Here is a 230,686-nt window from a genome sequence, read left to right as displayed (position 1 = left end):
ACAGTAAGGAAGATGTGCCGGAGTCTATGAAGGGTTCGGCTTATATCAGAACAAAGCGTGATGAGATAGTTTCCCTTCTTTCCTATGCCATTGGCTGTATGTTCGGTCGCTACTCTTTGGACAGCGAAGGTCTTGCCTATGCAGGTGGTGAGTGGGATGAAACTAAGTATATTACGTTCATGCCTGATACTGACAATATAATTCCGCTTACTGATGAGGAGTATCTGGAAGATGATATAATTACACGACTTTGCACTTGGCTAAAAGTAGTTTATGGTGAAGATACTCTGGAAGAAAACCTTGATTTTATTGCGAAGGCACTTGGCAATAAAGGAAATACAAGCCGTGAGATTATCAGAAATTACTTTTTAAATGATTTTTTTAAGGATCATTGCCAGACATATTCAGTCACAGGTTCAGGTAAGAGACCTATCTACTGGCTTTTTGATAGCGGAAAGCAGAACGGATTTAAAGCACTTATCTATCTTCATAGATATAATGCAGATACTGTCGGAAATCTTCGTATTGACTATTTGCACAGAATGCAAAGAATCTATGAGAGTGAGATAGGTCGTATGCTTGATACTATAGATCACAGCAGCAATGCCCGTGAAATGGCGGCGGCGACCAAGCGTAAGGAGAAACTTCAAAAACAGTTAAAAGAATGTCGTGAGTATGATGAAAAGATTGCCCATCTGGCACTTAGCCGTATAGAACTTGATCTGGATGATGGTGTAAAGGTAAACTATAGAAAACTTCAGACCGCAGTAGATGGTAAATTCTATGAAGTCCTCGCAGACTCAAAAAATATAATGAGTAAAAAATAAGTAAGATTATATAATTGATATTAAAATGTAATGCGGTATGCTTGATATAAGAATTGATGGTAGTATGATTTAAAAATTGAAAAATTTGCAGCTAATATAATGACATTGTATTGATTAAATACGAATATATTATTATAATCTAGCTATGAGGAGGTATTATATGATGACAACGAATTTGAACATTAGAATAGATAAGGACATCAAAGAACAGGCAGAAGGGATTTTTAATGAACTTGGTATGAATATGACTACGGCTGTTAATATCTTCCTGCTAACAGCTATTCGTGAACATGGTATACCTTTTGAGTTGAAACTGGATGTGCCTAATGAAACAACAGTGGCTGCAATCGAAGAAGGGAAAAAAATGATGTCTGATCCTTTGGCACCTAGATATTCGGAAATGGATAATCTTAAGGCGGCACTTGAAGTATGAAATATGATGTGCAGTTTACCAATCAATTTAAAAAAGATTTGAAACTTGCAAAAAAGCAAGGAAAGAATTTGGATAAGCTGTTTGAGGTAATTGATATTCTGGCGAATGGAGATGCTTTGGATGCAAAATATAGAGACCATGATTTAACAGGTAACTATAAGGGAACTCGTGAATGTCATATTGAGCCAAACCGGTTGCTTATTTATGAAATATATGAAGATGTACTTGTTTTAATGCTTTATCGCATGGGTACACATTCAGAATTGTTTAAGAAGTAAACTATACAAGAACGAACCATATAAGTCTTATGATGTACCGGTAGATTTGAATATTATGAATAGAAAATAAGAGGGAAGTCGTAGAAGCAAACAGTGGAAGGTAATAGAGTAAATGGCGGAATTAAACCTAAAACAGATAATAGATCGTCTGAATGAGGAATTTATGGGTGATACCAGAAAGCTGGTATTTTGGTATGATGATAAGGCAGAGTTTGTCGAGGATATACAAGGCATAGAACTCATAAATGCAAAAGTGTATTTTTTAAAAACGGATAATCAGTTTTATACAAAATACTTTTTGGAGAGAAAAGATTTAGAGAACAATTATTTAATATATGCCCCATTTAAAAAACCTGATGTAAAGGACAATCATCTTGAGGATACATTACTGTATTCAAAAAGGTTTTTTGCAGATAGGGCTTCTTTGCTTACAATGGATTTGGGCATTGATGAGAAATATAAGGCTGTTATAGAGAAGTATATAAAGTTCTTTGCAAATAAGGAGCGAAGTAGAAGATTTTATGATTTGGAAATAGAAAACTTCAATGAGGAAAATATTATTATCGGAATTTTAAGCAGTATCTGCCATACAAAAACATCTTCTTTTGAAGAGGCGGTTCGAGTGATTTTGACGGATGGAGGATTAAATGATAATAAATTCATCTTAGAGATTAAAAAGTATGACTTAATAAATGATTTTTGGAAACTGGCTGAGAAGTATTTTGGATATACAGATATAAATCTTACTCTTGAAAACTTTTTGAATACACTTTTTGTAACATATACTGCAAAGCATATTTCATCAGAAATACCAAAGGAATGGAAGACATTGCTCTCGTATAAATCAGGAAATATTATTGCATTTATTGACAGTATGATGAACAGTGTTTTATACAGTGATAAGTATGATGAGCTTTCAGATTTTGTGGATGCCGCTCTTGGAGTAAAAAAAATATTTGCAGAATACCCACCGGAGACATTATTAAATTGTGATACATTCTTATGTATTGACCTGATTTTGATTGATTGGATAGTAGATCGCCTGAATGTAGAAGATATAGGTGCAAAGCTTTGTGATTTATCCATACCTGAAATTGCCGATAAAAGAGAGAAAATGCATTTTGGATCTAAAACAGGATGTATTTATCGTATGTTAAAAAGTGCATACCATATAGTAGCAGTTGGAAAATACATCTGTCCTGATAATTTTTCATCCATTTTGGAGCAATATTTAAGTACAGATTATAGAATTGATCAGGAGTACAGAAATTTTTATTTTGAATTTGACAAGCTTGATGATACATATACTTTTGAAGGACTTCGTGAGCTTGTAGAAAATATTTATACAAATGAATATTTGAATACTCTTTTGCCTAAGTGGAATGAAGCATTAAGGGAAGAGGAAGCATTTACAAAGTTTCCGCTACAGATTGATTTTTATGACAGTAATGTCAGAAATGCGAAGGAGCGTACAGTAGTTATCATATCGGATGCTATGCGTTATGAAGTCGGGCAGGAATTATATAAGAATTTGGCAGATGATCCAAAATGCAGGGCAAAGCTTGATACACAGCTTTCGGTGTTGCCCTCATATACAAGACTTGGAATGGCGGCATTATTGCCACATAAAAGTATTACAATGACTGACGGGTTTCAGGTTTTGGTGGATGATATACTTTGTGATAATCTCACCGGAAGGCAGAATGTATTGCAACAGCATTCTCCAAACAGTATATGCATTCAATTTGATGATATTAAGAATCTAAAAAAGACTGAGCTTAGAGATATTTTTACCGGAAAGCAGGTGGTATATGTATATCATAACCAGATAGATGCCAGAGGAGATAAGGCAAATACAGAGGATGAGGTATTTGTAGCCTGTAAGGAGGCGGTGGAAGAGATAGTGGATTTAATTCGCCGTATCTCTACAAACGCAAATACATATCATTTTATAATTACAGCCGACCATGGATTTATTTATAAAAGAGATAAAGTCACAGAAAGTGATAAAATCAGTGGTGTAAATGATAAGAATGTATTCGTGAGTCGTAGATTTATTGTATCGGAGAATGCTCTAAGGGAAGATGGAATAATGGCTATCTCTATGGGAAAGATTTTAAGAAATCAGGATACAAAGGTAGTCTCATTTCCTGTAAGCAGTAATGTATTTAAGGTCTCGGGAGGTGGACAAAACTTTGTTCATGGAGGTTCCTCACCACAGGAAATGCTCATTCCCGTACTGGATGTTAAGATGGAGCGTGGACATATAGATACAAGGAATGCCGGTATAGCACTTATCAGTATGGTTCAAAAAATTACAAGAAAGACTACAATGCTTGATTTTATACAGTCAGAACCGGTAAGCGATACAATAAAGGCAACAAAATATAAGATTTTCTTTATATCAGAGGACAATGAAAAGATTTCAAATGAAGTCAGTATATTTGCCGACAGCAGAGAAACAGATGCTAATAAGAGGATCTTTCGCATGAAGTTCGGGTTTAAAGATAAAAAATACGACAAAGATAAGAGATATTATCTTGTGGTAGTAGATGAAAATACAGGAGAAGAAATATTAAGACATAGCGTGATTATGGATTTGGTGTTCGGGGATGAATTTTGAGAAAGGATGAGGTAGAGAATACCTTACATGAACTGTCACGGTTATATTACCAATGTATGAAAATGTTTGTTTTTAGTATTGCTTTAAAATTGCAGAATATGTGGATGTTATTTTGGACAAGAACAGTAAATTTAATATAAAGAATTAAACTATATACTATAGAAAACATCATAGGAGACGGATATGAGCTTAATTACAGATTTAACAAGAATGTATCTTACACACTCAACCAAACCGTTTGTTTTTACAAATGATTTCGACAAAGTATTGCCATATGATGAGGAGGCTGAGTTCGGCTTATATGTTCATATACCATTCTGTAAAAGTATATGTAATTTTTGTCCCTATTGTAAGGTTATATATGATGAGAAAACAGCAAATGTCTATATAGATGCTTTGATTAAAGAAATTCATTTGGTGGGGAAACAGTGGAACGGCAGAAGAAAGGCTACAAGCCTTTATTTCGGAGGCGGTACTCCCGCACTTCTAGCAGACAGAATAACAGATATTATAGCAGCCTTAAGTGAGCATTTTATTATAACGGACGGCATAGGAATAGAACTTCATCCTGATAATGTAAATGTCTCAGTTTTAAAGACTTTAAAGAGAGTAGGAGTTGATAAGATAAGTATAGGTGTACAATCATTTCAGGATAAGTACCAAAAGGTTTTGCAAAGAAGGAAGTTTGATATTAAAGATATGTCAAATGCACTAAATGAAGTTGAATTTGAGACGGTTTCTATGGATTTTATATTTGCATTGCCCACACAGACCTTTGAAGATTTAAAAAATGATATTGATATGGCATTTGCTAATGGAGCCAATCATATAGCAATCTACCCTTTAATTGATTTTACATTTACCGAAAACAAAGTTCCTATTATGCCAAAAAAAGAAAAGAGAAAACTTTTGGATGATATTACCAACTATTGTATAAGCAAGGGGTATGTAAGGAAGTCTATCTGGACTTTTGCAAGTGATAAGTCGGCATCATATTCTTCAATGACCAGAGATAATTTTTTCGGATTTGGCTGTTCCGCCACAAGTCTTTTTAAGGATCAGTTTAAAATAAACACATTTTCTGTATTGGAATATTGTAAAAGAATTGATGCAAATATACTACCCACTGCACTTACAAACAGATTTGTTAAAAGGCAAAGGATGGTTTATTATCTTTTTTGGAAGTTATACAGCACAAGACTTAAAGTGGAGGAATTTGGAGAGTTTTTTGATACACCTCTTAATAAGGTGTACGGTCTGGAATTTTGGCTTTTACAAATGCTTGGATTTTTGACAAGAGATGAAGAAGGATATAAGATGACACTTAAAGGTGCTTTCTATTATCATTATTATGAAAATTTTTATACATTAAGCTATATAGATAAAATGTGGGGAATTATGCGAAAGGAAGCTTTTCCTAAGGATATTAAATTGTAATAAGCTTATTAAAGTCAACAGTATAATTTAGAAAACTATTTTTAGAAAACTATTAATTATTTTAGAAAGGAAGGTTGGTATGAGGATAAAAGGAATCGTGGGAATATTTTTGGCAGCAATGACTATGTTTACTGCCTGTGGAAAAAGTGGTACACAGTTAAGAACTAAAAACATTAATGAATCTGATAAAACCATAAAATCTGTTGAAGCTGTTATTCCAAGCCCTATTTCTGAGGGAACAGATGTTAATAAGTTTGCAAATGGAGATGCTCACAGTGAATGGTGGAAGGATTATACAGAAAAGGTTCACAAATCACAAACTGTTCAGGCAGGAATGGAACAGTATTATGAACTGATACAGAAGGAACTTTTATCAGATGCCACAGATCATAATGCGGTATGTTCGCCATTGAATATTTATATAGCACTTTCCATGCTGGCTGAAGTGACAGATGGAAATACACGTAAGCAAATCCTTGATGTGCTTAATGTAAAGGATATGGATGTCTTAAATAAGCGAACAGAGGCAATATGGGATGCCAATTATGTGGATACACCCGCACTAAAGAGTATATTGGCAAACTCTATCTGGTTAAGAAATGATATAGGGTATAATGAAGATACTTTAAAAAAGCTGTCAGTGGAGTATCATGCTTCATCTTACAGCGGTGAGATGGGTTCCGAGTCTATGAATCAGAAACTTCAAAAATGGACTGATGAGCATACAGGAGAATTGCTTACAGAGTATACAAAAGAATTGAAACTTAAACCGGAATCAGTGTTGGCACTTATTTCAACCGTTTATTACAAGGCATCATGGGATAAAGATTTCCCAAAGGAACAAACAAATAAAGGAATATTTCATGGGGTTTTGGGGGATCAGTCGGTTCCTATGATGCACAATGATATTATAACAAATTTGTATCAAACAGAGCATTTTCAGGCTGTAGGATTGAGTCTTGTTGACAGTGGAACAATGTATTTTTTCCTGCCGAAAGAAGGTTATAAAGCACAGGATATTGCAACAGATCCACAAATGATAAAAATCTGTATGGAACCTGAAAGTGTGGAAAGTAATTCAGCACTGGTGCATCTGACAGTTCCAAAATTCAATGATTCGGCTAAAACAGATCTGTTGGAGTGTCTAAAGAATATCGGAATTACAGATGTGCTTTCAGACAAACAGGCAGATTTCACTCCACTTACAAAGGAAATTGAAAATATTTATTTGAGCAGTGCAGAACATGCCGCCATGGTAAAGATAGATGAGGAAGGTGTTATAGGTGCGGCGTATACTGTACTTATGATGGAGGCTGCAGGAATAATACAGGATCAGGTGGATTTTATTATTGACAGACCTTTTGTTTATGCAGTGGCGGCTCCCGACGGTTCAATTCTTTTTACCGGAGTTATTCAGAATATAGAGTAGTATATTTGAAGTTTTGAAAAACAATGGAGAAATCTCAAATGAAGTCAGCCACTTTGCCAACGGTAGAGAAACAGATGCTGATAAGAGGATCTTTCACATGAAATTCGGGTTTAAAGACAGAAGATATGATAAAGACAAGAGATATTATCTTGTGGTCTTTGGTGAAAGTACAGGAAAAGAAAGCTTCAAGCATAATGTGATTATAGATTTAGCTTTTGCGGATGAATTTTGATGTTGAACTGTAATGTTAAATGAAAATACTATTACCACTAATATTAGGGAGGGCAAAATGCTTTTATGGACTATTCAGCATGTGGCTGCTTATAAAGTTTTACTTGAGACGGGTAGGCTTTTGGCAAATGAAAAATATTTGTTTTGTGAAGAGGATTTTCGTTTTGCTTATGATTGGCTTTCTGAACAGATGAAAAATCGTATAGGTATACAGCCGGATGGTGTGAAATATCCTATATGGGCGTGGTATCAATGGGAAGGTGTGCGAAAACGTTTGGATATGAGATCTCATAGATATTGGGGTAAAAAAGGTGAACCTATAGTCCTTTTATCTATAGACATTCCTGATAATAGGGTTTTACTGTCAGATTTTGATATGTGGCATAATATATTAAATGACGGTTATTTAGCATTATATGAAAAAGATGATATTGATGATCCATGCGAAGATGAAAAAAGAAAAAGCTGGGAGAATGTTTTTAATATAGATATAGAAACAGATTATTGGCACACACCAAAATCAACGCAAGCCACATTTTGGGAATTGAAAAAAGATTGGGTTTTAAAGGCTGAACATTTTATTTCAGCATGATAAATTTAGATTACTGTTGGGAAGTAATAATCTATGGCTGGCAACAACGAAATTATTAAAAATGTGTAAACCTATAGGAGTATGGCATTTTATGGATAAATTTTATGAAAATTTTTTCTTCATAGTAGATGGACAAGAACACTATACTTTTGAAATTCAAGAAGAATATGAGAATAGAAATGGTGATATTTCTAAATTTAGAGGAACTATAAGATGTCCTGAGTGTAGAAGGGCTGAATTCCAAATTCCTTTACTTGGACATTTGGACTTTACATATGGGAAAACACCAGAAATAAAATTGGAAAGAAGAGAGGCGGTGTTCTATAGATGAAATAAAGAAATTAAAGTGTTTCAAGCTAGATTATATTTGTAATTCAAAAACAGCTGGTATTTCACACTGTTTATACTGGGTAAATGTATGGAGTACTTTAGAAAATTTTAATTCGAGGAGTAAAGGTGTGTGGAAATTAAAGATTTAATTAATCAAGATATTGAAAACAAAAAACTGTTGTTGTTCTATTTTTTAGAAAAAATGAGAGAAGGACTTTATGAAATAAGATTGAACGATACAGAGAAATTTAGAGATGAAACTAAAAAATTCACAGGAGACTATGGACTAAAAAATCGTATATTAACAGCGAAAGAAAATATCATATATCTTATAAATGAAAAAAAGATATATGGTGACTCTAAAAATGAATTAGAAAGCAAAATAGAAGATTTGTCTTCTAAAATAATTGAATTAGTAGAAGAAATCAAAATTGAGTTTGAAGAATTCAGGAAGAATTCTGAGTGTGACAAGCCTACTATAGAATGTTTTATCAAGAAAATTAAAAATAAATATATAGAATTGATTAGTAGATATGAAGATTTTTTAATTGAAGAGGCTAAAATAAAAGAAGAAGTAATAAAAATATGGATAAAAGAACTTACAGATTGTGAAAAATATGCTGTAAATGATAAATTTAAATTTCTGGTATACACTGCACGTTTGAATGCGGATAAAGTAGTAAAGAATGTATTGTATGATAATGGAGTAATTCATACAAGTTATATAACAGATACACATACAAATGTTTATTGTGACAGAGAATATGGATTAGTTTTTTATATAAATAAAGAAACACTTTTATATATGTGTAAAGGAGATGCTCAAACAGCAGATTTTGAAAGAGTAATTGATAACGGGTTTTCAATGAATGATTTTCATTGCTTTAGTACAAAGGGAATGCTGAGTGTTCACAATAGTAGTGTCGATCTTTGTAGTACATATATACCAGAGCAGTTATTAGGTGAAAAATATAATGAAGTAGTTCTGATAAATAATAAATATAATATGCCTAAGGCTGTATTTGTATTTGATGATGCGAAAGAACACTGGAGAATTGAAGCAAACAAATTAAAGGAAATACTTGGATTAAGATTGATAGAAATTAAAAGGTACAAAGGTAAAAACACGTAGCATTTTGATAATTATAATTACCATATATTTATTTATAGTAGAGACATATGTTTATAGGAAATGAAAAATATAATGTAAGGATATAAACCACCGTTTCATATGACGGATAGAATTACTAATCTTGTAGCTGCGATTAGTGAACAGGTAGGAAGAATTACAGTGCTTTCACATGGAAACTTAAATCCACATTTAAGAAAAGAAAACAGAATAAGAACCATACATTCTTCACTTGCTATAGAGCAAAATTCTCTTTCTTTAGAGCAGGTGACAGCTATACTTGACGGAAAAAGGATTCTGGGAAATCCCAATGAAATACGTGAGGTGAAAAATGCCTATGATACATATGAACTTATGCTTTCTTTAGATTCTAATTCAGTAAAAGATTTACTTAAAGCACATAAAGTTATGATGGAGGGATTGATTCCTGAAAATGGAACATTTAGAAGCGGTGGTGTGGGTATATTTGATGGTGATATGGCTGTACATATGGCTCCGCCTGCTAAATTTGTACCTATGCAAATACAGGAATTATTTGATTGGTATAAAGAATCAGAGATGCATCCATTGATTAAGAGTGCAATTTTTCATTATGAATTTGAATTTATTCATCCTTTTGCAGATGGAAATGGGCGTATAGGAAGGATGTGGCATAGCTTACTACTTGGCAAATGGAATGAAATTTTTTATTGGCTTCCTGTAGAGGAGTTGATAAGAAGCAGGCAACAGGACTATTATGATGCACTTGGGAAATCGGATAAAGAAGCTGACAGTTATTATTTTGTAGAATTGATACTTGAAATAATCCTCGCCACCCTTGAAGAGACTGTTGTGGTTGGAGAAAATTAAAATCAGAAAAAGACTTATGTTCGAATAAGAAAAGTGTGGAGTATGTAGATAAAATAAGAGCTGTGGCATTTCTTTGTAAGGGCAACATTTTCAAGAAAGGCTGAAGATATATGATAGAAAAAAGGAATAAAACCGGTATACTAAATTTCAAGATGTTATGGCTGTTTACAAAATATCAGATACTTTCTAAGGCATTGATAAGAGCTTTATAGTGTTGCCTGTTTTTTCAGCTATAAGCAATTATCTGATTTATTCTACGGGCAGAACAAATATTTCAAGCGGTGATTTCGTTCCGTTTTTGCTGAGTTTTCAAGGGGCGGCACTTCTTTTAATAGGGCTGTTTGTAATCGTAGTAATTATGGGAGTGGATATCAATGCATTCATTATTATCAGTGCTTTGACGGAAGAAAACAGGACAAATATAAGATTGATAGAGATTGTTTTTATAGGAATAAAGTCTATAAAATATTTTTTTAGTCCTTCCGGATTACTTTTGGGAGGATTTATTGCTATTGTATTTCCGTTAATGGGTTTAGGTATCAGTATTACTCCGTTTAGAAATTTTGAAATCCCTAATTTTATAACATCTGTTATATTTAATACGCCTTTATACCTTGGATTATACAGTCTTTTTCTGATTGTATTGACAATTATAAGCCTAATGCATATCTTCTCATTACATTATATAATCATTGAGGGGAGAAGTATCGGAAAGGCACTTTTTGCATCAAGAAAATTGATGAAGAGACATTGGAAATCCTTTATAAAAGATTATATATGGACTGCTATAAAATTGGCATTACTTTATTTTGCTGTATTTACATTATCTTTTGTATTGCTGTTTTTATGTGGAGAATATATTGAATCTGTGGCATACAAGGAATTTTTTGAGATTTTCATAATACTTATAATGCTTGAGATGATTACATATTTTGTCTTTCTTACAATACCTGTTTTGGTCAGTGTAGTGACAAAGCTTTTTTATAAATATAACAGAATAGACGGAATAGAAGTAAAATCATGTTTTGATAAAGATGTAATATTTGCATACACAAAAAAGCGCAGAATAAAAAAGAGGCGAAGTGTCTTTTCTTTTGTAATATTTGCAATACTTATAAATACAGCATTATCTTTTTTACTGTCTAAAAACTTTAATGAAGTATTTATAAGACCGATAGATATCCAAATTATTGCTCACCGTGGGGGTGGTGATTTGGGAGCTGAAAATACTGTTCAGGGTGTGAGAGAAGCTATCAAAAAAAATGTAGATTGGGTGGAAATAGATGTTCAAAGGACTAAGGACAATAAGTATATTATTAATCATGATGTTACTTTTAAAAGAGTAGCGGGAGTTTCTAAAAAGTCCAAAGACCTTACACTTGAGGAGATTAAAAAATTCAAAGTGAAAAATTTATTTGAGATATCAAAACCCGTTCAAGAGGTGGCAACTTTGGATGAGATATTAAATGAAGCCAAGGGTAAGATAGGGGTATTTGTTGAATTAAAGGGTGAAACCGCTGATACAAAGATGGTGGATGATGTGGTAAAAATAATTAAAGAGCATAGTATGATTGATGAAACAGTACTCTTATCACTTGATTACAGAATTATTCAATATATCAGTGATGAGTATCCTGAGATGAAAAGCGGGTATTTATATTATTTTACAAGCGGCAAGCCAAAGAATTTAAAGGGGGATTACCTTATAATGGAGGAGCGTGAGGCTACAGATAAAAAGATATATGAAATTCATGCTGCCGGTAAAAAAGCTATTGTATGGACTGTAAATACACCTGAGTCGATTAATAAATTTATTTATTCAGATGTGGACGGAGTAATTACAGACCATGTAGAGGATGTTAAAAAGGCTATTAAAGAATCAAAAGAGAGAAACAGGTGTGAAATAATAGTAGATTTTTTCAATCCATTATATTAATTTTTCAGATAGACAATAAATTCGGTTTGGAACTATAATTGTATGATATTAGAATAAATAATAATTTACACAAAATATACTGACATTCAAAGGAGAATGGTAATGAGTTATAGCGGAATAAAAGAAGATAAAAGACTGATAAAAGCGGTGCCTAGCAAAAGGCAGCTTGTTTATGAGAGTATGGAGTTTTTTTGCTTTATACATTTTACTGTTAATACTTTTACAGGGAGCGAATGGGGGGACGGAAAAGAGTCGGAGTCCATTTTTAATCCTACACAGCTTGATGCAAGACAATGGGCAAAGACTGCGGCGGATGCCGGAATGAAGGGATTGATTCTTACCTGTAAACATCATGACGGTTTTTGTCTGTGGCCTTCCAAATATACGGAGCATAGCGTAAAGAATTCACCATATAAGGATGGAAAGGGTGATATTGTCAGAGAAACGGCAAAAGCCTGCAAAGAATTCGGACTTAAATTCGGAGTTTACCTTTCTCCTTGGGACAGAAATAACAATAGCTACGGAAAAGGAGTAGAGTATGATGATTACTATGTGAATCAGCTGACTGAACTTCTGACAGAATATGGAGAGATATATACAATCTGGCTTGACGGTGCATGTGGCGAGGGAGCCAACGGTAAGGTTCAAAAATATGATTGGGAAAGATACTATAAAGTAATGCGTGAGTTACAGCCGGATGCCGTTATCTCTATTTCAGGTCCCGATGTCAGATGGTGCGGAAATGAAGCCGGAGAGGTTAGAGAAAGTGAGTGGAGCGTTGTTGCAAAGGATATGACGGATCCGACAATCACAGCAGAATTAAGCCAACAGGAGGATAATGAAGAATTTAGAAACAGACCTTTGGATGAGACTCAGTCGGATCTTGGAAGTAGAGAACGCCTTGTAAATGAAAAAGAGCTTGTATGGTATCCGGCGGAAACGGATGTATCTGTCAGACCTGGCTGGTTTTATCATGAAGAGGAGGATGATAAGGTTCGTTCATTTGAAAATCTTAAAGATATTTATTTAAAGTCGGTAGGTGGTAATACAACTTTATTATTAAATATACCGCCTATGAAAAACGGAAAGATACATGAAAAAGATATTGATACTTTAAAAAAACTGGGTGAATTTATCAGGGATTCATTTAAAGATAATCTTATCAAAGAAGCCGTGCTTACTACAAAGCCGGCTCTTGATTGCAGAGGAAGCGGACCTGATGTGCTTTGCAGTGATGATTATGAAACTTATTTTATGAATGAAGAGGGAGAAAATAAATTATCGATTAATATAAATTTTCGTGAAAGTAAAAAACTCAATTATTTAGTATTAAAAGAGGCAATTCCTTTCAGTCAGAGAGTTGAAAAATTTAAAATATATTATGAAGAGAACGGAAATATAAAAGAATACTGTAAGGGAACAACTATCGGCTATAAGAGAATTATAGATCTTAAAGGTCTTTGTACAGATAAACTTATTATAGCAATAGAAGATTCCAGAGTTGCACCTGTGATATCTTTTGTGGGAGTATACTAATCCTAGATTATTCATGGCAACATCATGAACGTGGCTGAAAGCCATATAATTACTATATTTTAACAAAATATTGCTTTCACCTAGTAAGTGAATAAAAAAAGAGCGTCCATTTGTGGTAAAATTAAGGTGCTAAAACTCAATATAATCACACAAAGGAGCCCTTTATGAGTATTGTAAACACCTTATCACTTGAAAGCAATAGAAAAATTAAAATTAATTTCGATGGAGGAGATTTATCCTCCGATGCAGGCTTACTTCTTATAAAAGAATTCGTAAGTAAACTTGGCATTGACAAACTTTTCTGTAAATCATTTAAGACCAATGATTCTGCATTATTCCGTTATCACACTGATAAAGAAAACCTTCTTCAGATGATATATATGATCATTGCAGGCTATTTTGAAGATGATTCTTCAGATGAACTTACAAATGATCCTGTGTTTAAAGCAGTGCTAAATAAAGACACTTTAGCATCACAACCAACCATTTCAAGATTTCATAATCGAATGGATGAGGATTCGCTGAAACGGTTCCTTTCAATAAATCAAATTCTTCGAAAGAAAGTTTATAGCATTCAGATGCCGGAAGCTATCATTTTGGATTTGGACTCAACACTTCTTAATGCCTATGGCAAACAGGAAGGCAGAGCATTTAACTTCCACTATCAAAATAACGGTTACCATCCACTTGTTTGCTATGATGGAATCACAGGAGATTTGATTAAAATTCAGCTTCGTGACGGGACTCAGTATTCAAGCACAGGAGTTGTGGACTTTCTGCAGCCTATACTTGATGAATATCTTGAAGGTTTTCCGGAAATTAAACTTCTCCTTCGTGGAGATAGTGGCTTTGCAACACCCGGTTTATATAAACAGTGTGAAGAAAACGGTACCGGCTATGTAATTCGTTTGAAAGAAAATGCTATACTTCGTGATAAGGCATCATATCTTGTAGATGAACTTGATGAAATCACAAAAAACAACAAAGTAGATTATGCTGTGGTTTATGGTGACTTCATGTATCAGGCAGGTCCTTGGCCTTATGAAAGACGTGTTGTCTGTAAAGTTGAAAAGCCTGAAAACCAAATGACTTACATGTATACATTCATTGTTACAAACATGGAGTCATCCCCTGAATATCTTATCAAGTTCTATTGCAAAAGAGGCTTGATGGAAAACTTCATAAAGGAAAGTAAAACAGGTTTTGACTTTGCCTCTGTCAGCAGTCATACAAGGATTGTAAATGCCAACAGGCTTCAAATACATGCACTTGCTTATAATATATTTAATTGGTTTAGACGATTGGCATTATCTGCAAATATGCGAAAACAACGCATTGATACTGTCCGTCTAAAACTGCTAAAGATTGCTGCAAAAGTAATTCGTTCAGCAAGATATATGACATTCAAGCTGTGTAGCAGTTGCCCATATAAGGATGAGTTCTATGAGACTATATCCAATATCAGCAAGCTATGTATACAGCTTGAATAACAACTAATAATGAACCTTGAGAGCTTAATAACTACTCAAAAACACTACCTAGGGGAAGTCTGCCCATTTTTAGATGTATTAAGTCAGTTATAGCGTCATTGGTCAAGTTTAAAGATTTATAGCACGGTAATTAACTAAAATATTGTACCGTGAATAATTCAGGCTAATTTTTGTGTACTGTTATTTTATAAAATACGGAAATAAGAAGGGATATGAGTAATGAAAATTTCATGTAAGAATGCAGAATCAAGAGAAAAACAATTAAAAATAGGTACGGAAATACTTATAAAAGAATGGAATAAAGATACCGAAAAGCTTGAGATTATTGTGGAATTTCAGGAAGGGGATGAACTCTTTGTCAAACGCAGTGGCAATAAAATACATATTGTTTGTAAAGAACCGGCTCATTATTACAGAGCTCTGACGCAAATTTTATGTAACGGGGAAGTATATGAAAATAAAGAAAAAGTGTTTTTTGAAAAAAACGGAGTTATGCTGGATTGCTCAAGAAATGCAGTATTTAGGGTGGATAAAGTAAAGTCCATAATTCGTATGCTCGCAAAACTTGGATTAAATGTACTTATGCTTTATACGGAAGATACTTATGAGGTTGTAGAAGAGCCTTATTTTGGAATTTATCGTGGAAGATATACAAAAGATGAGATACAGGAAATAGATTCCTATGCCTATATTTTTGGGATTGAACTTGTTCCATGTATCCAGACATTGGCACATTTACATAATGCCCTGAAATGGCAGGGAATGGAAAATATTAAAGATACGGCAGATATTCTTCATGTTGGGAAAGAAGAGACCTATGTTTTTATTGAGAAATTGCTTTGCTGTGTAAAAGAGGCTTTTTCTACAAGACGTGTACATCTTGGAATGGATGAGGCTGTATCTTTGGGACTTGGAAACTATCTTAAAAATAAAGGGTATGAGAAGAGTTCCGTTTTAATAAAAAAACATTGTCAAAGGGTTATGGATATATGTAAAAAACTGGATTTAAGCCCGATGATATGGAGCGATATGTATATAACCGCCAATACGGGAAAAGGATATTATGATATTGAGGATAATTTAGACTGTTCAGGCTGGGAGAAGCCGGAAAAAGAATTGAGACTTGTATACTGGGACTATTACCATAAAGATACCAAGATATATGAAAAGATGATTGGTGTTCATAAGCAAATTTCGGATAATGTGATTTTTGCGGGCGGTTCATGGGCATGGAACGGTATGGCTCCAAATCATTCAAAGACTCTTGAGTGTACAATATCGGCTCTTCAAAGCTGTAAAGAAAACAAATTAAAAGAAGTATTTTGTACAGTATGGCTTGATAACGGTGCAGAGACACCTATAGATGCAGCACTGCCCGGAATTGCCCTCTTTGCATACTTAGGTTTTAACCAAAGCTATAATAGCGAAGAATTTGCATTAGAATTTAAAAATTGTACAGAAGGATATTTAGAGGATTTTTTTGTGTTGGATAAATTTGACTCATTATTTTTAGACGGGGAATCCAATCAGGCTGAGGACAATCCGTCAAAATATTTGCTGTATCAGGATCCTTTAACAGGAATATTTGATTATCATATAAAGGAGTCGGGTATTGATGCGAAGAAATATTATAGTGATTTAAAAATAAAAATCGGGGAATGTGCAGCGCGCTGTGATAAATATTCTAAGCTCTTTTTGTATTATGAAAAGCTTGCGGAGGTATTGTCCGGGAAAGCGGACTTGGGTGTGAGATTAAAAGATTTATATGAAGTACAGGATTTATCCGCAATTAGAAAAATCTGCGAGAATGAAATCCCAAATACAATAGAGAGCTTGAAAAAAATGAAAATTCTTAGAGAAGAATTATGGATGTATGATGCAAAACCATGGGGATATGAGTTGATGGATATAAAACTGGGTGGAGTTATCACGCGTTTAGAAAGTACTAAAAGAAGAGTTTTTTCTTATGTAAATTGTGAATTGTCTTCCTTAGAGGAATTGGAAAATGAGAGATTGCCGTATTTTGGAGAAAAGTCGGCTAAACGGGAAAATCGTTGGAACCGGATTATAAGCGGTTGTGATTTGGTGGATACAATATAAACTTCACTTTTTAACTTCTTCTCCAAAGATAGCGGTTTAAGGTATAATCAATAAAGTATAAAAATCAACTTTATGCTCCATTTGTTTTAAAAATATGAAAACAAGGTTAGAGGCAACAAGGGGGTAAAGATGTATAAAGTTTTATTTGCTGAAGATGAACTGTTGGTAAGGCTTGGGTTGCAAAGCTCTATTCCATGGAGTAAATATGAAATGGAAGTTGTAGCATTGGCGGAAAACGGCTTGGAAGCATACAAATTATTTGAAGAAATTCATCCGGATATACTTATAACTGACCTTAGAATGGAAGGAATGGACGGTCTGGAACTTGTTAAAAGGGTGAGAGAAGTAGATAAAGAATGTGCAATAGTAGTTATTTCCTGTCTAAATGATTTTGAGACACTTAGGAAATTGATTCCTTATAATATAAATGCCTATGTACTAAAGGCAAGTATCAGTATAGATGAAGTGTGCGGTGTACTGGCTCAGACCAAAAGCTATTTAAAGAGCATTGGAAGGACTGCCAAAAACAATAAAGAGGATTCTGAAAAGCTTGAAGAAAAGATATCAAAATATCTTATGGGAGATGTAAGCGGAAATATAGAAGAAAATTTAGACTATCTTGAACATCTATTACTGTTTAGCCTTGAAGATGGAAATAAAGATAAAATCAATGATTTGGCGATGGAGTTTATATATGAATTGGTTAATCGTCAGATACCCGGAGAAATACTGGTGCCGCTAAAAGATAAGGAATTCTGTGTTTTTTATAAAAGTACTGAAAAAAATATGCAGGAGCGGATAAAGAGAATTAACAGTTCCATTGGAGATTTTTTGGGAGTCAGTTTTAAAATCACTCATAGCAGCCGTAGGAGAGAAGAAAGCTTAAAAGACTGGTTTGACAGAGCCTATGTGCAGCAATATGAAATAAATATAGATGAAAGCAGCGGTAAAGCATTAATTCAAAAATCAATTGAATATATGCAGGCACATTATAGGGAGGCATTGAGTTTAACGGATATTTCCCGTACCATAGGGCTTTCCGTAAGTTATTTTTCTTATCTTTTTAAACAGGAAACAGGAAAAAATTATATTGAATACTTAAATGAAATCAGACTTTTAGCAACAATGAGAGATCTGAAAAATACCGATGAAAAGATAGTTGTAGTTGCACAAAAGCATGGATTTCAGAATTTGGAGTATTTTTCCAGATATTTCAAAAAGAAGACAGGAGAGTCACCGGCACGATGGAGAAAATTAAACCGATAAAGCATTTGAACTGGAGACAGAAGGTTTTAATATCTATTCTTGGAAGTTTTATAATCATTATGAGCTTTCTTTTTTATATCACCTACCATTATTTTGTAAAAAAGGTGGAAGCAGGCAATGAAAAGGTGGTTTTACTGAATTTTGAGCAGGCGGAAAAGGATTTAGAAAATATTTTAAAAAATGCGGAACTGTCTTTGAATAAATATGCAGCCTCCGATCAGGTATGGAAATTCGGATATGAATATCCAAAGACGGATATAGAAGATAGTAAATTAAAGATGAGGATTTCTGAGAGTTTTCATTCGGAAATGCTTGTAAACAGAGAAATTGCGGCTCTCGGTATCTTAAAAGGTGATGGAAACGGCATTATGTCCGCAGCTGTAGGAAAAAATCGTACGGGTGAGACTGATATAACAGGAAAAACTTTGGATATTTTGATGGAGGCAAAGAATAAATATCCCTATACCGTATGGATACCCGGCTGGGAACTTGAACTTAATGATTTAAGTCCTTTTAAAGTAATGGCTCAGACTCCGTCCTTGGTCGGAATAAAAGCTGTAGGCATAAATGTAGATTTAAAAGAGGAGAGCTTTCTTTTTGTTGCAATAGATGAAAAAAACATCCAAAGCACATATAGACCGGTGGCATTTAATGACAGCAGGGCGGTTTTGGTAGATAAAAAAGGTCAAATAATTTCAGATACCGATAAAAGCATGTTGGGTAAGATATATTATAAGGGAAGTGATACCCAGAATATCGAATATTCACTTGGATTTTACGGGTGGAGATTATGTGATATGATTCCAAAAGAAGAATATTTAAAGGATGCAAATGAAATCAGGAACTTTGGAGTAATCGTAATCATATCGGCAATTATTGCAACCGCTGTTGTTGCATTTGTTTGGAGCAGAAAATATACCAAACCCATCGAATTACTTATGGAAAATATGCATCATGTAAAAAGACAGGAATTTGATATCGAGAAGCCCGGGAAGCTTGGTTGGGAAGAATTGGATCAGTTAAATGAAGAATTATATTCTACGGCACAAAGTATTAAAGAATATATAAATCGCTTAAAACAGGTTGAGGATGAAAAAAGAAGGGAGGAACTGATGGCACTTCAATACCAGATGAATCCTCACTTTTTATTAAATTCTTTAAATTCAATCAGATGGATGGCAATGATGACCAATAATACGATAGTTGCGGATACATTGGTAAGACTTGGAAAGATTATTACACCTGTACTCAGAAACCCCAGTTTAACTTGGAAGGTTAAAAATGAAGTGGAGTTTTTGGAAAACTATGCAGCTATGATGCAATTAAGATATGGCCATGATATGGAATATAAAATGAACTGTGAAAAAGCATTGTATGAGATAGAGTTTCCGAGGTTTATCTTGCAACCTTTGATTGAAAACTGCTTTGTTCACGGAAGCAGCCAAGAAGAAATGCGCACTATAGAAGTAGTGATAGAATGCAATGACTGTATGGATGTAAAGGTGATAAACAGCGGTATATTTTTGAATGAAGAAGAACTTAATCAGATACGAAATAAAATGAAATCAAAGTTAAAAACTTCGGATCATGTAGGGCTTGCAAATGTTTCAAAACGATTGGAATTATTGTATGGAGATAAGGGCTATATGTCTGTTGAAACGGATTACAAACTGGGACTGATTGTACATATACGATTCAGGCAGCATGTAGAAATGCCAAATAAAGAATGTATTTAAATAGATAAAATTAGTAAAAATAACATTGAAGTCAATAATTTGACATATTTTATGGTGCAAAACACAAAAACATAAAATATGTCAAATTTTATATTTTAAAATAAAAAAACGATAAAATAGTCAATCGACAAATAATATAAAACATTTTATGAAACAGTCTAAAATGATAATATAATCATATCTTAGATAGAGAAAATATTTTACTCATTAAGAAATATTTTAAACGGCCGGTACAAAATAATAATCAAAATCAAAACGTAAGAGTGTGAATGAAAAAAGCTATTAATCCCCCATCTGAGATGGGGGAACCGGCAAAGCCGAAGCGTTACTTAGAGTATTAAAAACTCCTATGCTATAATGATATTGGTTTCGCAGGCCATATCAAAGCATAGGAGGTATCCAAGTGGATAATCAAAGTATAACACATACACGTTGGAATTGCACTTACCATATTGTTTTTATACCAAAATACAGAAGAAAAATCATGTATGGAGAAACAAAAAAAGATTTGGTGGAAATAATAAAAAAGTTGTGTGAGATGAAACAGGTAAAGTTGATAGATGGAAGAGTATGTATAGATCATATTCATATGTATATAGCAATTCCACCAAAAATAAGTGTATCGGAATTCATGTCATATTTAAAAGGTAAAAGTGCATTAATGCTATTTGATAGACATCCTGAGTATAGAAATAAATGGGGCGATCGTCATTTTTGGGCAAGAGGATATTATGTATCAACAGTAGGAAATGTAAATGAAGAAACAATCTTGAAATATATTAAGGAACAAGAAGAAAATGATAAGGTAGCGGACGGAAGAAAGTAGAAGAGCCTTCTTTAGGAGGCTACCGATAAAAATGGTACTGCGAAATCCCGCCCTTGGCGGAACCGGAGAAATACCCCGGAGGGGTTAAAATTAAACCCCCATTTGAAATGGGGGTTGTTAACTTGATTTAGATTTAATAAGGAGGGAACAGTAAATGAAAACAAAAAAATTAACTGCGCTTTTCGGTGCGGTTGCATTGACAGCCTTATGTTTGGCAGGATGCGGTGGAGGTAAAAGTGATTCCGCATCAGGCAGCAAAACCGCAGAAAGCGGTCCAAAAGAAGTTAATACATCCGAGCATGTAGATATTACTATAGGAGGATTATCCCTATCAGATTCTTCTACAGGAGCCTGGCCTACAGAAGTGATAAAAGCGGTTGAAGAGAAGTTTAACTGTACAATTACAACAAAGGCTTATGATCAGGAAAGCTTAAACCTTGATTTATCAGGTGGAAATACATGTGATATCGTACAGATTTCAGATGGAAATATAGAGGGTGTGCTAAAGGGAAAGCATGCGGTAAATCTTGTGGATTATAAAAATATTGCACCGAATATTTTCTCTGACGGAATGGATTACAGAAATAAAATTATGCAGAAGTTTAAAGGTGATAATGGGGAGTCACAGTACTTTGTCACACCGAGAGTGGTTTCAGATAATTATGCAAAGAGCTACGGTTCTGTAATTCAGTACGGATATGTTGTGCGCTGGGATCTCTATAAGCAAATCGGAGCTCCTACAATCACTAATGATGATGAATATATCGAAGCATTGAAAAAAATGAAAGAGCTTTATCCAAAGACTGAGGATGGAGCGGAGACATATGCAATGAGCGCATATAATGATGCCGATCTTCATACATATTTCTTTAAGGGATGTCTTGGAGAAGGATATTTAAATCTTGAGGACGGACTTTATGTTCAGAATGCACAGACAAATGATCTTGTAGTTGATGTGTATGACAAGGATGAAAATGTTAAAACACCTTTCTGGTCAGGTGTAGAGTTCTATAATAAGCTTTACAGAGCAGGATTACTTGATCCTGATAACTTTATTACAAAGGGAGAGGATCTTACAGAAAAATATACAAAGGGGCAGTATATCGGAGGAACAGTAAACTGGTACTTTGGAACATATAACAGCAATAATAAGGGAACCGATAAAGAGTATGTTGTTTTACCTTCAAAATTAGGATGGGTAAATGAGCAAAACAGAGCCGGATGGACAGGAAAATACTTATTTGTATCTTCTCATTCACCAAATGTTGAGCGTGCCGTGATGGTTCTTGATTATTTACAGAGTGGTGAATTTGCAAGAAGCTCAGATTCAGGTGTTGAAGGACGTTGGGAGAAAGGTTCAGACGGAAAGCCGCATTTAACAGCAGATACTATCAGTATGAAGGTTGACGGAAATCGAGCCGAAGAGTGGAAGATGAGCGGAATCAGTGATTCAAGAGTGGATAATCTTATCGGATGGGATTACAATAATGTTTTAGCTGACGGAGGAAGAGTAAGTCTTTGGAATGATGAAGATGTAATGAAAGACAGTCTTACTACTGCTGAGCAGGAACTTTGTACACAATTTGGCATTTCATTACCAAGTGATCTTTTAAAGAACGGAGTTGAAAAGGGTGAGAACATGGATCTTAGCAAATCAGATTCTACAATCCGTATGTGCCTTGAGACAATTCCAAAGAATATTGTGCGTATAGACAGTAATTGTATTGAAATTACAAAGAATGCATTGCCGGGACTTATACAGGCGGATTCCGATGAGGCATTTGCTTCCGCCAAAGAAGCATTATTACAGCAGCTTTCCGAGGCAAGTGTAAAAGAATCTATTGATTGGTGGAAGAAGGCATGGGAGGATTCTAAGAGCGCAATCGAGAGTTTAGAGAGCAAATAAACAGAGAGGAGCATGTTTATGAACAGAAAAAGGGGATTTGTGAAAAGCGGATCAAAAGATTATAAACTGCTTTGGATGGCAATACCATTTATCACAATAGTCTTTTTGTTTAGCTATGTTCCGATTTTTGGATGGATTTATTCATTCTTTGATTATGTGCCGGGAGTCAGTATCTTTGAATGTGATTTTGTTGGACTTGAGTATTTTAAATTGATTTTAAAAGATGACAATGTTTTAAGAGCTTTAAAGAATACTTTTGTTTTTGCAATTATCAATATATGTTTGACACCGCTACCTATGCTTTTGGCAATTCTTTTAAATGAGTTAAGGAACGGTCCTGTAAAGAAATTTGTACAGACATTTACAACACTTCCAAACTTTATAAGTTGGGTAATAATCTTCTCTCTGGCAACAGCACTTTTTGCATCGGACGGAATTATAACTATGCTTGCAGTAAAGCTTGGACTTGGAGATGCCTCCAATTCATTACTAGGATCAAATGAGGCAGTATATTGGTTTCAGTCATTCCTTGTACAGTGGAAGACTTTGGGATGGAACTCTATAATTTATATGGCGGCTATTGCAGGAATCGACCAGGAGCAATACGAGGCGGCAAAAGTTGACGGTGCAGGACATTTTAAATGTGCAATTCATGTCACATTACCTGCTATGATGGAGACATTTGTAGTATTGTTTATATTAAATATCGGTAATTTCCTAAATACCGGTTATGAGCAATACCTTCTTTTCAAAAACTCATTAACAGCAACTAATATTGAAGTGCTGGATCTCTACACATATAGAATCGGTCTTCAAAATATGGATTACTCCTATGGTGTTGCAATCAGTGTTGTGAAATCAATTGTAAGTATCACATTGGTCTTAGCGGCAAATATGGTTGCAAAGAAAATAAGAGGCAGGGCAGTTATCTAAGGGGGCGTTATGGATAAGAATAAAATGAAAGTTTCTACATCAAGAAAAGTTTTTTTAGTAGTTGATTACTGCCTGATGATACTGCTTGCACTTATATGTATTTATCCGTTCTGGTATGTACTTTGTTATTCTTTAAGTGATACAACGGCGGCGTCAGTGACTACACCGGTATTATTGCCAAGCGGATTTACACTTAGCAATTACAAGGAAATTCTGACTTTAAAAGGATTCTTTCCGGCACTTTTAATGTCTTTTCTAAGAACTGTAGTCGGAACGATAACCTCAGTGTTTTGTTGTTCTTTCCTGGCATATCTTTTTACAAAGGATAAGATGCCCGGAAGAAAGATATTATATCGCTTTGTAGTATTTACGATGTATATCAGTGGCGGTATGATTGCCACGTACATTGTAATGAAATCATACGGATTATTAAATTCTTTCTGGGTTTATATTTTACCTTCAATGATTTCCGCCTACAATATGATTTTGATAAAAACATATATAGAGCAGCTACCACCCGAGCTTGAAGAATCTGCAAGTCTGGACGGAGCAGGATATATTACATGCTTTTTTAAGATTATTTTTCCGCTTTGCAAACCTATTATAGCAACTGTTGTAGTGTTTGTTGCGGTGGGACAGTGGAACTCATGGTTTGATAATCATATCTACACAAGAGCAAATGAATCACTGACAACATTACAGTATTTATTATATAATTATCTGAATGAGGCACAGAGACTTGCGGAGCAGTTAAAAACATCCTCAAGCGGTGCCGATATGACAAAGGCAATGGCAAGTATCTCCCCAAAGGGAATCAGAATGACAATAACAGTATTGGCATCACTACCGATTTTTGCACTATATCCATTTATGCAAAAATACTTCTCAAAAGGAATAATGGTAGGAGCGGTTAAAGGATAAAGAAAGGCGGGTTGAGTTTTCAACCCGTTTTTTGATGTTTTAAAGAGGGATATATTTATGATATAATTTTATTTGTTATAACTGCTGTTCGTGTTTCTTCCGTGGAGCGGTAGATTTTATCGGGAATTAATGAATAGAAAGATTTGAAAAGCTGATAATAATAGGTTGGAGGGTAATATGAGTGAAAATATGAATTATGAGCAAAAAAGTGATGAAGATATAAAAGATATTTTAACTGAGGATAAGAACATTGATGTACAAGTAAGAGAATATAATACTTATGATGTGCCTTTAGGTATACTATATGGAATAGCAATATATAGTTTTACATTTTTAATTATAGGAGTTGGTATATTAAAAGATATCGCGATATTATTTTTTATTCCGTTATTTATAATGTTTGTAGTTGTTTTGACATTACAAATTCGAAATATTATGTCGGCTAAAAGGGAAGGAAATATAGATTATTGCCTGAATACATATTTCTTATATAAGTATATAGCAATGCCAATTGAATTAATCTGTGCAGGTATGGTGGGTGTTACTATTTCTACATTGTTTGGATTGATAATTCAGTCATTTGAAGAACGGCTTTTAGTTATTGCGGTATTTTTATTTGTTGCTTTTATTTTAGCTATAGTGCCTTATATAGCTGTAACAGCTGCCATAATAGAATTGCCGTGTTTAATATCAGTGGATTGTATCATAGGTATTACCGGAAAAGAATATGGTATGTCTTTTATAGAACGTACAATACATTTTTTCTTGCAGATGATACCGATAGTGGGTATTGCAGACGGACTATATATAAGTATAAAGTATTGGAACAGGGGGAAGTTGCTTGCAAGGGTAACTGCAATATGTGTTGTCATATTTATTGTAGTTGGAATAGTAATAGATTTGATTTTAAGATTTAAATAAAGAAGAATTTAATATATGAGAAGGAGTTTAAATCAAATATATGAAAGTTAAAAAAATAGGAATTGTCAGCTTATCAAGCGGTGTTTTGGGTGAAGATTTTGTTAAACATGAGGTTAAGATAGGGGTTGAAAGACTAAAGCAATATGGTATAGAGGTCGACTTTTTGCCACATGCACTTAAGGGAATGGACTTTATAAGGGAACATCCCGAGTGCAGAGCAATGGATTTATTATCTGCATTTAAGGATGATTCTATTGATATGATATTATGTGCGATAGGTGGGGATGATACATATAGATTATTGCCGTATCTGTTTGAAAATAATGAACTTGCAAATGCAGTTAAGCAGAAAATATTTTTAGGTTTTTCCGATACCACCTTCAATCACTTTATGCTGAATAAGGTTGGTATAAAAACTTTCTACGGGCAGTCATTTTTATCTGATATTTGTGAACTTGCAAATGAGATGCTTCCATATACAAGAAAGTATTTTGAAGAGCTGATTTTTACAGGTAGAATAAAAGAGATAAGACCAAGTGATATACATTATAAGGAAAGAGAAGATTTCAGTGAAAATGGTATAGGCGTAGATATGGAAAGCTATCCAAACAAAGGCTTTGAACTGTTAAAGGGAGAAGCTGTATTTGGAGGTAAGATTTTGGGTGGTTGTATTGATTCTATCTATGATATTTTTGATAATACCAGATATGAGGATACGGTTTCATTATGCAAGAAATATGACATCTTTCCAAAACTTGAAGAATGGAAGGGCAAAATTCTTCTTCTTGAAACAAGTGAGGAAAAACCGGAACCTGAATTATTTAGAAAAATGATAGGGCATTTAAAGCAATATGGTATCTTTGATGTAGTAACAGGTGTACTGGTGGGAAAACCGCAAGATGAAATATACTATGGTGAGTATAAAGATATTTTATTGGAAGAGCTTTCATATAAGGATCTGTCATTGGTATATAATATCAATATAGGTCACGCTACACCAAGATGTATTATGCCGTTTGGAGTGGATGCAGAGGTGGATGTTAAAAATCAGGTGATTAGATTTATAGAATAGTTGTAATGTATTAATGAAATTTATAAAGGCATAATATAAAAAGTACTATATTATGCAAAAAGGAATATATTTATGTGAAATACACCATTATCCAATGAATACTTTTTGTTAATATCTAAAAAGAGTATTCATTGGATAATATATTTTTTATGTACCGAATGTTAAAATCAAACCATATAAACAAGAACAGTTTGTCCGGACATGTGGTTTTATTTAAGGAGGTTTACATGAAAAAATTATTGTTTGCTATGTCGTTTGCAGTTACATTATCTGCTATGGGTATAAGTGCGTATGCAGCAGGAGCAGGCGACACTTGGAGAGAAAACAATTTAGGGTGGTGGTATGAAAAATATGATGGCAGTTATTATACCAATGCCTGGTTTCAAGACAGTGATTCAAAATGGTATTATTTTAACGGGGACGGATATATGGTTGCCGATCAATGGGTTGGAGATTATTATCTGAGTTATAGGGGTTCAATGCTTACAAATACTATTACACCTGACGGATATGCGGTTGATTATAATGGTAAGTGGATACATGCCGGATCTAATGGAAGAGTAGGAGATACAGATCTTGATAACGGAACTTATACATTTGATTTGACTGTAGACGGTAAAGAGATGGGTGTAGATTATTGCGGTATTTACGGAAATCAGTATTTAATTGCCGGACATATATACAGAGAGTCTGATAATGAACATGTCGAATATAGGTCATTAAGCTATAAACTTACAGGTAATACAAGATACAGAACGAAGTACGGTATGAGCGGTTCTGTAGATGTATCGCAGGAACAATTTGTAGAGTTTGCTAATGACTATAGTGCTCAATGTTTATTAACGATTACAGTAGTAAATGGAAATGTCGCTGATATAATGCTATATAAATTAAGATAATGGTTTTTGTTAGGCTTTTGTTGCAGTGGTTTACAAATTTCTATGTAAGCCTACATTTGCTACTCTTGGTCACAACATGGGTGATAAAGGTCACGTTACATTTGGTATCCCTGAACTTAGTGTCTTTGACAAAGAACTTTTAAAGTAAAAAGGACTTTTACATATTTACAAAGTTAAGCTTGTATATGTTAAAAGTCCTTTATATTTATCCAAAGCTTATAGTGGAGTTTTTAGGTCTTAAAGAAATAGCCGCTCCTATCGCTCCGGCATATCTGCCAAGCGGATGGGTATGGATTTGTCTGCCTGTTTTTTCTGACATCAGTTCAATAAAATATGGTGTATAACTAAGTCCTCCGGTAAGCATTATTTCACCATGAAGTCCATGCTTTTTGGCAAGGTTTATGACCTTATTTGCCACAGAGTCTATAACTCCTGCGGCAATATTTTCTCTTTTTTCTCCGGACCCGATATAGCTTATAACTTCGGATTCGGCAAATACCGTACACATGGAACTTATAGACAGAGGCTCACCATTTGATGCAAGATAATATAATTCCTCAAAGTCTGTGCCCAGCCTGTTTGCCATGACTTCTATAAACTTACCTGTACCGGCTGCACATTTATCATTCATTAAAAAGTCCTTTACCATACCGGATTCCAGGCTGATAATCTTTGTATCCTGACCTCCTATATCTATAATAGTGCCGTCCTGTGAAAATAATGCATAAGCGCCCTTGGCATGGCAGGTTATTTCGGTGATTACTTTATCGGCATATTCCACGCATATTCTACCATATCCGGTGGCGGCGCAGGATATATTATCTGAAAAACCTTTTTCTTTAAGTTTTTGATATATTGTATTTGCAGTTTCCTTACTGTTCCAGCCTGTGGGTAGACAAAAAGAATCTATAAGTCTTTCATCATCCGTAACGACAACTTTGGAAGCGCTAGAGCCTATATCTATGCCTATATAATATTGTTTATCCATTGATTATATAAATACCTCTCATTTATACGGCTATAGTTTCAAGAAAGGCTTCAAGTCTGGTATTAATCTGACCTGCATCAGCCTTTGAATAATCGGTTTCCACCTTTAGATAGGGTATACCCTTAGCAACCACGGCTTTTTTTACATTATAAGATTCTATGGAGAATGTATGGCATGCCTGAAGTATAATTTCAAGGACACCGTCCACCTCGTATTCATCAACCATATCTGTTATAAACTTAAGCCTGTTTTCATTAGGACTCATAACCGAGCAGTTGATATTAAGATATTTCTTTGCAAGTGCTTTGGCTACAGGTAAGGATGTATCGACTTTTTCGATTTTTTCCCTATTACTGTTACAGGTATCAAAGGCAACTACATCAGCGCCGAGTTCTTCCAATATTTTGATGGTTTTATCCCTTACGCCTCCATTTGGACAGCCTGTTATTAAGATTCTCGGTTTTCTTGATACCTTTCCCTTATAATTTTGTTCCCAGTCGGCTTTTACCTCATCTATCCTTTGTCTTATCTGTCTGCAACGTTCATCCATATCCGGGATAAAACTGAGAGCATCAAGCTTTGTACCAAGTTCATAACCTGAGATAGGAGACGGATTAAGTTTACTAAGTTCAAGGTATTCAAGTATTAAATCTCTTTCGGCATTTTTTTCTAAAATAGCTTTTTTAACATCTTCCTCAGTGATGGTTATACCATAGAAATCCTCAAGTTTTCTCCAAAATTTATACATTTCCTGCTCCCACATATTAAGAGCTATTTCATCTCTTGAGGATGGGAGCTGCATAACATAAGTCTCTTTTATATCGTTTAGAAGTTCAAACATCTTCTTTTTACCGTCACAGGTGGTTTCACCCACTATAAAGTCCGAGAAATAAAAGTAAGGACAGGTATCGGTAAGTCCGAAGCCGTAACTTGCCTTTATTAAAGGGCATAGATTGGAAGGTAAATATTCTTCTGCCGCACTTATAGGTTCTTCACTGGTAGCACAAAGAGATACCGCTACAGCACCTGCCGCCATAATAAGTTCTGTAGGAACAAATGAGCAATAAATTCCTACAATCTTGCCTCCACGGTCTTTATGTTCCTTCATCTTCATAAAACCCGCTTTTCTTGCTTCTGGGAAAGTCTCAAAATTCTCCGGAAGTCGTAACATAATGAAATCCTCCTTATTATATGAAAAATATTGATTTAATTATAAATCCTGAATTATTCACCACAGTAGATTTGGCTTAAAAAGCCTACAAGATAATTGTTTTATAAAGCTATCTCGTTCGTAAGTTGGAAAATCACCTGAAAAAAGGGTGCACTATCCCTATGTATCAAAAATAGTCATTTGATATTGGATTATCAAGGCTCATAAGTTACTACTATTCCAACTGTAGTGGCAGTTTCATAATGTTTGAAATCGTTTCATAGAATTCTTTCTTATAAGGGCAACTGCTACACAATTTGAGTACTATATATCTTGCCTTATTTACTACTTTTGCAGCTACTTTTAGCAACTTTAAGCGAATGGTATTGATTTGTTGCTTTCTCATATTTGTAGAGAGCACCAATCGCCTAAACCAATTAAACAGGTTGTATGCAAGAGCATGTACCTGTAAACGATTTGCGTTGACTACCTTGGTTCGACTGCTTACTGAAGAAAAACCAAACCCTGATTTACCTTCTTTTATGAAGTTCTCCATCTTGCCACGCCCACAATAAAATTGAATTACTTTGTGTGGTTCTGATTTCATTGTAGTGACAATAAAAGTATATAGGTGAATAAACTGATTATAGGGTTTTTCTACTTTAAAAACAACTCTCCTTGGATGCGACCAACTTCCTGCCTGATAATAGAACTCACCGTATTCCACCATATAATCCGTTTGATTTTCACGGGCTGCTCTAAATAATGCTGTATCAGCATCTGCAGCGTATTTTATCAATGTTCGGTTTTGCTTCAAGCGGATTGCATACTTACAGTCGTTATCTTCGCAAGCCTTGTATAAATCAGGAGAAGCAAAACCGCTATCACCACGAAGATAAAGAGGGAGCGATGGATATTTTGCACGGTATTCCTGTAACAGTGGAATCATGAATTTGTCAGCATCATTACTACAATACTGTGTGCCGTTACGAAGTTCAGCCTTTAAAAGATCACCTGTAATTCCGTCATAGCAAAGTAGTGGATGATAACCGTGAGCCTGATAATGAAAGTTAAAACCTTCGCCTTCCTGCTTGCCGTAGGTGTTAAGCAGTGTAGAATCAAGGTCAAACATCATGTGCTCCGGAGCCTTAATAGAATAGACAATATCACGCATTTTTGCATTTATAGAATCAAGCTGTGTAAGAGTGTCGTTGTCCATTCTATTCCAAAAACGAGATAGTGTAGGTTGAGAAGCCAAGGCTTCTTTTTCCAAAATAGATGTTAATACCGGATCATTAATCAGTTCATCTGCACAATCATCCTCAAAATAGGCTGCTATAATTTGGTAGAGCATCTGCATAAGGTTATCAGAATCTGTATGAATACGGCTGTTTGTATGGTCATTGGTTTTGAAGAGCTTTTTCACAAGCTTTATAAGACCTACCTTTGCAGCGAATTCTTTGATGAGGAGCAGCCCTCCATCAGAAGAGAGATTTCCACCGTTAAAATTTATTTTAATTTTCTTGTTGCTTTCAAGTGAAATAGTGTTTAAAATTGACATAAGAGGACTTCCTTTCCTTGGCATTGTTTTGATTTGACACCTTAATTTTACCAAGAAAGAGGTCCTTTTTCTATTCACTTTTTAGGTGAAAGTAAGAAAGTTTTGTAAATGCAGTAATTATGTGGCTTTCAGCCGCAGACATAGCTATGCTATGAATAATTTAGGTAAATAGAGCATAAAAAACAAATACTGAAATATCGTTATTATCAATAAATATTATATTTAGATAAATTATATAAAAATATAGTTAAATACTCAATAATTATGCTAATTTGATTTTTCAATAATTAATGACTTCTTTTCGAAATAATAGATAAATAAAAGTTGCCTTTACTTAAAGATGATATATTTAAGTAAAGACAACTCTATCTGATGTATTTAGTTTTATTTATGGTGTATAATACCTTCTACCCAATTGTATAAGTTTTTCTTTTGTTCGGGTGTATCGGCATTGATAACAAATTCCTGACCTCTTGATGCGGTTTTTAATACCGATGATTCCCCTTTTATAACCGGATGTGCATTACCCTGCCAGGAGATGGAAATACCTTTTTCCGCAAAGAATGGCGGTAATTGCCACATACTTTTACTTGCCTGTCCACGCTGTGTTAATACAAGAGAATCTCTGTAGTGAAAGGTTCCGCATTTTTTTGAGAGATACAGTCTATTATTGGTATAGAATGGAGGAATACTGTGAGGATGCCATTTGTATTTGTCTCCGATTACTTGATCACTTTTTATAATATCTCCGATTTCCATATATCCGTAAATAATATGGAGTATTGGCGCACCTTTTATATAGGATAGACGGTTTTTATCCTGCAACTCGGTTTCTCTGAACATACCGTAGAAAAGAAACATATCACCTATATCCACTCCGGATTTGTCCAAATGTGTAGCCGGTACACCCCATTGCCCAAATGCAGGCACCCATTCATCAGGTCGGTTGTCAATACCGGTATAAATATCAGGATCGAGATGGCAGGTTGGCATATTTTCAAAATCAAAATCCGGATTTAATTGAGTTATTATTTCTTTTATATTCTGTCCTCTGTATTCCAAATCCTCATACCTTTTATTGCTTTTTCTGTCAGGTATGGGAAGTGACAGTAGTGTTCCGTCGGGAAGTATAGGACTTGGCATTACTCCAGATTCGCTATCCATTCCTTTTTTGCTCAATATTACTTTCATCATGTCAGCCCTCCTTTTGTCATAATTTTAACATAAGCTATAGATAAAAACAATAAACACTGTATTAAGTATTTAATATTTGACAAAACAGTATTGTTAAAACTACTATATATCTGATTAAACGGATATTTTATTAACCTTTAAAATCTGTGCAAGAAATATAGGGTATAAATCACTGAAAAATTATAATATATGGGTGAAAGGGGAAAGAAATGAATATAATAAAGTCGTTTAATGATACGATTGATTATCTTGAAACTGTTTTGGATGATAAAGTCAGTGAAAAGGAGATTATGTATTTGTCGGGATATTCCTATGCTATGTTTAGTAGAATGTTTTCTGTATTGACGGAAATCACACTTTCAGAGTATTTAAGAAGCAGAAGACTTACAGAGGCTGCAATAAATTTAAGGGATACGGATGAAAAGATAATTGATATTGCATTTAAATATGGATATGAATCCTCTGATTCATTCGGGACTGCATTTAAGAGTTTTCATGGATTTACTCCTACAGAAGTAAGGAACGGGAAACCGTTCAAGGTATTTTCTCGTGTGCAACTGGCACTGAGTATAAAAGGAGGAAGAAATATGAATGTTAAGATTCAAAAAAGAGAAAAATTTATGGTTGCAGGAATCAATGAAAATAATATTGATTCATCAAGATGTCCTGATGTATGGAACAGACTGTTTTCAAAGTACAGCCATGATGATCTTGCAAAACTTGGAAACGGGCAGAGTGTAGGGATATGCCATGATGTAAAACATCCCGGGTTGATAAATTATATGGCGGCTTATATTGTAAATGATGCAAAAAAAGCCGAAAGTATGGGACTGGAAGTTTTGGAAATAAATGAAAATGAATACGCAGTTGTTGAACTTAAAGGAAGTGTTCCGGAATGTATTCATGAAGGTTGGAAATATGTGATGGAGATTTTCTTTCCGGAGCATGGTTACAGACATTCGGAAAGTCCGGATTTTGAGTATTATTTTGAAGGAGATATGTATAGCCCTGATTATAGAATGGAGCTTTGGATTCCGATAGTAAAGATATCATAAAAGAAAAAACTCTCAAGCCGGTTTTCCGGAATGAGAGTTTTTGTTTTAGGCAATGTAGAATCCGATATCGGGTGTATTTTTATCGAATATATCTACCTGCCGCTATATAAAGGAATTAGCCTTATATTATTTTTTAGGATAGAATCCGCTTGGGTTTTCATCAAGCTTAATAAGTATATTCTTCATCTGTGTATAGTGATCAAGGATAACCTTATGTGTTTCTCTACCGATTCCGGAAGTCTTGTAACCGCCGAATGGAGCACCTGCAGGAATTGCATTATATGTATTAACCCAAACTCTACCTGTTTCAATGCTTCTTGATACACGGAATGCACGGTTTAAATCCTTTGTCCATACACCGCCACCAAGTCCGTATACACTTTCATTGGCATATTTGATTACTTCTTCTTCAGTCTTAAACTTAATGATAACAGCAACAGGTCCGAAAATCTCTTCCTGAGCCGCATAAGAATCATTAGTTACATTTGTTATAAGTGTAGGCTTGTAGAAGGAACCCTTAGCAAGCTCACCCTCTGTATAACGCGAACCACCACAAGCGATAGTAGCACCTTCGGCAACAGCTCTGTCTACACAAGCCTGTATCTTTGCCACCTGAATTTCATTTATCTGTGAACCCATCTGAGTGTTGATATCAAGCGGATCGCCCACCTGAATCTTATTGAATTGATCTACAGCTTTTGATACAAACTCATCATATATTTCTTCCTGTACAAAAACTCTGGATCCTGCACAGCAAACCTGTCCCTGGTTAAACAAAATACCAAGCTGTACGCCGTCAATAGCAAGATCTATATCACAGTCATTAAAGAAGATGTTAGCTGATTTTCCGCCAAGCTCAAGAGTAGCAGGGATAAGCCTTTCAGCCGCAGCCTTCGCTACCGAATATCCAATCTCGGTAGAACCTGTAAATGCAAGCTTTCTAAATCCTTCATGGTCAAGTATATATTGTCCTGACTTGCTTCCTGCACCTGAGATCACATTAAATACTCCCTTTGGAACAATATCCTTTATAAGCTTTGCAAGTTCAAGTACTGAAAGCGGAGTGGAAGAACTGCTCTTTAAAACTGTACAGCATCCTGATGCAAGTACAGGTGCGAGCTTCCATGCAGCCATAAGGAATGGGAAGTTCCATGGAACTATCTGTCCAACAACACCGATAGGCTCTCTAAATACAAGAGATAATGTTTTTGAATCAAGGAAGTTGGATGTATCCTCCTCTGTACGTATAGCAGAAGCAAAATATCTGAAATGATCTGCTGCAAAAGGTATATCTACATTAAGTGTCTCACGAATAGGCTTACCATTATCAAGACTCTCAATATAAGCCAAATCTTCTTTATTTTCATCTATAACATCAGCAATCTTTAAAAGGATTTCAGCTCTTTTAATCTTATCAAGGTTTTTCCATGAATCAAAAGCTGCCCAAGCAGCGTTCACAGCATCATCTACATCTTCTTTTGTGGCTTCAGCCACACTTGCGATTCTTTCTTTGGTAGCCGGAGAATATGTATCAAAAAACTTCCCGTCTTTTGAATCTCTAAATTCTCCATTAATAAAAAGTCCATACTTTTCGTCCGGTTTCTTAGCCATGTTGACCCCTTTCAAATTGTTCAATCTATAGCAAATTGCTATAGATTGATTCTAGCATAAAAGAAAAATAAAAGCTATATTTTTTCAAAAAGTAGATAATTTAACAAAGATATGACGAAATGATATTATGCAAATTGACAACTGTTACAGCAAAAATAGTTTTTGTATACATATATTCAGCATGTTTTTATTTGGATACATAGCCTAATAGCTAAAACTTAAATAAGATAAACTATGAAAAATAATTGATATATTGTGTATATAAACTCATACCATGTGAAATACGACTAAATTTTCAGTTAATAACCCCAAGCAATTAATAGATATATGAGTGATGAACCGAACATATCTGCCAATGCATGCATCAGGAAAAACGGCAATAAGTTTTTTATAACCTTTTTATACATAAAATAGTAGAAAAGACCATATACAACACCGATTACCAATGCCCATACAAGTCCCTGATAAGTATGGAATGATACTCTGACAAGGGTTGAGAAGGCAAGCGCATACCATTTATGTTCATCTTTTACAGAGGTCATAAGCCCGAGGAAGAAAAATTCCTCATAAAAGCCGTTTAAAAATGCATATCCGATTGCAAGCGGAGACAGTGCAAGGAATTTATTTACTATTTCCAAAGGATCAATATATTGAAGAAGAGAAGGATCAAAATAGTTATATTCTCCACTTATTGTTGTTATAAAGTCCCCGAAAAGTCCCATTATAGAAAAAAGTACAGGAACCCAGATGATTACAGATGGATGAAGTCTTATTTTTAACTGCTTAAAGTCAAAATTTCTGATTATTAAATATAGTATTGTAATAAGCAATAGAATTGCCTGTATTGTAAAGTTGCCGGAGTAGGCGGCACCGTCAGAGGTTATATCCATAGATTCGGCTGATTCCTGTATAGCCTGTGGATCGGACTGCAAAAGTCCTATAAATAACTGAGTGGATGTTATTATAAATGTACCGAACATAATGCCGGTAATGATAAGGATATCAAACCATCTTAAGTATCTAAGCTTTTCTTTTCGCCTGATTTTTTCTAAAAAATTCATATTTTCACTTCCTTTAAAATTATTTTTACTGAAGTAATATATTACTTAACAGTTTTGTACCGTCAATACTATACTCTATATTTGTGAAAAAATAATGTATAAAGTGAATGATATTTTATATAATTTATTATACAATAAAGAGTAATAAAGGAAGGTGATAGGATATATGCAGTTGAAACAAATCAGAAATATTTTTCTCATGTTTATGACATGTGCTTTACTTGGTTGGATATATGAAGTGCTTGTTGGAATTTTTGAAACTCATATGGGCTATGTAAATAGAGGCTTTTTATTCGGACCTTATTTACCTATATATGGGTTTGGTGGAATTATATTGATTGCATTGTTACTGCCGATAAGGAATAAAAAGATATCTGTCGGGAGTTTTTCGGTTTCGTTTATTTTAGTATTCTTATCTACAATGCTGATTACTACAATACTTGAACTTATCGGAAGCTATTTTATGGAGCTTATAATGGGTGACTGGCTTTGGGATTACAGCACTTACTTTTGTAATTTTGAAGGGCGTATAGCTTTATGGAGCAGTGTAAAATTCGGAATCGGAGGTCTTATAATAATATACATTATAGAGCCGGCAGTATATTTTTGTATTCAAAAACTGAATGAAAGAGCTGTAAATATATTTACAATAATACTTGCAATAATCTTTACTATAGATTTGTTGCTTCGTCCGTTCCTTGGAAGCAATTTTTTAGGGAAGTGATAAGGCTTAAAAGTTGATATTTTAAGTTTAAATAAAATTTATAAATAGGCAGGAGGTAAGCTTATGGATAAAGTTCCTTTTTTAAGTATCATTTTTATGATGATATCATGTTTGACGGGATTTTTAATTCCGGTTATTTTATTTTTGTATTTCAGAAAGAAAAAGCAAGCTGATATTATACCTTTTTTTGTAGGTTGCCTTGTATTTATGGTTTTTGTTTTATTTATTGAAGCAACAATTCATAAATTGTTTTTTATTACTCCTTTGGGGCGAAATGTAAGGGAAAATATAATAACTTATGCAATATATGGAGGAGCTATGGCGGCTCTTTTTGAGGAATTTGGAAGACTCATTGCTTTTAAATTATTGCTTGGAAAAAACAGAGATAATAATATAAATGCCTGTATGTATGGTGCGGGACATGGAGGCTTTGAGGCATTGGCTATTTTGGGATTTGCTATGATAAATAATCTTGTACTCTCTTTTATGATAAATAGCGGAAGTTTGGATGCCGTTACAAGCAATTTATCAGGATATACCTTGGAACAGCTTAAGTTCAGTGCAAATGTTTTGATAACATCGGCACCATATATTTTTTTGATTGGAATAGTGGAGAGAATAATTGCTGTAGCCATACAGATATCATTATCTGTTCTGGTATGGTTTTCTTTTAAGAAGAAGTATTTATTTTTAACAGCTTTATTTATTCATTTTTTTGTAGACGCTTTGGTAATTATTCTTGCCGGAATACAAATACCTGTGTATTTTATTGAACTTATTTTAGCTCTGCTTACAGTTATGATAGCTTTATTTGCAAGAAAGATATATGTAGAAGAAAGTTAAGATGTTTTTAGAGTACTATTGTGATATAATTTTAGGGTAATAAATAATAGAGAACGGAAAGGAGAACAATTATGAAGAGTATAATGAATAATAAAACAGGCGGAACTATAAACTACAGAGGCATGGTTGTTCACTGTCTATTATTCTAAATTTTACTATTAGAGAATGAACGATAAAGCCTTTGTACAGAAGAAAACAGAGGTTTTTATTTTGATACAATTAAATGGAAAATATGCACAGGCTTATATTATGTGCGATGAAAATATGGATAATGCCGGAGTGGATAAGACAGCATTATCTCAGGTAATGATGATTTGTAACAATGAGGTATCCAAGAACTCAAAAATCAGAGTTATGCCGGATATTCATCCGGGTAAAATAGGACCTATAGGTCTCACTATGACTGTGGGTGAGAGGATATTGCCTGGACTTGTGGGACTTGATATCGGATGCGGAATGCTGGCGGTAAAATTAGGTAAAATAAGAAATGATTTTAAAAAGCTGGATACCGTTATCAGAGATAATATTCCTGTAGGATTCGGGATTAGAAAAGATATACATATAAATGCTGATAAGATGGATGTGGAAAGTCTAAGATGCCTTTCACATATCAGAAAGGAAAAGGCATTAATGAGTCTTGGAACTCTTGGAGGAGGTAATCATTTTATTGAGCTTGATATATCAAAAGATGGGGATACTTATCTTATGATACATACAGGGAGCAGACATCTTGGCAAAGAGGTGGCGGAATACTATATGAATGCAGGTCAGGAATATTTAAAAAACTGCGGCATAAATAGTATACCCTATGAAATGACATATCTTAGCGGAAGTTTAAAGGAAAATTATTTACATGATTTAAAAATTGTAGAGGAATATGCGATTTTAAACAGAAAAATAATTGACGGTGAAATAATCAGAAAAATGAAGTGGAAGGCATTGGATGAGATTTCCTGTACTCATAATTATGTGGACTTTTCAGGGGAAGTGCCAATACTTAGAAAAGGAGCTGTTTTTGCCGGATTAAATGAAGACGTTATTATTCCTATAAATATGAAAGAAGGAGTACTTCTTTGTAAAGGTCTTGGGAATGCTGATTGGAATAATTCCGCACCGCATGGAAGCGGAAGAGTTTTATCAAGAGGGATGGTAAATTCTTCACATACTGTTTCTGAGTTTAAAAAAAAGATGAAGGGGGTATACACTACTTGCATAAGTAAGGAAACCCTGGATGAAGCGCCTTTTGCCTACAGAGGAATTGAGTATATAAAAGAAGCAATAAAAGAGACTGTAGATATTAAGGACATACTTTCTCCCATATATAATTATAAGGGAGGAGACAGAAAGTGATTTTACAATTAAGTGCAGGAATGGGACCGGTAGAATGTCAAAGAGCGGTTTTTGGAATATGTAGGGAATTGATGAAAGAAATTCCTTCACCGGAGATTTTAAATCATGTAGCCGGAGCGGAAGATGAAACTTTTTTGTCTGTGATGCTTTATTCAAAACAGGATGTTTCATATCTGGAGGGCAGTATGCTTTGGATTTGTAAAAGTAAATACAGACCTTGGCATAAAAGAAAAAACTGGTTTATAGATGTGAGTATTATTCCTGAAACTACAGAGATAGAGGAGAACTTTTCAGAGAACGAGTTAAGGATTGAGAAATTTCATGCAAACGGTCCGGGTGGTCAAAATGTAAACAAGGTGGAGACCGGAGTTCGTGTGATTCATATTCCAAGCGGTATAAGGGTAAGCTCCACAAGAGAAAGAAGTCAGCTCTTGAATAAAAAGGATGCAATCAGAAAGCTTGCTATTGTTCTAAAAAGCAGAAATGATTTTGAAAAGGTGAAAAGCCGCAATAATGCATGGAGTAAACATAGTGAAATTGTGAGAGGAAATCCTGTAAGAATCTATGAGGGCGAAAATTTCAGATTAAAAAATAATTGATAGGGAGTGGTGTGATATGGATATAGAGGAAGACTATAGGAAAGAAAGTTATGTAAAAAATGATGAATCTTTATATATCGGCAAAAGCGAGAACATAAACCGGATTCAATGGTTAATCAGCATACTTTATATTATAGTATTATATGGATGGGCATATTTTGATATAAGGGCAAATGAAATAATGAAAGAATCAAGTACTTTTATTTTAATCAATATAGTATATTTCATTATATTTTTGCTGCTGCTTATTTTACAAATCAAAGCGGTAAACAGTGCTGTAAAAATGGATGATATAGATTATTGTATAAATATATGTGTTTTTCTTAAATACAGTTTACTCCCGTTTACTTTGTCGGTCGGGCTGGCTTTAATAGTTATTGTATTAGGTGGAATGGTTGGTACTATAGCATTTATGGTGGTTCCTGCAACTATATTTATGACACCGCTTTGGATAGCGGCAGTTTGCATTGCATTCGTACTGGTAGTATTTATTTATTGTATAGTTTTTTCACCATCTTTTTTAGCATTTAAATATATAATTTCTGTAGCAAAAAAAGAATATGGAATGAAAGAAAATAAGATTTTATTGCATTATTTATCACAGCTGGTACCTGTAATAGATATAATAGATATCCTTTATCTTTCAAATAAATACCGGAAAAGAGGAAGGCTATTGTCTATAATCACTGCTGTTTGTGTGTTTATATTTGTTTTGATTGCTATAGTGGCATATATAATAAGAGTATAGGAGATGGCATATGGATAGAGAAGAAAATCACACCGCAGAAAAAAATGAAATTGAAAAAGATAATATTGTAAAAAGTGAAAATTTGGAAGTGGCTGCCAAATCTTTTAATATGAAGGGATTTTCATGGGGCATGGGTATAGCCTATATACTTTCAGTATATATATTGATATGTACCATTGTAGTAGGAGGCGAGATGATGGATAGCATACCTTTATATCTGATATTAAATGCTGTGCTTTTTATTATATTTGTAGTACTTTTTGTATATCAGCTTGTAAATATAGGCAAGGCGGTAAAAGATGAAAACATAAAATACTGTGTTGATGGAAGCCTTTTTTATAAATACACCTTAATTCCTTCCACACTGTTTTTTATATTAAGTTCAATATTTATATTTTTAGGCGGATTAGGTATTTCACTTTTAACTTTTATATTTCCGATGGCAATTGCCCTGGCTCCGTTTTTTCTGGCGGCGGCTCTTATCCTGCCACCGATTTTATTAGGTATATCTTTTACGGTATCATTGCCGGGGTTTGTTTTATTTATCAGTATGATTATGATTACAAAAAGACAAAAGGAGATGAGACTTGGAAAATGTGTATTACATGTTTTACTGCAATTGATACCGGTAATAGGCATTATCGATCTGGTATATGTTACAAATAAATACTGGAAGAGAGGAAAAGTACTTGCTATACTTACAGCAGCTTTTGCCTGTATATTAGTTATTTTAGGCTTTGTAAATAAAGTAATTATGTAATTAGCCATACCTAAGGAGCGATTATGAAGTTTTGGATTTTTATATTTTTTTAAACTTGATTTCCCCTATTACAATGATTGCTATGGGACGGTATTTGTTAAAAAGAAAGAAAAAAGGAAATGAGGAGCTGTTCGGATTTAAGGCGGATATATATACAAAAGATATGGAGGAATTATGGATTTTTTTGATGTAATAAAAAGACGGGGAAGTTATCGTGGAGAATTTGAAAATTCTTCTATCCCGCCGGAAGACTTGAAAATAATTTTAGATGCGGGAATATGTGCACCGTCAGGTTATAATTTACAAACAACAACTTTTTATGCCGTAACAGATGGAGATACTCGCAAGAAGCTTGCTGAAATTTTTCCTACTGAAGCTACGCAATCCGCACCGGTTATTATTGTTGTTACGTCTAAATGTATTCATGCCGGAGATTATAATCTTGAGTTTGAAATTGAAAATTATGCGGCTTCAACAGAAAATATTATGCTTGCAATTACTGCAATGGGATATGCCGGAGTTTGGATGGATGGAATGATGAAGTTTGAGGGAAATATAGATAAGGTTAGAAAATTATTGAATATCAGTTGTGAAGAAACACCCAGGACAATTATTCCGTTCGGAAAGCCAAAGGGTACTGTAATACAGAAAGAAAAAAAGGCATTTTCTGAAAGAGTTCATATTATTTAGCAGTAGCCGGGCAGGTGTGTTATATGAGTGAAAATTTATTAAGCTTTATAATTTGGGCAATATCCGGATGTTTAATAATCGCTATCGGAATCAGTTGTTTCTTTTCTAAAAAGCAGGCAGGATTTTGGGCAAATGTTAATCCGCCAAAGGTAAAGGATGTAAAGGGATATAATCATGCTACAGGGAAGCTGTTTGTTTTATTCGGAGTGCTTTTGATTGTTTTTGGAGTACCGATATTATTTGATAAAAGTTCGGTATTTATGCTTTTATCAATAATAGGAGTCCTGATTTTAACAATAGCTACTATGGCGGTTTATGTTTTGTATATTGAAGAGAAATACAGGGAAAAATAAAAGAGTTTATAAATGAAACAAAAAAGATCAAAAATAATTGCTGCAGGAATACTACTTGCAGCAATTGTATTAGTTATATTCAGCATAATAAGCAGATTTTCTTATAAGGAGACTTCGATAAAGCGTCCAAGGAATGCTTATAAAAAGAAGATAGAGCAGTTTAAGAGTGCTACCGACAAGGACGGGGACGGCATTGATGATCAGAGCGATATACTAAACAGTGCATTGGAATATATACAGACAAAGCCGAAGTATGAGAGTAGATACTATATAGGAGGTTCTCCGGATGACGGATATGGAGTCTGTACCGATGTGGTGGCTATGGGGCTAAAAGGTGCCGGATACGATTTACAAAAACTTGTGGCGGAGGATATAAAGGAGCATAAGGATGATTATGATATTAAAGTCGCCGATAGTAATATAGATTATCGTAGAGTCAGAAATTTACAGGTGTATTTTAAAAATAATACAAAAAGTCTCAGCACAGATATTTCAAAGATAGAAGAGTGGCAGGGAGGAGATATTGTAATTTTTAAAAAGCATATCGGGATAGTATCTGACAGAAGAGATAAAAACGGTGTGCCGTATATTATTCATCATGGAAGTAAGATACAAAGAGCATATGAGCAAAATTATTTAAAAGGTAAGGCTGATGAAATAGTCGGGCATTACAGATGGGAAATCAAAAATAAAAAATAAAGTATATTTTGACATAAACTCATATATAATTATAATATTGCATAATAAAAGACATTGATTTAGATGTCTTTTATTTATATATTTAAAAGGTGAAAAGATGGATAATATAAAAAATACTGACAGTCTGATAACAGGCTTGACACAAATAGAGGTAGATAAAAAAATAGCCTTGGGATTGGTTAATAAATCTTATTCGGGTACGGATAGAACGGTAACGGAGATAGTTTTATCAAATGTATGCACATATTTTAATCTGATTTTTTTAATTATTTCAATACTTTTGATATTGGTAGGTTCATTTAGAAATCTTACATTTTTGCCCGTCATTATAGGAAATACTGTTATAGGAATAGTGCAGGAGTTGCGTGCAAAAAATACACTTGAAAAAATGAAACTGCTTAATGCTCCTCACGCAACGGTTATAAGAGAATCAAAGCTTCAAAATATTTTGTCGGAGGAATTGGTACAGGGTGATATAATATTTCTCACAGCAGGAAAACAAATTTGTGCTGATGCCGTAATTGTAAAGGGAAGTATACAGGTAAATGAATCTTTGCTTACAGGTGAGGCGGACGAAATAGAAAAAAATATAGGGAGTAATCTTTTATCAGGGAGCTTTGTGGTATCGGGGGAATGTTATGCGAGGCTTGAAAAAGTCGGAGATGAGGCATATATTTCAAAACTAGGCATGGAAGCAAAGGCAATGAATAAAAAAGAACAATCGGAAATGATACGCCATATAAATCTGATTGTAAAGATGATTGGTATTGTTATTATCCCGATTGCCGTTATTTTATTTTTACAAAGCTATTATATTAATGAGCATACTCTTAAAAAGAGTGTAACATCCACAGTTGCAGCGGTTATCGGTATGATTCCTGAGGGGCTTTACCTTCTGACCACTTTGGCACTTGCAATAAGCACGGTAAAGCTTGCAGGTAAAAATATACTCCTACATGATATGAAGAGTATCGAAACTTTGGCAAGGGTGGATGTTTTATGTGTGGATAAAACCGGAACGATTACAGAGCCTGATATGGAAGTGGATGATGTATTTGTATGTAGGGAAAATAGCTTAGGATTGAGGGATGAGGAGTTTAAAAGACTTTTATGCAGATATGCTCTTTTTTCAAAGGATAATAATTCCACTATGAATGCTTTGAAAAAATATGCAAAGCTTAACAGTATAGAGAAAGATTTTGATACTCCAATTAATATCCTGCCTTTTTCATCGGAACTTAAATACGGAAGCATTACATTTAATGATGGTGTATATTTACTGGGAGCACCTGAGTTTATTATAAAGGATAATTTTTCAGATTATGAAAACGAGATTATAAGAAGAACAAAAAGCGGTAAAAGAGTACTGCTTTTTGCAAAATATCTCAGTGATAATATTAAAGACGGATTGATAGAGGATGCTATTGCCCTTGGCTTTGTTTCGTTTAAAAATCCTATACGAAAGAATGCCGTAGAAACATTTAATTATTTTAAAAATCAAGGAGTAAATATAAAGATTATTTCGGGAGATAATTCTAAGACTGTTTCAGAGATTGGAGTCAGAGCCGGAATAGAAAATGCGGAAAAATATATTGACGCCTCTTTGCTTGAGAGTGATGAGAAAATAAGAGAAGCCGCCTTAAGTTACACAGTATTCGGGCGCGTTACACCTAAACAAAAACAAAAAATCATACAGGCTTTACAGGAAGATGGGCATACTGTAGCTATGACGGGGGATGGGGTAAATGATATTCTTGCTATGAAGGATGCGGATTGCAGTATCGCAATGGCATCGGGAAGTGAGGCGGCAACACAGGCTGCACAGGTTGTACTTTTAGACTCCGATTTTTCGCATATGCCTGAACTTGTATATGAAGGCAGAAGAGTTGTAAATAATATAGAGCGTTCAGCAAGCTTGTTTTTGGTAAAAAATATTTTTTCGCTATTATTATCGTTATTATCGGCTGTTTTTATGTTTACATATCCGCTTGAGCCGGCACAGATTTCAATTGTAGGCATGTTTACAATCGGTATTCCGGGATTTTTATTGGCACTTGAACCCGGAAAAGAGCGTATTAGGGGACATTTTCTTAAGCATGTACTTCTTAAGGCATTACCGGGAGGTTTGACGGATGTTATTATAGTCTTTGCAATAGTGGTATGCGGATCTGTATTTTCAATATCTAAGGAGAGCATAAGTACGATTGCGACCATGGTTATGTCTGTGGTAGGATTTATGATCCTTTGTAAAATAAGTATCCCTCTTGATCTTAGAAAATGCAGTATAATATTTTTAAATATTGCCGGATTGATATTTACAGGGATTTTCCTTGGTAAATTTTTTGCATTGACGGATTTATCAGGTATGAGTGTTTTATTTATGGTGATTTTCGGATTTGTGGCGGAGTCATTATTCAGAAATCTGACAGTGTTGGTAGAAAAAACAAAAATTTATATAATAAAATAAAGACTAAGCTTGAAATAAAGAAAAAATAATATATTATTATAATTAGTTATGTAATAAAATATTACTATAAAATATGTGACGAGTGGAAACATGATCTTGATATGATTAAGATATCGGAAGATATGTTTATTTTGGAGTTGTTTATGAGAGAGTATAGTCCGCTTTTTTGTATGAGCGATAAAATGATAAGCTTATTGATTGAAATAAGTAAAGAAGTTGGAAGAGTCGGTTTGCTTTTTGAGGGTAGAATAAATAATGATCTCAGAAAAGAGAGTATAATAAAAAAGGTATATGCTTCATTGGCCATGGAAAACAGTAATATTTCGTATGAACATGTACGAGAAATCATAGTCGATAAAAGTATAGGTCAGGATAATAAAGATGCAAAGCTTGTAAAGAATATGTTTGAGGCCTACGACATGTCACTTAAACTTAATCCTTACTCTGCAAATGATTTATTGTTTGCTTATAAGATGATATTTAGCGGTTTTGGAATAGAAAATTCCGGCTATAGACAAGACCGTTTGGCGGATTTGCATGGTGGATTATTTGAGAGCAATATATTTCCGTCAAGATTTCTTGCGGGAGCAATCAGAGATGTTTTTGAATGGTGTAAAGTATCTGAGCTTCATCCTCTTATAAAAAGTATTATAGCTTATTTTGAGTTTGAATTTTTAGAGCCCTTTGCGGATGGAAACGGACTTATAGCCAGATTGTGGTTTGATTTATTGCTTTGTAAATGGAAGGATGTATTTTTTTGTCTGCCTTTGGAAGAGGAACTTTATAATAAAATACAGGGATATAAGGAAACGCTTTTAAATATTGAAAGAGAAGGTGGCTGCAACAGATTTGTCGAGTTTATACTTGATACAATACTTTGTATGCTAAAAGATGCAAAACTGCCTGAAGTAAAAAATGAAAAAAAGCAGGTTAAAAATTATGATGTAAAGCCACAAAGAAATGTGGAAATTCCTTCCAATATAAACTCCTTTGCAAAAAAGCTGGTAGATGTATTGGGTAATGAGGTGTTATCAACCAATGAGATAATGCTAAGACTTGGTATGACACATAAACCCACCTTTAGAAAAAACTATCTTAATCCGGCTATAGAGATGGGGCTTGTGGAGATGACGGTTCCCGGTAAGCCAAGAAGCAGATATCAAAGGTATAAGAAGATATCATAGTTGTATAGCGATTATGTTGCACTTATCTAAAACAATATATAAAAGAGCTATGATTTAGAATATAAGTTTATAGTGGTTATAAACGGTATTATCGGCTATTACAGATATCATAATATTAAACTTGGATTAATAATTCGTATTAGTAATGATGAAGAGTATTTATTTTTGAAACTATATGGCTTATATATAAATATAAGGCTTATACAAAGCATATTTATTTCAAATAATATATTGACGAATCTATACTTTATGGTATAATGAGATAGATTTTGAATTTCACAACCGGAGGGAGGTTAGATCTTAGATGTCAAACGTGATTGTGAAAGAAAACGAGAGTCTTGACAGTGCACTTAGAAGATTTAAAAGAAATTGTGCTAAGGCAGGCATTCAACAAGAAATTCGTAAGAGAGAGCATTACGAGAAGCCAAGCGTAAGACGCAAGAAAAAGTCTGAAGCAGCTAGAAAGCGTAAGTTTAATTAATTGCGTGTTTTCACAACCTCGGTCATTTGACCGGGGTTTTCTTTTTAAAGAAAACTTTTTAGGAGAATAATTTGAGTATAATTGAAAATATTATAGATATACCTATGGAACATGAAAGGAATGTCTGTGGTGAATTTGATGTATATTTAAAGAAAATAGAGAGAACGCTGAAGGTAAGTATGATTGCCAGAGACGGCAGCATAAAGGTAATCGGACCTAAGGCTTATGTAGATAAGGCTAAATCTGTTTTTAATAATCTGATTGAATTGTCAAAAAGAGGAAATCAAATCACAGAGCAAAATGTAGACTATGCACTTTCATTGTCATTTACATTGGAGGATAATATAATCCTTGAGATTGATAAGGATGTAATAGCAAGAACCATACTGGGAAAGCCCATAAAGCCCAAAACTCTGGGACAAAAGCAATATGTGGACCTGATAAGAGAAAAGATGATAGTTTTCGGTGTAGGTCCGGCAGGAACAGGAAAGACCTATCTGGCAATGGCAATGGCTATACAAGCCTTTAAAGAGGGTACTGTAAATAGAATCATCCTTACAAGACCGGCTATAGAGGCGGGAGAAAAACTGGGATTTTTACCCGGGGATTTACAAAGTAAGATAGATCCGTATTTAAGACCGCTATATGATGCGCTTTATCAGATAATGGGAGCCGACAGTTTTTTGCATAATCAGGAAAAGGGGCTTATAGAGGTTGCTCCTCTTGCATATATGAGAGGAAGAACGCTTGATAATGCCTTTATAATACTGGATGAAGCGCAGAATACCACTCCGGCTCAGATGAAGATGTTTTTGACAAGAATAGGTTTCGGTTCAAAAGTAATAGTAACAGGAGATCAGAGTCAGAAAGATTTGCCTCAGGGGCAGACATCAGGTCTTGACAGCGCACTTAAAATATTAAAAAATATAAATGATATAGGAATATGTATGTTGACCAATAAGGATGTGGTAAGGCATCCTCTTGTTCAAAAAATAGTAGAAGCATACGATATATATGAAAAGAAAAATATATCAAAGGATGACAGGAAAAGGTTTAGAAAATAGGTGTTTTAGAAAAGTATAATGTGGCTTTGGCTGATTATATAATGGCGAGGGAGTATGACTATAGAGATAAGCTATGAGTCTAAAATAAAACTGGATATACCATATGAAGATATAATAAACAAAATGGTAGTGGCATCGCTTGATTTTGAGGATTGTCCGTATGAAGCGGAGGTTTCTGTTACTATTGTGGATGATGATGAAATAAGAAGAATAAATAATGAATACAGAGGAATTGATAAGTCTACAGATGTGCTGTCTTTTCCTTTTAATGAATTTGATATTCCGGGTAATTTTGATAATATCGAAGAAAATGTGGATGCATTTAATCCCGAAAGCGGCGAGCTGCTTTTGGGTGATATAATACTTTCAACAGAGCATATAATTGAACAGGCAAGGGAATACGGACATAGTCAAACCAGAGAACTTGCTTTTTTGGTTGTTCATTCAATGCTACATCTTATGGGATATGACCATATGATTGATGATGAAAGAAAAGATATGGAAGACAGACAGAGAAAAATTTTAGAGTTTGAGGGGATTAGCAGATAATGCCGGTGAAAACAACAAAAACAGAATCTAATAATTTTTTGGTGCAGGGAGCCATATTGGCGATTGCAGGGATTTTGGTCAGATTTATAGGGCTTGCATACAGAGTGCCGCTTCTTAGAGTGATAGGGGCAGACGGAATGGGGTATTACTCTATAGCATACAATGTATATACAATAATCCTTTTATTGTCCTCATACTCATTGCCATTGGCAGTCAGTAAGATGGTTTCTGTAAGAATTTTAAAGAATGAATATAAAAATGCCAATAAAATACTTAAGGCTGCGCTGATATATGCAACTATAATGGGTGGTCTGGGTTCTATAGTGGCTTTTTTCGGAGCGGATTTTTTTGCAAGCAGTCTATATCAAATGCCGCTTGCAAAATATGCACTTCAAAGTCTGGCACCGACGATATGGATTATGGCATATCTTGGAGTGCTTCGAGGATATTTTCAGGGACATTCCAATATGATTCCCACCGCTCTTTCACAGATATTTGAGCAGATAGTAAATGCTGTTGTATCGGTAGGTGCGGCTTACTATCTTTGTGAGATGGCAGTAAGACAGGCTAAATCTGAGGAGATAAAAGCGGCTTACGGTGGGGCAGGAAGTACTATAGGTACAGGCGCAGGTACAGTTATAGCGTTGGCAGTTGTGCTGATATTCTTTTTTCTTTCAGCAAAGGATAGAAGAAAAAAGATAAAAGATGATAAATCAGCCAGAAAAGAGAGCTTTAATACCATTACCAGAATACTTATACTTACTGTAATACCTGTAATAGCCTCCACCGCAATTTATAATATAAATTCGGTTTTGGACGGTATGGTATTTGGGCAGAGTATGAAGGCGTTGGGTTTGGAGAAGGAAGCTTCAAAGCTTTACGGTATATATACGGGAGGATATCTTGTACTTGTAAATGTGCCTGTAGCAATATCAAATGCAATGTCATCATCACTTATTCCTGCAATTTCAAGGAGTTTCAGCAGGGGTGAAAGAGCTGATGTAAACTCAAAGATTTCAATGGTAATCAGATTTGCATCCATTGTAAGTTTCCCATGTGCTATCGGGCTTGCGGTGATTTCTGTACCTGTAATGGGAATAATGTTTAAAGAGACTCAAGATGCTATGATGGCATCATATTTAATGATTATAGGCTCGGGTGTGGTAGTTTTATATTCCGTTTCAACGGTTACAAATGCTATCCTACAGGGAACAAGTCTTATAAATAAGCCTGTTAAGAATGCATTTATCTCTTTGATAATACATTTTATAATATTATATATATTATTATTTACACTTAAGCTCAATATAATAGGTTTGGTTTTCGGGAATATGGTTTTTGCTCTGTCTATGTGTATTTTAAATGCAAGAAGTATAAGGAAAAATTTATATTATAAACAGGAAATGATAAAGACCTTTCTTATGCCTTTTATATGTGCGGGTATAATGGGAATAATTGTATATATGGTATATTGTTATACATCTGTTAAAATAAACAGCAGACTTATGCAGACTGCAATACCTATTTTAGTGGGTGCACCTGTATATGCAATACTTTTAATCGGTACAAAAACTATAACAAAGAATGAAATATTACAAATGCCGAAGGGCAAAAAGATAGTAAGTATTTTACAGAAAGTCAGGCTTTTGAAATGAAAGTTGGTATTATTGGCGGTGGAGCAGCAGGTATTATGTCTGCTCTATTTGCGTGTAAAGGAAAAAATGAGGTCACTGTAATAGAGCATAATGATAAGCTTTTAAAAAAGATACTCTCCACAGGAAACGGAAAATGTAATTTTACAAATATAAAAATGGACTCCTCACATTTTCACAATAATGACAGGGCTATAAAGTTTATAGAAAGATTTAATCAATATGATATTATAAAATTTTTCAACAGTATTGGGGTGGTGGAGTATATAAAGGATGGCTATGTTTACCCGAATTCGGAACAGGCGGCATCTATAAGAAATGCCCTGTTGATGGAGCTTGGCAGATATGATGTAAAAATACTTTTAAATACCTATGTAAAGGATATAAATAAAGACAGTGATGTTTTTCAATTAAATATCTGCAATACGGAAAATAAAAATACCAAGAAGCTTTTCTTTGATAAAATTATTATAGCCACAGGACTTATGGCGGCGCCAAAACTGGGGAGTGACGGTTCGTTTTTACCATTGCTTAAAAGGCTGAATATAAAATATAATACCTGCCTGCCGGCACTTTGCGGTATTTTCCTTGATAATAAAAACTTCTTTAAAACAGCAAGCGGAGTCAGAGCAAAGGGCAAAATATCCGTAATTGTTGACGGAAAGATAGAAGCAGGCGATTTTGGAGAACTGCAATTTAGTGATACCGGAATATCAGGTATACCCACTTTTCAAATCAGCAGATATGTAAGCCTTTATTTAAACAAAAATAAAAAAGTCAAAATCAGACTTGATATGTTTTCACATATCGGAGATATAGAAAAAATATTAAACAACAGAACAAAAATACCTTCATTCAGAACTATGGAAGATATGGGGAACGGGCTTATAAATATCAAACTTTGGCTTGGAATACTGAGAATGGCGGATATCAAAGCTGACTTGGATATAAAAAAATGTGAGAAAAAAAGTTTTTTAAGGCTTGTTGAAATATGTAAGAATATGGATTTCACTGCTTTAAAAAGCGGAGATTTTGATAAATGTCAGGTTTGTACAGGAGGTATTTCACTTGACCTTATGGATGATAATTTGATGTATAAGGGTATAAAAAATCTATACTTTGCAGGTGAGATACTGGATGTGGACGGAATATGCGGAGGCTATAATTTGCAATGGGCATGGACATCAGGGTATATAGCAGGGCAGGTATTATAGGATAAGGATATTAAGAATGTTACATATAAATTCTTTACAGATAAATGTTCATCATGATGAAAATGATTTAAAGAAAAAAATTGCCGTAACAATCGGCTGTAATATAGATGAAATAATAGATTATAAAATTATAAAAAAATCGGTGGATGCCAGGAAAAAGCCGGATATCTACTATTCATATTCATTGGATGTAAATGTATCAAATGAAAAAAAGTACTTAAAGAAGAATAAAAATCTTACTACGGCAAAACAGGTGGAATACGCTTATGAGAGTATAGGGGCTTTTGATATAGAGGAGGTTAAAAGACCTGTGGTTGTAGGCTTTGGTCCGGCAGGTATATTTGCCGCATTTTTGCTTGCAAAAAAAGGATTACGACCTATAGTAACAGAGCGTGGAGAATGTGTTGAAGACAGGGAAGTTACCGTAAATAAATTTTGGAAGGACGGCGAACTTAATCTTGAATCAAATGTATCCTTCGGAGAGGGAGGGGCAGGTACATTTTCTGACGGAAAGTTAAATACACTTGTAAAGGATACATTCGGCAGAAATAAATATGTTTTAAAAACTTTGGTGGAATACGGAGCACCGCAGGAAATAATATATGATAATAAACCTCATATAGGAACCGATCTTTTAACAGGCATAGTTAAAAATATAAGAGAAGAAATAAAATCTCTTGGCGGTGAAATTCGGTTTAATACAAAGCTTATAGATATAGAAAATATCTCGGAAAACAAAAAGCGGATTAAGTTTATAAATACAAAGACAAAAAAGCAGGAAAGTATAGTATGTGAGAATATCATACTGGCGCTTGGACATAGTGCAAGAGATACTTTTAAGCTTTTAAAGGAACTTGGAGTTTATATGGAGCCGAAGTCATTTGCACTTGGTATAAGAGTATCACATTCGCAGCATTTGATAGATGTTTCCCAATATGGTGAAAGGGAAGCGGATTTTCTCTCACCTGCACCGTATAAGCTCACATTTAAATCAAGCCTCGGCAGGGGGGTGTATTCATTTTGTATGTGCCCGGGAGGGTTTATAGTAAATGCCTCCACCGAGAGTGAGAGAATTGCAATCAACGGTATGAGCTATCATAAGAGGGATTCCGGAGAGGCAAATTCTGCAATTATTGTCAGTGTATCGCAAGAAGATTTTGAGAAATTCGGTAAGGCTTTTGATCCTTTAATGGGTATTGATTTTCAAAGAGCATTGGAAGAAAGAGCGTTTGAAATGGGGAAGGGCAGAGTGCCTGTGCAAAGACTGGTAGATTTTTTAGAGGGAAGAGACAGTGAAAATTTTGATATAAATAATCTTAAAATAAAGGGAAATACCACTGTTGCAAGAGTTGACAGACTTTTTCCGAAAGAAATTTATGAGAGCATAAAAGAAGCATTTTCTGATTTTAACAGAAAAATAAAGGGCTTTATAAATGAAGATGCCTATGTGGCAGCAATTGAGTCAAGGACTTCATCACCGATAAGAATAAGCAGAAATGAATCTCTGGAGGCCAACTTCCCTGGTATATATCCCTGTGGTGAGGGTGCGGGATATGCCGGAGGTATAATGAGTGCCGCCATGGACGGACTGAAGGTTGCAGAAAAAATCATTGACAGGTTTAAGGAGTAAATATGAATATAAGACAGAAAGTAAAGGATGCAAAAAGGATTGTTATAAAGATAGGATCCTCAAGCATTACACATAGTGAAACCGGTGAGCTATATATCTCAAAAATCGAAAAACTTATCAGGCAGATTGCGGATTTAAAAGGCGCCGGAAAAGATGTTATCCTTGTTTCATCAGGTGCTATTGCAGCAGGCAGACATGCACTTGGAATAAACGGAAAACCGACCACACTTTCAGAAAAACAGGCGCTTGCAGCTGTAGGTCAGGCAAGACTTATAATGGAGTATAAGAAACTTTTTTCGGAATACAATCTTAGAATAGCACAGATTTTGATGACAAAATCAACGATAACAAATGATACTTATCGTGATAATGCCAAAGCCACTTTTTCACAGCTTTTGGAATATAAGGCGGTACCTATAGTAAATGAGAATGATACAATATCCACCTATGAGATTCAATTCGGTGATAATGACAGATTGTCGGCGCTTGTAAGTGCCCTTGTGGAGGCGGATCTTCTTATACTTTTATCGGATATCGACGGATTATATACTGATGATCCGAACACAAATAAGGATGCAAAATTTATAGATTTTGTAGAGGATGTAGATAAATATATGGGTATGGGAAAATCCACATCAAAGTCTGCACTCGGCACAGGCGGAATGTATACTAAGTTGTTGGCTGCACAGATTGCAACAAACTCTGGTAGTGATATGGTAATTGCAAGTGCCGAAGATATGAGTATAATAGAAAATATTGTAAACGGAGAGGAAATAGGAACATATTTCCCCGCAAAAATAAATAAGGATTTTGATTGGTTAAATTGTTTGGAATAGTAGGTGAAACATGGATAATACAAAGATTGACAGAATAAATACATTGGCTCATAAGCAAAAAAGTGTAGGTCTGACAGAGGAGGAAAAACAGGAGCAGGCGGCACTCAGAAAAGAGTATATTGAAACAATAAGAGAAAGCTTAAGGGCTAACCTTAATAATATTTCTATAAAAGAGGCTGACGGAAGTATAACGGATCTTGGCAAAAAATTCGGAAATAAAAATGAATAAGCCGGAGCTTAGAAAAGAATTACTTGAAAAAAGAAATTCGCTTTCAAGGACGGAGGTTTTGGCGGCAAGTGAAAGCATAATAAAAGAGATTGAAAATTTAATAAAAAAAACCGGTAAAATCACAATTTTAGGCTTTATGCCGCTTGGTAATGAGATAGACTTAAGACCTTTATTTCTTAAAATACTTACAGAATATTATAAAGATAAGTATGATGCGGATATTACCTTGGGCTTACCGAGAGTCTGTGGAAAGGAAATGAGATTTTTTAAGATAAACTCACTTGACAGTTTGGTAAAATCAAAGTTTGGCATTATGGAGCCGGATTTAAACTCTGAGGAGATCATTGCCGAGAACGCTCATGTTTTAGTACCCCTTATAGGACTTAATAAATATCAACAAAGACTTGGCTTTGGCGGAGGATTTTATGATAAATACTTTGGACTACACAGGAATAATATATTATACGGTTTGGCATATGATTTTCAGATTGATATAGATTTTGTTGCCGAAGAGCATGATATTTTAATGGATTATATTATTGTGGCAGGTAATGGCGCTTAGATGATATAATTTAGAGAAGTTTTGCCGGTGATTAAAACGATTTAGAAAGAGGATTATGGAGAATTTAATACCTAATGAAGAACCTTTAAGACAGGAATATTTTATGTCTGAGGTCAATGATATAATACATTCAAGGGCTATGGACAAGGGAGCATATCCGACATATAAAGTGGTAACCTTCGGATGCCAAATGAATGCGAGGGATTCCGAAAAGCTTTCGGGAATACTTAGCGGCATAGGATATACAGAGGCTGAGAATGAGGAAGATGCGGATCTTGTTCTCTTTAACACTTGTACTGTAAGAGAGAATGCAAACGACAGGCTTTACGGAAGGGTGGGACAGCTTAAAAAAAGTAAAGAAAAAAATCATGATATGATTATCGGTATCTGCGGATGTATGATGCAGGAAGCCGAGGAAGTTGAAAAAATAAAAAAATCATACAGACATGTAGACCTGGTTTTTGGAACTCATAATATATATAAGCTGGCGGAGATACTTTTTGACCATCTTACAACAAAAAAGCAGATAATCAATGTAATGGAAAGTGCGGATATGATTGTGGAAAAACTGCCAAATAAAAGGCAGTATGCTTTTAAATCCGGTGTAAATATTACTTTCGGCTGTAATAATTTTTGCAGCTATTGCATAGTTCCGTATGTAAGAGGAAGAGAGCGCTCAAGAAAGCCTGAGGAAATAATAGATGAGATTAAAACCTTGGTGGCTGACGGTGTAAAGGAGATTATGCTTCTTGGGCAAAATGTAAACTCATACGGCAGAGGGCTTGAAGAAGAGATAAGCTTTGCCGGACTTTTAGAGAGAATAGCAGAGATTGAGGGACTTGAGAGATTAAGATTTATGACACCTCATCCAAAGGATCTTTCAGATGAAGTTATAGAGGTAATGAAAAATAATAAAAAGATTTGTAAACATCTTCACCTGCCTTTACAATCGGGAAGCTCAGCTATATTAAAAAAGATGAACAGAGTTTATACAAAGGAAGATTATCTGAATCTTGTAAAGAGAATAAAGACGGCTATTCCTGATATTTCACTTACAACTGATATTATAGTGGGATTCCCGGGAGAAACGGAAGGAGATTTCCTTGATACCTTGGAGGTTGTAAAGGAGGTTCGTTATGATTCCGCATTTACATTTATATATTCAAAGCGTTCGGGAACTCCGGCTGCAAAGATGGAAGAACAGGTGGATCCGAAGGCTATAAAGGACAGATTTGACAGACTTTTAAAGACTGTACAGGATATTGCGGCTGAGAATACAAAGAAAAATGAAGGAAAATGTATGCCCGCATTGGTAGAGGGAAAGAATGAACATCTGGAAGGTTATCTTACCGGAAAGCTTGAAAACAATCTGACAGTGCATTTTAAAGGTCAGGAGAGGCTTATAGGTGAAATAGTGGATGTGATTTTGGACGAAGCTAAGGGCTTTTATTATATGGGACATATAAAGACAAGTGAGGTATAAATGGCACTATCTCCAATGATGTCAAAGTATCTGGAAACTAAAAATGAGTATCCGGATTGTATACTTTTTTATCGTTTAGGTGATTTTTATGAGATGTTTTTTGATGATGCAATAGAGGTTGCAAGGGAGCTCGAACTTACACTTACAGGTAAGGACTGCGGGCTAAAGGAGAGAGCACCCATGTGCGGTGTACCCTATCATGCTGCGGAAACATATATAAACAGACTTGTACAAAATGGACATAAGGTAGCTATTGCAGAGCAGATGGAAGATCCTAAGCTTGCAAAGGGGCTTGTAAAAAGAGAGGTTGTAAGGATTGTTACACCGGGAACCATCACAAGTACCGGTGTACTTGCTGATGACAGAAATAATTATATTATTTCTATCTTTTATATAGATGAGAGATTCGGACTTGCTATCTGTGATATATCAACAGGTGATTTTTTTGTAACGGAACTGGTTTCTATAAGAGAGCTTTTTGATGAGATACAAAAGTATCAGCCTACTGAAATTATATGTAATCATGCCTTTGAAATCAGCGGTATTTCCCTTGATGAGCTTAGAAAAAAATATAATATTACAATAACCTCTCTTGATAATTCATATTTTAATGAAAAAGCCGGTATAGATATATTAAAAAGGCATTTTTCGGTTTCAAGTATTGAGGCTTTGGGGCTTTCAGAATTTTTGGATGCCACCATATCATCAGGTGCGATGCTGAGATATCTGCATGAGATGCAAAAGAGCTCATGTGCACAGATAGTTGGAATAACCGCCTATAAAAACGGGGATTATATGATTGTCGATACAGCTTCCAGAAGAAATCTTGAACTGGTTGAAACCATGAGAGAAAAAAAGAAAAGCGGATCACTTCTTGGAGTGCTTGATAAGACAAATACAGCAATGGGTGCAAGAATGCTTAGAAGCTTTTTGGAGCAGCCGCTTGTAAACAGAGAGAAAATTATAGGCAGGCAGGATGCGGTAGCCGAACTTTTTGACAGATATATTGACAGAGAGGAATTAAGAGAGTATCTAAATCCGGTTTACGACCTTGAAAGACTTATGTCAAGAGTGGTGACAAAGAGCGCAAATACAAGAGATCTTTTATCATTATCCGCATCAATGAAGATGATAAGCCCTATAAAGGATGTTTTAAAGACATTTGAGGCAAAAGAGATAAAAAGAACTGATGAAAATCTGGACAGGCTTGAGGATATCATTGACATCATTGACAGGGCTATAAATGAGGACAGCCCTCTTTCTCTAAAAGAAGGAAATATAATAAATACAGGCTATAACGCTGAAATAGACAAATTAAGGCAGGCAAAGACGGAGGGGAAAAACTGGCTGGCTTCTTTAGAATCCGAGGAGAAGGAAAAGACCGGTATCAAAAATCTGAAAATAAAGTTTAATAAGGTATTCGGCTATTATTTTGAGGTTACCAATTCATTTAAAAATATGGTGCCTGATTATTTTGTCAGGAAGCAGACGCTTACAAATGCGGAAAGATATACTACCGATAAACTAAAAGATTTGGAGAATATCATCCTTGGAGCCGAGGATAAGCTAAACAGTTTGGAGTATGAGATTTTTGTAGAGGTAAGAGAAGAAATTGCAAATAATGTAAACAGAATACAATCAAGTGCAAAATCCATTGCCTATATAGATGCCGTTTGCTCACTGGCTACAGTAGCTTATAATAATAATTATGCAAGGCCTGAGATAAATACTACAGGGATAATTGATATAAAGGATGGTAGACATCCGGTGGTAGAAACCATGCTAAAAGATGATTCCTTTATTGTAAATGATACCTATCTTGATCAGAATAAAAAAAGGATGTCAATTATTACCGGTCCGAATATGGCAGGTAAATCCACATATATGAGACAGACTGCACTTATTTGTATGATGGCTCAGATAGGAAGCTTTGTGCCGGCAAAAAAAGCAAGTCTATGTGTATGTGACAGAATATTTACCAGAGTCGGGGCATCGGATGATCTTGCAAGCGGTCAGTCCACTTTTATGGTGGAGATGACAGAGGTCGCAAATATTTTAAGAAATGCCACAAGAAATTCTTTGGTTATTTTGGATGAAATCGGAAGAGGTACATCCACTTTTGACGGGCTTGCAATTGCATGGGCTGTGGTGGAGCATATCTCAAATGTAAAGCTTATAGGTGCCAAGACTCTTTTTGCCACACATTATCATGAATTATCGGAGCTTGAGGGTACACTTCCCGGAGTAAACAATTACTGTATTTCAGTTAAGGAAAACGGTGACAATATTGTATTCTTAAGAAAGATAATTACAGGCGGTGCCGATAAGAGCTATGGCATACAGGTGGCAAAGCTTGCAGGTGTGCCTGAGAGTGTAACCAATAGAGCAAAGGAACTTATAGAAGAATTATCGGGTGCCGATATTGCTACAAAGGCAAGAGAAATAGCAGAGGCAACTCCCACAGCATCAAAGAGGAAACCTGTAAAGAAGATGAGCGAGGTGGAGGCAGGGCAGCTTTCATTGTTTGATGCAGTGAACAATGATACAATCATTAAAGAAATATCGGATATAGATATTACAACCATGACTCCGATGGATGCACTAAACACATTGTATGCTTTGCAGAATAAAATTAAGAACAGGGTGTAAAATAACCTATTATAATAAAGGAGGAAGGGCTTATGATAAATATACTGGATAAGGGTACTATTGATAAGATTGCCGCAGGTGAGGTGGTAGAGCGTCCGGCATCAATAGTAAAGGAACTTTTGGAAAATTCAATAGATGCAGGAAGTTCTTCCATCACAGTAGAAATAAAAAATGGCGGAATTGACCTGATAAGAATAACGGACAATGGCTGCGGCATAGATGCAAAAGAAGTAAAAAAAGCCTTTCTAAGGCATGCCACATCCAAAATAATAAGCGATAAAGACCTGATATCCATAAAAAGCCTCGGATTTAGAGGTGAAGCCCTCTCAAGTATTGCAGCCGTTTCAAGATGCGAAATGATTACAAAAACAAGGGATGAGCTTACCGGAGTCCGCTACTATATGGAAGGCGGAGTCGAAGTGGAATATGAGGAGATAGGAGCACCTGACGGTACCAGTATAATTATCAGAGATATTTTTTATAATACTCCGGCAAGGAGAAAATTTTTAAAAACCGCATCCACTGAAGGAGCGCATATCAGTGAACTGGTGGAAAAGATGGCTATGTCAAATACCGGCATTGCCTTTAAATTTATATCAAATAATCAGATAAAACTGCAGACAAACGGAAACGGAAATTTAAAAGATATTATATATCAGTTATACGGTAAAGAAATCTCCAAGGCATTATGTGTAATAGATTATGAAAAAGACGGAATAAAAATAGGTGGTGTAATTGCAAGACCTGAGGTCACAAGAAGTACAAGAAACCTTGAAAATATCTTTGTAAACGGAAGGTATATAAAGGATAATATTATTTCAAAAGCTATAGAAGACGGATTTGGAGACAGGCTGATGCAGCATCAGTATCCATTTTGTGCTTTAAGCTTTGATATAGAGGGCGTGGATGTAAATGTGCATCCAAGAAAAATGGAAGTAAGATTCTCCGATAGAAATATTGTATACAATGCTGCAAAGGAGGCGGTAGAAGATATTTTCAAAACACAAAGTGCTGTCAGGGAAGTACCTGTAGGAAAAAACACTTCAAATGAGAAAAAAACTTTTATAAATACTCCCGAGCCCTTTGAAAATAGAAGAAGAGATATATCTTTCTCAAAGCCTGATAAGGATGATGAAATACAGTGGACCGTCCCAAAGGAAACTTCATATAATCCACAAAATGATTCGGTACTATTTAATGAAGACAATTCAAAGAATATATATTTTAATAATAGTATAAGACAGGGAGAATATGCAGATTCCAAGTCTACGGAGAAAACATATACGGATATAAATGAAAACATATCATATACAGGTATAAAGACAGAAAACAATACGGAAAATATAAAAACTACCAAAGAAGCTGATATACCTACAGACGTAGAGACTCCTGCAAATAAAGAAAAGGCTTCACAAATATCATTCTTTGATAAAGAATCAAAAAAATATATAAAGGTGGTCGGTCAGGTTTTTGATACCTACTGGATTGTACAGCTTGAAAATGATATGTATATTATTGACCAGCATGCGGCACATGAAAAGGTGATGTACGAGAGATTATTAAGAGAGAGCAAAAACAATAAAATAACTGCTCAGATGATAAATCCCCCGATTATAGTGACTTTGACCGATGTGGAGCAGGATGTTTTAAATAAACATTTAGATGAATTTAAAAATGCGGGTTTTGATATAGAGGAGTTCGGCGGAAAAGAATACAAAATAAATTCAATCCCGAATATTTTTCCATCCATACCTAAGGCTGAGCTTTTTAATGAAATGCTTTCCGACAGTACAAATTATGATATTATATCGCCATCAGAAATTATACTTGCAAAGACTGCATCTATGGCATGCAAGGCTGCTATAAAGGGAAATATGAGAATTTCATTGATGGAGGCAAATGAACTTTTCGATGAACTGCTTTCGCTAAAAAATCCCTATAATTGTCCTCACGGCAGACCTACCATAATAAAAATGAGTAAGTATGAGATTGAAAAGAAGTTTAAAAGGATAGTATGACAAAGGAAAAATTGATAATTCTTGCAGGACCTACGGCTTCAGGAAAGACCTCCGTATCCATAGATTTGGCAAAAAGGATGAATGGAGAGATAATAAGTGCGGATTCCATGCAGGTATATAAATATATGGATGTCGGGACTGCAAAAATCTCCGGAGGGGAGATGTGCGGTATTAAACATCATTTAATAGATGTACTGGATCCGAAAGAAGACTTTAATATTGTAAAGTTTCAAAATATGGTAAAGACCGCCATAAAAGAAATTACAAAAAGAGGTCATTTACCTATAATAGTCGGAGGTACGGGCTTTTATATTCAATCTATTATCTATGATATTGACTTTGATAATGAGGAAGATAATACTTCTATAAGAGAAGAGCTTGAAAGAGAGTATGAGAGTCTGGGTGCGGATTATATGTATGAAATATTAAAAAAAATAGACAGTATTTCGGCACAGAATATACATAAAAACAATAAAAAAAGAATAATCAGGGCAATAGAGTATTTTATGATAAATAATGCCCCTATTTCATCACATAATGAAACACAAAGAAATAAAATATCGCCATATGATTTCAGATTTTTTGTATTAAACCCTCCAAGAGATATTTTATATGAAAGAATAAATCAAAGGGTGGATATTATGGTGGAAAAAGGTCTTTTAAAAGAAGTAAAAAGCTTAAAACAAATGGGACTTTTAAAGCATAATATTTCTATGCAGGGAATAGGCTATAAGGAGATAATTGAATATCTTGAAGGAGATGTGAGCCTTGAAACCGCAATAGAAAATATAAAGCAAAACACAAGGCATATGGCAAAAAGACAGGTGACATGGTTTAAAAGGGAGAAGGATGTAATATATATTGATCCTTACAGCTTTGAAAACAATGAAAAAATAGTCGATTATATGATAGAAAAAATCAACACGGAAAGAATAAGCAATGAATGATTTAAACAATATATATGAGGAATTCGGTATTTCAAAAAGGGTAGCAGAGCTTTCAAATAAAGTTTTAAAATCTTTAGAGGAGAGGTTTTTTGAGATTGATAAAAATGCCGAATACAATCAGATGAAGGTGCTTAATGCAATGCAAAAGCATAAGGTAAGCGATATACATTTTGCGGCGACTACAGGTTATGGATACAATGATCTTGGAAGGGATGTGCTTGAAGATGTATATGCCACAGCCTTTAGAGGTGAGTCGGCACTTGTAAGACCACAGCTTGTAAGCGGTACTCATGCACTCCATGTTGCACTTTCGGGAAATTTAAGACCGGGTGATGAACTTTTATCCCCTGTAGGCAAGCCCTATGATACTTTGGAAGAGGTAATAGGAATAAGGGATTCAAGGGGATCCTTAAAGGAATATGGGGTTACATATTCGCAGGTGGATTTGCTTAATGAGAGCTCGTTTGACTATGAAGGAATAAAAAATGCCATAAATAAGAGAACAAAGCTGGTTACAATACAAAGGTCAAAGGGATATGCCACCAGAAAGACCTTATCTGTGGAGCAAATAGGTGATTTGATAAAATTTATAAAATCAATAAATCCACATATTATATGTATGGTAGATAATTGCTATGGTGAATTTGTGGAAAGAATAGAGCCGCTTGAAGTCGGTGCGGATATGATAGTAGGCTCTCTTATAAAAAATCCGGGAGGAGGATTGGCTCCAATCGGAGGTTATATAGTGGGAAGTAAGGAATGTGTGGATAATGCTTCATTCAGACTTTCGGCTCCGGGGCTTGGTAAGGAAATAGGCGCAAGTCTTGGAATGAATACAAGTATGTTTCAGGGATTTTTCCTCGCACCTACAGTGGTTGCGGGAGCTTTAAAGGGAGCGATATTTGCAGCAAATCTGTATGAGAGTCTCGGCTTTTTATGTCATCCGAATGCAACCGAGCCAAGATTTGATATAATTCAGGAGATTACCTTAAGAGATCCGAAGGCATTATGTGCTTTTTGTGAGGGTATACAGGCTGCCGCACCGGTGGATTCCTATGTAAAGCCCGAACCTTGGGCAATGCCCGGATATGACAGTGATGTTATTATGGCGGCAGGGGCTTTTGTAGGAGGTTCTTCTATAGAACTCAGTGCCGACGGACCTATGAAGGAGCCTTATTCGGTATTTTTCCAGGGAGGGCTTACCTGGTATCATGCAAAGCTTGGGATAATGCTTTCATTACAAAAGATATTTGATGCCGGAATTTTAAAATAGTATTAAGCCAGGAATAATTTGTTTAGTATTATAAAATAAAAACTATAGTTCACAAAATATTAATTAATTACTTTTATATTTTGTGATAAAATAAAAATGCCTTTCATGCTTGGAGAGCGGAAAGGGCTTTATGGGAAAAATAAAAGAATTGCCGCCGGAACAAAGGCCATATGACAGAGCATTGGAGTATGGAGTGGAGTCACTTACAGATGTTGAACTTTTGGCAGTTTTACTCAGAAGCGGAACAAAGGATATCAATGTTGTAAATCTTGCTTATAAAATTCTTGAGGGTAATGGTGAGGGTTTTGGTATACATAGTATTTTTCACCATAATATTGATAATCTGCTTGGGATCAAGGGCATAGGCAAGGTAAAGGCTGTGCAGATACTGGCACTTGGAGAGTTTTGCAAAAGGGCATGGGAGCGAAAGAATACTAAAAACCGTATATCTTTCTCATCTCCCGAGACAGTTGCAAATTATTACAAGGAGAGCATCAGGCATCTGGAAGTGGAGGAGCTTAGGATCATTTTTTTGGATACAAAGCAGAAACCTATTTCAGATATGGTGATTTCAGTCGGCACGGTGAATGCATCTTTAGTTTCTGTCAGAGAGATTTTGATAGAAAGTTTAAAACATCTTGCGGTAAATGTTATCTTGCTGCATAATCATCCAAGTGGAGATCCGTCACCCAGTAAGGCGGATATAGATATAACAAAAGATATAAATAAAGCCTTGGATAGTATTGGAATAGAGCTTGTAGACCATATAGTTATAGGCGACAATTGCTATTACAGCTTTAAGGAACAGGGGATTATTTGATGGAATCTAGAAACCGACTTGTACTGATAATTTTAAGTATAATTAGTATCGTTCTTATAGGAATTACTTCGTTTAATGATTCTATTATTTTGCCTTTGAGGCAGGCGGTAGGAATAGTACTATTGCCTGTCCAATCAGGCGTAAATACTGCCGGCAGGGCAATATATGATAGTATAGAAGAACAAAGAAAAATACATAGTGCAATTAATGAAAATATAGAGCTTAATAAAAAAATAGATGAACTAACTATGGAAAACACCAGGTTGATGGCGGATAATGGGGAGCTTGCAAGATTGAGAGAATTGTATAAGCTTGATGAGAGTTATTCGGATTATGAGAAGGTGGGAGCCAGAGTGGTTGCAAAGGACAGTACAAAGTGGTTCTCTACATTTACCATAGACAAGGGCAGTGAGGACGGCATAGCTGTAGATATGAATGTTATAGGCTATGGCGGCTTGATAGGTATAGTAACCGATGTGGGCAAAAACTATGCGAATGTAAGATCTGTTATAGATGATATATCCAGAGTCAGTGCCATGTCTTTGCGAACAGGTTCACTTTGCAGAGTGGACGGAAATCTGGAACTTTACAATGAAGGAAGGTTGCTTTTAAAGGATATAAAGTCTGATGCGGATGTTATTGAAGGTGATATGATAGTCACTTCAAATGTTTCTACAAAGTATTTACCGAATATATTGATAGGTTATGCAAGGGATTTAAAGGATGATTCTTCAAGACTTACAAAGAGCGGATATATAATACCTATAGTGAACTTTGATACAATATCTGAGGTACTTGTAATAACCGGAGTAAAGGAAGTGAGTGATTAAATGAGAAGAATAATAGTAAATATAGCCTTTATTATATTTGCATTTTCACTTCAAATATGTATTTTTCCGTTTATACCTTTTTTATATGCCGCACCGAATCTTCTTATAATACTTACATTTACCTATGGCTTCAGTCTGGGAGTGGAAGAGGGGATGCTGTATGGCGTTATATGCGGTATTTTGATGGATTTATATTTTTCAGGTCCGTTCGGGTTTTTTACACTTTTATTCTTATGGATCGGATTTGTGAACGGAAAGCTCACTGCATATTTTTATGAGGAGTATATATTCCTGCCTTTTATAGTATGCACGATAAGTGAAATTATGTATAATGTGTTTATTTATATATTCAGATTTTTTATCAGAGAAAAATATGATGTTTTGTATTATTTAAAAAATATTGTAATACCTGAAGTAATAATTACGCTTATATTTACATTATTACTGTACAGGTTTTTGCTTTGGTATAATAAAAAACTTAGAGTTTTGGACAGTAGAGGAAAAAATCAGTGATAAGGGATTTTAAAGAATTTTTAGAGGACTTTTTTGAAAAGATAAAATCCTCCAGACTTTTTATACTGGGTGTAATATATTTGTTTATGGTATTTATCCTCGGATCAAAGCTGTTTACAATGCAAATTGTCAATGGTAAGGAAGCTCAGGATAAATATGTACAAAAGATAAAGAAAACAGTAGTAACTACAGGTGCCAGAGGAAATATATATGATAGAAACGGAAATCTTTTAGCATATAATAAACTCTCATATACAGTAACTGTCATTGATGGTGGATACTATAAAAAAGTAAATGATAAAAATAATATGTACTACCGATTGGTACAGATTTTAAGAAAGCATGATGAAAAAATAGACGGCGATTTTTTGGTGGCTGTAGATGAAAACGGAGAGTTTTATTATACCACCAAATCGGATTCAGCCAGATTAAGATTTATTGCCGATATGTACGGTCTAAAAACAACAGATGAGTTGGATGATAAGGCGGGAAAGTATCCTTCGGATATTACGGCGGCTGAAATGGTTGAAAAGAAATTAAAAACATACGGTCTTGATGAAATGACGGATAGTGACGGAAATGTCTATGATTTGTCAGGTCAGGATAAAATAGATCTAATAAATGTAAGATATGAGATAGGTAAAAAGCTTTATAGGAGATTTGAACCTACTATAATAGCTACCAATGTATCAGAAGAAACAAAGATTGATATCATGGAGAATACAGCTTTGCTTATAGGTGTGGATGTAGAAAATGATACATTAAGAGTCTATAATGATGCTGTATATTTTTCTGATATTATCGGATATACCGGTAAAGTTCCGGATGATAAGCTGGAGGAACTTTTAAAGGAAAGACATGATTATACATTAAATGATATCGTAGGAAGAATCGGTATTGAGGAGAGCATGGAGACCACCTTGCAGGGCTCAAAGGGTTCAAAGACTATGATAGTTGATAATGTCGGAAGAATTATGGAGACTATAAGTGAAGTGGAGTCGGGTGCCGGAAATGATGTATATCTGACCATTGATAAGAATTTGCAAATAGCAACATATCATTTGGTGGAGCAGCAATTGGCAGGTGTTCTTGCAAGCAAAATTGTAAATGAGGACAATCCGAATACTGAAAATACAGACTCTACACATAGGCTTATACCTGTAAAGGATGCATATTACCAGCTTATAGGAAATAATGTGCTGGATACAACGCATTTCGGTAAAGAGGATGCATCAGCCACAGAACAAAACTTAAACGGGAAGTTAAATGCACATAAGGAAAATATACTGGTTGCGATAAATAATGAGCTTACAGCAGCGGCTCCGACAGTGATGGGGGCTTTGCCCGAGGATACAAAGGCATATTTAAATTATATTCATTCAGCACTTTCCAAGAAAAATATATTAAAAAAAGATAATATAGATGAAAAATCCGAAGTCTATAAGGCATGGAGAGATGAAACAACATCACTCAGGGATTACCTTTTTATAGGAATCTCAAGCGGATATATCGATACAACCGTGTTTTTTAATGAAAGCAATTATTCAAGTGCGGAAGATATTTATAATACTCTTGTGGAATATATCGGAAATATGCTTAGAGAGGATTCCGAATTTGATAAACTTATTTATAAATATTTGATAAGAAATAATATTGTTACCGGAAGAGAACTCTGCCTGGCACTTTTTGATCAGGGAGTTTTGGCTACGGATGAGGTCGCATATGCGCAGCTTACAGCCGGAGGAGAGGGTTATGCTTTTTCTTTCTTTATTGATAAGATTTCAAGAATAGAAATAACTCCGGCACAGCTGGCGCTTGATCCGTGTTCTGCCGGTGCGGTGGTTACCGATGTAAATACCGGTGAGGTAAGAGCATTGGTATCATATCCGGGATATGACAATAACAGATTGGCAAATTCAATGGATGTGGCTTATTTTAATAAATTATTGGCGGATGAGAGTTTGCCTTTATACAATAATGCAACTCAGACAAAAAAGGCACCGGGTTCTACCTTTAAACCTATTACTGCAATAGCGGGATTGGAAGAAAAGGTTATAAATTCTACAGATTCCGTACTATGTACGGGTATTTACAATACCATAAATCCTGCGATAAAATGCTGGATCTATCCAAGCAGCCATGGAAACGAAAATGTTGTAAAGGCAATACAGGATTCATGTAATGTTTACTTTGCCGAGACCGGACACAGACTTTCTATGGATGCAAATGGCGAATATTCTGCTGAACTCGGTATTGAAAGGCTAAAAAAATACGCTTCAATGTTCGGGCTTGATCATAAGTCGGGAGTGGAGATAACAGAAAATGATCCGCAGATTTCGGATATAAACCCTGAACAGTCATCAATCGGACAGGGTAATCATTCATTTGCAAATATTCAACTTGCAAGATATGTGGCAACTATTGCAAATCAGGGAACAGTTTTTGAACTGAGTCTTTTAGATAAAGTATGTGACCAGTACGGGAATGTATTGGAGGATTATACCCCGGAGTCAAGAACTCATGTGAATGTAAGCCCGGAAACTTGGGCAAATGTAAAAGAAGGTATGTTCAGGGTTATAAAAAACGGATCCGCCAGAAGACTGTTTACTGATGTGAATGTAAATATCGCAGGAAAGACAGGTACCGCACAGGAGTCAAAGAGCAGAGGAAACCATGCGTTCTTCATATCATTCGCTCCTTTTGAAAGTCCTGAAATAGCGGTTACCGTTAATATTCCGTATGGATATTCATCAACAAATGCGGCAGTTATTGCCAAGAATATCTATAAATATTATTATAATCAAATTAGTTTGGATTATATACTAAATAATAGTGCACATGATGTAAGTGATGTCAGAATTGGGGATTAATTTTAATAGAAAAGATGTTAATTTTCAAAAAAACACTGGATTTTTTTGCTAAATTCGTGTAGAATTTGGAGAGTAGAGAATGTTAGACGGTTTTAAACTTAAATATTTTCCATTTAGACTATTATTGTATATTGTGGTCTTAAATACTATAGGTGTACTGGTTATTTCCAGTGCCACAGGAGGAGATAAGGGAATGGTTGCCAAACAGATATTCGGCATTGTTCTCGGTCTTGTACTTGTAGTGTTTATTTCCTTTATACATTACAGGAAAATAATGGAACTAATGTGGATTGTATATGGAATATGTATTATCTTATTGCTTGCGGTGCTTGTTTTCGGGTATGCACCCGAGGGAGCCGGAGCGGTAAGATGGATTAAAGTACCGGTTATTGGACAGCTACAGCCTTCTGAAATAGTCAAAATTGGTATGATTTTATTTGTAGCGGCCTTTTTGGGCAAACATCAGGAGGATATTGACAGAATTTCTTTTTTACTTGTATTTGCCGCAGTTGCTGCTGTGCCCTGTTTTTTAATATTAAAAGAGCCTGATTTATCAACCACTATTGTTGTAATTATTATGTTACTCAGTATGTTGTTTATCTCAGGTATCAGTTATAAATGGGTGCTTGGCAGTATTGCATTTGTAATACCATCAGCAGCAATATTTATATTTTTATTGCTGAGTAACACCGTGCCCTTTTTGAGGGGCTATCAGGCAAACAGAATACTTGGATGGATATATCCGAATAAGTATGCAGACATAAATGTACAGCAGGACAACTCTATTATGGCTATTTCATCAGGACAGATGATGGGGAAGGGACTTAATAACAATACTTTTGCTTCTGTTAAAAACGGCAATTTTATATCTCAGGATCAAACAGATTTTATATTTGCCGTAATAGGAGAAGAACTTGGTTTTGTCGGCAGTATGGTAGTAATTGTGCTTTTTGCATTTATAGTTATTGAATGTTTTCGCCTTGCTTCTAAAGCAAAGGATTTAGAGGGTAAATTGGTTTGTGTAGGCTTTGCGGCTTTGGTAGGCTTTCAAAGCTTTACAAATATTTCGGTTGCAACGGGACTTTTTCCCAATACAGGTTTACCTCTTCCTTTTATAAGTTACGGAGTCAGCTCTCTTTTGAGCTTGTATCTTGGAGTGGGATTGGTTGCGAGTGTGGCTGTAAGACAGGGCAAAAACTAAAATTTGGAGGGAAAGATGAATATAGGTTTGATCGCACATGATGCTAAGAAAAAGCTCATGCAGAATTTTTGTATTGCATATAGGGGTATTTTATCCAAACATAATTTATCAGCGACAGGTACTACAGGAAGATTGGTAGAAGAAGTTACCAACTTAAATATACATAGATATTTGGCGGGGCATTTAGGCGGTGAACAGCAATTGGGTGCCCAGATAGAGAACAATGATATAGATTTGGTTATTTTTTTAAGAGATCCGCTTACAAAAAAGAGCCATGAGCCTGATGCGGACAAGGTTATGAGACTTTGTGATACACATAATATCCCGTTGGCAACCAATCTTGCTACAGCCGAGCTTTTGATTATGGCACTTGACAGAGGCGATTTTGAGTTCAGAGAGGCTTATAGATAGATCTCATGGCGGATTATATCAAAAGAGGCAGAAAAGTCAAAAACAAAATATATATATTTATTCCGCTTTGCATAGTGCTTGCTTTGATTATAGGTGCGGTTTATTATTATCAATTTATGATTACCCGTTATGATTTTTCAGCCAGGTTGTCAACCCTTGATATAAATATGGAAATTTCACCCATTGCAAAGAAGCTTGCCCTACCTACGGATGAAAATATTGATGTGGATGATATATCTTCTGAAAGCATAATACTTGTAAGCACTGAGGGTAGTCTTTTGGCATCCAAAGCCGCTACAAAAAGGATGTATCCTGCCAGTACAACTAAGGTTATGACGGCTTTGGTGGCATTAAAATACGGTAATTTATCAGATGAAATAACGGTTCCTGAGGAAAGCGTTATAAGCGAGGCGGGTGCAAGTCTTGCCGGCTTAAATCCCGGAGATAAGCTTACACTTGATGAGCTTTTATACGGGCTGATGCTGCCTTCCGGAAATGATGCAGCCAATGCAATAGCGGTACATATAGGCGGAAGCGTGGATAATTTTGTAAGAATGATGAATGATGAAGCAAAAAGAATCGGTGCTGTGGATACCAATTTTATGAATGCACATGGTTTATCTGATGAAAATCATTATACTACCGCATATGATTTGTATCTTATATTTAATGAGGCGCTAAAGGATAGCAGGTTTTTAAATTATGCGGGAACTGCATCTTATAATGTATCATATATTGCGGCAGACGGTAGTGAGGTTACCAAAAGCTGGAGAAACGGGAATAGATATTTAACCGGTCAGGTTGCTACACCGGGAGGACTGGTGGTTGAGGCGGGTAAGACCGGAACCACTTTGGCGGCAGGAAGCTGTCTTGTGATATGCAGTGAAAATAAAGAAGGAAGCAGGTATATTTCAGTGGTTTTGAAGTCTAAAAACAGGGCTGACTTGTATGACAATATGTCTAAACTTCTTTTTAAAATCAATAAATAGCATTGCACTATTCCTATTATTATTTTATAATATTTATATATTTATTTTATATTTGATAACAGTAAATTTAAGGAGGGCATTACCATGGTTTCTATTATTGCAGGAGAGAAGGGTAAGGGAAAAACAAAAATTTTACTTGAAAAAGCTAATGAGGCTATTTCAAAAGCGAATGGCTCAGTTATTTATCTTGATAAGAGTTCAAAGCATATGTATGAGCTCAACAATAAGATAAGACTTGTTAATGTCAGCGAATTTCCTATTATGTCGGCAGACGGTTTTGTAGGATTTTTGGCAGGACTTATTTCATCAGATCATGATATTGAGGCTATATTTTTGGACAGTTTTTTGAAGTTGGCAGTTCTTGAGGGTTCTGATATCACTTCTACAATAGATCGTATAGAGACATTGGGTGAGAAGTACGGAATTACATTTGTTTTAAGCGTTTCAATGGATGCTTCCGCTTTGCCTGAAAATGCAAAGAAGAATGTTACTGTAGAATTATAAAAAAGAAAACATCAAATTATTTATAAATATTTAAAAATTTGAGTTAATAGATAATAGCAGGTTCGATTTGAACCTGCTATTTTTAAAATCAATTGAAAAAAATATTTATGTACAGTATAATGTAGAGACTTGTATTTATGCAAGAAAGGCTCTATTTGCATTTTTAAGGAGAATAAAATTGGCAAAATCTAAAAAAATTATTCCCTATAAAAAAAGAAGAAATTTAAATGTGGGTATTATAATATTCTCACTTCTTTTACTGTATACATCGGTATATTTTATCAAACTTATTACAAGAAAGAAGGTAATATATAATGAAGTTGTGGAAGGAAGTATGGCGGAGAATAAGACTCATACAGGAATTATATTAAGAGATGAAAGCGTGGAAGTGGCACCTGCCGGCGGATATATAAATATATATATGAGGGACGGGAAAAGGGCGGCCGTGGGAAGCAGAGTATATTCTCTTGATGCAACAGGGGATTTAAAAAAATTGATGGAGGCATCAGCCGGTAAAGAGGATACGGTATCGGATTCGAGTGTTATTGAAATGAAGAAGAAATTATCGAATTTTACTTCAAACTATTCGGATTCCGATTTTGAATATGTATATGATACGAAGTACCTGCTTGACAATGCTGCCAGTGAACATTCCAATATTATAAATATAGAAAACATAGATAATATTTCAAATGAAAACGGATTAAGCTTAAATGTGGTGACTTCACCGGCATCGGGTGAGGTATCATATGCAATGGATGATATTGCGGAAAAAAAAGAAGAGGATTTGACTAAAAGCGATTTTGATTCTTCCAAGCATGCTGTAAGCTATGTAAAAAATGAACAGCTTGTAGAGGAAGGGACAAGAATATACAGAGTTGTACACAGTGAATCCTGGAGCATATATTTTGAGTTTGAAAAGGGCGAAGAAGAATTATATGCCGAGAAAAAAACATTAACTGTGAAATTTAAGTCAACCGGTTTAATACTTACCGGAGATTATTCAGTTGTAGAAACAAAAGACGGTTATAGTCTGGGGAAATTGACATTTGATAAATATATGGTACAATTCATATCAAACAGATATGCAGATTTTGACATTCAGTCATCATCAGTTAACGGTTTAAAAATACCTTCAAGATCGGTGCTTGAAAAAGATTTTTATACTATACCTATTGATTTCATAGCAAAGGGTGGAGACGGTGTAAGTGACGGCTTTTATAAGGAGGTGGATAAGGACGGTAATGTTTCCACTGTATTTGTACCGGCTGAAATAATAAAGGTAACCGATGTAAACTGTTATATAAGTACAGAAAATAAAGATATAGCATCAGGTGATAAATTGATAAAACCGGATTCAAATGAAATATTTGAGGTTTCAAATAAAGAAAAATTATTGGGAGTTTATAATATAAATAAAGGCTATACTATATTTAAAACAATTGATATAATTGGCTCAAACAAAGAGTTTTATATTGTAGATAAGGGAACAAAATATGGTCTGAAGGTATATGATCATATTTTATTAAATCCCGATAACTATAAAGAGGGGGATTTTATTTACCAATAGGAGAGAATATGGTTAAGGATAACTTAAAAAATATCAGAGATGAAATGAATAACGCCTGTGAAAGAAGTAATAGAAACTTAGACGATATTACTCTTATTGCCGTAAGTAAGACAAAGCCGAATGAACTTATTATGGAAGCATATGAAAGCGGTGTAAGAGATTTCGGTGAGAACAAGGTACAGGAGTTACTGAGAAAAAAAGAAGAACTGCCGGATGATGTAAGATGGCATATGATTGGACATTTGCAGACCAATAAAGTGAGGCAGCTCCTTGGAAATACGGTCTTGATACATTCTATTGACAGTATAAGGCTGGCAGATACAATAGATACCGAGGCAAGAAAAAAGGGGATTCATGTAGACGGATTGCTGGAAATAAATATTGCAAAAGAGGCTTCGAAATATGGATTTATAGAGGAAGAACTTGAAGAAATTTTGCCTATATTTGCAAGATATAAGAATTTACATATAAAGGGATTGATGACAATTGCCCCAAATGTAGAAAATTCAGAAGAAAACAGAAAAAATTTTAAGAAATTAAAAAAATTGTCTGTTGACATAATTGATAAAAACTATGATAATGTAGAGGTAGAATTTTTATCAATGGGAATGTCCGGCGATTATATTGTGGCTCTTGAAGAAGGAGCAAACTTGTTAAGAGTTGGTACAGGAATATTTGGGAAAAGATAAAAATAATTAGAACTGGAGAGCGTGTGAAGATGGATATTTTTGACAAGATCAAAAGTTATTTGCGAGTTAGTGAAAGCGATGATGAATCATTTGACGATGATATGATCGAAATTGAAGATTATAATGAAGATGAAGATGATTCTGAAATCAAAAACGCAAGCGAGCAAGTGGAAGAAGAAGAGCCTATGAGGCCTAGAGTAGCAAGTAGGAATACCAGAGTTAATAAGGTTATACCTATAAGAAAAGACCTGGAAGTTACTATGTTTAGACCTTCATCAGTTGAGGAGTCAAGACTTGTGGTGGACAGCCTTAAAGAAGGAAAGACTGTTGTACTTAATCTTGAAGAGGTAAGAACTGCTATCGCTCAGAGAATAGTGGATTTTATCTGCGGTGCGGCATATGATATGGAAGGAAACCTTCAGAGTATATCAGAGAGCATATTCATTGTAACACCTCCAAATGTAGGATTGTCAGGTGAGTTTGTAGATTTACTTGGAACAAGCGGTATTGATCGTAATAGTGCTGATGCTTCAGGTTATGGTATGAGGTTATAATTTTGGAAAAAGAAGAACTAATTCTAAGAAATAAAATTTTAGATTTAGCAAGAAAGGCATATTTTAAGAACGTTGTAACATATTCGGCGTTCTTAAATTTATATGAGCAGACAATATTCGAGCAGATTCAAAATGAATTGCCAAATATAAGAAATATTATGTTTGGTGGTTATTCTGAAGCGGAAAGAAAGATTGTCTGTTTTTATTTTGATGAAATACCGGATTTTGATATGTTGGAATATATAAAGATCTTCCCATGCAATAAAAAATTTGCGGATAATCTTACACATAGAGATTTTCTTGGGGCGCTTATGAATCTGGGTATTGAAAGACATATGATCGGGGATATATGCATTGATGATAATACCGCCCATATCATTACCTTTAAAACAATGTCTGAAACTATTATCAATGATTTGAGTATGGTTAAGCATACAAAGGTCGTTCTTGAAAAGGAAAATATAGACAGTCTGAAAAATATAAACAGACTTGAAAATAAAAGGATAAATATTTCTTCCGAAAGATTGGACTCTATTATCGGTTCGATATATAATATCTCAAGAAGCAAGGTAAATTTATATATTGATGCCGGTAAGGTATTTATAAATTCAAAACAATGTTTTTCACATTCCGCCAAGATAAAGGATGGAGATATTATTACAGTAAGAGGGCTGGGAAGAGCAAGGTTTTTGGGAATAAGTGCTTTATCAAAAAAAGGCAGACTGTTTGCCGAAACAGAGATTTTTAAATAAGGATTATCAGATGTATTTGAACAGATTGGAAGTAAGCTTTTTAAATAAGCCATGTTATGATATTGTTATTTCAGACGGATTTTGCGAGTTAAAAAAAGAACTGGAGAAATTTAATATAGAAAGCAGGAAGATTTGTATTATTACAGATACAAATGTAGCCTCGTTATATTTAGAAGAAATAAAAGAAAAACTCGTTGATTTAAATGTGTTTGTACACAGCTTCGAGGCAGGGGAGCAGAATAAGCATTTGGATACGGTATCCCAAATATATGAAACTCTGATTCTAAACAAATTTGACAGGAAAGATATTTTACTTGCACTTGGAGGTGGGGTAGTGGGAGATATATGTGGCTTTGTGGCGGCAACATATCTTAGAGGTATAGATTTTATTCAGATTCCTACCACACTTCTTTCACAGGTGGATTCAAGTATAGGCGGCAAAACCGGAGTTGATTTTAAGCAGTACAAAAACATGGTCGGAGCTTTTTATATGCCGAAGCTTGTCTATGTAAATATAAATACTTTAAAAACATTACCTAAATCGGAGTTTTCATCAGGGATGGGTGAAGTAATAAAGCATGGTCTGATAGCTGATAAAGATTATTATTACAAGCTTTATCAAAACAGTAAAAAAATATTGGAGGGGGATTCTAAAACTTTAGCGGACATGGTTTTTTGCAGCCAAAAAATAAAAAAGCAGGTAGTGGAAAACGATCCGTATGAAAAAGGTCAAAGAGCTGTATTAAATTTTGGACATACATTGGGGCATGCTATAGAAAGGGAGAAAAACTTTGAACTTTCTCATGGTGATTGCGTGGGGCTTGGCATGCTTGCGGCTTTTGATATATGTATAAAAAAGTATAAACTAAAGCAAGAGGATAAAGAATTTCTTATTAAGCTTATGAATATCTATTCTTTGGATACGGAAACGGATATAAATATTCAAGATGTAATAGAAGCTACATTAAGTGATAAAAAGATGGAATCAGGTAAAATAAAATTTATTTTGCTGGAAAATATAGGAGAAGGTTATATTGATACGGAAGTATCAAAAAAAGATATGTCGGAGGCATTAAATAGCATATGCAAAAAAATATAGTATATAAATTTGCTTCATTTTTGATTATGGTATCGGTTTTGGTAGGAGTAGATCAGTGGAGCAAGTATGAGGCTTTAAAGAAATTAAAGGGTGCACCTGCTCATCCTCTTATCGATAATATTTTGTATTTCTGGTATTCTGAGAACAGGGGTGCGGCATTTGGCATATTACAGGATATGCATATATTGTTTTATATAATTACAGTAATTGTTTTGATAGGAATATTATATTTGCTGTTTAAAATGCCTTATGAAAGACATTATTACCCTTTGGGATTTTGTGGAGGCTTGATATTTGCAGGTGCTCTGGGCAATTTTATTGACAGAGTTATAAGAAATTATGTGGTGGATTTTATTTATTTTAAACCCATCAATTTTCCTATATTTAATTTTGCGGATATTTGTGTAACTGTGGGAACTTTTTTACTGTTTATTTCTTTGATGTTTGTGTACAAAGAAAATGAATTGGATTTTTATAAAAAATAGTTTTAGTTTGGAGACAGATGGATAACTTTGAAATAATAGCAGAAGAATCGGATATAAACAAAAGGATAGATGTGTTTTTATCTAAGAATCTGGAAAGTTTTTCAAGATCATATATTCAGGATTTGATTAAAAAAGGGAAGACAACCATAGGCGGTAAAACAATAAAGGCAAATTACAGGTTGAGAGAAGGTGATATAGTAGCCTTGGCGATACCAAAGCCCGAGCCGCTTGAAATACTTCCGGAAAACATACCTCTTGATATAGTTTATGAGGATAATGATGTAATACTGGTGAATAAGCCGAAAGGTATGGTGGTGCATCCTGCTGCAGGGCATTATAGCGGTACTTTGGTAAATGCTCTTTTATATCATTGTAAAGACAATCTTTCAGGTATCAATGGAGTGCTAAGACCGGGAATAGTGCATAGAATAGATATGGATACCACGGGTATTATAATAGTTTGTAAAAATGATAATGCACATCAACATATTGCAAAGCAGCTGGCTGAGCACAGCATAACAAGAAAATATGTTGCTATAGTAAGCGGAAATATAAAGGAAGACGAGGGTGTGGTGGATGCAGCCATAGCCAGATCCAAAAATGACAGAAAAAAAATGACTGTGGACAAGGATGGAAAGAGGGCTGTAACACATTTTAAGGTTTTAGAAAGATTAAATAATTATACATATATTGAATGTGTGCTGGAAACCGGAAGAACCCATCAAATTAGGGTACATATGTCCTATCTTCATCATCCCCTGCTTGGAGATGAAGTATATTCAAACAAAAAAGAAAATACAAAGCTGAAAGGGCAATGCCTTCATGCAAAGGTACTTGGATTTATTCACCCAAGTACAAATGAGTATATGGAGTTTGAGGCACCGTTGCCTGAATATTTTAAGGAAATTTTAATGAAATTTAGAAAGAATTAAGCTATATACTGCTTATATTAACATAAACACTAACTAAAAAGTTAGGATTGAATGACAAATATATATACATCCTGCTTTTTATGTTATATAATAATCTGTATAGATTAGCTGTAGTCGCATTTTATTTATGAAATGTAAAATGTAGACAGGAATTGGTTATTTAGGAGGTAGATATGGACAAAAGATTGGTTATTACCATTGGTAGACAGTGTGGAAGCGGCGGAAGAAGAATCGGTCAGATGCTTGCCGAGCAACTGGGTATAAAATGCTATGACAAGGAGATACTCAATCGAGCTGCAAAAGAGAGCGGACTGGCTGCCGAGTTGTTTGAGACTCATGATGAGAAGCCGACAAGTTCATTTTTATACTCACTTGTAATGGACACATACTCACTGGGATATACATCATCATCCTATATGGATATGCCTATAAATCATAAGATTTTTCTGGCACAGTTTGATACCATCAAAAAGCTTGCATCGGAAGAATCCTGTATTATTGTAGGTAGATGTGCCGATTATGCACTGGCAGAGGATCCGAATGCATTTTCAGTATTTATTACCGGAGATGATGAGGATAAGATAAAAAGAATTATGGAGACAAATAATATCGAGGCTAATAAAGCGAAGGATATTATGATAAAAACGGATAAAAAAAGATCCAGTTATTACAACTACTATTCAAGTAAGAGATGGGCTGACTCAAGAAGTTATGATTTGACTATAAACAGTACAACTCTGGGACTTGAAGGCAGTGTGGAGTTGATAAAAACATTTGCAAAGATAAAAGGTTTACTATGAGAATAAAAATTATTTGTACAGCCATGATTATTTCCGGCATGCTTGTGGCATGTGGAGGTAATGCGGCAGAGACAAAAAGTGCGGAGAATACTTCCGGAGCTGTTACAATGGAAAAATATGCAGACAGTACACAAAAGGGAGTGCAGTCCAAGGTTAAAAAATACAGAGTTATATCAGAAAGCGGCAAGGCAGTCGAAACTACAAAGGAAAGTACGGTGGCTGAGACTACCGCTGCGACTACTCAGGCGGAAACTACAATAGCAGAAAACACAAAGGCAGAAACGACTCAAGCACCTGATGTTTGCTTGTCTGCTCTGGTGCTTGAGCAGACAAGCAAACAAACAGAGCAGACAGAGGCAAAAAAAGAAACTGTCTCAGAGAATAAAGAAGGCGGGGAAATCGGGTTAAATCCTGAGTGGCAGTATGCTTCATTTTCAAAGATAAACTCAGGAAAAAGCGTATTATATAAGGCAGGGGAGAATGCCAAGGGTATTACAATAGCAGTCAATGCCGGTCATGGCACAAAGGGAGGTTCATCACAGAAAACACTTTGTCATCCTGACGGAAGTGCCAAGGTGACAAGCGGTACTACAAAGGCGGGGGCGACTACAGCGATTGCGGTTTCAGAGGGCATGACCTTTGCCGACGGCACTACTGAGAGCACTGTAACATTTGAAATGGCTAAAGTATTAAAGGATGAACTCTTATCAAGAGGGTATAATGTATTGATGATTCGTAATGATACCGATGTCCAGCTGGATAATATTGCAAGAACAGTTATAGCGAACAATAATTCAAATGCACATATTGCTCTTCATTGGGATTCGACCACAGCCGATAAGGGAGCGTTTTATATGGGAGTTCCTGAGGCGGACTCATATAGAAATATGCAGCCTGTGGCGTCTAACTGGGAAAAACATGAGGCACTGGGAAAGGCGCTTATTAACGGGCTGTCTGCAAACGGAACAAAAATATTCAGCAATGGAAGAATGGCTATGGATTTGACTCAGACCTCTTATTCAACTATTCCGTCGATAGATATAGAGTTGGGAGATAAAACATCTAATCATGGAAAAGATGAATTAAAAAGACTTTCAAAAGGTATTGCCGACGGTTTGGACATTTATTTCGGTAAATAAATATGATAATCAAAATATAAGGGAGTATTATGAAAAATAAATTAAGATATCTGATTTGTCTGTTGGCGTTTTTACTGCTTACCGCCTGTGGTGGTGTGGTAGATACCAAGATGAGCTTTGATGACTCATTTGCAGGAAGCAGAGTGATTAAATACAGTGTAACAAATGCGGACTTTGTATCCTATGTACAGAAGGATTTTGGGACTGTAGAGAGCACATTAAGAGGACTTTGTCCACAGGATATGGAAATCACCTCTGTTGAGCAAAATGACAGTCATGTGGTTGCTGTATTCACCATAAATTTCACCTCAAAAGAGGATTATGAAAAAAAGGTGGCAAATATACTCTCAGCTTCAGGAAGTGATATAATACCGACTGTAACATTTGTCAGAGCGGATACGGTATTTGCAAAGGGAGTTGCTTATCAGGAGAACTTCGGCAGTGATGATTTGTTAAAATGGATGGGTGACGGTATCATAAGTAATGATTTTGTCACATCCTCATATGAGTCATATATCTTTTCATCAAATTATGTCAGCTTAAGCATCAATGGTGATGATTATGAAAAAGATGCTTCTATGAGCATTTTAGATGTAAGTAATGCAAAATATCTGCCTATAAACAATGTGGATTTCACCACATATATAAATAAAGACGGCAGTATTGACAGAACCATTGAACTTAATATTCCGGATTCCACCTTTAATGAGGGGAAAGATGAAATAGAGAAATTTGTTAAAGAAAGAGTAGGTAGCATAGGCACAGGAACTTGGGTTACAAAAGATTCTTCACATATTTTCACTATTGAAGGCAAGGGCTTAAGCAGTGATGAATGTAAGCAAATGACTGAAAAATTTACAGGTAAGAGTGAACATAGTGAATTTTCATTCTCGGGTAATCAGGCGGATGCAGTAAATGAGTCAAAAAGCGGTGAAGAAACTGAAAGCAGCACTGAAAGTGATGAGGCAACTCAGACTATACAAATTGATAAAGGTCATCTGTTTGCCAAGAATTATTTACTTACAGAAAATATAGACCTTGAAGATTATATCAGCAATAGTGATAATTCGGTTCGTTTCAATTACTATATGAACTCTGAAAATGATTATGAAGGCAGTGTAATTGATGCATCTTTTAATACAGACAGCTTTTCATCCGATGCAAGGGTGGGAAGTTCAAATGTATTATTATTTAACGGATACAGTTCGACCTTTGATATAGATGTAAAAATAAGTATACTGCCTGATGTAAGTAAGTATAGGCATATAGTAGATATTACTCCTGACGGAAAGATAAAGAGAAACATTAATGTTGTTTTCAAGGATTCTTTTAATGAGGGTGATGTTAAAGATATTGAAGAAAAGCTTAAAACAGTTTTTAAAGATACTAAAATAAAGCTTGATAAAATAGCATTAAAGAATAATGATCTTGAGGTTAAGATATCTTCAATCGGAACTATGGATGAGGATATGAAGATGTGGGAAGAAGTCACAGGTAATGTGAGGTATAGCGGATATCTGGATATTGATAAAAAAGGATATCTGTCTTTAAAACAGACTATATACTTTACGGACGATTTTGATCCTGTAATGTTTACCTCAGGAAATGTGGAAAAATATGAGTACAGGGTAAAGAATGCGGGCAAACCTGTAGATAAGAACGGTTATTTTGGAGGTTCTTTCGACAGTGCCGAGGCTAAATTTAAAGGGAATGATTTTGTTGTTAAGGGAGAAAATCTCATAATGGCAAACCATATGACAATTGATTTTATCAGTGTAAGAACAAACTATATAATATTTATAGTTTTAGCCGCTATTTTTGCGGTAGTTATTTTGGCTGTAGTTGTAGCGGTATTGCTTCTTATAAAAAAGAACAAGAAAAAATCGGCACAGATACAGGATATCAATGCAGAGGGTAGTGAAAAGAGTGCTGCTGTGGCTGATGATATAATAAGTGACACGGTATTTTGCCCACATTGCGGCACCAAGAATAATTATGGTGATAAATTCTGTTCATCATGTGGAAAAGAAATTTCATAGTGATAAGGAGAACATATGTTAAAAAATGTAAAAAGAACAAAAAATAATGATTTGATTTTGAATGACAAAGGATTAAGCGTATTAAATATATTATGTATACTTTCTATTTGGATAGCTTTATTCTTTTTTATTCCTGTAGTAAAGGTTGATTTTGGTGCGGGATATTTAGGTGAAAGCTTAAAAAGAAGTTTCTCACTTTTCAGCTTTGCATTTATAAGCGGCGATGATTTTGTATTCGGAGGATTAAAGGCTTTAAGAGGAGCTATTCTACTTGGACTTTTTTATCCTATCGCTAATATTGTATTATGGGTGTTAAATAAAAACTTTACAGGGAAGAAAAGCTATATTATTGTACATACTATTTATTTAATAAATGTGTCCTTTGGATTTATACATTTTACTTCAATGAACGGTATATCATCTTTAAAGGCGGACTTCTTTAAAGGAACATTTTTTGTTTGGATTTTGCTTTTGATTTTGCTTGCTAATTTAGTATTATCGGTATATGGAATATTGATAACCGGAAGATTAGAGATAGATGAAAATGCAAAAGCCTTTGATATGAATGCCAATTATGCCAAGGATATGTTAAATAAGGCGGGAAATGTAGCTACAAATGTGGCAAGTAATGTATCTGCCGCTGCAAGTAAGGCTACAGAAAATAAAGCCGCAGACAGTAAGAGCTCTTCATCAAATAAAATAGTATGCGACAGCTGTGGAAATGAATGTCCGGAAACAGCAGGATTTTGTACTAAATGCGGAAATAATCTGGAAAATGCAAAGAAGGCTAAAGAGGAGACATACAGCCATGTAGATGAGGCTGCAAAGCTTGCAAGAGAAATGGCCTCAAATGATACAAATACAGAAGAAGTTGCGGCTTCTGAAACTATAGAAAAAGTAGAGGAAACTGTAATGGAAAATGATAAAGATGATACAGGTTCAAAAGGGGTATCACTTTCTAAATAAAATATTAAATGTTTAATTTAATATTTTTAGGTGGGCTTGCCCGCCTTTTTTTATAGAAATGTCATTTATTATTCTATTTTTCGTAGTGTATATTGTTTTCATCTATGATAGAATATATGGGAATACTTCTTGAAAGGAGAATTACTCCAAAATGAGAGATGAAGATTTTTACAAAGAATTTAGCGATATCGATAGTGAAGATCTTGAAAAATATTTGAGAGATTTAGCGAAACTTAAAAAAATAAGGGAAGAAGAAAAACTAAAAGAAGAAAATGAAAAACTACTTAAAACTATAAAAGAAAATAATAAAAAGCTTGAAGAGATTGGACAGAATATAAGAAAAGTAGAAAAAAAAGCCGATAAAATAAATATTATAGGTGGCAATAAACATTCAAAAACAAAAAATGAAAGAAATATAAAGAGCAATGTAAGTGATGATACAATTGCAGAAGGCATAAAGATTCCACTGCCAAAGAGTCATCAAAAAACAATACTGCAAAAAAATGATACATATAGAGTTCAAAATCCACAGAGGGAAGAGACTGTAAAAAAGGTTGTTAAAAAGAATATAACAAAACCTGTCACAAAAAAAGTGGTAAAGACTCAAAAAAGTGTAAAGAAGGTAAATCCTAAAACAGTAAAAAAGGTTGAAAAGGAAGTAAAGGTAAAGAAGCCTAAAAAGAAAAGAGGCTTCTTAACCAGATTGATACTCCTTATATTGCTTTTTACCATAGTCGGAGGTGGAACTTATTTTGCATTCCACTATGTAAAAAATCAAACAGGATACTATACAGTGGCTGTTTTCGGAGTGGATTCAAGGGATGGAAATGTAGAAATCGGTGCACTCAGCGATGTAAATATGATTATAAATGTCAACAGAGAAACCGGAGACACACAGCTGATATCTATTTACAGAGATATGTATTCTATGATAGATGAAAGCGGCAAATTCCATAAATTTAATCAGGCATATGTTGAAGGTGGACCTGAGCAGGCCTTGGAAACATTAAACAGGAATCTGGATCTGGATATAAAGGATTATATTACAGTTAACTGGAAGGCTGTAATTGATGCGATAAATATTTTGGGTGGAGTTGATCTTGAGATAACCGATGCCGAGTTTAAATATATGAATTCATTTATTGCAAAGACGGTAGAGGCTACAGGAGTCGGTTCTTATGAACTGGAGCGTGCCGGAATGAACCATCTTGACGGTGTACAGGCTGTAGCCTATGCAAGACTAAGACTTATGGATACTGATTTTAACAGAACGGAGAGACAAAGAAAGGTAGTGAGCCTGGCTTTTGACAAGGCAAAACAAGCAAATTTCTCAACTCTTTACAGCATTCTTGTTGCGGTACTGCCTCAGACATCCACAAATGTCGGTATAGATGATTTGATACCTTTTGCAAAAGATATATCCAAATATCATTTGAGTGAAACAACAGGCTTCCCGTTTGATAAAGATACCAAAAAAATGCATAAAAGAGATTATGTAATTCCAATTACATTAAAATCAAATGTAATAGCACTTCATCAGATGCTTTATGGCAATATTTCGGGTTATACTTATACGCCAAGTGAGACGGTAAGCAAGATAAGCAATAAAATAATTAAGGATACCGGACTTGGTGCGGATAAGGAAAATACAGATATAAATATTGATAAGGACCTTGACGGGGCAATAGGTATCACTCCTCATAGAGATGATGGAGAAAACATAGAAGAAAGCCATAGTACCGAGGAGAGCCAAGGTGCAAACGAAGGAAGCAGCGAGGAACATAATGGCGAGAGTGATGAAAGTCATTCAGAGGAAGAACATATTCCGGAAGAAAGCGTTACGGAAGAAACAAATAATTAAAATATATAGTTAAATATAACCGATGGTTGATAAAAAGGAGAATATAATGACAGAAACAAATATTTTAGTGGTAGATGATGAGAAGGAAATTGCAGACCTTGTTGAAATATATCTTGTGAGTGACGGTTTTAAGGTTTTTAAAGCCAATAGTGCAGAAGACGGGTTAAAACTGATAGAAAATGAGGATATCCATCTTGCAATACTTGATATTATGATGCCGGGAATGGACGGGCTTGAAATGTGTAAGAAAATAAGGGAAACACATAATTTTCCAATCATCCTTCTAAGTGCAAAGAGTGCAGACCTTGACAAGATACTTGGACTTGGAACAGGTGCGGATGATTATGTAACAAAACCTTTTAATACTTTAGAGCTTACAGCAAGAGTAAAATCACAGCTTCGCAGATATACTCAGTTAAACCCGAACAGCTCAGTAATAGATAAGGATGATCCTAATGAAATAAGACTAAAAGGTATGTCTATAAATAAGGACAATCATAAGGTAATCATCGAGGGAAATGAAGTAAAGCTGACTCCGATAGAGTTTGATATTTTATATTTACTTGCAAGTAATGCCGGAAGAGTGTTCTCTACCGATGAAATATTTGAAAAGGTATGGAATGAAAAGGTCTATGAGGCAAATAATACAGTAATGGTACATATTAGAAGGCTTCGTGGAAAAATGAATGAGGATGAGAGGGAGAATAAGATTATAACTACTGTATGGGGCGTTGGATATAAAATTGAGAGATGATCTGGAGAAAAAATTTCAGACTAAAGTAATAATAAATATTCTCTTTAGTCTGGTTATATCTATTTTGATAGAAACATTATTGGTAAGTAATATATCATTTTTTTCGGGACTGCGTATAACAAATCACGAAAATGACACCTTATTGGTAAGGGGTAACGGAAGTGATTTGGTACTTGTACTGATACTTGTTGTATTCGGTATAGGTGTATTTGCTCTGTCTTTTTGGTTATTGCAGAGGAAGTCGTTTATTTATATAGATGATATTCTTCATGCTATTAAAAAGATATCATCAGGTGATTTAAATACAAATATTGATGTAAAAGGTGATAATGAATTTTCAGAGATAGCTGCAAGTATCAATAAAATGTCCGAGGAAATAAGGATTTTAATGGAGAGTGAAAGGCATAATGAAAAGTCTAAAAACGAGATGATTACAAATATTGCACATGATCTTAGGACTCCTTTGACGTCAATACTCGGATATCTGGATTTGATAAATAAAAGAGATTTATCTGAAGATACAAAAAAAGAATATCTGAAAATAGTATATGAAAAGTCTAAAAAGCTTCAGGATTTGATAGAGAGTCTGTTTAGCTTTACAAAGACAAATTCAACAAAGCTTGTGCTGAAAATAGATAAAATTGATATAGTAAAATTATTATGTCAGTTAATGGAGGAGTTCTACCCTAATTTTGAAAATAAGGGTATTACTTGTAGTGTAAATACCAATATTGATAGCTGTATCATAGATGGAGACGGCACATTATTGGCAAGATTATTTGATAATCTGATAAATAATGCCATCAAATACGGTGCAGACGGTAAAAGAATAGATGTAAAAATAACTGTGGAAAAAAAGATAGTTAAAATTGCGGTAATTAACTATGGTAAGGTCATACCACAAAATGAATTACCTCTGATTTTCGGTAAATTTTACAGAGTGGATCAGGCAAGAAATTCAAATACCGGAGGAACAGGGCTTGGATTGGCTATAGCAAAAAATATTACCGAATTACATCATGGGGTTATTGAGGTAAGCAGTGATTTAAGCGGTACGGTATTTAGCGTAATATTACCAAAGGAGTTGGATATTGAAAGAGAGAATTTTAAAGGAATTGAATAAAATACTTATGTTTTCATTGGTATTATTCCTATGCTTATTTGGCAGTTCCAATATCAATACTTTTTCGGCTACTGAAGAGAATAGTGACATAACTATGGATATAAGCTATGGTTATGGCAATCTTGCAAAGGGAGGTAGATACCTCCCTATTCATATATTTTATAATAATTATACAGATGAGAGTTTCGACGGTAAAGTATCCATAGAGTTTAATGAAGCCGATAACAGAAAATATGCCTATGAGTATGATGTAAAGCTTGATAAAAAAAAGAGTACTCTGTCTGATTACTATATTAAAATCAGCAATGAGGTATATACGATTGCTGTAGTATTAAAAGATAAAAATGGAAATGTAATAGAAGAAAAAATCGTATCATTAAATACGGAGGAAAACCAATCAAAGATAATGGTGGGACTTCTAAGTGACAGTCAGGAACAGCTGGATTATTTTAATGATGTGGCAATAAACTTCGGATTGCTGAATCTAAGTACGGTAAATTTATCGGCAGGTGCATTCCCGAAGTCTTATTCCGGGCTTGAGCAATTGGATATGATTATAATAAGCAATTTCAGAATAAGAGATTTATCTAATGAGCAATCAAGAGCATTGATGGACTGGGTAAAACAGGGCGGTGTACTTTTAATCGGAACAGGTGCAAGGGCTGATGATACTATAGGAAGATATGCCCCGGAACTTTTGGAGGATATATATGAGACTCCAAGTGTCAGAACTGTAAACTTTTCATTCAATAATGAAATCAAGTCCATTGATTTATACAGTACCAATATAAATTTACATGGTGGAAATGTTTTAATTTCAGATGAAGATTTTCCATTGATAACATCTGTAAATAAACAAAAAGGAATAATTGTTGTAGCAGGCTTTGATTTCTGTGCTTTAAAAGAGTTTGCAATAGAAAATACTCAATTTGCAAGATATCTTGTATCAAATATCCTCGGAAATGAAAGAATAGACGACTTCTCAAAGCAGGGTAAAGTAGTGGATGATACATTTGAAAATGTTGAGCCCATACTAAACTCCTCCGAGATAAAAAAACTTCCTCCTATGACAGTATATACATTGATTTTTATTGCATATATCCTGCTTATCGGACCTGTTTTATTTATATATTTAAGGGACTACGGACTGGCAATATATTACAGGAAAATTGTACTTTTAATATCCTTGCTCTTACTTGCTATAATCACCATATATAATGGGAGAACAAGATTTACCACGACATTTTATAATTATGTTACAGTGTATGAAGCGGGAGATTTGGATGTTTCCGAATCAACATATGTAAACTTAAGAAATCCGTATAATAAACCCTATGATGTTATCATTGATTCCAATTATTCCATTGTACCGATAATAAGAAATAGGGAATATATTTTTGAAAAAAAATTACTAAACAAAAATATATCAATAAATATTGAAAACAAGGATTATACAAAAAATATTTCGCTCAATGAGGTAGGTGCGTTTTCTTCAAACATATGGAAATTGGATAAAACAATTGAAAACTTGAATAATGAGGGATTTACCGGAGAAATAAACTTTTTTGACGGAGAACTTGATGTAGAGATCACCAATAATTATAAATACAAGGTAAAAAATGCCACCTTGATTTTATATGGTAAGATTGCAATGCTTGGAGATTTTGATGCAGGTGAGACAAGAAAAATTGATAATTGTGAGCTTTTAAATATACCATTGACAGATTTTGATATAACATCAAGATTGATAACCGGAATGGAGAAAGAAAATACAATAGATCAAAACGGAAGTGTAAACGGTATGGATACCGAAAAGTATATGCAGCAGATGAATGTATCCAATTTTATCTCATTTTATTTGAAGGAGAATTCAAACGGATATAATGCGGATGCAAGAATTATAGCCTTTTCAGATACTGCCCTTGCGAATCCTATTTTTTACGGTAATCCTATGGAGGGCAGCGGTTTGACACTTCTGACCTCAGTTATCCCCGTAAATGCGGTAGAAGATGGAAGAGTGTACAGGCAGTCATTATTAAAAATGCCGATAGTACTAAGCGGAGATTATTCTTATATAAATAATTCTCTTAAGAGTAATGAGGCGACCGTTCTGGAATACTTTCTCGGTGAGAATATAAATATCGAGGAAGTAAAGTTTGAACAGATATCCGATGTATTTCTGAATCCGAGATATAATGATAAGGTGAAGGTATTTAAAGGCAATATTGCATTATATAATTATAAAACCGGAAACTTTGATTATATTTCCAAGGATAATTTTTCCATATTGGATTTATTGATATATCTGTCGGATACCAATACTATCAGAGTAAGATATTCAAATATAGAGAGTGGAGACCTGGAAACAGCCTTGCCGATGGTAACTGTTTTAGGTGTGGAAAAATAAATGTTGGAAATAAAGAATGTGAGTAAATCCTATGGAAGGCATACGGCATTGTCAAATCTGAATCTAAATATACCTGACGGTGCATTATTCGGGCTGGTAGGTCCAAATGGTGCAGGAAAAACAACCGCAATGAAGATTATTTCGGGTATTATATTTCCGGATAATGGAGATATTATTTTTAATAATATAAATTTATGCCGAGAAAAGAAAGCCACAAAGGAAATTGTAGGATATGTTCCGGATGTACTTGGAATATATGATGATATGACGGTTTTTGAGTATATGCTGTTTTTTGCCGCAACATACGGACTTACCGGATATGTTGCAAGAAAGAAGGCGGATATCCTCCTTGAGCAGGTGGGTATGACCGATAAGAAAAATTTTTATTTAAATGAGCTTTCAAGAGGCATGCAGCAAAAGCTATGTGTAGCCAGGGCACTTATACATAATCCGGAGCTTATTATTATGGATGAGCCTGCAAGCGGACTTGATCCAAGGGCAAGATATGAATTAAAAGAGCTTTTACAGGAACTGAATGCCGCGGGAAAGACTGTAATACTCAGTTCTCATATCTTATCCGAGGTTTCTGAAATATGTACGGATATAGGGATTATCGAGGGCGGTAAAATGATAATATCCGGAGCCGTTGAGGATATATTGGCTAAGGTGGAAGGTGCAAATCCTATAAAAATAAAAGTTTTAAATAATGAAAGTTTGGCACTTGAAATATTAAAAAAGAATAAAAAAGTTAGGATTTTATCTGTAGATAATAGCTATTTTATGGTATACTTTGATGGTAAGAAGTTAGACGAAGCTAAGTTGCTGGAGGAACTTGTAAAGAACAATATACTTGTTAGTGAGTTTATAAGAGAACCGGGCAGTTTGGAGTCATACTTTATTAAAGTTACCAATCATTCAAATGAAAGCGTGATTTTTAGCAATGAATATTAATCCGATTTATGAAAGGGAACATAGGGTAAGCACAAGAAGTTTAAAGCTTTCAATGGCTATTTTGATATTTAATTTTATTGTGGCTGCCGTTACCTTGATAGAGATGAATGAAGTTGTGGATTATGCCAGAAAAACTTCAATTATTGATTACACATCATTCTTGCAGATATTTAAAATTATAATATTTTTACCTGCAATTTTACTTATATTTGTAGCACCCAGTTTTATATCGGGTTCAATAAGTGATGAAAGGCAGAGGGGAACACTTGAAATACTTTTGACAACCAAAATGACTGCAAGAAGTATTGTTTTTGGAAAGTTTTTAAGTCTTTTTGCTTCGATAATGCTTATTTTGGTATCACAGCTGCCTATTATGGCTATTTTATTCTTATATGGCGGTATATCGGTTTTGGATATTATAAAACTGGTGATAAATTTTGTGGTATTTGTAATACTGATTATTTCAATGGGGATATTTTGTTCAAGTATTGTTGTAAAAACAAGTGTGGCTACGGCATTGGTTTATTCAACGGTACTTGGGCTTTTCGTAGGGACTTTGGTATTATATTTTTTAGCCGCAAATTCATTTATGATGAATGAAAACAATAGTTTGGGAATTCTTTTTATAAGATTCAGCAAATTTGTTTTGTTATTTAATCCTTTGGTCAGTATGGATTTTTTACTGTCAAAGATTATGGGTGAAGACAGTTCGGACATATTGGTAAGCCTTTTTTGGTACGATAACTGGTTTTACATAAATATGGTTTTGGACTTGTTATTATCCATTTTACTTTTGGCATTATCTATAGTAAAAATAAAACCACATTGTAAAACATGGAGGAAGTATGGCAACAGTAATTTATAAATGCAAAAATTGTGGTGGTCCGGTAAAGTATTCAGCAACACTTGGAAAGTTTAATTGCGAATATTGTAATACCGTATATTCTGAGGATGAGGTAAAGGCACTGACTCTATTATCAGAGAGAGAAGATGTGGTGGTGGATGCTGTAAACGGCGACTATGTGGAGTATCACTGCCCAAGCTGCGGAGCAAATATAGTAACGGATGAAACAACAGTGGCTACAAACTGTTATTATTGCAATAATCCGATAGTAATGTCAGGCAAACTTGAAAGTTCACAGATGCCTACCAAGGTCATACCTTTCAGAGTTGATAAGAAAAAGGCTTTGGAATCCTTTGAAAGCTGGATAAAGACCAAAAAATTCGTACCGAAGAGCTTCTTTAATGATAAACAGGAGATAGAAGAAATAAACGGAGTATACTTCCCTTATTGGCTGTATAATACTAATGTTTCGGTAGACATTGACAGAGAGGGCAGCAGGACATATACAAGGACTGAGGGAGATTACAGGGTTACATACAGAAAGGATTTCAGAATAGTAAGAAAGGGAGATATAGATGTAAAAAATCTCCCCAAGCTGGCACTTGCAAAGTCAAATAAAGTGCTTGTAGAATCTGTATATCCATTTGATTTTAATAATGCAATAAACTTTGATTCTTCATATTTGAGCGGTTTTGTAGCTGAAAAAAAGGATATTGAAAAGGAAGCGCTGATGAATTCCATCGAGGATGATGTATACAAATACTCAACAAAGGTGGTAAGAGATTCAATGACCGGAGAGAGTGTAAATGTTGTGAATAACGATTTTACCATAGGTCAGGGAAGCTTTGAGTATGCGATGTTGCCTGTTTGGGCTATCTCTTATAATGATAGGGACAGCAATAAACACTTTTTCTTCAGTGTAAACGGACAAACAGGAAAGGTGGTAGGTAAATTACCTATAGATAATGCCAAACTTTATCTTTCAGGACTTATAGCGATATTACCTTTATTTTTAATAATTAATGCTATACTGTATTTTACGGGTAATTTGCAAACAGGTACTTTTTTAATTGCATTGGTGGGCAGTATTATCGCATATTTACTATATGTACATAAAGTGCATTCAGATTATAATATGACATCATCCGGTGTTGTAAACAGGGGTGTAAATCAGATAGACTTTAATAATAATTATGCCGAGAAGATAGAGTATTGTAAGGATATAGACCTCGGTACAAGGGTGATTAGCAGGTCAAGGATTGAAAGAAAATAGATTAAAGATAAACTTTATTATTTTTAATATATATGTTATAGTTTAGACAATCTAGAAATAGGAGTTTAGAATGGAATTCATAAAGTATAAAAGCACCAGAGGCAAGGAAGCGGGAGTAAATGCATCAGAAGCGATTTTAAAAGGTCTTGCGGATGACGGCGGTCTGTTTATGCCTGAAAAATTTCCGAAATTTGATTTTTCTTTGGAAGAATTAAAGGGGAGAAGATATCAGGATATTGCCTATGAGGTTATGAAACTTCTTTTAAGTGATTACACCAAAGAAGAATTGACGGATTGTATAGAAAAGGCATATGATGAGAAGTTTGATACAGAAGAGATTGCACCTCTTGTAAAAGCAAACGGTGTGTATTTTCTGGAACTTTTCCATGGTGATACCATAGCTTTTAAGGATATGGCATTGTCGATATTACCGCATCTTCTTACCACAGCGGCAAAGAAAAACGGTATAAAAAATAAAATAGTGATTCTTACAGCCACAAGCGGTGATACAGGTAAGGCTGCAATGTCGGGATTTTGCGATGTTGAGGGTACAGGTATTATTGTATTCTATCCTAAAGACGGTGTAAGTAATGTACAGAGATTGCAAATGGTTACCCAAAAGGGTGATAATACAGATGTTGTTGCAATACATGGAAACTTTGATGATGCACAAACAGGTGTAAAAAAGATATTTTCAGATAAGGAATTTGCAAAAAAACTTTCTGAAAACGGAATACAGCTTTCAAGTGCAAATTCTATAAATATAGGACGTTTGGTACCACAGATAGCTTACTATGTCTATGCCTATGTGAAGCTTTTGGAAAGCGGTGATATAGCAGCTGGAGAAAAGATAAATGTCTGTGTACCTACAGGAAACTTCGGAAATATATTGGCAGCATATATAGGAAAACAGATGGGATTACCTGTGGATAAGCTTATATGTGCATCAAATGAGAACAAAGTTTTATTTGATTTCTTTGAAAATGGGGTTTATGATAGAAACCGAAAGTTTGTTTTGACCTCTTCACCGTCTATGGATATACTTATTTCAAGCAATCTGGAAAGATTGATTTATTTAAGTTGTGGAAGTGACGGAGAGTATGTGGCAAAACTTATGAAGGATTTGGCATCAGGCGGTAAATATGAAATCACAAAGGATATGAAAGATTTTATGAAGGATTTTACCGGAGGATATGCTGATGAAAATAAAAATTTTGCAGGTATAAAATCTCTGTATGACGGTACAGGTTATATTATAGATACACATACAGGAGTGGCATATTCTGTATATGAGGATTATAAAAACACCTCAAAGGATATGACAAAGACCGTTATAGCATCCACAGCCAGTCCATATAAGTTTGCAGACAGTGTGTTGGAGGCAATCTATGGACAAAGGCAGGATATGGGAGATTTTGAAGTCATAGATAAATTGCATGAGATCGGAGCACCTGATATCCCAAGGGCAATAGTCGAGATAAAGGATGCAAAGATCAGACATACAAGAGAATGTGACAGTGCAGATATGCAAAAAGAAGTAGAAGATATTCTATTTAACAACAGGAGGTAATTATGTTAGTAGCAGCTAAAGAAATGCTGGATAAGGCAAGAGCCGGACATTATGCGGTAGGACATTTTAATATCAACAATTTAGAGTGGACCAAGTCGGTATTGGCAGTGGCACAGGAAATGAATTCTCCGGTAATCCTTGGAGTTTCAGAAGGTGCAGGAAAATATATGGTAGGTTATAAGACAGTTGCCGATATGGTAAAGAATATGATTGAGGAAATGGGTATTACAGTACCTGTAGCTCTTCACCTTGACCATGGTTCATATGAGGGTTGCAAGAAATGTATAGAAGCAGGTTTTTCTTCAATAATGTTTGACGGTTCACATTTTCCTATAGAGGAGAATATTGAAAAGACTAAGGAACTTGTAGAATTGGCACATGCAAACGGGATGTCACTTGAGGCTGAGGTAGGCTCAATAGGTGGTGAGGAAGACGGTGTTATAGGCGCAGGAGAATTTGCAGATCCTGATGAGTGCAAGATGATTGCGGATCTCGGTGTAGATTTCCTTGCAGCAGGTATCGGAAATATTCATGGTAAGTATCCTGCTAACTGGCCGGGACTTAACTTTGATGTTTTGGCTAAGGTACAGGAAAAAACAGGTAGCGTTCCGTTGGTACTTCACGGAGGTACAGGTATTCCGAAGGAAATGATTCAAAAGGCTATTTCTCTTGGTGTATCAAAAATCAATGTAAATACTGAATGCCAGCTGTCTTTTGCAGAGGCAACAAGAAAGTATATTGAGGCAGGAAAGGATCTTGAAGGTAAGGGCTTTGATCCGAGAAAACTCCTTGCACCGGGAGCAGAGGCTATAAAGGCGACTGTAAGAGAGAAGATAGAGCTCTTCGGTTCAGCAAATAAGGCTTGATTGAAATAAATGTGGTCACTACAAATGTAGTGACCATTTTTATATAAATCCATAATTTATAGCTTTTAAAGCAATAACTGTATAGAATTTAATATGCATTTTCATTATTTTTTGAAAATTTATAATTTACCCCCGATAATATAAATATCAGCACCGCATTAAATATAAGCATCAAAACAGCTGTATTTATATTAAATCTATTTGAAACTACGCCTATAATATATGGGGTGAGTATGCCGCCAATTGAAGTAAGTGCGGTAAATACTGTCATAGCAAAGGCTGAGCCTTGCAAGGATTCCTTGGATATGGCATAGCAAAGAGGAAATAAAAATCTGTTCTCTGTTTTTCTCCATAAAACTCTCCCGATAAAAACAATATAATGCTCTATTTTATCATATTTTTGAGCAAAATGATAACAGGATATTTGACATTTCAAAAAAATGTGGTAAAGTAAAGAATATCAACCTACATGGAGAAATAATGGATTTATTTGATTATATGAAAGAAGTTAATGAAAAAGAAGATGCCCCGTTAGCTTCAAGATTAAGACCCGATTCTTTAGATTCGATAGTAGGGCAGGAACATATTTTGGGAAAAGATAAATTCTTATACAGAGCAATAAAGGCTGATAAATTGAGTTCGATTATATTCTTTGGTCCTCCCGGATGTGGAAAGACAACCATAGCAAAGGTCATTGCAAATACCACAAAATCAAATTTTAAGCAAATCAATGCCACTATGGCAGGAAAAAAGGAGATGGAAGAAGCAGTATCGGAAGCCAAGATATCATTTTCGATGTATAAGAAAAAAACTATCTTGTTTATTGATGAAATTCACAGGTTCAATAAGTCTCAACAGGATTATTTATTGCCATTTGTAGAGGATGGTACGATAATACTTATAGGTGCAACTACCGAAAATCCCTTCTTTGAGGTAAACAAGGCTTTGATTTCCAGATCGAGGGTTTTAGAACTCAAATCGCTTTCTGATAAAGATATAGAATATATTTTAGAAAAGGCGATCAGTGATAGGGAAAGAGGTATGGGGAGATATGAAACCGATATTTCTAAAGAAGCAATAGAATTTCTTGCAAAAAGTGTTTCAGGAGATGCAAGAAATGCATTAAATGCATTGGAACTTGCAATACTTACCACGGATATTTCAGAGGACGGGAAGATTCATATAGATATAAATATTATCAGTGAATGTGTTCAAAGAAAGATTTTAAAATATGATAAGGACGGAAATAGCCATTATGATACTATTTCAGCCTTTATAAAGAGTATGAGAGGCTCAGATCCCGATGCGGTAATGTATTATCTGGCAAAGATGCTCTATGCAGGTGAAGATATAAAGTTTATTGCCAGAAGAATACTTATATGTGCAGCCGAGGATGTGGGACTTGCAGATCCGAATGCTCTAAATATCGCCACCAATGCCTTTTTGGCAGTGGAAAGGGTGGGCATGCCCGAGGCAAGAATAATTCTTTCAGAGGCGGCAAATTATATAGCCTGTGCACCAAAGTCAAATGCATCATATTTGGCAATAAATGAGGCATTGAAATTTGTGGAGGAAAACAGTGATTTTGAAGTTCCAAAACATATCAGAAATGCAAATTATGCCGGAGAAAAGGATATCGGAATAGGAGTGGGTTATAAATATGCTCATGACTATGAAAACCATTATATTGATCAGCAATACCTGCCGTATGAGATAAGGGACAAAGTTTTTTTAAATCTTACGGATATGGGATATGAGAAGTCAATAAAGGATTATTTAAATAAAATAAAAAAGAAAGATAGATAATATGAGGGAGAAATTACAAACTTTATCATTAGTACAGTTAAAAGAAATTGCAAAGGAACAGGGATTTAAAGGGGTTAGTAACTTAAATAAAGCCAATATAATAGACTTGTTAGTGGAATTTTCTGAAAACCAAAATAAAACAGCATCAAAAAATGAAGTGGTTTCACCTGAAATGGTGACAAGAGATAATTCCTATCAAAGAGAGAACTATTCAAATCCCGGCAATTATTCCAATCAAAACAGAAGCAACTATAATAATGCACAGAGAAATACTGTGAATCAAAACAGAACAATGGGATATAATAATACATATCAAAGCGGGCAAAGATATAATAATCAATTAAACAATCAAGGAAATATGCCTAATTATTATCAGAACCAGAATCAGTATAATAATCAAAATCAATATTCAAATCAGTATCAGAATCAGTACAGCGGTTCAAATCAGTATCAAAACCAGTATCAGCCTCAAAATCAGCAGGGATACAGAAATGATTATTATGATAATCAATATGGTGCCAGATATCAAAGAGATTATGTAACAGATATCAGAGATTTGGATTCAGGTGAGATTGCTGAAGGAATACTTGAGGTCATGCCTGACGGATTCGGTTTTATAAGATGTGAAAATTTCCTTCCCGGGGATAATGATGTCTATGTATCTCCTACACAGATAAAGAAATTCAGAATGAAAACCGGTGATGTTGTATCGGGTGTAAAAAAGATAAAAGCGGCTACAGAAAAATTTGCGGCTCTGCTATATATAAATACAGTAAATTCATTCCCACCGGATGTATTGGAGACAAGACCGAATTTTGAGGACTTGACACCGATCTTCCCTGATAGTAGGATACATCTTGCAAGTGACGATTCCGCATCAAAGGCTATGAGAATAGTGGATTTGCTCTCACCTATAGGCAGAGGACAAAGAGGAATGATAGTTTCACAGCCTAAGGCGGGAAAGACCACTCTGTTAAAGGAGATAGCAAAGTCTATTACAGAAAATCAAAAGGATATGCATCTGATTATATTGTTGATAGATGAGAGACCTGAAGAGGTAACCGATATTAAAGAGGCTATTGTGGGAGATAATGTGGAGGTTATATATTCTACATTTGATGAACTGCCGGAAAGACATAAGAGAGTGTCCGAGATGGTAATAGAGAGAGCTAAAAGACTTGTAGAGCATGGAAAAGACGTAATGATACTGCTTGATTCCATTACAAGGCTTGCAAGAGCTTATAATCTTACAGTAGCACCAAGCGGAAGAACTTTATCCGGTGGACTTGATCCTGCGGCGCTTCATATGCCTAAGCGATTTTTCGGAGCAGCCAGAAATATCAGAGAGGGTGGAAGTCTTACAATACTTGCAACCGCTTTGGTAGATACCGGAAGCAGAATGGATGATGTTGTCTTTGAGGAGTTTAAGGGTACCGGGAATATGGAGCTGGTGCTTAACAGAAAGCTTTCTGAAAAGAGAATTTTCCCGGCAATCGATGTTTTAAAGAGTTCTACAAGAAGAGATGATTTGCTTTTAAGCAAAGAAGAGGCTGAGGTAGTCGGAATAATGAGAAAAGGTTCTGATAATCCGAAGCCTGAAGAGTTGGCTGAAAAGATTATCGAAGAGTTTGACTCTACAAAGAACAATGAAGATCTTATTGTAGATATTCTTACAAGAGGGTTTAATTAAAAATATAAGTTTAAATGTAACAGTTTGGCATTTGCCGGACTGTTACATTTTTGTAAAAGTGAGGTTTTATGCAGGACTATAATGCAGGCAGTATTACAGTGCTTGAGGGGCTTGAGGCGGTTAGAGTAAGACCGGGCATGTATATCGGAGGTGTCGGTGTAAAGGGACTAAATCACCTTATATATGAGATAATGGACAATTCCATAGATGAACATCTGGCAGGATATTGTAAAAATATATGGGTTACTTTAAATGCTGACGGTTCATGTACAGTTAAGGATGATGGCAGGGGAATACCCGTGGAAATGCATCAAAAGGGTATTTCAGCGGAAAGAGTGGTTTTATCCACTTTGCATGCAGGAGGAAAATTTGATAATGCTTCTTATAAAACCAGTGGTGGCTTACATGGTGTAGGTTCGTCAGTGGTTAATGCTTTGTCCGATTTCCTTGATATAAAAATATCACGTGACGGATATATTCATCATGACAGATATGAAAAGGGCATACCGGTGATTGAACTCAAAAAAGGACTTTTGCCTACTATAGGCAAAACAAAGGAGAGCGGTACGGAAATCACCTTTTTACCGGATAATACAATTTTTGAAGTCACAAAGTTTAAGGCGGAATGGCTTAAATCAAGGATGCATGAGAGTGCATATCTAAATCCGGGACTTATGCTGCATTTTATAAATTTAAGAGATAATGAGCATGAGGAGAGGACTTTTTATGAGCCTGACGGAATAGTAGCCTATGTAAAGGAGCTGAATAAGGGAAAAGAAGTTATGCATGCTCCTATATCATATAAGGGTATCTGTGACGGTATAGATGTGGAGATAGCTATACAATTTGTGGATGCCTTTGAAGAAAATATATTGGGATTTTGTAATAATATATTTACTCAGGAGGGTGGTACACATATTGCGGGCTTTAAAACCAAGTTTACAGGGTTGATAAATACTTATGCCAGAGATTTAGGTGTATTAAAGGATAAGGACAGCAATTTTACAGGTGCGGATACCAGAAACGGAATGACTGCAATAATCAGTATAAAGCATCCGAATCCTATGTTTGAAGGTCAGACAAAGACAAAACTTGCATCGGCAGATGCAACAAGAGCCGTACTTACCGTAACAGGGGATGAACTTACAAGATTTTTTGACAGAAATGTGGATGTTATAAAATCCATCATTTCCTGTGCGGAAAAGTCGGCAAAGATAAGAAAAGCCGAGGAAAGAGCTAAGACAAATATGCTCACAAAGTCAAAGTTTTCATTTGAGTCAAACGGTAAGCTTGCAAATTGTGAGTCTAAGGATCCAAGTAAATGTGAGATTTTTATTGTGGAGGGAGATTCAGCCGGCGGATCTGCCAAAACTGCAAGAAACAGAAATTTTCAGGCTATATTACCGATAAGAGGCAAGATCTTAAATGTAGAGAAGGCTTCTATTGATAAGGTGCTTGCAAATGCAGAGATAAAAACCATGATAAATACCTTCGGTTGCGGATTTTCCGAAGGATATGGAAATGATTTTGATATATCAAAGCTTCGCTATGATAAGATAATTCTTATGACCGATGCGGATGTGGACGGAAGCCATATAGATACATTGCTTTTGACCTTCCTATACAGATTTATGCCTGAACTTATATATGACGGACATGTATATATTGCAATGCCTCCGCTTTTTAAAGTAGTACCTAAAAGAGGTGAGGGGATTTATCTGTATGATGAAAAGGCATTGGAAGATTATAAAAAGAAGCATAAGGATAATTTCACCCTACAAAGATATAAGGGACTTGGTGAGATGGATGCAGAGCAGCTTTGGGAGACAACTCTGGATCCTGAAAGAAGGGTATTGAAAAAAGTCGAAATAGAGGATGCAAGACTTGCAAGTGAAGTGACCGAGCTTTTGATGGGTTCCGATGTGGCACCTAGAAGAAACTTTATACATGAGCATGCAAGAGAAGCTGTGATTGATGCATAGGAGGGAATATGGCTGAAAAGATATTGCGAACAGAATATTCGGAAGAGATGCAAAAATCCTATCTGGATTATTCCATGAGTGTTATTACCGCAAGGGCTATACCTGATGCCAGAGACGGTCTAAAGCCTGTACAAAGAAGAGTTCTCTACGATATGAGTGAGCTTAGAATATTCAGTGACAGACCGCATCGTAAATCCGCAAGAATAGTCGGTGATACCATGGGTAAGTATCATCCGCATGGTGACAGCTCAATATATGAAACTTTGGTCGTTTTGAGTCAGGACTTTAAAAAGGGTATGGCTCTTATAGACGGACATGGAAACTTCGGCTCTATTGAGGGTGACGGGGCTGCCGCTATGAGATATACGGAGGCAAAGCTTTCAAAATTCACTGAAGAAGTATATTTAAAGGATCTGGATAAGACGGTTGATTTTATATCAAACTATGATGAGACTGAAAAAGAACCGGCAGTTTTACCTGTAAGAGTTCCGAATCTTTTGATAAACGGTGCCGAGGGTATTGCCGTAGGTATGTCAACTTCCATACCGACACATAATCTGTTGGAGGTATGTAATACCTGTATTGCATATATAAAAAACAGAAATATAGATACCAAGGGGCTTTTGGAGATATTACATGGTCCGGATTTTCCAACCGGAGGTATTATTGCCAATAAAAAAGATTTGTTTGATATCTATGATACCGGTAATGGAAAGTTAAAGATTAGAGGAAAGATAGAAGTAGAGCTTGGAAGAAAAAAAAGTGATAAAGACAAGCTTATAATTTCAGAGATTCCATATACTATGATTGGTGCAGGTATCAATAAATTTTTGGTGGATGTGGCTAATCTGGTAGAGAGCAAAAAACTTTCAGATGTAGTGGATATAAGTAATCAATCGGATAAGAACGGTACAAGGATTGTTCTTGAACTTAAAAAAGATGCGGATATTGAGAAAATAAAGAATATCCTTTATAAAAAAACCAAACTTGAAGATACTTTCGGCGTCAATATGCTGGCTATTGTGGATGGCAGACCGGAGATACTATCTTTGAGGGATATTTTAAAAAATTATCTTGATTTTCAATATGAGATCACTACAAAAAAGTACAATATTCTTTTAAATAAGGAACTTGAGAAAAAAGAAATACAGGAAGGTCTTATAAGGGCTGTAGATGTTATTGATCTTATTATCGCAATACTTCGTGGCTCAAAAAATCTCACTCAGGCAAAAAAATGTCTTATATCAGGAGATACTACCGGTATTAATTTTACGGTAAAAGCATTTGAAAAGGATGCCAAAAAGCTTTCCTTTACAGAAAAGCAGGCACAGGCAATCCTTGATATGAGACTTTATAAGCTTATAGGTCTTGAGATAGAGGCACTTTTAAAGGACAATGCCGCCACCTTAAAAAATATAGAGGATTATGAGAATATTCTAAAAGATCATAAAAATATGGATAAGCTTTTTATAAAGGATCTGGAAAAAATCAAAAGGGATTTTGCATTGCCAAGAAAGACTTTGATTGAAGACGCAAAAGAAGCTGTATATATTGAGGAACCTCTTGCCAGTGAAGAAGTTATCTTTGTAATGGATAAATTCGGATATTGTAAAGTTTATGACAGAGGTACTTTTGATAAGAATGCACAAGCTGTGGAAAGTGAAAATATCTACGTATTTCCGGTGATGAATACCGATAAAGTATGTATTTTCTCAAATACAGGTATTTTATATAAAATAAAGGTAATGGATTTGCCTATATCAAAGCTTAGAGATAAGGGAACTCCTATTGATAATCTGACAAAGTTTGACAGCAGTACGGAAGAAATATTGCTGGCTGTAAGTGAAGACAGTATGCGAGGGAATTACATACTTATGCTTACAAAGAACGGATTTATAAAAAAAATATCATGTGAGGAGTTTAAAACAAATAATAAACAGGTTGCATCCACAAAACTTACAAATGATGATGTGCTTATAGCGGTTAAAATGATATCTTCAGGTATAAATACGGATATTTTTATAATATCGGATGCCGGATATATTTTAAGATTTAATATATCGGAGGTAAACGAATTTAAAAAGAGTACCAGAGGAGAAAAGGCGATGACTCTTGGATATAATGAATATATTAAAGAGCTTTATTTATTAAATGATACCGGATTTGTAAATATATCGGGGAAAGAGATTGCGCTTAATAAGGTAAAGCCAAGCCATAGAGGCTATAAGGGACAGAAAATAAAATAAACAATTCAGAGCGGCTGTCTTTGAGTGGAGTACAAATGTGCGTCTATTGCGAAAAAACACTTGCAATATTATAAATAATATACTATGATTGCAACCAGTTAAAAAATAGTAATTCAAAAGATATTGAGGATTAACTGTTATAAAAAGAAATAGATATGGAGAGACATTATGGATAAAAAATTAAAGGTGGGTGTTTTGGGTGCAACAGGCATGGTAGGACAGAGATTTTTGTCATTACTTGAAAATCACCCATGGTATGAGGTTGTAGCGGTTGCAGCCAGCCCAAACAGTGCAGGTAAAAGATATGAGGATGCTGTGGGAAGCCGTTGGAAAATGACAACACCTATGCCGCAGGCTTATAAAGACCTTGTAGTAATGAATGTAAATGATGTAGAGGAAGTTGCATCAAAGGTAGACTTTGTATTCTCAGCTGTAGATATGACAAAGGAAGAGATAAAGGCTATTGAGGAGGCTTATGCCAAGACAGAGACTCCTGTGGTTTCAAATAACTCCGCACATCGCTGGACTAAGGATGTTCCGATGGTGGTACCTGAGATAAATCCCGAGCATTTTGAGATTATAGAAGCTCAAAAGAAAAGACTTGGAACAAAGAGAGGTTTTATAGCTGTAAAGCCTAATTGTTCTATACAAAGTTATGCTCCCGCACTTAATGCATGGAAGGAGTATGAGCCTATAGAAGTAGTGGTTACAACATATCAGGCTATTTCAGGAGCGGGAAAGACCTTTAAGGACTGGCCTGAGATGGAGGGAAACATCATTCCGTTTATCGGAGGTGAGGAAGAAAAGAGTGAGAAAGAGCCTCTTAGAGTTCTCGGTCATATTGAGGGAGATGAGATTGTTCCTGCAAGCTTACCAAAGATTACCTGCCAATGTGTAAGAGTACCTGTACTGAACGGACATACCGCAGCGGTATTTGTAAGATTTAAGAACAAGCCGTCCAAGGAAGAACTTGTAAAGAAACTTGTAGAATACAGGGGAGAGCCACAGGAGTTTAATCTTCCTTCAGCACCGAAACAGTTTATACAATATCTCACAGAGGATAACAGACCGCAGGTAGCACTGGATGTTGACTATGAAAACGGTATGGGAGTTTCCATAGGAAGACTTAGAGAAGATTCAATGTATGATTATAAGTTTATCGGACTTTCACATAATACTTTAAGAGGTGCGGCAGGCGGTGCATTACTATGTGCAGAGTATCTGACAGCAAAAAATTATATAACAAAGAAATAATACTATTGGGGCATTTGCGTGGCGGATGCCTCTTTTTATATCTCTCGAAATTTTAATTATAAACTTATATAATAAAACACTATTATCAAACAGCTGGTGATATTTATACTAAGTATTGCAAGAGAATAGAAAAATTTGTATAATATATGAAAATAGCTGTCACTTCAAGCTGTGATGGCTTTTTCTTTGTAAAGAGAGGAAGAACATGGGGATTAAGACAACTGAATTTGGAAAAACTAAGGATGGTCAAAAAGTAAATCTATATACTCTGACAAATAAAAATGGAGTAAGTGCATCTTTTATAGATCTTGGAGGTACATGGGTAAATATGATAGTACCTGATAAAGACGGCAAATTTGAAGATGTATGTCTTGGATATGATACTGTAGCGGGATATGAGAACAATATACCTCACTTCGGCGCTATAATAGGCAGATATGCAAACCGTATACCTGACGGTAAGTTTTGTATAGACGGCAAGGAGTACAGACTTGCTTTAAATAATGGGAATTATTCTCTTCATTCAGGACCTGATTACTGGCATGACAGGATATGGGAAGTAGGCACTTTTGAAGATGAAGACAGAGATATGATTACATTTATGCTAAGAAGTCCGGATAAGGATCAGGGCTTTGGTGGTGAGGCGAGAGTAAGTGTAAGCTATGTTTTATCTGATGATAATGCTCTTACAATAGGCTACAGCTTCGTATGTGACAAAAAGACTGCCGTAAACCTTACCAATCATGCATATTTTAATCTTGCAGGTCAGGATAAAGGCGATATATATGATCAGGAAGTTATGATATATGCCGACAGTTTTTTACCATGTAATGAGAACTCCATACCGACAGGTGAGATAAGAAAAGTTGAAAATACGGCTATGGACTTTAGACAGTATAAGAAGATAGGTAAGGAAATTGACTCCGATTATGAATCTGTAGTGCAGGGCGGCGGATATGACCATAACTGGGTAATCAATGATTATGACGGGAACCTTCGACTTATTGCAAAAGCAAAAGATGAAAAAAGCAAGAGAGTAATGGAAATATATACAGATTTACCGGGAGTGCAATTCTATACAGGAAACTATCTGAATGAAGAAATAATAGGTAAGAAGGGATTTCCTTATAAAAAGAGGAGCGGATATTGCTTTGAGACTCAGTTTTTCCCAAATGCAATAAATATGCCTGAATTTATACAGCCTGTTGTGGATGAACTTGAAGAGTTTATCAGTGAAACAGTATATAAGTTCAGTGTAGAAAGAGATTGATGAAAAAACTTTTTATAGCGGAAAAGCCGAGTGTGGCAACCGAGTTTGCAAAAGCCCTAAAAGTACCTACAGGCAGAAAAAACGGATATTTGGAAGGTGAAGATATTATAGTTACATGGTGTGTAGGACATCTGGTGACTATGAGTTATCCCGAAAAATATGATGAGAGATTAAAAAGGTGGTCGCTTGATACCCTGCCCTTTTTGCCGAAGGAATTCAAATATGAAATAATAGACGGTGTAAAAGCCCAGTTTTCCATAGTATCAGGTCTTTTAAACAGAGAAGATGTGGATACAATATATATTTGTACTGACTCCGGAAGAGAGGGTGAATATATATACAGACTTGTGGATATGATGGCAAAGGTAGAGGGAAAGATAAGAAAAAGGGTATGGATAGATTCTCAAACCGAGGAAGAGATTTTAAGAGGTATAAGAGAGGCAAAGGATTGGTCGCATTATGACAATCTTTCCTCGGCAGCTTTCCTTCGTGCAAAAGAAGACTATCTTATGGGTATAAATTTTTCCAGGATACTTACATTAAAATACAGCAGGAATGTAGCAAATTTTTTAAAGCTTGACAGAGCCGTACTCAGTGTGGGAAGAGTAATGACCTGCGTTGTAGGTATGGTGGTAAACAGAGAAAGAGAAATAAGAAACTTTGTAAAAACTCCTTTTTTTAAGGTTCTTGGCAAATTTGAAAACGCCGGTATGTTTATATCCGGTGAATGGAAGGTGAATGAAAAGTCAAAATATTTTAATTCACCTATGCTTTATAAAGACAACGGCTTCAGAGAAAAGATATATGCAAAAGGACTTATAGAGCATATAGAAACAAGGGCAAATGAAACAGGAAGAGAAGTAATTGTCTTATCAAATGAGAAAAAGAAGGAAACCAAAAATCCTCCACTGCTTTTTAACCTGGCTGAAATACAGAATGAATGTTCAAAGAGATTTAAAATAAGCCCTGACGAGACATTAAAGATAATACAGGAACTGTATGAAAAAAAACTTGTCACCTATCCAAGAACGGATGCGAGAGTATTATCATCGGCTGTAGCAAAGGAAATTGATAAGAATATAAAGGGACTTTGTAATTTTCCTCTACTTGCAGGTTTTGCACAGGATATACTTAAAAAAGGTGTATATAAAAATATTGATAAAACAAAGTATGTTAATGATAGCCAAATTACCGACCATTATGCTATAATACCTACCGGGTTTGGAAATACGAATTCATTGAGTAAATTATCATTATCTGTATATGAGTTGATATGCAGAAGGTTTTTAAGTATATTTTATCCTCCCGCCATATATCAGAAATTTACTATACGAATGGGTGTAGGAGATGAAATATTTGTCAGCAATACAAAGGTTTGTGTTGAGAGAGGTTTTTTGGATATATTAAGTCCTGTAAAAAATGATGATGATGAGGAAAATACTGAAAATCAAAATCCCGAGTATATAAAAATGATTTCATCACTTAGAAAGGGCTCTAAGCTTGTTTTGGACTCAATGAGTATAAAAGAAGGTGAAACCGTGCCGCCAAAGAGATATTCTTCAGGTTCCATTATACTTGCTATGGAAAATGCAGGGCAACTGATAGAGGATGAGGAACTGAGGAGTCAAATAAAGGGGAGCGGTATCGGTACTTCCGCTACAAGAGCAGATATTTTAAAGAAGTTGTTTGCTATAAAGTATCTTGCCTTGAATAAAAAAACACAGATAATCACACCTACACTTTTTGGTGAAATCGTGTATGAAGTAGTTAATTGCTCTATTTCGCAACTCTTAAATCCCGAGTTAACCGCAAGCTGGGAAAAAGGACTTACGATGGTATCCAATGGAGATATAAGCTCTGAAGAATATATGACAAAGCTTGAAAGATTTGTAGGCATTCGATGTCTTAATGTGAAGCAACTTAATAATCAATACAGTTTAAATGCCATATTTGAAAAAATTTCCAAAGAGTATAAGGCATGAAAGGATAGAAAATGAAGAAAATCGATGTAAAAACTAAAAAACTTTTTGATCTTGAGGAGACTATCGCAAAGGAGTTGTTTGAAAGATATACATATCCATGGGAGGTGTTTAAAGATCTTGGGAATTTCATAGAGGAGGTAGGAAAAACATTGCCTGATATCGAGTATTTAAAAATCGGAAGAAATATCTGGGTACATCGTTCTGTAAAGATAATGCCGACAATTGCACTTGCAGGTCCGCTTATTATCGGTAAAGATGCAAGTATTCGTTCATGTGCATTCTTTAGAGGAAATGTAATTATAGGAGAGGGTGCTGTAGCGGGAAATTCATGTGAATTTAAGAATGCGATATTATTTAATAAGGCACAGGTGCCTCATTTCAGCTATGTAGGGGATTCTATTATAGGATTTAAGGCACATCTTGGTGCATCGGCAATCACATCCAATCTAAAGAGTGATAAGTCTGATGTGGTACTTCATCTTGATGATGCCGAACTGGAAACAGGCCTTAGAAAACTTGGAGCTATAGTAGCGGATGAGGTGGAAGTAGGATGCGGCTCTATTTTAAATCCGGGAACCGTTATAGGAAAGAATACAACCATATATCCGCTTTCAAATGTCAGAGGCTGTGTAAATAAATCATCCATCTATAAGAGTAAGGATGATATAGTGGTAAAGGCAAAGAAAAAGCCTACAATTGCAAAAATGTAATTTAATGCGTATGGATATCCATACGCATTTTTCATACTTTGATTACCGGCATAAAATACCAAAGACTAGTTGCTGTTTAAAATATCATTAAAGATTGATGCAGGTATTTTTAAATCACCATAGCCCCTTCCTATATATAATCCGGGCTTATTGTTTCCGTGGAAATCACTTCCGCCGGTGGGAAGCAAATCAAGTTTTTGTGCTAATGAATTCAGCTTATTTATATCACTTGATGAATGAGTGGAATGATATACTTCTATACCTTTTAAACCTAAATCTTTTAAATGTAATAAAAGGTTTTCCAATTCTTTTTCGGAAAATTTATACTGGAAAGGATGTGCGAGAGAAATAAAAAAGTTATGTCGGGTTAGAAATTCCATACATCTGTATGTAGTGATATTTTTTACCGGAATATATTTACCGCCATATTCCAGATATTTCTCAAAAGCCTCCTTTTTGTTTTTGACAACGCCCATATTTATAAGAGCATTTGAAAAATGAGCTCTCGTAATTTGTGCCTTCGGATTTCCGTTATTTAAGTCGTTCTCAGATATGAATATTCCGTCTTTTTTAAATCTCTTTATTATCTCTGTATTTCTATCAGCTCTTTCTTTTGCAAAAAAATCTAAATCAGAAAAAATTTCTTTAGGAATATCGGGTTTATCCTGAGAGAAAGAGGTAGACAGGAGATATCCTAAAATATGTATTTCTTTTTCTTCATATACACAGCTCATCTCCACGCCGGGTATTACAAAAAGACCGAGCCGAAGCCCTTTTTTAAAACATTCATTCACACCTGCCATAGTATCATGATCAGTAAGTGCGATAAGACTTAGAGATGCCTGTTTTGCCAGTACAGCCACATCTGTGGGCGAGTAAGTGCCGTCAGAAGATGTAGAATGTGTATGTAAATCAATATATCCTGATATCTTGTTCATAAATCACCTTTTAAAAATTAATAAATGTTTTAGATTTAACAAATCTTATTGATAAATCTTAATAAGTCTAGCATAATAAACTAATCAAAGCAAATTTGATATATTGTTTAAAATTTAAATTACTGCTATAATTTACCTTCAAAGTATTTTATATTGAAAATGATAAGCGATATTTTACCAATACATTTTGTAAGGAATAGAAATGCTAAATAATAAAGATAAAGAAAAGAACTATAGAAAACGCGGCTCTGAGAGGGTAAGGGAAGCCAGACAAAGGGCACAGAGGCAGAGAGAGGCATCAAATATAAATTTTAAGCCGGTGGCTTTGGTGATATTGATAATTGGTTTATCCGCTCTTTTTATGATAGTCGGTGTTGAAAAGATAACAAAGTTTGTGAGCGCTTTGGATATGCCAAGTAAAGAAGAGACTACACAGCCTGTGACCGAAAAACTTAAAAAGCAGATAAGAATCGATGATGTGGATATAACAGGAATGACAATAGCAGAGGCAAAGACTGCCATAGAAAAGATATATCCATGGAGTTTAAGTCTTTATATAAGCAATGATGAAGCAGATATACTGGAAGTTGAAAATATATTGGATATAAAGTTGGAGGCTCTTTTAAAAAAGATTTATCAGGATGTGGACAATGCAGCATCACATTACAGTATAAACTTTGATGACAGCGATATAGATACTATTGTTCAAAAGGCTAAGGATAAATGGGATATTCCTCCGAAAAACGGCTCTATTTCAGGCTTTAATAAGGAGACCAAAAGCTTTATATACGAAGATGAAAAAGACGGATATTTAATAGATGAGAACAGACTTAAGGAAGATTTAAGCTCTTTCCTTGGCAGAAAAAATTATGAGGCAAAGATTTCCGTTGTAAAGAATGAGGTAAAAGCAAGCATTACTGCGGCTGAGGCTAAGGAAAAATATAAGGTTATAGGTACTTTTACCACAAAGACCACTGATAATAAGGACAGAAACACGAATATTTCTCTGGCAGCGGAAACTCTCGACGGACTTATAATAAAGCCGGGTGAGGAGTTTTCTTTTAATAATACAACAGGGAACAGAACAATTGAAAGAGGATATAAGCCTGCCGGTGCATATGTAAACGGTGTTTTGGTAGAGGAGCCTGGAGGAGGCGTTTGTCAGGTATCATCCACATTATATAATGCGGTTATTTTTGCGGGGCTTAAGACCACAGAAAGACATGCACATTCTTTTGAACCTAATTATGTGACACCGGGAGAAGATGCTATGGTAAGCTATGACGGCTATGCAGGACCTGATATGAAGTTTATAAATACTTCAGATACGGCTATAGCTATTCGTGCAGTACTTACAGGAAAAACTCTTACCTGCTCCATTATAGGTATCCCGATACTTGAGGAGGGAGTGACGGTAGAGATGTCATCAAAAAAGATATCGGATTTAAACCCTCCGATTCCTGAGTATGTAGAGGATAAAAGTATAAAAAAAGGCAGTGAGGTAGTTGTAAATGAAGCCAAAAAAGGTTCAAGATGGGCTACCACCTATATAATAAAAAAAGACGGTGTGGTGGTGAAGGAAGAACAATTCCATAATTCCACATATAATGGAAAACCCGCAAAGATTAAGATAAATCCCGGGAACGGTGAAACAAGTGCGGCAAATGTTGAGGAAAGTACGGCTCAAACTGCTGAGACCAATCAGGAAACAAATACCATGCCGCCATCTGAGGAAACTACTCATGAAAAGGTAAGTGAAAGCTCTGTAAAAAAGAAGGAATCTGTACATAAGAGCGAGGCGGCTACCGAGAGGAAAGAATCTGTGCATAAGAGCGAAGCGACTACCGAGAGTACAGTGGAAAAGCTAAATACGGAAGAGAAGACCTCTAAGGCTCAGGAAAGTACAAAAGCAAAAGAAAGCACTCAAAGTACAAAAAACAAAGAAACAACGGCAGAGCAAACAGTTGAAAAGCTTAATACAACTGAGGCTACAAAGCCTGAAGAAACTGTACCCAAGCTTGAGAATTAGTAAAAACATAAAACCGTGTAGATAAATTACAATCTACACGGTTTTTTATTAGAAAATAATTAACATTTTTATATGTGCATATAGCTGTATTGACTTAGAACAAATTATAATGCTAAACTTGTAGTAAATTACATAGATGCTGAAACTATTTTTTAAAATTATAATAATGGTGGGGTAAAATTCATGAATAAGGAAAAAGAAAATGTAAAATATTTAAAACTTTTGAAGCAAAACTATTCTACAAGTCAGTCTGTAATTAGAGAAATTATCAATTTATCTGCAATAACAAATTTACCAAAGGGCACTGAATTTTTTTTAAGTGATATACATGGCGAATATGATGCCTTTTTGCATATAATGAATAATTGCTCCGGAGTTATAAAGGAAAAAGTTGATTTGATTTTTGAAAATACCCTGTCAGAGTTTGACAGACAGGAATTATGTACCCTTATATACTATCCGAGAGAAAAAATGACAATTCTTTCTGAGCATGGAAGGATTGATGATGATTGGTATTCAATGACATTAAATTATCTTATAATGCTTGCAAAACTTTTATCATCAAAGTACACAAGGTCAAAAGTAAGAAAAGCCCTGCCGGAGGATTATGCTTATATTATAGATGAGCTTTTGCATGCACAAAAAAATGAGGATACCAATAAAGTAAGCTATCATAAGCATATTCTTCAAACAATTATTGATCTGGATGATGCGGATGAATTTATAATTGCGCTATCTGCACTTATAAAAAGGCTTGCGGTGGATCATCTTCATATAGTGGGAGATATTTTTGACAGAGGAGGAAAAGCTGATAAAATAATTGACTTATTACTGGATTATCATTCACTGGATATTGAATGGGGAAATCATGATATTTTGTGGATGGGTGCGGTATGCGGAAATGATGCATGTATTTGTAATGTTATACGCAATAATTTAAAATACGGCAATGTAGAGATTTTGGAAAATGCATACGGTATCAGCTTAAGGCCGCTTATTCTTTTCGGTATGTCAAAATATGGAATTAATGACGGCATAAAGGCTGCACTTGCGGCAATAAAAGTTATTTTATTTAAACTGGAAGGGCAGCTTATAAAAAGGCATCCGGAATATGGTATGGATGACAGATTGCTTTTAGAACATATTGATAAAGAAAAGGGTATAGTAAAAATTGACGGAAAAGAGGCGGTATTAAAAACTACACTTTTCCCTACACTGGATATAAATAATCCTTATGAGCTTACCGAGGAAGAAAATGAAATAGTATTAAAACTTCACAGAAGTTTTGTTTCAGGTCAAAGACTTAATAATCATATAAAGTTTTTATATGATAAGGGCAGTATGTATAATGTCTATAATAGAAATCTTATTTATCACGGCTGTGTACCGGTGGATGAAAACGGTATATTTGATATGTTGCTTATCAATGGAAGATACTATCATGGAAAGGCATTACTTGATATATGTGAGGTAAAAGCAAGAGCCGCCTATGTTGACAATCCGAATATGGATGATGTTGATTTTATGTGGTTTTTATGGGGAGGTGAAAAATCTCCTTTATGTGGCAGGAAATTAAAGACTTTTGAAAGGGATTATATAGAGGATAAGAGTTTTTGGCATGAAAAATCCAATCCTTATTACAGCAGATATTATGATGAAAGCTTTTGCTCACAGATACTTCATGAATTTGGTCTATATGATGCACATTCTCATATAATAAACGGACACACACCTGTTCATGCAATTGACGGAGAGGCTCCTATCAGAGCAAACGGAAGGCTTTTTGTTATTGACGGAGGATTTTGTCGTGCAATGAATAAAACCACAGGTATTGCAGGCTATACATTGATATTTAATTCGCATGGATTAAGGCTTAAAGCTCACACACCTTTCACCTCGGTGGAAGATGTTTTGATAAATAATACCGATATCAAATCAGAATCCGAAATAGTGGAAAAAGATACTTACAGAATGTTTGTAAAGGATACGGATATCGGTAAAAAATTATTGGAAGATATATCGGACTTGAAGAAATTGCTTGAGAATTATCGCAAGTTATAGTTAATGATATATTGTTTAATCAGGGAGGTAGATATTAAAATTATATAAAATTTCAAAGTAAATTATAGCCGGGCAGAGTAAATTTTTATCTGCCCGGCTATAAATATTAACAGTATACTTTGTTAATTTTTAAGTATAAAAATAGTTATATTTACTTAAAATATATATCTAACAATGTCTTATTAAGGGTTTTATTGTTTTAAAATAGGTACAAGCGGTATTGTACGAAGAATAATACACAAAATGAGAGCATAATTATTTGCAAATATTTTTTAAATTGGTATAATGAGAGACGAAAAACTAATTTTATAATTTTTATAAATAATTATTTAGTAGGAGGAATTAAATGGCTAACAGAAAAATGAAGACCATGGATGGTAATCAGGCAGCTGCTCATGCATCATATGCTTATACAGATGTTGCTGCAATATATCCGATAACACCATCATCTGTCATGGCAGAGCACACCGACGAGTGGGCAACAGAGGGTAGAAAGAATATTTTCGGCCAGACTGTTCAAGTAACAGAAATGCAATCAGAGGCAGGTGCTGCAGGTGCAGTTCATGGTTCTCTTTCAGCCGGAGCTTTGACTACAACATATACAGCTTCACAGGGTCTTCTTCTTATGATTCCGAATATCTACAAGATAGCGGGAGAGCAGCTTCCGGCTGTTATCAATGTTTCAGCTCGTGCAGTTGCTACACATGCGCTCAGTATCTTCGGAGATCATTCAGATGTTTACGCTTGTCGTCAGACAGGTGCTGCAATGCTTTGTGCATCATCAGTTCAGGAAGTTATGGACTTGACACCTGTTTCACATTTATCAGCATTAAAGGGTAAAGTTCCATTCATAAACTTCTTTGACGGATTCAGAACATCACATGAGATTCAAAAGATTGAAGCTTGGGATTATGAAGATCTTAAGGAAATGGCTGATATGGATGCTATAGCAGCTTTCAGAAAGAATGCGCTTAATCCAAATCGTCCTGTAGAGAGAGGTTCAGCACAGAACCCTGATATTTTCTTCCAGGCAAGAGAAGCAAGCAATCCATATTATGATGCATTACCTGCAATTGTTCAGGAATATATGGACAAGGTTAATGCTAAGATCGGTACAGATTATAAATTATTTAACTACTATGGTGATGCTAATGCAGAGTCTGTTATCATAGCTATGGGTTCAGTTAATGATACAATAGAAGAGACAATTGATTACCTTGCGAAAAAGGGTGAGAAGGTCGGAGTTGTTAAGGTTAGACTTTACAGACCGTTCAGTGCAGAGGCACTTGTAAATGCTATACCTGACAGCGTTAAGAGAATTCAGGTTCTTGACAGAACAAAGGAGCCCGGTTCACTTGGTGAGCCGCTTTGGCTTGATGTTGTTGCAGCACTTAAGGGAACAAAGTTTGATGCTGTTCCTGTATTCAGCGGTCGTTACGGTCTTGGTTCAAAGGATACAACACCTGCTCAGATCGTTGCAACATTCAAAAACACAGAGAAGAAGAGATTTACTATCGGTATCAATGATGATGTTACACATCTTTCACTTGATCCTGGACCTGCTATTGTTACAACACCTGAGGGAACTACAAACTGTAAGTTCTGGGGACTCGGTGCTGACGGTACTGTAGGTGCAAATAAGAACTCTATCAAGATTATCGGTGATAACACAGATTTGTATGCGCAGGCATATTTTGATTATGACTCAAAGAAGTCAGGTGGTATTACAATGAGCCACTTGCGTTTCGGTAAGAAGCCTATTAAGTCAACATATCTTATTCGTAAGGCAAACTTCGTAGCATGTCATAACCCTGCATATATCAGAAAGTATAATATGGTACAGGAGCTTGTTGACGGCGGTACATTCTTACTTAACTGTACATGGTCGGATGCAGAGCTTGAAGAGCATATCCCCGGACAGGTTAAGAAGTATATTGCAGATCATAATATCAACTTCTACACAATTGACGGTGTAAAGATCGGTATAGCTACAGGTATGGGACCAACAAGAATTAACACAATTCTTCAGTCAGCATTCTTTAAGCTTTCAGCAATTATTCCTGAGGAGCAGGCTATTGACCTTATGAAGAAGGCGGCTGAGAAGACTTACGGAAGAAAAGGTGAGGATGTAGTTAAGAAGAACTGGGCAGCTATCGAAGAGGGTGCTAAGAATGTTCATAAGGTAGAGGTTCCTGCAAGCTGGGCTGATGCAAAGGATGAGGGACTTGACTATGTGGTACATACAGAGGGTAGAGAGGACGCAATCAAGTTTGCAAATACTATCCAGACAGCTGTAAGTGCGCAAGAGGGTAATAACCTTCCTGTATCTGCATTCGTTGACTATGTAGACGGTACAACACCTGTAGGTACAGCTGCATATGAGAAGCGTGGTGTTGCCGTAAATATGCCTATCTGGAACAGTGATAACTGTATACAGTGTGGATTCTGTTCATATGTATGTCCTCATGCTGTTATCAGAACAGTTGCTCTTACAGAGGATGAGGCAAAGAATGCTCCTGAGGGAATGAGTGTACTTCCAATGACAGGTATGCCGAATTACAAGTTTACAGTAGCCGTATCAGCACTTGACTGTACAGGTTGCGGTTCTTGTGCTAATGTATGTCCGGGTAAGAAGGGCGAGAAGGCTCTTGTTATGGAGAGTATGCCGGAGAATGTACATAGACAGAAGTGGTTTGATTATGCAACAGCTACACCTGAGAAGGCTGAGGTTATTGCCAAGTTTAAGGAGACAACAGTTAAGGGTTCACAGTACAAGAAGCCTTTACTTGAGTTCTCAGGCGCTTGTGCAGGTTGTGGTGAGACACCTTATGCAAGACTTATCACACAGCTCTTTGGTGACAGAATGTATATCGCAAACGCTACAGGTTGTTCATCAATCTGGGGTAACTCATCACCTTCAACACCATATACAGTAAATGACAAGGGACATGGTCCTGCTTGGTCCAACTCTTTGTTCGAGGACAATGCCGAGTTCGGTTACGGTATGTTCCTTGCAAATGAGGCTATCAGAAAGGGACTTAGATCAAAGGTAGAGGCTATTGCCGAGAACGGTTCGGATGAGCTTAAGGCGGCAGCTAAGGAATATCTTGATACATTCACTGTAGGTGCACTCAATGGAACTGCAACAGACAATCTTGTAGCCGTACTTGAGAACTTAAATACAGCTGAAGCTAAGGAAATCTTAGATAATAAGGAATTCTTATCAAAGAAGAGCCAGTGGATCTTCGGTGGTGACGGTTGGGCTTATGATATCGGTTTCGGAGGTCTTGACCATGTAATCGCAAGCGGTAAGGATGTAAACATCATGGTATTTGATACAGAGGTTTATTCAAATACAGGTGGACAGAGCTCAAAGTCAACAAAGACAGGTGCTGTAGCACAGTTTGCTGCCGGCGGTAAGGATACAAAGAAAAAGGATCTTGCAAGTATTGCAATGAGCTATGGTTATGTATATGTAGCACAGATAGCTATGGGTGCCGATTACAATCAGACTGTTAAGGCACTTGCCGAGGCAGAGGCTTATCCGGGTCCGTCACTTATCATTGCATATGCACCATGTATCGCTCATGGTATCAAGAAGGGTATGAGCAAGGCTATGACAGAGGAGAAGCTTGCAGTTGAGGCAGGTTACTGGCATAACTTCAGATTTAACCCTGATGCAGAGAACAAATTTACTCTTGATTCAAAGACACCTACAGGAGACTACCAAGAGTTCCTTAAGGGTGAGGTTCGTTACTCATCACTTGCACTCAAGGATCCTGAGAGAGCAGCTGAGCTCTTTGTTAAGAATGAGGCGGATGCTAAGGAAAGATTTACATATCTTGAGAGACTTGTAACATTATATTCAAAATAATATAAGCTGATAATATAGAGTTAATAGACAACAATCTATTTAGTGTACAAACGGAAATCACATTTGTGATTAAAGGGTATTGATAAAATATCCGTATATAGAATCGCTCAGATTAAAAATCTGGGCGATTTTTTATATAGAAATAATAAAGTGCTTACTTAAATATGCTGAATTTATACAGGAAGTATATATGCGACTTTTGCATCATATATGATTATTTATGTGAATGATCGGAAATAAATGATACAAATTTAATGAAAACTTAGAGAAAGGTGAAAATTGATTGACTAAAAAAAGTAGTAGTTATATAGTAATATTAATAAATAGTGTGAAATATTTAGTGAGGAGGAAGAAAGATGATTAAAAAAGGGGCGGCAGCGTTTCTGACAGGAATCATTACTACAACCTTGGTTGTGGCGGGACTTACCGGATGCGGCAAGTCAAATATGGGAGCGGAGCATGTCAGATTGATGGTATGGTCACCGGCTGAAGATCAGGCAAAGGAACGCGGCGAATGGCTTCAGACAATGTGCAATAATTTTGCAGAGGAACATCCGGAGTGGAATATTACATTTGTATACGGTGTTGCGGATGAAGCAACTGCAACAGATCAGGTTTCACGGGATCCCGAGGCAAGTGCCGATGTATTTATGTATGCAAATGACCGTATAACGACACTTGTAGAGGCAAAGGCTGTAGCCAAATTTGGCGGAAAGTACAAGGAAATAATTGAGTCTACAAACTCACCGGAACTTTTAAACTCTGTGAAGATAAATGACGGAATTTACGGTATACCTTTTACAACAAATACCTGGTATATGTTTTATGATAAAAGGGTATTCTCAGAAGATGATGTAAAAAGTCTTGACAAAATGCTTGAAAAGGGCAAAGTATCATTTCCGCTTGCCAATTCATGGTATCTTCCGTCATTCTATTTCGGAAACGGATGTACCTTATTCGGAGACGGTACAGATGAGTCTAAGGGAGTGGATTTTGAAGGTCAAAAGGCTGTGGATGTCACAAATTATATAATTGATCTTGTGGCAAATCCAAATTTTAAAGTTGATGCTGACGGCTCAGGAATGGCAGGACTTCGTAACAGAAGTATAAATGCAATATTTACCGGTTCATGGGATGCCAATTCTATCAAAGAGATATTGAAGGATAATATGGGAGTTGCCTCTCTTCCTACTTATAAAATCAACGGACAGGAAAAGCAGATGTATGCATATGCAGGTTCAAAAGCAGTAGGTGTTAATTCACACAGCAAATATATGGAACAGGCGGTTGAGCTTGCAGTATATCTTAGCGGAATGGATGCTCAAAGAGAACATTATAGAATGAGAAATGTTATTCCATGTAATACAAAACTTTTGGAAGAAAAGGATATTGCATCAGATGCTCTTGTCAAGGCACAAAATGACACCTTTAATAATACCTCTATTCTTCAGCCATTCGTACCGGCTATGGTCAATGTATGGGTACCTATTGAAAATATGGGTAAAGGAATTAGAAATAAGAGCGTGACACATGAAAATGCAAAAGAGCAGACAGAAGCGATGAATGCGGCAATGAACAGTAACGGAATAAATTAAGGAGTGTATGGAATGAGCTTATTTAAAAAAAGAGTTAATGAATTCCCAACGCCTTATACATGTGAAAATGCATTAAAAGAGGGCGGATTGGAGACAAAGCTTTCCATGGTTTTGATGGGGCTTGGAAATATAGTACATGGACAGATTATTAAAGGACTTTTATATCTTGCAATAGAAATCGCCTATATAGTATTTATGGCGGTAAACGGAATCAGATTTATTGCAGGTCTTAGGACACTTGGAACTGTGGAGCAGGAAGAGGTATGGGATCAGGCAAAGCAGATCTATCTTTATACAAAGGGAGATCAGTCGGTTCTTATTTTGCTCTATGGTGTGATGGCAATCTTAATTACCGTACTTATGGTGTTTTTTTGCAGAGGAGCTTTAAAAAGTGCATACAAAGCGGAATGTCTTCATAAAGAAGGAAAGCATGTAAATACATTTTCGGAGGATTTAAAATCTCTGTTACATGAAAATCTCTACCGCTTATTTATGGTACCGCCTACAGGATTTGTATTTGTATTTACCATACTTCCACTGGTATTTATGATCTGTATGGCATTCACCAACTACAGCCGTATTGACAACCATCTTGTTTTATTTGACTGGGTGGGACTTGATAATTTTAAAACATTATTTGACTCCGGAAGTATTCTTGGAAGTACTTTCTGGTCTGTTCTCGGATGGACTGTTATCTGGGCATTTTTTGCGACTTTCAGTAATTATATCTTCGGAATGATTTTATCACTTTTGATAAACAGAAAGGGAACAAGGGCAAAGGGATTTTGGAGATTCTGCTTTGTACTTTCATGTGCTGTACCTATGTTCGTATCACTTCTTATTATGCGTACCATGCTTCAGCCTGAGGGAGCGGTAAATGTGCTGCTTAGAAATGTCGGATTGATTGCGGAGGATACAAGCCTTCCGTTCTTTACAAATCCTACATGGGCAAGGGTGACAGTTATTATTATAAATATATGGGTTGGTGTGCCATATACATTACTTCAACTTACAGGCGTACTTCAAAATATTCCACAGGAATTATATGAGGCGGCAAAGGTTGACGGAGCAAATACCGTTCAGACATTTACAAAGATTACTCTGCCGTATATGCTCTATGTTACAACACCTTATCTGATTGTAACCTTTACGGGAAATATAAATAACTTTAATGTTATTTATCTTTTATCGGGAGGAGATCCGGTCACAGATCTTTCTTCAACAGCAGGTAAAACGGATCTTTTGGTAACATGGCTGTATAAGTTGACAATTGACAAGCAGTACTATAATATAGGTGCGGTTATAGGAATTATGACATTTATTGTTTTGGCAGTCGGTGCATTATTCACATATAGAAACAGCAAATCCTATAAAGAAGAAGGAGGATTCTAATTATGGTAGAGAAGAAATTACAATCTGCAAGCCAAAAAAAGATGATTAATAATATAATTGTTCATATAGTACTTGCGATATTGGCTGTAATATGGCTTTTTCCAATCTTTTGGGTAATCATGACAAGTTTTCGCAAGGAGCAGGGGTCCTATATATCAACCTTTATACCGGCAGCATTTACAACCAAAAATTATGAAAGGTTATTTACAGACACAACAATTTTAAATTTTTCTCAGATGTTTGGGAATACATTATTTATTGCAATCTGTTCATGTATTTTATCTACATTCTATGTACTTGCAGTTTCCTACTGCCTGTCAAGAATAAAATTTAAACTTAGAAAACCATATATGAATATGGCAATGGTTCTGGGACTTTTCCCGGGATTTATGTCTATGATCGCTGTATACTTTATTTTAAAGGCTATGGGGCTTACAGAAGGAAGTCTTATTAAGCTGGCTTTGATTTTATGTTATTCCGGAGGTGCGGGACTGGGATTTCAAATTGCAAAGGGTTTTTTCGATACCATACCTCTTGCAATTGATGAGGCGGCACTTCTTGACGGATGTACAAGATGGCAGATATTCAGCAAAATAACACTGCCTCTTAGTAAGCCTATTATTGTATATACGGTTTTGACCTCGTTTATGGCACCTTGGCTTGATTTTATCTTTGCAAAGGTTATATGCAGGGCAAACTCCGACCAGTATACAATTGCTATCGGGCTTTGGAAAATGCTTGAAAAAGAATATATTGACAGCTGGTATACCAGCTTTGCGGCAGGTGCGGTACTTATATCCATTCCGATTGCGATCTTGTTCCTGTTTATGCAAAGATACTATGTAGACGGTGTATCAGGTGCAGTTAAAGGATAAAAATGGAAGACAGACTAAAATTAAAAAATTATTATTCTATAAAAGAGTTTCGTGAAAATTTTATTTATGATGGAAATGATCTCGGTGTAGAATGTAACGAGAAAAAAACATCATTCCGCCTGTGGTCACCGGGGGCGGAATGTGTTCTTTTAAACCTATATAATGCAGGTGACGGCGGTGAAGCATACCGACAGATTCAAATGAAAAAAGAAGATAAGGGTGTTTGGAGCTGGGATAGTGATAAAGAACTTCACGGTGTATACTATGACTATCTGATTACAAGGGATAATAAAGAGATACTTTCAGCAGATCCTTATGCCAGAGGATGTGGTATAAACGGACAGCGCAGTATGGTTGTAAATCTTAGGAAAACAGATCCCAAAGGATGGGAAAATGATCACTCACCTAAGGAATCTGAAGAAAGAATTGTATATGAACTTCACATAAAAGAATTTTCATGGGATAAATCCGGAGGCTTTCCGATGGAATACCGTGGAAAATACAAGGCATTTACCTGCAAGCACACAAGCTTAAATAATGACGGTATACATCCTACAGGTCTTGATTATTTAAAGGAGCTTGGAGTTACACATATTCAAATAATGCCTATGTATCATTTTGGAGATGTGGATGAAGCCGGTGATGATGCGCAGTTTAATTGGGGGTATATTCCTATAAATTATAATATTCCCGAGGGCTCATATTCTACCGATGCAAAAAACGGCGAGGTTCGTATCCGTGAAGCAAAGGAGATGATACAATCAATCCATGAGGCAGGTTTTGGAGTTATTATGGATGTGGTTTACAATCATACCTATTCACTGGATTCATGGTTTCAAAGAACCGCTCCATGGTATTTTTACAGGGTATTTCCGGATGGAAAAATTTCCGACGGTTCGGCTTGCGGAAATGATGTGGCAAGCGAGAGGGAAATGTGTGCAAAATACATTTTGGAATCTGTATTGTACTGGGTAAGAGAGTATCATATTGACGGTTTTCGCTTTGATTTGATGGGGCTTTTGGATGTAGATTTGATGAATAGAATACGAAAAGAGCTGGATTTAATATATGGAAAGGGCAAGATAATTATTTACGGAGAACCTTGGGCGGCAGATAAGACTGCCATAGAGGGCGGAAAAAAACTTGCCGATATAGAAAATATCGGGCTTTTGGATGAAAATATAGGTGCTTTTTGTGACAGTACCCGTGACGGAATAAAGGGCTCGGCACTTATTGCAAAAAAGGCAGGTTTTATAAACGGTGCCAAGGGAAAGGAAGATGCTATGCTTGCAAGTGTTACAGCATGGTGTTTTAACCCTTATAATGCAAAAGGTTTTAAGAATGTCAAAGCACCGTCACAGATTATTACCTATGTTTCGGCACATGATAATCATACTCTATGGGATAAGTTAAAAGAGACTGTACCGGAAGATGAATGTATGCGTTTAAATAAGATGGCTGCCGCAATCTATATGACCTGTCAGGGGACTTTGTTCTTTTTATCGGGAGAGGAGTTTGCCCGTACAAAGAATGGAGAGGATAATACATTTGAGGCTCCGATTTCACTGAATAGACTGGATTGGGAACTGGCATGGGAAAATAAGGAACTGGTCTCTTACTACCGTGGGCTTATAGCACTTAGAAAACAGTTGCCCGGACTTTGTGATAAGTCTAAGGAGAGCTATAAGAATATTACAGATATGTGGAAACAAAAAGATGTAGTAGGTTTTAGTGTAAATAACGGTAAAACCGGTAAATGGAATCTTGTAAAGGTGATTTACAATGCATCCAAAAAAGTCTTTGCAGGAGAGTTTCTTGAGAGCAATATGGAAATTCTATGTGATGAAAATGAGAGCTTTTGTACAGGAAAGATGATAAATGCAGGTGAGCAGGTAAAGGTGGCACCGCAGAGTGTGCTGATACTTGGTCAAAAATAAAGGAGTAGAAAAATGGAATTTGCCGCTGTATACCATAAGACTTCACAGCAGATGTGTTATCCTTTGGATGAGGACCGTCTTGTAATAAATATCAAGACCGGATATGATGTGGAGCGTATTTTTATCCACTATGGAGACCCTTTTGAGGCAGGTATAGCAGGGGGAAAAGAGAAATGGACAGGAAAAAGAGAAGAGATTGTTTATAAAAAACATCTTTCACATCAAATATGGTGGACAACAACAGTTTTTTTGTTTTATAAAAGATGTAAATATTATTTTGAGATTCATACAAAGGATGAGGTTTGGTATTATTTTGAAGACGGTTTTTTAAATAAAGGGCAGTTTAATATGGACGGGCGTATGTTGCAATGTTTTATGATGCCATGGATAAATCCGTCGGATATAAACCGTACACCGTCATGGGTAAATGAAACTATCTGGTATCAGATTTTTCCTGACAGGTTTTGTAACGGAACGCCTGAAAAAAACAGAGGGGATATTACGCCATGGAGGAATCACGGAACAGTGACCAATTATGAAAAATTTGGAGGAAATCTTGAAGGGATTCGTCAGAAATTATCATATTTACAGGAACTTGGTATTACAGGTATTTATCTGAACCCTATTATGGAATCCGATTCAAACCATAAATACGACACCATAGATTACACCAAGATAGATCCTGATTTTGGAGATTTTGCTATAATGAAAGCACTCTGCAAAGAGGCACATGAAAAGGGTATTCGCATTATGGTGGATGCAGTATTTAATCATTGCGGAAGAAAGTTTGCACCATGGGTGGATGTAATGGAGAATGGCAAAAATTCAAAGTATGCGGGCTGGTTTATGGTGGAAAATTGGGAGAAAATCAAAAAAAGAGCGGATACCAGAGACAGAAGATTTTATTCTTTTGCATTTACCGACAGTATGCCGAAACTCAATACAAATAATGATGAAGTGATACGGTATTTTTGCAAGATATGCGAGGACTGGATTTTAGATTTCGATATAGACGGTATACGCTTTGATGTGGGAAATGAAGTATCTCATAGATTTTTAAAAAAGATAAGAGAATATTTAAAAAATATAAAGCCTGATATTTATCTGCTTGGAGAAATCTGGCATGATGCAAGTCAGTGGCTTCAGGGAGATGAATATGATTCGGTTATGAATTATCCGCTGCTTTGTGGAATTCATGATTTTTTCCTTGATAAATCAATGAAAAAAGAAGAATTTGAATATATGATAAATAATTGCTATACCATGTATATGCAGCAGAACAATGATGTACTGTTTAATTTACTGGATTCGCATGATACAGAGAGGCTTATGAATCGCTTTCATGACCTTGATAAGTTCTATCAACAGCTTGCAATTTTATTTACACTTCCCGGTAGTGTATGTATATACTATGGAACAGAGATAGCGATGGAAGGTGCACATGATCCCGACTGCAGAAGATGTATGCCATGGAGTGAGATAGAAAGTAAAGAAAATCAGGAAAAAATAGAGACTATGAGAAGTCTTATCACACTCAGAAAAAAAGAGAAAATGTGTAGAAGTCCGTATTTTCATTTTACCCATAAATATGGAAATAAAAGACTGTTGGAATATGTTAAAATAGATGAAGAGGGAAATAAAATAGAAGTTCTTTTAAATGCATCAGATACGGATGTTAAAATAAATGAGGGAGGAGAGATACTGTTCTCACAAAAGTTTAACGGAAGCATTCTTGGTGTAAACGGAACTTTAATAAGAAAGATTTAAAAAAGGAGTATGCTATGGAAATATCATTAGAGCAAATACTTAGAGAAAAGCTTGGGAAAGAAATTGCAGATGCATCAGACAGAGAGATTTATATTGCACTTTTAAATATCACAAAAGAAAAAATGAAGGATATGGAACATAATTATGGAGAAAGGAAGCTTTATTATATATCGGCAGAATTTCTTATCGGTAAATTATTGTCCAATAATCTGATAAATCTTGGAATGTTTGATGAAGTAAAAGAAATCCTTCAAAGAAACAATCATGATTTAACAAGTATCGAAGAAATTGAGCTTGAGCCTTCACTTGGAAATGGAGGTCTTGGGCGTTTGGCTGCCTGTTTCCTTGATTCCATTGCAACATTGGGATTAAACGGAGACGGTGTAGGATTAAACTATCATGACGGATTATTCCTTCAAAAGTTTGTAGACAATAAGCAGAGTGAAGAAAAAAATCCATGGATTACAGAAAACAGCTGGCTTATAAAGACAGATGTAAGCTTTGAAGTGCCTTTTAGAGATTTTACTTTAAAATCAACTATGTATGATATTGATATTCCGGGATATAATCGCAGTAAATGCAATAAATTACATCTTTTTGACCTTGACAGTGTGGATGAATCTATTATTGAAAACGGAATCAGCTTTAATAAGTATGATATATATAAAAACCTGACACTATTCCTATATCCTGATGACAGTGATGAGGCGGGACATTTATTAAGAATTTATCAGCAATATTTTATGGTAAGCAATGGAGCACAGCTTATTATAAAAGAGGCTGAAGAAAAAGGTATAGATTTACACAGACTTCATGAACATGTATGTGTTCAGATTAATGATACACATCCTACAATGGTTATTCCGGAACTTATTCGTATTTTGACTGAGCAAAAGGGATTTGATATGGACAGCGCTATTGATGTGGTAAGTAAAACCTGTGCTTACACCAATCACACTATTTTAGCCGAAGCCCTGGAAAAATGGCCTGTATACTATCTGGAAAAAGTAGTGCCGCAGTTGGTACCGATTATAAGAGAACTGGATAGAAGAGTGAGGGATAAATTCAGTGATGAAAGAGTCTATATTATAGACAATCAGGAACGCGTACATATGGCTCATATTGATATTCATTACGGATATGCTGTAAACGGAGTAGCTGCCCTTCATACGGAAATATTAAAGGATTCCGAGCTGAAGCCGTTCTATGATATTTATCCTGAAAAATTTAATAATAAGACAAACGGTATTACATTTAGAAGATGGCTTATACATTGCAATCATGAGCTTTCAGATTATTTAAAAGAGCTTATAGGTAAGGAATATATTGAGAATGCAGATAATCTTGTAAAACTGATGGACTATGAAAATGATGAAAAGGTTTTACAAAGATTAAGAGAGATCAAAAAGGATGCAAAATCAGAGTTAAAGAAATATCTGAAACATACACAGAATATAGATATAGATGAAAATTCGATTTTTGATATTCAGATAAAGCGTCTCCATGAATATAAGAGACAGCAGATGAATGCCCTGTATGCTATTTATAAATATAAGGAAATCAAAAAGGGTAATCTGCCAAAAAGACCTCTTACAATGATTTTCGGAGCGAAGGCTGCACCTGCATACACTATTGCAAAGGATATTATACATTTGATTTTATGTCTGCAACAGTTGGTTAACAATGATCCTGATGTAAGCCCTTATATGAAGATCGTTATGGTGGAAAATTATAATGTTACAAAGGCACAAAAGCTTATACCTGCATGTGATATATCGGAGCAGATTTCTCTTGCATCAAAAGAGGCATCGGGAACGGGGAATATGAAGTTTATGCTAAACGGTGCAGTGACTTTGGGAACTGAAGACGGAGCCAATGTAGAGATTCATGAATTGGTTGGAGATGAAAATATTTATATTTTCGGAAAGAAATCGGAGGAAGTAATCAGACTCTATGAAACAGGTGAATATAATGCGGCTGCAATATATGAAAATGATGCTGTTATAGAGGAACTGGTGGACTTTATTATCAGTAAGGAGCTTATACGCATAGGTGATCCTGAAAATCTTGCAAGACTCTATAAGGAAATTGTAGGAAAAGACTGGTTTATGGCGCTTCTTGATATAAAGGATTATATAAGAGTAAAAGAGCAGATGCTTCTTGACTATGAGGATGAGAGAAGCTGGTCAAAAAAGATGCTTGTTAATATAGCCAAAGCAGGTTTCTTCTCATCAGACAGAACCATTGCTGAATATAATAATGATATCTGGCATTTATAGATTTTAAGTATCGGCTTTTTAAATACTTTTTTGTTAAATGTAGATCATTAGAGTTCATGAATTTGTCATGTTTACCGAGTCGATACTTTGTATCGGCTCTTTTTGCAGTTAAATACTTTATCTGCTTGTTATAATTGTTAACTTAGGATAAAATAGAATTATAAGGTAAAATTTTAGGAGATAGTATGTACAAAGATAATGAAATTTGGGTGGCAAGCGATGGTGATGCCAAATTATGTATAAAATCAAAATACGCTAACAGGCATGGACTTATTGCAGGAGCTACGGGAACAGGTAAAACAGTTACATTAAAGGTTATGGCTGAGTCATTTTCTGATGCCGGTGTACCGGTGTTTTTATCAGATATTAAGGGAGATTTATCGGGAATGTGCAGACCCGGTGAAGAAAAAGAGAGTATAGTAAAAAGAGCTTCAGAGCTTAATATGGGTGCAGACTTTTCATTCAAGGCATATCCTACAATTTTTTGGGATATATTCGGGAAAAAAGGGCTGCCGCTTCGAACTACCATATCGGAGTTTGGACCTATGCTGTTGGCAAAGCTTCTTGAGCTGAATCAGATTCAGACCGATATATTAAATATTATATTTAAAATAGCTGATGATGAGGGATTATTATTAATTGACCTTAAAGATCTAAAGAGTATGTTAAATTATGTCAGTGAAAATGCGGCTGATTATAAGGCTGAGTATGGTAATATAGCACCTCAAAGTGTCAATGCAATTATGAGAGGTCTGGTTGCGCTCGGAGATAAGGGAGGAGATGTATTCTTTGGAGAGCCTGCCCTTGATATAAATGACTGGTTTGTGACAAAGGACGGAAAGGGTATGATAAATATCCTGGATGCGACTACAATCATAAATGATCCGAGTATTTATGCAACATTTATGCTTTGGATGCTTGCGGAGCTTTTTGAGATAATGCCTGAGGTGGGAGATCTTGACAAACCTAAGATGGTATTTTTCTTTGATGAGGCACATCTTTTATTTAAGGATACACCTAAGGCACTGCTTCAGAAAATAGAACAGGTTGTAAAACTTATCAGATCAAAGGGAATAGGAGTATATTTTATAACACAGAATCCAAGTGATATTCCGGATGAGGTATTGGCACAGCTTGGAAATAAGGTTCAGCATGCTCTAAGAGCCTATACGCCTGCAGAGCAAAAGGGAATAAAGGCTGCGGCACAAAGCTATAGAATAAATCCTGACTTTGATACTGCACAGGTTATAACAAATCTTGGTATAGGTGAGGCTGTAGTATCATTTATAGCTGATGACGGTGCACCTGCCATGGTAAGAAAAGCCAAGGTTCTTCCTCCACAGTCATATCTTGGAGCGATAGATGATATGATGAGGGCAACGGTTATTTCCATGTCCGATCTTGCAGGTAAATATAAGGATATGATTGACAGAGATTCGGCATATGAATTTTTACAGAGATTGCAAATAGAGATTTCTCAAAAAAGAGAGGAAGAAAAGCAGGCTGCAATAGAGGAAAAAGAAACACAAAAGCAGGCTGAACTGGATAGAAAAGCAGCCGAAAAGCAGGAAAGATTGGCACAAAGAGAAGCAGACAGACAGGCAAGAGAGGCACAAAAAGAGGCGGACAGACAGGCAAGGGAAGCCGAAAGGGAAGAGAAAAAGAAAAAGGATGCTATAAAAAAAGGTGTGGCTTCCGTTGCGGGTACGGCAGCCGGTACTATAGGCAGAGAAATAGGTAAGACTATAGGAAAGACCGGAGGCAAATTCGGAACAAGCCTTGGAGGTAATCTTGGAGCCAGCCTTGGAAGAGGTGTCCTTTCAACATTGTTTAAATTAAAATAATATGAATATACGGGAAGATGTAGAACATAGAGAGGAGTTGACTCTCAGTAAATATGCCGCTTTAAGTAAAAACTCCTTGGGAAGAGACAGGTATGAGGAAGAATGTGATATAAGGACTGTTTATCAAAGGGATAGAGACAGGATACTTCATTCAAAGGCATTTAGGAGATTGAAGCATAAAACTCAGGTTTTTCTTGCTCCTGAAGGTGATCACTACAGAACCAGACTTACTCATACACTTGAGGTGGCACAGATTGCAAGGACTATTGCCAAGGCTTTAAGATTAAATGAGGATTTAGCGGAGGCTATAGCATTGGGACATGATCTTGGGCATACTCCGTTCGGACATTCGGGAGAGGATGTATTAAATGAAGTATGTTCCCACGGTTTTGCTCATTATGAGCAGAGTGTCAGAATAGTCGAATTTATAGAAAAATCCGGCTTGGGGCTCAATCTTACAAAGGAAGTAAGAAACGGTATATTAAATCACAGAACTTCGGGCAATCCTGCAACTTTGGAGGGGCATGTGGTCAGACTTTCAGATAAGATTGCCTATATAAATCATGATATAGATGATTCTATCAGAGCGCATATACTGGAGGAAAAGGATATCCCCGGAGAATACAGTGATATTTTGGGACATTCCGTAAGGGAAAGACTGAATAATCTGGTACATGGTGTGATAGAGGAAAGTATTGATAAGCCTGAGATATCCATGAATAAAGAAAAGTATAAGGCAATGATGGGACTTAGAACATGGCTTTTTAAAAAGGTTTATCATAATGAAGTTCCAAAATCACAGGAGGGCAAGGCAAAAGCGATGGTAAAATCATTATTTGATTATTATATGTGCCATAGCGATAAGCTGCCCGATGAATATATATTTTTTATTAAAGAACTGAATCAGGATAGGGAATTGGTGGTTTGTGACTATATTGCAGGAATGACCGATTTATATGCCATAGAAAAATTTAAAGATTTATTTGTTCCAAAATCCTGGGATGTATATTAAGGAGTAAACGATTGTATTATTCAAATGATATAATAGATGAGGTCAGATCCCGAAATGATATAGTGGATGTTGTTTCAAGCTATGTGAAAATACAAAAAAAAGGTGCAAATTATATGGGGCTTTGCCCATTCCATGCAGAGAAATCTCCTTCATTTTCAGTATCACCCGGTAAACAGCTTTTTCATTGTTTCGGTTGCGGTGTAGGAGGAGATGTAATCACCTTTATCAGGCAATATGAAAACTACTCTTTTAATGAAGCTTTAGCATTGCTCGCAAAGAGAGCAAATATTGAATTGCCGCAGATAAATGACAATGACAGGGCAAAAAGTGATGAAAAAAACATTATACTTGAAATAAATAAGACTGCAGCCAGATATTTTTATGAAAATTTATTTTCAAAAGAAGGGGAAGTCGGACTGAAATATTTTAAGGACAGGGGACTTGATTCAAAAGATATAACACATTTCGGCTTAGGATTTGCAAAAAAAACACCAAATGATCTTTATTATTTTTTAAAAGACTCGGGATACAGTGATGATATATTAAAAAAGAGCGGTCTGATAAATATTGATGAAAAGGGTGTAAGAGACAGATTTTGGAACAGAGTTATGTTTCCTATAATTGATGCCAATTCCAGAGTAATAGGTTTTGGAGGAAGAGTGCTTGGAGACGGATTGCCAAAGTATGTAAACTCACCTGAAACACTTGCATTTGATAAAAGCAGAAATTTATATGGATTAAACTTTGCAAAGAGGACAAGAAGAGATTTCTTTTTAATATGTGAGGGATATATGGATGTTATAGCCTTGCATAATGCAGGCTTTGAAAACTCCGTAGCAAGTCTGGGTACTGCACTTACAGCACTTCATGTAAAGCTGATAGGCAGATATACAAAGAAAGTCATACTGACCTATGACTCGGACAAAGCAGGTATAAATGCCGCCAAGAGAGCAATTCCTCTTTTAAAGGAGGAAAATATCAATGTAAAAGTTTTATCCATGGCTCCATATAAGGATCCGGATGAATTTATAAAAAATCTGGGCAGCGAGGAATTTCAAAAAAGAATTGACAATGCAGATAATGCCTTCCTTTGGGAAATCGAGGTATTAAAAAAGGACTACAATCTTAATGAGCCCGATGAGAGAACAAGCTTTTATAAAGAGGTGGCAAGGATGCTGAGTCTTTTTAGCGAAAAGCTGGAAAGAGAGAATTATACCCATGCCGTAGCAAAAAGATTGATGATTGAATACAATGCACTTTTTGATATGGTAAATTCTTTCGGAAATACCGCAGGATTTATAAAAAAGGATGTAAGTAAAGAAAATAAAAAGACGGATGACGGATATACAAAGGCGCAGGGGCTTTTGCTTACCTGGATGGTGGAGGAAACGGAGCTTTTTGACAGGATAAGTGAGTATATATCACCTGAAAATTTTACAGAGGGCTTTTACAGAGATGTGGCAACAAAGATATTTGAAAAGTTAAAAACCGGGGATATGACATTTTCAAATATCTGTGATGACTATACAGAGGATATGGAAAAGCAGAAATTACTTTCAAAAATACTTAATACAACCTTGGGGACTAACCTTAGTGATGATGAAAAGAAAAAAGCAATCACTGAAAGTATACTTAAAATCAGACAAGCAAGTTTAGACGAGAAGAGCAAAAATGCAAAAGGAATAGAAGAGTTTCAAAAAATTATTGAAGAACAAGCAATTTTGCGAAAACTTCGTGTTGATTTAGGCTAGTGGAGGAAGTATGAGGGGGAAGAACTTAAAAAATGAGTTTGAAAAGATCTTGAAAAAAGATATTGACGGAAAAATAAATTCTTTGAATATCCAAAAATTCTTCTCTGAAAATGATATACCGAAGGAATATATTCCTGAGTTTATTGAGTTTCTTGAAAATAAAGATATCTTAATAGATGAGGATTTTGAAAAAGAACCGACCGATTTTGACACGGATACGGATCCTGAGGATTATATTTTATTAAAAGACGGGGGTTTTGATGATGAATTTAATGAAGAGGATATCAAGGATTTAAGTGATATTGATTTAAATGTTTTGGATGATTTAAATGATTATGTTTCCATTGAAGATCCTATAAAAATGTATCTGAAGGAAATCGGTAAGATACCGCTTTTAAATGTTGATGATGAGATGGATCTTGCAAAAAAAATATCCGATCCTGATGAGAGTATAAGAAAAGAAGCAGCAAAAAGGATGGCGGAATCCAATCTCAGACTTGTGGTCAGCATTGCAAAAAGATATATGGGCAGAGGTATGCAGCTTTTAGATCTTATTCAGGAGGGGAATCTAGGACTTTTGCGTGCTGTTGAGAAGTTTGATTATAAAAAGGGTTTTAAATTTTCAACTTATGCAACATGGTGGATCAGACAGGCAATAACAAGATCAATAGCCGATCAGGCAAGAACCATAAGAATACCGGTACATATGGTTGAGACTATTAACAGACTTATAAAGACTCAAAGAAAACTTGTTCAGATACTTGGAAGAGAACCAAGTCCTGAGGAGGTGGCAAAGGAAATGAATATTTCCGTTCCGAAGGTAAGAGAAATTATGAGTTTTGCACTGGAGCCTGTATCGATGGAAACACCTATAGGTGATGAGGATGATTCGCATTTGGGTGATTTTTTGCAGGATTATAATGCAAAAGTTCCTGTGAATTTTGCTATGGATGTACTCTTACATGACCAGCTTATGGATGTGATAAAATTACTTACCGAAAGGGAGCAAAAAGTTATACTTCTCAGATTCGGACTTGAGGACGGAAAGCCAAGAACCCTTGAGGAAGTGGGAAAGGTATTCGGTATCACAAGAGAAAGAATAAGGCAAATTGAGGCAAAGTCACTTAGAAAGCTTAGAAATCCGTCAAAATCAAAAAGACTGAGAGATTTTTTGGAATAGAGAAAATGAAATTATCAAAAAGATTGCAAACAATAGCGGACTTTGTTAAAAGTGGAAGCATTGTGGCAGATATAGGAACAGATCATGCACATATACCTATTTATCTTATAAAAAATGAGATAATAAAAAAAGCATATGCCTGTGATATAAACAGAGGACCATTAGAAAAGGCAAGAGAAAATATTGAATTTTTCGGTGTAGAAGACAGTATTATTCTAAGGCTTTCTAATGGTCTTGAAAAATTGGGAAATGATGAGGCTGATACAATAATTATAGCAGGTATGGGGGGAGAACTTATCATTGATATTTTAGAAAGAGCTGAAATGTTTTATGATAAAAAGAATACATTTATTTTATCTCCTCATACAAAAGTTGATGAGGTAAGAAGCTTTTTATTAAAAAGAGGTTTTGAGATATTTAAAGAAGATATGTGTATTGATGAAGGTAAGTTTTATACCGTTATGGAGGTAGGATACACAGGATATGAAGTTTATTACAGCTATAGTGAACTTTTATACGGTAAATATCTTATTAAAAATAAAAACCCCATACTATTTGAATTTCTTAAAAAGGAAAAAAATAAATATATAAATATTATTTCAAATACCGGCTTAAATGAAAAAAGAAGAGCTGAATTGGTACAAAGACTGGATATAATCGAGGAGGTAATCAATGAAATGCAATGAAATTTTGGAATATTTAAATAATCTATATCCTCCGGAGCTTGCCATGGACTGGGATAATTCCGGTTTTTTACTTGGGAGGAAAGATGCAGAGGTAAAAAGAATATTGATTGTTCTTGATATTACAAACTCGGTACTTGATTATGCAAAAGAGAAAAAAATAGACTTGATAATATCCCATCATCCTGTAATATTTTCATCCATAAAAAGGATAACAAATGAGACCTTGCTTGGAAATTATATCCTTGAAATATTGGAAAACAATGTATCCGTAATAGCTGTACATACAAATTTTGATATAGCAAACGGAGGTATGGCTGATATAGCAAAAGAAAAACTCTCTTTAACCAATACAAGACCGCTTGAAGTGACTGCTATAAAGGATGGAAAAGAGCTTGGTGTCGGTAAAATAGGTGATTTAAAAAAAGCTCTGTCATTGGATGAGCTTGTATCTTTGATAAAAGAAAAATTCAATTTGGAAAAGGTGGCAGTATTCGGCAGAGAAAATATAAAGGGAAAAATCTCAAGAATTGCTATAAGTCCGGGATCGGGTAAGGGAATGTATAAGCATGCATTGGCTGAGGCGGATGTGCTTATAACAGGAGATATCACACATCATGAAGGTCTGGATGCAAGCAATGAAGGAATTTGTATTATTGATGCCACACATTATGGTTTGGAACATATATTTATAGAGAGAATAGAGGATGATTTAAAAAAGTTTGATGATATAAATATTTTTAAGTTTAAAAATACAAATCCGATGGAGATAGTTTAGGGGATGGTAAAAGTTTTTTTGGTAGAGGATGAAAAGTTTGTCAGAGAAGGTATAAAGAATGAAATAGACTGGAATTCATATGGATTTGATTTTGTAGGGGAAGCTGCCGACGGAGAATTGGCACTTCCTCTAATTGAATTGAAAAGACCGGATATTTTAATTACAGATATAAAAATGCCTTTTATGGACGGGCTTGAGCTTGGAAGAATTGTTAAAGAAAAATTTCCGGATATGGTGATTATATTCTTGAGCGGATATGATGATTTTGATTATGCCCAAAAAGCTATACATATAGGTGCCTGTGAATATCTTTTAAAGCCTATCTCCAAGGAAAAACTTTTATCCGTATTAAAAAAGGTAAAGACAATTATTAAATCCAAATCGGATAATAATATTTCAAATGCCACAATAGAGAATATAGAACTTGATATCAAAAAGTTTGATACTTCAAGTTTTAATAAGGGTAGGCTTAGAGATTTTATTATTACAGGTGAGAGGTCTGATGTTGAGAATTTTGTAGAAGATTATATTGATACAATGGGTGGTCAATTAAAATCTTTGATATTCAGGCAATATGTAATAATGGATGCCTTTATAGAATCTAATAATTTTTTTGATAAGAGCAGCGCTGATAAAGAAGAACTGGGAAATAAATTCGGAAGTATGGAAGCCTTTGATATGGCGGTTACAGATATACATATGATGAAGAATTATTTATTAAATCTGCTGAACTTTATGATAGAAAAAAGAGATCAGCTTACAGGGAGCCACTACAGTTTTATTTTAAATAAGGCAAAGGACTTTGTCGAGAAAAACTATATGAATGCGGATATATCTTTAAATACGGTTGCAGAGTATATAGGCTTAAGTCCGACATATTTCAGTACAATTTTTAAGCAGGAACTGGGAGTTAATTTTATTGACTATCTTACACAGACCAGGATAAATGAAGCCAAAAGACTTTTGAGAGCTACAGATAAAAGAATATCGGATATCGCATTGGAAGTAGGATATAGAGACCAGCATTATTTCAGCTCAGCCTTTAAAAAATATCAAAAAGATACCCCAAAGGCATATAGAGAAAATAAAAATGAAAAATAGTATACAAAATTATGTTATGAAAAGGTTGCTTATAACCTTTATTCCTCCGGCATGTATTATTTTATATTTACTCTTTGTTCTAAAATGGCAAAATGATGAATATACAAATATAGTTAAAAATCTGAGTATTGCTACAGAATTTAATTTTAAATTCAAGGAAAATGTTGACCATAAGATGTATCGTGTGGTTATAGGTGCCGATACGATAGAGAACTTAAATCCCTACGAAGATTTGGAATATGCAAAAAATATATTTGAAAAACTTTTGGAATCCGGTGATTTAAAAGAAGAGATAAGCAGACCTAAGGGACTTATCACTCTTGTAAATATATTAAACAATCAAATAGATAATATTGCAAAGAGTGATATTTACAAGGATTATAATAAAAATATTCTAAGTCTTGAATATGATATCAGGATTACCACAGAGCTTATAGAGGATACGGTAAATGACTATATCTATGAAGAAACAAAAAAGCTTAATACAGTAAGTATTAAAATAAGAAAGCAGATGGCAGTTATCTTTACATTCAGTATTATCAGTATATTATGTATTCTGTATTTTACTATGTATATGTATAATCTTGTATCCGGTCATATTGCAGATCCTATAAAGAAACTTTGTAATTATACAAAGAGGAGTGAAAATGATTTACTGGAAAATAATCTAAAGAGCAATATCTTGGAGATTGATGAGCTTTCTTATAATTTTAATGATAAAATAATAAGAATAAAAGAGCTGATAGAAAATATAAAGATAGAGCAAAAAAACAAGAAAAACACTGAGCTATGGCTTTTACAGGCTCAGATAAATCCCCATTTCCTATATAATACTCTAGATACTGTAGTATGGATGGCAGAGGCGGGAGATTCAAAGAAGGTTGTGGATATGATTACCGCCTTATCAAGCTTTCTTAGAATAGGACTTAATAAAGGGAAAAAGTTTATTCAAATAAGAGAAGAGATAAGGCATATAGAAAGCTATCTTAAAATACAGAAATTCAGATATGATGATATTTTGGAGTACAGTATAGAAATAGAAAACAGCTTATATGATATGAGAATTCTAAAGCTCTTATTACAGCCACTTGTGGAAAATGCTCTATATCATGGTATTAAATATAAAAGAGAGGGTGGCAGTATCCGTATAAGAGGATATGAAAAAGATAATAATATAATTTTAGAGGTAATTGATAATGGAGTGGGAATGGACGAGAATAAGCTGAATAAAATAAAGGCTGTGATAGAAAACACCTCTTTAGAAAACAGCGATATAATAAGAACTAACGGAGACAGTTTCGGACTTTATAATGTAGCTGAAAGGATCAGATTATATTATGGTAATGAATATGGTTTGGATATTGAGAGTAGAGAAAATGTGGGTACAACCGTTACAATTATACTGCCTGCAGAAAATAATATGAACTGATTTATTGCTGATCATATTCGTAAGATATTAAACATAAATCATAAAAAATTATACATATACCTTTATATTGAAAAATAATATAAAATATCCGCAAAAAAATCTATGTTTACATAGATTTTTTTATATTAAAATAGTATTGAAAAGAAAATGTGTTACTGTACACGGGTAAGCTTGTCTTCTACATCTTAATCTATTAAACTTATGGAGTCTAACACGCCGTTCAGGCTCCATATTATCTATTAAAGATTTCCTTGACAGCAGTGTAAAGGTTTGGATTATTTTTCCGTACTCCAAGCAGCACACCCTTGCTCTGACATAATTCTTCGATGCTTTCAAAGCTTCGAAATGTCATTGCAAAAGTCTGCTTCCTCTTATAATCTCTTAAACAGCGTTCTGCTGTATTGTTTGTAGTTGGCACCCTCATATCATGCAGGAAGAGTAGATGTTGCGCTTTATATTTCTGCATCCGGCGATACAGATTGTATCCATCACGATAATAAGGACTTGGCTCATGAAGTATGTACTCTTCCCCAGCTTTTTCAAGGATTTCTTGGTACTTTCCTTCAAAGTCAGATACGATCTTGGGATCTAAATGTGCATCATCTGCATGCTCATTTCTGTAATGTACCATTTCCCGGATTAGTTCTCTCATCTTGCGGTGCCAGGTCAAAGATGGCTCATTTTCCATGCTGTCTTTCAGATACCGTTGTACATGTGCGAGACATTCCTGATGGGCATTGCCATACTTATAAAAGGTGATTTCGTGGTCGTGTACCAAAATACCTTGGAAATCCTCTGTTACAGTTCCCTTTACACCTTCATGCCCCTTTTTCTCACGGGCGAAGTAAAGAACATTCTGTTCATCCGGTGTTGCACATACATATACATATGCACTTTCTCCGTTTACCCTAGCATTTGTACAGTCTGTATGCATAACCGCAGAAGACAGCAGGTCTGCAAAGATCTTTTTTTGCTCTATTTTTGTTTTTTTTGAGAACTCATGGCAGAGTTTATTTATCATGCCTCCTGATATTTTCAGTTTTCCACCGGTAAGATCTGACAGAAAACGACTGCTTTTGTCAATAGAAACAGCACAGTCTGTGTTTAACAAAAACAAAAGTGCCTTGATGCTGCCATCATAGTTCACATCGTCAACAACACCACTTGGAAAAGCCGCATGGATTCGCTCTCCGGTCGTGGAATTGTAGTATACATCCGCTTGATATTCTGTTACATTCATAATCAACTCAACAGAAACGAGCTGCTTGATAATAGTCTTATTTGTCTTCTTAAAACCCGGATCTTTTGCCACCTCTTTTGGTGCCGGAAGGCAAATGACCTGAGTTGGTATCTGTTTCTTTCTTCCATGGTGGGCATGGCCCGGCTGTGCCCCGGGTTTTCTTCCGGTACACTCACGATTATTTGGAATTTTACTGCGGTTTCTTGATTGTGATGACGGAATGGAGGAATTCTCATAGTCACGGTTTAGCTGTGCTAAAAGTTTTTTATTTCGTCCTTTCTCATCATCAAGCTGAGTTTTTAATTCGCTGTTTTCACGGCAAAGGTCAGTAATCTTAGACAACGCCTGTTCCCTGTCACGTTCTGATAACAACCACTTCTTTTCTTTCTCTTTTAACCCACGTTTCAACTCTTTCATTGATGCATGTAGTTCTTTAAGTGCGTCCTCGTATGCTTCTTCACACCATTTCCATGCATTTTTTACATCCCTATGAAGACCTTCAATAACAAGGTTTAGTTGCTTTATCTGCCTACGATACTCATCGATCAACTTTTGATGTTCCCTTTGAATCTGCTTAAAGCGCTCACCTGATTTAAAATCGGCAACTTCCTTTTTTAGTATTTTGTTTTCCTGTTGTAAAGCACCAATATATTCAAAGGGAATTCTCATTATGATTTCTCCAGTTCCTTGATTATTTTATTCTGATTATTAACAATTCGCTCCAAAAGATATATTTGCTCTTTCTGAGCTTCGATTGTTTCCAAAAGTACCTTGTTTTCCTTTTCGTATTCCTTACATAATGTTTTTTGTAAGGCTAAAAGCTGTTCTATCTTACCGGAAATATGATTCATATACTCACCTCATTTCATGGTAAGATTATATCAGAAATGTTGTATTTATGCGAATTTGACGACAAAGTCCCTTCGTTATTTTGCCATGTTCATAACTCTTAAAAAAAACCATGTTCAAACACAGATTGTGTAGAACTATCCACAAATGATAGTGAAATCATTCTGTATAGGATAGATATAGATAAAATCTGTTGATAACTTAAATACAAAAAATTCGGTTGGCAGAGTTACCAACAAAAACTCTACTAACCGAATCACTCATAATAAAATAAGAAAATAATTTTCGGCATTTTTCACAATGGGAATATACTACCCGTGTACAGTAACGAAAATGTTTCGTAAAAATATTTTAAAGGAGGATTTTATGAGTAAAAGAGGTTTAGGTTTATTTGTATCGGCAATTATGCTGACAATGTTTGCACTTACAGGATGTGGAGGTGGAGCAAAGGCACCTGAAGAAAGCAAGGCGGTAGAGTCAAGCGCCGAACAAAAAAGTGAAGAGGCTAAGACCGAGGAGTCTAAACAAGCAAAGGAAAAAATTGTTGTGGGATATGCACAGGTAGGAGCCGAATCTGATTGGAGAACAGCAAATACAGAGTCATTTAAGTCCACATTCGTTCCGGAGAACGGCTATGAGCTTATATTTAATGATGCACAGCAAAAACAGGAAAATCAAATAAAGGCTATAAGAGATTTTATACAGCAGGAAGTTGATTATATTGTACTTGCACCTGTTGTTGAAACCGGTTGGGATACTGTTTTACAGGAGGCAAAGGATGCAGGTATACCTGTAATACTTTCAGACCGTATGATAAAGACATCAGACGATTCACTATATACTGCACTTGTATGTGGTGATTTTATAAAAGAGGGTGAGACTGCAGGACATTGGCTTGAAGATTATATTAAACTTAAAGGAAAAAACAATGATGAAAAAATAAATATAGTTACACTTCAAGGTACAATAGGAGCATCAGCACAGGTGGGCAGAACTGACGGATTTGCAAATATTTTAGCAAAAAATTCAAACTGGAATATGCTTGCAAAGCAGACAGGTGAGTTTACACAGTCAAAAGGACAGGAGGTTATGGAATCTTTCCTTAAGCAATTTGATGATATAGATGTTGTGGTTGCTGAAAATGACAATATGGCTTTCGGTGCTATAGATGCAATAAAGGCTGCAGGAAAGACATGTGGACCGGAAGGCGAGATAACAGTTATATCATATGATGCTGTAAAGGCGGCTTTTGATGCAATGATTGCAGGTGATTTGAATGCAAGTATCGAGTGCAGTCCTTTGCATGGACCTAGAGTTGCCGAGATAATTCAAAAGCTTGAGAAGGGTGAAACTGTAGAGAAGATTCAATATGTTGATGAATCATATTTTGATACAAGTATGGACCTTGAAAAAATTAAGTCCGAAAGAGCATATTAAAACTTAGTTGATGATTATATAAAGGACATAGTGGGAGTGAGGAGTATATTGCTCCTCACTCCTTTTGAGGTGATTATGGATAATCTATTGGAGATGAGAGGGATATGTAAAAACTTTCCCGGAGTCAAGGCACTTGATAATGTGGATTTTTATCTGAATAAAGGTGAAATTCATGCCCTGATGGGAGAGAACGGTGCAGGTAAATCGACTCTTATAAAGGTGCTTACAGGTGTGGAAGAATTTGAGGCCGGACAAATTATTCTTGAGGGCAAGAAAAATATAATAAATAAAAGTCCGAAGGAAGCACAGGCAAACGGAATAAGTACCGTGTATCAGGAGGTAAACCTTTGCCCGAATATTTCAGTAGCGGAAAATCTTTTTCTGGATAGAGAACCGAGAAAATTCGGATTTATTGATTGGAAAAATATGAATAAGATGGCAAAGGAGCTTTTAGATAAACTTGATATAAAAATAGATGTAACAAAGCCTACTGAAAATTATTCAATAGCAATACAGCAAATGATTGCTATTGCCAGAGCTGTGGATATGTCTGCAAAGGTACTTATACTTGATGAGCCTACATCATCACTTGATGACGGTGAGGTTGAAAAGTTGTTTACACTTATGAGAAAACTGAGAGCGGACGGCATAGGCATAATATTTGTTACTCATTTTTTGGAGCAGGTATATGCGGTATGTGATAAGATCACAGTTTTAAGAAACGGCTGCCAGGTCGGAGAGTTTGAGGTGGAGAACCTGCCAAGAGTACAGCTTGTAGCCAAAATGATGGGGAAAGATTTTAATGATCTTGAAAATATTAAGGGGGAAAATAAAGATACCAAGTCTAAAGAGCTTCTTCTTAAGGCGGAGTCTGTAAGTTCCAAAGGAAATATAAAGCCTTTTGATCTGGAGCTTAATAAAGGCGAAGTGGTAGGGATAACAGGGCTGCTTGGTTCGGGAAGATCTGAACTTGTAAGATCAATATATGGCGCCGACAGGAGAGATACAGGAAGAATACTGTTTGATAATAATGAAGTGAAGATAAAAGCACCTATAGATGCTATGAAGCTGGGTATGGCATATTTGCCTGAAAACAGAAAAGATGAAGGCATTATAGCCGATTTATCTGTAAGAGAAAATATAATAATAGCTTTACAGGCTAAGAAGGGGATCTTTAAACTTATTCCCGGAAAAAAACAGGAAGAGTTTGTAGATAAATATATAGAAATACTGCAAATAAAAACTGCAAGCAGAGAAACGCCTATAAAGCAGCTCTCAGGTGGTAATCAGCAAAAAGTAATACTTGGAAGATGGCTTTTGACACATCCCGATTTGCTTATTTTAGATGAGCCGACAAGGGGTATTGATGTGGGCACAAAAACTGAAATACAAAAGCTTGTTTTAAAGCTTGCAGGAGAAGGAATGAGTGTTATTTTTATTTCTTCGGAAATAGAGGAGATGATAAGAACATGTCAAAGAATGGTGGTAATGAGAGATAAGAAAAAAGTCGGAGAACTGAAATCTGATGAGATATCTCAAAAAAATATAATGAGTGCTATAGCAGGAGGTGTGGATAAATGAAAGCCAAAATAAATAATATAATGTCTACAGAGCTTTTTCTTCCTATAGTAAGTCTTATTCTGGTGTTAATTATAAATATAATAAAGACTCCGAATTTCTTTAATATTACAATACAAAACGGAGTTTTTTACGGATATATAATTGATGTGATTAACCGTGCAAGTGAGCTTGTTATATTGGCTGTAGGTATGACTCTTGTGGTAGCATCTTCGGGAGGTACGGATATATCGGTAGGTGCGGTATGTGCTTTATCAGGTGCGGTTGCCTGTTTTGTCTTATCCGGTGGAGAAGTATCAACAGGCGTATATCACTCGCCATACATAGTCGCATTTGCTTCGGCTATCATAGTCGGTTTAATGTGTGGATCGTTTAACGGATTTCTTGTAGCCAAGATGAACATACAACCGATGGTCGCTACACTTATACTCTTTACTGCCGGAAGGGGGATGGCACAACTTGTAACAAACGGACAGATAACCTATATAAGAGTTGAATCGTTTAAGATGCTCGGCAATTCTGTTAAAGGTATTCCGCTTCCCACACCGGTATTTGTTGCAATAGCTGTAGTTATACTGACATTTATAATATTAAAAAGGACCGCCTTGGGACTTTATATTGAAACAGTCGGCATAAATAATAAGGCGGCTAAGCTTGTAGGTTTAAATCCTGTACTTATACGGTTTATAGCCTATGCATTTTGTGGACTTCTTGCAGGGCTTGCCGGAATGATTGTGTCATCAAGAGTATATTCCGCTGATGCCAATAACGCAGGACTTAATATAGAGCTTGATGCGATACTTGCAGTTGCGCTTGGGGGAAACAGTCTTGGCGGCGGAAAATTTTCATTACTTGGAAGTGTTATAGGAGCATATACTATTCAGGCACTTACCACAACATTATATGCTATGAGTGTTTCAGCCGATCAGCTTCCGGTATATAAGGCAATAGTGGTTGTCATAATAGTATCTTTACAGTCAAAAGAATTTCAAAGGATTATAAAGGAGTTTAAGTTAAAGAGGAAGGTGGAGAAAGTATATGAGAAATAAAATAAAAAATATAGATAACAAGGCATTCCTTTTGTATATGACTATTGTCCTCTTTATAATAATGTATTCAATCGGTATTATAATGTTTGGCAATAAGGGTTTTCAAAAGCCTCAGGTATTCTTAAATCTCTTTATATCGAATGCGGGACTTATAGTTATAGCCACAGGTATGACCATGGTAATAATATCCGGCGGTATAGATATTTCCGTAGGTTCATTTGTAGCACTTACCTGCATGGTACTTGCATGGATGATGGAAAAGGGAAATATGAATGCTGTAAGTTCTATTATTGTTATTATGTTAATGGGACTGGTATTCGGACTTGTGCAGGGTATACTTATCGCCTATCTTAATATCCAACCGTTTATAGTTACCCTTGCAGGTATGTTCTTTGCCAGAGGTATGACGGCAATTATATCACAGGAGATGATCAGTATAAAAAATGAGACATTTTTAGCATGGGCAAATAATAAAATCACTATTCCTTTATTCGGAATTGTAAATAAAAAGGGAGTGACAGTTTATCCATATATCTACCCAACGGTTATAGCGGCATTGATTATATTGGTTATTATGTTTATCTTATTAAAGTACACCAAGTTTGGAAGAAGTGTATATGCCGTAGGAGGAAATGAACAGTCGGCACTACTTTTGGGATTGAATGTAAAATCTATAAAGCTTAAAGTATATATACTTAACGGATTGCTTTGCTCAATAGGAGGATTTTTATTTTGTTTAAATACCTGTGCAGGCTTTGTAGAGCAGGCAAAGGGCTTTGAAATGGAGGCAATAGCAGGCTCGGTTATAGGAGGTACACTTCTTACGGGAGGTGTGGGGAATGTATTTGGAAGTCTTTTCGGTGTACTTATAAAGGGAACTATAGAAGCCTTTGTAAGTTTTCAGGGAACTCTGTCTTCCTGGTGGACAAAAATAATAATTGCAACAATACTTGCATTTTTTATAGTTTTACAAAGTATTCTTGCAATGTCAAAGAAAGAACAGAAGTAGGAGATAAAGTGTAAATTCAGATGTTCATACTTTACTTATAATAGACTGCATTCAAACAAGAAAAGTCACAGAACCGGAAATGAATATTCTTATTCTGTGATTTTTTATTTTTGCAACTATAAGGAATTATATATGACCAAATACTTTATTCCATATATTTTTAAATATTTCAAAATATTATAATTTTTTTATTTTTATATATTAAGCTTTTGACTATGAACAAAGCTTAATATATAAGGAGAAAGTTATGAATGACTTTATTTTGGAAACAAAAAATTTAACAAAGAGATTTGGTAATCAGACAGCTGTTGATAATATTTCACTGAAAATAAAATATAACAGCATATATGGATTGCTTGGACAAAACGGTGCAGGCAAAACAACGACATTAAAAATGATTGTGGAATTGCTTAGACCTACTGACGGAAAGATTATTTTTGAAGGTGAAACCCTAAAACATGAACACCTTACAAAAATGGGTTCACTTATTGAAAGTCCGGCATTATATGGGAATCTTACCGCTATGGAGAATTTGTTGGTACATACAAAGTTGATTGGTGTAAAAAAGGAAAGAATTTATGAAGTTTTGGAGTTGGTTGATTTGGATGATACAGATAAAAAGCCGGTTTCACATTTTTCTATGGGCATGAAACAAAGACTTGGTATTGCAACAGCTCTCTTGGGAAATCCGAAACTGTTGATTTTAGATGAACCTACTAACGGACTTGATCCGGTAGGAATTCAAAAATTGCGTGATTTTATTATATCTCTTCCGCAAAAAAATATGACAGTGATTTTATCAAGCCATATTTTATCTGAAGTGGAACAGGTTGTTGATGATATAGGCATCATTGACAAAGGAAAACTTTTATTTCAGGGTAAGCCAAGTAAAAAGATTAGCCTTGAAAAGTTTTATTTGGATATCATAAAAGGAGGCAAAGATTAATGAATACTATAGGTTGTGAACTTCTTAAGTATAAAAGAACATTTACAAGAAAGATAATTTTAAGCTTTCCTTTATTCTTTGCAGTACAGGCGATGGCAGGTGTCAAATTGATGCCGAAAGATATTGTCAGAAATTGGGATTTGGTGACTTCTATGGTTTTCAATATATGGACTGTAGTATTTTTGCCTTTCGGTATGGCATTATTTGCCTTTTTGGTTGACGCTCAGGAGAGAAAGGCCGGGAATTATCGTTCTTTACGTACACATCAGACTTCAGCTATAAATATATGGGTAGGCAAGATAACAGTTATGGCATTTCATACACTGCTGTCATGTATTGTATTATCCTTCTCGATACTTATATCTGGGATTATTACGGCAAAGGGTACGATTCCTTATATTCAGATATTTGAAGCAACTTTTATTTCGTGGCTGGTATCACTTGCATTGATACCGATTCAGCTGTTTGCGGCAACTTATAAAGGATTGTTTTTAAGTATGGTGGTAGGGTTTATAGGGTTTATTGCAGGTATTGTATCAGCAGCGGGTTCATATTGGGTTTTTATACCTTGGGCTTGGGGAATTAGGCTTATGTGTGCAATTATAGGCGTACATCCTAACGGAACTTTATTGGAGCAGGGTTCAAATTTAAGAGATATGTCGGTAATTCCTATAGGTATCGGCATTTCATTGTCGGTTTTTATAATAATCACAATAGTTACCGCATTTTGGTTTAAGAGGAGGGAAGTAAAATGATTAAATTAATATCATCTGAATGGCTTAAAATAAAAAGGACTTCCATCAAATGGATTACTTTTATATTACCTTTTTTGATGTCGGGATGTATAATAGGATATATTGCTTTACATAAAAGGGGCGATCACTTTGAAGTGGATATTTTTGAAACTTTTTTTGAAGTATGGGCGATATTTATCATTCCGATAATTATAAGTGTTTTTGCAGGTCAGATTGTATATGAAGAAGAGCTTGCAGGGAGCTTTAACGGCTTTTTAAGTGAAAGATTTTCAAGGTACAGACTGTATCTTGGTAAATTTTTTATAATAAGTATTGTGTGTGCAATTACACTTATTTTAGGCACATCAGTGTTTTGTATAGGAATGACAATGTTCTTTTCCGATACAGTCCATATAGAGATATTTTTTATAGCCGGAGTGCTTCTTCTTTTATTAGGAATACTTCCTCTTATTGCGATACATCTGTGGATAAGCTTTGTATACGGCATAGGTGCTTCTGTAGGTATGGGAATTATAGGTCTTTTGGCGGCTGCAATGATCGGAGGAAGTGAACTTGGTAACAATATATGGCAATTTATACCATGGGCATTGCCTATAAGACTTGTAAAAGCTATAGGACCTTATCCGGAGTTTGTGGGCGGCATGGCTAAACCTCCACAGTTAATTTCTTCAGGATGGGCAACAACACAACTTTTAAGCGGGATAATATCCGTTATAATTTATCTGATTATAATGTTAAGCTGTGGTATAGTCCGGTTTTATAGATGGGAAGGCAGAAAACATTATGAGTAGATATAAGATACAGGCTTAGGGAGGATATGATTTGAGCAGGATACTTATTATAGATGATGAAAAAGAACTTGTAATGCTGCTTGCTGATGAATTAAAAGCTGTGGGACATGAAGTATTATCGGCTTATGACGGAGAAACGGGAATAAAACTTGCAAGAAAGCAACCTGATCTGATAATACTTGATATTATGATGCCGAAAGCGGACGGTTTTGAGGTGTGCAATGCAATAAGGGATGATGTACTTTGCCCGATTATATTTTTAAGTGCCGGGCAGTCGGAAGCGGATAAAATCAAAGGGCTGAATATCGGCGGAGATGACTATATTGTCAAACCCTTCGGACTGAAAGAATTGATGGCTAAGATAGAGGCTAATTTGAGAAGAGAAAAAAGATCTCAATATATAAATGCGGAACATAAAAGAAATAAATTATATTTCAAGGAATTGAGTATAAATATAAAAGAGTGTACTGTTAAAATAGGTAGTAATGATTTGTTATTAACCAGACTTGAGTACAATATTGTGGAGTTTTTGGCATTACATGCCGGACAGATCTTTTCAAGAGAGCAGATATATGAAAAAATCTGGGGTTATGATTCCGACGGAGATTCAAGTACTGTAGTTGAACACATAAAAAAGATTCGTGCCAAATTTATAGAGGGAGGATCTGATACGGAATATATATCTACAGTATGGGGAATAGGCTACAAATGGAATAGAATTTAAGAAAGTTGGGAATGCTATGAAAGATCGTTCGCTTGTAAAGAGTTTTAGACGAACCTTTGTAATGATTTTAATTTCCGGTATTCTTGCAACATTGATTACATATATAATTGCAATACTGTTATATTTCGGAATTCAAAATATCGGTAAATATCCTGAAAATTTTTATGAAAAACAAATACCCAAAATTGAAGCATATATTCATGAAAAAAATACGGATTTGCTTTATGTAAAGGGAGAAAGCGGATTAAATAATACTATAAAAGGAAATGGAATAATGTATCAGGTCTTAAACAGTGAATGTGAGGTATTGTACGGAACATACAAAGAGAGGGTATTTGCAGACACTGATAAACTTATTGATAAGATTAATACAACATTTGTATTAAAAGGAAGGTTTGCTTATATTGTTCCGATTGGCAATGGCACAAAGATAGAAGGTGCCGTAATACTTTTGTATAAGCTTGGAAATCCATATAAGAATATCGGAATAACCATAGCAGTTATTGCCATGCTTTCACCATTTTTGTACTTTATTATTTTTACAAGACTGTTTTCAACATCATTGGTAAATAAGATAAATCTTCCTCTACAGCTGTTGATAGAAGCTTCACAAAAGATAAAGGAAAAAGATTTGGATTTTGAGGTCAATTATCAATCTGACAATGAGCTTGGAAAACTATGCACTGCTTTTACGGAAATGAAAGATGAACTTAAAAAGTCGTTATTTTCTCAATGGAAAGCGGAACAGGAACGTATAGAGATGATTGAAGCACTGGCACATGATTTGAAAACTCCATTGTCTGTGATAATGGCATATTCAGAGGCTTTGACAGATACAGATTCGATAGATGATGAAAAGTTGAAAACATATCTTAATGTTATAAACGGAAATGCAAAAAAAAGTTCCAATCTTGTTATGCAGATGCAGTACACTTCAGATTTGGAAAATGCAAATACAAATTCAGTGTTAAGAAATGTAAATTTGACTGAGTTTTTGAAAAAAAAGATAAGTCAATATAGATTTCAAGCAAAGCAAAAAGAAATTGATATTGTTTTAAATATAAATAGTGATTTGGGATGTGTGATGTTGGATATTGACAGACTTGAACGTATCTTGGACAATATATTTTCAAACAGTTTACAATACACTCCGAATAAAGGAAGCATAAAATTTTTTGTAAATAAAGAAAATAATAAAATAGTTTATGAGATCTGTGATACAGGAAGCGGCTTCACTCAAAAAGATATGGATAAAGTATTTGACAGGTTTTATAGGGGTGATAAAGCCAGAAGCAGTGAAGGCGGTCATTTGGGACTGGGACTTTATATTGTAAAAAAATTGGTCGAACAACTTCATGGTTCCGTCATTATAAAAAATACGGCACTTAAAGGTGCCGATATAATATTTTGGCATCCGGATTAAAGAGAATATAAGCAAATATCTACAGCAAACGACAAGGTAAAAACTATGTCGTTTGGTGTAATAAGAGTTATAAATTCTGCTTTAAATTTTCTTCGCTTGGAGGGTAGCCGAATTTAGCCTTATATCTTTTGCTGAAATAAAAGATATCCACATAGCCGCATTCATTTGCTATGTCCACAATCTTCATATTGCTCATTCGCAGGAGCTTTTTGGCTTTTTCAAGCCTGTAATCCGACAAAGTCTGTTTTATGGTATTACCATATACTTTTTTAAATACCGTATTGATATAGGAAGGATTTTTACCTATATTTTTTGCAATCTGTGCCACAGTATAATTTGAATCACAAAAATTATTTTCGATATCTTCAAGTATCTGCTTTCCGATCAGCTGCTCCTTTGTAAGTATGGTATTTAAACTCATACAGTCTATGCCGATTTCAAGGATAATTTCTTCAAGTTTTTCGATACTGTTTATTTCCTTATCAAAAATATTTTCCTGCATATATTGAACCAGAGTAAGGCTTTGTAATATATGGTATTTTATATCAAGACTGCCCAGCACTTCACGGATAAATTTATAAAGTGTGGAGGCATTATAATTATCCACTATATCTTTGGTATTTTCTTTTATAAAATCAGAGTAAGCTTCTTTATCCGAATTTGACATATATTTTATAACAAGTGGGCGTATATTGCTGATATCCTTGGCTTTTATAAAGCTGTTTTCCTTTTTAAATAATCCTGATAAAAGAGCTATACTCCTGTCTTTCGGTATATTTTTGGATGATTCTATAACAGCAATACATTTATCCAGACTCTCAAGCAAAGCTTCCTCACTTATAGGCTTTGTCAGATAGTCAAAAACTCCATATCGCATAGCCTCCACTGCAAAATTAAAATCATTATAACCTGAAAGAAGTATTATCTTTGTCTTTAAATTATTTTCAAAAACATATTTGGAAACTTCAAGACCGCTTATTGAAATCATTTTTATATCCAATAATAATAAGTCAATATTTGAAGCGGAGAGATATTTGATAACATCCTCTCCGTCTTCGCAGAGAGAAACTATATCAATATTCTCTCTGCTTTCTGAAATTATTTTTTCAAGTCTTGCCCGAATAAAATACTCATCATCTGCTATAATAAGCTTTATCATAAAAACTCCTTTTTTATTTTGAAGGAAATACTGCAACCTGAATCATTGTTTTTAAAATCAAGTTTATAATTGCCGCCATAATATAAATTTAAAATTCTGTTTATATGTTTCAGGGCAAAATGTCGATTGTTTACAGTATCATCATTAAGTATCAAATCAAGATTTTTCATATCTATTCCAAAACCGTTGTCGGAAATATTAAATAAAATATTGTCTTCATCTTGGTCAACACGGATATCTATTTGTCCCTTGTATTTTAACCCCTTGATACCATGATAGATACTGTTTTCAGCCAGAGGAAGCAGTATTAGCTTGGGGCATTTAAAATTTTTTAATTCCTCCGTACAGGAAATGCTGTATTCAAATTTATCATGATATCTTATTGCCATAATATCAAGGTATGCCTTGCAGGTATTGAGTTCTTCTCCTACTTTTACAAAGCTTTTACCAAGACTTAGACTTCCACGATAAAATTTTGAAAGGTTCATAACCAGTTCCATCAATGTTTTCTTCTCATCAAGGCTTGCCAAAGAATATATATTATCCAAGGTATTATATAAAAAATGCGGTTTTATCTGCTCATTTACCTTGTCTATCTCAAGTCGGTTTTTTTCTTTTTCAATGTCGATAAGTTTATTTTTTAAATCATTTTGTGACTTTAACATTATATTAAAATCACCTATAAGCTCCTTCATTTCAGGAGAGTCTGCATTATAGGAAAACTCTTTCCAATGTCCCTTACTTACAAAATGTGTATGTTCAACAAGAGCATATATGGGCTTGCTGAGACTTTTTGCAATGTTTTTTGACATAAAAAGTGCCAAAGCAAGTGAAAAGCATGTTGTAATAAAAAACACAATGCCTATTGTAAGGGCAGGCTTTATAAAAAAGAAAAGGGGTATAACATGTACAAGCTTCCAAGGATAGGTTTTTAGTTGCATGGTATTTACAAAGCCGTATCTTGAAAATATATGCCCGGATTGTCCTGATTTTATAGTACCAAGTATAGTATCGGTAAGAGTGGTATTTCCGTTTAAATAATTTGATTTACTTATAATATTAAGCTCATTGTCCAAAATAAGATAAAAGGAATTGGATGTATCTGAAACACTGTATATATCGGATATACTTTTTTCCGATATTATAAGTTCTATATAGCCGTACAAATCACCGCTTCTATAGTCATATATAGGATGAACATAGGAGAATGTGTCAATCAGGTCATCACTTGAATTATCATATTTATTTGTGGCAAACCATTTGCCCCCTGTTACCTTGATGGTTTTAAAGTCACCGGGATATGGCTTTCTTTCAGAGCTTATAATTATATTGTAGTCTTTATCATATATGCTGATACCGAAAATATAGGGTGCCGGATAAATAAGCTTATAAATTTCAAGGCTCATATTTATCTTCTGAGGTGAAAAATACTTATTATCATTATAATAGGTGCTCAGACTGTTCTGTATTACATCACTGTTTAGTAAAAGTCTGGAATAATGTGTGGCGGATGTAAAATAATGATCAAGCCTGTTTTCTATATGACTTAGCTGTATATCCGACGCCTCGATTCGGTCATTGGTATAATAAAATATAAAAATTATACTTGTGATAAAAAACAGTATACCGACCGGAAGCAGCACCATAATTCTAAGTCCGTCAAATAATTGTAAATAAATGCTTTTATTTTTCTTCAAAATAAACTCCCGAATATAATAAAAAATTTGATTATTAAAATTTTAACTATTGTAATATAAATTTATTAAAAATTTATAGAAATAATTATACATGCCAATATTTAAAATGACAAGAAATCTATAAAAATTCCATAGGAGTACATTAATAAAATTGTTATAATCAAGGCATAAATTTTGTATCGTGTTTTGAAGGAGGATTTATGAAATTAAAGAAAATTGCGATGCTTGGTATGGCTTTGGCTTTATCGATTGGAGCACTTACAGCTTGCGGTTCGGGAAACAAGGCGGGAGGAGATACACAAAGTAGTGCCGACTCTTCCAAGGAAGCTTCTGATTCAGGTGAAAAAATCAAGATCAGATTGCTTACTCGTATGGCAGGAACTTCCGATATAGTGAAGATCTATAACAGTATCTTGGACGAGTTTAAGGCAAAGCATCCTGAAGTGGAGATTATTGATGATTCACAGGGTGATGAGAGTGCTTTTAACAATATTTTATCTACAGATATGGCATCCGGAAAGATGGCAAATATATACCGTGTACAGGGTGTAGCCAATCTTCAAAAATATATTGATAACGGATTTTTACTTGATGTCAAGCCATATCTTGATGCCGACCCTGAGTGGGGCAAGAGTTTTGCACCGGGTGCATTGTCATACTACAGTGTACCGGGCAAGGAAGGAACGTATGCGGTTCCGATGGAGTCGGGTCTTATAGGAGTTTATTATCATGAAAATATATTAAAAGAGGCAGGAATAGAGACATTCCCACAGACATGGGATGATTTATTGGCTGCTATTGAGAAGTTAAATGCAAATGGTGTTACACCTATAGCTCTCGGAGAAAGCTCAAACTATATGGGTGGACATTTACATGATCAAATCTTCTACAAATGGCTTGGAACAGAGGCTGCAAAGGAACTTGGAAACAGAAGCAAAAAGTGGACGGATCCTGATGTAGTACAAACACTTCAGTATATAAAGGATTTAATTGATGCAAAGGCATTTGATCCTAATGCGGTAGGTATGCAGGATGATATTGCAATGACAGCTTTCCAAAACGGTGAGGCTGCAATGGTGGTTACAGGACCTTGGATGATAGGAAGGTTTGTTGATCCTGAAAAGACACCGGTACATGATGATATCAAACTTGCTAAATTCCCATATTTTAAGGACAAGCCGGAATTTAAGAACAATGATATGCAGGTAATCAGCCCGTATATGATCAATGGTAAGCTTGAAGGAAAGGAGCTTGAACTTACAATAGAACTTGTAAAAATGTTGACAAGTAAGGAAGCTGCAAAGAGATATGCCGAAGAGGCACAGTTTATTATGCCTATAGAGGGTGTTGATATTGATGAGAGCAAGGTTAGTCCTTTGTTTATCGAAAGCATGAAACTTGGTGCTACAAGTGAAGGCATCGGTGTGGATGTATTTGACTTTGATGAACTTACATCTATGCAGGACAGAACAAGAAACTCAATAATGAGCTTGTTTACAGGAGCAAGTGCAGAGGAAGCTGCAGCAGAGATTCAGGCTGAAATAGATAATGCAAAATAAGAATAGCTTAGAATATGATTAAACTAAGCTTGTAGAGTTATTAGGGCTGTTTGTTATTTCAAACAGCCCTGTTTTAATAAAGATTGAGGAGGTAAAAATGATAAAGCTAAAAACTGCCAAAGCAAAATTTACTATTTTTTTATTTATCCTGCCGGCATTACTTTTATATACAATTTTTCAACTTATACCAATTATAGGGGGTATTTATTTTTCCTTTGTGGAATGGGACGGTTTGGCAGGTACCAAGCTGACATTTGTAGGTTTTGAAAACTATGTGAGCGCATTTCATAATAAGCAGTTTATACTCTCACTTTCAAATATGGCAAGAATGGTTGTATTCAGTGTGCTTTTTCATACACCTATAGCACTTCTTCTGGCTGTGGCTGTGAATGCAAAGCTTAAGGGTTACAGATTATTTAAAACTATATTTTTTGTGCCGACAGTATTTCCTATGACCGCCATAGGTCTTATGTGGTATTTTGTATTTATGCCTACAGGTGCTCTAAATACATTGCTTAAAAATATCGGATTAAAGCAGTTTGCTATTCCCTGGCTTGTAAATAAAGCCACGGCTATGAATACCATAGTGGGTGTAAATGTATGGGCAGGTATAGGCTATTATATGGTAATTATACTTGCGGGACTTACAGTAATTCCGAAAGATTTGTATGAGGCGGCATCTATTGACGGTGCAAATCCGGTACAGATGTTTTTTAATGTTACAATACCTATGTTAAAGCCGACCTTAATAATGTGTATAGTTATGGATATTATAGGAAGCGTGAAGGTATTTGACCTTGTATATGCTATGACAAGCGGAGGTCCTAACGGACTTACAAATCTTCCTACAACACTTATGATAAGTGAGGCATTTAAATACAGCCACTACGGAGTTGGTTCTGCTATCGGTATTATCATAATGCTTATCTGCCTTGTAGGAACTGTAGGAAGCAATAAATTATTAAATAAGGGAAGGAGAGCGGAATAATATGAAAAAGAATATAAGTATGAAGGTGGTGGCATATACCTTCCTTATTGTTATGGCGATTATTTTTATAATGCCTATGTTATTTACCATTATTTCCTCCTTAAAAACAAAATTGGATATTTTTTCCGATCCTTTTGCACTTCCAAAGAATCCACAGTGGAAGAATTATGTGATTGCATGGAAAGATGCAAATATGAGTGCCTATTTTATAAACTCGGTAATACAGTCAGGCTCTACAGTCATTTTAACAAGCCTTATTTCAACCATGGCGGCATATGCACTTGCGAGATTTGATTTTAAATTAAATAAAGTACTTGTAATTGTATTTATGCTGGGTATGATGGTACCTATGCACACAATCTTGGTTCCGGTATCCTATATTATAGGACTCTTTAATTTAAAGAATAATATTTTTGCCTTGGTACTTGTTTATGTGGCATTTAATCTGCCCTTCAGTATTATGGTAATGATAACCTTTATGAAGGGAGTAAACCGTTCGCTTGAGGAGGCGGCTATTATAGACGGTGCGAGTTATTTTCAGATATATTCAAAAATAATGATACCTCTTACATTGCCGGCTATATCCACCATATCAATATTTAATTTTATGGGTGCATGGAATAATATTCTTTTCCCACTACTGTTTATAAATGATAAGAGATTGCGCCCGATATCTTTGGGACTGCTTAATTTCAGCGGAGAGAGAGGTTCGGAGTACGGACTTATGATGGCAGGTATTGTAATAACTGTAGCGGTGCCTCTGGCTATATATCTTTTGTTCCAGGAAAAGGTGGAGAGCGGTCTTGCAGCCGGAGCGGTAAAGGAGTAAATATGTGCGAATATTTTATTGAAATGGAAGACAGACTTAAAAATCATCCTTTTGCAGATTCAATAAAGAAATTTATTTTTAGCTTTGAAGATGAAGAGCTTAAAAAATATCTTTCATTTTTATATTTACATATGCCATATGCCGATATAGCAAATGTAGATAAGGAAATTATTTTAGATTATGCAAGAGCAGGTGTAAACTTAAGAAATACAAGATGCAAAGAGCTTGATGAAGATATATTTTTAAACTATGTATTATTCCACAGAATCGGAAGTGAAAAGATAGTTGCAAACAGAACATATTTTTATGAGCTTGTAAAGGACTTGCTTGGTGATTCGGAAAAAGAAAATGTTATAAAATTAAATTATTTTTGCGGTAAGAATGTTACCTATAGAACAACCGATATCAGAACACTTGATCCTATAACAGTATATAATTCAAGTTTTGGAAGATGTGGTGAGGAATCGATTTTTGGAGTATCTGTATTCAGAGCCGCAGGTATACCCGCAAGACAGATTTATGTACCGCTTTGGGCTCATTGTGATGACAATCACGCATGGGTAGAGGTTTATGTGGATAATGACTGGCATTATCTTGGAGCCTGTGAACCCGAGGAGATACTTGATAAGGGATGGTTTGATGATGCATCAGCCAGAGCTATGATTGTCAAAAATATTTTATATGGAAATATTAAAAAAGAAGCCAAAGACTATCTGGGATTTAATGCAGGGCTTTATGAAATAAATCAGACAAAAAGATATGCGGATACAAAGTATATAAAGATATATTTATATGATGGTGATAAAATTCTTTCAAATATTGATTTTAATATCTGTCTTATGAATTTTGCCATGTTTTCACCGATTATAAAGGCAAAAACAGATATGGAAGGAGCCTATGAGACGGATATAGGCATAGGAAATGTATTTTTAAGTCTGTATAGAGAAAAAAATTATATTATACCCTTGGATTTAAAGGATAATGATGTTTTTTATGTGGATATAAGGGATTTTGAACCTGAATATAATAAGTATAAAGAATTTTTTATAAATGTGCCGCAGGCAAGTAACAGAAACAGAAAAAAAGCTCCTGTAAAAAAAGACAGCGGATATAAAATAAAAGATTTACCAAATGAAGAGGTAAGAGCGCAGGCTATGGCTGAGGGGATGAGTTCACTTTGGGAGATATTATCGGAAAAGGATAAGAGAGATATAAGTATTGATGTATTAAGAGACTGCCGGAAGGCGGAAAATATACATTGTGTGAATGATGATATTTATTTGAACCATATTCAAAATCCCAGAGTATATTTTGAACATTTGGAGGTTTGCAGAGACTTATTTAAGTCAAAGTTTTCAGATGTAAATGAAATACTTGATTTTGTAAAGGATATCAGACTTACAAGAGAAAAGCCTGTTACAGGCTCAACAGGAGTATATTATACAAAGATTTCCAATGCTCTTTCCATAAAGATATTTGTTGTAAATGTATTAAGATCTATGGGCATTGCTTCCAAGCTTGTAAATGCAGATGTGTATTTATATGATGGGGAAGGATTTAGAATTTTTACAGAGCTTTCAAAAATACTGGATAGCTTAAAATATATTGACAGCTGCTGTATCAGGGAAGAAACCGAGACAAAGGGTATGGCAAAATTATGTATCAAGGGAGATCTTAGCGGTTTTGGCGAGTCTTTTTCCATATCAAAATTTGATATTTTTGAAAATAATCTTATTTCGCTGGATAAGAGCAGTATTAAAGAAAACATGGAACTTCCTGAGGGAGAATATGTTTTGGCGACTCAAAACAGGCTTCCAAACGGAAATATATGTGCTAAATATAATATTTTAAATTTAAAGGCTGACTCAAAGCTTGAGGTAGAGTTAGAGTATATGCATGCAGATATAAAGGATATGCTCTCAAACTATATATTGCCAAAGGATTTGCAGGAAAACCTTGGTATTTTGGAAAACAGTGAGGATATAAGTCTTACTATATGGCTAAAGGAGGAAGAGGAGCCTTCTCAGCATATTGCAAATGATCTTATCTTAAAGGATGAATTATTAAAAGATATTAAGCTTAATCTTTTATTTACAAATGAATTTGAGAGAAAAGACAGCGCAATAAATGAACTTTTGGAAAAAAGTAAAAATAATGATATATATACAAATCTTGGAGAGATTTTACAGGAGGCTTTTGGAAGAAGTACTTTTGTAAATCATGAGACATTGCCCATAGTTGCACTGTGTAAGGGTGTAAAAGTGGTATATGCTTTTAGCGGATATCAGGTCGGAAGCGGCAATATTATAGAGAAGATAATAAGTATATTAAGGAGCGGTAATGAATAAACTTATAGAAGAAAGAACAAGAAGAACCGAGTGGTACAGGGATGCCAGATTCGGAATGTTTATACATTGGGGATTGTACGCCATACCTGCAAGAGGTGAGTGGGTGCGTTCCAGAGAGAGGATAAAAAAGGAAGATTATGACTATCTGACAGATGAGTTTTCCTGTGAAGATTATAATCCTAAGGAATGGGCAAGACTTGCAAAAAAAGCAGGTATGAAATATGCAGTGCTTACAGCAAAACATCATGACGGCTTTTGTCTGTATGACAGTAAGGTAAGTGATTTTAATTCTATGAATGCAGCATGTCACAGGGATCTTGTAAAAGAATTTTTGGAGGCATTCAGAGCGGAGGGAATCAAGGTGGGATTATATTTCTCACTTATTGACTGGAGACATGAGGATTATCCGCATTATGGTGATATGCATCATCCTATGAGAGATAATGAGGAGTGGAAGGATTATAATCATAATTTTGACAATTATCTTGAGTTTATGCATGCACAGGTTAAGGAACTGGTAACAGGTTATGGAAAGCTTGACCTTATGTGGTTTGATTTTTCATACGGTCCTATGAACTGTGACAAGTGGAAGGCTAAGGAACTTATGGAAATGGTCAGAAAATACCAGCCGGATATTATAACAGACAACAGACTTGAGGGAAGTGCCGAGTATGCAGGTACCATTAAAACCTTAAATCCAAGCATCTATGCCGGTGATTTTGCTTCACCGGAACAGATGATTCCGCCTGAGGGTATAGTGGATGAGGCAGGAAATTCCATACCATGGGAAGCCTGTATAACAATGAATAATAACTGGGGATATCATGCCCATGATAAGCATTATAAATCGGATAAGCTTATTATAAGAATGCTTGTAGAATGTGTAAGCAAGAACGGTAATCTTATTTTGAATGTCGGACCTAAGGCAAATGGTGAAATTCCAAAGGAATCTGTAGAAATACTTGAAAAAGTAGGAGATTGGATGAAGGAAAACTCAAAGAGTATTTACGGATGCGGGATTTCGGAATATAATAAGCCTGAGTGGGGAAGATTTACCCAAAATGGAAAGCTTTTATATGCACATGTGTTTGAAGAGCAAGCCGGTGCTATAGCTTTGGGTGATATGGTAGGCAAAATAAAGAAGATGCGTCTTTTAAGAGATGGAAGTGAGGTATTGCAAAGTAATTATTGGAATTTAAAGGAATTTGCAAAGGATGCCTTCTTCTTCTTTGATGCATCTGCAAGCGATTGTTATCCACTTCCGGATGATAGAGATTCTGTGGTGGAGATAGAATTGAAATAGGGAGAGAATATGATTTTAGAAGCTTGTATTGAAAATATCACTTATTTAAAAGAAGTAGTTAATGCCGGAGCAAAAAGGATTGAGCTTTGTGACAATCTGGCTGTGGGCGGAACTACGGTAAGTATGGGTATAAGGGACTATGCAAAGTTTTTTTGTGATTCGAATAATGTTGAACTTGCGGTTATGATAAGAGCCAGAGGAGGAAACTTTGTATACAATAATATTGAAAAAGCTGTTATGTACAATGATTTGAAGGATATGGCAAATCAGGGCGTAAAAAGAGCCGTTATAGGTGCACTTACAGAGAACGGAGATATTGATAAGGATTTTATTAAGGAACTGGTATCCGCACCGAAGTTTTTCAGAAAGGAAATGAATTTTACTTTCCATATGGCTTTTGACCATATAGGTGCAGGGCTTGAGCCAAAAGAAGCTCTTGCAAAGAGACTGGAAGCTATAAAGATACTCTCAAAGCTTGGTATAGATACAATACTCACACATGGAAGTCATGAAAATAATGATATATTTGATAATATAGATACTCTTAAGGCATATATGGAATGTGCAAATGAATACCATGTAGATATAATGCCCGGTGGTGGAGTAAGCTTTAAAAATCTGGACAAATTGATAAAAAAGCTCCCGAATATAGTTGCCGCACATGGAACAAAGATAGTGGAGATATAATTGCAAAACAGCAAATCTTTCAGGGTTTGCTGTTTTAAATTTGTGCTAAATTATTATATTCCGTTTCTTGACTTGCAAAAGATAAAAAAGTATAATTAAACCCATATGTCATAAACCTGAATGGAGATAAAACATTGATAAAGAGTATGACAGGCTTTGGTAGAGCCGAAGAAATAACGGGTGATTATAAACTGTCTATAGAGATTAAATCTGTAAATCACAGATATTTGGATCTTAATATAAAAATGCCAAGAAGATTTTTCCCCTTTGAAGCTGAGATAAGAAATATTGTAAAAGAATACGTTTCCAGGGGAAAAGTAGACCTTTTTATAAACTATCTGGATTTTAAAGATAAGGCAGGCGGAGTATATCTGAATAAAAATATAGTGGAAAAGTATTTGGATATAGGGAATGAGCTCTGTGAGGAGTATAATATATTTGATGATTTAAAGGTATCGCATATATTAAATCTTCCGGATGTGATAAGCATTGATGAGCCGAAGCTGGATGAGGAAGAGATAAAGGCGATTTTATTTAAGGTATTAAAAAATGCCTGTGCTTCATTTTATAATACAAGATTGACAGAGGGTGAAAAGCTCTTTGAAGATGTAAATTCAAAGATTGAACTGCTTTTATCCACCACAAAGGATATACAGGAAAGATACCCTGCGGTTTTGGAAGAATATAAGAGTAAACTTATATTAAAGGTAAATGAACTTTTAAACGGTGCAAGTATTGAGGATAACAGGATTGCTACGGAAGTGACTCTTTATGCGGATAAAATCTGTGTGGATGAGGAGGTCGTAAGACTTATCAGCCATATAAATGCAATGTCGGATGAGATGAAACTTGATACAGGAATTGGAAGAAAACTCGATTTCCTTGCTCAGGAGATGAATCGAGAGGCAAATACCATTCTTTCAAAATCAACTGATTTAAATATTGCAAACTATGCTATAATATTAAAAACGGAAATAGAGAAAATAAGGGAACAGATTCAAAACATAGAATAGAGGAAATATGACTGATGGAATATTAGTTGTTGTATCAGGCTTTTCGGGTTCAGGTAAAGGAACTCTAATGAAAAAGCTTGTCTCAGAATATGATAATTATGCATTATCCGTTTCTGCTACAACAAGAACTCCAAGAACAGGGGAGCAAGAGGGAAGAGAATATTTTTTTAAAAGCAGACAGGAGTTTGAAAAACTCATAGAAAATGATGAATTGATAGAATATGCCTCATTTTGTAATAATTACTACGGCACGCCAAGAGATTATGTGCTGGAGCAAAGAAAGAACGGAAAGGATGTTATTCTTGAGATAGAAGTACAGGGAGCATTAAAGGTAAAGGAAAAATATCCGGATGCCATGCTTATATTTATCACACCGCCAAATGCCGATATTTTAAAAGACAGGCTTGTAAACCGCGGTACAGAATGTGCCGATGCCATAAAAGCAAGATTACAACAGGCTGTATGGGAAGCCGGATGCATGGATAAATATGACTATGTACTTATAAATGATGATTTGGACAGAGCCGTAAAAGAGCTTAATGAAATCATTGTAAAGCGTGGAGCTTTGAAAACAAATAATACAGAATTTATAGAAAAAATAAAAGATGATTTAAAGACGATTTTTAGGGAGGAAGAATAAATGTTACACCCATCATACAGTGAGCTTATTAATGTTGCAAATGCCGATGTGGATCCGGGAGAGGCACCTGTAGTACAGAGCAGATATTCAATAGTTATTGCCAGTGCAAAAAGAGCCAGACAGATTATTGACGGTGATGTGCCTGAGGTGAAGGCTGACGGCAAAAAGCCGCTGTCAATTGCTGTTGAAGAACTGTTTGAGCAGAAAGTTAGAATACTAAATGATGATCCTGATAATAAAGCTTAAGAATCATTTTGATTTGCCATCATTTTTATGATGGCTTTTTATTAATATCAGGAAAGATTTATATTGAAAGGTTTATATGAAGATGTCGATGGTGTCACTGGGATGTGACAAAAACACTGTGGATTCAGAGATGATGCTGGGTCTTATGAATGAAAAAGGATTTGAATATACCGATATAGATGAAGAAGCCGAGGTAATGATAATAAATACCTGCGGTTTTATACAATCCGCAAAGGAAGAGAGCATAAATGCAATCCTTGATGCGGCAAGACTTAAAGAGGATGGTGCTCTGAAAGCATTGATAGTAACAGGATGTCTTGCTCAAAGATATAAGGATGAGATAATAAAGGAGATACCTGAGGTAGACGCATTACTTGGAACATCAAGTTTTGATAAAATAGTTGAAACTGTTGAGGATGTGCTTGGCGGAGAGATAAAAAATGAATTTCTTGACCTTGACAGACTGCCGTCAATTTCAAATAAAAGAAAAAACTCCACAGGAGGATACTATGCCTATCTAAAGATAGCGGAGGGATGTAATAAGAATTGTACTTATTGTATTATTCCGTCACTTAGGGGAAATTACAGAAGTTATCCTATGGATGATTTAATAACACAGGCAAAGGATCTGGCGGCTCAGGGAATAAAGGAGCTGATTCTTGTAGCTCAGGAGACCACACTTTACGGAGTGGATCTATATGGCGAGAAAACCCTGCCAAAGCTTTTAAAAGAGCTTGCAAAAGTGTCAGGTATAGAATGGATCAGGATATTATATTGTTATCCTGAGGAGATTACAGACGAACTTATAGATGTGATAGCAAATGAGGAAAAAGTCTGCAAATATCTTGATATACCTATACAGCATGCTTCCGACAATATTTTAAGAAGAATGGCAAGAAGAACCACACATGATGATTTGGTGAGTATTATAGGAAAGCTCAGAAAAAATATACCGGGTATTACTCTTAGAACCACTATAATTTCAGGATTCCCCGGAGAAACTGAAAAAGACCTTGAAACGGTAATCAAATTTATAAAGGAAATGAAATTTGAAAGACTTGGAGTTTTTACATATAGTGAAGAAGAGGGTACTGTTGCCGCAGGATTTGAAAATCAGATAGATGAAGAGGAAAAAGAGGCAAGAAGAGACAGAATAATGAGAGTTCAGCAGGAAGTCTCAGAAAACAATCTTTTAAATATGGTCGGAAGGACATTTAAAGTACTTATAGAGGGAAGACTTCCCGAAGAAAATGTATATATCGGAAGAACTTATATGGATGTTCCGGGAGTTGACGGATATGTTTTTGTAAATACTGATAAAAACTTTATATCCGGAGATTTTTGCGATGTCATAATCACAGGTTCATCAGAATATGATTTGATAGGAGATGTACTATGAATTTGCCAAACAAACTGACAGTTCTAAGAGTATTATTGATACCTTTTTTTGTGGCAAGCCTTTTGTATAAAGCCGGAGAAGATTATAATTTCAGAATAATTGCACTTATAATATTTATTATTGCGGCACTTACAGATACTCTTGACGGTATGATTGCAAGAAAATATAGTCTTATCACCGATTTCGGCAAGTTTATGGATCCTTTGGCGGATAAGGTTTTGGTTTGTTCGGGGCTTATCTGCTTTGTAGAGCTTAGACAATTAAGCTCGGTTATAGTACTTACAGTTATTGCAAGGGAATTTATTATAAGCGGTATAAGGCTTGTAGCATCAGATAACGGAGTAGTTATTGCAGCGGCAATGTCCGGTAAATTAAAGACTGTAGTACAGATGATTACAGTGATTTTACTTATAATGAATCTGCCACAGCTGAGTCTTGTAACAAATATATGCATTATTTTAATGTTGTTCCTTACAATTTTCTCTTTATGTGAGTATATTATAAAGAATAAGAATGTTATAATGAGTAGTAAATAAAGCATTATGTAAAGGAGTAGAAATGGATACTGTTACCAGAAACAAAACGATAAAACTTATTGGAATAAATGAAGCCGAGATAAGAACTTCTATTTCAGACTTAATAGATAATGAAAATGTAAATATTGAAATAAAGCCTTTTGATGCAAAGACATATATAATTCTTACAGCAAGTGCCGACAGTGAAGAGGCGGCAAAGGATCTCATAAAGCCTGTATCAAAGGATATAAAAAAGAGATTTGGCAATTATATCTACTCAACAAAGGAAAAGATTTCACTTGAGATGAGTGTGGTAAATCTTCTTGAGAAAAACGAGCTTACAATATCCACAGCAGAATCCTGTACCGGAGGGCTTTTGGCAGGAAGGATAATAAATGTACCCGGAGTGTCGGATGTATATAAAGAGGGATTTATTACATATACAAATAAATCAAAAAGAAAGACCTTGGGAGTAAATAAATCCACATTAAAAAAATACGGTGCGGTAAGTATGCAAACAGCCAAGGAGATGGCATTCGGTGCCGCACTTGAAGCGGATACTGATGTAAGTATATCTGTTACAGGTATTGCAGGTCCTGACGGGGGTACTGATGAAAAGCCTGTCGGTCTTGTATATATCGGTGTATGCATAAAGGACAGTGTACATGTAGAGGAATTCAGATTTTCGGGAGACAGGGCAAATGTAAGGGAGCAAACAGTAGTTTCGGCTCTTGGACTTGCAAGAAAATGCATTTTGGAACATTTTTCTTAAGAAAGGTTAATATCAAGGTAGGATATGGTATTTTCAAAAAAAATATATCTTTCACCGGATATAAAAAAAGACTATAGAAAATATATGAGATCACTGAAGATGAATAAATCAGGTTTTTTATTATATCTGGTTGTATTTCTTGAGGGAGAAAACAGTCTTTCTTTGGTACATAATTCTATCTTTTTAAATAATTACAGGAAAAGTGACGCTCTTATAGTGGGACTTGCACTGGGTAAAAAAGCGGGAATAAATCTTATTGGGAATATAGTGGAAGATACCTATAAGAAAAGAAATGATTTTGAGTATTATAGCTTTTTTAAATCGGAGGAAGCATGATTGGTATAATACTTTCAGTTGTAAAAATATTTGGAATTATCATCCTTGCCATCCTTGCTCTCGCTTTGCTTATAATATTGATGGTACTTTTTATTCCGGTGAGATATAAGGGTAAAATTTATTTTAAGGAAGTGCCGGATATTGAACTTAGTATAACATGGTTTTTTAAGTTTTTATCTATTTCTGTTAAATATACAAATAGGCTTGATATACTGGCAAAGCTTGGCTGGTTTTTTAGGGTATATTCAAATAATGAAGAAGATCTGCTTATAGAAGATAATGAAAAAAATACTGAAGTTGATAAGACGGATAATAAAAAAATAAAGAAAAAAAATTCTTCAGACAATGATATAGATATTCAAGATATAGACAGTGATGATATACAAAACATTAAAAATAAGCAAAAAATAAAAGTATTGGAGCAGGAAGAAAAAAAACAGACAAAAAAGAATAGGAAAAAAGCCGAACAGAGAAGAAAAGAACGCTCGGGTAAAAGTTCTGAAAAGGAGAGCAAACTTGATAAGCTGATAAATAAAATAAAGGATTTACATTATCTTATAAGCGATGAGGAAAATAAGCGGATACTGATAATTATGCTTGAAAAAACTAAAAACTTGTTGGTTCATATATTGCCAAAAAAGATTGTAGGATATTTTAAATTCGGTTTTGAGGATCCTTCAACAACAGGACAGGTTTTGGAGGCTATAGCGATATTTTATCCTCTATACAGGGATGATTTTAAAATTGTACCTATGTTCTATGATGAGATAATAGAGGTGGATATATCTTTTAAAGGAAGACTGAGAATTTTTTATGCCGCTTATATCGCTTTGATTTTGTGGTTAAATAAGAAAAAATTGAGAAAAAGGCCCGAATAAGGGCTTTTATTCTTAGATAAGGATATGTTGGAAGAATGAATATACAGATATTTGGTACAAATAAGTCTTCAGATACAAAGAAGGCTGTCAGATTTTTTAAGGAAAGAAATATAAAGTTTCAACTTGTGGATATGAAGGAGAAGGGATTGTCAAAGGGTGAGTTCACCTCAGTTATGCAGGCAGTGGGCGGATTTGAAAATATGCTTGATGAAAAATGCAAGGATAGTGAAACATTGACCTTGATAAAGTATTTATCACCTGAGGATAAGATACCTAAGATTTTGGAAAATCAACAGGTTTTAAAAATGCCGATAGTAAGAAACGGTAAGGAAGCTACGGTAGGATATGCACCTGAGATATGGAAAGGATGGTCATAATGAATACAGCCGGATATAATATAGAGGAATATATAAAGGAGCTCGCATCAAAGACACCGGTGCCGGGAGGAGGCGGTGCAAGTGCCGTTGCAGGAGCGCTTTCAGCCGCTCTATCAAGTATGGTCTGCAATTTGACCATAGGTAAAAAGAGCTTTGCAGCAGTGGAAGAAGATATTAAAAATATACTTTCAGATATGAACAAACATATGGAGAGCTTTATAAAACTCTCCGATAAGGATGCACAAGCTTTTTATCCTCTTTCACAGGCTTACAGCTTTAAACCGCAAAATGAAGAGGAGAAAGCTCTTCATGAAGCAAATATGGAAAAACTGCTCTTTGATGCAGCCATAGTACCGCTTGATATTATGAAAGAGGCTAACAGTATGTTAAATTCCATTGACTTTTTGGCAAAAAAAGGCTCAAAACTTGCGATATCAGATGCAGGTGTAGCTGTAGGTCTGCTTAGAAGTGCGGTATGCGGAGCAATGATGAATGTGGTAATAAATGTAAAATATATGAAGGATAGGGATATAGCACAGAGACTTTTGGATGAGGCAAGCGAAATATTGGAAGATACTATGAATAAGTCCGATATCATATATAGAGAAGTATTGGAGGTACTTTTGTGATTTTATTATATGGGGCTGATACGGCTGAAAAGATAAAAACAGAGATCTCTGAAATGCTATCAGAACTTAATGGATATATACCTACTCTCGGAATAGTCAGGATAGGTTCAAATCCTGCCGATATATCATATGAAAAAGGTGCAATCAAAAAGATGGAATCACTTTCTTTAAATACAAAAGTATTTGAGTTTGAAGAAAATATTTCATCAAAAGATTTTTTGTCTGAGTTTAAAAAGATAAATGAAGATAATGAGATTGACGGTATACTGCTGTTTAGACCATTGCCGGAGCATATAGATGAAAAGCAGGTAATTGAGGCATTGTATGAAAAGAAGGATCTTGACGGTATTTCATATAAAAATATAGCAAAGGTATTTGCAGGAGATGAAAGCGGTTTTGCACCATGTACCGCAAAAGCTGTATTGAAAATTATTGAAAGCAATAATATAGAGCTTGAAGGTAAAAATGTGGTAGTACTTGGAAGAAGTATGGTAATAGGAAAGCCAGTAGCAATGCTTGCAATCAAAAAAAATGCAACTATTACCATTTGCCATTCAAAGACAAAGAATCTGAAAGAAGTATGTAAAAAAGCCGATATACTTATAGTTGCAATCGGAAGGGCAAAGATGATAAATGATGAGTATATAGGTGAGAATGCAATAGTTATAGATGTAGGCATAAATTTTGCTGAAGGTAAATTATGCGGAGATGTGGACCTTGAAAATGTAAAAAATGCATACATGGCGACTCCTGTGCCCAAGGGAGTGGGTGCGGTAACCACATCGGTTTTGGCAGAGCATCTTGTAAGGGCTGCCATAGAAAAAAGAATGAACTAAATACTTAATATTTTAGATACTTGTTTTTAACATTTTATTTGCTAAAATATAAATATACTTACATGGCTTTCTTTAGGAGAAGCTATGAAAAAGGTTATTTTAATAATAATTTTTACTTTTTTATTAACATCTTGTGGCAAAGACAGCGAAATAAAATTCGGGAAAGCGGATATGGAAAGTGATACCGAAAGTAATCCTGAGAGTTCATTGGAAGTAAGAACTTCTGAGAGTGTAACTATAGAAGAGTATATCAATGTTTTTGTTTCGGGCTGTGTAAATAATCCAGATGTATATAGGTTAAAAAGGGGTTCTATTATAAAAGAAGCCGTAGATATGGCAGGCGGATTTAGTGACGGAGCCTGTAAAGATTATGTAAATCTGGCAAAAAAGCTTGAAGGTGGAGAACATATTGTTATACCAAGCATTGATGAGATGGAAAATTTGAGTCTCAGTTTGCCGGAGGAAGAGAGTAAAACAAAAAATACATTTATAAATATTAATACTGCTACTAAAGAAGAACTTATGAGTCTGCCGGGTATAGGGGAGAGAAAAGCGGATTCCATAATAGAGTATAGAAAAAACAAGCCCTTTAATGCTATTGAAGATATAATGAATATATCGGGAATAAAAGAGGCGGCATTTAATAAAATAAAAGATAAAATTTGCATAAATTAGGAGTTTATAATGAATAAAGCACTTGTTGTAGATGATGAAAAGTTGATAGTCAAAGGAATTAAGTTCAGTTTGGAGCAGGACGGATATGAAGTGGATACGGCTTATGACGGAAACGAAGCTCTAAAGATGGCTAAAGAAAAGGAATATGATATAGTGCTTTTAGATGTTATGCTGCCGGAAATGGACGGTATGGAAGTATGCCAGGCTATAAGGGAGTTTTCAGAGATGCCTATTATTATGCTTACAGCCAAGGGTACCGATATGGATAAGATACTGGGACTTGAATACGGTGCGGATGATTATATTACAAAACCTTTTAATATACTTGAGGTAAAGGCAAGGATAAAGGCGATAATAAGAAGAAACTCCAAGAAAGCCAAAGCAGTTGAAAAAAATGAAAGAGTTATAGAGGTATCTGATTTAAGGCTTGATCTTGACAGCAGAAGGGTGTTTGAAAAAGATAAGGAGCTTAATCTTACCGCCAAGGAATTTGATATACTGGAATTGCTTACACAAAATCCGGATAAGGTATATTCAAGGGAAAAGCTTTTAAGCATAGTCTGGGGCAATAAATTACATGAAGCGGGAGATGTAAGAACCGTGGATGTACATGTAAGAAGGCTTAGAGAAAAGATAGAGCCGAATCCGAGCGAGCCAAAATATATTCATACCAAATGGGGTGTAGGATATTACTTTAAGGAATAATCGTATGAATATAAATATTGTGGCGGTCGGGAGCATCAAGGAGAAATTTTTTAAGGATGCCGTTTCGGAGTATGCCAAAAGACTTTCAAGATATGTGAAGTTAAATATCATAGAAGTAAAGGATGAAAAGACTCCTGCCATGGCAAGTGCTTTGGAGGAGGAGAAAATAAAGGAAGTTGAGGCGGAGCGTATTTTATCAAAGCTTACAAACAGCTATGTTGTGGCGCTTACAATAGACGGAAAAAAGTATTCCTCAGAGGAGCTTGCCAAAAGAATGGAAAAATATGATATTTTATCAAAGGGTAATCTATCATTTATTATAGGAGGTTCTTTGGGATTACATAAAAGTGTTATTGACAGAGCGGATGAAAAATTAAGTTTTTCAGAAATGACTTTTCCGCATCAGCTTATGAGAGTTATTTTATTGGAACAGATATACAGAGCATATAGAATCAGAAATAATGAACCATATCATAAATGAGGGCAATGCCCTCATTTTGGCTTTTAAGATAAAATTAACAGCCTTGAAAATAACTTTTTGATAGGATATACTATTGTGGAAAACTAGGAGGGAATATGGTTAAATTGTACAATGGAGGTGCTTACCTCATAAACGGTAACACTCTTATAGAAGAAAATGATATAAAAAAATTAGAAACCTTTACAGGAAAAAATATAAATAAAGAAGAAGCCAAAAAGGGCAGTATCGCTTATAAAATACTGGAGAATCATAATACATCAGGAAATATGGATAAGCTCAGATTAAAGTTTGATTCAATGGCTTCACATGATATTACCTTTGTGGGAATAATACAAACTGCAAAGGCAAGCGGTATGGAGAAGTTTCCTATTCCGTATGTTTTGACAAATTGTCATAACTCGCTCTGTGCAGTCGGCGGAACTATAAATGAAGATGATCATATGTTCGGTCTGTCCGCTGCAAAAAAATACGGTGGAATATATGTACCTCCGCATATTGCTGTAATACATCAGTATATGAGAGAGGCATTTGCAGGCTGTGGTAAAATGATACTGGGCTCCGATTCACATACCAGATACGGAGCACTTGGCACCATGGCTATAGGTGAGGGTGGAGGTGAGCTTGTAAAGCAGCTTTTGCAGGATACCTATGATGTAAACAGACCTGAAATTATAGCTATTTATCTGGAGGGTGCACCTAAAAGAGGAGTGGGACCGCAGGATATAGCTCTTGCAATAATAGGCAAGGTATTTAAAAACGGTTATGTAAAGAATAAAATAATGGAATTTGTAGGTCCGGGAATCGCATCTATGACTACTGATTATAGAAACGGTGTGGATGTAATGACTACGGAGACTACCTGTCTTTCATCAGTTTGGGAAACGGATGAGGATACAAAGAAATTTTTGGCCGCACATGGAAGAGTGCAGGATTATAAGGAGCTAAAGCCTGAAGATATTACACATTATGACGGTGTAGTACATGTGAATCTTTCTGAAATTAAGCCTATGATTGCACTTCCTTTCCATCCAAGCAATGTATATGAGATAGATACTCTAAATGAGAACTTGGAGGATTTACTGCATGAGGTGGAGCTTGAGGCGATAAAGATAGGTGGAGAGGCAGGCAAAGGGCTTAGACTCTTAGATAAGATAGAAAACGGAAAGCTTAGAGTATCACAGGGTATTATAGCAGGTTGTGCAGGAGGAACCTACTCAAATGTAATGGAGGCTGCACATATCTTAAAGGGCTACAGTACAGGATTTGATGAATTTAATCTGAATGTATATCCATCGTCACAGCCTGTATTTATAGAAACTACAAGAAACGGTGCGGTAGCCGATCTGATGGCAAGCGGTGCCGTAGTAAAGACTGCATTTTGCGGTCCATGCTTCGGTGCGGGAGATACACCATCAAACAACGGTCTGTCCATAAGACATACAACAAGAAATTTCCCAAACAGAGAGGGTTCAAAGCCCGGCTCAGGACAGATGTCCGCTGTAGCACTTATGGATGCAAGATCGGTTGCGGCAACTGCAAGAAACAAGGGATTTTTAACTCCGGCTACAGAGTTTGCGGATGATTATACAGTACCTGAATACCATTATGATGATACAATATATAAAAACAGAGTATATCAGGGATTTGGAGAGGCAAATAAAGAAAGTGAGCTTGTATACGGTCCGAATATCAAGGACTGGCCTGAGATGACTGCACTTACGGAAAATATTCTTTTAAAGGTATGTTCAAAGATACTTGATGAAGTGACCACTACTGATGAGCTTATACCTTCGGGAGAGACATCATCATACAGATCAAATCCGCTTGGACTTGCCGAGTTTACACTCTCAAGAAGAGATCCTGAGTATGTGGGCAGAAGCAAGGCTGTGGATATTATAGAAAAAGCCAGAAGAAATGGTGAAGATATCTTAAAGGGAAATGAGGAATTATCAAAAATATTTGAAAAGATAAAAAAGATAGAGGGCTTTTCAGATATTGTCGCAAATAATACAGAGATAGGTAGCATGATTTATGCTAAGAAACCGGGTGACGGCTCTGCAAGAGAGCAGGCTGCAAGCTGCCAAAGAGTTATAGGCGGACTTGCAAATATCGCTAAGGAATATGCAACAAAGAGATACCGTTCAAATGTAATGAACTGGGGTATGCTGCCGTTTATCTTGGATGAGGAGCCGGATTTTGAGGTTGGAGATTATATCTTTGTGCCTAACATCAAGAGTCATCTAAGAGGTGATATGTCAAAAATTCCTGCCTATATTATAGGTGAAAATATAAAAGAAATAAGCTTAAGCATTGCAGAAATGACTGATGCTGAAAAATCCATAGTTGAGGCAGGTTCTCTTATAAATTATAATAAGAGCAAAATAAAATAGAAAGGAAGTGTATGGATAAAAAAAATAATAATGAATCCAACGGGCTAAATAACAGGACGATAATTATACTTATTATTGCGGCTGCTATTACATTTTTTGCGGTCAGTATGCTTTCAAGCAGACTAAAGAGTGCTACAACAAAGGAAGTCCCATATACCGAATTTATGCAGATGGTAAATGACGGGAAGGTGGAATCTGTAAAGGTAATGGCAAATACAATTGAGATAAAGGTAAAGCAAAATCTTAGCGATTACTCATCTATGACGGTGTATAAAACCGTGAGGATAGAGGATGATACATTGGTAGACAGATTATATGCAGCCAATGTACCTGCTACTATGGAAAGATTTGAGACTACCTCTGCGATATTGTCATTCTTTAGCTTTATACTGCCATTTATTTTCTTTATATTGATGATGAATTTCTTATTAAAGAGAATGGGCGGCGGTGGATTCATGGGAGTTGGAAAGAGCAATGCCAAGGTATATGTTCAAAAGGAAACCGGTATTACATTTAAAGATGTGGCAGGTGAGGATGAGGCAAAGGAGTCTTTGACTGAAATAGTTGACTTTTTGCACAATCCCGAAAAATATACCAAAATAGGTGCAAAGCTCCCAAAGGGTGCTCTTTTGGTAGGACCTCCGGGAACAGGTAAAACACTTTTGGCAAAGGCTGTAGCCGGTGAGGCGGATGTACCTTTCTTTTCACTCTCAGGTTCCGACTTTGTAGAGATGTTTGTCGGTGTAGGTGCTTCAAGAGTAAGAGACTTATTTAAACAGGCACAGGAGGCTGCACCTGCTATCATATTTATAGACGAGATAGATGCAATAGGAAAGAGCAGAGACTCCAGAATGGGAGGAGGAAATGACGAGAGAGAACAAACTCTTAATCAGCTTCTTTCAGAAATGGACGGCTTTGATTCATCAAAAGGTCTTATAGTACTCGGTGCTACAAACAGACCTGAGATACTCGATCCGGCACTGCTTCGTCCGGGTAGATTTGATAGAAGGGTGATTGTTGAAAGACCGGATCTAAAGGGCAGAGTCGATATCCTAAGGGTACATTCAAAAGATGTACTTATGGATGACAGTGTGGACCTTGAGGCAATAGGTCTTGCAACATCAGGTGCAGTAGGCTCAGACCTTGCAAATATGATAAATGAAGCTGCAATTCTGGCTGTAAAAAAGGGAAGAAAGGCTGTAAAGCAAAAGGATCTTTTTGAGGCTGTGGAAGTGGTGCTTGTAGGTAAGGAGAAAAAGGATAGGGTAATGAATCAGGAAGAGAGAAGAATAGTGTCTTATCATGAGGTTGGACATGCGCTTATCTCGGCATTACAAAAAAACTCCGAGCCTGTACAAAAAATCACTATTGTACCGAGAACTATGGGCGCTTTGGGCTATGTAATGTATGTACCTGAAGAAGAGACATATCTAAAGTCCAAAAAAGAGCTTGAGGATATGCTTGTAAGCACATTGGGCGGTAGAGCAGCAGAGGAAATAGTTTTTGATTCCGTTACCACAGGAGCTTCAAACGATATCGAGAAGGCTACATCCATTGCCAGAGCAATGGTTACCCAATACGGTATGAGTGAGAGATTCGGTCTTATGGGACTAGCAAAAGTTGAAAACCAGTATCTTTCAGGCAGAGCGGTACTGGATTGTGGAGACAATACAGCTACAGAGATAGATAATGAGGTCATGAGGATTCTTAAAAACAGCTATGAAGAGGCACTTAGAATACTTAAAGAAAACAGAGAGGTGATGGATAAGCTTGCGGAATTCCTTATAGAAAAGGAAACCATTACCGGAAAAGAATTTATGAAGATTCTAAGAGAAATCAAAGGACTGCCGGAAAAAGTAGAGATAAAGAAAGCTATATTGGTATAAATAAAGATGCCGGATTGGAAAGCCAATCCGGTATTTTTTATACTGTTTTTAGGTAGTAAGGAGTATAGAAAATAAAATCTGACAATAGTATAATATTAAGCAAGTAAAATCTTTAAAGGGGGTGATTGTATGTCGGTAATTAAAATTGAAAATCTAACTTTTTCGTATTACGGATATGTAAATCCGATATTTGAGGAAGTCACATTTTATTTTGATACAAACTGGAAAACAGGTTTAATAGGCAGGAACGGGATTGGAAAATCAACTCTGTTTAAATTACTTTTGGGAGAGGAGGAGTATCAAGGGGAAATAAGTAAAAGTGTGGAATTTATCAAATTTCCGCCTGATATATCGGATACAACAAAAACCGTCATAGAATTATTTAAGGAGCTGACAAAAGATGTCGAAGAGTGGAGATTATTCAGGGAGCTTAATTTATTAGATATAGATGAATCCCTTATATACAGAGAGTTTGAAACCTTGTCTAAAGGGGAGCAGACAAAAATTCTACTGGCTGTTTTATTTACAAATGAAAAGGATTTCTTGCTTATTGATGAGCCTACAAATCATTTGGACATTGAAGGCAGAAAAATTGTCAGTGAATATTTAAAGAGTAAAAAAGGATTTTTACTTATATCGCATGATAGAGATTTTTTGGATGGATGTATCAATCATGTTATTTCTATCAATAGAAGCTCTATTGATGTTCAAGCCGGAAATTTTACATCATGGTATGAAAATAAAATGATGAAAGACAGTTTTGAAATCACCCAAAATGAAAGACTAAAAAAAGATATTAAGAGATTAAGGGAAGCATCTAAGCAGAGCAAGAGCTGGTCGGACAAAATCGAAAAAACAAAAAAGGGTGTAAAGGTATCAGGTGTAAAGCCGGATAAGGGATATATCGGGCATCAGTCGGCAAAGATGATGAAGAAATCTAAAAATCTGGAAAACAGGCAAAATAAGGCAATAGAAGCAAAACAAAAATTATTAAAAGATATTGATACAAAGGAAAGCTTATTGATTAATTGCTTACAGCATCATAAAGATACTCTAATCTCAGTCAGCAATTTATCGGCATATTATGGGGAAAAGCAGATATTATGGAGTCTGAGTTTTGAAATAAAACAGGGAGATATACTGGCTGTATATGGTAAAAACGGTAGTGGGAAATCCACTTTGATTAAAATTTTATCGGGTTTAAATAATAACTACAGCGGAGAAATAAAACCGGCAAGTAATCTTAAGATATCCTATATTCCTCAAAATACTTCTGATTTACATGGCAGACTTGATCAATATATTAAAAATATGGAGGCTGATGAAACATTATGTAAAACCATTCTTAGAAAATTGGATTTTTCAAGAGATTTATTTGAGACGGATATGCAAAATTACAGCGACGGGCAAAAAAAGAAGGTTTTGTTATCTATAAGCCTGTCAAAACCTGCTCATTTATTTATATGGGATGAACCGCTTAATTATATAGATGTAATTTCAAGAATACAGATTGAGGAAATTATAAAAGAGTCAAAGCCCACATTGGTGCTTGTAGAACATGACAGAAGATTTGTAGAAGATGTAGCCAATAAGATAATATATCTGTAGTGGATAAAATATAAATCAAAAGTATATACCGGATTGGAAAGCCAATCCGGTATTTTTTAATATTTGTTGTTATGTTATAATCAGGTCTATTTACCATTCCTTTATATCAAATTTATTCATTGTGTCTTCCAAGAAATGCTGATGATATTCATACTTTGGATACTTTTGCTCTTCAATTTTGAATATTTTATCATGACTTAAAAATTCTCTATGCAACATCTCATGATACAAGATGAACTTTATTACTTCCGGATCAACATCCTTAGAGTTTAAAACACAGTTTATATCAATATTATGTGAGTCATGCCAAAATCTTCCATAGAATCCTTTATACGCCTTACTTGTCCATGAAATTTTTCCTAAATCAGGTGATACACCGTCAAACATTTCATCTATTACTTCGTTTGCAAGTTTTTGAAGATCATGATATGGTGTTCTATCGAATGGAATCCACTCAATAGGTAATTCTTCTATTTTTTGACCGACTATAATATTCTTATGTTGATAAATTTTAGCTTTTGAAACTGCCTCCTGATACATCTCTTTGGTTTCAAATAAATCTCTTGCAATATCATATTCATCATATAATTCACCGGCTAAATCGATAACATCTCTGTTTTCAAGTGAGGCCCTTTGAGCAACATAGTGGGGATCTATTTGCTTTCTGTGTGAGATAATATGTATATTAGGTGTTATTTCATTTTGCCTGAAGTTTTCTACAAAAAGTTTCATATCATTTAAAGCGGGTTTATCAATAAAATCAGGAAAATACTTGTCAATCAGGTCTTCGGCGGAAATACTTGTATCATTTATCCATGAGGATTTGTCTTTATATAATCTATTAAAAGCATCCAGTTGGTTTTCAAATACCAACATACATACAGTCTCACCATCTTCATCACAAAGACTATACCAGCCTGATGGAATCATTACATCTCTATGGTTGATTTTATTGTATACAAGGATATTTCTATATATCTCCTGGCATTTAGACCATTCATATTCTTTATATGAGACTCTTTTATGTACCTTTTTCTCAGGATCAGAGTCTTCACGCTCTTCATTTATAAGCCATTCCGGATTTAACCATTTTCTAAATGTCGCCCATTTATCATGGAAATCTACAATATTTACATCTTCAGTACCATTATTCGACTGCGGTCCCCTCATTCCTCTACCAATCATCTGCATAAGAAGTCCTTCACTTTGAGTCGGTCGGGTAAGAAAGATTGTCTGTATATCCGGAACATCACTACCTTCAGTCATAATGTTTACATTAATAAGCACATCAAGATCATTGTTCTTAAAGGCATTAATAACTTCTGTATTATTTTCTTTCCTTGAATATATATTTCCAACTCTAATATTTCGCTTTTTAAGCTCTTCATATAAAAACCTACAATGAACAACGTTCAATGCAAAAATCAAAGTCTTTCCATATTTTTCCTTGTTTTCTATATATTGTTCAATAATAACTTTATTTCTGGATGCTGAATCCGCAATTTTGTTTACAAGCGATTCCGGAAGATCACCATACCTTTTAATGAATTTTTCTTCATCAATACTGATGATAGGCTCGATTTCTTCATCAGTCTCAATTCTTTCAAACTTAGGATTTGCCAAAATACCGGTTTTAATCAGCTCACTAAGTGATATAGTATAAACTATATTATTATCATATAAACTCATAAGAGTAGCACTGTCATTATCATTTGCTCTGACGGGTGTAGCAGTTAAGCCAAGTAATTTCATACCGGTTCTTTTCTTTTCTATAAATTTTATGATTTCTTGATATGAAGGTGCAAATGTATGATGACATTCATCTACTACAACCATTACTTTTTTACCGAGTATTCTGGCAAGATGTTCTCTGTTTCTATATACCGAGTTGATACTTGCAACTATGATTTCATGTTTATCAATTTGAGACATTCTCAAATGTTCACCTGATACACAACTGATCTTATATGATTTAATATCAGGATTTACAAGTTTAGAGAGTCCGGCAAAGCGATAAAAACAATCAGCCGCCTGTTCAATAAGCATGTGTCTATGTGCAAGCCACAGTATCTGGTAGTCTCTGCTTATCATCTCCTTTATCAGAAAATATGTTGCCGTTCGACTCTTACCGGAACCGGTAGGCATAACAAGCATTCCTTTTTTAGAATCATTATCAATAAAATGTTTTTTTAATGCAGAAACAGCATTCTCTTGAAAATCATAAAGTGGTACTTCTTCAATCTTTGTAGACTTCATATCCAATGACTTTGTGTATTTGAAGGTAGAGTAGTCTTGAGGTTGTATGGCAAGTCCACTGATAGAGTATAATGCAGCTTCATAAGCTCTAACCAAAGTAGTTGTAGTTTTCTTTTTACATAAAGTAATAAGCTTACCATTTCTGCTTCTCTCAGTAATATAAAGAGCCTTGCATATTTCATCCACTTGAGTATCATATTTAGGTAAGAGTACATTATCTATAATATTTCTATACTCGCTGATAAACTTGCTGTCAGGTAATGAACAAATATTATTGGTAATACATCCTATTATAATATCTTTGTCATCAGTTTCTAAATAGATATCCTTATCCTTAATATCTGATGCTTCAATAATTGACTTTAAAAATGTTAAATCAAAAGCTTCCCATGTAAATCTCATTTTTTATTCCTCCGAAAATTTATTGCTCTTTGAACTGACTTAAGGATATCATAGTGATACAATTTGTTTAATGGGATAAGTTATCCCGGGAAAAGTAGGAGTTATTCTCGTCTTTTCCTAATAAGTTTTATGCCTACATGTTGTTCAAATTGATCTATAAAGTCTTTTATCGTATCTCTATCTTCCAAAGCTTTTATACAGATATAGTCAGCCATACATCTCTCATTTAATTCACCATCACATAATATAAAGAATTTATTTGCCTCCTCCAGCGACATATGTAATCCTACACAAAATTTATATAGAAAATTCCTTGAGCATTTTGTAGTACCAAGAATTGTTTTTCTTAGAGTATCAATAGGTATACAACATTCTTCTTCTAATCTTTCATTAGCCATATCGTAAGAATAATTATTTTTTTTAGCATATTCCGCTTTTTTTCTACATATCATATCGCTAAGCTCACGATATTGCTCAATGTAGTGATTAAGGTCAGATGATATAACACGAAACTCTCTTTTTTCAGCAGTATATTCAATACAATCAAAATCTACATGGTTTAATGATTTTATACTCATATATTCCTCCTATAAAAATATAGCCGATGAAGCATTTATGACTTCACCGGCGCGTATACATAGCAAATTATTTCTTCTTTTTTCTTTTCTCTTCACAATAAATGCAGCGGTATACCTCATTCTCCTTGTCTGAAAGATAGAAGATATGCGGGAGCTCCTGCTCGATTGATGTGATACATCTCGGGTTCTTACATTTGATGATATTGGTTATCTTCTCAGGCAATGAAACAGTTCTTTTTTCGACTATAGCATTGTCCTTTATTATATTTATAGTAATATTGTGATCTATATATCCGATAACATCAAAGTCTATCAAATCAAGTACATCACCTTCAATTTTTATAATGTCTTTTTTACCCATTTTCTTGGACTTTGCATTTTTAATAATGGCAACAGGTTTTTCTATCTTATCAAGCCCTAAATTATAGTATATATCAAGGCTCTTTCCTGCTTCTATATGATCAAGTACTACACCTTCATTTAATCCACTTATATTTAACATTATATTACCTCCAAAAGAGTGATAATTAAAGCCATTCTGACATATACACCAAACTGTGCCTGCTTAAAATATGCGGCTCTGGGATCATCATCCACTTCCACACTGATTTCATTTACTCTTGGAAGCGGATGTAGTATATACATATCTTTCTTAGCATGTTTAAGTTTTTGCTTATCCAAAATATAGGTGTCCTTCAAACGAATATAATCCTCTTCGTTAAAGAAACGCTCTCTTTGAACTCTTGTCATATAAAGTATATCAAGTTCAGGCATAGCCTCATCAAGACTTGTAACCTCACTAAACTCAATATTATTTGCTCTCAGAACATCATCTCTGATATAATCAGGAACTTTCAGCTCTTCAGGTGAGATAAGAACAAATTTAATATTTGGATATCTGATAAGAGCATTGATAAGTGAGTGAACAGTTCTACCGAACTTAAGGTCACCACAAAGTCCTACTGTAAGGTTTGCGATATTTCCTTTCATTCTCTTTATTGTCAAAAGGTCTGTAAGAGTCTGTGTTGGATGTTGATGTCCACCGTCACCGGCATTGATTACCGGGATGGAAGAGAACTTGCTTGCTACAAGCGGTGCCCCCTCCTTTGGATGACGCATTGCTGCTATATCTGCATATGAAGAAATTACTCTAATGGTATCTGCAACACTTTCTCCCTTTGCAGCAGATGACGAATCGGCAGAATGAAAGCCAAGTACGCTACCTCCCAAATTCAGCATTGCCGCTTCAAATGAGAGTCTGGTTCGTGTGCTTGGCTCATAAAATAAAGTTGATAATTTTTTTCCTTCGCAAATTTTGGAATACTTCTCCCTATTGTTTTCTATATCAATAGCAAGATCTAAAAGTGCATTAGTTTCTTCAACAGAAAAGTCCAATGGGTTTAAAAGATGTCTCATACTTCTCCTTTACAAAAATCATTTTTCGTATTATAGTCCATATTTTATACTTTTACAATACCTAAAATATAAAAAAGGAATGAATTGATTTTAGTTGGTTAAGTTTTTAAATTAATGGAGGAGGAAAGAGCATCCATCAATCAATATATTAAAGGATTGTGTTATAATAACTTGCAATATAATTGATGATTTATTGAGTAAAATAGTGTATATAATAAAAATATACCTGTCAAACCGGACTCTATTTTATCGGATATATGAGTATAAAAGTCTTAAGGAAGGCTTTATGAAATGATTAAAAATATTGCAGGTAAATAAGTTGAATTGCAAATTTAGATAAATGTTATTACCGGAGGTGGTTTTATTGGACGAGATTATTAAATATATTAAAACTAAGTATAACCCAATATCCATTATTGTATACGGCTCATATGCGAGCAGGACAAACAACTTAAACAGCGATTTTGATGCAATTGTTATCTCATATGATTATGAAAGGTTTCATGATACATCATTTGTAGATGGAGTTGAGTTGGATGTATTTGTATATCCATTGTCATATTTTGAAAGAGGGTATGAGCATAAGGATTTTATTCAAATTTTGGATGGAATTATTATTACAGACAGCAATGGTATTGGAGAAAAACTACAAGAGGATGTTAAGGATTACTTTAGTAAAATAACGGTTAAGACAGATAATGAGATTCGGGCAAGTATAGACTGGTGTGTTAAAATGTTTGAGAGAGTGAAGAGAAATGACTGTGAGGGAATGTTTCGCTGGCATTGGGTATTAATTGACAGTTTAGAGATATTTTGCGACATAATGAATCAACCCTATCTTGGACCAAAAAAATCATTGAAGTGGATGAAAGAAATACATCCCTTAGCCTTTAATTATTATAAAAAGGCACTTGAAAGTTTTGATATAGAATCTTTAAAAGGATGGATAACATATATAAAAAAACTGAATTATAAGGAATAATTTTTGGATATGAAAAAGTATAGAAGACTTTGAAAGAGCAATACACAGAAAATATGCCATAATATTTTAATTTGATTATAAATATATAATGATGTATAATGAAGCCATATATTAAATATCTACAAAAATGCTTGATTATAAAGTTTGAAGATAAATATATAAATAAAAAAGAAGGAGTAAAATTTATGATTTGGTCCATTATTGTGGGAGGCATTATAGGTTTTATTGCAGGAGAGATTACCAAAAAAGGCAGTGCAATGGGTATAGTTGCTAATGTAATTGCAGGTTTACTAGGCTCCTCTGTAGGTCAGGCACTATTTGGAAAATGGGGGCCAAGCCTCGCAGGAATGTCATTAATTCCTTCTATTCTGGGTGCTGTAATTGTTATTGCTGTTGTATCATACTTCCTTGGTAAAAAGGGGTAGAAGTTTAAAATAATTATTAAAGGGCGTGAAAATGATTTAATATTTTCACGCCCTTGTTATTTGTTGAAATAGGTAGAAAATACTTGAGTGACTATTATAAAATATTATATGAGCGAATAATGGGTAGATATTAAGAAAGCTTATTAAATTAGACTTATGAGGTGATAAATGAAAAATGCAATTATCTATGTTCCGGGGAAAGGTGGAAGTGCAAAAGAAGCCGAATATTACAGGAAGTTTTTTAATGATGGTTTTGATATTATAGGATTTAATTATAAATCAGAAAAACCATGGGATGCAAAAGTAGAGTTTTCAAATTATTTTGATTCTCTTATATCAAAATATAATAAAATAATGCTGATTGCAAACAGCCTGGGTGCATATTTTTCTTTGATTTCTTTAGCTGATAAAAAAATTAAAAAAGCAATGTTAATATCTCCCATTGTGGATATGGAAAGATTGATTTTAGATATGATGATATCAGAAAATGTGTCAAAGGAAGAGCTTAGAATAAAAAAGGAAATAGAAACTTCTTTTGGAGAAATATTGTCATGGGAGTATCTGACTTATGTGATAAAAGATACTATAAATTGGAATATACCTACAGAAGTTCTCTATGGTGAGAAAGATACTATGACATCCATTGACACAATAAATAATTTTGTTAAAAAAACAAATACAAATCTGACAATTATGAGTGGGGGAGAACATTGGTTTCATACAAAGGAGCAAATGGAATTTTTAGATAAATGGTTTAAAAGCAACATTTGATAAGTAAGAAAATACGTAGAAGAAACAAACAGCAAATTCAATAGATTTGCTGTTTTTCCATATACAAAATAGCGTGTTTATAAAAAAAATTGATAATAAAAACTTGACAAAGAAATAATCATCTGTTATAGTACATATATAACAAAGATAAAATAAAGGTGGTGATATAATGAATATTAGCAAATTTACGCAAAAGTCCATTGAAGCGGTTCAAAATATGGAGAAGGTTGCCGCTACTCATGGCAATCAGCAAATAGAACAAATACATTTATTGGCATCACTATTAGATATAGACGGTTCATTGATAGTTAATCTTATTAAAAAGATGGGTATCAATGAAAACGAGTTCAGAAATGAAGTAGAGTCCGCCTTGGAAAAGCTTCCAAAGGTAAGTGGCGGTAAAACCTATATCAGTAATGATTTAAATAAGGTACTTATTACAGCAGAGGATGTAGCAAAGAGTATGGGAGATGAATATGTTTCTGTTGAGCATATTTTTCTGAATATTTTGGAGAATCCTTCATCTAATGTAGCACAGATTTTTAGAATATACGGCATTGATAAGAATAAGTTTTTGCAGGTGCTTTCAGAGGTAAGAGGAAATCAAAGAGTGGTTTCCGATAATCCTGAGGCTACCTATGATACATTAAATAAATACGGATATGATCTTGTTGAGCGTGCCAGAGCTCAAAAGCTTGATCCTGTTATCGGAAGAGACAGCGAGATAAGAAATGTTATAAGGATTCTTAGCCGAAAAACAAAGAACAATCCTGTACTTATAGGGGAGCCCGGTGTAGGTAAGACTGCCGTAGTTGAAGGGCTTGCAGGTAGAATAGTCGCAGGAGATGTACCTAATAATTTGAAGGATAAAAAGCTTTTTGCACTGGATATGGGTGCTCTTATTGCAGGTGCCAAGTACAGAGGTGAGTTTGAGGAGAGATTAAAGGCAGTACTTGATGAAGTTAAAAAATCAAATGGAGAGACGATTCTTTTCATAGATGAGCTTCATACAATAGTGGGTGCAGGTAAGACCGAGGGCAGCATGGATGCCGGAAATATGCTAAAGCCTATGCTTGCAAGAGGTGAGCTTCATTGTATAGGTGCTACCACACTTGATGAGTACAGAAAGTATATTGAGAAGGATCCTGCACTTGAAAGAAGATTCCAGCCTGTTTTGGTAGAGGAGCCTTCTGTAGAAGATACTATATCCATACTTCGTGGACTTAAGGAAAGATATGAGAGTTATCATGGCGTTAAGATAACCGACGGTGCTTTGGTAAGTGCCGCTGTACTCTCTGACAGGTATATAAGTGACAGATTTTTACCTGATAAGGCTATAGATCTTGTGGATGAAGCCTGTGCACTTATAAAGACGGAGCTTAATTCCGTTCCTACAGAGATAGATGAACTGTCAAGACGTCAGATGCAGCTACAGATAGAAGAAACTGCACTTAAGAAAGAGAATGACAATCTTTCAAAGGAAAGACTTGAAGCTTTGCAAAAGGAACTTGCTGAAGTAAATGATGAGCTTAATGAGGCAAAGTCAAAATGGGAAAATGAGAAAAAAAGTGTTGAAGGTCTGGCTAAACTCAGAGTAGAGATAGATGAGGTCAACAGACAGATAAATGCCGCAAAGCAAAGCTATGACCTTAACAGAGCTGCAGAGCTTCAATACGGAAAGTTGCCTGAGCTGCAAAAACAGCTTCAGATTGAAGAGGAAAAGGTTAAAAAAGAAGACCTCAGACTTCTTCGTGAATCTGTTACAGATGAAGAGATTGCAAGAATTATCTCAAGATGGACAAACATTCCTGTTTCAAAACTAAGTGAGAGCGAAAGAGAAAAGACTCTGCATCTAGGTGATACATTACATGAGAGGGTAATAGGACAGGATGAGGCGGTTGAAAAAGTAACAGACGCCATAATACGTTCCAGAGCAGGTATAAAAGATCCTTCAAAGCCTATAGGATCATTTCTCTTCCTCGGACCTACAGGTGTAGGTAAAACAGAACTTGCAAAATCACTTGCCAAGGCACTCTTTGATGATGAAAACAATATGATAAGAATCGATATGAGCGAATATATGGAGAAATTCTCCGTGAGCAGACTTATCGGAGCACCTCCGGGATATGTGGGATATGATGAGGGTGGACAGCTTACAGAAGCTGTAAGAAGAAAACCTTATTCAGTTGTACTGTTTGATGAGGTGGAAAAAGCACATCCGGATGTATTTAATGTGTTATTGCAGGTATTGGATGACGGCAGGGTAACAGATTCACTTGGTAAGACTGTGGACTTTAAAAATACCATTATCATAATGACATCAAATATCGGTTCCGGATATTTGCTTGAGGGTATCAATACATATGGTGATATCAGTGAGGAAGCAAGAGAAAAGGTAAATGCAGAGCTTAGAAACAGCTTCAGACCGGAGTTCTTAAACAGACTTGATGAAATCATTATGTTTAAGCCGCTTACAAAGGATAATATAGGAAATATAATCAATCTGTTGATGGATGAACTTAATGAAAGACTTGAGAGCAAGGAGCTCAAGGTGGAATTAAGTGATGCAGCCAAAGACTTTATTATTGAGAAGGGTTATGATCCCGCATATGGTGCAAGACCTCTAAAGAGATATCTTCAAAAAAATGTAGAAACTATGGTTGCAAAGCTCATCCTTTCAGATAATGAGTTAAAGTCAAAGGATATAATATATATTGACCTTGATCCTTATAATGAGCTGACGGCAAGTGTAAAAAAATAGAATTTATAAAGGGGCTGTCGGGAAATTATAGTCATAAAAAAGGGAGGTGTGGCTCAAAATGAGTCACACCTCCCTAAGTTTTTACATAAAAAAAGATGGCTAACGATAACCATCTTTCTCCGTTACATGTTATAATGTAACTACGCTCACGGTTAATTATTATAATGACTTTTTTGAAATAGGTCAACAGAAAATCAACTTTAGCTTCTATGAGTTGAGTTTACCCGATGACGATCCATTCTATACCCTAAAAAAGTTATGGAGGATTTAATTTTTCCGGACTATTAGCAAATTGTTCGAATAAGGGAAGAACAGGGTACAACCCGATTATGATGTATGCAGTTATTACTTATGCTAATATGCGAGGAATACGCTCAATCGATCGTATTGTAGATTTATGTGAAAGAGATATTGCTTTTATCCGGCTTACTCAAGGGAGAAAGCCTAAAAGAGATGCTTTTTATGAATTTAAAGGTAAAAAACTCACTTCAGATATCCTTGATAATCTAAACTATCAGTTTATGAGACGATTACAAAAAGAAGGGCTTGTAACATTAAAAGAGTTGTTTATTGATGGAACAAAAATAGAAGCTAATGCTAATCGTTATACTTTTGTATAGCGTGGAAGCATTAATTATCATCCGGCAGTACTATTGGATTCTATTGATAAGCTTTATTCAAACTATAATTCTTTTTTACAAGATAATAGTTTTAGTGAGAAATACGGGCTTGGAAATGCACAAATGTTTGTAATTGACGGAATTGATAAAGTTAGAGATGTTATTGAAAAGAACAGAAAAAGAAAGATTACAAAATATAAAAAGCTATCTAATAACCGTATTATAGAGATTGATAACTGCTCGCCCATTGAAATACTTAAGCTTCAGAAAAATCTTATGGCTATTGCTGACGGAGGAGAAGAGGAGATTGTAATGATAGATGCTATAACCGCTTATAATATAATGAATAAACATATAAGCAAAAATCCGGACGATAAAATTATAAATTGTGCAATTACCAAAGATGCATATGTGTTTGGCGTAAAAGAACATCCAGACTGTGGCGAAATGGCTGTAGATAAGAATACCGGTGAAGTATATATAATGAGTATTATAGATTATGCAGAATGCGTTGAATCTGGAGATGTTCACGAAATAGATATAAACACTCTTGATAAATCCTAATACTAATTATTATTAGAGGAGCTAATAATATGGTTACAGCTAAAGAAGCGTATAAAATAATGGATGAATATATAAGTAAAAATCCAGAAGATAAGATTCTTAATTTTTCAGAGACGAGCGAAGCATTCGTGTTTGGTACAAAATGCAATCCTAGTTATGGGCACATGGCAGTAAGAAAATCTGATGGTGAAGTATATATTATGCACATCATTGATTATGCAGAGCATGTAAATAATAACGATAACTTTGAAATAGATATAAACACTATTGATTAATACTAATTCTTATTAAAGGAGCTAGTGACATGATTACAGCTAAGGAAGCCTATGAAATAATGGATAAACACATAAGTGTAAACCCCGAAGATAAAATTACAAGGATGATAGAGATAAACGATTCGTATGTGTTCGGAACAAAGAATCATCCCAGTTATGGCGAAATGGCTATCAAAAAAACTGACGGTAGTATATACATAATACATATAGTAGACTACGCAGAGCACGTGGACAACGGCGACGTTATAGAGATAGACATAATAAATGGATTTAAAAGGACGAAAATTGCATCATAAATACCGGCATTCAGAGCAACTATAAAGTCGCTCTGTTTTTTATTGCTTTGGAATATATACATCACCATTCTCGGTAACAATATATTCTCTTATAGGATTTTGTATATTATCTAAGATTTTCTTGCTGATGTTGATTGTCTCTCTTCTAGATGTGGACTCTACAACGTCACTGAATGGGTTAGGAGTATGCTGCTTGGGCTTCGGTAAAGGAACGGGTAATCCTTTACTGTCTTTGTTAAAAACAGCTTCCCATCTTCCAGCCATTAAAGCTATATCTTTTAGGTTTCGTCTATGACATTCTTCGAGATACGCGTTTACTTCGGCTATGGTATTTTCTATATAACTTTTATCGTGGTTATCAGAATAATAAATTTCAAGTACACTGCTACTGAAAAACAACTCCACTGAGAGCTCAAGACTATCTTTAATGTTAAGAATGTCCTCTGATAATCTTTTTAATTCGTTATCATTCTTAGTGTTTTTATGGCTATAAGTATCTAAATCTGCTAAATAAAATTCTATATTTTTCATGGCGATTCGTTTAGACGCTTGTACATTTGTAAGAGTTGCAAGTCTATGTGTTTCGTTTTTAAATATACTTTCAAAATTGGTATATGCATAACGAATAAATTGCATTTCAGCAATAATTTCTGCTTTTTTGTCGCCATATAAGAACTCGAGTATCTTATCCAGTTTACCACTAATTATACTTAGCTTGGAGTCAAGGTCGTTCATAACCATCTTGATAGATGCTATGGCTAAAGTAGAAAATAACATCATACTAGGTCGAAGTTTAACTAAAGAAAGAATGTTGCTAGCACCATCAGAATTTATTAAATTTACAAGTAGATGTCGACTATCTGTGATGTCGTTAAGCAATTCAGACATACTAGTGTATCGAATAATTATTAACTGTTACAAACTTCATTGGTTTTAACTCCTGCTTCAATCGCTTCGACAACGCTAATTTCATCCATTTTATATGACCAACGATAAACGACCGGTTCTCGATTGACTTCATCGAAGTAAAGGTAGATACGACGCTCCAACTCTTCCTTTGATTCTACCCTGATACCTTTGAGCATCTGTTTCGTCATTTTGCTAAAGAAGCTTTCTATCATGTTAAGCCAAGACCCATGCTTAGGCGTAAACACAAATACAAATCTTCCTTCGGGGCGAGTAGCAAGGTAGTTCCTTGTCTCCTTTGATTTATGCGCTGAATGGTTATCACATACTATGCGGATGATATCTCCTTCAGAATAACGATCATCGAGCTTTTTAAGTAGTTCTATAAAATCAGAACTTTTATGTGTTGTGCTAACATAAGGGATTGCTTCACCTGTTAGCAGATCTATTCCGGCGAGGAGTGATAAGGTTCCGAGACGCTTATATTCAGCATCTCGCATCACACAACCGTTTCCGACCGTAGGGCGAAGATCATCTCCTGTAGTGGCAATAGCCTGTATTCCCGGCTTTTCGTCACAGGATACTGTATGTACCATCGGTTCATCTACCGGGATAATAAGCTGACCGTTTTCATCGAACTGCATGCTCACCTGTTTATACACCAACAGTACATCATGCATCTTGGACTCAAACTCAGGATCACGTTTTTCGCAGTAATACTTTATTTTGTGAGGCTTTATATCAGAGTTTTTTAGTATTTTTTGAACCATGGGTTTTGTTATTGTTTCCAAACGTGGGTAACCTGCCTCGACTGCATGAGTCTGAATATGCTGATGTAGATTTTTAAGTGTCCATAGCTCCTGTGCATAACCAAGATTAGCAGGACGCTGACAAGCAATATCTATAATCCAGGCAACAGCGTCATCCGTGATCTCAACAGGGCGACCTTGACGCTGAGTATCAAATAATGCACTTTTGGTTCCGCCGTCCATATATTTTTTGATGCATAGTTGCACGGTAGAAGGACTTATATCGTATATTTGTGCAATAGTACGAATTGGAGTTCCGTTACATCTGTCCAACAATATATGAGCTCTGATAACTACTTGAGCCTGTATGGTTCTTTGCTTGATCAATGTTCGTAGGTATTCATAATCGCCTTCATTAAGAGTTAAGGAAGTTGGTTTTCTCGGCATAATAGGCACCTCTCTTTTTAGAATAATCCTATTATACCATAGAATAATTATTTGTGTCGGTTATTTAATTAATGATATACTAGTTGGTAATGTAAAAGTATATGCTTTGTCTAGTATTATGTCTGGCAATTGTCGTATAAATGGTTCGATAATTTTTATTATTTCGCTTCTACCAATGTCTAGTTTTTCATATTTGGTTTTATCAATAGCCATATCCATAGGCTTTATATCAATAGAGTTATTCATATTTTGTCTCCTTTTAGGTAAGTATACCATACAAAATAAATAAAATAAATGGAGGTTATTATGGATTGGAAAAGGAAGTTAACGAGTAGAAAATTATGGCTATCTATAGCAAGTTTTGTAAGTGTGTTAATAATTGACAGAGGCAGCACCGAAAGTACTGCGTCTCAAATATTAGCTTTAATTATGGCAGGTGCAAGCGTAATTGGATATTGTGTGGCTGAAGGTCTTGATGATGCGGGCAATAAGTCGGAATCATTGCAGTAAACAGTAGTTAGTTCGTACATTACTCCTACAAAAGGACCTCTAAAATCCAATAAATACAAGAAATAAGTCTTTTAGTATGTAAAAATATTCTATTAGTGGTATAATGAAAAATTAGTGATATAATAAAGAAAATTACAAATAATTTGATGATTACAGTTGCTAAGTGTGGAATAATGCGATATTTAGCTCTGTAATTAATATACCGGGAGTTATATGTTTGATTTTTTACGAACAGGTCAAATAGGATTTGTTCATTTATTCTATCTGAATTTAATATTGTCTATTGTAATTATTTTTTTTCAAAGGCGAGATCCGAGGACAGTATGGACATGGATTTTAGTACTTAATTTTCTTCCGATTATAGGAATAGTACTATATTTGTTGATAGGACAGGATTATAGGAAGTCTAAGATGTTTAAGATGAAGACATTGGATGACAGAATAAGAAAAGCCGCTATAAAGCAGGAGGATTTTTTTACAAGTAATGAAAATATAATGAATGATTCCTATGCAAAGGAATACCAAAGACTGATGCAATACAATCTGTCATCAGGAGGTTCTCTTATGACTATGAAGAATTCAATGGATATATTTAAAGACGGAAATGATAAATTTGATGCATTGATTAATGATATAAAGAATGCAAAGGAATATATTCATCTGCAATATTATATTATAAAGCAGGATTATCTTTTTTTAAAAATTGTTAAGGAGCTTATCAAAAAGTCTGATGAGGGTGTAGAGGTAAGAGTGCTGTTTGACGGAATGGGCGGAAGATTTATGTCAAAGAAGATTCTGGCAAATATGAAGGCACATAGTATCAAAATAGGCACCTTTTTTCCTGCGACTTTAGGAAAGATAAATTTTCGTATAAATTACAGAAACCATAGAAAGATAGCGGTAATAGACGGTAAAATAGGCTATGTCGGAGGCTTTAATATCGGAAAAGAATATGTGGACGGTTCAAAAAGGTTCGGACATTGGAGGGATACACATTTAAGAATAGTCGGAGAAGCTGTAAACGGGCTTGAATTAAGATTTGGACTGGATTGGAGATATGCAACCAAAGAGGATCTGTTTGTAAATGACAGATATTTTACACAATTGGAGAAAATGGATTTTGTACCCGATAAAGATGATAATATCTTAAGGATGCAAATAATATCCAGCGGTCCCGACTCGGAAACCAAGCTTATAAGGGATAATTATATAGAGATTATAAACCGTGCAAAGGATCATATATATATACATACGCCATACTTTGTGCCTGATGATGCATTTATGAGTGCGCTCAATATTGCTGCAAGATCGGGAGTTGATGTAAGGCTTATGATACCATGTATGCCGGATCATCCCTTTGTATATTCGGCGACTTTGAGTTGGGCAGGAACACTTCTTGAAGCCGGAGGAAAGGTATATACATATGAGAACGGTTTTTTACATGCAAAATCTGTAATGGCAGACGGCAAGGTGGCATGTGTAGGAACCGCAAATATGGATATAAGAAGCTTTGAGCTGAACTTTGAAGTAAATGCCATGATTTATGATGAGGAGGCGGCTGTTGAGCTTGAAGATAATTTTATGAGGGATATTTATTATTCAAAGGAGTACACATTAAGTATGTATAAGAATCGCTCACTTGTTCAAAGAATTAAAGAACAGATAAGCAGACTCCTTAGTCCATTATTATAGAATAAGAGGTAGATTTAAATGATAAGATTTATTTTGGTGGCACTTAGCCTTATTATATATTTGGTATTTTTTATACCGGTAATGCTTATTTTATTACTGGTAAAAAGATTCAGATCTGATATTTCATCGAGTATTGCACAGACAATGGTAAGAAATATATTTAAGCTTTTATTGTTCTTTTCAGGGGCAAGAGTGGAAGTCAGAGGAAGAGAGAATATACCAAATGACAGCGGAGTTCTGTTTGTAAGTAATCATAGAAGTTATTTTGATATTCTTGCGGGGTATGGCTATACATATAAAAAGATCGGATTTGTAGCAAAATATGAGATGATAAATGTGCCTTTATTAAGGCAATGGATGGATTTGATAAATTGCCTTTTCTTAAACAGAGAGGATATAAAACAGGGTTTAAAGACGATACTACTTGGTGTGGAGAAAGTAAAGTCGGGTGTTTCAATCTGGATATGTCCGGAGGGTACAAGAAACTTAAATGCTGATGTAACAGATGTAAAAGAATTTAAAGAAGGATCATTAAAGATAGCTGAAAAGGGTAAAGTTCCCATTGTTCCTGTGGCTATATACGGTACCTATGAGATATGGGAAAAGCATCTGCCATTTATAAAGAGCAGTAAAGTTATAATGGAATACGGAGAGCCGATTATTATATCTGAGCTTTCGGATGAGGAAAAAAAGAAACTTGGAGCTTATACCAGAGACAAGATAGTAAATATGCTTGAAAATATGGCAAAGGAAAATAGATAGGAAATTTTGAGCGGTATGCAAAAATTGGAAGAAATAAAGTCACAGCTTGATACTTTAGATGAAGATATACTGAAACTTATTGATAAAAAAAGAGAGCTTTCAAAACTTATATCAAAGTCAAGATATGAGGAAGCGGATATAGGTTTTAAATGCAGCGAATATAGGGACTTTAATATAAAAAAGGTGGTTTATCAAGGTGTGGAAGGTGCATACTCACATATAGTTACAAAAAAGCTCTTTCCGGATATAAATATAGAGAATGTAAATACTTTTGAAGATGCGATAAAGGAAGTTCTGGATGGGAATGCACTTTATTGTGTAGTACCTATTGAAAATTCCTCTGCAGGAATTGTAACAGATGTTTATGACTTGCTTTTAAAAAAGGATGTAGTTATTGTGGCGGAATATGATTTGCATATAAGTCACTGTCTTCTTGGAACAAAGGATGCTAATATAGAAGATATAAAAACAGTATACTCACATCCTCAGGCACTTATGCAATGTGCCTCTTATCTTAGAGAGCATACGGATTGGAGTCAGGTAAGTTTTTTAAATACTGCAGTTTCGGCAAAAAAAGTAAAAGATGATAATAGTAAGGAACAGGCTGCAATTGCCTCAGAGCTTTCCGCAAATCTATATGATTTAAAGATTTTAGACAGGGGTATTAACAGAAATTCAAATAATACAACAAGATTTGTAGTGCTCAGTAAGGAGAAGATTTTTTCCGAGAGTTCAAATAAACTGAGTCTTATTTTGGAACTGCCGCATGAAAAGGGAATGCTCTATAATATTTTGGGTATTTTTGTACTGAACGGTTTAAACCTGGTAAAGATTGAGTCAAGACCTATACCTGAAAAGACTTTTGAGTACAGGTTTTTTATCGATATTGAGGGGAATCTTAATTCACCCAATGTTTCAAATGTACTTGAGATACTGAAAGAAAAAGTACCTTTTTTAAAGGTTTTAGGAAATTATTGTTCAAATAAGAGCATTTAGTCTTTTTACAAAAAGGAGAGATATGTACAGTATAAAATCATATAAAAATTTAAAAATTAATGAATTGATACTATATAGAGATTTTAAGTTTGAGGATACTGTAAGAGCATTTTGCGCTTTGGATAAAAACAGTAGCAATATCGGAGAAACTATATCCGGTCTACTTGAAATAGCGGGAGAGTACGGTCTTTATGGAAACCTTTGGCAAAATATTTTATCGCTGGTACTGGCATATCATGAGAATGTATATTCAAAGGCGACAGAAATAATCGGTAAAACAGCCGGCAGTATAAATACTTTTGCATTACATGATTTTAAAATATTTAAAGAGCTGTTTGATTTTATACCGAGTATTGACAATCTTCTTTTAAAGGAGATATATGATTATCAGGGAGACGGCAGAGAGTCAAAGCTTGTAAATACAAGAGTAAGAGACAGGATATTAAAATTGTCAAAGCAACTTGCCTCTGCAAAATCTGATGAAGATTTTAAGGATATTGTTACCGAATTTTATAAAGAATACGGAGTGGGTAAATTCGGTTTAAATAAAGCATTTCGTATAGAGGAAAGTAATGATTTAAACTCCGCAAATATTATACCCATTACAAGAGTCGAGCATGTATATTTAGATGATATTATAGGATATGAAAATCAAAAGAGAAAGCTTGCACAAAATACCGAGAATTTTATAAAGGGCAGACCTGCCAATAACTGTCTTTTATACGGGGATGCGGGAACAGGCAAGTCATCAAGTGTAAAAGCTATTGTAAATGAGTATTATGATAAGGGGCTTAGAATTATAGAGATTTATAAGCATCAGTTCAGATACTTATCTGATATTTTGGAGCAGATTAAGGACAGAAATTATAAATTTATAATATATATGGATGATTTAAGTTTTGAGGAATCGGAACTGGAATATAAATATTTAAAAGCGATTTTGGAAGGAGGATTTGGAAGAAGACCGGAAAATGTACTGATATATGCTACAAGCAACAGAAGACATCTTATAAGAGAAAGCTTCAGGGATAAAACGGAAACAGATGATGAGATTCACAGGCGTGATACTGTGGAGGAGAAACTTTCGCTTTCTGCAAGATTTGGTGAAAAGATTTATTACTCTTCACCGGATAAAAAAGAATTTAATAATATAGTACTCTCATTGGCTAAAAAATATAATATAAATATGGAAAAAGAAGAGATACTGGCAAGAGCGAATATGTGGGAATTATCTCATGGAGGAATGTCAGGAAGAAGTGCAACACAGTTTATAATTTATTTACAAGGTCGGGAATAGACTTGGAGAGCGTATGGAAAAGAGCGAGATCAAATATTTTGCGGCTATTGATGTAGGTTCATTTGAGCTTGAACTTGGAATTTATGAAATAGCAAGTAAGTCGGGAATAAAAAGAGTTGATTATGTAAAGCATACTATAGCACTTGGAAGTGATACCTATAAATACGGTAAGATAAGCTATGAGATGATTGATGAGCTTTGCAATATTTTATCGGATTTTAGAAAGATAATGGATTCATACAAAGTAGAGGATTACAGAGCATATGCTACCAGTGCTATGAGAGAAGCATCAAACAATATGCAGGTACTTGATCAAATAAAGGTAAAATCAGGAATAGATATAAATATAATATCAAATTCGGAGCAGAGGTTTATCAGCTATATGTCTATTGATTCAAAGGGAGAGCGCTTTGAAAAATATATAAAAAGCGGGACAGCTATTGCTGATGTGGGATTTGGCAGCATGCAGCTTACACTTTATGACAATGGCGCAATACAAAGTACGCAAAATCTTTCTCTAGGGGTGTTAAGACTTAGAGAGATGGTGGATGAGATAGATAATATAACCGAAAAAAAGCATAATGTTTTAACAGAACTTATAGATAATGATTTGAATACCTTTAAGAAAATATATTTAAAAAATAAAAAGGTAAAAACAATTATAGGAATCGGTGAACCTTTAATGTATGTCTTTAAATATATGGATCATGATTCGGGCGATATGATAATTGATTATGAAAGATTCATTACATTATTTGACAAGATAAGGGATAAGAGCGTGGAGGAGATAGAAAATATACTTGGAGTCAGTAAAAATCATGCCAAAATGATATTACCGAGTATATTGATTTTCCAAAGAATTTTTGATTTATTTAATGCCAGAGAGATATGGATGCCCGGAACTCTGCTGATAGACGGAATTGCGGCTGAATATGCAAAGAAAAGCGGAATTATAAATGCAGGACATAATTTTGAGGAGGATATTATAGCTTCTTCAAAAAATATTGCAAAAAGATACAGAGGTAACAGCAAACATTCCATAGTAGTGGAAAAAAATGCCCTGCTTATATTTGATGCCATAAAAGAAGTTAGCGGTCTAAAGGAAAGAGACAGATTGCTTGTACAAATAGCCGCCATTCTTCACAATATAGGCAAGTTTATAAATATGAAAAACAGTGCTATGGCAACTTATAATATTATTTCATCGGGAGAGATTATAGGTATATCTCATGATGAGAGAATGCTGGTGGCTGAGATATCAAATATAAGTACCGAGGAAAATATTTATAATAAAAGAGATATAAGGCTGGCAAAGCTAAGTGCAATACTGCAAATGGCAAATGCACTTGACAAATCCCATAAGCAAAAGATGAAAAACTTTTCAATAAATCTTAGAGATAATAAACTTTTACTTGAGATAAGTTATATGGGAGATTTAAGCCTTGAAATACTAAGTTTTAATTCTCATAAGGATTTTTTTAGAGAAATTTTTGGAATAGAATTTATACTGAAACAAGTTAGGACTTTTTAATAGAAAGGAGCAGTTTTATGGAGAAGTTTGATAATGTGGAATATTTTACCAATAGAGAGCTGTCTTGGTTAAAGTTTAATATCAGAGTTTTAAATGAAGCAAAAGATGATGATGTAAAGCTTTTTGAAAGACTGAAATTTTTAAGTATTACATCATCAAATCTGGATGAGTTTTTTATGGTAAGAATTGCTTCTTTAAAGGATATGGTGGAAGCCGACTATAAGAAAAAAGATATTTCCGGAATGAGTGCCGATAAACAGCTTAATGTTTTGGCAAAAGAAACCCATAATTTTGTTAAGAAGCAGTATGAGATTTATAATAGGTCACTTCTTCCTCTTTTAAAAAAAGAAAAATTGCATATTGTAAGTCATGAGGATGAACTTACAGTTTCAGAGAGTGCTTTTATAAATGAGTATTTTGATGAGGTTGTTTATCCGGTGCTTACGCCCATGGCTGTGGATGCATCCAGACCGTTCCCTCTTGTACGAAATAAAACATTAAATATTGCGGCATTGATAAGAAAGAGAAAAGATGAGACAGCAAAGAAGAAGAAAAAGGATGTATATCTTGGTAATGTAGACGGCGATATGGATTTTGCCATGGTACAGGTGCCTTCAGTTCTTCCAAGAGTTGTGGAGATTCCTACAGAGTCTGATGAAAGAAAGCTTATTTATCTTGAGGATATTATTGAAAAAAATATTGATAAACTTTTCTTAAACTATGAGGTAATATCGGCTGCGACATTCAGAGTAATGAGAAATGCAGAGTTTAAGCTGGACGAAGACGAGGCGCTTGATTTATTGGTGGAAATAAAGAAAAAGCTTAAGAAAAGGCAATGGGGAGAGGCTATAAGGCTTGAAGTGGAAGAGAGAACGGATCCAAGTCTTTTAGCATTTCTAAAAAATGAATTAAAAGTGGGAGAGGAGGATATATTCAGAATAAACGGACCTCTGGATCTTACTGTTTTGATGAAGATATATTCACTGGAAGGCTTTGAAAGATTAAAGGATAAAAAGCATATTCCTGTAAGCAACCCCAGATTTATAGATTGCGAAGATATATTTGAGGAGATAAAAAAGAAGGATATTTTGCTCTCACATCCTTATGAAAGCTTTGATCCGGTGATAGATTTTGTGGCTAAGGCTGCAGCCGACAAGGATGTACTGGCAATCAAGCAGACACTTTACAGAGTCAGCGGAAACTCACCTATAATCAAGGCACTTGCAAATGCGGCGGATAATGGAAAGCAGGTTACGGTTTTAGTAGAGCTTAAGGCAAGATTTGATGAAGAGAATAATATAAACTGGGCTAAGATGCTTGAAAAGGCGGGCTGCCATGTTATCTACGGTCTGGTAGGATTAAAAACACATTCAAAGATTACATTGGTTGTAAGGCGTGAAGAGGACGGTATAAGAAGATATGTACATCTTGGCACAGGAAATTATAATGATTCCACTGCAAAGCTTTATACGGACCTTGGTATGTTTACCGCAAGAGAGAGCTATGGTGAAGATGCCACAGCAGTCTTTAATATGCTAAGCGGGTATTCCGAACCGCCGTTTTGGAAGAGATTGGTTGTTGCACCGCTTTGGATGAAGGATATATTCTTAAAGAAGATAAATCAATGTGAGGAAGCGGCAAAGAGCGGAAAAGATGTAAAAATAATTGCCAAGATGAATTCGCTTTCCGATAAGGATATTATAGGGGCTTTATATTCTGCAAGCAGTGCAGGAGTAAAGATAGATTTGATTGTAAGAGGTATATGCTGTCTGAGAGTAGGCATAAAGGGTGTATCCGAAAATATTACTGTAAGATCAATTGTAGGAACATTTTTAGAGCATGCAAGAATATTTGATTTCAGGATAGATAATGATGAGGAGATTTTCCTTGGAAGTGCCGACTGGATGAACAGAAATCTGGAAAAGAGGGTGGAGATAGTCTTCCCGGTGGCAGATGAGGATATAATAAAAAGTATTAAGCATTATCTGGATGTAGAACTTGAAGATAATGTAAAGGCTTCAATACTTTTACCCGATGACAGATATGAAAAGGTAAAACGAACAGGAAGTACAAAGAAGAACTCACAGTCTATTTTTATCAAGGAAGCGAATCAGATATATGAAAATGAATGTAAAATAAATAAATTGGATACCGGAAGAACATTTGTACCTATGAAGAGTGAATAATAAACAGCCACTGCAAAAAGCAGTGGCTGAAATTATATCTGAAAAATTAATTATTTATAAGTTTCTCATCATCATTATTCCAGCTATAGAGCTTTCTGATTTCAGCACCTACCTTCTCTGAAGGATGTTCTGCTGCAAGCTTTCTCATAGCCTTGAAGTGAACCTGACGACCTGCTGTAGACATATCAAGTAAGAAGTCCTTAGCGAATGTACCGTCTTGAATATCTGAAAGGACCTTCTTCATAGCCTTCTTTGTATCCTCTGTAATGATCTTTGGTCCTGTGATATAATCACCGTACTCAGCTGTATTTGAGATAGAATATCTCATTCCCTCAAATCCCGACTGATAGATAAGGTCAACAATAAGCTTCATCTCATGGATACATTCAAAATATGCATTTCTCGGATCGTATCCAGCTTCACAAAGAGTCTCAAAACCTGCCTGCATAAGGGCACAAACTCCACCGCAAAGAACAGCCTGCTCACCGAAAAGGTCAGTCTCCGTTTCTGTACGGAATGTTGTTTCAAGAAGACCTGCTCTTGCACCTCCAATACCTGCACCATAAGCAAGTGCAAGTTCAAGTGCCTTACCTGTAGCATCCTGCTCTACTGCAACAAGACAAGGTGTTCCCTTACCCTCAAGATATTCTGAACGAACAGTATGTCCCGGAGCTTTAGGAGCTATCATTGTAACATCAACACCCTTTGGAGCCTTGATGCAACCGAAGTGAACATTAAAACCGTGAGCAAACATAAGCATATTGCCTTCCTCAAGGTTTGGCTCAATATCATTTTTATATAAATCAGCCTGCAATTCGTCATTTATAAGAATCATTATAATATCAGCTTTTTTTGTAGCCTCTGCCGCTGTGTAAACCTTAAGCCCCTGTGACTCGGCTCTTGCCCATGACTTGCTGCCTTCATAAAGACCTACTATTACATTGCATCCGCTTTCTTTTAAGTTCAATGCATGCGCATGTCCCTGGCTGCCGTAGCCGATAATAGCAATGGTTTTACCCTCAAGCATTGAAAGATTACAATCTTCCTGATAATAAATTTTAGACATTTAAATACCTCCTAAAAACATATATGATTAACCCTGTTTAGGTTGAACCGCTAAATTAATTAAAAAGAACAACATCCTCACTGCCTCTGGAAAGTGCGGTAAGTCCTGTTCTGGCTAATTCCAGTATCTCATAATCGGATAAAAGATTTGACAATGCTTCAAGTTTTGAATTATCGCCTGTAAGCATAACAGTCAGACAATCCCTTGCCACATCAACAATGGTGGCTCTAAAAATCTCACAAAGTGCTGTAATATCCTGTCTTTGTGAAGCATTTGCCTTTACCTTTATCATTATAATTTCACGGAAAACACTCTTGCCTTCCTCTAAAACTTTGATATCCTTTACATCCTCAAGTTTTCTAAGCTGTTTTACAATCTGGTCAAGTGTGTCCTCATCTCCTATGGAAACAACTGTCATTCTGGAAAACTGCGGATCTGATGTTTGCCCTACAGTTAAAGAATCTATATTATAACCTCTTCTTGAGAACAGACCGGATACACGGCTTAACACACCTACGGAATTGTCTACAATAAGTGAAAATACTCGTCTCATATTACCTCCCAATATTAAAAGTAGTAGTATAAAAGTTTTGAAACAAAACGATAAAATCATATTGGTTTGCACTTTACTATAGCACCATTATGATAAATGTCAATTTATTAAATAATATAATACCTATAACTAAAAGTTATATCATCAAAAATTAAGAATTTATCTGTGATCTTCTCCAAAGTCGATATCGGCAAGATCATATCTTTGCGGTTCGTCATCATCATTTAATTCATATGCATAAAGAATGGTTCTGGTATCATCACCCTCATAGGAGCAGGTGATAAAAGACCATATTTTATCAATACCACTTGCCGGAATATCTCTGTAAGTACATTTATTTGTCATTCTGTCAATGTACTCATGGAAATAGTTCATATCATCAAAATATGTCTGCCTTCTTTCAGGAGCCGAGTCGGAATACAAGGCCGCAAAGGTTTTCAGCCTATAAGTCTTTTGCGGTGTATAAATATATATCATTCTATGCTCTTTGAAAAAATCTTCATTTTTAAACTTGGTGATATCGGTAAACATCCGCCCGTCTTTCATATGATGACCGTAAATTATATTATTAAGTGTTGAGAAATCCGCATTGCTGTAACCGTCCATATATATGGAATAATAGGATTCCTTATGATTTATATCCCTGTGCAGATAATAATCTATATCATATTCCTTCCATAAAACCGGATAGTCTATGACTGTACCGGGTACATATACCCAGGCGACAACATCGGGATTTGTTTCCTTAAGTGAAGTAAAATCTATTTTTCTTTTATAATTTTCATCTGCTTCATAGGCTTTTGTAGGAGCCTCTGTAGTGGTCTCAGGTTCTGTGGTGGTTTCTGTTACAGTTTCAATGATTGTTTCAACTTTTTTGTTCCTATTTATTATATTAAGGATAACAGCAATAGCTATAAGTACTATTATAAAAACCGAAACCGGTAAAAAAAATTTCTTGTTCATATATCTCCTAATAACTTTTAGGTAGAAGTATAGCATTTTTTTTTACTATTGTATATAAATCTTATGAATTAGATTGATTTAAAAAATAACCTCAACTATAATTATATAATTAGTGAGAATTCGGAGGAAGAAAATGGAAGGTTTAAATTTGAATCAAAATGAAGAAACAATACTTGGTAAAAAGGCTATATTCGTTTTATCCTTTGCAATACCTGTATTTATAATGATATTAATATTTGTACAAAGAGGAATATTTCCATTTGGGGATCAGAGTTTTTTAAGAACTGATATGTATCATCAGTATGCTCCGTTTTTTTCAGAGTTTAGATATAAATTGAGCAGTGGAGGCTCACTATTATACAGCTGGAACTTAGGAATGGGAATAAATTTCTCGGCATTATATGCATACTATCTGGCAAGCCCGCTAAACTGGCTCATTATATTTTGTCCACAAGCCTATGTTATAGAATTTATGACATATATGATTGTAGTAAAGATAGGATTGTCCGGACTCAGTTTTACATACTATTTATCAAAAAAAGGAAATGAAAAAACAGGTATAATCTTTTTTGGTATATTTTATGCATTATCGGGATATATAGCAGCATATAGCTGGAATATTATGTGGCTTGACTGTATTATACTCTTTCCTATAGTATGCCTCGGTATTGAAAAGTTGGTGAAAACCGGAAGCGGATTTTTGTATGCCTTCAGTCTTGGAATTTGCATATTGTCAAATTATTATATTTCAATAATGATTTGTATTTTTATGGTAATATACTTTTTCGCATTACAGCTTATGGAAAGAAAGAATAAATTAAATCAGTTTATACTTTCCTCACTTAGATTTGCCCTGTACTCGCTGCTTGCCGGAGGGTTAAGCGCATTGGTTTTATTACCTGAAATATATGCACTTAAACATACGGCATCCGGAAATTTTAATTTTCCATCCACATTTAACTCTTATTTTTCAATATTTGATATGATTGCCAGACATATGGGGAATGTAAAAGTAGAGACAGAACTTGACCACTGGCCGAATATATTTTGTGGTGTAGGAGTATTTTTATTATTTACACTGTATGTATTAAATAAAAAGATTTCAAATAAAGAAAAGGCTATTTATATATCACTTATAGTATTTTTCCTTGCGGGCTTTTCAATCAATGTATTAAATTATGTTTGGCATGGGCTTCATTATCCGAACTCATTGCCTGCAAGACAGAGTTTTATATATATTTTTCTGATACTATATATGTCTGCGAGAGCTTATGAAAATTTCAGAGTAAATACTGCAAGAGACCTTGGAACAGCTTTTGCCCTTACCATGATGTATATTTTACTGGCTCAAAAAATAGTAACCAATGAAGATTTTCATTTTGCAGTATTTTATGCGGCAATGATTTTTATTTCCATATATGCTTTAATCATATATATGTATTTGAAAAACAGATTTTCAAGTACAAACTTATTTCTTATTGCACTGGCAATTGTGGTAATAGAGTCAAGTATAAATATGTCCTTAACAAGTGTTACTACAATAAATAGGACAACATATACACTTGATAATAATGATGTAAGAGCATTGATTAAAAATTTACCGATGGATGATTTTTATCGTATCGACAAGGTAACCAGAAAAACAAAAGATGACGGTGCATGGATGAATTTTAAATCGGTTTCATTATTTTCATCAACGGCAGATGCATCACTTAGTGATTTATTTGAAAAACTCGGAAATGAGGCATCTACAAATGCCTATTCGATTACAGGAGAGACTCCTCTGCTTGATATGTTATTTGCGGTAAAATATGCAATATATAGTGAGGAGAGTCATAATCCCAATATTACATTGTTAGATGTATCCGGAAACAGTTATCTATATGAAAATCCATACACTCTGCCACTTGGATATATGGTGGATGAGAGATTTAGCGATGAATGGAATTTAAATCTTGGAGATCCCATAGATGTTCAAAATGATTTGGCTGCCGTATACGGATTGCCTGATATATTTGAGCAAATTGAAACAATAAATAATACCACCGCTATAAATTTTGAGACTGATAAAGATGGTGAATATTATGCATATGTAACTAATCCAAGTGTTGATGAGGTGGAGTTTAACTTTGATGACGGGAAAATAAAAAAGCCTTTTAAGAATTTGAAGAGACATTATATACTGGAACTTGGAACTCTGGAAGGAGGAAAGAGCGGGCGTATCGTAAATAATGATGACAGTGAAGATTCAATAGATGCAAGGGTATACAGAGTGAATTTTGACTCATTGAAAAAACTTTATTATATACTTAATAAAAACCCTCTTGTTTTGAGCAAAATATCAGATACAAAGCTGGTTGGAAAAGTGCATACGGTTGAAGGCACTACATTATTTACTTCTATTCCATATGATGAGGGATGGAGCGTATATGTGGATGGACAAAAGACCGAAAAAATAAAACTTATGGATGCATTTATCGGATTGGAACTTGAAAAGGGGAAACATGAAATAAAGTTTGTATACCGAAGTATGGGTATTTTACAGGGAGCCATAATAAGTGTCATATCATTGGCAATATTACTGCTTATATTCCTTATAAGAAAGTTTATACTAAACGGAAGCCTGAAAATAGAAAATATATTGGAAAAGTTTGGAAAAAAAGAAAAGCTTTATGATTCTGACGAGTTTGAAGAAATAGATATCGATGATGTGGAATTTGATGAACTTGATATGGAAGAAATAGACTTGGATAATGTTCCGGCTACATACTATGATAAATTAAAGAATGAAGTCGAATTAAAATCCGGGAAAGAAGAATTAGATATTAATAAACAAAACGAAGATATTGATTCTGATTTTAAAGATTTTTATGATGAATTTTAAGGAGTTTTAAGACTTTATGGCAAAGATTCCTATAACAGGATATAAAGCATATTAAGAAAATGGAGAATATATGAAACTTTGGGGTGGAAGATTTACTAAGGAAACAAATAAATTGGTTGAAAGTTTTAATGAGTCGCTTTCATTTGATCAAAGGTTTTATAAGCAGGATATCAGAGGCAGTATAGCCCATGTAAAAATGCTTTCTAAACAGAATATTCTGACAAATGAGGAGAGAGATATAATTATTGGCGGATTATTGTCAATAAAAGAGGATATTGATAATGGACTTTTGATTTTTGATGACGGTTCAGAAGATATACATTCGTTTGTAGAAGCACATCTGATTGAAAGAATAGGGGATATCGGTAAAAAACTTCACACCGGAAGAAGCAGAAATGACCAGGTGGCACTGGATATGAAGCTGTATGTAAGAGATGAGATTGATGAGTTGATGGAGCTGTTATATGAACTTCTTTGTGAAGTATTAAATATAATGGAAAAAAATAAGTCCACCTATATGCCCGGGTTTACACATCTTCAAAAGGCTCAGCCAACTACTTTGGCACATCATTTCGGTGCATATTTTGAAATGTTTGTAAGAGATTATGACAGACTTGTTTCCACAAGGAAAAGAATGAACACCTCACCTCTTGGTGCAGGAGCCTTTGCAGGTACTACATACGAACTTGACAGAGAGTATGTGGCTGCATTACTTGACTTTGATATGGCTACAAGAAACAGCATGGATTCAGTCAGTGACAGAGATTATCTTTTGGAACTTTTATCAAATCTTTCGATACTTGCTATGCATTTAAGCAGATTGTCTGAGGAGATTATTATCTGGAATACCGATGAATACAGATTTGTAGAGATGGATGATACATACTCAACAGGCTCATCCATAATGCCGCAAAAGAAAAATCCGGATATTGCAGAGCTTATAAGAGGCAAAAGCGGAAGAGTATATGGAAGTCTTATATCACTTCTTACAACAATGAAGGGCTTGCCTCTTGCATATAATAAGGATATGCAAGAGGATAAGGAGATGTCCTTTGATGCTATAGATACGCTAAAAAGCCTTATAAAGTTAATGAGCGGTATGCTCTCAACCATGAAATTCAACCATGAAAAGATGGCCGGCAGTGCAAGAGGAGGCTTTACAAATGCTACGGATGCGGCTGATTATCTGGTAAAAAAGAATGTAGCCTTTAGAGATGCACATGAAATAGTAGGGAGACTTGTGCTGTATGGAATAGAGAATAAAAAGTCTTTGGATGATTTTACACTTGAGGAATTTAAAAATATTTCAGAGTATTTTGAAGAAGATATCTATGATGCCATTTCTTTAAAGACCTGTGTGGAAAAAAGAAATACCAAAGGGGCACCCGGACTTAATGCAATAAATGAGGAAATTAAAGAGTCAAAAAAGATTTTGAAGTTGCTTAATAAAAATAGAAAACAGGAAAATAAATGAAGTTAAAAAAGAATGATATATATTTGATAATTATTGTACTTGTTTTGGGCATTGCCGCAAGTCTGCATATTTTTTTAAATAAAAAATCAAGCGGTAAGGCGGTTTTAAAATACGGTAATAATCAGAGTATGGATATAGACTTGTCAAAAGACAGAAAAATTGATTTGGAGAGCAATGGAATAGAGATACATCTTGATATTAAAGACGGTGCTGTTGCATTTATTCACAGTGAATGTCCTGACCATATTTGTGAAAGATTCGGATATATAAAAAATATAGGGGAGTCTGCAATATGCCTGCCTGCACAAGCATCTGTCACAATCATAAGCGAATAGGAGAAATATGGTTTCAAAAAAAATGCTTGACCTTGGAACAAAAAGGTCGGTTATAAGAGATATATTTGAGTATGGTAATAAATTGGCACAAAAAATAGGTGCAGAAAATGTATTGGATTTCAGCCTGGGCAATCCAAGCACTCCGGCTCCTGCCGAAGTGGAAAATATAATAAAAGAGATGGTAACAAATCTTTCACCAAAGGAGTATAACAGCTATACTTCCTCACCGGGAGATAGGGAAGTTCGAATTGCGGTTTCTAATAATTTAAACACCAGATTTAAAACAGATTATACCGAAAAAAATATTTTTATGACCTGTGGAGCTGCAGCATCTTTAAATATTATTTTTAAGGCTATAATTGAGTCTGAAAATGATGAAATAATTGTAAATACTCCATATTTTCCGGAATACAAGGTATTTATTGAAGGTCAGGGAGCAAAATTTGTGACGGTAAAGTGCAATAAGGATCTTTTGCTTGATATAGAAGCTATAGAAAATAAGATAAGTATAAATACTAAGGCGGTACTTATAAATTCCCCCAATAATCCCTCCGGTGTGATTTATCCAAAGGAAAATATAGGTGAATTGGTCAAACTTTTAAATAGAAATCAAAAAGAGTATAATCATCCTATCTTTCTTATCAGCGATGAACCATATAGAGAGCTGGTATTTATTGATGAGCATCCTACTTTTTTGCCGAATGTATATGATAATACATTAGTAGCATACTCATGGTCAAAATCTCTTTCACTTCCGGGAGAGAGGATAGGATATATACTTGTACCGGATAAAGTTAAGGAGTATGAGAATGTTTTTGCCGCAATATCAGGAGCTGCAAGGGTTCTTGGATATGTGTGTGCACCTTCAATGTTTCAAAAAGTCATAAAACATTGTGTGAGTGTGGAACCTGATATATCTGTATACAGGATTAATAGGAATATTTTATTTAAAGAATTACCTGAGATGGGGTATAAAGCGGCAAATCCTGACGGAGCTTTTTATATGTTTATAAAATCTCCAAATGATGACGGCTATGATTTTTGTGAGAGAGCAAAAAAATATAATATGCTGCTGGTACCGGGGGAGGGCTTCGGTATGAAGGAGTATGTTAGACTTTCATTCTGTGTTGAAACGGAAAAAATAGAAAAATCTATAGATATATTTAAAAAACTTATATCGGAGTATACCGGAGAGAGATAAAGAATTATAATAATTTGTGCAATATTTTATATATAATTTTCATTTCCACATTGAATCCTTTATAGTAAAGGATTTTAATAAAATATTATTTTTAACTCAAGTTACATTTTTCTATAAAGTATATAGTTTATTTTTTTAAAGGGGCTGTCATTTTCCGACAGCCCTTATTATGAGCACTTTTCTTTAAGTTTTATAATGACCTTTGTTCCCATACCGGGTGCAGACTTTATGCTTATGCCATAATTATCGCCGCAAAGAAGTTTGATTCTGTGGTCAACATTTTTAATCCCGATGCCGCCCAGATAAATTTTATTATCGGAAGGACTGTCTTCTTTTAGCTTTTCGGTATCAAAACCCTTACCATTATCAGATACAATTATAATAATATCATTATCTAAGCTTTCAAAAGAGATATTTATCTTGCCCCCACCATTTGGGCGAAGTCCATGATATATTGCATTTTCAACTATAGGCTGAATAATAAGTTTGGGAATAAAAGCATCCTTTAAATTATCAATAGAATCTATTTCATATACAAGCATATCCTCATATCTGATTTTTTGTATTTCAAGATAATTTTTCACATGCTCGATTTCATCCTTAATACTGACAAAATCAAGATCGGTACTTAAGGAAAATCTTAAAAGCTTACCAAGGGCGGAAGTAACTTTAATTACCGCTTCATTTTCATTTAGTTCCGAAAGCCAGAGTATTGTATCCAGAGTATTATATAAAAAATGAGGATTTATTTGACTTTGTAACATTTTAAGTTCAAAAACTCTTCTTGCCTTTTCCTCTTTTGCTATATTCTCTGTAAGAGCTTTTATTCGGTCAATAAGTCTGTTGTATTCATTTTCAAGCTCCGACACTTCAGTAATATCTGTGGATATTTTTATATGAGCCCATTTTTTGTCCATATCTATCATGGCAATCTTAAGGCGGGTAATAGGTTCACTTAGTATTTTAGAGGCTATTATACCTATAAATAAACTTAGTATTATAAGGATACAGGACAAAATAAGAATATTTTTGGTCAGATTTTTTTGGAGTATTTTTAGATTATCCGAAGATGCAACTCCAAAAAGTTTCCAGGATGAATTATCTATTATACCCTCATAAACCACTTTACCGTCTGTTATATCGCCGTCCATAAGAGATTTAAGCTCTTCACTCTTTTTAGTATCATTAAATATATCTTCATTAGGATGATAGATAATATCACCTGCTTCAGACATTATATATACATAACCGCTTTTTCCGAGATCAAGATTTTTGATATAATCTTCTATAAAATTATAGGAAATATCAATAAGTACTACACCAAGATGTTCATTATTCTGCCCTGTAATTTCTCTGTATACTGAGATTGTCCATGCTCCTTTATCCGATGCAAATGCACTGTGTCCTGTTTTTGAAAGTATAGGCATGTGATTTGATGCAAGGGCTTTTTTATACCATTCTTCATCCATCATATCTTCTGAAAGCGTAATACTCATATCACTGTCGCCGGTAATTGCAAAGCCGTTTTTAGAAATAACAGCCATGGCTCTTATATTTTCATCAACTTCTTTTGCAAGATGTATAAGTGATGAAATGGACTCCAAAGCTTCTGGAGAAGATTTAGCAAGAGCGGATTTTATATCCTTATGTTCTGCAATAATATTGCTGAAATCTCCAAGTTTTTTAAGGTAAGAGGATATATACTCACCTGTTTGATTTACCATGGTTCTTGTACGCACTACATCATTTTTAATCAGCATATCTGATGTAAAATGATATATACTGCCTGAGAGCAGAAGTATTATAGACAGAGAAAATAATAAAAATGTAAGTGAAATTCTTACATGAAGCTTTGAAAAAAAATTTAATTCAGTTTTCATTTGATTTTATCCCCTGTTTAAACTGCTTTGGAGTAATGCCGAAAGTTTTTTTGAATTTGTTTGTAAAATAATTCACATCATCATATCCTATTTTTTCAGCTATCTCATAATTTTTCATGTCGGTGGAGAGACAGAGTATTTTTGCCTGCTCCATCCTTTTAATACCTACATATTCCTGAAAAGGTATACCATAGATCTGCTTTATTATGCCGCTTAGATAGCTGCTGTTAAAACCGAGTTCTTCAGCCATAAGACCGAGTGAAAGCTTAGAGTCAAAAATATTTTTTTTCATATATTCCTTTACAGCTTTAAAGCTTGAATTGTCATAGGATATATTCTCATATTCTGAATGAAGCTCCATAAGCTTATCCTTAACTATATTTGTTTTTATCTTATATATTATTCGCCTGAGAACAAGTTCTATATCTGTTTTGTTTACAGGCTTTAAAAGGTAATCATCCACTCCGATTCTGATTGCGGTTTGCATATATTCAAAATAGTCATAACCTGTAATCATAATAATTGCGATTTTTTTGTTTTTTTCTTTAAGTATTTTGGCAAGGGTAAGCCCGTCGGTATTTGGCATATTTATATCAAGCATTATAATATCAATATGCTCTTTATCTACTATCTCCAGGCATTTATCAGCATTACCTGCTTCAAATATCTCATCTATACCTATTTCAGGTAATATGGCGAGGGTTTTAATCCCTCGCCTGATTATCGGTTCGTCATCAACTATAAGCAGCTTATACATCATATCTCCATAATTTGCAATATTATTCAACCAAGTACTTTAAATATCCATAACCCCTTTCTTCCATCTGTGAGTATGGAATAAATTCAAGAGAAGCGCTGTTGATACAGTATCTTTTTCCACCCTGATCCTTTGGACCGTCATTAAAAACATGGCCCAAATGTGCATCTCCGCTTCTGCTTCTTACCTCGGTTCTTGTCATATTAAAGCTGTTGTCTTCATTATATTTTACCACATCTTTATCAATAGGTTTAGAAAAACTCGGCCAGCCACATCCTGATTCAAATTTATCTGTGGATGAGAAAAGCGGCTCCTTTGTTGTGATATCTACATATATACCTTTTTCAAAATTGTTCCAGTATTCATTTGAAAATGCTCTTTCAGTATTGTTTTGAATAGCAACACTGTATTGCATATCTGTAAGTGATTTTTTCAGCTCCTCATTGGAAGGTCTTGGATATTTTGAAGCATCAATCATAGGCTTCTTGTCATCAGACTTTATTTTTTCATCTTCAGACAGAGGTTTTTCGGCAAGAGAAAGGTTTATATGACAATAGCCGGTAGGATTTTTTGAAAGATAATCCTGATGATAGTCCTCAGCATCATAAAAATGCTTTAATGTTTGAACCTCTATTGCAATGGGTTTATCATGCTTTGTCTGCTCATTTTTTAAAACCATATCTATTATATTTTTATCATTATCATCTGTATAATAAATTCCGCTTCTGTATTGTGAACCTGTATCATTACCCTGTTTATTTATACTTACAGGATCTACTACTCTAAGATAATATGCAAGTATATCCTCAAGGCTGATTATTTCAGGATCATATACCACCTTTACAGTCTCTGCATGACCGCTTGAATGTAAATCATGATATCCCGGATTTTCAGTTTTTCCATTGGCATAGCCGCTTACGGCATCCTCAATACCGTTTATCTTTTGCATATAGGCTTCAAGCCCCCAAAAACATCCACCTGCAAGATAGATTTCTTTGTATTTACCGTGCTGTTTCATATTCTGTACCTCCGTATTTGATTCAATATTATTTGTATTTTTTGCTTCACTTACCTCCTTGCGGCTTTTAAAAACATTTACCGACAGGAAAACTATCACAATAAAAAATACAGGTAGTATAAAAAGTAATTTATCTTTTCTCATATATATTCCTCTTCTTATATTTATATTATTTTATCCGATATTAATTTATTTCGGATTTATATTTTATATGATAAAATAAAATCATTATATATTTAATAGAATTTTATTTAGAAAAACATGAATATTATTATGTATAGCTGAAAATTATAAAAGATAAAGGATTTTTTATGAAAGAGAATTATTTTGATACCCTTGCAAAGGGATGGAATACTCCACAAAGAAAGAATACAAGTGAGAATATAAAAGAAATTATTTTAAATAAATTTGATAATAAACCTCATTCGCAGGTAAAAGCACTGGAAATAGGGGCGGGAGACGGCATACTTGCAATACTGCTTTCAGAGCATTTCAGTAAAATAGATTGTATAGACAGTTCAAGCGGAATGAGAGAGGAATTCTTAAAAAACAAAGAAAAATTTATGACTGAAAATATTTTTATCTATGATGAGAGTTTTTTGTCGGATAATGTTCACAGATATGATCTTATATATAGCCAAAAGGCTTTCCATCATATCGTGGATATTGAGGCTGAACTTAGAAGTTTAAAAGAAGTAATTGATAAGGATGGAGTATTTTATCTTATAGATTTATGTACTGTACCAAGAGAATTTCATAATGATTTTCCGGATTTTGACGGTCATGACGGCTTTTCAAAGGATGAAATTTATACATACTTTGAAAATACAGGTTGGGAAGTGACAGACTATGAAATAATTATGCAGGGTAAAAGAAATGGTATAGATTTCAGTATGTTTATGGCAGTAGGAAAAGTGAAGCAGCAGTAAATATTATCTTATATTTATAAATTAAAACAGGGGATATTATGATTTCGGATGAGATAAGAGATGAATTATTTAAAATGCAGGATATAGGGTATAGAGATTTTAACAGTAAACTTATTCCTACAGTAAAAAAGGAAGATATGATCGGAGTGAGAACTCCGGAGCTTAGAAAGCATGCAAAGAAAATTTTAAAAGAGGAAGGTGTGGAGGATTTTTTACATTCGCTTCCACATAAATATTTTGATGAAAATCAGCTTCATGCATTTATAATTTCAGAGATAAAGGATTTTAAGTTATGTATTGACGAGTTGATAATTTTTTTGCCTTATTTGGATAACTGGGCAACCTGTGATCAGCTTTCACCAAAGATATTTAAAAAATATCGCAATGATTTGCTTCCACATATATATGAATGGTTAAAGTCGGATAAAACCTATACTGTAAGATTTGGTATAGGTATGCTTATGGAACATTTTTTGGATGAAGATTTTAAAAGCGAATATCCTGAAATGGTGGCAGCTGTAAGGTCGGAGGAATATTATATAAATATGATGACTGCATGGTATTTTGCAACTGCACTTGCAAAGCAGTATGAAAGTATACTGCCGTTTATTGAGGGTAATAAGTTGGATACTTGGACGCATAATAAGTCTATTCAAAAAGCGATAGAAAGCAATCGTATCAATGCGGAGCAAAAGAATTACCTTAAAGGACTGAAGATAAAAAAATAATGCATTGCATTTTTCTTAAAAGTTTACAGTTCAGGTAATTAGAAAATACCTATTAAAAAGCGTTACTTTATATTGGTAATATAAGAGAGGATTATTATGAAAACGAAGGAAGAGGCATGTGCTTTCGGTTTATCATTTGAAAATACATATTTGGATACTCCGTTTAGAAGAGCCGAGTGGCAGCTTGTCAGGATAAAAGACAGTAAGAAAACCTTTCTTTGTGTATATGAAAAGGAAGGTTTTATAAATTTAAATGTAAAGGTAAGCCCTGAGTGGAGAGATTTTTGGAGAAGCACTTATGCTTCCGTACTGCCGGGATACCATCAAAATAAGGAACATTGGAATACCATTATACTTGACGGTACTGTAAAGGAAGATGATATTAAAAGAATGATTGCGGAAAGCTATGACCTTGTAACAGATTCTCCTACTAAAAGAATCTATGAGGCAGTAAAAAGGATACCGAAAGGCCATGTGGCAACCTATGCAAAGGTGGCAGAAATGGCAGGAAATAAAAAGATGTCAAGGGCGGTTGGGAATGCACTTCATAAAAATCCGGATCCTGATAATATCCCATGTTTTAGGGTGGTAAATTCAAAAGGTGAGTTGGCTCCCGAGTTTGCCTTTGGAGGAATGGGAGAACAAAGAAAGCTGCTTGAGGCAGAGGGGATTGAGGTGAAAGATAACAGAGTTGATTTATCAAAGTATGGAATATAGAGGGGTAGAATGAAACTATTTACAGGAGCGGATCTGATTATATATTTTTTTATATATGGTCTTTTAGCATGGATAATAAATACAGCTATTTACAGTCTTAAGGAGCAAAAATATGTAAGTACCGGAGTGCTTGGTATACCGATACTTGGAGTACCGGCAATACTTATGACTATAATAATTATAGTATCATCCGGTAAAAATGTAAGTTATTATGGAATGCTCTTGATGGCATTTATAGATTATCTTATTTTGGAAAAGCTTGGGCTGGTTTTTTCGCAAAGGCTTTTATTGAAAAAAGAGATAAGGTCTGAAAAAGACAGATATGGCAGGAGTTTACAGCTAAGCTGTATAAATTCATGTATTGTTGTAGCCATAGCTTTTATATTTTTGAAAACTTTGCATCCGATAATCTTTTCTGTGGTATCATTGATACCGGATATTATAGTAAATATAATTGCAACAGTTCTTATTTTACTTCTTTTGTCAGCATTAATAACAGTATATATATTTGCAAGAAAATATCCGATGCAAGGTATAAGCAACAATATTGCAAAAAGGAAAAACTCGTTTGGAGAATGGATTTCAAAAATCATTTGGAAAAAGATCTATAAACTTTATCCAAGTCTTTTAGAAGAGAATTTTGAGGAATCATCAAAGGGAATTTCTGATGCGGACAAGATTCTTGAAGAGCATGGTGTTATTTTTGCAAGCGGTATAAATATAGATAAGCTTGTATGGGGAGTAATAGAATTAAGAAGAACACTTCATCACTATTTTAGTGAAATATGTACTTCTTAATTCTTTTTTATTTAAGAAATTGAGAGAAAGGGGGTAAAATGAAGAATTTTGAAAAGATAACAGCACTCTATGAGAGATTAAGTCGTGATGATGAACTTCAAGGAGAAAGTAATTCAATCGTCAATCAAAAGAAAATTCTTGAAGAATATGCAAGCAAGAATAATTTAACCAACATCATACATTTTACAGATGACGGAATCAGCGGAACACAGTTTGACAGACCGGGATTTATGGCAATAATGAACGGAGTCAATCAAGGAAATATCGGTTGTATCATCGTAAAGGATATGAGTAGACTTGGTAGAGATTACCTCAAAGTCGGTCAATGTATGGAAATCCTAAGACAAAAGAGAGTTAGGCTCATTGCCATTAACGACAATGTAGATAGCTTTTACAAAGGCGATGATTTTACTCCATTTCGAAACATTATGAACGAGTGGTATGCGAGAGATACCTAAAGGAAAATCAAGTTCACATTCAAAGCCAAAGGCGAAAGCGGAAAGCATACAGGAAGTAGCCCGCCCTATGGATATATCAAAGACAAGGACGATAAAAATCAGTGGATTATCGATGAAAAAGCAGCAGAAGTTGTCCGAAGAATATTCCATCTGACAATGGATGGAAAAGGACCCTATGCCATTGCAAGGATATTAGAAGCCGACAAGATAGATATACCCGCCTATCATCAGCAGAAATTGGGATATGGATTACATCAAAGCAAAGTGTTTGAATATCCATATCGTTGGTGCAGTTCCACGATTGCAAGTATCTTAAAAAAGCAAGAATACTTAAGGCATACGGTTAACTTCAAAACAAGAAAGCATTTCAAAGACAAGAAAAGCAAATATGTATCCGAAGATAACTGGCTCATCTTTGAGAACACGCGCGAGCCGATTATAGACCAAGAAACATTTGATAATGTGCAGAGAATACGAGAAAATGTCAAACGGTATCCCGACGGTTGGGGCGAATACCATCCCCTTACAGGACTGATGTATTGTGCCGATTGTGGTAGCAAAATGTATGTGCATAGAACGAGTAACTACAAGAATATCCCCTATTATACTTGCAGTGCCTACACAAAAGTACCTTGTGGAACTCTTTGTCTATCTGCTCACAGGATAAAAGCGGAAGTGGTATTAAATCTCATTCAAAGCCCCCTACAAGACATTAAGAAAAGCCTTGATGAAGATAACGAAGCCTTTCTCCATTCCATTCAAAACGAAATGGAAGAAAGTGAGAAAATGGAAATCGAAAAGAAACGGACAAGGCTCACAGATAGTAAAAATAGGCTTCAGGAACTGGAACGCTTAATGTGCCGGATATACGAAGATATGATATTGGAGAAGATACCGAATAACCGATATGAAATCTTAAACAATCAGTATGAAACCGAGCAAAGGGAACTTAGCAAAGAAATCGATGGGTTGGAAAAAGCCATCAAGCGATATGAAAAAGAAACAGACAGAGCTAAGAAGTTTATCCGGTTGATTGAACGCTATGATAACTTTGACGAACTGATACCGACCATCATCAATGAGTTTGTAGAAAAAATCTTAGTCCACGAACGAGATCGAAAAGGCAGTCAAACTGCCAATCAGAAAGTTGAAATCTATTTCAACTTTATCGGCAACTATGAACCGTCAAAAGAAGAATTATCTGAAGAAGAAATACAGAAATTAACAGAGGAGGAAGAAAAAGAACGGGAAAGAAAAGACAGACTTCATCAAAACTACCTCAAGCGTAAAGCAAACGGCAAGCAAAAAGAGTATGAGGATAGATATAAGGCAAGGAGAGAGGAGAAAAAACAGGAAAAACTAAAAGTTTTGAAAAGAACAGGGATACCAGTAAGCGATTATGAAAAGATTGAGAAAAATTATTCTGCCATTTAGCAAAGCTAAAGAATAATATTACAAGTAAAATCTTGTTGACAAATATTATAAAATAATTTATAATAAGTGCACATATAATAAAAGGAGGAAGTACTATGGAATTTAGTTTTAGTTTGAAAATCAAAGCGGCAAAAGAAGATGTGTGGGAATACTATGCAAATATTGAAAAATGGTATGACTGGGAAAAAGATTTAAAAAATATTACATTAAAAGAGGGGTTTAAGACAGGTTCATATGGAACTATGGAACTTGAAGGAATGCCCCCTATGGAATATCAGCTTACTCTTGTAAAACCTTTTGAAGAATTTTGGGATAAAACAGAAACTCCGTTTGGAGATATTCTTTTTGGTCATCAAATAATTGATAACAATGACGGAAGCGTAAATATAAAACATATTGTGGCTTTAGATAGTGAAGACAAGCAACATTTGGAATTTTTGAGCCAAGTTTTTTCCGATGTTCCTCATTCTATATTCATTCTGAAAAATTGCTTGGAAAGATAAGGTGATTGCTGTTTGTTTACATCAAAATATAAAAATAATTCAGAAAAATCAACAGGATTGTTATTCATGAGGGTGTACAATAAATGGCATCTTATGATAAAACAGGAGTTAAAGAAAATGAATTTGACACACCCTCAATTTGTTGTTTTAGCTTCTCTTGCTTATCTATCACAAAATGGAAATGAAGTTACACAGGTTATGATTTCAAAACTCTCAGGGATAGATGTTATGACCTTATCTCAAATATTGAGTTTATTGGAAAAACATAATTTTGTGAAAAGAAAAGAACATTCAAGGGATACAAGAGCAAAAGCTGTTACTTTGAATAAAAAGGGAGAAGAAATATTACAAAATGCTGTTCCGTTAATTGAGCAAATTGATGAATTTTTTTTCGGAAAGTTAGATAACGATGAAGAACAATTTAAACATTTTCTTATTAGCCTAAATGAAGAATAAGAAATATTATTTATAATTTATGGAGATGTCAAAATTGCCATCTCCATTATTATATTTGAAACTCAAAAAATAAAACATAGATATAAAACAGAAAATTATTCAAGAGGATTTTTTACACCAAAGTGTAGAAGTCCTCCTTTTTTATGCTCAAAAAGCAAAAACAGAGAGCAGAAAAAGGAGGATTACACAATGGATAAAAAAGAATATTTCATTTATGTCAAAGGAAAAGCGGTTAAGGTAAATGAGGAAATATACAGAGCTTGCTGGAGAATAACGGAACACGAAAAGTATATCCAAAGAAAAGATTGGAAGTATAATGTACTTCCCTTTTCTGTATGTGACTATGACGGACATTTTATAGATAACATCGTAGATGAAAGCATTGATATTGAAAAAATTGTAGAAGTAAAAATGCAAATTGAAGAACTGAATAAGGCATTATCTACCCTTACAGAAGAAGAAAGGGACATCATTACTGCCATATTTTTCAAAGAGGAGAGATTACGGTCTATCGGAGAAAGAAAAAAAGAAGCTATCAGGCAATCGGAAAAAGGAGGGATAAGATTTTAGAGAAATTAAAAAAAATCTTAGAAGGTAAAATCTAATAAATCGGAAAGGTTAAGTGTGAAATGTGCTTAACCTTTTCTCATAAAAATGAAAGCGAGGAATGGATATGAAAGACAATAGGACAGAACTACAAAAAGTAAAATCGGAAATTAAACTCAAAGAAAATGAACTTGAAAAGTACGAAAAGAAGTTGGTTCAATTAAAAAATCAGAAAGCAAGCTAGCTTTGAAGAACGGAAAAAGAGAAACCATAGGTTGATAGAACGAGGAGCAATTTTAGAAAGTTTTATCGAGGGAGCAAGCGAAAAAAGTAATCAAGAAATAAAGGCTATTTTACAAAGAGTATTTCAAAAAAGTTAAGAAAAGCAAGGACACCCTAAAGGGTGTCCTTGCGTCCTGCGGAGCCTTTACCCTTGCAGGGAGCAAAAGAGGAGTAGCAAAGATGATTGCATATCCCCCATTCCCTTTTTATCGTCAAGGGTAAAGTGCATTCGCTACCGCTCACCCTTGACCCTAAAAATTTGAAACGGATACTACTTATCAAGCCGACATACTGAAACAACAAAAGCAGTTGCAGTATAGTCGGCTTTTTCTATTGTACCGTTTCAAAACGGTCATTCACTTTATGGACTATCCGAGAAGAAAACCGCTAAGACCGACACCTAAAACAACAAAAGAAAAGAACAAAGACAATCTAAAAGCGAAAGGAGTTGATAAGAGTGGCAGACAGTTTTCACTTTAATATTTCCATCATCTCAAGAGGGAAAGGAAAAAGTGCAGTCGCAAGTGCTGCCTATATTTCTTGTGAGAAACTCACGAATGAATGGGACGGAGTAACCCACGATTATCACAACAAAAAAGGCTTGGAGCATAAAGAAATCTTCTTGCCGGAAAATGCACCGAAAGAATTTTTAGACCGTTCCATCTTGTGGAACAGTGTGGAGTTAAATGAAAAAGCCATCAGTGCACAGCTTGCAAGAAACTTCATTATTGCCCTACCCAAAGAGTTGAGTTTGGAAGAAAACAAAGACCTCATCAGGGATTTTATACAGGAGAATTTTGTATCCAAAGGAATGATTGCAGACCTTGCCATTCATCAAGGAAATGATGAGGGAAACGGAAATATTCACGCTCATATAATGACAACTGTTCGCCCATTAAATTAAGATGGCGCTTGGGGAGCAAAGAGCAAAAAAGAATATCTTCTTGATGAACAGGGAAAAAAGATTTTAGGTAAAAACGGAAAACCTAAAACAAGAAAAATTGACCTCACTGATTGGAACAACAAAGAAAATGCCGAGAAATGGAGAGAACATTTTGCCACACTTTGTAATCAATATTTAGAAACAGCCGGAGAACAAAAACGAGTGGATCATCGCTCCTACAAAAGACAAGGAAAAGAAGAAATTCCGACCATTCATTTAGGAGTAAGCGCCGGTGCCTTAGAGCGAAAAGGAGTGGAAACCGAGAAAGGAAATATCAACCGAGAAATCAAAAAGCATAATTCTATTGTGAAAGCAGTGAGAGAAAGAATTGCAGAAATCACCTCTTGGTTGAATGACTTTACCAAAGTCTTATTTGACAAATATGAGCAGTACAAACAGGAGAAGAAAGAAGAATATGAGAACAAAGTGGAACTCTTTTATCTCTATGAGTACATCAGTATTTATTATGACTTACAGGGAGAAAAAGCAAGAAAACTAAACCCCTATGCAAGCAACAAAAAGATCAGTGCAGACCTCAACCGATTTTCCAAAGCAAGAATATATTTATCCGATAACAGATTGCAGACCATTGCAGATTTGCAAGGGAAAATCATCGAACTACAAGGCAAGAATAAGAACATCTATCAGGACATCAAAGCCAAAACCCAAAGAATAGAAACACTTCATCAATGCCTTGTCTATGCAGACATTGTCAAAGCAAACAGAAAGGTTTATGAGGAGTGGAAAGGTAACCCCTTTTTGTTCAAAGACAGCTTCTACAATGCCCATCAAGAGGAAATCGACAAATACCAAAGAGCAAAAGGACGGATTGAAAAACTAAGTGGAGAAAGTGCCTTAAAGCCAAAGAGTTGGAAGAAAGAGATCGAGAGCCTTGAAAGTGAAACATCGAAACTCAACAAACAATCTCAATCTATCAAAGATGAATACGAGCAAATCAATCATATCAAGTATGCCGTCAAAACCGTCAATGAGGATTATGGAATAGACCTATCCATTGAGATTGATAAGGCAATCAAGAGAGGAGAAAAACCAAGTGTCATTACACAGATTAAAAATACCAAGAGCAACAAGAAGCCTATGAAAAACGAAAGGAAAGGACAAAGGATTATTACAGGAATGAGGAAAGATGAAGTCCTGAAATGGGATACCATTTAAGGGGGTGAAAAAATCGTTCACTCCTATAAGCTGACGCACTGTTTCAGTGCATAAGTTTTGCATACCCGGTTTTAGGGACTTGCAGAAAAATGAAGGGTGTCGTAAATCACGACTTCCTTAAAGACTATGAGGGGAGTAATGATTTGTTACTCCCTTCTGCGTAAGAAAAGAAAGGAGAGAAAAATGGCAGAAAGACGAATGTTTTCCAAGTCCGTTATCTGGTGCGATATGTTTTTAGAAATGCCTTTATCCTCACAGGCACTTTATATGCACCTGAATATGAGTGCTGATGATGATGGATTTGTAGGCAATCCCAAAACAATATTGAGAATGATAGGAGCAAGTGAAGATGATTTTAAGATATTAGTTACCAAAGGCTTTGTGATTGTGTTTGAGAGCGGAATTATTGTGATTACGCATTGGAAACGAAACAACTACATTCAGAAAGATAGGTGCAAGGGGACAATCTATAAAGACGAAAAAAGCTATCTAAACATCAGTAACAATAATCTTTACGAGAAAAAGGAGCATATTTGTATCCAAAATGTATCCGATTTGGATACACAGGATAGGATAGGTAAGGATAGGTTAGATAAGGGTAGTATAGATAAGGGGAGAGGAGAAGAAGAAAGTCCCCCACCCCCAAACTCAAAAACCTATGGGGAATTTCAAAATGTCAATCTAAGTGATGAAGAATATCAAAGGCTAAAGGAAAAGTTAAAAAGCCTCACAAACACGATGGTTGAAAAGCTATCAAGGTATATGCAAAGCAGTGGAAAGACCTATCAAGACCATTATGCAACCTTGCTTCACTGGTATGAGAAAGATGAGGAAGAATTGCGAAAGAAAACAAATGATAGAAGCAAAGCTCCAACGATTGAGGAATATATGATAGGAGATCATCTTTAAGATATGCTTAAAAGACGGTGCAAGCACTCTATTTTGTTTCTAAATGCAAAATAGGTAAAAAGATAAGCCAAAAAGAAAAAGAGCTTTAAAACGATTGCCACCGTTTTGTAGTGGGTTTACTAAAAATATTCCTTTATGGTATTTGGAAATGGAAAGGCTTGGAAATTAATGGTATAATAAAATTTAGGAGAAATAAAACATCATTGATTTGAGAGGTATTCACATTGATAGAAATAAGAGAAGTTGTAGGAAATAAGAAGCAGTTTTTATCGCTTTTATTATTGGCAGATGAACAAGAAGATATGATCGACAGATATATAGCAGATGGCACAATGTATGTTTTAGACGATAATGGAGTAAAGGGCGAGTGTGTTGTCCTAAATGTGGGGAATAATACTCTCGAAATCAAAAATATCGCCATTCATCCGGATTATCAAAGAAAAGGATACGGACAGGCTTTCATTGATTTTATTATAGAGAAATACAAAGGGGAATATTCCGTATTGCAAGTGGGAACGGGAGAAAGTCAGACTACCATCCCTTTTTATGAAAAATGTGGCTTTATTCGTTCTCATATCATACCAAATTTTTTTACTGACAATTATGCTAACCCAATATATGAGAATGGAGTACAATTAGTGGATATGGTGTATTTGGAAAGAGCGTTATAAATCAATTTTAAAGTTGTGGAGATAAATATTAATGTTGAGATTAAAACCTTATAATATAAACGAAGCAGATGTAATTCTTTCTTGGAGTAAAGACAAAGTAGCTTTTTACAAATGGTCTGCGGGTATTTTGGGCGAATACCCGATAACAAAAGAGAAGTTTGATTTTGTTAATAATCTAATGGCTTTTACAGCTATTGAAGATGATTAGATAGTAGGTTTTTTTACAATGAGAAGACCTTCAGAAAACTTTGATGAGTTGAGGTTTGGCTTTGTAGTCGTTGACCCTTCAAGGCGTGGCAAAGGATACGGCAAGAGAATGCTTCAGTTAGGTTTAAAGTTTGCATTTGAAATTTATGGTGCAAAAAAGGTTTCGTTAAGTGTTTTTGAAAATAATGAATCTGCATATTTCTGTTATAAATCAGTAGGTTTTGACGATGTAATTATAGATAAGACAGAAATTTATTATGTTTTGGGAGAAGAATGGAAATGTAAAGAATTGATGATTGAAACTCAATAGCTCCCAGTTTGTCGCACTAAAACATTAAATAAGATTACTAAAGAGGAAGTAAAAACCAATAGCCGATACTTCCTTTTTTTGTTGCCAAAAATTCAAAAAATGGAAAGGAGAATTTATGGAAGAACTGAAAAACACAGATAAAAAAGGCATTAGCACAAAGAGAAAGATTGTAAAGACCACCTATGAGGTTGTTGTCCATTTCAATGAAAATGCAACTGAAACAATGCAAGATAAACTTACAAGAATAATGCTGAGGGAGCTTAGGAGAAAATCGAACGAAAAAAAGATGATTTTGATTAAAAAGTCCTTGACAAGTAGCAACAGGATTGGGTGCTGTAATACTTACTGTTGCACTTTCAAGAGTGAAAAGGCAGAATAATATATCTATTTTTATTTCAGGATTCTTTTTTGGAGGTGTTTTTGAGTATCTATGTTCGATATTTACTGAAGTCTTCTTTGGAATGAAGTTTTGGGATTATTCATATATGCCTTTTAATATTGACGGAAGAACGAATCTTTTGTTTATGTTCTTTTGGGGTATAGTTGCACTGGTATGGTTTAGATTTATTTATCCGCCGCTATCAAAAACAATTGAAAAGATTCCGCCTGTAACAGGAACTGTTTTAGCCTTTATAATAAAGGCATTTTTTATATGTAACGGTATAGTAACATCCATGGTAATGATAAGGACAACCGGCAGAAAAGAACAACCTGTGGCAAGAAATGTAATAGAACAGTTTATAGATGATGAGTATCCCAATGATGTGGTGAGAAAGCTTTGGCCTAATATGGATTTTTTGGAGGAGTAATGTAACTGTTGACATTACAATGACATATAGTATACTGATACCTAAAGATTGGAAGTCTGATATAAATTTCCGGATTTTATATTATACGAAAGGGTTGACTTTAATGCAGATTTCAAGCAGATTTACCATTGCATTACATATTTTTACATGTGTAGAATATTTTAAGGATAGAGAAAAAATAACAAGTGACTTTCTTTCAGGAAGCATAAGCTCGAATCCCGTTATTATAAGAAATATACTTTCACAACTAAGAAAGGCAGGTCTGATTACTGTAGCAAGGGGAACAGGTGGAATAGAAATTACAAGAGATTTATCGGAAATTTCTTTTTATGATATATATATGGCGGTTGAAGCTGTAAAGGAAGAAGGGTTATTCCATTTTCATGAATCACCGAATCCCTTGTGTCCTGTAGGAAAGAATATACATAGATTACTGGATGACAAATTGGTGCAAATACAGGAAGCCATGGAAAATAAAATGAAAGAATATACTCTTTTAGATATGAAAAACGGTATGGAAGAGTTTTGCTAAAGATGTCTGTCGGGCATCTTTTTTGTTTTTAGGGAGTAATAATAAGGAAATGATAGTTTAAAATGTAGGAGCTTCCAAAGTATAATTTATTTTATAATATAAAAAGTATTGACAAATTTGTTGTAATAATCTATATTACAACAAGTGACAAATATTAATTTTAAGCTTTTTAAAATAATGCTTTAATATTAGGAGAATAGTGTAAAAATATTTTGTATCACTATTTGTGCCATCACTTGGCGGAGAGGAGATTATTATGTCGGAGAAATTAAATAATGCAAAGAATTTATATATAAGAGGTATACAGGATGGAGAACTTGAAGAGGTTTTATCTTATTATATTGGAGAAAGTTATACTCAACACAGTACAGGTGTCGGAGAATAATAGAGAAATAGTACCAAGTAGGGAGGAATTAACCAATTCGGGTAAGTTCCAGTACTTTAGGAGGATAAATGATAAAGGAAATAGGGATATTATTAAGTACTAAATGGGATTTCTTTGGAAAGCTTTTGTTGGAGCATATTGAAATCTCATTGATTGCCATATTGATTGCAATAGTGTTTGGAGGTATAGTAGGGATTTTTATAAGCGAGTTTCAGAAAAGTGCAAAACTTACTTTGGGGGTGATAAACTTTTTATATACGATTCCATCTATATCAATGCTTGGATTTTTAATACCTTTTTCAGGTATAGGAAATGCTACAGCTATTATTGCTTTGACAATATACGCACTCCTACCTATGGTTAGAAATACTTATACAGGAATGATAAATGTGGATGCAGGTATATTGGAGGCGGCAAAGGGTATGGGAAGTACCAAAAAGCAGATACTTTTCAGAGTACAGATACCTCTTGCAATGCCTGTTATAATCTCAGGAATTAGAAATATGGTCACAATGACAATAGCACTTGCAGGTATTGCTTCATTTATCGGAGCCGGAGGACTTGGAGTAGCTATTTATAGAGGCATTACCACAAATAATGCCGCAATGACTATAACAGGAAGCTTGCTTATCGCAGTTTTGGCATTAGCGGTAGATTTTATTCTTGGATTTGTTGAAAAAAGAATGCAGATAAATGGGAAGGCTGCAAAAAAGCAAAACAGAATACTTGCTGTTATTTCGCTTGTCTTAATTTTTTGTATCTTGATTGTGGGATTACTTCCGAAGAAAAATAAAAATATAATCCATCTTGCGACAAAGCCTATGACTGAACAATATATTCTTGGTGAGATGTTAAAATTATATATAGAAAATAATACAGATTTATCCGTAGATATTACACAGGGAGTAGGTGGAGGAACCTCAAATATAGAACCGGCTATGGAAAGCGGTGAGTTTGATCTCTACCCGGAATACACCGGCACGGGCTGGAATATGGTATTAAAACATGAAAATCAGTACAGTGAAGAACAGTTTGATATTTTACAAAAAGAATATCAGGAAAAGCTCGGACTTACATGGAATGTAATGCTTGGCTTTAATAACACCTACGGCATTGCCCTTAGAAGAGATATTGCAGTAAAGAATGATATAAAAACATATTCCGATTTACAAAAACTGAATGGGAAGCTTATTCTTGGTGCCGAATATGACTTCTTTGAGCGTCAGGACGGATATGATATGTTAAGAAAAACATATAATCTTTCATTTGCCTCTACAAGTGATATGGATATGGGACTTAAATATCAGGCGATAAACAGCGGTAAAATAGATGTAATGCCTGTAAATACTACAGACGGTCAGCTGTCTCAGGCGGATGTTGTACTTCTTGAAGATGATAAAGGAATGTATCCGTCATATCAGGCAGGAATGGTGGTCAGAGAAGAAATATTCAACAAATATCCACAGCTTCACAGTGCTTTGCAAAAATTTGATAAGCTGATAAATGAGTCGGATATACAGAGGATGAACTATGAAGTGGAGAGTGAAAAGAAAGAGCCGAGGGATGTTGCAAAGGCATTTTTATTAGAAAAAGGGCTTATAGAATAGGAGGATTTATGGCAATAGCTATTGAGTTTTCACATATAAGAAAAAGTTATGGAGATACGGTAATTATACCGGATTTGAATTTACAAATAGAAAAGGGAGAGTTTGTTACCATTGTAGGCTCTTCAGGTTGTGGAAAAACTACCGCTTTAAAGATGATTAACGGACTTTATGAGCCTACATCAGGAGATATTTTTGTAAATGGAGAAAATATCAAGAATATAGATATGATTAGGTTAAGAAGAAGTATCGGCTATGCTATACAGGGCAGTGTTCTATTCCCGAATATGACGGTTGAAGAAAATATTTCCTATGTTCCAAGCTTATGGAATAAAAATGACAAGGAAAAGACTAAAAAGGCTGTGGATAAATGGATGGAGGTAATAGGTTTGGATCCGTCAATGAAGGACAGATATCCGTCAGAACTTTCCGGAGGGCAGCAGCAAAGAGTAGGAATTGCAAGAGCTCTTGCGGCATCTCCTGATATTTTACTGATGGATGAGCCCTTCGGAGCGGTAGATGCTATCACAAGGGAACAATTACAAAATGAATTGAAGTCTTTACATAAAAAAACAGGTATCACTATATTGTTTGTAACTCATGATATTGAAGAAGCATTAAAGCTTGGTACAAAGGTTTTGGTACTTGATAAGGGTGAGATAGAGCAATTCGATAAGCCGTCTGAGATAGTGCAAAACCCTGCCACGGATTTTGTAAAAAAGCTTGTGGAAAAGCAAAGAAGAGCCTGCAACCTGCCGGATGAAAGGCTTAGAGAGTGCGAGTATTGCGGTGCATATATTCTTTAATAACAGGGGGTATATATGAATCAAAATGAAAGACTGAAATTTCTTATAGATGCTTTTAAGGAAGAATTTTGGTCATAGTGGTCGAAACATATTTATTTTAACAGATATATTGATACCCCAAAGCCTGTATATAAAGATTCGTTTTAATTGGTAAAGGATAAGTACTATTTTATAATTACTACAAATATTGACCACAGGTTTCAAATGGAGGGATTTGACAAGAACAGGCTTTTCTACACACAGGGTGATTATGGTTTGTTTCAGAGAACAGATACAAATTGTAAAGATACCTATGATAATAAAAATTCGATTTATGCATGCTTAAATTTGAAAGAGGCATTTTGTCCTGAAAAGATAAATGACAGAAGTATTTGTATAGATGGGGACATTGGAGAGGTATTGAAAGAATTAAAATAAATATTATGGGAATATAAAGCGATTTTAATAACAGAAAACACCCCCACATCGGATAAAAAATCCGATGTGGGGGTGTTTTATATACTGATTTTAGCGGCAGGAGAATTATTTAAAGTTTCTTCAATATATTTGTTTATAGATATCTTATTACTTGTTGCATATACAAATATTTTCTTGTGGAGTTCTGGTGAAAGACGAATATTAAAACTTCCCTTAAATGCAACTTCAGGCTCTTTACCCTGAGCCTTACAAGTATCCAAATAGTCATCAACAGCACCATGAAAATCATCTAACAGTTCTTTAGCATTTTCACCTTCATAAGAGATCAATGATCTTATACCTAAGACTTTTCCAAAGAAAATACAGTCTTCTTCAGAAAATTCAACGCTTCCGATATATCCTTTATACATAATAGTATTATTCATATGAGTCCCTCCTGTTCTAGAATTATTATAAGTTGTTTTATTTGATATGCCTTTAATTCTTTTTGTGGATGTGGTTTATGAAGCAAAATACTCCCAAAGCTATTATTAACAAAGATTACTCTGGAACCACTGGTTTTTCCTTTGTTTGAACGAACATAGCCGAAGTAGTTTAATAGGGTTTCTGCATCATTAAAAGTAAAATCTTTAGGATTAGACTTGAGATGTTTTATAAGTTTTTCTTTTTGCCCCATAGCATTTCTCCTTTTCTATATTATATCTTATTGAAGATAATTTTACAACTAAAAATAGTTGCAAAATTATTTATATGTTTTATATACTAATATATCTCCGGTATGTGGAAAGAGTTTTATTTATTTAATAATTGAGATATAATTTATATATTTAAGTATAGTGGAATTTATAGAATAAATTTTTATAAAATATTAAGTTCAAAAAAGAAGGGAAGATAGATATGAAGACTATAAGCTTTAGATTAGAGGATTCAATTTATGAAGAATTAGGGAAAATGCTGGATGAAATGGGACAGACTAAACAGACATTTTATGAGACATTTACAAAAACTGCATTGAGAGAGAAGTATTCCATTTATTATCAAAACTCTTTTATCGGATAAAAATAGCAATAATAGAAGAAAAATAGAGGCATTTGAAAGATTAGAGGCGGTAAGAAAAGAAAATAAAGGAGAAATTGATTATTAGGGGTGTATGGAATAAATTTATACACAAGGAGTTTTTTGAGTATGAATAAAAATAATAAAATTTTATCAGTAATTCTTGCATTACTTGCGGCAGCTTTTTATGCAATAAATACGCCATTTTCCAAGCTGCTGCTTGATAAGATAGCTCCTACATTTATGGCATCTTTTTTGTATCTTGGAGCAGGAATTGGTGTAGGAATAATGTATTTATTTCATGCCAAGTCGGAGGATAAATTTGAAAGGCTTACAAAGGAAAATCTTTTATATACGGTAGGTATGATAGTTTTGGATATTCTGGCACCGATTTTTTTAATGATAGGGATAAATACAGGTTCAGCTTCCAATGCTTCATTACTTGGCAATTTTGAGATTGTGGCTACAGCAATCATAGCACTTTTGGTATTCAAGGAAAGTGTAACACTAAGGCTTTGGTGTGCCATAGTTTTTATTACAATATCAAGTATAGTTCTTTCATTTGAGGGTACGGGAAGCTTTAAGTTTTCTATAGGCTCATTATTTGTTATATTGGCAACCTGCTGCTGGGGGCTTGAAAATAATTGTACAAGAAAGCTTGCAGATAAAAGTACATATGAGATTGTATTTTTAAAGGGGATTTTTTCGGGTACAGGTTCATTTTTAATTGCAATTTTTATAGGAGAAAGTATCCCTGAAATCAAATATATAATATTTGCTCTATTGCTTGGATTTGTAGCCTATGGTCTTAGTATCTTTATGTATATAAGGGCTCAAAGAGATTTGGGAGCTGCAAAAACCGGTGCATATTATGCGGTAGCTCCATTTATAGGTACCTTTTTAGCTTTTATTGTAAATGGAGAGAGGCTGACGGCAGTATATTTTACAGGTCTTATTTTTATGATAATAGGAAGTACGATTGTTATATATGATACAATGCTAAAAAATCATATACATTATCATATACATACAATTGTTCATACACATAACGGTTCCACTCATAAACATATTATTAAGCATGAGCATAAACATAAACATTTTTGTTCGGAAAAAAATCATTATCATAAACATGATGATTATATAAATAGCGATGAACATAAACTGATGCATGATAAGAATTTGTAGAATCCAAAGACAATCTATGTGATAAAATATTTTATAAATAGGTATAATATGGGAGGTAGAATATGGATATAATTATAAAGGAAGCAAGAATAGAAGATGCTAAAAAGCTTATAGAATATACAGGGATAGTGGGCTCGCAAACAGAATATTTGAGTTTTGGAAAAGAAGGTATAGGCGTCAGCTTGGAAGAGGAAGAAGCATTTATTCGTGGTATTGTTGAAAATCCAAAATCAGTAATGTATCTTGCATGGAAAGACGGGGAAATAGTCGGATGCAGCGATATCAGAAATCTGCCAAATAAAATGAGCCATAGAGCTGACTTTGGAATAACTGTAGTGAAATCGGAATGGAGGAAAGGTATAGGCAGTATGCTTTTAGAAAAATGTATCAGCTTTGCAAAGGAGTGTGGGTTAGAAATAATAAATCTTGAAGTAATGAGTGAGAATACACGAGCTATAGGTCTGTATAAAAAATTCGGCTTTGTAAAGACAGGAAAAACACCTGCATGTGTCAAGGTAAATGAAAGATATATAGATGCCGATACTATGTATTTGAATTTAAGGAATATATAATCGCTATATTGAATAAATATGCAGATAGCCTTAGAAATAATATATAAGAAAAGAGAATTGCCTTGTTATAAGATCTGTATATTCTTATAACAAGGCATAAATATTTATATACTTAAAACAAGGAAATTACATCGTATCAGGTGATTTTTCAATATTTTCCTCCCAAAAAAGTTCATCCAGACTCTTATCAAGTGCATAGCAAATGGATAGACAGAGTCGAATGGTGGGATTATAATCCCCTTTTTCAATTGCATTTATAGTCTGGCGACTTACGCCTACAATTTCAGCAAGTTGTTGCTGCGAGAGATCCTTAGCTGCTCTGGCGGATTTTAATCTTAGATTTTTCATTTTCATACCTCATTCAGTCATCTTTTCTATGCTTATCAAGAAACATTTTAAGCAATATATTCAATATCAAAAGTAAAAAGAAGACGGTCAATACAGGATATAAGCCCTCGCTAAGCCCAAGTATTCCATTTTGAAACATTTTGTGATCAACTACTGATTTTACTGTCATAAAAAGATTCAGTAAAAATAATGTGACAAAAATAAATATGTATTTTACAAAATTGGTGTATTTATACCCCCAATAAGCATCATGAAAGATAAGATATGCATTGAGTACAGTGCCTGATAAAAAAAGTATTATAATTATAACAAGTCCGGGTGATACAGGTAATGGTATCTCTTCTTGTATATAAGCATATGTAAATCCTAATGCCGTCATGGTGATAAAAGCATAGCAATATCCTCTCCCACGAATACTCATCTGTCTTTCGTCATATTCCGTCCTTTTCTTTTGCTTTATAGCAAAAATTAAAGTAACAATAAGACCAATTGTAAATCCAAATAATAAACCTATTTGATATGAACTCATAAAACTCCTTCCTGACATATTGTCAAATATATATTACACCTATAATATACATCTTTCTTTACTTTATGTCAAATATATTTTGCTTTTTATTGGGTATATTTGATTTTATATATTGTAGAATATTTGACAGCAGCCTGTTAAGATATTATTATAAAAGTATAAATAACAGCTTTTACACATTTTTTAAAGTATAAGGAGATATTTGATTATGAAAAAGATTGTAATTAATACAGTTCTTATATGTATATGTATTTTAAGTATATTTTTTTTAATCTACAGATTTAGTAAAGTAAAACAAATGAAAAAAGATTATGGTGTATTTATTGGTGCTGATAATATTGATAAAATAAAAGGCTATAATGTGGTGGTTGTAGAACCTGCATCAATTGATATAGGCGGTGTGGAATCTCTTCATAAAACAAATGAAAAAATATATGCCTATCTTAATATAGGCTCACTGGAAGAATATCGTTCGTATTTTAATGAGTTTAAAGAAAAGACTCTTGGTCTATATGAGAATTGGGAAGATGAATATTGGATGGATGTATCGGATGTTGCCTGGCAAAAGTTAATTGTGGATAAACTTGGAAGAGATATTGTGGATAAGGGTTTTGACGGGTTTTTTATAGATAATTGTGATGTATACTATTATTATCCGAATGAAGAGATATTTAACGGACTTTCTTCTATATTGCAGGGATTAAGGAGCTTAAATATGACAAAAAAATATAAGATTGATATTATAATCAATGGAGGAGATACATTTGTAAGCAAGTGCATTGAGAATAAAACTGCAACAGAATTATTTGACGGTGTAAATCAGGAATGTGTTTTTACAGATATAGATTTTGAAAATAAAACATATAAGGAAAAGGATGAGAGTGACAGAGAGTATTTTAAGGAATATTTGTCTAATGTAAAAAAGTATATACCGGAAGTATATCTTATAGAATACGGTGCAAACAGTAATTTAATAAAGGAAATTGAAAATTACTGTAATGAAAACGGTTTTTATTGGTATAATGCCAAAGAATTGGAATTAAAATAAGGAGATAGAATGAAATTTAATTCACTGATACCTGAACTGACAGTGTCTGATATAGAAATAAGTAAGAAATTTTATTTGGAAGTTTTAGAATTTAAATTGGAGTATGAAAGAGTGGAAGACTTATTTATATTTATTTCTAAGGAAGGAAATCAGCTTATGCTTGAACAGGAAAACGGTGCATGGAACACCGGTGAACTTGTTTTTCCATATGGCAGAGGAGTAAATTTTGAAATGAATATTGATGATGTTGAAAGCCTGTATAATAGAATAATAAAACTGGGTATAAAGCCTTTTAGAGAATTAAAGAAAAATATCTATAAATGCAATGGGGAAGATATATGTCAAAATGAATTCCTTATACAGGATCCGGATGGATATCTGTTAAGGTTTACAGACTAAGCCGAATATTTTTATTGAGCGAAATACATTATAAAAAATCATATGAATCAAATAGTCATTCATATGATTTTTTGTTGTTTACTGACAAATAAAAAAATATAACGACGATTAAATTAATACAATCTTAAGAAAATATTTTTTTATGTCTCATTTGACAGTTTAAAAACAAAGTAAAATATAGTAGAATAGTATGGATTTTAAAAAATCAAATTTTGTCATAAGGAGGTGTAGGGGAAATCAATTATTTTTCATTTTCTATAACGCAAGAAGAAAGAAAATGGAAGCTCTGTTTATATGGAAAAGGGCTAGGTTCATGTAAACAGTCAACTCCTTAGTGCGGGAGTTTTATTTATTGGGCGGTTTGTCCATGCAAGAGGATAGACAATACTATGATAGAGAATTTAAAATCGGGGGTGGATTACTTGGGCTAGGTATGAAACTCTTATTTCAAGTGCAATAAATAAGATTTTATATTCTTTATATTTTAACGGAGGAATGAACTGGATAGTGATTTTATTTTGTATGAAAAAACAAATAGAGGTGATATATGAAAAAGAACGGTAATAAGGGTAAAAGACTTTTGGCAGGTCTGTTATCCTTTTTAATGATAGCAAGCGGAACACCTCCGGGTGAATTAAGTGTGAATGCAAGTACACTTATTCCTAATACATCATTAAACGATACGGACAGATATCCGTATATGTCAAATAGCAGCAGTAGTACAGGAGTTACCTATGGTTCTTCAGAATCTACAGGTTTTACATTTCAAAAAATGGGTACAGGATTAGCCGGTTTGCTTACAAACTATGATCCTGCGGATTTATATACACAGGGTGCATCAATGTTCTCTCCCAATATAGGAAATACAAACTCATTTAATATTGCTGCAGTTATTGATGACAGTGTTGCTGCCAGAAGCGGTGCACAAAAGGGCTATGATACTTCTGTTCGTACCGCTTTTGGAAAAGATTATTGGCCTACATACTATGGTTTTGGAGAACCGAGAGCAAATGATACGGATTCGGCTCTTACATATCTAACACCATATGTAACATATAGGACTGACGGAATTACACCGGATGATGCTTTGTTACAGGGAAATGACTATTTCGCTCCTATAGGTGGAGGTAAATTTAAATCAACCGATCCTAATGTGTTTCCGGTAAAATTATTTCCGGCAACATATAATGGTGGAATAACAGAGTTACAGGTACCGGGAAAACCTGTCGGAACTAAGATAGAAGTGCGTCAGGAGATAAAACCTGATGATAATGATAAAAACTTATTGGTAAGATATACCGTATTAAATCCTACAAGTGACCCTGTTAAATTTATGATTGGAAATGAGTCGGATACATTTTTGTATAATCATGATCAGGCTCCGATTCTTGTTACACAGGGTGGAACCCATCTTCATATGATGGCAAATAATGGTGATAAATACCAACTTTCGGATTTTGATGTAAAGGTAAAGGAGGGAGACGGAAGAGTCTGGGCAGGGCAATGGCCTATGACACCATGGGATGCTTCAAATACTGCGGTTTATCATACGGGATTTGCTTTTGCAAAATCAAGAGATTCTTTGATACAGGGATTTGACTCTGCAGCAGCATTTTCAGCTTATTTTGATCTTGCTCCCGGAGAGCAAAAGACTGCAACATTTGAGGTTTCCATGAGAGTTTCCGTATATTATGTAGATCCTACATATGGAAATCAAAACGGTGCATCTACAGGATATATTACAAAGCCTTTTAAGACTGTACAGGATGCTTTGGATGCAATAGGAGCAAGCGGAACTGAAAAGGCATATATCTATGTTATGGAAGATACACAGATACCTGCCACGGTTAATTGGAACAATGCACCAAATTTAAAGAGTCTTACTATTCAAACAAGTATTTATGATAAAATCGGTGCATCAATAACTGTTTCAGATACAGATGGTTATTATGGAGACCATCCTACAGATATGCCGGACGGAACAATTAAAAAATTGATTCGTAAAGACGATTTTGCAG

The 230,686-nt window shown here is 34.9% G+C and carries 204 protein-coding genes and 6 pseudogenes (2 of these 210 cut by a window edge); 181 read left to right on the top strand and 29 right to left on the bottom strand.

Annotation, left to right across the window (positions count from 1 at the left end; translation table 11 throughout):
- The 24 genes from pglX to J4O15_RS08490 all read left to right on the top strand — a co-directional run.
- Positions 1-827: the 3' end of a BREX-1 system adenine-specific DNA-methyltransferase PglX gene (gene pglX / locus J4O15_RS08605; protein ID WP_208100465.1), read on the top strand. The gene continues 2,881 nt to the left of window position 1, outside the view; 827 of the gene's 3,708 nt are visible here — the last part of the coding sequence; its start codon lies off the left edge, out of view; its stop codon occupies positions 825-827.
- A 160-nt stretch (positions 828-987) separates the two neighbouring features.
- Positions 988-1,260: a type II toxin-antitoxin system RelB/DinJ family antitoxin gene (locus tag J4O15_RS08600; protein ID WP_208100464.1), complete on the top strand. Its 273-nt coding sequence runs from the start codon at positions 988-990 to the stop codon at positions 1,258-1,260.
- Positions 1,257-1,538: a type II toxin-antitoxin system YafQ family toxin gene (locus J4O15_RS08595; protein WP_208100463.1), complete on the top strand. Its 282-nt coding sequence runs from the start codon at positions 1,257-1,259 to the stop codon at positions 1,536-1,538. The genes J4O15_RS08600 and J4O15_RS08595 overlap by 4 nt, the downstream gene beginning before the upstream one ends.
- 112 nt (positions 1,539-1,650) lie before the next feature.
- On the top strand, positions 1,651-4,161 hold the full coding sequence (gene pglZ, locus J4O15_RS08590; protein ID WP_208100462.1) for a BREX-1 system phosphatase PglZ type A: 2,511 nt from the start codon (positions 1,651-1,653) through the stop codon (positions 4,159-4,161).
- A gap of 183 nt (positions 4,162-4,344) precedes the next feature.
- Positions 4,345-5,598, top strand: a complete 1,254-nt coding sequence (locus tag J4O15_RS08585; protein ID WP_208100461.1) for a coproporphyrinogen-III oxidase family protein — start codon at positions 4,345-4,347, stop codon at positions 5,596-5,598.
- Between the two features lie 79 nt (positions 5,599-5,677).
- A complete protein-coding gene (locus J4O15_RS08580) occupies positions 5,678-7,027 on the top strand; it encodes a serpin family protein (RefSeq protein ID WP_208100460.1) in 1,350 nt (449 codons plus the stop codon).
- 13 nt (positions 7,028-7,040) lie between these two features.
- Positions 7,041-7,259 carry a hypothetical protein gene (locus J4O15_RS08575; RefSeq protein ID WP_208100459.1) on the top strand — a complete coding sequence of 73 codons (219 nt, stop codon included), beginning with the start codon at positions 7,041-7,043 and terminating at the stop codon, positions 7,257-7,259.
- Between the two features lie 12 nt (positions 7,260-7,271).
- Positions 7,272-7,850, top strand: coding sequence for a DUF3841 domain-containing protein (locus J4O15_RS08570; protein ID WP_243762019.1), 579 nt, complete (start codon positions 7,272-7,274; stop codon positions 7,848-7,850).
- Between the two features lie 91 nt (positions 7,851-7,941).
- Positions 7,942-8,181, top strand: a complete 240-nt coding sequence (locus tag J4O15_RS08565) for a hypothetical protein (RefSeq protein WP_208100458.1) — start codon at positions 7,942-7,944, stop codon at positions 8,179-8,181.
- A 129-nt stretch (positions 8,182-8,310) separates the two neighbouring features.
- A complete protein-coding gene (locus J4O15_RS08560; protein WP_208100457.1) occupies positions 8,311-9,312 on the top strand; it encodes a hypothetical protein in 1,002 nt (333 codons plus the stop codon).
- 99 nt (positions 9,313-9,411) lie between these two features.
- Positions 9,412-10,158, top strand: coding sequence for a Fic family protein (locus tag J4O15_RS08555; protein WP_243762018.1), 747 nt, complete (start codon positions 9,412-9,414; stop codon positions 10,156-10,158).
- 211 nt (positions 10,159-10,369) lie between these two features.
- A complete protein-coding gene (locus J4O15_RS08550; protein WP_208100456.1) occupies positions 10,370-12,094 on the top strand; it encodes a glycerophosphodiester phosphodiesterase family protein in 1,725 nt (574 codons plus the stop codon).
- 102 nt (positions 12,095-12,196) lie between these two features.
- Positions 12,197-13,630: an alpha-L-fucosidase gene (locus J4O15_RS08545; RefSeq protein ID WP_208100455.1), complete on the top strand. Its 1,434-nt coding sequence runs from the start codon at positions 12,197-12,199 to the stop codon at positions 13,628-13,630.
- 164 nt (positions 13,631-13,794) lie between these two features.
- Positions 13,795-15,120 (top strand): IS1380 family transposase, encoded by a 1,326-nt coding sequence (locus J4O15_RS08540; protein ID WP_208099554.1) that lies wholly within the window; start codon positions 13,795-13,797, stop codon positions 15,118-15,120.
- 219 nt (positions 15,121-15,339) lie between these two features.
- Positions 15,340-17,220 (top strand): beta-N-acetylhexosaminidase, encoded by a 1,881-nt coding sequence (locus J4O15_RS08535; protein WP_208100454.1) that lies wholly within the window; start codon positions 15,340-15,342, stop codon positions 17,218-17,220.
- Between the two features lie 129 nt (positions 17,221-17,349).
- Positions 17,350-18,486 carry a response regulator transcription factor gene (locus J4O15_RS08530; protein WP_208100453.1) on the top strand — a complete coding sequence of 379 codons (1,137 nt, stop codon included), beginning with the start codon at positions 17,350-17,352 and terminating at the stop codon, positions 18,484-18,486.
- Entirely contained in the window at positions 18,465-20,222 is a 1,758-nt protein-coding gene (locus J4O15_RS08525) for a sensor histidine kinase (RefSeq protein ID WP_208100452.1), read from the top strand. The genes J4O15_RS08530 and J4O15_RS08525 overlap by 22 nt, the downstream gene beginning before the upstream one ends.
- Before the next feature lie 397 nt (positions 20,223-20,619).
- Positions 20,620-21,048: an IS200/IS605 family transposase gene (gene tnpA / locus J4O15_RS08520; protein ID WP_156791601.1), complete on the top strand. Its 429-nt coding sequence runs from the start codon at positions 20,620-20,622 to the stop codon at positions 21,046-21,048.
- A gap of 154 nt (positions 21,049-21,202) precedes the next feature.
- The gene (locus tag J4O15_RS08515) at positions 21,203-22,954 is read left to right on the top strand and encodes a hypothetical protein (RefSeq protein WP_208100451.1); all 1,752 of its coding nucleotides are present in this window, start codon (positions 21,203-21,205) and stop codon (positions 22,952-22,954) included.
- An 18-nt stretch (positions 22,955-22,972) separates the two neighbouring features.
- The gene (locus J4O15_RS08510) at positions 22,973-23,887 is read left to right on the top strand and encodes an ABC transporter permease (RefSeq protein WP_009218425.1); all 915 of its coding nucleotides are present in this window, start codon (positions 22,973-22,975) and stop codon (positions 23,885-23,887) included.
- Between the two features lie 9 nt (positions 23,888-23,896).
- Entirely contained in the window at positions 23,897-24,808 is a 912-nt protein-coding gene (locus tag J4O15_RS08505; RefSeq protein WP_208100450.1) for a carbohydrate ABC transporter permease, read from the top strand.
- Positions 24,809-24,985: 177 nt separating this feature from the next.
- Positions 24,986-25,729, top strand: a complete 744-nt coding sequence (locus J4O15_RS08500) for a hypothetical protein (protein WP_243762017.1) — start codon at positions 24,986-24,988, stop codon at positions 25,727-25,729.
- Between the two features lie 40 nt (positions 25,730-25,769).
- On the top strand, positions 25,770-26,801 hold the full coding sequence (locus tag J4O15_RS08495) for a S66 family peptidase (protein ID WP_208100449.1): 1,032 nt from the start codon (positions 25,770-25,772) through the stop codon (positions 26,799-26,801).
- 227 nt (positions 26,802-27,028) lie between these two features.
- Positions 27,029-27,700 (top strand): hypothetical protein, encoded by a 672-nt coding sequence (locus J4O15_RS08490; protein ID WP_208100448.1) that lies wholly within the window; start codon positions 27,029-27,031, stop codon positions 27,698-27,700.
- A gap of 205 nt (positions 27,701-27,905) precedes the next feature.
- Here the strand turns inward: J4O15_RS08490 and J4O15_RS08485 are convergent, their stop codons facing one another.
- The 4 genes from J4O15_RS08485 to J4O15_RS08470 all read right to left on the bottom strand — a co-directional run bounded on the left by J4O15_RS08485 (position 27,906) and on the right by J4O15_RS08470 (position 32,593).
- Entirely contained in the window at positions 27,906-28,688 is a 783-nt protein-coding gene (locus J4O15_RS08485; RefSeq protein WP_208100447.1) for an acyl-CoA dehydratase activase, read from the bottom strand.
- Between the two features lie 22 nt (positions 28,689-28,710).
- Positions 28,711-29,859 carry a double-cubane-cluster-containing anaerobic reductase gene (locus J4O15_RS08480; RefSeq protein ID WP_208100446.1) on the bottom strand — a complete coding sequence of 383 codons (1,149 nt, stop codon included), beginning with the start codon at positions 29,857-29,859 and terminating at the stop codon, positions 28,711-28,713.
- Between the two features lie 214 nt (positions 29,860-30,073).
- Positions 30,074-31,399 carry an IS1380 family transposase gene (locus J4O15_RS08475; protein WP_208099814.1) on the bottom strand — a complete coding sequence of 442 codons (1,326 nt, stop codon included), beginning with the start codon at positions 31,397-31,399 and terminating at the stop codon, positions 30,074-30,076.
- Between the two features lie 384 nt (positions 31,400-31,783).
- Positions 31,784-32,593, bottom strand: a complete 810-nt coding sequence (locus tag J4O15_RS08470; RefSeq protein WP_243762016.1) for a hypothetical protein — start codon at positions 32,591-32,593, stop codon at positions 31,784-31,786.
- Between the two features lie 209 nt (positions 32,594-32,802).
- On the opposite strand from J4O15_RS08470, the gene J4O15_RS08465 reads away from it, so the two are divergent.
- Positions 32,803-33,648, top strand: a complete 846-nt coding sequence (locus J4O15_RS08465; protein WP_208100445.1) for an AraC family transcriptional regulator — start codon at positions 32,803-32,805, stop codon at positions 33,646-33,648.
- 126 nt (positions 33,649-33,774) lie between these two features.
- Here the strand turns inward: J4O15_RS08465 and J4O15_RS08460 are convergent, their stop codons facing one another.
- A complete protein-coding gene (locus tag J4O15_RS08460) occupies positions 33,775-35,259 on the bottom strand; it encodes an aldehyde dehydrogenase family protein (protein ID WP_208100444.1) in 1,485 nt (494 codons plus the stop codon).
- A 299-nt stretch (positions 35,260-35,558) separates the two neighbouring features.
- Complete coding sequence (locus J4O15_RS08455) at positions 35,559-36,320, bottom strand: CPBP family intramembrane glutamic endopeptidase (protein ID WP_208100443.1); 762 nt, start codon at positions 36,318-36,320, stop codon at positions 35,559-35,561.
- Between the two features lie 166 nt (positions 36,321-36,486).
- Between J4O15_RS08455 and J4O15_RS08450 the strand changes: the two genes are divergently transcribed.
- From J4O15_RS08450 to fba, 54 genes are all read left to right on the top strand, one after another.
- Entirely contained in the window at positions 36,487-37,044 is a 558-nt protein-coding gene (locus J4O15_RS08450) for a putative ABC transporter permease (protein ID WP_208100442.1), read from the top strand.
- A gap of 63 nt (positions 37,045-37,107) precedes the next feature.
- Positions 37,108-37,887, top strand: coding sequence for a YhfC family intramembrane metalloprotease (locus J4O15_RS08445; RefSeq protein WP_208100441.1), 780 nt, complete (start codon positions 37,108-37,110; stop codon positions 37,885-37,887).
- A 165-nt stretch (positions 37,888-38,052) separates the two neighbouring features.
- Positions 38,053-39,237, top strand: a complete 1,185-nt coding sequence (locus tag J4O15_RS08440; RefSeq protein ID WP_243762015.1) for an RtcB family protein — start codon at positions 38,053-38,055, stop codon at positions 39,235-39,237.
- On the top strand, positions 39,234-39,836 hold the full coding sequence (gene prfH / locus J4O15_RS08435) for a peptide chain release factor H (protein ID WP_208100440.1): 603 nt from the start codon (positions 39,234-39,236) through the stop codon (positions 39,834-39,836). Before J4O15_RS08440 ends, prfH begins: the two co-directional genes overlap by 4 nt.
- A 16-nt stretch (positions 39,837-39,852) precedes the next feature.
- Positions 39,853-40,584, top strand: a complete 732-nt coding sequence (locus J4O15_RS08430) for a hypothetical protein (protein ID WP_208100439.1) — start codon at positions 39,853-39,855, stop codon at positions 40,582-40,584.
- 10 nt (positions 40,585-40,594) lie between these two features.
- On the top strand, positions 40,595-41,344 hold the full coding sequence (locus J4O15_RS08425; protein WP_208100438.1) for a hypothetical protein: 750 nt from the start codon (positions 40,595-40,597) through the stop codon (positions 41,342-41,344).
- A 31-nt stretch (positions 41,345-41,375) separates the two neighbouring features.
- Positions 41,376-41,537, top strand: coding sequence for a hypothetical protein (locus J4O15_RS08420; RefSeq protein ID WP_208100437.1), 162 nt, complete (start codon positions 41,376-41,378; stop codon positions 41,535-41,537).
- On the top strand, positions 41,519-42,034 hold the full coding sequence (locus J4O15_RS08415) for a nitroreductase family protein (protein WP_208100436.1): 516 nt from the start codon (positions 41,519-41,521) through the stop codon (positions 42,032-42,034). The genes J4O15_RS08420 and J4O15_RS08415 overlap by 19 nt, the downstream gene beginning before the upstream one ends.
- A gap of 23 nt (positions 42,035-42,057) precedes the next feature.
- Positions 42,058-42,387, top strand: a complete 330-nt coding sequence (locus J4O15_RS08410) for a hypothetical protein (protein ID WP_208100435.1) — start codon at positions 42,058-42,060, stop codon at positions 42,385-42,387.
- A gap of 12 nt (positions 42,388-42,399) precedes the next feature.
- Positions 42,400-43,086: a DUF1287 domain-containing protein gene (locus J4O15_RS08405; RefSeq protein WP_009218444.1), complete on the top strand. Its 687-nt coding sequence runs from the start codon at positions 42,400-42,402 to the stop codon at positions 43,084-43,086.
- A 97-nt stretch (positions 43,087-43,183) separates the two neighbouring features.
- Positions 43,184-45,553, top strand: a complete 2,370-nt coding sequence (locus J4O15_RS08400; protein ID WP_208100434.1) for an HAD-IC family P-type ATPase — start codon at positions 43,184-43,186, stop codon at positions 45,551-45,553.
- Positions 45,554-45,654: 101 nt separating this feature from the next.
- The gene (locus tag J4O15_RS08395) at positions 45,655-46,737 is read left to right on the top strand and encodes a Fic family protein (protein WP_243762014.1); all 1,083 of its coding nucleotides are present in this window, start codon (positions 45,655-45,657) and stop codon (positions 46,735-46,737) included.
- Between the two features lie 304 nt (positions 46,738-47,041).
- Positions 47,042-47,218, top strand: coding sequence for a 30S ribosomal protein S21 (gene rpsU, locus J4O15_RS08390; RefSeq protein WP_005539624.1), 177 nt, complete (start codon positions 47,042-47,044; stop codon positions 47,216-47,218).
- Positions 47,219-47,289: 71 nt separating this feature from the next.
- The gene (locus J4O15_RS08385) at positions 47,290-48,282 is read left to right on the top strand and encodes a PhoH family protein (RefSeq protein ID WP_208100433.1); all 993 of its coding nucleotides are present in this window, start codon (positions 47,290-47,292) and stop codon (positions 48,280-48,282) included.
- A gap of 54 nt (positions 48,283-48,336) precedes the next feature.
- Positions 48,337-48,831, top strand: coding sequence for an rRNA maturation RNase YbeY (gene ybeY / locus J4O15_RS08380; protein ID WP_208100432.1), 495 nt, complete (start codon positions 48,337-48,339; stop codon positions 48,829-48,831).
- On the top strand, positions 48,831-50,486 hold the full coding sequence (locus J4O15_RS08375) for a putative polysaccharide biosynthesis protein (protein ID WP_208100431.1): 1,656 nt from the start codon (positions 48,831-48,833) through the stop codon (positions 50,484-50,486). Before ybeY ends, J4O15_RS08375 begins: the two co-directional genes overlap by 1 nt.
- On the top strand, positions 50,483-51,697 hold the full coding sequence (locus tag J4O15_RS08370; protein WP_208100430.1) for an aminoacetone oxidase family FAD-binding enzyme: 1,215 nt from the start codon (positions 50,483-50,485) through the stop codon (positions 51,695-51,697). Before J4O15_RS08375 ends, J4O15_RS08370 begins: the two co-directional genes overlap by 4 nt.
- A 16-nt stretch (positions 51,698-51,713) precedes the next feature.
- Entirely contained in the window at positions 51,714-53,327 is a 1,614-nt protein-coding gene (locus tag J4O15_RS08365; protein WP_208100429.1) for an NAD(P)/FAD-dependent oxidoreductase, read from the top strand.
- A 2-nt stretch (positions 53,328-53,329) separates the two neighbouring features.
- Entirely contained in the window at positions 53,330-54,163 is an 834-nt protein-coding gene (gene proB, locus J4O15_RS08360; RefSeq protein ID WP_208100428.1) for a glutamate 5-kinase, read from the top strand.
- Between the two features lie 10 nt (positions 54,164-54,173).
- A complete protein-coding gene (locus J4O15_RS08355; RefSeq protein ID WP_208100427.1) occupies positions 54,174-54,392 on the top strand; it encodes a DUF896 domain-containing protein in 219 nt (72 codons plus the stop codon).
- Positions 54,385-54,954 carry a 5-formyltetrahydrofolate cyclo-ligase gene (locus tag J4O15_RS08350; protein WP_208100426.1) on the top strand — a complete coding sequence of 190 codons (570 nt, stop codon included), beginning with the start codon at positions 54,385-54,387 and terminating at the stop codon, positions 54,952-54,954. The genes J4O15_RS08355 and J4O15_RS08350 overlap by 8 nt, the downstream gene beginning before the upstream one ends.
- Before the next feature lie 55 nt (positions 54,955-55,009).
- A complete protein-coding gene (miaB, locus tag J4O15_RS08345; protein WP_208100425.1) occupies positions 55,010-56,437 on the top strand; it encodes a tRNA (N6-isopentenyl adenosine(37)-C2)-methylthiotransferase MiaB in 1,428 nt (475 codons plus the stop codon).
- Positions 56,438-59,086, top strand: a complete 2,649-nt coding sequence (gene mutS / locus J4O15_RS08340; protein WP_208100424.1) for a DNA mismatch repair protein MutS — start codon at positions 56,438-56,440, stop codon at positions 59,084-59,086.
- 32 nt (positions 59,087-59,118) lie between these two features.
- A complete protein-coding gene (mutL, locus tag J4O15_RS08335) occupies positions 59,119-61,104 on the top strand; it encodes a DNA mismatch repair endonuclease MutL (RefSeq protein WP_208100423.1) in 1,986 nt (661 codons plus the stop codon).
- Positions 61,101-62,051: a tRNA (adenosine(37)-N6)-dimethylallyltransferase MiaA gene (gene miaA, locus J4O15_RS08330; protein WP_208100422.1), complete on the top strand. Its 951-nt coding sequence runs from the start codon at positions 61,101-61,103 to the stop codon at positions 62,049-62,051. Before mutL ends, miaA begins: the two co-directional genes overlap by 4 nt.
- Complete coding sequence (locus J4O15_RS08325) at positions 62,044-63,324, top strand: methionine gamma-lyase family protein (RefSeq protein WP_208100421.1); 1,281 nt, start codon at positions 62,044-62,046, stop codon at positions 63,322-63,324. The genes miaA and J4O15_RS08325 overlap by 8 nt, the downstream gene beginning before the upstream one ends.
- 130 nt (positions 63,325-63,454) lie before the next feature.
- A complete protein-coding gene (gene radC / locus J4O15_RS08320; RefSeq protein WP_009218461.1) occupies positions 63,455-64,144 on the top strand; it encodes a RadC family protein in 690 nt (229 codons plus the stop codon).
- Entirely contained in the window at positions 64,144-64,974 is an 831-nt protein-coding gene (gene mreC, locus J4O15_RS08315; protein ID WP_009218462.1) for a rod shape-determining protein MreC, read from the top strand. Before radC ends, mreC begins: the two co-directional genes overlap by 1 nt.
- Positions 64,975-65,487 carry a rod shape-determining protein MreD gene (mreD, locus tag J4O15_RS08310; protein ID WP_009218463.1) on the top strand — a complete coding sequence of 171 codons (513 nt, stop codon included), beginning with the start codon at positions 64,975-64,977 and terminating at the stop codon, positions 65,485-65,487.
- The gene (locus J4O15_RS08305; RefSeq protein ID WP_208100420.1) at positions 65,484-68,357 is read left to right on the top strand and encodes a penicillin-binding transpeptidase domain-containing protein; all 2,874 of its coding nucleotides are present in this window, start codon (positions 65,484-65,486) and stop codon (positions 68,355-68,357) included. Before mreD ends, J4O15_RS08305 begins: the two co-directional genes overlap by 4 nt.
- Positions 68,358-68,436: 79 nt before the next feature.
- Complete coding sequence (locus J4O15_RS08300) at positions 68,437-69,558, top strand: FtsW/RodA/SpoVE family cell cycle protein (RefSeq protein WP_208100419.1); 1,122 nt, start codon at positions 68,437-68,439, stop codon at positions 69,556-69,558.
- Between the two features lie 15 nt (positions 69,559-69,573).
- Entirely contained in the window at positions 69,574-69,969 is a 396-nt protein-coding gene (locus tag J4O15_RS08295; RefSeq protein ID WP_007591595.1) for a methylglyoxal synthase, read from the top strand.
- 5 nt (positions 69,970-69,974) lie between these two features.
- Entirely contained in the window at positions 69,975-70,958 is a 984-nt protein-coding gene (locus J4O15_RS08290) for a D-alanyl-D-alanine carboxypeptidase family protein (protein WP_208100418.1), read from the top strand.
- 84 nt (positions 70,959-71,042) lie between these two features.
- The gene (locus tag J4O15_RS08285; protein ID WP_009218467.1) at positions 71,043-71,462 is read left to right on the top strand and encodes a hypothetical protein; all 420 of its coding nucleotides are present in this window, start codon (positions 71,043-71,045) and stop codon (positions 71,460-71,462) included.
- Positions 71,463-71,640: 178 nt separating this feature from the next.
- Complete coding sequence (locus tag J4O15_RS08280) at positions 71,641-73,032, top strand: HlyD family efflux transporter periplasmic adaptor subunit (RefSeq protein ID WP_208100417.1); 1,392 nt, start codon at positions 71,641-71,643, stop codon at positions 73,030-73,032.
- Between the two features lie 8 nt (positions 73,033-73,040).
- Positions 73,041-73,721 (top strand): YggS family pyridoxal phosphate-dependent enzyme, encoded by a 681-nt coding sequence (locus J4O15_RS08275; RefSeq protein ID WP_208100416.1) that lies wholly within the window; start codon positions 73,041-73,043, stop codon positions 73,719-73,721.
- Between the two features lie 29 nt (positions 73,722-73,750).
- A complete protein-coding gene (locus tag J4O15_RS08270; protein WP_009218470.1) occupies positions 73,751-74,275 on the top strand; it encodes a cell division protein SepF in 525 nt (174 codons plus the stop codon).
- Between the two features lie 2 nt (positions 74,276-74,277).
- Positions 74,278-75,027: a YlmH/Sll1252 family protein gene (locus J4O15_RS08265; protein WP_208100415.1), complete on the top strand. Its 750-nt coding sequence runs from the start codon at positions 74,278-74,280 to the stop codon at positions 75,025-75,027.
- Positions 75,028-75,037: 10 nt separating this feature from the next.
- Entirely contained in the window at positions 75,038-76,126 is a 1,089-nt protein-coding gene (gene aroB / locus J4O15_RS08260) for a 3-dehydroquinate synthase (RefSeq protein WP_208100806.1), read from the top strand.
- Positions 76,111-76,611, top strand: coding sequence for a signal peptidase II (gene lspA, locus J4O15_RS08255; RefSeq protein WP_009218473.1), 501 nt, complete (start codon positions 76,111-76,113; stop codon positions 76,609-76,611). Before aroB ends, lspA begins: the two co-directional genes overlap by 16 nt.
- Positions 76,612-76,628: 17 nt before the next feature.
- The gene (locus J4O15_RS08250) at positions 76,629-77,543 is read left to right on the top strand and encodes an RluA family pseudouridine synthase (RefSeq protein WP_208100414.1); all 915 of its coding nucleotides are present in this window, start codon (positions 76,629-76,631) and stop codon (positions 77,541-77,543) included.
- A gap of 173 nt (positions 77,544-77,716) precedes the next feature.
- The gene (locus J4O15_RS08245) at positions 77,717-78,343 is read left to right on the top strand and encodes a cytidylate kinase-like family protein (RefSeq protein WP_009218475.1); all 627 of its coding nucleotides are present in this window, start codon (positions 77,717-77,719) and stop codon (positions 78,341-78,343) included.
- Positions 78,340-79,482 carry an N-acetylmuramoyl-L-alanine amidase family protein gene (locus J4O15_RS08240; protein ID WP_009218476.1) on the top strand — a complete coding sequence of 381 codons (1,143 nt, stop codon included), beginning with the start codon at positions 78,340-78,342 and terminating at the stop codon, positions 79,480-79,482. Before J4O15_RS08245 ends, J4O15_RS08240 begins: the two co-directional genes overlap by 4 nt.
- Positions 79,483-79,511: 29 nt before the next feature.
- Positions 79,512-81,521, top strand: coding sequence for a zinc ribbon domain-containing protein (locus J4O15_RS08235; protein WP_208100413.1), 2,010 nt, complete (start codon positions 79,512-79,514; stop codon positions 81,519-81,521).
- Between the two features lie 15 nt (positions 81,522-81,536).
- A complete protein-coding gene (locus tag J4O15_RS08230) occupies positions 81,537-82,487 on the top strand; it encodes a zinc ribbon domain-containing protein (protein ID WP_208100412.1) in 951 nt (316 codons plus the stop codon).
- 151 nt (positions 82,488-82,638) lie between these two features.
- A complete protein-coding gene (locus tag J4O15_RS08225) occupies positions 82,639-84,348 on the top strand; it encodes an LCP family protein (protein WP_208100411.1) in 1,710 nt (569 codons plus the stop codon).
- A gap of 46 nt (positions 84,349-84,394) precedes the next feature.
- A complete protein-coding gene (locus J4O15_RS08220) occupies positions 84,395-85,102 on the top strand; it encodes a response regulator transcription factor (RefSeq protein ID WP_009218480.1) in 708 nt (235 codons plus the stop codon).
- A complete protein-coding gene (locus tag J4O15_RS08215) occupies positions 85,092-86,225 on the top strand; it encodes a sensor histidine kinase (protein ID WP_208100805.1) in 1,134 nt (377 codons plus the stop codon). The genes J4O15_RS08220 and J4O15_RS08215 overlap by 11 nt, the downstream gene beginning before the upstream one ends.
- Positions 86,194-88,632, top strand: a complete 2,439-nt coding sequence (locus tag J4O15_RS08210; RefSeq protein WP_208100410.1) for a hypothetical protein — start codon at positions 86,194-86,196, stop codon at positions 88,630-88,632. The genes J4O15_RS08215 and J4O15_RS08210 overlap by 32 nt, the downstream gene beginning before the upstream one ends.
- Positions 88,633-89,583 (top strand): ABC transporter ATP-binding protein, encoded by a 951-nt coding sequence (locus J4O15_RS08205; RefSeq protein WP_208100409.1) that lies wholly within the window; start codon positions 88,633-88,635, stop codon positions 89,581-89,583.
- Positions 89,573-90,448: an ABC transporter permease gene (locus J4O15_RS08200; protein WP_208100408.1), complete on the top strand. Its 876-nt coding sequence runs from the start codon at positions 89,573-89,575 to the stop codon at positions 90,446-90,448. The genes J4O15_RS08205 and J4O15_RS08200 overlap by 11 nt, the downstream gene beginning before the upstream one ends.
- Positions 90,429-91,700 (top strand): zinc ribbon domain-containing protein, encoded by a 1,272-nt coding sequence (locus J4O15_RS08195; protein ID WP_208100407.1) that lies wholly within the window; start codon positions 90,429-90,431, stop codon positions 91,698-91,700. Before J4O15_RS08200 ends, J4O15_RS08195 begins: the two co-directional genes overlap by 20 nt.
- 70 nt (positions 91,701-91,770) lie before the next feature.
- Positions 91,771-93,270 carry a threonine synthase gene (thrC, locus tag J4O15_RS08190; RefSeq protein WP_009218486.1) on the top strand — a complete coding sequence of 500 codons (1,500 nt, stop codon included), beginning with the start codon at positions 91,771-91,773 and terminating at the stop codon, positions 93,268-93,270.
- A 2-nt stretch (positions 93,271-93,272) separates the two neighbouring features.
- Entirely contained in the window at positions 93,273-94,136 is an 864-nt protein-coding gene (gene fba, locus J4O15_RS08185) for a class II fructose-1,6-bisphosphate aldolase (protein ID WP_208100406.1), read from the top strand.
- Positions 94,137-94,224: 88 nt separating this feature from the next.
- Here the strand turns inward: fba and J4O15_RS08180 are convergent, their stop codons facing one another.
- Complete coding sequence (locus tag J4O15_RS08180; protein ID WP_208100405.1) at positions 94,225-94,572, bottom strand: hypothetical protein; 348 nt, start codon at positions 94,570-94,572, stop codon at positions 94,225-94,227.
- 44 nt (positions 94,573-94,616) lie between these two features.
- On the opposite strand from J4O15_RS08180, the gene J4O15_RS08175 reads away from it, so the two are divergent.
- The 8 genes from J4O15_RS08175 to J4O15_RS08140 all read left to right on the top strand — a co-directional run bounded on the left by J4O15_RS08175 (position 94,617) and on the right by J4O15_RS08140 (position 107,076).
- Positions 94,617-95,942, top strand: a complete 1,326-nt coding sequence (locus J4O15_RS08175; RefSeq protein WP_208100404.1) for a replication-associated recombination protein A — start codon at positions 94,617-94,619, stop codon at positions 95,940-95,942.
- Between the two features lies 1 nt (position 95,943).
- Positions 95,944-97,632: a transcription termination factor Rho gene (gene rho, locus J4O15_RS08170; protein WP_208100403.1), complete on the top strand. Its 1,689-nt coding sequence runs from the start codon at positions 95,944-95,946 to the stop codon at positions 97,630-97,632.
- Between the two features lie 68 nt (positions 97,633-97,700).
- Positions 97,701-99,614: a DNA gyrase/topoisomerase IV subunit B gene (locus J4O15_RS08165; protein ID WP_208100402.1), complete on the top strand. Its 1,914-nt coding sequence runs from the start codon at positions 97,701-97,703 to the stop codon at positions 99,612-99,614.
- 8 nt (positions 99,615-99,622) lie between these two features.
- Positions 99,623-101,860: a DNA gyrase/topoisomerase IV subunit A gene (locus J4O15_RS08160; protein WP_208100401.1), complete on the top strand. Its 2,238-nt coding sequence runs from the start codon at positions 99,623-99,625 to the stop codon at positions 101,858-101,860.
- A 168-nt stretch (positions 101,861-102,028) separates the two neighbouring features.
- Positions 102,029-103,114 carry an aspartate-semialdehyde dehydrogenase gene (asd, locus tag J4O15_RS08155; RefSeq protein ID WP_208100400.1) on the top strand — a complete coding sequence of 362 codons (1,086 nt, stop codon included), beginning with the start codon at positions 102,029-102,031 and terminating at the stop codon, positions 103,112-103,114.
- 205 nt (positions 103,115-103,319) lie between these two features.
- Positions 103,320-104,384: an aldose epimerase family protein gene (locus J4O15_RS08150; RefSeq protein WP_208100399.1), complete on the top strand. Its 1,065-nt coding sequence runs from the start codon at positions 103,320-103,322 to the stop codon at positions 104,382-104,384.
- Positions 104,384-106,366, top strand: a complete 1,983-nt coding sequence (locus J4O15_RS08145; RefSeq protein ID WP_208100398.1) for a DNA topoisomerase — start codon at positions 104,384-104,386, stop codon at positions 106,364-106,366. The genes J4O15_RS08150 and J4O15_RS08145 overlap by 1 nt, the downstream gene beginning before the upstream one ends.
- Before the next feature lie 11 nt (positions 106,367-106,377).
- On the top strand, positions 106,378-107,076 hold the full coding sequence (locus J4O15_RS08140; protein WP_208100397.1) for a UDP-N-acetylglucosamine pyrophosphorylase: 699 nt from the start codon (positions 106,378-106,380) through the stop codon (positions 107,074-107,076).
- A gap of 65 nt (positions 107,077-107,141) precedes the next feature.
- Here J4O15_RS08140 and J4O15_RS08135 read toward each other — a convergent pair whose 3' ends face one another.
- A complete protein-coding gene (locus J4O15_RS08135; protein ID WP_208100396.1) occupies positions 107,142-108,014 on the bottom strand; it encodes a PHP domain-containing protein in 873 nt (290 codons plus the stop codon).
- A 202-nt stretch (positions 108,015-108,216) separates the two neighbouring features.
- Between J4O15_RS08135 and J4O15_RS08130 the strand changes: the two genes are divergently transcribed.
- The 17 genes from J4O15_RS08130 (at position 108,217) to J4O15_RS08050 (ending at position 135,601) form a co-directional block, all read left to right on the top strand.
- On the top strand, positions 108,217-110,043 hold the full coding sequence (locus tag J4O15_RS08130) for a VanW family protein (RefSeq protein WP_208100395.1): 1,827 nt from the start codon (positions 108,217-108,219) through the stop codon (positions 110,041-110,043).
- Between the two features lie 183 nt (positions 110,044-110,226).
- Positions 110,227-112,104 (top strand): fructose-1,6-bisphosphatase, encoded by a 1,878-nt coding sequence (locus tag J4O15_RS08125; RefSeq protein WP_208100394.1) that lies wholly within the window; start codon positions 110,227-110,229, stop codon positions 112,102-112,104.
- Positions 112,105-112,450: 346 nt separating this feature from the next.
- Positions 112,451-115,978, top strand: a complete 3,528-nt coding sequence (gene nifJ / locus J4O15_RS08120) for a pyruvate:ferredoxin (flavodoxin) oxidoreductase (protein ID WP_208100393.1) — start codon at positions 112,451-112,453, stop codon at positions 115,976-115,978.
- A gap of 356 nt (positions 115,979-116,334) precedes the next feature.
- Positions 116,335-117,573, top strand: a complete 1,239-nt coding sequence (locus tag J4O15_RS08115; RefSeq protein ID WP_208100392.1) for an extracellular solute-binding protein — start codon at positions 116,335-116,337, stop codon at positions 117,571-117,573.
- A gap of 12 nt (positions 117,574-117,585) precedes the next feature.
- Positions 117,586-118,965, top strand: coding sequence for a carbohydrate ABC transporter permease (locus J4O15_RS08110; protein WP_208100391.1), 1,380 nt, complete (start codon positions 117,586-117,588; stop codon positions 118,963-118,965).
- Positions 118,966-118,967: 2 nt separating this feature from the next.
- On the top strand, positions 118,968-119,840 hold the full coding sequence (locus J4O15_RS08105; RefSeq protein ID WP_208100390.1) for a sugar ABC transporter permease: 873 nt from the start codon (positions 118,968-118,970) through the stop codon (positions 119,838-119,840).
- Between the two features lie 2 nt (positions 119,841-119,842).
- Positions 119,843-121,777, top strand: coding sequence for a type I pullulanase (gene pulA, locus J4O15_RS08100; protein WP_208100389.1), 1,935 nt, complete (start codon positions 119,843-119,845; stop codon positions 121,775-121,777).
- 12 nt (positions 121,778-121,789) lie between these two features.
- A complete protein-coding gene (locus J4O15_RS08095) occupies positions 121,790-123,544 on the top strand; it encodes a glycoside hydrolase family 13 protein (RefSeq protein WP_208100388.1) in 1,755 nt (584 codons plus the stop codon).
- A 14-nt stretch (positions 123,545-123,558) separates the two neighbouring features.
- Positions 123,559-125,823 carry a glycogen/starch/alpha-glucan phosphorylase gene (locus J4O15_RS08090; RefSeq protein WP_208100387.1) on the top strand — a complete coding sequence of 755 codons (2,265 nt, stop codon included), beginning with the start codon at positions 123,559-123,561 and terminating at the stop codon, positions 125,821-125,823.
- Between the two features lie 185 nt (positions 125,824-126,008).
- Positions 126,009-127,667 carry a helicase HerA-like domain-containing protein gene (locus tag J4O15_RS08085; protein ID WP_208100386.1) on the top strand — a complete coding sequence of 553 codons (1,659 nt, stop codon included), beginning with the start codon at positions 126,009-126,011 and terminating at the stop codon, positions 127,665-127,667.
- 1 nt (position 127,668) lies between these two features.
- A complete protein-coding gene (locus J4O15_RS08080) occupies positions 127,669-128,679 on the top strand; it encodes a deoxyguanosinetriphosphate triphosphohydrolase (protein WP_208100385.1) in 1,011 nt (336 codons plus the stop codon).
- A gap of 11 nt (positions 128,680-128,690) precedes the next feature.
- Complete coding sequence (gene dnaG, locus J4O15_RS08075; protein WP_208100384.1) at positions 128,691-130,430, top strand: DNA primase; 1,740 nt, start codon at positions 128,691-128,693, stop codon at positions 130,428-130,430.
- Between the two features lie 10 nt (positions 130,431-130,440).
- Positions 130,441-131,610: an RNA polymerase sigma factor RpoD gene (rpoD, locus tag J4O15_RS08070; RefSeq protein ID WP_208100383.1), complete on the top strand. Its 1,170-nt coding sequence runs from the start codon at positions 130,441-130,443 to the stop codon at positions 131,608-131,610.
- A gap of 5 nt (positions 131,611-131,615) precedes the next feature.
- A complete protein-coding gene (locus J4O15_RS08065; RefSeq protein ID WP_208100382.1) occupies positions 131,616-132,296 on the top strand; it encodes a tRNA (adenine(22)-N(1))-methyltransferase in 681 nt (226 codons plus the stop codon).
- Positions 132,283-133,071, top strand: a complete 789-nt coding sequence (locus tag J4O15_RS08060) for a Nif3-like dinuclear metal center hexameric protein (RefSeq protein ID WP_208100381.1) — start codon at positions 132,283-132,285, stop codon at positions 133,069-133,071. Before J4O15_RS08065 ends, J4O15_RS08060 begins: the two co-directional genes overlap by 14 nt.
- Positions 133,072-133,074: 3 nt before the next feature.
- Positions 133,075-134,172, top strand: a complete 1,098-nt coding sequence (locus tag J4O15_RS08055) for a response regulator transcription factor (protein ID WP_208100380.1) — start codon at positions 133,075-133,077, stop codon at positions 134,170-134,172.
- A complete protein-coding gene (locus tag J4O15_RS08050; RefSeq protein WP_208100379.1) occupies positions 134,162-135,601 on the top strand; it encodes a sensor histidine kinase in 1,440 nt (479 codons plus the stop codon). Before J4O15_RS08055 ends, J4O15_RS08050 begins: the two co-directional genes overlap by 11 nt.
- Positions 135,602-135,833: 232 nt before the next feature.
- Here J4O15_RS08050 and J4O15_RS08045 read toward each other — a convergent pair whose 3' ends face one another.
- Complete coding sequence (locus J4O15_RS08045; RefSeq protein WP_208099434.1) at positions 135,834-137,510, bottom strand: IS66 family transposase; 1,677 nt, start codon at positions 137,508-137,510, stop codon at positions 135,834-135,836.
- Positions 137,510-137,692 carry a hypothetical protein gene (locus J4O15_RS08040; protein ID WP_208099433.1) on the bottom strand — a complete coding sequence of 61 codons (183 nt, stop codon included), beginning with the start codon at positions 137,690-137,692 and terminating at the stop codon, positions 137,510-137,512. Before J4O15_RS08040 ends, J4O15_RS08045 begins: the two co-directional genes overlap by 1 nt.
- Before the next feature lie 364 nt (positions 137,693-138,056).
- Between J4O15_RS08040 and J4O15_RS08035 the strand changes: the two genes are divergently transcribed.
- The 9 genes from J4O15_RS08035 to J4O15_RS07995 all read left to right on the top strand — a co-directional run bounded on the left by J4O15_RS08035 (position 138,057) and on the right by J4O15_RS07995 (position 147,402).
- The gene (locus tag J4O15_RS08035; RefSeq protein WP_208100378.1) at positions 138,057-139,127 is read left to right on the top strand and encodes an ABC transporter substrate-binding protein; all 1,071 of its coding nucleotides are present in this window, start codon (positions 138,057-138,059) and stop codon (positions 139,125-139,127) included.
- A gap of 75 nt (positions 139,128-139,202) precedes the next feature.
- Positions 139,203-140,708 (top strand): sugar ABC transporter ATP-binding protein, encoded by a 1,506-nt coding sequence (locus tag J4O15_RS08030; RefSeq protein ID WP_208100377.1) that lies wholly within the window; start codon positions 139,203-139,205, stop codon positions 140,706-140,708.
- Positions 140,705-141,754: an ABC transporter permease gene (locus tag J4O15_RS08025; RefSeq protein WP_208100376.1), complete on the top strand. Its 1,050-nt coding sequence runs from the start codon at positions 140,705-140,707 to the stop codon at positions 141,752-141,754. Before J4O15_RS08030 ends, J4O15_RS08025 begins: the two co-directional genes overlap by 4 nt.
- The gene (locus tag J4O15_RS08020; protein WP_009218518.1) at positions 141,744-142,763 is read left to right on the top strand and encodes an ABC transporter permease subunit; all 1,020 of its coding nucleotides are present in this window, start codon (positions 141,744-141,746) and stop codon (positions 142,761-142,763) included. The genes J4O15_RS08025 and J4O15_RS08020 overlap by 11 nt, the downstream gene beginning before the upstream one ends.
- A 247-nt stretch (positions 142,764-143,010) precedes the next feature.
- Complete coding sequence (locus tag J4O15_RS08015; protein WP_208100375.1) at positions 143,011-143,709, top strand: lantibiotic protection ABC transporter ATP-binding subunit; 699 nt, start codon at positions 143,011-143,013, stop codon at positions 143,707-143,709.
- Positions 143,709-144,464 carry a lantibiotic immunity ABC transporter MutE/EpiE family permease subunit gene (locus J4O15_RS08010; protein WP_009218520.1) on the top strand — a complete coding sequence of 252 codons (756 nt, stop codon included), beginning with the start codon at positions 143,709-143,711 and terminating at the stop codon, positions 144,462-144,464. The genes J4O15_RS08015 and J4O15_RS08010 overlap by 1 nt, the downstream gene beginning before the upstream one ends.
- Entirely contained in the window at positions 144,461-145,255 is a 795-nt protein-coding gene (locus J4O15_RS08005) for a lantibiotic immunity ABC transporter MutG family permease subunit (protein ID WP_009218521.1), read from the top strand. The genes J4O15_RS08010 and J4O15_RS08005 overlap by 4 nt, the downstream gene beginning before the upstream one ends.
- A gap of 31 nt (positions 145,256-145,286) precedes the next feature.
- Complete coding sequence (locus tag J4O15_RS08000) at positions 145,287-145,979, top strand: response regulator transcription factor (RefSeq protein WP_208100374.1); 693 nt, start codon at positions 145,287-145,289, stop codon at positions 145,977-145,979.
- A gap of 16 nt (positions 145,980-145,995) precedes the next feature.
- Positions 145,996-147,402: a HAMP domain-containing sensor histidine kinase gene (locus J4O15_RS07995; RefSeq protein WP_208100373.1), complete on the top strand. Its 1,407-nt coding sequence runs from the start codon at positions 145,996-145,998 to the stop codon at positions 147,400-147,402.
- Between the two features lie 67 nt (positions 147,403-147,469).
- On the opposite strand, the gene J4O15_RS07990 is transcribed toward J4O15_RS07995, so the two are convergent.
- Positions 147,470-148,561, bottom strand: a complete 1,092-nt coding sequence (locus tag J4O15_RS07990; RefSeq protein WP_009218524.1) for a response regulator transcription factor — start codon at positions 148,559-148,561, stop codon at positions 147,470-147,472.
- Positions 148,558-150,258: a sensor histidine kinase gene (locus J4O15_RS07985; RefSeq protein ID WP_243762013.1), complete on the bottom strand. Its 1,701-nt coding sequence runs from the start codon at positions 150,256-150,258 to the stop codon at positions 148,558-148,560. The genes J4O15_RS07990 and J4O15_RS07985 overlap by 4 nt, the downstream gene beginning before the upstream one ends.
- A 200-nt stretch (positions 150,259-150,458) precedes the next feature.
- On the opposite strand from J4O15_RS07985, the gene J4O15_RS07980 reads away from it, so the two are divergent.
- The 23 genes from J4O15_RS07980 to J4O15_RS07870 all read left to right on the top strand — a co-directional run bounded on the left by J4O15_RS07980 (position 150,459) and on the right by J4O15_RS07870 (position 173,358).
- Entirely contained in the window at positions 150,459-151,817 is a 1,359-nt protein-coding gene (locus J4O15_RS07980; RefSeq protein WP_008754586.1) for an ABC transporter substrate-binding protein, read from the top strand.
- 97 nt (positions 151,818-151,914) lie between these two features.
- Positions 151,915-152,805: a carbohydrate ABC transporter permease gene (locus J4O15_RS07975; RefSeq protein WP_208100372.1), complete on the top strand. Its 891-nt coding sequence runs from the start codon at positions 151,915-151,917 to the stop codon at positions 152,803-152,805.
- A 1-nt stretch (position 152,806) separates the two neighbouring features.
- Positions 152,807-153,634, top strand: coding sequence for a carbohydrate ABC transporter permease (locus J4O15_RS07970; protein ID WP_008751268.1), 828 nt, complete (start codon positions 152,807-152,809; stop codon positions 153,632-153,634).
- Between the two features lie 2 nt (positions 153,635-153,636).
- Positions 153,637-155,982: a transglutaminase-like domain-containing protein gene (locus J4O15_RS07965; protein ID WP_208100371.1), complete on the top strand. Its 2,346-nt coding sequence runs from the start codon at positions 153,637-153,639 to the stop codon at positions 155,980-155,982.
- A complete protein-coding gene (locus J4O15_RS07960) occupies positions 155,975-157,285 on the top strand; it encodes an alpha-L-fucosidase (protein ID WP_208100370.1) in 1,311 nt (436 codons plus the stop codon). Before J4O15_RS07965 ends, J4O15_RS07960 begins: the two co-directional genes overlap by 8 nt.
- A 9-nt stretch (positions 157,286-157,294) precedes the next feature.
- Positions 157,295-157,972, top strand: a complete 678-nt coding sequence (locus J4O15_RS07955; RefSeq protein ID WP_208100369.1) for a copper homeostasis protein CutC — start codon at positions 157,295-157,297, stop codon at positions 157,970-157,972.
- A gap of 134 nt (positions 157,973-158,106) precedes the next feature.
- Positions 158,107-158,985, top strand: coding sequence for a YicC/YloC family endoribonuclease (locus J4O15_RS07950; protein ID WP_208100368.1), 879 nt, complete (start codon positions 158,107-158,109; stop codon positions 158,983-158,985).
- 7 nt (positions 158,986-158,992) lie between these two features.
- Positions 158,993-159,625: a guanylate kinase gene (gene gmk / locus J4O15_RS07945; protein WP_208100367.1), complete on the top strand. Its 633-nt coding sequence runs from the start codon at positions 158,993-158,995 to the stop codon at positions 159,623-159,625.
- Entirely contained in the window at positions 159,626-159,871 is a 246-nt protein-coding gene (rpoZ, locus tag J4O15_RS07940) for a DNA-directed RNA polymerase subunit omega (RefSeq protein ID WP_009218538.1), read from the top strand.
- A 76-nt stretch (positions 159,872-159,947) separates the two neighbouring features.
- Positions 159,948-161,270 carry a 30S ribosomal protein S12 methylthiotransferase RimO gene (rimO, locus tag J4O15_RS07935; RefSeq protein WP_009218539.1) on the top strand — a complete coding sequence of 441 codons (1,323 nt, stop codon included), beginning with the start codon at positions 159,948-159,950 and terminating at the stop codon, positions 161,268-161,270.
- Positions 161,267-161,806: a CDP-diacylglycerol--glycerol-3-phosphate 3-phosphatidyltransferase gene (pgsA, locus tag J4O15_RS07930; protein WP_009218540.1), complete on the top strand. Its 540-nt coding sequence runs from the start codon at positions 161,267-161,269 to the stop codon at positions 161,804-161,806. The genes rimO and pgsA overlap by 4 nt, the downstream gene beginning before the upstream one ends.
- 22 nt (positions 161,807-161,828) lie before the next feature.
- The gene (locus J4O15_RS07925; RefSeq protein WP_208100366.1) at positions 161,829-162,557 is read left to right on the top strand and encodes a nicotinamide-nucleotide amidohydrolase family protein; all 729 of its coding nucleotides are present in this window, start codon (positions 161,829-161,831) and stop codon (positions 162,555-162,557) included.
- 24 nt (positions 162,558-162,581) lie between these two features.
- A complete protein-coding gene (locus tag J4O15_RS07920; protein ID WP_009218542.1) occupies positions 162,582-162,893 on the top strand; it encodes a hypothetical protein in 312 nt (103 codons plus the stop codon).
- Positions 162,890-163,771 (top strand): hypothetical protein, encoded by an 882-nt coding sequence (locus tag J4O15_RS07915; protein ID WP_208100365.1) that lies wholly within the window; start codon positions 162,890-162,892, stop codon positions 163,769-163,771. Before J4O15_RS07920 ends, J4O15_RS07915 begins: the two co-directional genes overlap by 4 nt.
- Before the next feature lie 35 nt (positions 163,772-163,806).
- The gene (locus tag J4O15_RS07910) at positions 163,807-164,148 is read left to right on the top strand and encodes an arsenate reductase family protein (RefSeq protein ID WP_009218545.1); all 342 of its coding nucleotides are present in this window, start codon (positions 163,807-163,809) and stop codon (positions 164,146-164,148) included.
- On the top strand, positions 164,148-164,777 hold the full coding sequence (locus J4O15_RS07905) for a cyclodeaminase/cyclohydrolase family protein (RefSeq protein WP_208100364.1): 630 nt from the start codon (positions 164,148-164,150) through the stop codon (positions 164,775-164,777). The genes J4O15_RS07910 and J4O15_RS07905 overlap by 1 nt, the downstream gene beginning before the upstream one ends.
- On the top strand, positions 164,774-165,613 hold the full coding sequence (locus J4O15_RS07900) for a bifunctional 5,10-methylenetetrahydrofolate dehydrogenase/5,10-methenyltetrahydrofolate cyclohydrolase (RefSeq protein WP_208100363.1): 840 nt from the start codon (positions 164,774-164,776) through the stop codon (positions 165,611-165,613). Before J4O15_RS07905 ends, J4O15_RS07900 begins: the two co-directional genes overlap by 4 nt.
- A gap of 84 nt (positions 165,614-165,697) precedes the next feature.
- The gene (locus tag J4O15_RS07895) at positions 165,698-166,288 is read left to right on the top strand and encodes a DUF655 domain-containing protein (RefSeq protein WP_208100362.1); all 591 of its coding nucleotides are present in this window, start codon (positions 165,698-165,700) and stop codon (positions 166,286-166,288) included.
- A gap of 9 nt (positions 166,289-166,297) precedes the next feature.
- Entirely contained in the window at positions 166,298-166,993 is a 696-nt protein-coding gene (locus J4O15_RS07890) for a response regulator transcription factor (protein WP_009218549.1), read from the top strand.
- Positions 166,994-166,997: 4 nt separating this feature from the next.
- On the top strand, positions 166,998-167,474 hold the full coding sequence (gene rlmH, locus J4O15_RS07885; RefSeq protein WP_208100361.1) for a 23S rRNA (pseudouridine(1915)-N(3))-methyltransferase RlmH: 477 nt from the start codon (positions 166,998-167,000) through the stop codon (positions 167,472-167,474).
- A gap of 95 nt (positions 167,475-167,569) precedes the next feature.
- A complete protein-coding gene (locus tag J4O15_RS07880) occupies positions 167,570-169,864 on the top strand; it encodes a hydratase (RefSeq protein WP_208100360.1) in 2,295 nt (764 codons plus the stop codon).
- 11 nt (positions 169,865-169,875) lie between these two features.
- Positions 169,876-171,750 carry an ATP-dependent zinc metalloprotease FtsH gene (gene ftsH / locus J4O15_RS07875; protein WP_208100359.1) on the top strand — a complete coding sequence of 625 codons (1,875 nt, stop codon included), beginning with the start codon at positions 169,876-169,878 and terminating at the stop codon, positions 171,748-171,750.
- 129 nt (positions 171,751-171,879) lie between these two features.
- Positions 171,880-173,358: an Lsa family ABC-F type ribosomal protection protein gene (locus J4O15_RS07870; RefSeq protein WP_208100358.1), complete on the top strand. Its 1,479-nt coding sequence runs from the start codon at positions 171,880-171,882 to the stop codon at positions 173,356-173,358.
- Between the two features lie 90 nt (positions 173,359-173,448).
- Here J4O15_RS07870 and J4O15_RS07865 read toward each other — a convergent pair whose 3' ends face one another.
- The 4 genes from J4O15_RS07865 to pyrB form a co-directional block, all read right to left on the bottom strand.
- The gene (locus J4O15_RS07865) at positions 173,449-176,016 is read right to left on the bottom strand and encodes a DEAD/DEAH box helicase (protein ID WP_208100357.1); all 2,568 of its coding nucleotides are present in this window, start codon (positions 176,014-176,016) and stop codon (positions 173,449-173,451) included.
- Between the two features lie 101 nt (positions 176,017-176,117).
- Positions 176,118-176,594: a hypothetical protein gene (locus J4O15_RS07860; RefSeq protein WP_208100356.1), complete on the bottom strand. Its 477-nt coding sequence runs from the start codon at positions 176,592-176,594 to the stop codon at positions 176,118-176,120.
- 67 nt (positions 176,595-176,661) lie between these two features.
- Positions 176,662-177,096, bottom strand: coding sequence for an aspartate carbamoyltransferase regulatory subunit (locus tag J4O15_RS07855; RefSeq protein ID WP_009218564.1), 435 nt, complete (start codon positions 177,094-177,096; stop codon positions 176,662-176,664).
- Complete coding sequence (pyrB, locus tag J4O15_RS07850) at positions 177,096-178,010, bottom strand: aspartate carbamoyltransferase (RefSeq protein ID WP_009218565.1); 915 nt, start codon at positions 178,008-178,010, stop codon at positions 177,096-177,098. The genes J4O15_RS07855 and pyrB overlap by 1 nt, the downstream gene beginning before the upstream one ends.
- Positions 178,011-178,365: 355 nt before the next feature.
- Here pyrB and J4O15_RS07845 point away from each other — a divergent pair, with 355 nt between their 5' ends.
- The 7 genes and pseudogenes from J4O15_RS07845 (at position 178,366) to J4O15_RS07815 (ending at position 184,704) form a co-directional block, all read left to right on the top strand.
- Positions 178,366-178,992, top strand: coding sequence for a nucleotidyltransferase domain-containing protein (locus tag J4O15_RS07845; protein ID WP_334299463.1), 627 nt, complete (start codon positions 178,366-178,368; stop codon positions 178,990-178,992).
- A gap of 98 nt (positions 178,993-179,090) precedes the next feature.
- Entirely contained in the window at positions 179,091-179,417 is a 327-nt protein-coding gene (locus J4O15_RS07840) for a GlsB/YeaQ/YmgE family stress response membrane protein (RefSeq protein ID WP_442911595.1), read from the top strand.
- A gap of 168 nt (positions 179,418-179,585) precedes the next feature.
- The gene (locus tag J4O15_RS07835; protein ID WP_208100354.1) at positions 179,586-180,188 is read left to right on the top strand and encodes an alpha/beta hydrolase; all 603 of its coding nucleotides are present in this window, start codon (positions 179,586-179,588) and stop codon (positions 180,186-180,188) included.
- Between the two features lie 169 nt (positions 180,189-180,357).
- On the top strand, positions 180,358-182,949 hold the full coding sequence (clpB, locus tag J4O15_RS07830) for an ATP-dependent chaperone ClpB (protein ID WP_208100353.1): 2,592 nt from the start codon (positions 180,358-180,360) through the stop codon (positions 182,947-182,949).
- Between the two features lie 178 nt (positions 182,950-183,127).
- A pseudogene (locus tag J4O15_RS16455) lies at positions 183,128-183,863 on the top strand (transposase); the annotation flags it as partial.
- 299 nt (positions 183,864-184,162) lie between these two features.
- Positions 184,163-184,408: a hypothetical protein gene (locus J4O15_RS07820; protein WP_208100352.1), complete on the top strand. Its 246-nt coding sequence runs from the start codon at positions 184,163-184,165 to the stop codon at positions 184,406-184,408.
- A 29-nt stretch (positions 184,409-184,437) separates the two neighbouring features.
- On the top strand, positions 184,438-184,704 hold the full coding sequence (locus J4O15_RS07815) for a hypothetical protein (RefSeq protein ID WP_208100351.1): 267 nt from the start codon (positions 184,438-184,440) through the stop codon (positions 184,702-184,704).
- Positions 184,705-184,743: 39 nt separating this feature from the next.
- On the opposite strand, the gene J4O15_RS07810 is transcribed toward J4O15_RS07815, so the two are convergent.
- From J4O15_RS07810 to J4O15_RS07800, 3 genes are read right to left on the bottom strand one after another with little or no spacing between them, the layout of a single operon-like run.
- The gene (locus J4O15_RS07810) at positions 184,744-185,592 is read right to left on the bottom strand and encodes a hypothetical protein (RefSeq protein WP_208100350.1); all 849 of its coding nucleotides are present in this window, start codon (positions 185,590-185,592) and stop codon (positions 184,744-184,746) included.
- A 20-nt stretch (positions 185,593-185,612) separates the two neighbouring features.
- On the bottom strand, positions 185,613-186,806 hold the full coding sequence (locus J4O15_RS07805) for an IS630 family transposase (RefSeq protein WP_208100349.1): 1,194 nt from the start codon (positions 186,804-186,806) through the stop codon (positions 185,613-185,615).
- A gap of 60 nt (positions 186,807-186,866) precedes the next feature.
- A complete protein-coding gene (locus J4O15_RS07800; protein ID WP_208100348.1) occupies positions 186,867-187,052 on the bottom strand; it encodes a hypothetical protein in 186 nt (61 codons plus the stop codon).
- A gap of 60 nt (positions 187,053-187,112) precedes the next feature.
- Here J4O15_RS07800 and J4O15_RS07795 point away from each other — a divergent pair, with 60 nt between their 5' ends.
- The 7 genes from J4O15_RS07795 (at position 187,113) to J4O15_RS07765 (ending at position 195,780) form a co-directional block, all read left to right on the top strand.
- Positions 187,113-187,316: a hypothetical protein gene (locus J4O15_RS07795; RefSeq protein WP_243762012.1), complete on the top strand. Its 204-nt coding sequence runs from the start codon at positions 187,113-187,115 to the stop codon at positions 187,314-187,316.
- A 213-nt stretch (positions 187,317-187,529) separates the two neighbouring features.
- Complete coding sequence (gene cls / locus J4O15_RS07790; RefSeq protein WP_208100346.1) at positions 187,530-189,008, top strand: cardiolipin synthase; 1,479 nt, start codon at positions 187,530-187,532, stop codon at positions 189,006-189,008.
- Positions 189,009-189,026: 18 nt separating this feature from the next.
- Positions 189,027-189,770, top strand: coding sequence for a lysophospholipid acyltransferase family protein (locus J4O15_RS07785; protein ID WP_208100345.1), 744 nt, complete (start codon positions 189,027-189,029; stop codon positions 189,768-189,770).
- Between the two features lie 15 nt (positions 189,771-189,785).
- The gene (pheA, locus tag J4O15_RS07780; protein ID WP_208100344.1) at positions 189,786-190,766 is read left to right on the top strand and encodes a prephenate dehydratase; all 981 of its coding nucleotides are present in this window, start codon (positions 189,786-189,788) and stop codon (positions 190,764-190,766) included.
- A 22-nt stretch (positions 190,767-190,788) separates the two neighbouring features.
- Positions 190,789-192,063, top strand: a complete 1,275-nt coding sequence (locus J4O15_RS07775) for an ATP-binding protein (RefSeq protein WP_208100343.1) — start codon at positions 190,789-190,791, stop codon at positions 192,061-192,063.
- A gap of 13 nt (positions 192,064-192,076) precedes the next feature.
- Positions 192,077-193,594 (top strand): Ppx/GppA phosphatase family protein, encoded by a 1,518-nt coding sequence (locus J4O15_RS07770; protein ID WP_208100342.1) that lies wholly within the window; start codon positions 192,077-192,079, stop codon positions 193,592-193,594.
- 17 nt (positions 193,595-193,611) lie between these two features.
- The gene (locus J4O15_RS07765) at positions 193,612-195,780 is read left to right on the top strand and encodes an RNA degradosome polyphosphate kinase (protein ID WP_208100341.1); all 2,169 of its coding nucleotides are present in this window, start codon (positions 193,612-193,614) and stop codon (positions 195,778-195,780) included.
- Positions 195,781-195,826: 46 nt separating this feature from the next.
- Here the strand turns inward: J4O15_RS07765 and ilvC are convergent, their stop codons facing one another.
- From ilvC to J4O15_RS07750, 3 genes are all read right to left on the bottom strand, one after another.
- Positions 195,827-196,846, bottom strand: coding sequence for a ketol-acid reductoisomerase (gene ilvC, locus J4O15_RS07760; RefSeq protein WP_009218576.1), 1,020 nt, complete (start codon positions 196,844-196,846; stop codon positions 195,827-195,829).
- 55 nt (positions 196,847-196,901) lie between these two features.
- Complete coding sequence (ilvN, locus tag J4O15_RS07755; protein WP_208100340.1) at positions 196,902-197,399, bottom strand: acetolactate synthase small subunit; 498 nt, start codon at positions 197,397-197,399, stop codon at positions 196,902-196,904.
- A gap of 159 nt (positions 197,400-197,558) precedes the next feature.
- Positions 197,559-198,362 (bottom strand): class B sortase, encoded by an 804-nt coding sequence (locus J4O15_RS07750; protein ID WP_208100339.1) that lies wholly within the window; start codon positions 198,360-198,362, stop codon positions 197,559-197,561.
- 133 nt (positions 198,363-198,495) lie between these two features.
- Between J4O15_RS07750 and J4O15_RS07745 the strand changes: the two genes are divergently transcribed.
- The 4 genes from J4O15_RS07745 (at position 198,496) to J4O15_RS07730 (ending at position 204,256) form a co-directional block, all read left to right on the top strand.
- Entirely contained in the window at positions 198,496-201,246 is a 2,751-nt protein-coding gene (locus J4O15_RS07745) for a YfhO family protein (protein ID WP_208100338.1), read from the top strand.
- A 70-nt stretch (positions 201,247-201,316) separates the two neighbouring features.
- Complete coding sequence (gene argH, locus J4O15_RS07740) at positions 201,317-202,720, top strand: argininosuccinate lyase (protein WP_208100337.1); 1,404 nt, start codon at positions 201,317-201,319, stop codon at positions 202,718-202,720.
- Positions 202,717-203,055, top strand: coding sequence for a NusG domain II-containing protein (locus J4O15_RS07735; RefSeq protein WP_208100336.1), 339 nt, complete (start codon positions 202,717-202,719; stop codon positions 203,053-203,055). The genes argH and J4O15_RS07735 overlap by 4 nt, the downstream gene beginning before the upstream one ends.
- A gap of 7 nt (positions 203,056-203,062) precedes the next feature.
- Complete coding sequence (locus J4O15_RS07730) at positions 203,063-204,256, top strand: pyridoxal phosphate-dependent aminotransferase (RefSeq protein WP_208100335.1); 1,194 nt, start codon at positions 203,063-203,065, stop codon at positions 204,254-204,256.
- A 167-nt stretch (positions 204,257-204,423) separates the two neighbouring features.
- Here J4O15_RS07730 and J4O15_RS07725 read toward each other — a convergent pair whose 3' ends face one another.
- The 3 genes from J4O15_RS07725 to msrB are packed head-to-tail and all read right to left on the bottom strand — an operon-like array spanning position 204,424 to position 208,055.
- A complete protein-coding gene (locus J4O15_RS07725) occupies positions 204,424-206,136 on the bottom strand; it encodes a cache domain-containing sensor histidine kinase (protein WP_208100334.1) in 1,713 nt (570 codons plus the stop codon).
- The gene (locus tag J4O15_RS07720) at positions 206,126-206,923 is read right to left on the bottom strand and encodes a response regulator transcription factor (protein ID WP_243762011.1); all 798 of its coding nucleotides are present in this window, start codon (positions 206,921-206,923) and stop codon (positions 206,126-206,128) included. Before J4O15_RS07720 ends, J4O15_RS07725 begins: the two co-directional genes overlap by 11 nt.
- A complete protein-coding gene (gene msrB / locus J4O15_RS07715) occupies positions 206,916-208,055 on the bottom strand; it encodes a peptide-methionine (R)-S-oxide reductase MsrB (protein WP_208100333.1) in 1,140 nt (379 codons plus the stop codon). The genes J4O15_RS07720 and msrB overlap by 8 nt, the downstream gene beginning before the upstream one ends.
- 167 nt (positions 208,056-208,222) lie before the next feature.
- On the opposite strand from msrB, the gene J4O15_RS07710 reads away from it, so the two are divergent.
- From J4O15_RS07710 to J4O15_RS07615, 21 genes and pseudogenes are all read left to right on the top strand, one after another.
- Entirely contained in the window at positions 208,223-208,840 is a 618-nt protein-coding gene (locus tag J4O15_RS07710) for a class I SAM-dependent methyltransferase (RefSeq protein ID WP_008755102.1), read from the top strand.
- Between the two features lie 38 nt (positions 208,841-208,878).
- Positions 208,879-209,568: a DNA alkylation repair protein gene (locus J4O15_RS07705; RefSeq protein WP_208100332.1), complete on the top strand. Its 690-nt coding sequence runs from the start codon at positions 208,879-208,881 to the stop codon at positions 209,566-209,568.
- Between the two features lie 96 nt (positions 209,569-209,664).
- Positions 209,665-210,285: a methylated-DNA--[protein]-cysteine S-methyltransferase gene (locus J4O15_RS07700; protein ID WP_208100331.1), complete on the top strand. Its 621-nt coding sequence runs from the start codon at positions 209,665-209,667 to the stop codon at positions 210,283-210,285.
- Between the two features lie 9 nt (positions 210,286-210,294).
- Positions 210,295-211,083, top strand: a complete 789-nt coding sequence (locus J4O15_RS07695; RefSeq protein WP_243762010.1) for a putative ABC transporter permease — start codon at positions 210,295-210,297, stop codon at positions 211,081-211,083.
- A 38-nt stretch (positions 211,084-211,121) separates the two neighbouring features.
- Positions 211,122-212,975, top strand: a pseudogene (locus J4O15_RS07685) (DUF4368 domain-containing protein).
- A 95-nt stretch (positions 212,976-213,070) separates the two neighbouring features.
- Complete coding sequence (locus J4O15_RS07680; protein WP_009218602.1) at positions 213,071-213,478, top strand: polyketide cyclase; 408 nt, start codon at positions 213,071-213,073, stop codon at positions 213,476-213,478.
- 12 nt (positions 213,479-213,490) lie between these two features.
- Entirely contained in the window at positions 213,491-213,934 is a 444-nt protein-coding gene (locus J4O15_RS07675; RefSeq protein WP_040457512.1) for a MarR family winged helix-turn-helix transcriptional regulator, read from the top strand.
- Between the two features lie 189 nt (positions 213,935-214,123).
- A pseudogene (locus J4O15_RS07670) lies at positions 214,124-214,539 on the top strand (sigma-70 family RNA polymerase sigma factor).
- A 68-nt stretch (positions 214,540-214,607) separates the two neighbouring features.
- Positions 214,608-214,860 (top strand): annotated as a pseudogene (locus J4O15_RS16450) (DUF3847 domain-containing protein).
- 359 nt (positions 214,861-215,219) lie between these two features.
- Positions 215,220-216,856 (top strand): annotated as a pseudogene (mobQ, locus tag J4O15_RS07660) (MobQ family relaxase).
- Positions 216,857-217,064: 208 nt separating this feature from the next.
- Positions 217,065-217,790 carry a replisome organizer gene (locus J4O15_RS07655; RefSeq protein WP_208100330.1) on the top strand — a complete coding sequence of 242 codons (726 nt, stop codon included), beginning with the start codon at positions 217,065-217,067 and terminating at the stop codon, positions 217,788-217,790.
- Positions 217,791-218,014: 224 nt separating this feature from the next.
- Complete coding sequence (locus tag J4O15_RS07650) at positions 218,015-218,461, top strand: GNAT family N-acetyltransferase (RefSeq protein ID WP_009218609.1); 447 nt, start codon at positions 218,015-218,017, stop codon at positions 218,459-218,461.
- 31 nt (positions 218,462-218,492) lie between these two features.
- A complete protein-coding gene (locus J4O15_RS16290; protein ID WP_009218610.1) occupies positions 218,493-218,669 on the top strand; it encodes a hypothetical protein in 177 nt (58 codons plus the stop codon).
- Positions 218,670-218,978 carry a GNAT family N-acetyltransferase gene (locus tag J4O15_RS16285; protein WP_330638789.1) on the top strand — a complete coding sequence of 103 codons (309 nt, stop codon included), beginning with the start codon at positions 218,670-218,672 and terminating at the stop codon, positions 218,976-218,978.
- A gap of 115 nt (positions 218,979-219,093) precedes the next feature.
- Positions 219,094-219,357 carry a transposon-encoded TnpW family protein gene (locus J4O15_RS07640; protein ID WP_208100329.1) on the top strand — a complete coding sequence of 88 codons (264 nt, stop codon included), beginning with the start codon at positions 219,094-219,096 and terminating at the stop codon, positions 219,355-219,357.
- The gene (locus J4O15_RS07635; protein ID WP_208100328.1) at positions 219,305-219,787 is read left to right on the top strand and encodes a putative ABC transporter permease; all 483 of its coding nucleotides are present in this window, start codon (positions 219,305-219,307) and stop codon (positions 219,785-219,787) included. Before J4O15_RS07640 ends, J4O15_RS07635 begins: the two co-directional genes overlap by 53 nt.
- A 103-nt stretch (positions 219,788-219,890) precedes the next feature.
- Positions 219,891-220,319: an Rrf2 family transcriptional regulator gene (locus tag J4O15_RS07630; protein WP_208100327.1), complete on the top strand. Its 429-nt coding sequence runs from the start codon at positions 219,891-219,893 to the stop codon at positions 220,317-220,319.
- 256 nt (positions 220,320-220,575) lie between these two features.
- Entirely contained in the window at positions 220,576-220,704 is a 129-nt protein-coding gene (locus J4O15_RS16165; protein ID WP_279545708.1) for a hypothetical protein, read from the top strand.
- A gap of 68 nt (positions 220,705-220,772) precedes the next feature.
- Positions 220,773-222,311, top strand: coding sequence for an ABC transporter permease/substrate-binding protein (locus J4O15_RS07625; protein ID WP_208100326.1), 1,539 nt, complete (start codon positions 220,773-220,775; stop codon positions 222,309-222,311).
- An 8-nt stretch (positions 222,312-222,319) separates the two neighbouring features.
- Positions 222,320-223,114 carry an ABC transporter ATP-binding protein gene (locus J4O15_RS07620; RefSeq protein WP_208100325.1) on the top strand — a complete coding sequence of 265 codons (795 nt, stop codon included), beginning with the start codon at positions 222,320-222,322 and terminating at the stop codon, positions 223,112-223,114.
- A 57-nt stretch (positions 223,115-223,171) separates the two neighbouring features.
- Positions 223,172-223,531: pseudogene (locus tag J4O15_RS07615) on the top strand (hypothetical protein); the annotation flags it as partial.
- Between the two features lie 77 nt (positions 223,532-223,608).
- Here J4O15_RS07615 and J4O15_RS07610 read toward each other — a convergent pair.
- Together J4O15_RS07610 and J4O15_RS07605 are read right to left on the bottom strand one after the other, a co-directional pair.
- On the bottom strand, positions 223,609-223,956 hold the full coding sequence (locus J4O15_RS07610; protein ID WP_009218618.1) for a type II toxin-antitoxin system HicB family antitoxin: 348 nt from the start codon (positions 223,954-223,956) through the stop codon (positions 223,609-223,611).
- Positions 223,953-224,207: a type II toxin-antitoxin system HicA family toxin gene (locus J4O15_RS07605; RefSeq protein ID WP_009218619.1), complete on the bottom strand. Its 255-nt coding sequence runs from the start codon at positions 224,205-224,207 to the stop codon at positions 223,953-223,955. Before J4O15_RS07605 ends, J4O15_RS07610 begins: the two co-directional genes overlap by 4 nt.
- A 221-nt stretch (positions 224,208-224,428) precedes the next feature.
- On the opposite strand from J4O15_RS07605, the gene J4O15_RS07600 reads away from it, so the two are divergent.
- From J4O15_RS07600 to J4O15_RS07590, 3 genes are all read left to right on the top strand, one after another.
- Complete coding sequence (locus tag J4O15_RS07600) at positions 224,429-224,590, top strand: hypothetical protein (protein ID WP_243762009.1); 162 nt, start codon at positions 224,429-224,431, stop codon at positions 224,588-224,590.
- Between the two features lie 126 nt (positions 224,591-224,716).
- On the top strand, positions 224,717-225,772 hold the full coding sequence (locus tag J4O15_RS07595) for a DMT family transporter (RefSeq protein WP_208100324.1): 1,056 nt from the start codon (positions 224,717-224,719) through the stop codon (positions 225,770-225,772).
- Positions 225,773-225,834: 62 nt separating this feature from the next.
- Positions 225,835-226,344, top strand: coding sequence for a GNAT family N-acetyltransferase (locus J4O15_RS07590; RefSeq protein ID WP_208100323.1), 510 nt, complete (start codon positions 225,835-225,837; stop codon positions 226,342-226,344).
- 126 nt (positions 226,345-226,470) lie between these two features.
- Here J4O15_RS07590 and J4O15_RS07585 read toward each other — a convergent pair whose 3' ends face one another.
- Together J4O15_RS07585 and J4O15_RS07580 are read right to left on the bottom strand one after the other, a co-directional pair.
- Positions 226,471-226,692, bottom strand: a complete 222-nt coding sequence (locus tag J4O15_RS07585; protein WP_208100322.1) for a helix-turn-helix transcriptional regulator — start codon at positions 226,690-226,692, stop codon at positions 226,471-226,473.
- Positions 226,693-226,705: 13 nt separating this feature from the next.
- Positions 226,706-227,221, bottom strand: a complete 516-nt coding sequence (locus J4O15_RS07580) for a hypothetical protein (RefSeq protein WP_208100321.1) — start codon at positions 227,219-227,221, stop codon at positions 226,706-226,708.
- 208 nt (positions 227,222-227,429) lie between these two features.
- On the opposite strand from J4O15_RS07580, the gene J4O15_RS07575 reads away from it, so the two are divergent.
- From J4O15_RS07575 to J4O15_RS07565, 3 genes are all read left to right on the top strand, one after another.
- Positions 227,430-228,269, top strand: a complete 840-nt coding sequence (locus tag J4O15_RS07575) for an endo alpha-1,4 polygalactosaminidase (RefSeq protein WP_208100320.1) — start codon at positions 227,430-227,432, stop codon at positions 228,267-228,269.
- 9 nt (positions 228,270-228,278) lie between these two features.
- On the top strand, positions 228,279-228,668 hold the full coding sequence (locus tag J4O15_RS07570) for a bleomycin resistance protein (protein WP_009218626.1): 390 nt from the start codon (positions 228,279-228,281) through the stop codon (positions 228,666-228,668).
- A 547-nt stretch (positions 228,669-229,215) separates the two neighbouring features.
- A protein-coding gene (locus tag J4O15_RS07565; RefSeq protein WP_208100319.1) for an InlB B-repeat-containing protein crosses the window boundary here: on the top strand, positions 229,216-230,686 show its start. The gene runs 5,450 nt beyond the window's last position; the window shows 1,471 of its 6,921 coding nt (coding positions 1-1,471); its start codon is at positions 229,216-229,218; its stop codon lies beyond the right edge, outside the window.

This window comes from Lachnoanaerobaculum sp. Marseille-Q4761 (genome assembly GCF_017565785.1).
Classification (GTDB): domain Bacteria; phylum Bacillota; class Clostridia; order Lachnospirales; family Lachnospiraceae; genus Lachnoanaerobaculum.
This window is presented reverse-complemented; position numbering and strand designations above follow the sequence as displayed.

Coding starts and splice junctions, on each gene's coding strand:
- J4O15_RS07800 (WP_208100348.1), bottom strand. CDS start 187,052: ATGAATAACTCTATTGATATAAAGCCTATGGATATGGCTATTGATAAA.
- J4O15_RS07730 (WP_208100335.1), top strand. CDS start 203,063: ATGGTTTCAAAAAAAATGCTTGACCTTGGAACAAAAAGGTCGGTTATA.
- J4O15_RS08050 (WP_208100379.1), top strand. CDS start 134,162: ATGAAAAATAGTATACAAAATTATGTTATGAAAAGGTTGCTTATAACC.
- clpB (WP_208100353.1), top strand. CDS start 180,358: ATGAATATTAGCAAATTTACGCAAAAGTCCATTGAAGCGGTTCAAAAT.
- J4O15_RS08500 (WP_243762017.1), top strand. CDS start 24,986: ATGAGTGAAAATATGAATTATGAGCAAAAAAGTGATGAAGATATAAAA.
- J4O15_RS07870 (WP_208100358.1), top strand. CDS start 171,880: ATGTCGGTAATTAAAATTGAAAATCTAACTTTTTCGTATTACGGATAT.
- radC (WP_009218461.1), top strand. CDS start 63,455: ATGGGAAAAATAAAAGAATTGCCGCCGGAACAAAGGCCATATGACAGA.
- J4O15_RS08020 (WP_009218518.1), top strand. CDS start 141,744: ATGAGAAATAAAATAAAAAATATAGATAACAAGGCATTCCTTTTGTAT.
- J4O15_RS08110 (WP_208100391.1), top strand. CDS start 117,586: ATGAGCTTATTTAAAAAAAGAGTTAATGAATTCCCAACGCCTTATACA.
- J4O15_RS08425 (WP_208100438.1), top strand. CDS start 40,595: ATGGATAGAGAAGAAAATCACACCGCAGAAAAAAATGAAATTGAAAAA.
- J4O15_RS07595 (WP_208100324.1), top strand. CDS start 224,717: ATGAATAAAAATAATAAAATTTTATCAGTAATTCTTGCATTACTTGCG.
- rlmH (WP_208100361.1), top strand. CDS start 166,998: ATGAATATAAATATTGTGGCGGTCGGGAGCATCAAGGAGAAATTTTTT.
- J4O15_RS08150 (WP_208100399.1), top strand. CDS start 103,320: ATGGGGATTAAGACAACTGAATTTGGAAAAACTAAGGATGGTCAAAAA.
- J4O15_RS08145 (WP_208100398.1), top strand. CDS start 104,384: ATGAAAAAACTTTTTATAGCGGAAAAGCCGAGTGTGGCAACCGAGTTT.
- J4O15_RS07765 (WP_208100341.1), top strand. CDS start 193,612: ATGGAGAAGTTTGATAATGTGGAATATTTTACCAATAGAGAGCTGTCT.
- J4O15_RS08535 (WP_208100454.1), top strand. CDS start 15,340: ATGAAAATTTCATGTAAGAATGCAGAATCAAGAGAAAAACAATTAAAA.
- J4O15_RS08205 (WP_208100409.1), top strand. CDS start 88,633: ATGTTGGAAATAAAGAATGTGAGTAAATCCTATGGAAGGCATACGGCA.
- J4O15_RS07890 (WP_009218549.1), top strand. CDS start 166,298: ATGAATAAAGCACTTGTTGTAGATGATGAAAAGTTGATAGTCAAAGGA.
- J4O15_RS08175 (WP_208100404.1), top strand. CDS start 94,617: ATGGATTTATTTGATTATATGAAAGAAGTTAATGAAAAAGAAGATGCC.
- J4O15_RS07775 (WP_208100343.1), top strand. CDS start 190,789: ATGTACAGTATAAAATCATATAAAAATTTAAAAATTAATGAATTGATA.
- J4O15_RS08430 (WP_208100439.1), top strand. CDS start 39,853: ATGGATATAGAGGAAGACTATAGGAAAGAAAGTTATGTAAAAAATGAT.
- J4O15_RS08045 (WP_208099434.1), bottom strand. CDS start 137,510: ATGAGAATTCCCTTTGAATATATTGGTGCTTTACAACAGGAAAACAAA.
- ilvC (WP_009218576.1), bottom strand. CDS start 196,846: ATGTCTAAAATTTATTATCAGGAAGATTGTAATCTTTCAATGCTTGAG.
- pheA (WP_208100344.1), top strand. CDS start 189,786: ATGCAAAAATTGGAAGAAATAAAGTCACAGCTTGATACTTTAGATGAA.
- J4O15_RS08515 (WP_208100451.1), top strand. CDS start 21,203: ATGAAAACAAAAAAATTAACTGCGCTTTTCGGTGCGGTTGCATTGACA.
- J4O15_RS08580 (WP_208100460.1), top strand. CDS start 5,678: ATGAGGATAAAAGGAATCGTGGGAATATTTTTGGCAGCAATGACTATG.
- J4O15_RS08440 (WP_243762015.1), top strand. CDS start 38,053: ATGAACGATAAAGCCTTTGTACAGAAGAAAACAGAGGTTTTTATTTTG.
- J4O15_RS07630 (WP_208100327.1), top strand. CDS start 219,891: ATGCAGATTTCAAGCAGATTTACCATTGCATTACATATTTTTACATGT.
- J4O15_RS07585 (WP_208100322.1), bottom strand. CDS start 226,692: ATGAAAAATCTAAGATTAAAATCCGCCAGAGCAGCTAAGGATCTCTCG.
- J4O15_RS07865 (WP_208100357.1), bottom strand. CDS start 176,016: ATGAGATTTACATGGGAAGCTTTTGATTTAACATTTTTAAAGTCAATT.
- asd (WP_208100400.1), top strand. CDS start 102,029: ATGGATAAAAAATTAAAGGTGGGTGTTTTGGGTGCAACAGGCATGGTA.
- J4O15_RS08235 (WP_208100413.1), top strand. CDS start 79,512: ATGAAAAATAAATTAAGATATCTGATTTGTCTGTTGGCGTTTTTACTG.
- J4O15_RS07695 (WP_243762010.1), top strand. CDS start 210,295: ATGAAACTATTTACAGGAGCGGATCTGATTATATATTTTTTTATATAT.
- J4O15_RS08285 (WP_009218467.1), top strand. CDS start 71,043: ATGGTTTCTATTATTGCAGGAGAGAAGGGTAAGGGAAAAACAAAAATT.
- J4O15_RS08400 (WP_208100434.1), top strand. CDS start 43,184: ATGGATAATATAAAAAATACTGACAGTCTGATAACAGGCTTGACACAA.
- J4O15_RS08525 (WP_208100452.1), top strand. CDS start 18,465: ATGGAGAAAATTAAACCGATAAAGCATTTGAACTGGAGACAGAAGGTT.
- J4O15_RS08240 (WP_009218476.1), top strand. CDS start 78,340: ATGAGAATAAAAATTATTTGTACAGCCATGATTATTTCCGGCATGCTT.
- J4O15_RS08065 (WP_208100382.1), top strand. CDS start 131,616: ATGAAATTATCAAAAAGATTGCAAACAATAGCGGACTTTGTTAAAAGT.
- proB (WP_208100428.1), top strand. CDS start 53,330: ATGAATATAAGACAGAAAGTAAAGGATGCAAAAAGGATTGTTATAAAG.
- ftsH (WP_208100359.1), top strand. CDS start 169,876: ATGGATAAAAAAAATAATAATGAATCCAACGGGCTAAATAACAGGACG.
- J4O15_RS08090 (WP_208100387.1), top strand. CDS start 123,559: ATGGAAATATCATTAGAGCAAATACTTAGAGAAAAGCTTGGGAAAGAA.
- J4O15_RS08495 (WP_208100449.1), top strand. CDS start 25,770: ATGAAAGTTAAAAAAATAGGAATTGTCAGCTTATCAAGCGGTGTTTTG.
- J4O15_RS08080 (WP_208100385.1), top strand. CDS start 127,669: ATGAATATACGGGAAGATGTAGAACATAGAGAGGAGTTGACTCTCAGT.
- J4O15_RS08125 (WP_208100394.1), top strand. CDS start 110,227: ATGAATAAGGAAAAAGAAAATGTAAAATATTTAAAACTTTTGAAGCAA.
- J4O15_RS07910 (WP_009218545.1), top strand. CDS start 163,807: ATGAATATACAGATATTTGGTACAAATAAGTCTTCAGATACAAAGAAG.
- J4O15_RS07610 (WP_009218618.1), bottom strand. CDS start 223,956: ATGAATAATACTATTATGTATAAAGGATATATCGGAAGCGTTGAATTT.
- J4O15_RS08040 (WP_208099433.1), bottom strand. CDS start 137,692: ATGAATCATATTTCCGGTAAGATAGAACAGCTTTTAGCCTTACAAAAA.
- miaA (WP_208100422.1), top strand. CDS start 61,101: ATGACAAAGGAAAAATTGATAATTCTTGCAGGACCTACGGCTTCAGGA.
- J4O15_RS07770 (WP_208100342.1), top strand. CDS start 192,077: ATGGAAAAGAGCGAGATCAAATATTTTGCGGCTATTGATGTAGGTTCA.
- J4O15_RS07895 (WP_208100362.1), top strand. CDS start 165,698: ATGAAAAAGGTTATTTTAATAATAATTTTTACTTTTTTATTAACATCT.
- J4O15_RS08135 (WP_208100396.1), bottom strand. CDS start 108,014: ATGAACAAGATATCAGGATATATTGATTTACATACACATTCTACATCT.
- msrB (WP_208100333.1), bottom strand. CDS start 208,055: ATGAGAAAAGATAAATTACTTTTTATACTACCTGTATTTTTTATTGTG.
- J4O15_RS08220 (WP_009218480.1), top strand. CDS start 84,395: ATGACAGAAACAAATATTTTAGTGGTAGATGATGAGAAGGAAATTGCA.
- J4O15_RS08200 (WP_208100408.1), top strand. CDS start 89,573: ATGAATATTAATCCGATTTATGAAAGGGAACATAGGGTAAGCACAAGA.
- lspA (WP_009218473.1), top strand. CDS start 76,111: ATGCAAAAAAATATAGTATATAAATTTGCTTCATTTTTGATTATGGTA.
- J4O15_RS08540 (WP_208099554.1), top strand. CDS start 13,795: ATGAGTATTGTAAACACCTTATCACTTGAAAGCAATAGAAAAATTAAA.
- J4O15_RS08060 (WP_208100381.1), top strand. CDS start 132,283: ATGAAATGCAATGAAATTTTGGAATATTTAAATAATCTATATCCTCCG.
- J4O15_RS08035 (WP_208100378.1), top strand. CDS start 138,057: ATGAGTAAAAGAGGTTTAGGTTTATTTGTATCGGCAATTATGCTGACA.
- J4O15_RS08030 (WP_208100377.1), top strand. CDS start 139,203: ATGGATAATCTATTGGAGATGAGAGGGATATGTAAAAACTTTCCCGGA.
- J4O15_RS08530 (WP_208100453.1), top strand. CDS start 17,350: ATGTATAAAGTTTTATTTGCTGAAGATGAACTGTTGGTAAGGCTTGGG.
- J4O15_RS08570 (WP_243762019.1), top strand. CDS start 7,272: ATGTTAAATGAAAATACTATTACCACTAATATTAGGGAGGGCAAAATG.
- J4O15_RS08505 (WP_208100450.1), top strand. CDS start 23,897: ATGGATAAGAATAAAATGAAAGTTTCTACATCAAGAAAAGTTTTTTTA.
- cls (WP_208100346.1), top strand. CDS start 187,530: ATGTTTGATTTTTTACGAACAGGTCAAATAGGATTTGTTCATTTATTC.
- J4O15_RS08195 (WP_208100407.1), top strand. CDS start 90,429: ATGGCAACAGTAATTTATAAATGCAAAAATTGTGGTGGTCCGGTAAAG.
- rpoZ (WP_009218538.1), top strand. CDS start 159,626: ATGTTACACCCATCATACAGTGAGCTTATTAATGTTGCAAATGCCGAT.
- J4O15_RS07860 (WP_208100356.1), bottom strand. CDS start 176,594: ATGAGTATAAAATCATTAAACCATGTAGATTTTGATTGTATTGAATAT.
- J4O15_RS07620 (WP_208100325.1), top strand. CDS start 222,320: ATGGCAATAGCTATTGAGTTTTCACATATAAGAAAAAGTTATGGAGAT.
- rimO (WP_009218539.1), top strand. CDS start 159,948: ATGAAGATGTCGATGGTGTCACTGGGATGTGACAAAAACACTGTGGAT.
- J4O15_RS07575 (WP_208100320.1), top strand. CDS start 227,430: ATGAAAAAGATTGTAATTAATACAGTTCTTATATGTATATGTATTTTA.
- J4O15_RS07990 (WP_009218524.1), bottom strand. CDS start 148,561: ATGATAAAGCTTATTATAGCAGATGATGAGTATTTTATTCGGGCAAGA.
- J4O15_RS08485 (WP_208100447.1), bottom strand. CDS start 28,688: ATGGATAAACAATATTATATAGGCATAGATATAGGCTCTAGCGCTTCC.
- J4O15_RS07970 (WP_008751268.1), top strand. CDS start 152,807: ATGAAAAAGAATATAAGTATGAAGGTGGTGGCATATACCTTCCTTATT.
- J4O15_RS08350 (WP_208100426.1), top strand. CDS start 54,385: ATGAATAAGCCGGAGCTTAGAAAAGAATTACTTGAAAAAAGAAATTCG.
- J4O15_RS08480 (WP_208100446.1), bottom strand. CDS start 29,859: ATGTTACGACTTCCGGAGAATTTTGAGACTTTCCCAGAAGCAAGAAAA.
- J4O15_RS07700 (WP_208100331.1), top strand. CDS start 209,665: ATGAAAACGAAGGAAGAGGCATGTGCTTTCGGTTTATCATTTGAAAAT.
- J4O15_RS08230 (WP_208100412.1), top strand. CDS start 81,537: ATGTTAAAAAATGTAAAAAGAACAAAAAATAATGATTTGATTTTGAAT.
- J4O15_RS08600 (WP_208100464.1), top strand. CDS start 988: ATGATGACAACGAATTTGAACATTAGAATAGATAAGGACATCAAAGAA.
- J4O15_RS07960 (WP_208100370.1), top strand. CDS start 155,975: ATGAATAAACTTATAGAAGAAAGAACAAGAAGAACCGAGTGGTACAGG.
- J4O15_RS07815 (WP_208100351.1), top strand. CDS start 184,438: ATGATTACAGCTAAGGAAGCCTATGAAATAATGGATAAACACATAAGT.
- J4O15_RS07880 (WP_208100360.1), top strand. CDS start 167,570: ATGGTTAAATTGTACAATGGAGGTGCTTACCTCATAAACGGTAACACT.
- J4O15_RS07605 (WP_009218619.1), bottom strand. CDS start 224,207: ATGGGGCAAAAAGAAAAACTTATAAAACATCTCAAGTCTAATCCTAAA.
- J4O15_RS08450 (WP_208100442.1), top strand. CDS start 36,487: ATGCAGTTGAAACAAATCAGAAATATTTTTCTCATGTTTATGACATGT.
- nifJ (WP_208100393.1), top strand. CDS start 112,451: ATGGCTAACAGAAAAATGAAGACCATGGATGGTAATCAGGCAGCTGCT.
- pyrB (WP_009218565.1), bottom strand. CDS start 178,010: ATGAGACATCTTTTAAACCCATTGGACTTTTCTGTTGAAGAAACTAAT.
- mreD (WP_009218463.1), top strand. CDS start 64,975: ATGAGAAGAATAATAGTAAATATAGCCTTTATTATATTTGCATTTTCA.
- ilvN (WP_208100340.1), bottom strand. CDS start 197,399: ATGAGACGAGTATTTTCACTTATTGTAGACAATTCCGTAGGTGTGTTA.
- J4O15_RS08015 (WP_208100375.1), top strand. CDS start 143,011: ATGAATGACTTTATTTTGGAAACAAAAAATTTAACAAAGAGATTTGGT.
- J4O15_RS08275 (WP_208100416.1), top strand. CDS start 73,041: ATGGTTAAGGATAACTTAAAAAATATCAGAGATGAAATGAATAACGCC.
- mutS (WP_208100424.1), top strand. CDS start 56,438: ATGGCACTATCTCCAATGATGTCAAAGTATCTGGAAACTAAAAATGAG.
- J4O15_RS08165 (WP_208100402.1), top strand. CDS start 97,701: ATGCAGGACTATAATGCAGGCAGTATTACAGTGCTTGAGGGGCTTGAG.
- J4O15_RS07925 (WP_208100366.1), top strand. CDS start 161,829: ATGGATACTGTTACCAGAAACAAAACGATAAAACTTATTGGAATAAAT.
- J4O15_RS08160 (WP_208100401.1), top strand. CDS start 99,623: ATGGCTGAAAAGATATTGCGAACAGAATATTCGGAAGAGATGCAAAAA.
- J4O15_RS07655 (WP_208100330.1), top strand. CDS start 217,065: ATGGCAGAAAGACGAATGTTTTCCAAGTCCGTTATCTGGTGCGATATG.
- gmk (WP_208100367.1), top strand. CDS start 158,993: ATGACTGATGGAATATTAGTTGTTGTATCAGGCTTTTCGGGTTCAGGT.
- J4O15_RS07680 (WP_009218602.1), top strand. CDS start 213,071: ATGGAATTTAGTTTTAGTTTGAAAATCAAAGCGGCAAAAGAAGATGTG.
- J4O15_RS08245 (WP_009218475.1), top strand. CDS start 77,717: ATGGACAAAAGATTGGTTATTACCATTGGTAGACAGTGTGGAAGCGGC.
- J4O15_RS08055 (WP_208100380.1), top strand. CDS start 133,075: ATGGTAAAAGTTTTTTTGGTAGAGGATGAAAAGTTTGTCAGAGAAGGT.
- J4O15_RS07835 (WP_208100354.1), top strand. CDS start 179,586: ATGAAAAATGCAATTATCTATGTTCCGGGGAAAGGTGGAAGTGCAAAA.
- ybeY (WP_208100432.1), top strand. CDS start 48,337: ATGACTATAGAGATAAGCTATGAGTCTAAAATAAAACTGGATATACCA.
- J4O15_RS07855 (WP_009218564.1), bottom strand. CDS start 177,096: ATGTTAAATATAAGTGGATTAAATGAAGGTGTAGTACTTGATCATATA.
- mreC (WP_009218462.1), top strand. CDS start 64,144: ATGGAATCTAGAAACCGACTTGTACTGATAATTTTAAGTATAATTAGT.
- J4O15_RS08300 (WP_208100419.1), top strand. CDS start 68,437: ATGTTAGACGGTTTTAAACTTAAATATTTTCCATTTAGACTATTATTG.
- J4O15_RS16165 (WP_279545708.1), top strand. CDS start 220,576: ATGTCGGAGAAATTAAATAATGCAAAGAATTTATATATAAGAGGTATA.
- J4O15_RS08225 (WP_208100411.1), top strand. CDS start 82,639: ATGAGAGATGAAGATTTTTACAAAGAATTTAGCGATATCGATAGTGAA.
- fba (WP_208100406.1), top strand. CDS start 93,273: ATGTTAGTAGCAGCTAAAGAAATGCTGGATAAGGCAAGAGCCGGACAT.
- J4O15_RS08010 (WP_009218520.1), top strand. CDS start 143,709: ATGAATACTATAGGTTGTGAACTTCTTAAGTATAAAAGAACATTTACA.
- J4O15_RS08545 (WP_208100455.1), top strand. CDS start 12,197: ATGAGTTATAGCGGAATAAAAGAAGATAAAAGACTGATAAAAGCGGTG.
- J4O15_RS08445 (WP_208100441.1), top strand. CDS start 37,108: ATGGATAAAGTTCCTTTTTTAAGTATCATTTTTATGATGATATCATGT.
- mutL (WP_208100423.1), top strand. CDS start 59,119: ATGATAAATATACTGGATAAGGGTACTATTGATAAGATTGCCGCAGGT.
- J4O15_RS07580 (WP_208100321.1), bottom strand. CDS start 227,221: ATGAGTTCATATCAAATAGGTTTATTATTTGGATTTACAATTGGTCTT.
- J4O15_RS08465 (WP_208100445.1), top strand. CDS start 32,803: ATGAATATAATAAAGTCGTTTAATGATACGATTGATTATCTTGAAACT.
- pgsA (WP_009218540.1), top strand. CDS start 161,267: ATGAATTTGCCAAACAAACTGACAGTTCTAAGAGTATTATTGATACCT.
- pglZ (WP_208100462.1), top strand. CDS start 1,651: ATGGCGGAATTAAACCTAAAACAGATAATAGATCGTCTGAATGAGGAA.
- thrC (WP_009218486.1), top strand. CDS start 91,771: ATGGAATTCATAAAGTATAAAAGCACCAGAGGCAAGGAAGCGGGAGTA.
- J4O15_RS08510 (WP_009218425.1), top strand. CDS start 22,973: ATGAACAGAAAAAGGGGATTTGTGAAAAGCGGATCAAAAGATTATAAA.
- J4O15_RS08105 (WP_208100390.1), top strand. CDS start 118,968: ATGGTAGAGAAGAAATTACAATCTGCAAGCCAAAAAAAGATGATTAAT.
- J4O15_RS07600 (WP_243762009.1), top strand. CDS start 224,429: ATGAAGACTATAAGCTTTAGATTAGAGGATTCAATTTATGAAGAATTA.
- J4O15_RS07640 (WP_208100329.1), top strand. CDS start 219,094: ATGGAAGAACTGAAAAACACAGATAAAAAAGGCATTAGCACAAAGAGA.
- J4O15_RS08095 (WP_208100388.1), top strand. CDS start 121,790: ATGGAATTTGCCGCTGTATACCATAAGACTTCACAGCAGATGTGTTAT.
- J4O15_RS07725 (WP_208100334.1), bottom strand. CDS start 206,136: ATGAAAACTGAATTAAATTTTTTTTCAAAGCTTCATGTAAGAATTTCA.
- aroB (WP_208100806.1), top strand. CDS start 75,038: ATGTATTTGAACAGATTGGAAGTAAGCTTTTTAAATAAGCCATGTTAT.
- J4O15_RS08370 (WP_208100430.1), top strand. CDS start 50,483: ATGAAAGTTGGTATTATTGGCGGTGGAGCAGCAGGTATTATGTCTGCT.
- J4O15_RS08325 (WP_208100421.1), top strand. CDS start 62,044: ATGAATGATTTAAACAATATATATGAGGAATTCGGTATTTCAAAAAGG.
- J4O15_RS08565 (WP_208100458.1), top strand. CDS start 7,942: ATGGATAAATTTTATGAAAATTTTTTCTTCATAGTAGATGGACAAGAA.
- J4O15_RS07625 (WP_208100326.1), top strand. CDS start 220,773: ATGATAAAGGAAATAGGGATATTATTAAGTACTAAATGGGATTTCTTT.
- J4O15_RS07995 (WP_208100373.1), top strand. CDS start 145,996: ATGAAAGATCGTTCGCTTGTAAAGAGTTTTAGACGAACCTTTGTAATG.
- miaB (WP_208100425.1), top strand. CDS start 55,010: ATGGAGAATTTAATACCTAATGAAGAACCTTTAAGACAGGAATATTTT.
- J4O15_RS07590 (WP_208100323.1), top strand. CDS start 225,835: ATGGATATAATTATAAAGGAAGCAAGAATAGAAGATGCTAAAAAGCTT.
- J4O15_RS07905 (WP_208100364.1), top strand. CDS start 164,148: ATGAATACAGCCGGATATAATATAGAGGAATATATAAAGGAGCTCGCA.
- rho (WP_208100403.1), top strand. CDS start 95,944: ATGAGGGAGAAATTACAAACTTTATCATTAGTACAGTTAAAAGAAATT.
- J4O15_RS08585 (WP_208100461.1), top strand. CDS start 4,345: ATGAGCTTAATTACAGATTTAACAAGAATGTATCTTACACACTCAACC.
- J4O15_RS08460 (WP_208100444.1), bottom strand. CDS start 35,259: ATGGCTAAGAAACCGGACGAAAAGTATGGACTTTTTATTAATGGAGAA.
- J4O15_RS07820 (WP_208100352.1), top strand. CDS start 184,163: ATGGTTACAGCTAAAGAAGCGTATAAAATAATGGATGAATATATAAGT.
- J4O15_RS08415 (WP_208100436.1), top strand. CDS start 41,519: ATGGATTTTTTTGATGTAATAAAAAGACGGGGAAGTTATCGTGGAGAA.
- J4O15_RS07710 (WP_008755102.1), top strand. CDS start 208,223: ATGAAAGAGAATTATTTTGATACCCTTGCAAAGGGATGGAATACTCCA.
- J4O15_RS08140 (WP_208100397.1), top strand. CDS start 106,378: ATGAAGAAAATCGATGTAAAAACTAAAAAACTTTTTGATCTTGAGGAG.
- J4O15_RS08555 (WP_243762018.1), top strand. CDS start 9,412: ATGACGGATAGAATTACTAATCTTGTAGCTGCGATTAGTGAACAGGTA.
- J4O15_RS08595 (WP_208100463.1), top strand. CDS start 1,257: ATGAAATATGATGTGCAGTTTACCAATCAATTTAAAAAAGATTTGAAA.
- J4O15_RS07915 (WP_208100365.1), top strand. CDS start 162,890: ATGATTGGTATAATACTTTCAGTTGTAAAAATATTTGGAATTATCATC.
- J4O15_RS07980 (WP_008754586.1), top strand. CDS start 150,459: ATGAAATTAAAGAAAATTGCGATGCTTGGTATGGCTTTGGCTTTATCG.
- J4O15_RS08455 (WP_208100443.1), bottom strand. CDS start 36,320: ATGAATTTTTTAGAAAAAATCAGGCGAAAAGAAAAGCTTAGATACTTA.
- J4O15_RS08410 (WP_208100435.1), top strand. CDS start 42,058: ATGAGTGAAAATTTATTAAGCTTTATAATTTGGGCAATATCCGGATGT.
- J4O15_RS08490 (WP_208100448.1), top strand. CDS start 27,029: ATGAAAAAATTATTGTTTGCTATGTCGTTTGCAGTTACATTATCTGCT.
- rpoD (WP_208100383.1), top strand. CDS start 130,441: ATGAGGGGGAAGAACTTAAAAAATGAGTTTGAAAAGATCTTGAAAAAA.
- J4O15_RS08115 (WP_208100392.1), top strand. CDS start 116,335: ATGATTAAAAAAGGGGCGGCAGCGTTTCTGACAGGAATCATTACTACA.
- J4O15_RS08475 (WP_208099814.1), bottom strand. CDS start 31,399: ATGTCAATTTTAAACACTATTTCACTTGAAAGCAACAAGAAAATTAAA.
- J4O15_RS08250 (WP_208100414.1), top strand. CDS start 76,629: ATGGATAACTTTGAAATAATAGCAGAAGAATCGGATATAAACAAAAGG.
- J4O15_RS08365 (WP_208100429.1), top strand. CDS start 51,714: ATGTTACATATAAATTCTTTACAGATAAATGTTCATCATGATGAAAAT.
- J4O15_RS07975 (WP_208100372.1), top strand. CDS start 151,915: ATGATAAAGCTAAAAACTGCCAAAGCAAAATTTACTATTTTTTTATTT.
- J4O15_RS08355 (WP_208100427.1), top strand. CDS start 54,174: ATGGATAATACAAAGATTGACAGAATAAATACATTGGCTCATAAGCAA.
- J4O15_RS08470 (WP_243762016.1), bottom strand. CDS start 32,593: ATGATGAAAGTAATATTGAGCAAAAAAGGAATGGATAGCGAATCTGGA.
- J4O15_RS07810 (WP_208100350.1), bottom strand. CDS start 185,592: ATGTCTGAATTGCTTAACGACATCACAGATAGTCGACATCTACTTGTA.
- rpsU (WP_005539624.1), top strand. CDS start 47,042: ATGTCAAACGTGATTGTGAAAGAAAACGAGAGTCTTGACAGTGCACTT.
- J4O15_RS07920 (WP_009218542.1), top strand. CDS start 162,582: ATGGTATTTTCAAAAAAAATATATCTTTCACCGGATATAAAAAAAGAC.
- J4O15_RS07750 (WP_208100339.1), bottom strand. CDS start 198,362: ATGAACAAGAAATTTTTTTTACCGGTTTCGGTTTTTATAATAGTACTT.
- J4O15_RS08130 (WP_208100395.1), top strand. CDS start 108,217: ATGCTAAATAATAAAGATAAAGAAAAGAACTATAGAAAACGCGGCTCT.
- J4O15_RS08025 (WP_208100376.1), top strand. CDS start 140,705: ATGAAAGCCAAAATAAATAATATAATGTCTACAGAGCTTTTTCTTCCT.
- J4O15_RS16290 (WP_009218610.1), top strand. CDS start 218,493: ATGTTGAGATTAAAACCTTATAATATAAACGAAGCAGATGTAATTCTT.
- J4O15_RS07955 (WP_208100369.1), top strand. CDS start 157,295: ATGATTTTAGAAGCTTGTATTGAAAATATCACTTATTTAAAAGAAGTA.
- J4O15_RS07840 (WP_442911595.1), top strand. CDS start 179,091: ATGAAGCCATATATTAAATATCTACAAAAATGCTTGATTATAAAGTTT.
- J4O15_RS07795 (WP_243762012.1), top strand. CDS start 187,113: ATGGATTGGAAAAGGAAGTTAACGAGTAGAAAATTATGGCTATCTATA.
- J4O15_RS08270 (WP_009218470.1), top strand. CDS start 73,751: ATGGATATTTTTGACAAGATCAAAAGTTATTTGCGAGTTAGTGAAAGC.
- J4O15_RS07965 (WP_208100371.1), top strand. CDS start 153,637: ATGTGCGAATATTTTATTGAAATGGAAGACAGACTTAAAAATCATCCT.
- J4O15_RS08085 (WP_208100386.1), top strand. CDS start 126,009: ATGTACAAAGATAATGAAATTTGGGTGGCAAGCGATGGTGATGCCAAA.
- J4O15_RS07705 (WP_208100332.1), top strand. CDS start 208,879: ATGATTTCGGATGAGATAAGAGATGAATTATTTAAAATGCAGGATATA.
- argH (WP_208100337.1), top strand. CDS start 201,317: ATGAAACTTTGGGGTGGAAGATTTACTAAGGAAACAAATAAATTGGTT.
- J4O15_RS08290 (WP_208100418.1), top strand. CDS start 69,975: ATGGCGGATTATATCAAAAGAGGCAGAAAAGTCAAAAACAAAATATAT.
- J4O15_RS08395 (WP_243762014.1), top strand. CDS start 45,655: ATGATTAAGATATCGGAAGATATGTTTATTTTGGAGTTGTTTATGAGA.
- J4O15_RS07745 (WP_208100338.1), top strand. CDS start 198,496: ATGGAAGGTTTAAATTTGAATCAAAATGAAGAAACAATACTTGGTAAA.
- J4O15_RS07805 (WP_208100349.1), bottom strand. CDS start 186,806: ATGCCGAGAAAACCAACTTCCTTAACTCTTAATGAAGGCGATTATGAA.
- J4O15_RS08375 (WP_208100431.1), top strand. CDS start 48,831: ATGCCGGTGAAAACAACAAAAACAGAATCTAATAATTTTTTGGTGCAG.
- J4O15_RS08295 (WP_007591595.1), top strand. CDS start 69,574: ATGAATATAGGTTTGATCGCACATGATGCTAAGAAAAAGCTCATGCAG.
- J4O15_RS07735 (WP_208100336.1), top strand. CDS start 202,717: ATGAAGTTAAAAAAGAATGATATATATTTGATAATTATTGTACTTGTT.
- J4O15_RS07570 (WP_009218626.1), top strand. CDS start 228,279: ATGAAATTTAATTCACTGATACCTGAACTGACAGTGTCTGATATAGAA.
- J4O15_RS08405 (WP_009218444.1), top strand. CDS start 42,400: ATGAAACAAAAAAGATCAAAAATAATTGCTGCAGGAATACTACTTGCA.
- pulA (WP_208100389.1), top strand. CDS start 119,843: ATGGAAGACAGACTAAAATTAAAAAATTATTATTCTATAAAAGAGTTT.
- J4O15_RS07785 (WP_208100345.1), top strand. CDS start 189,027: ATGATAAGATTTATTTTGGTGGCACTTAGCCTTATTATATATTTGGTA.
- J4O15_RS08005 (WP_009218521.1), top strand. CDS start 144,461: ATGATTAAATTAATATCATCTGAATGGCTTAAAATAAAAAGGACTTCC.